At 66.8% G+C, this 230,686-nt stretch carries 218 protein-coding genes, 2 tRNA genes and 1 pseudogene (2 of these 221 cut by a window edge); 103 read left to right on the top strand and 118 right to left on the bottom strand.

The window, feature by feature from the left end:
* The 5 genes from M0208_RS15650 to M0208_RS15630 all read right to left on the bottom strand — a co-directional run.
* Positions 1-1,073 carry the 5' portion of a glycoside hydrolase family 97 protein gene (locus tag M0208_RS15650; RefSeq protein WP_258892598.1) on the bottom strand. It extends 1,009 nt beyond the left edge of the window, so 1,073 of the gene's 2,082 nt are visible here — the first part of the coding sequence; its start codon is at positions 1,071-1,073; the stop codon falls past the left edge of the window.
* A 13-nt stretch (positions 1,074-1,086) separates the two neighbouring features.
* A complete protein-coding gene (locus M0208_RS15645; protein ID WP_408988109.1) occupies positions 1,087-2,706 on the bottom strand; it encodes an alpha-glucosidase family protein in 1,620 nt (539 codons plus the stop codon).
* Positions 2,703-4,505, bottom strand: coding sequence for an alpha-amylase family glycosyl hydrolase (locus M0208_RS15640; RefSeq protein ID WP_258892596.1), 1,803 nt, complete (start codon positions 4,503-4,505; stop codon positions 2,703-2,705). The genes M0208_RS15645 and M0208_RS15640 overlap by 4 nt, the downstream gene beginning before the upstream one ends.
* Positions 4,502-6,007: a tryptophan halogenase family protein gene (locus tag M0208_RS15635; protein WP_258892595.1), complete on the bottom strand. Its 1,506-nt coding sequence runs from the start codon at positions 6,005-6,007 to the stop codon at positions 4,502-4,504. The genes M0208_RS15640 and M0208_RS15635 overlap by 4 nt, the downstream gene beginning before the upstream one ends.
* A gap of 68 nt (positions 6,008-6,075) precedes the next feature.
* Complete coding sequence (locus M0208_RS15630; RefSeq protein WP_258892594.1) at positions 6,076-8,982, bottom strand: TonB-dependent receptor; 2,907 nt, start codon at positions 8,980-8,982, stop codon at positions 6,076-6,078.
* Between the two features lie 205 nt (positions 8,983-9,187).
* On the opposite strand from M0208_RS15630, the gene M0208_RS15625 reads away from it, so the two are divergent.
* Both M0208_RS15625 and M0208_RS15620 read left to right on the top strand, forming a co-directional pair.
* Complete coding sequence (locus M0208_RS15625; RefSeq protein ID WP_258892593.1) at positions 9,188-10,210, top strand: LacI family DNA-binding transcriptional regulator; 1,023 nt, start codon at positions 9,188-9,190, stop codon at positions 10,208-10,210.
* Entirely contained in the window at positions 10,176-10,706 is a 531-nt protein-coding gene (locus M0208_RS15620) for a MaoC family dehydratase (RefSeq protein ID WP_408988108.1), read from the top strand. The genes M0208_RS15625 and M0208_RS15620 overlap by 35 nt, the downstream gene beginning before the upstream one ends.
* A 39-nt stretch (positions 10,707-10,745) precedes the next feature.
* Here the strand turns inward: M0208_RS15620 and M0208_RS15615 are convergent, their stop codons facing one another.
* From M0208_RS15615 to petA, 5 genes are all read right to left on the bottom strand, one after another.
* A complete protein-coding gene (locus M0208_RS15615) occupies positions 10,746-11,315 on the bottom strand; it encodes a hypothetical protein (protein WP_258892591.1) in 570 nt (189 codons plus the stop codon).
* Between the two features lie 91 nt (positions 11,316-11,406).
* Positions 11,407-11,940 (bottom strand): adenine phosphoribosyltransferase, encoded by a 534-nt coding sequence (locus M0208_RS15610; RefSeq protein ID WP_258892590.1) that lies wholly within the window; start codon positions 11,938-11,940, stop codon positions 11,407-11,409.
* A 144-nt stretch (positions 11,941-12,084) separates the two neighbouring features.
* Entirely contained in the window at positions 12,085-12,930 is an 846-nt protein-coding gene (locus M0208_RS15605) for a cytochrome c1 (protein WP_258892589.1), read from the bottom strand.
* Positions 12,931-12,969: 39 nt separating this feature from the next.
* Positions 12,970-14,256 (bottom strand): cytochrome b/b6, encoded by a 1,287-nt coding sequence (locus M0208_RS15600; protein ID WP_258892588.1) that lies wholly within the window; start codon positions 14,254-14,256, stop codon positions 12,970-12,972.
* A 10-nt stretch (positions 14,257-14,266) separates the two neighbouring features.
* On the bottom strand, positions 14,267-14,851 hold the full coding sequence (petA, locus tag M0208_RS15595; protein WP_258892587.1) for a ubiquinol-cytochrome c reductase iron-sulfur subunit: 585 nt from the start codon (positions 14,849-14,851) through the stop codon (positions 14,267-14,269).
* Positions 14,852-15,005: 154 nt separating this feature from the next.
* Here petA and M0208_RS15590 point away from each other — a divergent pair, with 154 nt between their 5' ends.
* The 3 genes from M0208_RS15590 (at position 15,006) to M0208_RS15580 (ending at position 17,058) form a co-directional block, all read left to right on the top strand.
* Positions 15,006-15,455 carry a tRNA (cytidine(34)-2'-O)-methyltransferase gene (locus tag M0208_RS15590; protein WP_258892586.1) on the top strand — a complete coding sequence of 150 codons (450 nt, stop codon included), beginning with the start codon at positions 15,006-15,008 and terminating at the stop codon, positions 15,453-15,455.
* 146 nt (positions 15,456-15,601) lie between these two features.
* Complete coding sequence (gene hemF, locus M0208_RS15585) at positions 15,602-16,441, top strand: oxygen-dependent coproporphyrinogen oxidase (protein ID WP_258892585.1); 840 nt, start codon at positions 15,602-15,604, stop codon at positions 16,439-16,441.
* Positions 16,432-17,058 (top strand): N-acetyltransferase, encoded by a 627-nt coding sequence (locus M0208_RS15580; RefSeq protein ID WP_258892584.1) that lies wholly within the window; start codon positions 16,432-16,434, stop codon positions 17,056-17,058. The genes hemF and M0208_RS15580 overlap by 10 nt, the downstream gene beginning before the upstream one ends.
* On the opposite strand, the gene M0208_RS15575 is transcribed toward M0208_RS15580, so the two are convergent.
* Entirely contained in the window at positions 16,995-17,741 is a 747-nt protein-coding gene (locus M0208_RS15575) for a hypothetical protein (protein ID WP_258892583.1), read from the bottom strand. The genes M0208_RS15580 and M0208_RS15575 overlap by 64 nt on opposite strands.
* Positions 17,738-18,544, bottom strand: coding sequence for a hypothetical protein (locus M0208_RS15570; protein ID WP_258892582.1), 807 nt, complete (start codon positions 18,542-18,544; stop codon positions 17,738-17,740). Before M0208_RS15570 ends, M0208_RS15575 begins: the two co-directional genes overlap by 4 nt.
* 86 nt (positions 18,545-18,630) lie before the next feature.
* On the opposite strand from M0208_RS15570, the gene lipB reads away from it, so the two are divergent.
* From lipB to M0208_RS15555, 3 genes are all read left to right on the top strand, one after another.
* Positions 18,631-19,293 (top strand): lipoyl(octanoyl) transferase LipB, encoded by a 663-nt coding sequence (gene lipB, locus M0208_RS15565; RefSeq protein ID WP_258892581.1) that lies wholly within the window; start codon positions 18,631-18,633, stop codon positions 19,291-19,293.
* An 88-nt stretch (positions 19,294-19,381) separates the two neighbouring features.
* Positions 19,382-19,651, top strand: a complete 270-nt coding sequence (locus M0208_RS15560) for a hypothetical protein (RefSeq protein ID WP_258892580.1) — start codon at positions 19,382-19,384, stop codon at positions 19,649-19,651.
* 245 nt (positions 19,652-19,896) lie between these two features.
* Positions 19,897-20,592, top strand: a complete 696-nt coding sequence (locus M0208_RS15555; RefSeq protein WP_258893279.1) for a hypothetical protein — start codon at positions 19,897-19,899, stop codon at positions 20,590-20,592.
* A 142-nt stretch (positions 20,593-20,734) separates the two neighbouring features.
* Here M0208_RS15555 and queE read toward each other — a convergent pair whose 3' ends face one another.
* The 8 genes from queE to M0208_RS15515 all read right to left on the bottom strand — a co-directional run bounded on the left by queE (position 20,735) and on the right by M0208_RS15515 (position 26,624).
* A complete protein-coding gene (queE, locus tag M0208_RS15550; protein WP_258892579.1) occupies positions 20,735-21,367 on the bottom strand; it encodes a 7-carboxy-7-deazaguanine synthase in 633 nt (210 codons plus the stop codon).
* Positions 21,364-22,050, bottom strand: a complete 687-nt coding sequence (queC, locus tag M0208_RS15545) for a 7-cyano-7-deazaguanine synthase QueC (RefSeq protein WP_258892578.1) — start codon at positions 22,048-22,050, stop codon at positions 21,364-21,366. The genes queE and queC overlap by 4 nt, the downstream gene beginning before the upstream one ends.
* Before the next feature lie 157 nt (positions 22,051-22,207).
* Positions 22,208-22,621 carry a hypothetical protein gene (locus M0208_RS15540; protein WP_258892577.1) on the bottom strand — a complete coding sequence of 138 codons (414 nt, stop codon included), beginning with the start codon at positions 22,619-22,621 and terminating at the stop codon, positions 22,208-22,210.
* A gap of 97 nt (positions 22,622-22,718) precedes the next feature.
* Entirely contained in the window at positions 22,719-23,636 is a 918-nt protein-coding gene (locus M0208_RS15535; protein ID WP_258892576.1) for an Hsp33 family molecular chaperone HslO, read from the bottom strand.
* 148 nt (positions 23,637-23,784) lie between these two features.
* A complete protein-coding gene (gene argF / locus M0208_RS15530; protein WP_258892575.1) occupies positions 23,785-24,702 on the bottom strand; it encodes an ornithine carbamoyltransferase in 918 nt (305 codons plus the stop codon).
* A 145-nt stretch (positions 24,703-24,847) separates the two neighbouring features.
* Positions 24,848-26,038, bottom strand: a complete 1,191-nt coding sequence (locus M0208_RS15525) for an aspartate aminotransferase family protein (RefSeq protein ID WP_258892574.1) — start codon at positions 26,036-26,038, stop codon at positions 24,848-24,850.
* A gap of 102 nt (positions 26,039-26,140) precedes the next feature.
* Positions 26,141-26,386 carry a BrnA antitoxin family protein gene (locus M0208_RS15520; RefSeq protein WP_258892573.1) on the bottom strand — a complete coding sequence of 82 codons (246 nt, stop codon included), beginning with the start codon at positions 26,384-26,386 and terminating at the stop codon, positions 26,141-26,143.
* Between the two features lie 94 nt (positions 26,387-26,480).
* Positions 26,481-26,624 carry a BrnT family toxin gene (locus tag M0208_RS15515; RefSeq protein WP_258892572.1) on the bottom strand — a complete coding sequence of 48 codons (144 nt, stop codon included), beginning with the start codon at positions 26,622-26,624 and terminating at the stop codon, positions 26,481-26,483.
* 64 nt (positions 26,625-26,688) lie between these two features.
* On the opposite strand from M0208_RS15515, the gene M0208_RS15510 reads away from it, so the two are divergent.
* Complete coding sequence (locus tag M0208_RS15510) at positions 26,689-26,922, top strand: hypothetical protein (protein WP_258892571.1); 234 nt, start codon at positions 26,689-26,691, stop codon at positions 26,920-26,922.
* A 31-nt stretch (positions 26,923-26,953) separates the two neighbouring features.
* A complete protein-coding gene (locus M0208_RS15505; protein ID WP_258892570.1) occupies positions 26,954-27,784 on the top strand; it encodes a TIGR00266 family protein in 831 nt (276 codons plus the stop codon).
* Here M0208_RS15505 and M0208_RS15500 read toward each other — a convergent pair.
* On the bottom strand, positions 27,765-29,051 hold the full coding sequence (locus M0208_RS15500; RefSeq protein WP_258892569.1) for a hypothetical protein: 1,287 nt from the start codon (positions 29,049-29,051) through the stop codon (positions 27,765-27,767). The genes M0208_RS15505 and M0208_RS15500 overlap by 20 nt on opposite strands.
* Complete coding sequence (parE, locus tag M0208_RS15495) at positions 29,048-31,027, bottom strand: DNA topoisomerase IV subunit B (protein WP_258892568.1); 1,980 nt, start codon at positions 31,025-31,027, stop codon at positions 29,048-29,050. The genes M0208_RS15500 and parE overlap by 4 nt, the downstream gene beginning before the upstream one ends.
* A gap of 153 nt (positions 31,028-31,180) precedes the next feature.
* Here parE and M0208_RS15490 point away from each other — a divergent pair, with 153 nt between their 5' ends.
* The gene (locus tag M0208_RS15490; protein ID WP_408988107.1) at positions 31,181-32,056 is read left to right on the top strand and encodes an outer membrane protein; all 876 of its coding nucleotides are present in this window, start codon (positions 31,181-31,183) and stop codon (positions 32,054-32,056) included.
* A gap of 57 nt (positions 32,057-32,113) precedes the next feature.
* On the opposite strand, the gene M0208_RS15485 is transcribed toward M0208_RS15490, so the two are convergent.
* The 3 genes from M0208_RS15485 to M0208_RS15475 form a co-directional block, all read right to left on the bottom strand.
* Positions 32,114-33,760, bottom strand: a complete 1,647-nt coding sequence (locus M0208_RS15485) for a pilus assembly protein TadG-related protein (RefSeq protein WP_258892567.1) — start codon at positions 33,758-33,760, stop codon at positions 32,114-32,116.
* On the bottom strand, positions 33,757-34,173 hold the full coding sequence (locus tag M0208_RS15480) for a TadE/TadG family type IV pilus assembly protein (RefSeq protein WP_258892566.1): 417 nt from the start codon (positions 34,171-34,173) through the stop codon (positions 33,757-33,759). The genes M0208_RS15485 and M0208_RS15480 overlap by 4 nt, the downstream gene beginning before the upstream one ends.
* A gap of 144 nt (positions 34,174-34,317) precedes the next feature.
* Positions 34,318-35,040, bottom strand: coding sequence for a GcrA family cell cycle regulator (locus M0208_RS15475; protein ID WP_258892565.1), 723 nt, complete (start codon positions 35,038-35,040; stop codon positions 34,318-34,320).
* A gap of 67 nt (positions 35,041-35,107) precedes the next feature.
* Between M0208_RS15475 and M0208_RS15470 the strand changes: the two genes are divergently transcribed.
* On the top strand, positions 35,108-35,959 hold the full coding sequence (locus M0208_RS15470) for an ABC transporter permease (RefSeq protein WP_258892564.1): 852 nt from the start codon (positions 35,108-35,110) through the stop codon (positions 35,957-35,959).
* Between the two features lie 830 nt (positions 35,960-36,789).
* On the opposite strand, the gene M0208_RS15465 is transcribed toward M0208_RS15470, so the two are convergent.
* The 5 genes from M0208_RS15465 to M0208_RS15445 form a co-directional block, all read right to left on the bottom strand.
* Positions 36,790-37,152: a tetratricopeptide repeat protein gene (locus tag M0208_RS15465; RefSeq protein WP_258892563.1), complete on the bottom strand. Its 363-nt coding sequence runs from the start codon at positions 37,150-37,152 to the stop codon at positions 36,790-36,792.
* A 214-nt stretch (positions 37,153-37,366) separates the two neighbouring features.
* A complete protein-coding gene (locus tag M0208_RS15460) occupies positions 37,367-37,795 on the bottom strand; it encodes a biopolymer transporter ExbD (protein WP_258892562.1) in 429 nt (142 codons plus the stop codon).
* Positions 37,796-37,820: 25 nt separating this feature from the next.
* Positions 37,821-38,300 (bottom strand): biopolymer transporter ExbD, encoded by a 480-nt coding sequence (locus M0208_RS15455; protein WP_258892561.1) that lies wholly within the window; start codon positions 38,298-38,300, stop codon positions 37,821-37,823.
* A gap of 90 nt (positions 38,301-38,390) precedes the next feature.
* Positions 38,391-39,194, bottom strand: coding sequence for a MotA/TolQ/ExbB proton channel family protein (locus M0208_RS15450; protein WP_258892560.1), 804 nt, complete (start codon positions 39,192-39,194; stop codon positions 38,391-38,393).
* 42 nt (positions 39,195-39,236) lie between these two features.
* Positions 39,237-39,890, bottom strand: a complete 654-nt coding sequence (locus M0208_RS15445) for an energy transducer TonB (RefSeq protein WP_258892559.1) — start codon at positions 39,888-39,890, stop codon at positions 39,237-39,239.
* A 233-nt stretch (positions 39,891-40,123) separates the two neighbouring features.
* Between M0208_RS15445 and M0208_RS15440 the strand changes: the two genes are divergently transcribed.
* Positions 40,124-40,972, top strand: a complete 849-nt coding sequence (locus M0208_RS15440; RefSeq protein ID WP_258892558.1) for a hypothetical protein — start codon at positions 40,124-40,126, stop codon at positions 40,970-40,972.
* A gap of 26 nt (positions 40,973-40,998) precedes the next feature.
* Here the strand turns inward: M0208_RS15440 and M0208_RS15435 are convergent, their stop codons facing one another.
* Positions 40,999-41,367 (bottom strand): dihydroneopterin aldolase, encoded by a 369-nt coding sequence (locus M0208_RS15435; protein WP_258892557.1) that lies wholly within the window; start codon positions 41,365-41,367, stop codon positions 40,999-41,001.
* 125 nt (positions 41,368-41,492) lie between these two features.
* On the opposite strand from M0208_RS15435, the gene M0208_RS15430 reads away from it, so the two are divergent.
* Genes M0208_RS15430 through M0208_RS15415 form a run of 4 tightly spaced genes read left to right on the top strand, consistent with a single transcriptional unit; the run spans position 41,493 to position 44,355 of the window.
* Positions 41,493-41,993 (top strand): GNAT family N-acetyltransferase, encoded by a 501-nt coding sequence (locus M0208_RS15430; protein WP_408988158.1) that lies wholly within the window; start codon positions 41,493-41,495, stop codon positions 41,991-41,993.
* Positions 41,994-42,032: 39 nt separating this feature from the next.
* A complete protein-coding gene (locus M0208_RS15425) occupies positions 42,033-42,593 on the top strand; it encodes a DUF1285 domain-containing protein (RefSeq protein ID WP_258892555.1) in 561 nt (186 codons plus the stop codon).
* Positions 42,590-43,177, top strand: coding sequence for a CoA pyrophosphatase (locus M0208_RS15420; RefSeq protein ID WP_258892554.1), 588 nt, complete (start codon positions 42,590-42,592; stop codon positions 43,175-43,177). The genes M0208_RS15425 and M0208_RS15420 overlap by 4 nt, the downstream gene beginning before the upstream one ends.
* A complete protein-coding gene (locus M0208_RS15415) occupies positions 43,165-44,355 on the top strand; it encodes a CCA tRNA nucleotidyltransferase (RefSeq protein ID WP_258892553.1) in 1,191 nt (396 codons plus the stop codon). The genes M0208_RS15420 and M0208_RS15415 overlap by 13 nt, the downstream gene beginning before the upstream one ends.
* Here the strand turns inward: M0208_RS15415 and M0208_RS15410 are convergent.
* From M0208_RS15410 to gcvA, 3 genes are all read right to left on the bottom strand, one after another.
* Complete coding sequence (locus M0208_RS15410; RefSeq protein WP_258892552.1) at positions 44,325-45,953, bottom strand: bifunctional diguanylate cyclase/phosphodiesterase; 1,629 nt, start codon at positions 45,951-45,953, stop codon at positions 44,325-44,327. The two genes, M0208_RS15415 and M0208_RS15410, sit on opposite strands and share 31 nt — an antisense overlap.
* A 140-nt stretch (positions 45,954-46,093) precedes the next feature.
* Entirely contained in the window at positions 46,094-48,331 is a 2,238-nt protein-coding gene (gene parC, locus M0208_RS15405) for a DNA topoisomerase IV subunit A (RefSeq protein WP_258892551.1), read from the bottom strand.
* 30 nt (positions 48,332-48,361) lie between these two features.
* Complete coding sequence (gene gcvA, locus M0208_RS15400) at positions 48,362-49,261, bottom strand: transcriptional regulator GcvA (protein ID WP_258892550.1); 900 nt, start codon at positions 49,259-49,261, stop codon at positions 48,362-48,364.
* A gap of 115 nt (positions 49,262-49,376) precedes the next feature.
* On the opposite strand from gcvA, the gene M0208_RS15395 reads away from it, so the two are divergent.
* From M0208_RS15395 to M0208_RS15365, 7 genes are all read left to right on the top strand, one after another.
* A complete protein-coding gene (locus tag M0208_RS15395; protein ID WP_258892549.1) occupies positions 49,377-49,553 on the top strand; it encodes a hypothetical protein in 177 nt (58 codons plus the stop codon).
* Positions 49,554-49,757: 204 nt separating this feature from the next.
* Positions 49,758-50,612 carry a S9 family peptidase gene (locus tag M0208_RS15390; protein ID WP_258892548.1) on the top strand — a complete coding sequence of 285 codons (855 nt, stop codon included), beginning with the start codon at positions 49,758-49,760 and terminating at the stop codon, positions 50,610-50,612.
* Between the two features lie 2 nt (positions 50,613-50,614).
* On the top strand, positions 50,615-51,034 hold the full coding sequence (locus M0208_RS15385) for a VOC family protein (protein WP_258892547.1): 420 nt from the start codon (positions 50,615-50,617) through the stop codon (positions 51,032-51,034).
* Between the two features lie 131 nt (positions 51,035-51,165).
* A complete protein-coding gene (gene purC / locus M0208_RS15380) occupies positions 51,166-51,945 on the top strand; it encodes a phosphoribosylaminoimidazolesuccinocarboxamide synthase (RefSeq protein ID WP_258892546.1) in 780 nt (259 codons plus the stop codon).
* Positions 51,945-52,175 (top strand): phosphoribosylformylglycinamidine synthase subunit PurS, encoded by a 231-nt coding sequence (gene purS / locus M0208_RS15375; protein WP_258892545.1) that lies wholly within the window; start codon positions 51,945-51,947, stop codon positions 52,173-52,175. The genes purC and purS overlap by 1 nt, the downstream gene beginning before the upstream one ends.
* On the top strand, positions 52,172-52,837 hold the full coding sequence (gene purQ / locus M0208_RS15370) for a phosphoribosylformylglycinamidine synthase subunit PurQ (protein ID WP_258892544.1): 666 nt from the start codon (positions 52,172-52,174) through the stop codon (positions 52,835-52,837). Before purS ends, purQ begins: the two co-directional genes overlap by 4 nt.
* A complete protein-coding gene (locus M0208_RS15365) occupies positions 52,834-53,823 on the top strand; it encodes a class I SAM-dependent methyltransferase (RefSeq protein ID WP_258892543.1) in 990 nt (329 codons plus the stop codon). Before purQ ends, M0208_RS15365 begins: the two co-directional genes overlap by 4 nt.
* A gap of 1 nt (position 53,824) precedes the next feature.
* Here M0208_RS15365 and M0208_RS15360 read toward each other — a convergent pair whose 3' ends face one another.
* The gene (locus tag M0208_RS15360) at positions 53,825-54,571 is read right to left on the bottom strand and encodes a queuosine precursor transporter (RefSeq protein ID WP_258892542.1); all 747 of its coding nucleotides are present in this window, start codon (positions 54,569-54,571) and stop codon (positions 53,825-53,827) included.
* A 56-nt stretch (positions 54,572-54,627) separates the two neighbouring features.
* Here M0208_RS15360 and M0208_RS15355 point away from each other — a divergent pair.
* A tRNA-Arg gene (locus M0208_RS15355) sits at positions 54,628-54,704 on the top strand.
* 16 nt (positions 54,705-54,720) lie between these two features.
* On the top strand, positions 54,721-55,284 hold the full coding sequence (locus tag M0208_RS15350) for a methylated-DNA--[protein]-cysteine S-methyltransferase (RefSeq protein ID WP_258892541.1): 564 nt from the start codon (positions 54,721-54,723) through the stop codon (positions 55,282-55,284).
* 59 nt (positions 55,285-55,343) lie between these two features.
* Here the strand turns inward: M0208_RS15350 and M0208_RS15345 are convergent, their stop codons facing one another.
* Complete coding sequence (locus M0208_RS15345; RefSeq protein WP_258892540.1) at positions 55,344-56,852, bottom strand: YifB family Mg chelatase-like AAA ATPase; 1,509 nt, start codon at positions 56,850-56,852, stop codon at positions 55,344-55,346.
* A gap of 214 nt (positions 56,853-57,066) precedes the next feature.
* On the opposite strand from M0208_RS15345, the gene rpmH reads away from it, so the two are divergent.
* Genes rpmH through yihA form a run of 5 tightly spaced genes read left to right on the top strand, consistent with a single transcriptional unit; the run spans position 57,067 to position 60,141 of the window.
* Complete coding sequence (rpmH, locus tag M0208_RS15340) at positions 57,067-57,201, top strand: 50S ribosomal protein L34 (protein ID WP_151956042.1); 135 nt, start codon at positions 57,067-57,069, stop codon at positions 57,199-57,201.
* Positions 57,198-57,527, top strand: a complete 330-nt coding sequence (rnpA, locus tag M0208_RS15335; RefSeq protein WP_258893277.1) for a ribonuclease P protein component — start codon at positions 57,198-57,200, stop codon at positions 57,525-57,527. The genes rpmH and rnpA overlap by 4 nt, the downstream gene beginning before the upstream one ends.
* A 37-nt stretch (positions 57,528-57,564) precedes the next feature.
* Positions 57,565-57,777, top strand: coding sequence for a membrane protein insertion efficiency factor YidD (gene yidD / locus M0208_RS15330; RefSeq protein WP_258892539.1), 213 nt, complete (start codon positions 57,565-57,567; stop codon positions 57,775-57,777).
* A gap of 16 nt (positions 57,778-57,793) precedes the next feature.
* Positions 57,794-59,497, top strand: coding sequence for a membrane protein insertase YidC (gene yidC / locus M0208_RS15325; protein ID WP_258892538.1), 1,704 nt, complete (start codon positions 57,794-57,796; stop codon positions 59,495-59,497).
* Positions 59,494-60,141 carry a ribosome biogenesis GTP-binding protein YihA/YsxC gene (yihA, locus tag M0208_RS15320; RefSeq protein WP_258892537.1) on the top strand — a complete coding sequence of 216 codons (648 nt, stop codon included), beginning with the start codon at positions 59,494-59,496 and terminating at the stop codon, positions 60,139-60,141. The genes yidC and yihA overlap by 4 nt, the downstream gene beginning before the upstream one ends.
* A gap of 3 nt (positions 60,142-60,144) precedes the next feature.
* On the opposite strand, the gene M0208_RS15315 is transcribed toward yihA, so the two are convergent.
* Positions 60,145-61,713, bottom strand: coding sequence for a M48 family metallopeptidase (locus tag M0208_RS15315; protein WP_258892536.1), 1,569 nt, complete (start codon positions 61,711-61,713; stop codon positions 60,145-60,147).
* A gap of 118 nt (positions 61,714-61,831) precedes the next feature.
* Between M0208_RS15315 and M0208_RS15310 the strand changes: the two genes are divergently transcribed.
* Both M0208_RS15310 and M0208_RS15305 read left to right on the top strand, forming a co-directional pair.
* Entirely contained in the window at positions 61,832-62,455 is a 624-nt protein-coding gene (locus tag M0208_RS15310) for a heme-binding protein (RefSeq protein WP_258892535.1), read from the top strand.
* A 54-nt stretch (positions 62,456-62,509) separates the two neighbouring features.
* Positions 62,510-63,814: a M20/M25/M40 family metallo-hydrolase gene (locus tag M0208_RS15305; protein ID WP_258892534.1), complete on the top strand. Its 1,305-nt coding sequence runs from the start codon at positions 62,510-62,512 to the stop codon at positions 63,812-63,814.
* Positions 63,815-63,821: 7 nt separating this feature from the next.
* On the opposite strand, the gene M0208_RS15300 is transcribed toward M0208_RS15305, so the two are convergent.
* The 22 genes from M0208_RS15300 to M0208_RS15195 form a co-directional block, all read right to left on the bottom strand.
* Positions 63,822-64,457, bottom strand: coding sequence for a glutathione S-transferase family protein (locus M0208_RS15300; protein WP_258893276.1), 636 nt, complete (start codon positions 64,455-64,457; stop codon positions 63,822-63,824).
* Positions 64,458-64,608: 151 nt separating this feature from the next.
* A complete protein-coding gene (locus M0208_RS15295) occupies positions 64,609-65,778 on the bottom strand; it encodes a deoxyguanosinetriphosphate triphosphohydrolase (RefSeq protein ID WP_258892533.1) in 1,170 nt (389 codons plus the stop codon).
* Positions 65,775-68,033 (bottom strand): SPOR domain-containing protein, encoded by a 2,259-nt coding sequence (locus tag M0208_RS15290; RefSeq protein WP_408988106.1) that lies wholly within the window; start codon positions 68,031-68,033, stop codon positions 65,775-65,777. Before M0208_RS15290 ends, M0208_RS15295 begins: the two co-directional genes overlap by 4 nt.
* Positions 68,034-68,295: 262 nt before the next feature.
* Complete coding sequence (ftsZ, locus tag M0208_RS15285) at positions 68,296-69,774, bottom strand: cell division protein FtsZ (protein WP_258892531.1); 1,479 nt, start codon at positions 69,772-69,774, stop codon at positions 68,296-68,298.
* Between the two features lie 112 nt (positions 69,775-69,886).
* Positions 69,887-71,146: a cell division protein FtsA gene (ftsA, locus tag M0208_RS15280; protein WP_258892530.1), complete on the bottom strand. Its 1,260-nt coding sequence runs from the start codon at positions 71,144-71,146 to the stop codon at positions 69,887-69,889.
* Positions 71,147-71,164: 18 nt separating this feature from the next.
* The gene (locus M0208_RS15275) at positions 71,165-72,103 is read right to left on the bottom strand and encodes a cell division protein FtsQ/DivIB (protein ID WP_258892529.1); all 939 of its coding nucleotides are present in this window, start codon (positions 72,101-72,103) and stop codon (positions 71,165-71,167) included.
* Entirely contained in the window at positions 72,100-73,023 is a 924-nt protein-coding gene (locus M0208_RS15270; protein ID WP_258892528.1) for a D-alanine--D-alanine ligase, read from the bottom strand. The genes M0208_RS15275 and M0208_RS15270 overlap by 4 nt, the downstream gene beginning before the upstream one ends.
* Positions 73,016-73,951: a UDP-N-acetylmuramate dehydrogenase gene (gene murB, locus M0208_RS15265; protein WP_408988105.1), complete on the bottom strand. Its 936-nt coding sequence runs from the start codon at positions 73,949-73,951 to the stop codon at positions 73,016-73,018. Before murB ends, M0208_RS15270 begins: the two co-directional genes overlap by 8 nt.
* Positions 73,909-75,312, bottom strand: a complete 1,404-nt coding sequence (murC, locus tag M0208_RS15260; protein ID WP_258892526.1) for a UDP-N-acetylmuramate--L-alanine ligase — start codon at positions 75,310-75,312, stop codon at positions 73,909-73,911. The genes murB and murC overlap by 43 nt, the downstream gene beginning before the upstream one ends.
* A gap of 139 nt (positions 75,313-75,451) precedes the next feature.
* Complete coding sequence (murG, locus tag M0208_RS15255) at positions 75,452-76,597, bottom strand: undecaprenyldiphospho-muramoylpentapeptide beta-N-acetylglucosaminyltransferase (protein ID WP_258892525.1); 1,146 nt, start codon at positions 76,595-76,597, stop codon at positions 75,452-75,454.
* The gene (locus M0208_RS15250) at positions 76,594-77,811 is read right to left on the bottom strand and encodes an FtsW/RodA/SpoVE family cell cycle protein (protein WP_258892524.1); all 1,218 of its coding nucleotides are present in this window, start codon (positions 77,809-77,811) and stop codon (positions 76,594-76,596) included. The genes murG and M0208_RS15250 overlap by 4 nt, the downstream gene beginning before the upstream one ends.
* A gap of 8 nt (positions 77,812-77,819) precedes the next feature.
* Positions 77,820-79,181 (bottom strand): UDP-N-acetylmuramoyl-L-alanine--D-glutamate ligase, encoded by a 1,362-nt coding sequence (murD, locus tag M0208_RS15245; RefSeq protein ID WP_258892523.1) that lies wholly within the window; start codon positions 79,179-79,181, stop codon positions 77,820-77,822.
* Positions 79,178-80,248, bottom strand: a complete 1,071-nt coding sequence (gene mraY / locus M0208_RS15240) for a phospho-N-acetylmuramoyl-pentapeptide-transferase (RefSeq protein ID WP_258892522.1) — start codon at positions 80,246-80,248, stop codon at positions 79,178-79,180. Before mraY ends, murD begins: the two co-directional genes overlap by 4 nt.
* Positions 80,249-81,625 carry a UDP-N-acetylmuramoyl-tripeptide--D-alanyl-D-alanine ligase gene (gene murF, locus M0208_RS15235; RefSeq protein ID WP_258892521.1) on the bottom strand — a complete coding sequence of 459 codons (1,377 nt, stop codon included), beginning with the start codon at positions 81,623-81,625 and terminating at the stop codon, positions 80,249-80,251.
* Positions 81,626-81,757, bottom strand: coding sequence for a hypothetical protein (locus tag M0208_RS15230; RefSeq protein ID WP_258892520.1), 132 nt, complete (start codon positions 81,755-81,757; stop codon positions 81,626-81,628).
* Positions 81,754-83,172: a UDP-N-acetylmuramoyl-L-alanyl-D-glutamate--2,6-diaminopimelate ligase gene (locus M0208_RS15225; RefSeq protein ID WP_258892519.1), complete on the bottom strand. Its 1,419-nt coding sequence runs from the start codon at positions 83,170-83,172 to the stop codon at positions 81,754-81,756. Before M0208_RS15225 ends, M0208_RS15230 begins: the two co-directional genes overlap by 4 nt.
* Positions 83,169-84,893 carry a penicillin-binding protein 2 gene (locus M0208_RS15220; protein WP_258892518.1) on the bottom strand — a complete coding sequence of 575 codons (1,725 nt, stop codon included), beginning with the start codon at positions 84,891-84,893 and terminating at the stop codon, positions 83,169-83,171. Before M0208_RS15220 ends, M0208_RS15225 begins: the two co-directional genes overlap by 4 nt.
* Positions 84,890-85,528 carry a hypothetical protein gene (locus tag M0208_RS15215; RefSeq protein ID WP_258892517.1) on the bottom strand — a complete coding sequence of 213 codons (639 nt, stop codon included), beginning with the start codon at positions 85,526-85,528 and terminating at the stop codon, positions 84,890-84,892. Before M0208_RS15215 ends, M0208_RS15220 begins: the two co-directional genes overlap by 4 nt.
* Complete coding sequence (rsmH, locus tag M0208_RS15210) at positions 85,525-86,496, bottom strand: 16S rRNA (cytosine(1402)-N(4))-methyltransferase RsmH (RefSeq protein ID WP_258892516.1); 972 nt, start codon at positions 86,494-86,496, stop codon at positions 85,525-85,527. Before rsmH ends, M0208_RS15215 begins: the two co-directional genes overlap by 4 nt.
* Entirely contained in the window at positions 86,493-86,993 is a 501-nt protein-coding gene (locus M0208_RS15205; protein ID WP_258892515.1) for a division/cell wall cluster transcriptional repressor MraZ, read from the bottom strand. Before M0208_RS15205 ends, rsmH begins: the two co-directional genes overlap by 4 nt.
* A gap of 310 nt (positions 86,994-87,303) precedes the next feature.
* Positions 87,304-87,603, bottom strand: coding sequence for a hypothetical protein (locus M0208_RS15200; protein ID WP_258892514.1), 300 nt, complete (start codon positions 87,601-87,603; stop codon positions 87,304-87,306).
* Between the two features lie 47 nt (positions 87,604-87,650).
* Positions 87,651-88,631, bottom strand: a complete 981-nt coding sequence (locus tag M0208_RS15195; RefSeq protein WP_258892513.1) for a cysteine synthase A — start codon at positions 88,629-88,631, stop codon at positions 87,651-87,653.
* A 101-nt stretch (positions 88,632-88,732) separates the two neighbouring features.
* Between M0208_RS15195 and M0208_RS15190 the strand changes: the two genes are divergently transcribed.
* Genes M0208_RS15190 through M0208_RS15175 form a run of 4 tightly spaced genes read left to right on the top strand, consistent with a single transcriptional unit; the run spans position 88,733 to position 90,320 of the window.
* On the top strand, positions 88,733-88,999 hold the full coding sequence (locus M0208_RS15190) for a type II toxin-antitoxin system VapB family antitoxin (protein WP_258892512.1): 267 nt from the start codon (positions 88,733-88,735) through the stop codon (positions 88,997-88,999).
* Complete coding sequence (locus M0208_RS15185; RefSeq protein ID WP_258892511.1) at positions 88,996-89,391, top strand: type II toxin-antitoxin system VapC family toxin; 396 nt, start codon at positions 88,996-88,998, stop codon at positions 89,389-89,391. The genes M0208_RS15190 and M0208_RS15185 overlap by 4 nt, the downstream gene beginning before the upstream one ends.
* Entirely contained in the window at positions 89,388-89,876 is a 489-nt protein-coding gene (locus M0208_RS15180) for a DNA-deoxyinosine glycosylase (RefSeq protein WP_258892510.1), read from the top strand. Before M0208_RS15185 ends, M0208_RS15180 begins: the two co-directional genes overlap by 4 nt.
* A gap of 60 nt (positions 89,877-89,936) precedes the next feature.
* Positions 89,937-90,320 carry a hypothetical protein gene (locus M0208_RS15175; protein ID WP_258892509.1) on the top strand — a complete coding sequence of 128 codons (384 nt, stop codon included), beginning with the start codon at positions 89,937-89,939 and terminating at the stop codon, positions 90,318-90,320.
* Between the two features lie 63 nt (positions 90,321-90,383).
* Here M0208_RS15175 and glmM read toward each other — a convergent pair whose 3' ends face one another.
* Positions 90,384-91,724, bottom strand: coding sequence for a phosphoglucosamine mutase (gene glmM / locus M0208_RS15170; protein WP_258892508.1), 1,341 nt, complete (start codon positions 91,722-91,724; stop codon positions 90,384-90,386).
* An 81-nt stretch (positions 91,725-91,805) separates the two neighbouring features.
* Here glmM and M0208_RS15165 point away from each other — a divergent pair, with 81 nt between their 5' ends.
* From M0208_RS15165 to M0208_RS15120, 10 genes are all read left to right on the top strand, one after another.
* The gene (locus M0208_RS15165) at positions 91,806-93,074 is read left to right on the top strand and encodes a dicarboxylate/amino acid:cation symporter (RefSeq protein ID WP_258892507.1); all 1,269 of its coding nucleotides are present in this window, start codon (positions 91,806-91,808) and stop codon (positions 93,072-93,074) included.
* Positions 93,071-94,063 (top strand): aldo/keto reductase, encoded by a 993-nt coding sequence (locus tag M0208_RS15160; RefSeq protein ID WP_258892506.1) that lies wholly within the window; start codon positions 93,071-93,073, stop codon positions 94,061-94,063. The genes M0208_RS15165 and M0208_RS15160 overlap by 4 nt, the downstream gene beginning before the upstream one ends.
* Positions 94,064-94,164: 101 nt before the next feature.
* Entirely contained in the window at positions 94,165-94,938 is a 774-nt protein-coding gene (locus tag M0208_RS15155) for a Coq4 family protein (RefSeq protein ID WP_258892505.1), read from the top strand.
* Positions 94,939-95,089: 151 nt separating this feature from the next.
* Positions 95,090-96,136, top strand: coding sequence for a DNA replication/repair protein RecF (gene recF / locus M0208_RS15150; protein ID WP_258892504.1), 1,047 nt, complete (start codon positions 95,090-95,092; stop codon positions 96,134-96,136).
* An 84-nt stretch (positions 96,137-96,220) separates the two neighbouring features.
* The gene (locus tag M0208_RS15145; protein ID WP_258892503.1) at positions 96,221-97,009 is read left to right on the top strand and encodes an OmpA family protein; all 789 of its coding nucleotides are present in this window, start codon (positions 96,221-96,223) and stop codon (positions 97,007-97,009) included.
* 61 nt (positions 97,010-97,070) lie between these two features.
* Positions 97,071-97,967, top strand: a complete 897-nt coding sequence (locus M0208_RS15140; protein ID WP_258892502.1) for a sensor domain-containing diguanylate cyclase — start codon at positions 97,071-97,073, stop codon at positions 97,965-97,967.
* A 45-nt stretch (positions 97,968-98,012) separates the two neighbouring features.
* Positions 98,013-98,438, top strand: coding sequence for an organic hydroperoxide resistance protein (locus M0208_RS15135; protein WP_258892501.1), 426 nt, complete (start codon positions 98,013-98,015; stop codon positions 98,436-98,438).
* Between the two features lie 125 nt (positions 98,439-98,563).
* The gene (gene dnaN / locus M0208_RS15130) at positions 98,564-99,682 is read left to right on the top strand and encodes a DNA polymerase III subunit beta (RefSeq protein WP_258892500.1); all 1,119 of its coding nucleotides are present in this window, start codon (positions 98,564-98,566) and stop codon (positions 99,680-99,682) included.
* Positions 99,683-99,734: 52 nt separating this feature from the next.
* A complete protein-coding gene (locus M0208_RS15125; protein WP_258892499.1) occupies positions 99,735-99,971 on the top strand; it encodes a type II toxin-antitoxin system Phd/YefM family antitoxin in 237 nt (78 codons plus the stop codon).
* Entirely contained in the window at positions 99,965-100,405 is a 441-nt protein-coding gene (locus tag M0208_RS15120) for a type II toxin-antitoxin system VapC family toxin (protein WP_258893275.1), read from the top strand. Before M0208_RS15125 ends, M0208_RS15120 begins: the two co-directional genes overlap by 7 nt.
* A gap of 1 nt (position 100,406) precedes the next feature.
* On the opposite strand, the gene M0208_RS15115 is transcribed toward M0208_RS15120, so the two are convergent.
* The gene (locus tag M0208_RS15115) at positions 100,407-101,180 is read right to left on the bottom strand and encodes an SDR family NAD(P)-dependent oxidoreductase (RefSeq protein ID WP_258892498.1); all 774 of its coding nucleotides are present in this window, start codon (positions 101,178-101,180) and stop codon (positions 100,407-100,409) included.
* Entirely contained in the window at positions 101,177-101,989 is an 813-nt protein-coding gene (locus M0208_RS15110) for an enoyl-CoA hydratase/isomerase family protein (RefSeq protein WP_258892497.1), read from the bottom strand. Before M0208_RS15110 ends, M0208_RS15115 begins: the two co-directional genes overlap by 4 nt.
* 97 nt (positions 101,990-102,086) lie before the next feature.
* Between M0208_RS15110 and M0208_RS15105 the strand changes: the two genes are divergently transcribed.
* The 3 genes from M0208_RS15105 to M0208_RS15095 all read left to right on the top strand — a co-directional run bounded on the left by M0208_RS15105 (position 102,087) and on the right by M0208_RS15095 (position 105,295).
* Positions 102,087-102,875: an SDR family NAD(P)-dependent oxidoreductase gene (locus M0208_RS15105; protein ID WP_258892496.1), complete on the top strand. Its 789-nt coding sequence runs from the start codon at positions 102,087-102,089 to the stop codon at positions 102,873-102,875.
* Between the two features lie 112 nt (positions 102,876-102,987).
* On the top strand, positions 102,988-104,079 hold the full coding sequence (locus M0208_RS15100; RefSeq protein WP_258892495.1) for an acyl-CoA dehydrogenase family protein: 1,092 nt from the start codon (positions 102,988-102,990) through the stop codon (positions 104,077-104,079).
* A gap of 10 nt (positions 104,080-104,089) precedes the next feature.
* Positions 104,090-105,295, top strand: a complete 1,206-nt coding sequence (locus M0208_RS15095; RefSeq protein ID WP_258892494.1) for an acyl-CoA dehydrogenase family protein — start codon at positions 104,090-104,092, stop codon at positions 105,293-105,295.
* A 141-nt stretch (positions 105,296-105,436) separates the two neighbouring features.
* On the opposite strand, the gene M0208_RS15090 is transcribed toward M0208_RS15095, so the two are convergent.
* Together M0208_RS15090 and M0208_RS15085 are read right to left on the bottom strand one after the other, a co-directional pair.
* Positions 105,437-106,276 carry an oxygenase MpaB family protein gene (locus tag M0208_RS15090; RefSeq protein WP_258893274.1) on the bottom strand — a complete coding sequence of 280 codons (840 nt, stop codon included), beginning with the start codon at positions 106,274-106,276 and terminating at the stop codon, positions 105,437-105,439.
* Between the two features lie 22 nt (positions 106,277-106,298).
* Entirely contained in the window at positions 106,299-106,802 is a 504-nt protein-coding gene (locus M0208_RS15085) for a MucR family transcriptional regulator (RefSeq protein ID WP_258892493.1), read from the bottom strand.
* Positions 106,803-107,196: 394 nt separating this feature from the next.
* On the opposite strand from M0208_RS15085, the gene M0208_RS15080 reads away from it, so the two are divergent.
* From M0208_RS15080 to M0208_RS15070, 3 genes are read left to right on the top strand one after another with little or no spacing between them, the layout of a single operon-like run.
* Entirely contained in the window at positions 107,197-107,997 is an 801-nt protein-coding gene (locus M0208_RS15080) for a chromate resistance protein ChrB domain-containing protein (RefSeq protein WP_258892492.1), read from the top strand.
* Positions 107,994-109,385 carry a chromate efflux transporter gene (gene chrA, locus M0208_RS15075; protein ID WP_258892491.1) on the top strand — a complete coding sequence of 464 codons (1,392 nt, stop codon included), beginning with the start codon at positions 107,994-107,996 and terminating at the stop codon, positions 109,383-109,385. Before M0208_RS15080 ends, chrA begins: the two co-directional genes overlap by 4 nt.
* A gap of 24 nt (positions 109,386-109,409) precedes the next feature.
* On the top strand, positions 109,410-110,525 hold the full coding sequence (locus M0208_RS15070) for a zinc-binding dehydrogenase (RefSeq protein WP_258892490.1): 1,116 nt from the start codon (positions 109,410-109,412) through the stop codon (positions 110,523-110,525).
* 173 nt (positions 110,526-110,698) lie between these two features.
* On the opposite strand, the gene M0208_RS15065 is transcribed toward M0208_RS15070, so the two are convergent.
* Entirely contained in the window at positions 110,699-111,352 is a 654-nt protein-coding gene (locus tag M0208_RS15065; RefSeq protein WP_258892489.1) for a porin family protein, read from the bottom strand.
* Positions 111,353-111,493: 141 nt separating this feature from the next.
* Between M0208_RS15065 and M0208_RS15060 the strand changes: the two genes are divergently transcribed.
* From M0208_RS15060 to M0208_RS15050, 3 genes are read left to right on the top strand one after another with little or no spacing between them, the layout of a single operon-like run.
* Positions 111,494-112,129 carry a histidine phosphatase family protein gene (locus M0208_RS15060; RefSeq protein ID WP_258892488.1) on the top strand — a complete coding sequence of 212 codons (636 nt, stop codon included), beginning with the start codon at positions 111,494-111,496 and terminating at the stop codon, positions 112,127-112,129.
* The gene (locus tag M0208_RS15055; RefSeq protein WP_258892487.1) at positions 112,126-112,584 is read left to right on the top strand and encodes an invasion associated locus B family protein; all 459 of its coding nucleotides are present in this window, start codon (positions 112,126-112,128) and stop codon (positions 112,582-112,584) included. The genes M0208_RS15060 and M0208_RS15055 overlap by 4 nt, the downstream gene beginning before the upstream one ends.
* A gap of 46 nt (positions 112,585-112,630) precedes the next feature.
* Positions 112,631-113,956: an MFS transporter gene (locus tag M0208_RS15050; RefSeq protein WP_258892486.1), complete on the top strand. Its 1,326-nt coding sequence runs from the start codon at positions 112,631-112,633 to the stop codon at positions 113,954-113,956.
* Here M0208_RS15050 and M0208_RS15045 read toward each other — a convergent pair.
* A pseudogene (locus tag M0208_RS15045) lies at positions 113,957-114,262 on the bottom strand (endonuclease domain-containing protein).
* A gap of 329 nt (positions 114,263-114,591) precedes the next feature.
* On the opposite strand from M0208_RS15045, the gene gyrB reads away from it, so the two are divergent.
* The 6 genes from gyrB to M0208_RS15015 all read left to right on the top strand — a co-directional run bounded on the left by gyrB (position 114,592) and on the right by M0208_RS15015 (position 122,853).
* Positions 114,592-117,090: a DNA topoisomerase (ATP-hydrolyzing) subunit B gene (gene gyrB / locus M0208_RS15040; protein WP_258892485.1), complete on the top strand. Its 2,499-nt coding sequence runs from the start codon at positions 114,592-114,594 to the stop codon at positions 117,088-117,090.
* 10 nt (positions 117,091-117,100) lie between these two features.
* Entirely contained in the window at positions 117,101-117,772 is a 672-nt protein-coding gene (locus M0208_RS15035) for a spermidine synthase (protein WP_258892484.1), read from the top strand.
* A 58-nt stretch (positions 117,773-117,830) separates the two neighbouring features.
* Positions 117,831-118,874: a rod shape-determining protein gene (locus M0208_RS15030; protein ID WP_258892483.1), complete on the top strand. Its 1,044-nt coding sequence runs from the start codon at positions 117,831-117,833 to the stop codon at positions 118,872-118,874.
* 93 nt (positions 118,875-118,967) lie between these two features.
* Entirely contained in the window at positions 118,968-120,257 is a 1,290-nt protein-coding gene (locus tag M0208_RS15025; protein ID WP_258892482.1) for a glycoside hydrolase family 130 protein, read from the top strand.
* Positions 120,258-120,262: 5 nt separating this feature from the next.
* Entirely contained in the window at positions 120,263-121,846 is a 1,584-nt protein-coding gene (locus M0208_RS15020; RefSeq protein ID WP_258892481.1) for an alpha-amylase family glycosyl hydrolase, read from the top strand.
* Positions 121,843-122,853, top strand: a complete 1,011-nt coding sequence (locus tag M0208_RS15015; RefSeq protein WP_258892480.1) for a glycosyltransferase family 4 protein — start codon at positions 121,843-121,845, stop codon at positions 122,851-122,853. Before M0208_RS15020 ends, M0208_RS15015 begins: the two co-directional genes overlap by 4 nt.
* Here the strand turns inward: M0208_RS15015 and M0208_RS15010 are convergent.
* The gene (locus tag M0208_RS15010; protein ID WP_258892479.1) at positions 122,829-123,599 is read right to left on the bottom strand and encodes a phytochelatin synthase family protein; all 771 of its coding nucleotides are present in this window, start codon (positions 123,597-123,599) and stop codon (positions 122,829-122,831) included. The genes M0208_RS15015 and M0208_RS15010 overlap by 25 nt on opposite strands.
* Positions 123,600-123,717: 118 nt before the next feature.
* Entirely contained in the window at positions 123,718-124,185 is a 468-nt protein-coding gene (locus M0208_RS15005) for an energy transducer TonB (RefSeq protein ID WP_258892478.1), read from the bottom strand.
* 379 nt (positions 124,186-124,564) lie between these two features.
* Between M0208_RS15005 and M0208_RS15000 the strand changes: the two genes are divergently transcribed.
* The 10 genes from M0208_RS15000 to M0208_RS14955 all read left to right on the top strand — a co-directional run bounded on the left by M0208_RS15000 (position 124,565) and on the right by M0208_RS14955 (position 139,404).
* Complete coding sequence (locus tag M0208_RS15000) at positions 124,565-126,598, top strand: hypothetical protein (protein WP_258892477.1); 2,034 nt, start codon at positions 124,565-124,567, stop codon at positions 126,596-126,598.
* A gap of 4 nt (positions 126,599-126,602) precedes the next feature.
* Positions 126,603-128,708 carry an FAD-dependent oxidoreductase gene (locus tag M0208_RS14995; RefSeq protein WP_258892476.1) on the top strand — a complete coding sequence of 702 codons (2,106 nt, stop codon included), beginning with the start codon at positions 126,603-126,605 and terminating at the stop codon, positions 128,706-128,708.
* Between the two features lie 167 nt (positions 128,709-128,875).
* On the top strand, positions 128,876-129,475 hold the full coding sequence (locus tag M0208_RS14990; protein WP_258892475.1) for a hypothetical protein: 600 nt from the start codon (positions 128,876-128,878) through the stop codon (positions 129,473-129,475).
* On the top strand, positions 129,472-130,521 hold the full coding sequence (locus M0208_RS14985) for a polyprenyl synthetase family protein (RefSeq protein ID WP_258892474.1): 1,050 nt from the start codon (positions 129,472-129,474) through the stop codon (positions 130,519-130,521). The genes M0208_RS14990 and M0208_RS14985 overlap by 4 nt, the downstream gene beginning before the upstream one ends.
* Positions 130,518-131,540, top strand: a complete 1,023-nt coding sequence (locus M0208_RS14980) for a hypothetical protein (RefSeq protein ID WP_258892473.1) — start codon at positions 130,518-130,520, stop codon at positions 131,538-131,540. The genes M0208_RS14985 and M0208_RS14980 overlap by 4 nt, the downstream gene beginning before the upstream one ends.
* 11 nt (positions 131,541-131,551) lie before the next feature.
* A complete protein-coding gene (locus M0208_RS14975; protein WP_258892472.1) occupies positions 131,552-132,487 on the top strand; it encodes an acetoacetate decarboxylase family protein in 936 nt (311 codons plus the stop codon).
* A 100-nt stretch (positions 132,488-132,587) separates the two neighbouring features.
* Positions 132,588-135,788, top strand: a complete 3,201-nt coding sequence (locus M0208_RS14970) for an AAA family ATPase (RefSeq protein ID WP_258892471.1) — start codon at positions 132,588-132,590, stop codon at positions 135,786-135,788.
* 43 nt (positions 135,789-135,831) lie between these two features.
* Positions 135,832-136,449, top strand: a complete 618-nt coding sequence (locus tag M0208_RS14965; protein WP_258892470.1) for an RNA polymerase sigma factor — start codon at positions 135,832-135,834, stop codon at positions 136,447-136,449.
* Between the two features lie 106 nt (positions 136,450-136,555).
* A complete protein-coding gene (locus M0208_RS14960) occupies positions 136,556-138,289 on the top strand; it encodes a VWA domain-containing protein (RefSeq protein WP_258892469.1) in 1,734 nt (577 codons plus the stop codon).
* Between the two features lie 71 nt (positions 138,290-138,360).
* On the top strand, positions 138,361-139,404 hold the full coding sequence (locus tag M0208_RS14955) for a tetratricopeptide repeat protein (RefSeq protein ID WP_258892468.1): 1,044 nt from the start codon (positions 138,361-138,363) through the stop codon (positions 139,402-139,404).
* On the opposite strand, the gene M0208_RS14950 is transcribed toward M0208_RS14955, so the two are convergent.
* Positions 139,401-141,101: a cation acetate symporter gene (locus tag M0208_RS14950; protein WP_258892467.1), complete on the bottom strand. Its 1,701-nt coding sequence runs from the start codon at positions 141,099-141,101 to the stop codon at positions 139,401-139,403. The two genes, M0208_RS14955 and M0208_RS14950, sit on opposite strands and share 4 nt — an antisense overlap.
* Entirely contained in the window at positions 141,101-141,427 is a 327-nt protein-coding gene (locus M0208_RS14945; RefSeq protein ID WP_258892466.1) for a DUF485 domain-containing protein, read from the bottom strand. The genes M0208_RS14950 and M0208_RS14945 overlap by 1 nt, the downstream gene beginning before the upstream one ends.
* Before the next feature lie 204 nt (positions 141,428-141,631).
* Here M0208_RS14945 and M0208_RS14940 point away from each other — a divergent pair, with 204 nt between their 5' ends.
* Positions 141,632-142,378 (top strand): SDR family NAD(P)-dependent oxidoreductase, encoded by a 747-nt coding sequence (locus tag M0208_RS14940; RefSeq protein WP_258892465.1) that lies wholly within the window; start codon positions 141,632-141,634, stop codon positions 142,376-142,378.
* Positions 142,375-143,448 carry an ecdysteroid 22-kinase family protein gene (locus M0208_RS14935; protein WP_258892464.1) on the top strand — a complete coding sequence of 358 codons (1,074 nt, stop codon included), beginning with the start codon at positions 142,375-142,377 and terminating at the stop codon, positions 143,446-143,448. Before M0208_RS14940 ends, M0208_RS14935 begins: the two co-directional genes overlap by 4 nt.
* Positions 143,449-143,573: 125 nt before the next feature.
* Here M0208_RS14935 and M0208_RS14930 read toward each other — a convergent pair whose 3' ends face one another.
* The 9 genes from M0208_RS14930 to M0208_RS14890 all read right to left on the bottom strand — a co-directional run bounded on the left by M0208_RS14930 (position 143,574) and on the right by M0208_RS14890 (position 152,530).
* Positions 143,574-144,305 carry an SPOR domain-containing protein gene (locus tag M0208_RS14930; RefSeq protein WP_258892463.1) on the bottom strand — a complete coding sequence of 244 codons (732 nt, stop codon included), beginning with the start codon at positions 144,303-144,305 and terminating at the stop codon, positions 143,574-143,576.
* Entirely contained in the window at positions 144,305-146,032 is a 1,728-nt protein-coding gene (gene argS / locus M0208_RS14925; RefSeq protein WP_258892462.1) for an arginine--tRNA ligase, read from the bottom strand. Before argS ends, M0208_RS14930 begins: the two co-directional genes overlap by 1 nt.
* 22 nt (positions 146,033-146,054) lie before the next feature.
* Positions 146,055-147,209 (bottom strand): DUF1501 domain-containing protein, encoded by a 1,155-nt coding sequence (locus tag M0208_RS14920; protein ID WP_258892461.1) that lies wholly within the window; start codon positions 147,207-147,209, stop codon positions 146,055-146,057.
* A gap of 3 nt (positions 147,210-147,212) precedes the next feature.
* Entirely contained in the window at positions 147,213-148,658 is a 1,446-nt protein-coding gene (locus tag M0208_RS14915) for a DUF1800 family protein (protein ID WP_258892460.1), read from the bottom strand.
* A 63-nt stretch (positions 148,659-148,721) separates the two neighbouring features.
* On the bottom strand, positions 148,722-149,261 hold the full coding sequence (locus tag M0208_RS14910; protein WP_309547016.1) for a GNAT family protein: 540 nt from the start codon (positions 149,259-149,261) through the stop codon (positions 148,722-148,724).
* Positions 149,258-149,971: a hypothetical protein gene (locus tag M0208_RS14905; RefSeq protein ID WP_258892459.1), complete on the bottom strand. Its 714-nt coding sequence runs from the start codon at positions 149,969-149,971 to the stop codon at positions 149,258-149,260. Before M0208_RS14905 ends, M0208_RS14910 begins: the two co-directional genes overlap by 4 nt.
* A gap of 167 nt (positions 149,972-150,138) precedes the next feature.
* Positions 150,139-150,930 (bottom strand): LysR family transcriptional regulator, encoded by a 792-nt coding sequence (locus tag M0208_RS14900; protein ID WP_258892458.1) that lies wholly within the window; start codon positions 150,928-150,930, stop codon positions 150,139-150,141.
* Entirely contained in the window at positions 150,927-151,325 is a 399-nt protein-coding gene (gene apaG, locus M0208_RS14895) for a Co2+/Mg2+ efflux protein ApaG (RefSeq protein WP_258892457.1), read from the bottom strand. The genes M0208_RS14900 and apaG overlap by 4 nt, the downstream gene beginning before the upstream one ends.
* Positions 151,322-152,530 (bottom strand): PLP-dependent aspartate aminotransferase family protein, encoded by a 1,209-nt coding sequence (locus M0208_RS14890; protein ID WP_258892456.1) that lies wholly within the window; start codon positions 152,528-152,530, stop codon positions 151,322-151,324. The genes apaG and M0208_RS14890 overlap by 4 nt, the downstream gene beginning before the upstream one ends.
* 60 nt (positions 152,531-152,590) lie before the next feature.
* On the opposite strand from M0208_RS14890, the gene M0208_RS14885 reads away from it, so the two are divergent.
* A complete protein-coding gene (locus tag M0208_RS14885) occupies positions 152,591-153,808 on the top strand; it encodes a glycosyltransferase family 39 protein (protein ID WP_258892455.1) in 1,218 nt (405 codons plus the stop codon).
* On the opposite strand, the gene M0208_RS14880 is transcribed toward M0208_RS14885, so the two are convergent.
* The 7 genes from M0208_RS14880 to uvrC form a co-directional block, all read right to left on the bottom strand.
* Positions 153,805-154,905, bottom strand: a complete 1,101-nt coding sequence (locus tag M0208_RS14880) for a glycosyltransferase family 2 protein (protein WP_258892454.1) — start codon at positions 154,903-154,905, stop codon at positions 153,805-153,807. The two genes, M0208_RS14885 and M0208_RS14880, sit on opposite strands and share 4 nt — an antisense overlap.
* Positions 154,902-155,954, bottom strand: a complete 1,053-nt coding sequence (gene leuB, locus M0208_RS14875; RefSeq protein WP_258892453.1) for a 3-isopropylmalate dehydrogenase — start codon at positions 155,952-155,954, stop codon at positions 154,902-154,904. Before leuB ends, M0208_RS14880 begins: the two co-directional genes overlap by 4 nt.
* A gap of 48 nt (positions 155,955-156,002) precedes the next feature.
* Complete coding sequence (gene recO, locus M0208_RS14870; protein ID WP_258892452.1) at positions 156,003-156,734, bottom strand: DNA repair protein RecO; 732 nt, start codon at positions 156,732-156,734, stop codon at positions 156,003-156,005.
* A gap of 150 nt (positions 156,735-156,884) precedes the next feature.
* Positions 156,885-157,760, bottom strand: coding sequence for a GNAT family N-acetyltransferase (locus tag M0208_RS14865; RefSeq protein ID WP_258892451.1), 876 nt, complete (start codon positions 157,758-157,760; stop codon positions 156,885-156,887).
* Complete coding sequence (locus tag M0208_RS14860) at positions 157,757-158,707, bottom strand: polysaccharide deacetylase (RefSeq protein WP_258892450.1); 951 nt, start codon at positions 158,705-158,707, stop codon at positions 157,757-157,759. Before M0208_RS14860 ends, M0208_RS14865 begins: the two co-directional genes overlap by 4 nt.
* Positions 158,708-158,754: 47 nt before the next feature.
* A complete protein-coding gene (locus M0208_RS14855; protein WP_258892449.1) occupies positions 158,755-161,844 on the bottom strand; it encodes a tetratricopeptide repeat protein in 3,090 nt (1,029 codons plus the stop codon).
* 682 nt (positions 161,845-162,526) lie between these two features.
* Positions 162,527-164,443 carry an excinuclease ABC subunit UvrC gene (gene uvrC, locus M0208_RS14850; RefSeq protein WP_258892448.1) on the bottom strand — a complete coding sequence of 639 codons (1,917 nt, stop codon included), beginning with the start codon at positions 164,441-164,443 and terminating at the stop codon, positions 162,527-162,529.
* 83 nt (positions 164,444-164,526) lie between these two features.
* Between uvrC and M0208_RS14845 the strand changes: the two genes are divergently transcribed.
* Positions 164,527-165,261 (top strand): class I SAM-dependent methyltransferase, encoded by a 735-nt coding sequence (locus M0208_RS14845; protein ID WP_258892447.1) that lies wholly within the window; start codon positions 164,527-164,529, stop codon positions 165,259-165,261.
* Here the strand turns inward: M0208_RS14845 and M0208_RS14840 are convergent.
* The 11 genes from M0208_RS14840 to M0208_RS14790 form a co-directional block, all read right to left on the bottom strand.
* Positions 165,258-165,911: a hypothetical protein gene (locus M0208_RS14840; protein WP_258892446.1), complete on the bottom strand. Its 654-nt coding sequence runs from the start codon at positions 165,909-165,911 to the stop codon at positions 165,258-165,260. The genes M0208_RS14845 and M0208_RS14840 overlap by 4 nt on opposite strands.
* Complete coding sequence (locus M0208_RS14835) at positions 165,908-167,716, bottom strand: DUF885 family protein (RefSeq protein WP_258892445.1); 1,809 nt, start codon at positions 167,714-167,716, stop codon at positions 165,908-165,910. The genes M0208_RS14840 and M0208_RS14835 overlap by 4 nt, the downstream gene beginning before the upstream one ends.
* 58 nt (positions 167,717-167,774) lie before the next feature.
* Positions 167,775-168,095, bottom strand: a complete 321-nt coding sequence (locus M0208_RS14830) for a multidrug efflux SMR transporter (protein WP_258892444.1) — start codon at positions 168,093-168,095, stop codon at positions 167,775-167,777.
* A 186-nt stretch (positions 168,096-168,281) separates the two neighbouring features.
* Positions 168,282-168,893, bottom strand: a complete 612-nt coding sequence (locus M0208_RS14825) for a F0F1 ATP synthase subunit B (RefSeq protein ID WP_408988157.1) — start codon at positions 168,891-168,893, stop codon at positions 168,282-168,284.
* 7 nt (positions 168,894-168,900) lie between these two features.
* Positions 168,901-169,407 carry an ATPase gene (locus tag M0208_RS14820; protein ID WP_258892442.1) on the bottom strand — a complete coding sequence of 169 codons (507 nt, stop codon included), beginning with the start codon at positions 169,405-169,407 and terminating at the stop codon, positions 168,901-168,903.
* Positions 169,408-169,456: 49 nt separating this feature from the next.
* Positions 169,457-169,684, bottom strand: a complete 228-nt coding sequence (locus M0208_RS14815) for a F0F1 ATP synthase subunit C (RefSeq protein ID WP_258892441.1) — start codon at positions 169,682-169,684, stop codon at positions 169,457-169,459.
* A 47-nt stretch (positions 169,685-169,731) separates the two neighbouring features.
* Positions 169,732-170,514, bottom strand: coding sequence for a F0F1 ATP synthase subunit A (locus M0208_RS14810; protein WP_258892440.1), 783 nt, complete (start codon positions 170,512-170,514; stop codon positions 169,732-169,734).
* 30 nt (positions 170,515-170,544) lie between these two features.
* Positions 170,545-170,859 carry an AtpZ/AtpI family protein gene (locus M0208_RS14805; RefSeq protein ID WP_258892439.1) on the bottom strand — a complete coding sequence of 105 codons (315 nt, stop codon included), beginning with the start codon at positions 170,857-170,859 and terminating at the stop codon, positions 170,545-170,547.
* A 270-nt stretch (positions 170,860-171,129) separates the two neighbouring features.
* Complete coding sequence (locus tag M0208_RS14800) at positions 171,130-171,507, bottom strand: YdbL family protein (protein WP_258892438.1); 378 nt, start codon at positions 171,505-171,507, stop codon at positions 171,130-171,132.
* 1 nt (position 171,508) lies between these two features.
* A complete protein-coding gene (locus tag M0208_RS14795; protein WP_408988156.1) occupies positions 171,509-171,682 on the bottom strand; it encodes a YnbE family lipoprotein in 174 nt (57 codons plus the stop codon).
* 47 nt (positions 171,683-171,729) lie between these two features.
* Positions 171,730-174,867 carry a YdbH domain-containing protein gene (locus tag M0208_RS14790; RefSeq protein WP_258892437.1) on the bottom strand — a complete coding sequence of 1,046 codons (3,138 nt, stop codon included), beginning with the start codon at positions 174,865-174,867 and terminating at the stop codon, positions 171,730-171,732.
* A gap of 98 nt (positions 174,868-174,965) precedes the next feature.
* Between M0208_RS14790 and radC the strand changes: the two genes are divergently transcribed.
* The 3 genes from radC to M0208_RS14775 all read left to right on the top strand — a co-directional run bounded on the left by radC (position 174,966) and on the right by M0208_RS14775 (position 176,982).
* A complete protein-coding gene (gene radC, locus M0208_RS14785) occupies positions 174,966-175,655 on the top strand; it encodes a RadC family protein (RefSeq protein WP_258892436.1) in 690 nt (229 codons plus the stop codon).
* 68 nt (positions 175,656-175,723) lie between these two features.
* Positions 175,724-176,314 (top strand): hypothetical protein, encoded by a 591-nt coding sequence (locus tag M0208_RS14780; RefSeq protein WP_258892435.1) that lies wholly within the window; start codon positions 175,724-175,726, stop codon positions 176,312-176,314.
* Positions 176,305-176,982, top strand: a complete 678-nt coding sequence (locus M0208_RS14775) for a hypothetical protein (protein ID WP_258892434.1) — start codon at positions 176,305-176,307, stop codon at positions 176,980-176,982. The genes M0208_RS14780 and M0208_RS14775 overlap by 10 nt, the downstream gene beginning before the upstream one ends.
* A gap of 68 nt (positions 176,983-177,050) precedes the next feature.
* Here M0208_RS14775 and M0208_RS14770 read toward each other — a convergent pair whose 3' ends face one another.
* Positions 177,051-177,629, bottom strand: a complete 579-nt coding sequence (locus tag M0208_RS14770) for an EF-hand domain-containing protein (RefSeq protein ID WP_258892433.1) — start codon at positions 177,627-177,629, stop codon at positions 177,051-177,053.
* A gap of 162 nt (positions 177,630-177,791) precedes the next feature.
* Between M0208_RS14770 and purB the strand changes: the two genes are divergently transcribed.
* Complete coding sequence (purB, locus tag M0208_RS14765; protein ID WP_258892432.1) at positions 177,792-179,090, top strand: adenylosuccinate lyase; 1,299 nt, start codon at positions 177,792-177,794, stop codon at positions 179,088-179,090.
* Here purB and M0208_RS14760 read toward each other — a convergent pair.
* The 3 genes from M0208_RS14760 to M0208_RS14750 are packed head-to-tail and all read right to left on the bottom strand — an operon-like array spanning position 179,087 to position 180,668.
* Complete coding sequence (locus M0208_RS14760) at positions 179,087-180,013, bottom strand: bifunctional riboflavin kinase/FAD synthetase (RefSeq protein ID WP_258892431.1); 927 nt, start codon at positions 180,011-180,013, stop codon at positions 179,087-179,089. The genes purB and M0208_RS14760 overlap by 4 nt on opposite strands.
* A 48-nt stretch (positions 180,014-180,061) precedes the next feature.
* Complete coding sequence (locus tag M0208_RS14755; protein ID WP_258892430.1) at positions 180,062-180,538, bottom strand: dihydrofolate reductase; 477 nt, start codon at positions 180,536-180,538, stop codon at positions 180,062-180,064.
* Between the two features lie 7 nt (positions 180,539-180,545).
* Positions 180,546-180,668, bottom strand: a complete 123-nt coding sequence (locus M0208_RS14750) for a hypothetical protein (protein ID WP_258892429.1) — start codon at positions 180,666-180,668, stop codon at positions 180,546-180,548.
* Positions 180,669-181,027: 359 nt separating this feature from the next.
* Here M0208_RS14750 and rfbF point away from each other — a divergent pair, with 359 nt between their 5' ends.
* Genes rfbF through M0208_RS14720 form a run of 6 tightly spaced genes read left to right on the top strand, consistent with a single transcriptional unit; the run spans position 181,028 to position 187,449 of the window.
* Positions 181,028-181,864 carry a glucose-1-phosphate cytidylyltransferase gene (rfbF, locus tag M0208_RS14745; RefSeq protein ID WP_258892428.1) on the top strand — a complete coding sequence of 279 codons (837 nt, stop codon included), beginning with the start codon at positions 181,028-181,030 and terminating at the stop codon, positions 181,862-181,864.
* On the top strand, positions 181,857-183,014 hold the full coding sequence (rfbG, locus tag M0208_RS14740; protein WP_258892427.1) for a CDP-glucose 4,6-dehydratase: 1,158 nt from the start codon (positions 181,857-181,859) through the stop codon (positions 183,012-183,014). Before rfbF ends, rfbG begins: the two co-directional genes overlap by 8 nt.
* The gene (locus tag M0208_RS14735) at positions 183,005-184,222 is read left to right on the top strand and encodes a DegT/DnrJ/EryC1/StrS aminotransferase family protein (RefSeq protein WP_258892426.1); all 1,218 of its coding nucleotides are present in this window, start codon (positions 183,005-183,007) and stop codon (positions 184,220-184,222) included. Before rfbG ends, M0208_RS14735 begins: the two co-directional genes overlap by 10 nt.
* 26 nt (positions 184,223-184,248) lie before the next feature.
* Complete coding sequence (locus M0208_RS14730; RefSeq protein WP_258892425.1) at positions 184,249-185,472, top strand: class I SAM-dependent methyltransferase; 1,224 nt, start codon at positions 184,249-184,251, stop codon at positions 185,470-185,472.
* A gap of 10 nt (positions 185,473-185,482) precedes the next feature.
* On the top strand, positions 185,483-186,460 hold the full coding sequence (locus M0208_RS14725; protein WP_258892424.1) for an NAD(P)-dependent oxidoreductase: 978 nt from the start codon (positions 185,483-185,485) through the stop codon (positions 186,458-186,460).
* Positions 186,457-187,449, top strand: coding sequence for a glycosyltransferase family 2 protein (locus M0208_RS14720; protein WP_258892423.1), 993 nt, complete (start codon positions 186,457-186,459; stop codon positions 187,447-187,449). Before M0208_RS14725 ends, M0208_RS14720 begins: the two co-directional genes overlap by 4 nt.
* Here the strand turns inward: M0208_RS14720 and M0208_RS14715 are convergent.
* A complete protein-coding gene (locus tag M0208_RS14715) occupies positions 187,385-189,034 on the bottom strand; it encodes a hypothetical protein (protein ID WP_258892422.1) in 1,650 nt (549 codons plus the stop codon). The genes M0208_RS14720 and M0208_RS14715 overlap by 65 nt on opposite strands.
* 160 nt (positions 189,035-189,194) lie before the next feature.
* Between M0208_RS14715 and M0208_RS14710 the strand changes: the two genes are divergently transcribed.
* Positions 189,195-190,040: a hypothetical protein gene (locus tag M0208_RS14710; protein ID WP_258892421.1), complete on the top strand. Its 846-nt coding sequence runs from the start codon at positions 189,195-189,197 to the stop codon at positions 190,038-190,040.
* 3 nt (positions 190,041-190,043) lie between these two features.
* On the opposite strand, the gene M0208_RS14705 is transcribed toward M0208_RS14710, so the two are convergent.
* The 7 genes from M0208_RS14705 to M0208_RS14675 all read right to left on the bottom strand — a co-directional run bounded on the left by M0208_RS14705 (position 190,044) and on the right by M0208_RS14675 (position 198,823).
* Positions 190,044-191,399: a pectate lyase gene (locus M0208_RS14705; protein ID WP_258892420.1), complete on the bottom strand. Its 1,356-nt coding sequence runs from the start codon at positions 191,397-191,399 to the stop codon at positions 190,044-190,046.
* A 49-nt stretch (positions 191,400-191,448) separates the two neighbouring features.
* On the bottom strand, positions 191,449-192,705 hold the full coding sequence (locus M0208_RS14700) for an outer membrane beta-barrel protein (RefSeq protein ID WP_258892419.1): 1,257 nt from the start codon (positions 192,703-192,705) through the stop codon (positions 191,449-191,451).
* The gene (locus M0208_RS14695) at positions 192,696-193,265 is read right to left on the bottom strand and encodes a polysaccharide biosynthesis/export family protein (RefSeq protein WP_258892418.1); all 570 of its coding nucleotides are present in this window, start codon (positions 193,263-193,265) and stop codon (positions 192,696-192,698) included. The genes M0208_RS14700 and M0208_RS14695 overlap by 10 nt, the downstream gene beginning before the upstream one ends.
* Before the next feature lie 36 nt (positions 193,266-193,301).
* Entirely contained in the window at positions 193,302-194,072 is a 771-nt protein-coding gene (locus M0208_RS18600; RefSeq protein ID WP_408988155.1) for an O-antigen ligase family protein, read from the bottom strand.
* 587 nt (positions 194,073-194,659) lie between these two features.
* Positions 194,660-195,499, bottom strand: a complete 840-nt coding sequence (locus tag M0208_RS14685; protein WP_258892416.1) for a sulfotransferase domain-containing protein — start codon at positions 195,497-195,499, stop codon at positions 194,660-194,662.
* 31 nt (positions 195,500-195,530) lie between these two features.
* On the bottom strand, positions 195,531-196,823 hold the full coding sequence (locus tag M0208_RS14680) for a DegT/DnrJ/EryC1/StrS aminotransferase family protein (protein ID WP_258892415.1): 1,293 nt from the start codon (positions 196,821-196,823) through the stop codon (positions 195,531-195,533).
* A complete protein-coding gene (locus M0208_RS14675; protein WP_258892414.1) occupies positions 196,823-198,823 on the bottom strand; it encodes a nucleoside-diphosphate sugar epimerase/dehydratase in 2,001 nt (666 codons plus the stop codon). Before M0208_RS14675 ends, M0208_RS14680 begins: the two co-directional genes overlap by 1 nt.
* Before the next feature lie 444 nt (positions 198,824-199,267).
* Here M0208_RS14675 and M0208_RS14670 point away from each other — a divergent pair, with 444 nt between their 5' ends.
* The 8 genes from M0208_RS14670 (at position 199,268) to M0208_RS14635 (ending at position 207,760) form a co-directional block, all read left to right on the top strand.
* Positions 199,268-200,491 carry a glycosyltransferase gene (locus M0208_RS14670; RefSeq protein WP_258892413.1) on the top strand — a complete coding sequence of 408 codons (1,224 nt, stop codon included), beginning with the start codon at positions 199,268-199,270 and terminating at the stop codon, positions 200,489-200,491.
* Positions 200,488-202,245: a sugar transferase gene (locus tag M0208_RS14665; protein WP_258892412.1), complete on the top strand. Its 1,758-nt coding sequence runs from the start codon at positions 200,488-200,490 to the stop codon at positions 202,243-202,245. Before M0208_RS14670 ends, M0208_RS14665 begins: the two co-directional genes overlap by 4 nt.
* Positions 202,217-203,125: a methionyl-tRNA formyltransferase gene (locus M0208_RS14660; protein WP_258892411.1), complete on the top strand. Its 909-nt coding sequence runs from the start codon at positions 202,217-202,219 to the stop codon at positions 203,123-203,125. Before M0208_RS14665 ends, M0208_RS14660 begins: the two co-directional genes overlap by 29 nt.
* Positions 203,122-203,808, top strand: a complete 687-nt coding sequence (locus M0208_RS14655) for a PIG-L deacetylase family protein (protein ID WP_258892410.1) — start codon at positions 203,122-203,124, stop codon at positions 203,806-203,808. The genes M0208_RS14660 and M0208_RS14655 overlap by 4 nt, the downstream gene beginning before the upstream one ends.
* Entirely contained in the window at positions 203,802-204,779 is a 978-nt protein-coding gene (locus M0208_RS14650; RefSeq protein ID WP_258892409.1) for an ATP-grasp domain-containing protein, read from the top strand. The genes M0208_RS14655 and M0208_RS14650 overlap by 7 nt, the downstream gene beginning before the upstream one ends.
* Positions 204,770-205,474, top strand: coding sequence for an HAD family hydrolase (locus tag M0208_RS14645; RefSeq protein ID WP_258892408.1), 705 nt, complete (start codon positions 204,770-204,772; stop codon positions 205,472-205,474). Before M0208_RS14650 ends, M0208_RS14645 begins: the two co-directional genes overlap by 10 nt.
* The gene (locus M0208_RS14640; RefSeq protein WP_258892407.1) at positions 205,474-206,565 is read left to right on the top strand and encodes a glycosyltransferase family 4 protein; all 1,092 of its coding nucleotides are present in this window, start codon (positions 205,474-205,476) and stop codon (positions 206,563-206,565) included. The genes M0208_RS14645 and M0208_RS14640 overlap by 1 nt, the downstream gene beginning before the upstream one ends.
* 517 nt (positions 206,566-207,082) lie before the next feature.
* The gene (locus M0208_RS14635; protein ID WP_258892406.1) at positions 207,083-207,760 is read left to right on the top strand and encodes a response regulator transcription factor; all 678 of its coding nucleotides are present in this window, start codon (positions 207,083-207,085) and stop codon (positions 207,758-207,760) included.
* Here the strand turns inward: M0208_RS14635 and M0208_RS14630 are convergent.
* Positions 207,663-208,964 (bottom strand): lipopolysaccharide biosynthesis protein, encoded by a 1,302-nt coding sequence (locus tag M0208_RS14630; RefSeq protein WP_258892405.1) that lies wholly within the window; start codon positions 208,962-208,964, stop codon positions 207,663-207,665. The two genes, M0208_RS14635 and M0208_RS14630, sit on opposite strands and share 98 nt — an antisense overlap.
* Positions 208,965-209,300: 336 nt before the next feature.
* On the opposite strand from M0208_RS14630, the gene M0208_RS14625 reads away from it, so the two are divergent.
* Positions 209,301-211,535, top strand: a complete 2,235-nt coding sequence (locus M0208_RS14625) for a hypothetical protein (protein ID WP_258892404.1) — start codon at positions 209,301-209,303, stop codon at positions 211,533-211,535.
* Between the two features lie 8 nt (positions 211,536-211,543).
* Entirely contained in the window at positions 211,544-212,368 is an 825-nt protein-coding gene (locus M0208_RS14620) for a response regulator transcription factor (RefSeq protein WP_258892403.1), read from the top strand.
* 112 nt (positions 212,369-212,480) lie between these two features.
* On the opposite strand, the gene M0208_RS14615 is transcribed toward M0208_RS14620, so the two are convergent.
* Positions 212,481-217,010 carry an S-layer family protein gene (locus M0208_RS14615; protein WP_258892402.1) on the bottom strand — a complete coding sequence of 1,510 codons (4,530 nt, stop codon included), beginning with the start codon at positions 217,008-217,010 and terminating at the stop codon, positions 212,481-212,483.
* A gap of 274 nt (positions 217,011-217,284) precedes the next feature.
* Between M0208_RS14615 and M0208_RS14610 the strand changes: the two genes are divergently transcribed.
* Positions 217,285-218,499, top strand: coding sequence for a glycosyltransferase (locus M0208_RS14610; protein WP_258892401.1), 1,215 nt, complete (start codon positions 217,285-217,287; stop codon positions 218,497-218,499).
* Here M0208_RS14610 and thyA read toward each other — a convergent pair.
* The gene (thyA, locus tag M0208_RS14605) at positions 218,399-219,328 is read right to left on the bottom strand and encodes a thymidylate synthase (RefSeq protein ID WP_258892400.1); all 930 of its coding nucleotides are present in this window, start codon (positions 219,326-219,328) and stop codon (positions 218,399-218,401) included. The genes M0208_RS14610 and thyA overlap by 101 nt on opposite strands.
* 145 nt (positions 219,329-219,473) lie before the next feature.
* Between thyA and M0208_RS14600 the strand changes: the two genes are divergently transcribed.
* Positions 219,474-219,836 (top strand): JAB domain-containing protein, encoded by a 363-nt coding sequence (locus tag M0208_RS14600; RefSeq protein WP_258892399.1) that lies wholly within the window; start codon positions 219,474-219,476, stop codon positions 219,834-219,836.
* Here the strand turns inward: M0208_RS14600 and M0208_RS14595 are convergent.
* The 3 genes from M0208_RS14595 to M0208_RS14585 all read right to left on the bottom strand — a co-directional run bounded on the left by M0208_RS14595 (position 219,759) and on the right by M0208_RS14585 (position 224,341).
* Complete coding sequence (locus tag M0208_RS14595; RefSeq protein ID WP_408988104.1) at positions 219,759-220,550, bottom strand: class I SAM-dependent methyltransferase; 792 nt, start codon at positions 220,548-220,550, stop codon at positions 219,759-219,761. The two genes, M0208_RS14600 and M0208_RS14595, sit on opposite strands and share 78 nt — an antisense overlap.
* Position 220,551: 1 nt before the next feature.
* Positions 220,552-221,679 (bottom strand): peptide chain release factor 2, encoded by a 1,128-nt coding sequence (gene prfB / locus M0208_RS14590; protein ID WP_258892398.1) that lies wholly within the window; start codon positions 221,677-221,679, stop codon positions 220,552-220,554.
* A 148-nt stretch (positions 221,680-221,827) separates the two neighbouring features.
* The gene (locus tag M0208_RS14585; RefSeq protein ID WP_258892397.1) at positions 221,828-224,341 is read right to left on the bottom strand and encodes a penicillin-binding protein 1A; all 2,514 of its coding nucleotides are present in this window, start codon (positions 224,339-224,341) and stop codon (positions 221,828-221,830) included.
* 234 nt (positions 224,342-224,575) lie between these two features.
* Between M0208_RS14585 and M0208_RS14580 the strand changes: the two genes are divergently transcribed.
* Complete coding sequence (locus tag M0208_RS14580; RefSeq protein WP_258892396.1) at positions 224,576-225,151, top strand: TetR/AcrR family transcriptional regulator; 576 nt, start codon at positions 224,576-224,578, stop codon at positions 225,149-225,151.
* 51 nt (positions 225,152-225,202) lie between these two features.
* Here M0208_RS14580 and M0208_RS14575 read toward each other — a convergent pair whose 3' ends face one another.
* The 3 genes from M0208_RS14575 to M0208_RS14565 all read right to left on the bottom strand — a co-directional run bounded on the left by M0208_RS14575 (position 225,203) and on the right by M0208_RS14565 (position 229,302).
* Complete coding sequence (locus M0208_RS14575) at positions 225,203-227,230, bottom strand: YiiX/YebB-like N1pC/P60 family cysteine hydrolase (RefSeq protein WP_258892395.1); 2,028 nt, start codon at positions 227,228-227,230, stop codon at positions 225,203-225,205.
* A gap of 123 nt (positions 227,231-227,353) precedes the next feature.
* Entirely contained in the window at positions 227,354-229,165 is a 1,812-nt protein-coding gene (locus tag M0208_RS14570; RefSeq protein WP_258892394.1) for a hypothetical protein, read from the bottom strand.
* Positions 229,166-229,212: 47 nt separating this feature from the next.
* A tRNA-Ser gene (locus M0208_RS14565) sits at positions 229,213-229,302 on the bottom strand.
* 147 nt (positions 229,303-229,449) lie between these two features.
* Here M0208_RS14565 and hspQ point away from each other — a divergent pair.
* From hspQ to rpmA, 3 genes are all read left to right on the top strand, one after another.
* Positions 229,450-229,830, top strand: coding sequence for a heat shock protein HspQ (gene hspQ, locus M0208_RS14560; protein WP_258892393.1), 381 nt, complete (start codon positions 229,450-229,452; stop codon positions 229,828-229,830).
* A 379-nt stretch (positions 229,831-230,209) separates the two neighbouring features.
* The gene (gene rplU, locus M0208_RS14555; RefSeq protein WP_258893270.1) at positions 230,210-230,590 is read left to right on the top strand and encodes a 50S ribosomal protein L21; all 381 of its coding nucleotides are present in this window, start codon (positions 230,210-230,212) and stop codon (positions 230,588-230,590) included.
* Positions 230,591-230,603: 13 nt separating this feature from the next.
* Positions 230,604-230,686 carry the 5' portion of a 50S ribosomal protein L27 gene (gene rpmA / locus M0208_RS14550; RefSeq protein WP_258892392.1) on the top strand. 187 nt of this gene lie beyond the right edge of the window, so 83 of the gene's 270 nt are visible here — the first part of the coding sequence; it begins with the start codon at positions 230,604-230,606; the stop codon falls past the right edge of the window.

The raw sequence follows: 230,686 nt of genomic DNA, 5'->3' as shown, positions 1-230,686 counted from the left end.
CCGAACCAGTCGCCGTCCCAGCCGACGTTCCACCCCTCCACCAGCACGCCGGGGATGCGGTTCGCGGCGGCGAAGTCGATATACTGGCGGACGTGCGCGTTGGTCGCGCCGTGCTTGGCCCCGCGCGCCCACGACCAGTCGCCCTTGATCATGTTCCACCACACGCCGACGAACTTGCCCGGCTTGATCCAGCTGACGTCGCCCAATTTGTTGGGCTCGTTCAAATTCAGGATCATGTGGTTCATGTACAGGCCGGGCGCATCGTCGGCGATCGCGATCGTCCGCCACGGCGTGGAGAAGCCCGCGGCGCGGCTGACCTTCGGCGCGCCTGCGCCGGGCGTCAGCGCGGCGCGGAACGTCGTGCCTTCGCCGCGCGCGAGATTCATCGCCGAATAATCGACCAGCGCGGCCTCGTGCAGCGCGAGGTGCGTGCCGCTGGCCAGCTTCACGGTCATCACGGTCTGCGCGGTGCCGACCGCATCCAGCGGCGTCTTGTTGTAGAGATATTCCTCACGATTCCATTCGAACGCAGGCTTCCACCACGCGGTGCCGGGTTCGGCGATGGCGAATTGCGTCAGCTCCTCGGCGATGTTGGCCTGCGTCAGGTTCGCCTGCTTCGGCAGCGTGTAGCGGAAGCCGACGCCGTCGTCGAAGATGCGGAACGTCACCGCCATCTCGCGTTTCAGGTTCGCCTTTTCGCGAAACGTGACGGTCAGTTCGTTGTGCTTGTCACGGATCGTCTTCCATTCGCCATACGGCTGGGTCCAAGTCGTATCGGCGCGGTCGCGCTTCGTCCCCGCCAGTTCCAGACCGCGCTCGATCTTCGGCGCGTCGGTGAACATGAAGCCCAGGCGGCTGTCGGTCAGCAGCGGCTTGCCGCCGCGCTGCACCGCATAGCTGGGGCGGCCGTCGCCATCGATCCCGACCGTGACGGTGATCTTGCCGTCGGGCGACGCGCCCTTCGCCACCACGTTCGCGGCGGGCTTGTTGGCCAGATCGGTCTGCGCGATCGCGGTGGACGATACGCCGGTCAGCGCGGCGAGCGCCAGCGCGGCGGAAATCCGGAACCTCATGTCGACCACTCCCTTATCGTTCTGAAATCGCGATGCGCGCGGCGAATGGCCCCAGCGCATCGTTCGCCGTGTCGCCCAGCGCCTCGACCGTGCGCCAGCCACCGGGTGCGGACCAATCACGCGGCGTAGCGCCCAGATTGAACACGCACAGCATCCGTTCGCCTTCCGACTGGCGCTCGAACGCGAGCAGACCTTCGCCCGCATCGACGAATGTCAGATCGCCCCAGCGGAGCGCGGAATGCGCATTGCGGAAGGCGATCGCGCGGCGCGTATAGTGCAGGATCGACGCCGCGTCGCGTTCCTGCACGTCGACCGCCAGCGCGGCGTGATCGGGACCGACCGGAAGCCACGGCTTCGCGTTGGAGAAACCAAGCTGCGGCGCGTCGGCCGACCACGGCATCGGCGTGCGCGCGCCGTCGCGTGACAGCGTGAGCGGCCAGTTGGCGATCGCTTCGGGATCCTGCAGGTCGTCATAGGCGATATCGACCTGCCCCAGCCCCAGTTCCTCGCCATAATACAGGAAGATGTTCCCGCGCAGACACGCCAGCAGCAGCATTTTCGCGCGCGCAAAGGCGGCGCGGTGTTCGGGCGCGGCCCAGCGCGTGATCGCGCGCGGCGCGTCATGGTTCTCGAACGCCCAGCTTGGCCAATGCGCACCCGCATCCGACGGCCATTTCTCCAGCGCGTCGCGCACGATGTCGGGCGTCAGCGCGGGCGCATAGAGGAAATCGAAACCGTAAGCGGTGTTCAGTCGCGCGTCGCCGTGGGTGAACAGCTTCATCTCGCGCTCGCTGTCCGCGCCGCCGACCTCGGCTACGCTGAACCGGCCGTCATATTCGTCGAACACGCCGCGCACGCTTTCCAGGAAAGCGGGCAGATCGGCGTGGCTCTGATTGTATTTGTGAAGCTGGAAATCGAACGGACGCGTGCGCGGTGTCCCGTCGTCGGGCGCGGGAGGGTTATCGGTCAGCGCGGGGTCGTGCATTGCGAAGTTGATGGCGTCGATGCGGAAGCCGTCGACGCCGCGATCGAGCCAGAACCTTGTTATCGCGAGCAATTCTTCTTGTACTGCCGCGTTGTGGACATGGAGCTGCGGCTGCTCTTTCAGGAAATTGTGCATGAAATACTGACCGCGGCGCGCGTCCCACGTCCATGCGGGGCCGCCGAACACCGATTGCCAGTTGTTGGGGGGCGAGCCGTCCGCCTTCGCATCGGCCCAGACGTACCAGTCGGCTTTCGGATTATCGCGGCTCGACCGGCTTTCGACGAACCACGGATGCTGGTCCGAGGTGTGCGCCCAGACCTGATCGATCAGCACGCGCAGGCCGAGCGCGTGCGCCTTCGCGATCAGAACGTCGAAATCGGCGAGCGTGCCGAAGATCGGATCGACGTCGCGGTAATCGGACACGTCATAGCCGAAATCGGCCTGCGGACTTTTGACGAACGGCGAAATCCAGATCGCGTCGACGCCGAGGCTCGCCACATAGGGCAGATGTGCGGTGATGCCGGGCAGGTCGCCGACGCCGTCGCCGTTGCTGTCGGCGAAACTGCGCGGATAGATCTGATAGATCGTCGCGCCGCGCCACCATGTCTGCGCGGTCGCCGGGGACAGGATACGGGCAGGTTCGTTCACTGGACGTCCTTCGCGGCGCATACCGCGTAGCCAAGGGGAGGAAGCGTGATCGTGACGCTGCCCGGCGCGGCGGCGCGCGTCGCGCACCCCTTGCCCGCCAGCGTGGTGAAGCGTTGCGAACCGACCTCGACCTGCACCTGACGCTTCAGCGGCGCGGTCGAAGTGTTGAATGCCAGCAGCACCTCGCCACCGGTCGTCGGGTCGAAGCGCGAGATCGCCAGCAGTCCGGGCGTCTCCTCCCGCGCGCGCAGCAATTGCCGCCCGCGGGTGAGCGCCGGGGTCTTCACCCGCAGCCGCGACAATTCGGCGATCTGGCGGAACAGCGGGTTCTTCTGGCCGAAGTTCGCGGTCGCGGTGGTCGCCGACGTGCCGAGCAGACGATTGTCGTTGTACGTCGCGACCTGGCTCGCGAACATATCCTCTCGCGCGTCCTGATCGTTGCCGTCGCTGACGAAGCCCTGTTCGTCGCCCGAATAGATCGTCGGGACGCCGCGCAGCGTCAGCAGCATCGCGTTGGACAGCAGAACGCGGTCCAGCACCTCGGCATCGGACGCCTGCGGGAACGCGCGGCGCACGAAGGTGGAGAATCGGCCGTCGTCGTGGTTGCCGGTGAAGGTCGGCAGGATCAGCGCGGTGTCATACCCTTTCGCATAGATTGCATCGCCGTCGAACAGCGCCTCGAACGCATCGGTGCCTTTGGTCCCCGCGACGGTTTCCACCACCGCCTGCCGGAACGAGAAATCGAGCACGGCGGGCAGTTTGTCGACGATGGTGTGTTGCGCCAGCTTCGCCGGGCGGATTTCGTGGTCCGACACCTCGCCGAAGATGTGGAAGTGCGGGATGCCCTTCGCCGCGGCGCGCGCCTGCATCGCGGGGACGAACGAGGCCCAGAATTCGGGGTTCACATGGCGCGCGGTGTCGATGCGGAAACCGTCGATCCCGTAGCGGTCGATCCAGCCGCCGAAGATGTCTATCATCCCTGAAACGACGCGCGGATTCTCCGTCATCAGATCGTCCAGCCCGACGAAATCGCCCATCGTCGAGTTTTCGTTGCGGTACGTCGTGTCGCCGCGATTGTGATAGAGCGTCACATCGTTCAGCCACGCGGGCACCTTCACGTTCGCCTCGGCGGGCGGCACGAACGGCGTGTAGGCGTAGGCGGGATCGGTCAGCTTCGCGAAATTCTCCGCGGTACGGACCTGATCGCCCGCAAATCCGGGATTGATCGCCTTTCCGCTCACGCCGCCGCGGCGCTGATACGGATAGTCCGCGATCGACCGGTACACGCAGTCGCGCTGGCCGACGCATTCGCGGTACTGGATCACGTCGGCGGTGTGGTTGGCGATGATGTCCATATAGACCTTCATGCCGCGCGCGTGCGCCGCATCGACCAGCGCACGGAAATCGGCTTCGGTGCCGAAATGCGGGTCGACCGCCGTGAAATCGGTGATCCAGTAACCGTGGTACCCGGCGCTTTCCTGCCCCGGCCCGCCCTGCACGGGCTTGTTCTTGAAGATCGGCCCGACCCAGATCGCGGTCGCGCCCAGCGCCTGCAGGTACGGCAACCGCTTCGTCAGCCCCTTCAGGTCGCCGCCGTGGTAGAAGCCCTTGTGCGCCGGATCGAACCCGGTGCGCATCCGGTCGCCGGACATTCCGCCGCGGTCGTTCGCCGGGTCGGCGTTCTCGAACCGGTCGGGCAGCACGAAATAGATGACCTCGTCCTGCGGCAGGCGCGCGCGATAGTCCTGCGCGGCGGCGGGAGTGGCGGCCAGCGCAGCGATCAGGGCGAGAAATCTCACGCCGCGACAGCCTGCGGCGCGGCGCAGTGGCGCGCGACGAAATCTTCATGGGTCGGCATCTGCGCTACCTCGCGTTGGTTCAATTTGACGATCAGGTCGAGATATTCGGCGATCTGCGCAGCGGTCGGCCCGTCGGCGACCGGGTGGTGCGCGCTCGCCATGATCCCCTGCCCGACCAGCACCTGCAGCCAGCCGACCTCGGTGAACAGTTCGTCGCCCTCGCGCACGATCTGCCCCGCACCGCGCCACAACTCGATCTTGTGCGCCAGCGTATCGGGGATGTCGGCGGCACGGGCGGAGCGCCAGAACGGCTCGTCGCGCCGGTTGGCGATGTAGTGCAGGATCAGGAAATCGCGGATGCGGTCATATTCGTAATCCGCCTGCCGGTTGTATTCGTCGCGCTGGCCCTGCGTCACGCCGCGGCCGGGCAGCAGCTTCAGGATGCGCTGCACCGCCGACTGGATCATGTGGATGCTGGTCGATTCAAGCGGCTCCATGAAGCCGCTGGCGAGGCCGACCGCGATGACGTTGTTCTTCCAGAACTCCCGCCGCTTGCCCGTCGTGAAGCGCAGCGGGCGGGGGTCGGCGAGCGGCTTGGTGTCGAGGTTCGCGAGCAGCCGCGCCGCGGCCTCGTCGTCCGACAGATGTTCGCTCGAATAGACGATGCCGTTGCCGGTGCGATGCTGCAGCGGGATGCGCCATTGCCAGCCCGCACCGTGCGCCGTCGCGCGGGTGTAGGGCGTGAAGGCGGCGGCGCGGGCCGAGGGCACTGCGATCGCGCGGTCGCACGGCAGCCACTTCGTCCAGTCCTCATACCCCGCGCGCAATGTCTGTTCGATCAGCAGCCCGCGAAACCCGGTGCAGTCGATGAACAGGTCGCCCGCGATCACACGCTCGCCGTCCAGCACCAGCGCCGCCACGTCGCCGCTCTCGCCATCGCGCCGCACGTCGACGATCCGCCCCTCATGCCGCACGACGCCCTTCGCTTCGGCAAACTGGCGGAGGAAGGCGGCGTAGAGCCCTGCATCGAAGTGAAACGCATAGGGCATTTCGGGCAGCGCCTTGGCCGTACGCGCCGGTCCGCGCTGCATCCGGTCGGCAAGCGCCGCTAGGTTGTTGAGCGAATAATCCGCCAGCGGTCCGGCAACGCTCTCGCGCACGCCGCGCAACCAGGTGTGGTGAAACGCCAGCAGCCCCGAATCGCGCCCGATATCGCCGAACGCGTGCATATAGCGCTCGCCCGGTGCGCCCCAGCCGACGAATTCGATCGCCAGCTTGAACGTCGCCTGGGTCGCTGCGACGAACGCGTCCTCGTCGATCCCCAACGACTGGTTGAACAGCCGGATTTGCGGGATCGTCGCTTCGCCCACGCCGACCGTCCCGATCTCCTGAGATTCGACCAGTTGGACCCGGAAATCAGTGCCGAGAAACCGCGCCAGCGCCGCGGCGGTCATCCACCCGGCAGTGCCGCCGCCGGCGACGACGATCCGGATCGGCTCCATGCGCGCGCTCCTCAAACCTTTCCGGCCCCGCGGGCGACGCGGGGCCGGAATCACACCCGACTATTACCTCAGAACTTGTAGGTCACCCCGAGGTAATAGTCGCGCCCGTAACGCTGGTAATCGCGCACCAGCCGGGGATCGTTCTGTTCGTACGTTACGAACGGCTGATCGGTCAGGTTCTTCGCCTGCGCCAGGATCGACAGGCCGGTCAGCGGCCCCGATTGGAATTCATAGCCGATCTGCGCGTCCAGCACGCCTTCGCCGCTGCCGGTGCGGAATTCCGGGTTCGCCGAAAGCCCGGCGATCTCGGCCAGGAAGTCCGAGCGATAACGATAGGTCACGCGCGCCTGGAAGCCGTATTTCTCGAAATATGCGGTGCCGGTCGCGACCCATTTCGAAAGGCCAGGAAGTGTCAGCGCCTCGGTCGGGTTGCTGCCGTATTTTACGCTGCTTTCGGTCCAGGTGCCGCTGGCGAAGATGCCGAACCCGTCGAGCACACTGGTCACGGTCCCGAACGGGATCGACGCGGTCGCCTCTATGCCCAGCAGGTAACCGCCGCCCGAGTTGGCGGGAATCTTGACCGGGCCGATCTGCTGGCCCGCAGCCAGGATCGCGGCCTGTTGCGCCGGGGTCAGCGCGGACAGGAGCGCCGAGAAGTCGAACGGCGTGTTGTTGTTCGGGTCGACGAAATCGGTCAGATCCTTGAAATATCCCGACAGCGCCAGATACCCGCCGCCGCCGATGTACTTCTCAACCGACAGATCGATGTTGGTCGACTGATACGGACGCAGCGCGATGTTGCCGCCGTTCGAGCTGAACACGGGATTGTTGACGCCCTGACCGATGTTGCCCGCGCTGAACGTCACGTCCTGGCTGATGCGCAGCTGATCGAGCCGTGCACGCACCATCGTCTGCGACGCGCCCAATTTCACGAAGAAATTGTCCATCAGCTCGACCGACATCGTCGCCGAGGGCAGGAAATCGGTGTAGCTGTCGTTACCGCTGACATCGACGGCCGTGACGGTATTGCCGACCAGCGTCGCCACGCCGCCGTTCGAACTCTGCTTGGTATGGACCACCTGCAGGCCAAGTGCGCCCTTCAGCGCCTTTCCGCCCACTTCGCCGTCGATCGTCAGCTTGGCGTAACCGGTGTAGACGTCTTCGGTCACGGTATTGTCGCGCACCAGCGAACCGGGACGATCGTCGAAGACCGCATCGAGCAGGCCGTACACCTTCAGCGGATTGAGCGTCAGCATCGCGGGCACGCCGAGATAGTCGAGACTGACGGTGTCCTTCAGGATGACATCCTGCGGCACCGGGATCGCGCCCGGCGTGCCGTTGGCGATCGTGCAGTCGGTGCCGCCTTTCGGACACAGGAAGAACGAGGTGTAACGGCTCGCCTTCTTGCGACGGCTGTAATTGCCGCCTACTTCCCAACTCTTTACGACGCTGTTGTCGAATTCGCCGGTCAGGTTCGCGCGCAAGGATTTAAGGTCGTCAGTGAAGTCGGGGCGATTGAGGAAGCCCGCCTGCACGACCGCGGTCGATCCGTTGAAGCCCCAGCCGCGCGGATCTGTCAGCTTGATCTGGTTGGTGTCGGTATAATCCAGCGTCGGGACGATATCGAACGTGCCGTCCTTGTTCGCGCTGATGCGGATCGTATCCTTCACCGCGTTCGGATCGAGGTTCGCCTGATACCCGGTGCCCGAATACGTCTCGAGCAGGAAATCGGTCCGCGTCGCGCGGCTCCAGCTTGCGTCGACGTTCAACTGCAGCCGGTCGTTCAGCTTGAAATTGTTGTTCCAGCCGAGCGACAGATTCTCCGCCGTGCGCTTGTTGTAATCGTTGCGCTGCACCGCGACCACGTTGGTGATCGTCGCATCGGTGACCAGGCCGTCGGTCACCGTATAGCCCGGCGCGATCGTGGCGTTCGATCCCCAGCCCGGATTGATCGGGAATTCGATTCCGCGCAGCCGCTGCGTTTCCTCGAAATTAGAATAGAGCGCGTCGAAGGTGGAATGGAAATTGTCGCTCGGCTCCCACTCGATCGTCGCGACGCCGCCGTACCGCTTCAGTTCGTTCGACTGGACATAGGGCTTGGCCCCGCCAAGGATCAGCGCGCCTTGAACTTCTGGCGCGTTCGGAAAGCCCCAGGCGTTGTAGCGTTCGTTCTGCGACGGCGTGGTCTGCGCCGACGCCCCGATCGCGATGCCCAGCGTGTCGTTGGCGAACTTGTCGACGAACGTGCCCGACACGCGGTAGCCATAGCGCGAGCCGTCTGGGTTGAGCTTCTTCTGCTCGTTCATCTGGCCGCGCGCGGCGAGGACGACCACCCGCTCGGGCTGATCGAGCGGACGGAGCATCCTGAGGTCGACCGTGCCCGAAATGCCCGCCGCGACCAGCGACGCGTCGGCCGACTTGTACACGTTGACGTTCTTGAAGAATTCCGACGGATATTGATCGAATTCGACGCCGCGGTTGTCGCCGACGGTGACCTGCTCACGCCCGTTGAGGAGCGTGGTCGAGAAGTCGGGGCCGAGGCCGCGGATCGACAGGCGCTGATCGCGCCCTTCCAGCCGCTGCGCGGTGACGCCGGGCAGCCGCGCGAGCGAATCGGCGATCGACACGTCGGGCAGCTTGCCGATGTCCTCGGACGAGACCGAATCGACGATCAGCGTCGCGTTGCGCTTGATGTTGGCGGAGCTGGCCAGCGCAGCGCGGAAACCGGTGACGACGATGTCCTCGCCCTCGCCCGGCGCAGGCGTCGCTACCTGTGCGGCGGCATCGGGGGCGGGCGTGGGATCGACGCTGGCGTCGGTCGACTGCACCTGGGCCGGAGCGGTCGGGTTCGCAGTCGGCTGGGTCGCTGGATCGGCCACCTGCGCGGTGGCGGCGCCCGACAGCAGCAGCGCGGTGACGCTCAGGCTCGCCCCGAGGACCAGCCGGTTGTGCGCGGCGCGCGAGAAATTACTCATCAGGAAACCCCCTCCTATGGATCCGCGCCGCTATGCCGGTCGCCGATCATGTAACGCTTGTAACAATGCCGTCATTCGGCCCGCCGTGGCTACAAGTGAAGCGATCAGCATACGTATTCACCCGCAACCTTTCGGATGAGTACCAAAGCCGCTACGCTGTGTGGCCCGGCCGCAACGGCGGCGGCGAGGATGATGCAAGGATTTCATGGGCGTTACCGACAAGCCGACCTCGTTCGACATCGCCGCGCTTGCCGGGGTATCGCAGCCGACCGTCAGCCGGGCGCTCCGCGGCGACAAGACGGTCAGCGAGGCGACGCGGTTGCGGATCGAGGCGATCGCGACGCAGCTGAACTACAAGGTCGACAAGAATGCCTCGTCGCTCCGGCGCGGCAGTTCGAACACGCTGGCGCTGCTGTTCTTCGAGGATCAGGCCCCCGACGGGTCCGCGATCAACCCGTTCTTCCTGTCGATGCTGGGTTCGATCCTGCACACGTGCGCGGCGCGGAAATACGATCTGCTGACGTCGTTCCAGCAGCTTTCGGCCGACTGGCACGTTGATTTCGAGGACAGCCGCAAGGCCGACGGGATCATCCTGTTGGGATATGGCGACTACGAAAAATACCGCGGGCGGCTGGAGCAGCTTGAACGGCAGGGAACGCATTTCGTGCGCTGGGGATCGGTCGAGCCGGGTGGCCGGGGCACGACGATCGGGTGCGACAATTTCAGCGGCGGGCGCGATGCCGGGCAGCACCTGATCGAGCGCGGACGGCGGCGGATCGCCTTCCTGGGCGACGCGACCGATCATTACCCGGAGTTTCGCGCGCGCTATCAGGGCTGTGTCGCTGCGCAACGCGAACATGGGCTGAAGACGGACGCCGCTTTGGTGATCGATGCCTTGTCGGTCGAGGACGACGGTTACGCCGCGGCGCAGGTCTTGCTTGCTCGCGGCGTAGCGTTCGACGCGATCTTTGCGGCGTCGGACATGATCGCGATCGGCGCGATGCGGGCGCTGGAGGAAGCCGGGCTGCGCGTTCCAGAGGACGTGTCGATCGTCGGGTTCGACGACATTCCCGCCGCGGGCCTGAGCCACCCGCCGCTGACCACGATCGCGCAGGACTACCGCCGCGCGGGGGAGATGCTGGTCGACACGTTGATCCGGCAGATCGCGGCCAAGCCGACCGACACCACGCTGCTTGCGCCAAAGCTGGTCGTCCGACGCACCACCTGAGCGTTGCGGCTCTTTCCCGCGCCGCCTACGGTCGAGCGAACGGGAGAGACGGATGCAGTATTTCGAGGATATCGCGGTTGGATCGACCGCGCGTTTCGGTGCCTATCAGGTGACGCGCGAGGAGGTGATGGACTTCGCGCGGAAATACGATCCGCAGCCGTTTCACCTGGACGATGAAGCCGCGGCGAAGACCCATTTCGGGCGATTGTCGGCCAGCGGCTGGCACACCTGCGCGATGGTCATGTCGATGGTGGTCGAGAATGTGTCTAAGAACCAGCAGGCGGGGCTGGGATCGCCCGGCATCGACGAACTGCGCTGGCTGAAGCCGGTCTATCCCGGCGATACGCTACGCTGTGAGACCGAGGTGCTGGAGAAGCGCGTCTCCGCCAGCCGCCCCGAGATGGGGCTGTTCAAGAGCCGCATGACGGTGCGAAACCAGCACGACGTCGCGGTGATGACGATGGTGTCGAACGGCATGATCGCGACGCGACCGTAAGTAGGGGCGACCTCCCAGGCACGCCGCCCCCGATTTCCATCAGTCGCGGACGGCGCGCCGGTTTTGCCGCTGCAACTGACGCCGTTCCTGACGTACATCGCCGCGGAATTCGCGCCGCGCATCCTGACGCCGCTCGCGGAACTGGCCGCGATTGATCTCGCCCTGCCGCAGATCCTGCCGGGCGCCGCGCACATCATTGCGATAGTCGCGCCGGTCGGCGCGCACGTCGCCGCGGAAATCCCGCCAATTGTCGCGGATCTGACGCCGGTCGCCGCGATCAAGCCCGCGCCCGTTCCAGTAAGCGTTGCCGCGCCCCTGCCAATAGCGCTGCTGATTGCCATTCCAACGGTAGCGACGCCGATCGCGATCGTACACGTACACGCCGGTGCCAGGGTAATAGAAGTTGTCGTTCCAGCCATAGTAGGAATTGATCCCGCCATAGCCGTATCCGCCGCCGCCGTACCCGAAGCCGTCGTCGTAATAGCCGCCATAGCCGCCGGGGCCGTAACCGAGCGATGCGCCGCCATAGCCGTAGCCGTCGGTACAGGCCGCGGCGCCCAGGCTCAGACCGCCGATCAGCGCGACGATGCTCAACCGCTTGAAGTCCATGATCACTCTCCTGCACACTGGAGCGCGGCGGAATACGCGCCGCAAGTCATCATGAAACGAGAACGGACCGTCCTGGTTCCCTTGTGCGGCCCTAGTGACCCGCGAACGCCACGAGGCTGTCGACCGCGACCCCGTCGGCGCGGAGCGCGTCCGCACCGCCAAGGTCAGGCAGGTCGATCAGGAACTGCGCCTGTTCGACGATGGCCCCCGCCTTGCGCAACAGCCGCACCGCAGCGCGGGCGGTGCCGCCGGTGGCGATCAGGTCGTCGATCAGCAGCACGCGTGCGCCGGTCGCACAGGCATCGGCGTGCATCGCGATCCGGTCCTGCCCGTATTCCAGCGCATAATCCTCGGCGATGGTCGCGCCGGGGAGCTTGCCGTCCTTGCGGATCAGCAGGCAGCCCGCCTTCAGCGGGACCGCGATCGCGGCCGCGAACAGGAATCCGCGCGCTTCGATCCCGGCGACGAGGTCGACCGGACCGCGGGTCGCCGCGACCATGCGTTCGATGCAAGCGGCAAGGCCCTTCGCGTCGAGCAACAGGGTGGTGATATCGCGGAACTGGATGCCCGGCTTCGGGAAATCCGGGATCGTGCGGATCAGGGCCTTCAGGTCGTCGTTCGCCAAAAGGCTGCTCCCGTCCTCAATCGCTGCACCGTCGGACGGCGCCGCGACGCGACGCCGCCGGCCGCGGGCACCCGCGAAAGTAATACTTTCGCGTGGACCCCCGCGGTGTCTCCCGGATTGCTACCGCAATCCGGCTGCGCCCGATCAATGCTTAACGTTGCGCCAGACGTTCTGATACGCGCCCCACGCAAGCGCGATGAAGATCAACAGGAAGATCACCGTCGCCAGACCCGTGGCATGGCGCGATTCGATGTTCGGTTCGGCGGTCCACGTCAGAAACGCGGCGACATCCTTCGCCATCTGATCCTTCGTAGCGACGGTGCCGTCGGCGTAGGTCACCTGTCCGTCCGACGCGAGCGGCGGCGGCATCGCGATGTTGAGGTTCGCGAAATACGGATTGTAGTACAGGCCCGCCGGGGTCACCGATCCGGGGAATTTCTTCACCAGTTCGGCCGGCTGCTGCGGCTGATAGCCGGTCAGCAACGCGTGGACGTAGTTCGCGCCGTCATGTCGCGCCTTCGTCATCAGCGACAGGTCTGGCGGCAGCGCATTGTTGTTCGCCGCGCGCGCGCCGATCTCGTTCGGATAGGGGCTGGGGAACGGGTCCGACGCCACGTTCTTACGCGTCGCCGCTTCGCCCGTGTCCGGGTTGATCGACGGCTGTTCGATCGCCCAATCGTTGGCGATCGTCTTCACCTGGCCTTCGGAATAACCGATCTTCTGCAGGTCGCGGAAGTGGACGTATTTCAGCGAATGGCACGCCGAGCAGACTTCCTTGTACACCTGGAAGCCGCGCTGGACCTGCTGGTTGTCGAACTTGCCGAACAGGCCCGCCGACGACAATCCGATGTGGGCCGGGTGCAGGTGGAATTCGTGCTCGGCCGATTCTGGCGCCGGATCGGTGATCGCGGTCGAAACCGTCCCGAACAGCGCGATCCCCAGCACGAAGACGAACGCCGCGCCGATCAGGAGTGCGATGGTACGAACCATGTGAGTATCAGTCCCCGTTCGGATGCTTGTGTGTGCGGATCAGTGCGCGAGCGCGGTTTGGGCGGGACTCGTCCCACCGTGCTTGCTCAGCACCGCTTCGGTGATCGAGTTCGGCAGCGGACGCGGACGTTCCGAGCGCGCGACCCACGGCAGGATGATCAGGAAGTGCGCGAAATAATAGGCCGTCGCGATCTGCCCCAGGATGACGTTGCGCGCCGTCGCCTCCGCTCCGCCGACATAGCCGAGCAGGAGAACGTCGAAGAGCAGCACGATCAGGAACATCCGATACTTCGGGCGATAGTTGCATGACCGCACCGGCGAATTGTCGAGCCACGGCAGGAAGAACAGCAGCAGGATCGACCCGAACATCGCGAGCACGCCCCACAGCTTTGCCGCGATGACGAAGTCGGCGGTGAAGCTCTTCAGGATCGCGTAGAACGGCAGGAAATACCATTCGGGCACGATGTGCGCAGGCGTCGAAAGCGGGTTCGCCTCGATGTAATTGTCCGGGTGACCCAGCAGGTTCGGGCTGAAGAAGATGAGTGCTGCAAACACCAGCAGGAACACGCCGACGCCGACGCCATCCTTCGCGGTGTAATATGGATGAAACGGCACCGTGTCCTGTTCGCCCTTCACGTCCACGCCGGTCGGATTGTTCGAGCCGGGGATGTGCAGCGCCCAGATGTGCAGGATGATGACGCCTGCGGTTACGAACGGCAGCAGGTAATGGAGCGAGAAGAAGCGGTTGAGCGTCGCATTGTCAGGCGCGAAACCGCCCAGCAGCCAGATGCGGATCGATTCGCCGACCAGCGGAATGGCCGAGAAGAAGCCGGTGATGACCTGCGCGCCCCAGAAGCTCATCTGGCCCCACGGCAGCACGTAACCCATGAACGCGGTCGCCATCATCAGCAGGAAGATGACGACGCCCAGCAACCACACCATCTCGCGTGGCGCCTTGTACGATCCGTAATACAGGCCACGGGCGATGTGGACATATACGACCAACAGGAACATCGACGCGCCGTTGGCGTGCGCATACCGCAGGAACCAGCCAGCATTTACGTCGCGCATGATATGTTCGACCGATCCGAACGCGATCGCCGAATTGGCCCCGAAATGCATCGCCAGCACGATGCCGGTGACGATCTGGCAGACGAGCGCGAGGCCCGCGAGCACGCCGAAATTCCAGAAATAATTGAGGTTGCGCGGCACGGGATAACCGCCGCCGAGCGAGTTGTAGACGAGACGCGGCACCGGCAGCTTCTCGTCGAGCCACCGCATCAGCGGCTGCTTCGGCTCATAATGCTTGGCCCAGGAAAAGCTCATGTTCGCTACCTCAACCGACCGTGACGGCCGTGTCAGACGTGAAGGTGTATTCGGGGACGTGCAGGTTCAGCGGCGCCGGTCCCTGCCGGATGCGCGCCGCCGTATCGTAGGCCGAACCGTGGCAAGGACAGAAATAGCCGCCGAACGGCCCCTTGTTCTCGCCCTCGCCCGCGCCGAGCGGCACGCAGCCGAGATGGGTGCAGACGCCCAGCGTGATCAGCCAGTTCTTCTTGCCCGCCTTCGTGCGTTCTTCCAGCGTCTGCGGGTCGCGCAACGACGAGACATCGACCGCGTCCGCAGCGGCGATCTCGGCCGGGGTCAGATTGCGCACGAACAACGGCTGCTTGCGGAAACTGGCCTTGATCGCCTGACCCGCGGCGATCTTCGACAGATCGATCTCGGTCGTCGACTGCGCGAGCACGTCGGCGCTGGGATTCATCTGGTTGATCAGCGGCAGCACGACCGCGCCGGCGCCCACGCCGATCCACGCGACCGCAGCGATGTTGATGAAGTCGCGGCGGCGCGGGTCATGGCCGTCTTCCGGTCCATGCGCACTGTGCTCGCCCGGAGGAACCGTTTCGCTGACGCTCGCCATTCGTAACCCTTGTCCGTTCGTATCGGGCGGTGCTCAAGGTTGCGCACACGCCAAGACGCCTTCGTCCACAGGCGAAAGCTGAGGTCTGATAGACGCGGGGTCGCTGCTTTGCCAACTGCTTTTACACCGACGGCCGAACGGGTACGGGGGCGCGATGCGCATCGCCCTCTACGAACCCGATATCGCGGGCAACGTCGGCACGATCATCCGGCTGGCCGCGTGCCTTGGCGTGGCGGTCGACCTGATCGAGCCGATGGGGTTTGCGTGGAGCGACCGCGCGTTGGCGCGGGCGGGCATGGACTATTCCGAGGCGACCGATGTCGTCAGGCACGCCGACTGGGACGCGTTCCGCGCCGCCACGCCGGGACGGATCGTGCTGGCGACCACCGCCGGTGCCGCACCGCTGCCGCAGGTGACGTTCGAAGCCGACGACATATTGCTGTTCGGGTCCGAAAGCGCGGGCGCGCCGCAACTGGTTCATGCGGCCGCAAATCTGCGCGTGCGCATCCCGATGAGGCCCGGCTTCCGATCGCTGAATGTCGCGGTCAGCGCGGGGATCGTGCTGGCCGAAGCGCTGCGCCAGACCGACGGCTGGCCACAATAAATCCTCCCCGGCACGGGGAGGGAGACCACGAAGTGGTGGAGGGGCAGCCAAGCAGGACCGGACCTTGTGGCTGCCCCTCCACCATTTGCCGAAGAGGCGAACGGTCCCCCTCCCCGTGCCGGGGAGGATCAGTTAGGAACGGACCCATGCACCTCGACGAACAGCAATCCGCCGCCCGTATCTGGTTCGAACATCTGCGCGACCTGATTTGCGCCGAATTCGAGGGAATCGAGCGCGAGGCCGGGTCGGATGCGACGTTCGACTATGCCCCGTGGGACCGCATCGACCCTAGCGGAGAACCCGGCGGCGGCGGCGTGCGCGGGGTGATGAAGGGGCGCGTGTTCGAGAAGGTCGGGGTCAACGTATCGACCGTCGGCGGCACGTTCGAGGGCGAATTCGCGAAGTCGATCAACGGCGCGTCGGACGATCCGCGCTTTTTCGCGACCGGCATCAGCCTGGTCGCGCACATGGCCAACCCGCACGTCCCCGCGGTGCACATGAACTGCCGCTTTCTGGTCACGACGAAGCGCTGGTTCGGCGGCGGCGCGGACCTAAATCCGCCGCTGCCGATCGCCGAGGACACCGACGATTTCCACGGCACGCTGAAGGCGGCGTGCGACGCGCATGATGCGGGGTATCACGAGCGTTACCGCGACTGGGCGGAGGAGTATTTCCGCATTCCGCATCGCGGGGTCAGCCGCGGCGTGGGCGGCATCTTCGTCGATCATCTGGAGGGCGATTTCGACGCGAACTTCGCCTTCATCCAGGATATCGGACGTGCGTTTCTCGACGCTTATCCGCGGATCGTCAGGCGGCGCATGAACACGCCCTTCACCCATGCCGACGAAACCGCGATGCTCGAATGGCGCGGGCGCTATGCCGAATTCAATCTGGTTTATGATCGCGGCACGTTGTTCGGCCTGAAGACCGGCGGCAACATCGACGCGATCCTGATGAGCCTGCCGCCGCGCGCGACATGGGCTTAACGGCCGTCCCCGACGATCGCATCGCGACGATCGTCACGACGCTGGAAATGATGCGCCGCCCGGCATTGCGTCCGGTTCCCGATTCACCGCTGCAGCTGATCGCGTGGGACCGGCCCGCCCCGGACAAATACCGCGCGCTGTTCCGCCGTGTCGGTGCGCCGTGGCTGTGGTTTTCGCGGCTGGTGATGGACGATCGGACGCTGACCGCGATCATCCACGATCCCGACATTTCGATCTTCGCCGCGGTCGATCGTGCGGGCGTGGAGGTCGGGATGATCGAACTCGATCACCGCGAGCCGAACGAATGCGAGATTTCCTATTTCGGGTTGGTCCCCGAACTGGCGGGCAAAGGGCTGGGCCGGTGGCTGATGGCGGAGGCGCTTTCGCGTTCGTGGCTATGGGATATCAAGCGCGTCTGGCTGCACACTTGCACGCTCGATCATCCCTCGGCGCTGAATTTCTACCGCGCACAGGGCTTCGTCGCGATCAAGCGCACGATCGAAACCTTCGCCGATCCGCGCGTCGCCGGGGTGCTGCCCGCCGACGCCGCGCCTCAGATCCCCTGCCTCGCGAGCCTGCGCCAGACGACCACGCCGAGCAACGCCAGCCCGACGTGATAGGCGGTTGCCGCCGCCGCCAGCGCCGCATCGACCAGCGCCAGCACGAACGGATTCTCATGATCCGGAGAGCGCAGCCAGGCGTCGGCGGGGGCCAGCGGCGCCAGCACCAGATATTGCAGCAGGAACAACGTCACGATCGCACCGAGGATCGCCCACCCCGCCCCGCGCGTGACCCGGAAACTGCGCACCAGCGATGCGCGCGCGGCCGTGGGTTGCTCCGCCGCCAGCACCGGCTGCACCGCGATCAGCCGCGCCTGAATGTAGAGGCCGGGCAGCAGGAACAGCCACATTCCCGCCCCGACCGGGATCGCGACCAGCAGGGCGGCGAGCAGGAAACGGCCATAGCGCCGCCCCGCGATCCCCAGCGCCTCCCCCACGTTCGGTCGTCCGGGCGTGGTCAACAGCACCGCCAGCGTCGCGACGCCGAGGATGCCGATCGCATCCGCCAGCAGATACCAGCCCGCGTTTGACTGCCCCCACAATGTCACCGCATTGACCCAGCGCGCGATCGAGGCTTCGTCACGCGGCGCGGGCGGGATGGAGGGCAGCGGATCGCACAGCAATTGCACCGCGAACGCGGGCAGGAAGATCAATGGCCCCGCCACGCGCAGGATCAGATCGCCCTCGCGCCGCAGCAGCGCCCAGACGTCGGCGAGCAGCCGCCCGAAATTAAGGTTCATGCGGGTGCCATATCTCTGTCACCAGCAGTCGCGACATAGAATTGCGCGGAGAAGACATTCTGCATCACCGCCGCGCCCGCGGTGACGATTCCGGCGACGATCGCGACGCCGATCGAAACAGCGGCCGTAGCCTCGGAACCCAGCGCCAGGCGCAGGATCAGCCCGACCACCGTCGTCGTCGCGGCGAACACCACGAACAGCACGATCGCATACAGGATCATCACGCCGATCAGCTTCATCGTCGATCCGCGCGTCAACGCGAACGAGCGGCGGAACGCGCCCAGTCCGCGGCGTTCGTTCACGACGATCGCGAACAGCGGCACCAGCCGCGCGCTGACCCAGAGCGCGCCGAGCGACAAGACGAGGAAGTACAGCATCCCGATCAACGCCGCGCCGCCGGTAGCCGACGCCGGATCGATCTTTCCGTTCGGCAGGAACTTCAGGCCGCCCACGATCAGCAACACGATCCCCGGCAGCAACGCGATGATCGCCACCACGATCGCCACGATCAGCACGCCCAGCCCCGGCCCCAGCCGCGCGACGCCGGTCGCCAGCGCGCCTTCACGGGTCACCGCCGGATCGCTCGCCACAGCGGTCAGCGACAGCGACGCCCAGATCGTCAGCACCAGCGCAACCAGATTCCACAGCGATACGACGACCGACTGCTCGCCGAGCGCCGCCGCCAGCACCGCCTGCGCGACCGCGGGCGCGAACAGCAGCAGTGCGGCGATCACCGTCAGGATGCCCGCGCGGCCCGCCAGCACCTCGGTCGTGCGGTCCCAGATGGTGCTGATACGTGGCATTGATGGCGGTCCCCGGTAGCGTCCCGTCCCGCCTACTCGCGCCGCCCGCGCTTGCCAATCGCCGCCGGGGTCCGCATCTCGCATCCGTGAGAAAGAACGACATCGAATGGCGCGTGACGTCGGGGCTGACCGACTATGCCGATGCGCTGGCCGAGATGGAGGCGCGCAACGCCGCGGTCATCGCGGGAGATGCGCGCGAGCTGATCTGGCTGCTGGAGCATCCGCCGGTCTACACCGCCGGGACCAGCGCCGATCCGGCCGAATTGCTCGACGCGCGTTTCCCGGTCGTCCCGGCGGGCCGCGGCGGGCGCTACACGTATCACGGGCCGGGCCAGCGCGTCGGTTATCTGGTGCTCGACCTGAACAAGCGCGGAAAGGACGTGCGCTGCTTCGTCCGTGCGGTGGAGGGCTGGGTGATCGCCGCGCTGGCCGAAATCGGGATCGACGCTTTCCGTGCGCCCGGCCGGATCGGCATCTGGACGATCGACACGCAAGAGCGGGAGGCGAAGATCGGCGCGATCGGGGTGCGCGTGCGGCGCTGGGTGACGCTCCACGGCTTTGCGGTGAACCTGTCGCCCGACCTGACGCATTTCGGCGGTATCGTGCCATGCGGGATCGCTGAATACCCAGTGACCAGCGCCGCGGCGCTCGGCCGGTGTCACGAACATGCAACTTTTGATGCTGCACTTGCGTTGACGTGCGACGCCTTTCTTGAAAGCCTTTCTTGTGCTGATGAAATCTGTGCTTGAGAGGTCGGCGTTCTGCGATTAATGTCCACCACGGTTTGGGTATTAATGGCCGGTATGCCGTCCAAATCCACTGTCTAGGGAGCTATTCATGCGTGCATTCTCGAAAATCCTGACCGGTTCGGCCATCGCGGCTGCAGCACTCGCCGTGTCGGCCTGCGGTTCGAAGACCGAGACCACCACCGACAACACGATGGTTACCGACATGAACGCCACCGAGGGCATGGACACCATGACCGACAACATGACCGCCGTTGACGGCGCGATGAACGGTGGCATGATGGCGAACGACACGATGATGTCGAACGACACCATGATGTCGAACGACGCGATGATGACGAATTCGTCGAACGCGATGTAATCGCTTTGGTATCCGCCTTAGGGCGGGTGCTAACGAAAGGGGCCGTCCGGGTGACCGGGCGGCCTCTTTTCGTTTTGGCGCATTCGACGCGTTCGTTACGTCTGCGACCCCTTCACGGATTCCGGCCACCGCTGTATGACGCCAAATCGTCGGGTCGCCCCTGAAACGTGCCGAAAAGGCTTGGGGACAGATTCGAAAAGGCATAGAATCCCGCGCGTTGTGCGTCGGGGGAGGAAATCGAGATGATGGGGATGCGTTTCGCGGGGGCCGGTATCGCCGCTGCGGTATTGTTGACGGCCGCACCGGCGTCGGCACAATTCTTCATGCAGTCCAAGGACTTCAGCGGCGCCCCGGTGGTCGGCGACGAACCCGGCATCGGCCAGGCGCTGCCCGGCGCGACGCGCGAGGAGCTGACAGCGGCGCTGGTGTGGAACATGCGCGCCGCGCTGAACGTCGCCGCGCTGCAATGCCAGTTCGAACCGACGTTGCTGACGGTGTCGAACTACAATGCGATCCTGGCCGATCACAAGAAGGAGCTGAAAGACAGCTTCGATACGCTGAACAAATATTTCGTGCGCACGAACAAGACCGCGAAGCTTGGCCAGGCCGCGCTCGACCAGTTCGGCACGCGCACCTATTCGGCCTTCGCGACGGTCGCTGCGCAGTACAATTTCTGTCAGGTCGCCGCCGCGATCGGCCGCGACGCCATCTTCCAGCCACGCGGCAGTTTCGCCGACATCGCCCGGAACCGGACGCGCGAGTTGCGCAACAGCCTGGTCCCGTGGGGCGAGCAGCGTTTCCCGCGCTACTATGCGGCACAGGCGACGCTGCCGCGGATGGAGGCGATCTGCTGGTCCAAGAAGGGCGAATGGGTCGCCAAGAAATGCGGCCCGCAAAACTTCCCGCCGCCCTATGCCGGCGTCGCGGTGGCGCAGCGGTAAGACTAAATCCTCCCCGCACGGGGAGGGGGACCGCGACGCGCAGCGGCGTGGTGGAGGGGCAGCCACGAGCGACTGTCTTGCTTGGCTGCCCCTCCACCAGCCTGCGGCTGGTCCCCCTCCCCGTGCCGGGGAGGAACTAAATCTAACGCAGCCCCAGCAGTTTGTGCGTCTGCAGCGACAGCCGCCAGTTCGGGCGCGCCATCACTAGCGCCAGCGCGGCGTTGCGGTTGGCGTCGGCTTGCGGATCGTCGAGCGGCTGGATGAGATGATGGGTAAAATCCCATCCTTCCATCGCGTCGACGTCGCTGCCCGCCTGCGGCCATACCAATTTCAGCTCGTCGCCCGATCGCTGCACCGTTTCGCTGCCCGCCTTCGGACTGATGCAGACCCAGTCGATGCCAGGATGGACCGGCAGCGTGCCGTTGCTCTCGATCGCGATCTCGAAGTCTGCGGCGTGCAGCGCATCGACCAGCGCATCGTCGACCTGCAGCATCGGCTCGCCCCCGGTCAGCACGACATAACGCGCGCGCCGTCCTTCACCCCAGAAACCCGCCGCCGCCGCCGCCAGCGCACCCGCCTCAGCGAACTTGCCGCCGCCAAGGCCATCGACCCCAACAAAATCGGTATCGCAGAACCGGCACACCGCGGTCGCGCGGTCCCGTTCGCGGCCCGACCACAGATTGCACCCGGCAAAGCGCACGAACACCGCGCGCCGCCCGGCCTGCACGCCCTCCCCCTGCAGCGTCAGGAACATCTCCTTGACCGCATAGGTCATGGACGTTCGGCGTAGTCCGTCGGATCGACGACGCCCGCCTCCTCGAACCCCTTCGCGCGCAATCGGCAACTGTCGCAGCGTCCGCAATGCTGCATTCCCGCCGGATCGTAACACGACCAGCTAAGCCCCATGTCCAGCCCCAGCCGCGCGCCTTCGCGAACGATGTCGGCCTTCGTCATGTGCTGAAGCGGGGCCTGGATGCGGAACGGGCTACCCTCGACTCCCGCCTTCGTGGCCAGTTCGGCCAGCGCCTCGAACCCGGCGATGAATTCGGGGCGGCAATCGGGATAGCCCGAATAATCGAGCGCGTTGACCCCGACGTACAAATCGCGCGCGCCCGCCGCCTCCGCCCAGCCGAGCGCCAGGCTGAGGAAGATCGTGTTGCGCGCGGGGACGTAGGTGACCGGGATGCCCGGCCCAACGCCGTCCTTCGGCACGTCGATGTCCGCGGTCAGCGCGGAACCGCCGAACGCCGACAGGTCGATCGGCAGCACGATATGGCGTTTAGCCTCCAACAGCTTGGCGATCCGCCGCGCCGCTGCGAGTTCCAGCCGGTGACGCTGGTTATAGTCGATCGACAGCGCGAGCAGGCGATGTCCCGCCTCCCGCGCCAGCGCCGCCGACACCATGGAATCGAGGCCGCCCGAAACGAGGGCGACCGCCAGAGGAACTTCGTTGGTCATGATCGCGGGCGCGCTAGGCCCATCGGCGGTTTGGCGCAAGAAAAAGGGCCGCCCCGGGGGACGGCCCAAAGGATAGGCCGTCACCGGCCAGCTAGGGAGAAAAGCGTGCCCAAAGAAAGCACCCGGCCGATATAACTCGACCAGGGTGAAGACCGTCTTAACGCGTGCCCGCGGGAGAGCAGGTTCCGGTGCGGCGCGCTTCGTAATCGAAATCGAACGGCGCGCCGCGCAGGATTCCCTGCGTCTGCAACCGGATGACGCCTTCGTCCTCGACCGACAATGTCGTGCGGCCGTAGCCAAGGCCGGGGCAGGTATAATGAACCGTGGCCCGCCGCGGCCCCTGATCAACCACGAAGCGCGAACATTGCGACGCGCCGTGCCGCACCTGCAGCAAGGCGGTCGCTTCACGCACGCACAGGGCAAGCGGCGCGCCGGTCGATCCGATCTCGTGCAGCGACCATGCGCCCGGCGCGACCAAGTCGAGCGCCGCGACCCGCGGCGCCTGCGCGGGTGCGGTCGCGGAAACGGCGATCAGCCCGGCCACCGCCAGGCGTTGCAGATATCGACGCATCTCAATCCCCGTGCCCGGAGCGGCTCGCGATCCCCTACGTTTCGCCGGACGACTCGACTATAGCAGATTCGGAAACCCAGCGGTGGGTTTTGAGCGATCATGCGGCGAGCGTATCGGCCCGAATCGGGAAAACCGTCGAACAGAATGCGCAATCGACCGCGATCATGCCTGCGTCGTCGGCCATTGCGGCGCGCTCCTCGTCCGGGAACTTCGCCAGCACCGAGATGATATGCTCGCGCGTGCAACGGCATCCGCGCGTCAGCGCCACGCCGCCCAGTACGCGGACTTCGTCCTCTTCGTTGAACAGCCGCCAGATCAGCGTTTCTAGCGGGATCGATGTATCGGCCAACTCGCCGGCGCTCATCGTCTGCCCCAGGATCGCGACATGCTCCCATTCGGGATGGTCGAGCTTCGTGTGCAGCCGCTCACGTCCGTCCTCGCCCTCCGGCAGATGCTGCAGCAACAGCCCGCCCGCGGCGCATTTCCCGTCCGGGCCCTTGGCGAACCCGGTCCGTACCAGCGTAGGAATCTGCTCGGACTGAACGAAATAGCTCTGCGCGGCTTGCGACAAGGTATCGCCGTCGAGCGGCACGATCCCCTGATAGCGCTCGCCGCTGGACGCCAGATCGAAGGTGATCGCCAGATACGCCTTGCCGAACAGCGCGAACAATGTCGGATCGGCGGGCGCGTCGGCCAGCCGGTCGGCGTCATACTGGACGTACCCGCGCAATTCGCCGCCCTGATAATCGCACACCAGCAGCCGCACGACGCCCTGTTCGCTCTGCGTCTGGAGCGTGAGTTGCCCGGCGGTGTCCTTCAACGTCGACCCGATCAGCGCGGTCAGCGTCAGCGCCTCCGCCAGCAACGCCTCGATCACGGGCGGATAGGCGTGTGCGGCCAGGATCGTGTCGAGCACCGGCCCGACGCGGATCACTCGCCCACGCGCGTGACGCGCAGGGATCGTGAAGCCGAGCGCGCGGTCGAGATCGAGGTCGGGGTTTGAACTATCGGTCATCAGCCATCCAAAAACGTCATCCCCGCGAAAGCGGGAACCCATCACCTGTTCGTTCGGCAAACGGGACGGGCGGGCTTGCGGCTCGCACCGGAGATGGGTTCCCGCGTGCGCGGGGACGACGGTTATCTGGGGTCCGAACCCCGTCCGATCAACCGATCTGCCCGAAGCACCAGCGCAGGATCGATTTCTGCGCGTGCAGCCGGTTTTCCGCCTCGGCCCAGATCAGCGACTGCGGGCCGTCGATCACCTCCGCAGTCACTTCCTCGCCGCGGTGCGCGGGCAGGCAATGGAGGAACTTCGCATCGGACTTGGCCGCCGCCATCAGCGCAGCATCGACCTGATACGGCGTCAGCGCTTTCAGCTTCGTTTCGGCATGGTCCTGCCCCATCGAAATCCACGTGTCGGTGACAATGATGTCCGCCCCCTCCACCGCCTCGCGCGGATCGGCGACGACGCGCGCGCGGCCGGAGGCGCGGACGATCGCTTCTTCTTCGGGCTGAAACCCCTGCGGGCACGCCGCGACGACGTCGAAATGCATCAGCCCCGCCGCTTCGACGATCGAGGCGAGCACGTTGTTGCCGTCGCCCAGCCACGCGACCTTCAGCCCCGGCAACGCCTTCCCGCTTTCGATGATCGTCAGCAAATCAGCCATGATCTGGCACGGATGCGATGCGTCGGTCAGGCCGTTGATGACCGGAACGGTCGCGTGATGCGCCATCTCCTCGACCTTGGCATGATCGTCGGTGCGGATCATGATCGCGTCGACATAACCCGACAGCACGCGCGCGGTATCCGCGACGCTCTCCCCGCGGCCGAGTTGCATCGTGCCCGCATCCATCACGATCGAGGTGCCGCCGAGTTGGCGGATCGCCATGTCGAACGACACGCGAGTGCGGGTGGAATTTTTCTCGAACACCATTGCCAGGACGTGCCCCGCGAGCGGCATGTCGGCGTCGCGGCGACCCTTTGGCCAACCGGTGCGCGCGGCCTTGCGATCCAGCGCATCGACCAGCATTGCCGCGATGCCATCCGCGCCCGCGTCGGAAAGGTTCAGGAAATGTCGCACTCTCTAATCCCTCCCCGGAACAGGGAGGGGGACCAGCGAAGCTGGTGGAGGGGCAGCCACGAGCGGGGCGCTTGCGGCTGCCCCTCCACCACGCGCTGAAGAAGCGCGTGGTCCCCCTCCCCGTTCCGGGGAGGATTTGAAGTGCCTACTCATCGCTGGCGGGCACGTACACCCGCGCCGCTTCGCTCAGTTTCTCGATACATTCCGCGATATGGCTCTCGTCGATCACCAAAGGCGGCAGGATGCGAACGACGTTCTCGCCCGCCGCGACCAGCAGCAGCCCGTGATTGTCGCGCGCGTGCGCCACGAATCGGCGGCTGTCGCTTTTCAGCTTCAACCCCAGCATCAGACCATGCCCGCGCACGCTGTCGAACAGATGATCGTGGTTCGGGATCATCTGCTCCAGCGCCTGCCGCAGCCGGTCGCCCATCTTCGTCACGTTATCGAGGAAACCGTCCTCCAGGATCACGTCGAGCACCGCCTCGCCCGCCGCCATCGCCAGCGGATTCCCGCCATAGGTGGAGCCGTGCGTGCCGATCACCATGCCCTTCGCGGCCTCCTCGGTCGCCAGGCACGCGCCGAGCGGGAAGCCGCCGCCAATGCCCTTCGCCGAGGCAACGATATCGGGCGTCACGCCGTACAGTTCGTGCGCGAACAACTTGCCCGTCCGGCCATACCCCGCCTGCACCTCATCCAGCACCAGCAGCAGGCCGTGTTCGTCGCACGCCTTGCGCAGGCCGGTCAGGAATTCCTTCGACGCCGGGCGGATGCCGCCCTCGCCCTGGATCGGTTCGACCAAGAAGCCCGCGGTGTTCGCATCGATCAGCGCCAGCGCTCCTGCCAGATCGTTGAACTCGGCGTAGGCGAAGCCCGGCAACAACGGCTCGAACCCATCGCGCATCTTTGCCTGGTTGGTCGCCGAGATCGTGCCGATCGTGCGCCCGTGGAACGCCATCGAGAAAGTGATGAGCGTATGCCGTTCGGGATTGCCGTTGGCGAAATGGTAACGCCGCGCGGTCTTGATCGCACATTCGACCGCCTCGGCGCCCGAATTGGTGAAGAACACCGTGTCGGCGAAGCTATTGTCGACCAGCCGTTGCGCAAACGCCTCGCCCTGCGGCGATCCGTACAGGTTGCTGACGTGCATCAGCGTCGCGGCCTGATCCGCGATCGCCTTCACCAGTTTAGGGTGGCCGTGGCCAAGGCAGTTGACCGCGATACCGCTCGCGAAATCGAGATAGCGCTGGCCGTCCTCGCCGATCAGATGGCACCCTTCGCCTCGCACCGGCCGCACCCCGCAACGTGGGTAAACGGGCATCAGGGCGGTGATCGACACGGGAGGTCTCCTCGATAGAAACAGCGCGGGCGGCCCCATCAGCGGACCGCCCGTGCATTGCCCGATACGCGCGCGAACGCGCGGGGGCAATATCCCCCGCCGTTACGGCTGGACGCGGCGCAACGCTTCGTTGATCCGCGTCTGCCAGCCGGGGCCGGTCGCGCGGAAGCGTTCGAGCACATCGCGATCGATCCGCAGCGACACCTGTTCCTTGGTCGATCCCCGCGGCCGGCCAGGACGCGCCCGCCGCTCGGCCAGCGCCCGTTCTATCTCGGCATGCGAAACCGCGAAATCCTCCGCGTCCGCCGGATCGGCCTCAAGCGCGACGATAGATGCGTGATTCGCCATCGTTACTCCTCCTGACCGAAATGAAGCGGATTACCGTTCCGCGCCGGACGTGCACACCTGTGAACAGCTTTCCCTCGATCATTCCGATCACCTTCTATCGGTCCTCACCATCGACCGGCCGGATCGAGGTCAGGACGATGTGGTCATGATCGTCGAAGATCGTCGCCCCGACCGCCAGCGACACACCGTGCTCGGCGATGTTGATGGCGTCCTTCGCCGGATCGAACGCCACCTCCACCGCGTCAGATGTAGATACAAAAACTCCCTTTGCAAGCGCGTTCGGAACGGGCGATAGCGCGCGGATGCCGCTCGCCCCCCGCGACCTCGCCGCGCTGCGCCACGCCGCCTTCGCGCCCGCACTGATCGCGCTGCCGCTGGCGCTGGCCGGCGTACTGCTGGTCGTCGTCCGCGCGCGCTGGTTGCCAGCAATCCCCCGCGTCGCGCCGCTCATCCCCATTGCGATCGCGCTAGGTTTCGTCGCGCTCGGCATCGTCCGCCGCATCCGGCATCTTCTCGCCGCGCGCCGCCGCGATTAGAACGGCGCCGTTCAACGACGGAGCCTTTCGCATGACCAACAACCCCTGGAGCCATCACGCAAAGTCAGGCGTGGCCGACGATATCGATTTCGAGATCAAGGGCCAGGAGTTGCAGTTCGTCGAGATCGAACTCGATCCGGGCGAAAGCGCTGTCGCCGAAGCCGGCGGCATGGTGTGGAAGGACGCCAGCGTCGAGATGACCACCGTCTTCGGCGACGGATCGGGCGATCAAAGCGGCGGGTTCATGGGCAAGCTGCTCGGCGCGGGCAAACGGCTGGTGACGGGCGAAAGCCTGTTCACCACCGTCTTCACGCACCGCGGGTCGGGCAAGGCGCGCGTCGCCTTCGCCTCCCCCACGCCCGGATCGATCCTGCCGATCCGCCTCGCCGACGTGGGCGGCACATTGATCTGCCAGAAGGACAGCTTCCTCGCCGCCGCGAAGGGCGTCCAGATCGGCATCGCGTTTCAGCGCAAGGTGATGACCGGGCTGTTCGGCGGCGAAGGCTTCATCATGCAGAAACTGGACGGCGACGGCTGGGTCTTCGTCCAGATGGGCGGCACCGTGGTGGAGCGCGAATTGCGCGCGGGTGAGGAACTGCACGTCGATACGGGCTGCCTCGCCGCCTATACCCCCAGCGTCGATTTCGACCTGATCGCGGTCGGCGGCATCCGCACGATGTTCTCCGGCGGCGAAGGCGCATTCTTCGCCCGCCTGCGCGGCCCCGGCAAGGTGTGGATTCAGTCCCTCCCCTTCTCGCGGCTGGCGGGCCGGATGTTGGCGGCGGCGGGCGGCCGCGGCGGCAACCGGGGCGAGGGCGGCGTGCTCGGCGGGTTGGGCGACTTCATCGGCGGGAACGACTGAGCGCGCGCTCAGCGATCATCAGCCGTCGTCGCGCGCGCTGCGCCGATACGCGCCACCGGTCGATCTCGGGTTCGATCTCGATCAGCCGCTCCCAATAGACGACGGCTTCCTCGACGCGGTCGAGCCGCTCCAGCGCAAGCGCGGTCGCGCGCAACGCGCTCGTCTGGTCGGGATGAAGGGTCAGGACCAGCGCCGCGGCCGTCATGATCGCCGCGTCGTCGCGCGCTCCGCTCAGCCGCCGCAGCGCCGTACGGTACAGGTCCATCAGCCCGCGTGCGGCTATCGGCCGGTGCGCCGGCACGTCGACGGCGGCCGCGAACAGCCGGATCGCGGGACGCAGCCGATCCACCGCCACTGCGCGTTGAGCAAGCGCGACGGCGAACGCGGCCCGCTTGGCGGCGCTGGCAACGACTGGCGCGTCGCTCGGCCTGCTCGCCGCAGGCATGGTCGTATCGCCGGCGATCCGGCCGATCAGCGCACGCCCGACATCGCGCGCGAAGGGCGTCGTGTAGTGCGACGTGTCGACGCCGAAGATCGGCAGCGCGTCCGCCTGCCGCCAGCGCCGCAGCACCTCGGCCGGCTCGAATAAAGGCAGGCCCAGCGCCTGCACTGCGGTGCGGACGGTCTCGATACCCGCGCGGCGATCGGCGATTGGCCGCCCGTCGTAACCGATCACGTCGCAATGCGTGACGATCAGCAGCGACGGCAGCATCGCCTTCAGGATGTCCAGATCGCGCCGGACGTCGTCCGCATCCTGCCGGACGACGAAACTTTCGCGCACCATATCCTGCCGGAAATCGTCGAGCGCATGATAGCTCGCGACGCCGCGCAGTTGCTCCATCCGCGCGCCGCGCGCATCCGCGGCGCTGTGCCGCCAGAATGTCCGCGACAGTTCGCGGTCATCCAGCACGCGGTCCAGCCTGCTGCCCTTCAGCCGCCACTCGCCGTATTGGATGTCCTTCAGCGACGACACTTCCACGACGTAGCAGGACGAGTTCAGCCGGGCGTCCGCGTCGGGCGAGCGATGCGGCCGTTCGGACACCAGCGGCCAGATGTCGGCGGGGATCGCGCGTTCGCCGGACAGGAACCGCGCCTGCTGCACGACCTCCCCGGTCGAATGCACATAGCCGTAGGCGCCGGTCTGATCGAAGCGAAACCGCCCGTCGAGCGCGGCGTGCAGCCGCAGCGGATGATAGATGCGGCAGGTGCCGATCGGCGTGACGCTCCCGCCGTCCAACAGCCCGGTCAGGACCGCCGCCGCGCTCACGCGTCGATCGCTTCCTCGTCCATCCGCGCGGCGTTTTCCTGGATGAAGGCGAAGCGGTGCGCGGGGTTCGTGCCCATCAGGCGGTCGACCAGATCCTTCACCACGGCGCGTTCTTCATACTCCTGCGGCAGGGTGATGCGGAGCATGTTGCGCGTTTTCGGGTCCATCGTCGTTTCGCGCAGCTGCTGGGGGTTCATCTCGCCCAGCCCCTTGAAGCGCGCGACATCGACCTTCTTGCCCTTGAACACGCCGTTTTCGATCTTCGCCCGCTCGATTTCATCCATCGCATAATGCGATTTCGCGCCGACGGTCAGCCGGTACAATGGCGGCTGCGCCAGATACAGATGTCCGCGCCGCACCAGTTCGGGCATTTCCTGGAAGAAGAACGTCATCAGCAGCGTCGCGATATGCGCGCCGTCGACATCGGCGTCGGTCATGATGACGATGCGTTCGTAACGCAGCGCGTCGGGCTGACAGTCCTTGCGCGTCCCGCAGCCGAGCGCCTGGATCAGGTCGGCGATCTCCAGATTCGCCATGATCTTGGCCGAGGTCGCCGACGCGACGTTCAGTATCTTCCCGCGGATCGGCAGGATCGCCTGCGTCTTGCGGTCGCGCGCCTGCTTCGCCGAACCACCCGCAGAGTCCCCCTCGACGATGAACAATTCGGTTCCTGCGGGATCGTCCGATGCGCAATCGGTCAGCTTGCCCGGCAGGCGCAGTTTGCGCGACGACGTGGCGGTCTTGCGCTTGACCTCGCGCTCCTGCTTGCGCCGCAGCCGGTCGTCCATCCGTTCGAGGACATAGCCCAGCAGCGCCTTCCCGCGCTCCATATTGTGGCCGAGCCAATGGTCGAAATGGTCGCGCACCGCTTTCTCGACCAGCCCCGCCGCCTCGGGCGAGGTCAGCCGGTCCTTGGTCTGCGACTGGAATTGCGGCTCGCGGATGAACACCGACAGCATCAATTCGCTGCCGACCATCACGTCGTCGGCAGTCAGTTCCTTCGTCTTCTTGTTGTTCACGAGATCGCCAAAGGCACGCAGTCCCCGGACCAAGGCCTGCCGCAGCCCCTGTTCGTGCGTCCCGCCGTCGGGCGTCGGGATCGTGTTGCAATACCAGGAGTAACTCCCGTCGCTCCACAGCGGCCACGCGACCGCCCACTCAACCCGCCCGGCCGCGCCGGGAAAGTCCTGCGATCCGGAAAAGAAATCGGCGGTCGCGCTTTCGCGCCCCGCAATCTGTTCGCGCAGATGATCGGCGAGGCCACCGGGAAACTGGAACACCGCCTCGGCCGGCGTATCGTCCGAAATCAGCTCGGCCGCACATTTCCAGCGGATTTCGACGCCCGCGAACAGATACGCCTTCGACCGCGCCAGCTTGTAAAGCCGCGCCGGTTTGAAATGCAGCTCCGGCCCGAAAATCTCGTCATCGGGCGTGAACGCCACCGACGTGCCGCGCCGGTTCGGCGTCCCGCCCAGTCTCTCCAGCGGGCCGAGCGTCAGCCCCTTCGCAAACCGCTGGCGATACAATTGCCGGTCGCGCGCGACCTCCACCACCGTGTCGGACGACAGCGCATTGACCACCGACACGCCGACACCGTGCAGCCCGCCGCTGGTCGCATACGCCTTGCCTGCGAACTTGCCGCCCGAGTGCAGCGTCGACAGGATGACCTCCAGCGCGCTCTTGTCGGGGAATTTCGGATGCGGATCGACCGGGATGCCGCGCCCGTTGTCGACCACGGTCAGCCGGTTGCCCGGTTCCAGCGTCACCTCGATCCGCGTCGCGTGGCCCGCCACCGCCTCGTCCATCGCATTGTCGATCACTTCGGCCGCCAGGTGATGCAGCGCGCGTTCGTCGGTGCCGCCGACGTACATGCCGGGGCGGCGACGGACGGGCTCCAGCCCTTCCAGCACTTCGATCGATGAAGCGTCATAGGCGACGCCGGGGGACGTTGTGGACGCGAACAGGTCTTCAGCCATGCCCTGCTATATCCGGCGGACGCCCGCGGACAAACCGTATCACTGTGGCAAAGCTGCAACATTGGCCGCGCGAATTGGCCCAGCAACATTTCATCGCGCAACCGCGGCCCGGCCCCGATCGTATCTGCGCCGACCAATTCAGGAGAATATACAGTGAAGTTCGGCCTCTTTCTCACCGCTGCGACCGCGTTCGCAATCATGCCAGCCGCCGCGTCGGCGCAGGAAATGAACGAAGACACGTTCACCGGCATCTACGTCGGCGCAGCCGGCGGTTACGACGTTCAGGGCAACGACGCGGGCTCGGTCCTGTTCGATCGCAACCTGGATGGCCGCTTCGGTGATTCCGTGCTGACCGGCACGGGCGGCAACGCCTTCAGCCCCGGTTTCTGCAACGGTCGCGGCGTCAGCGCCAACGCGCCAGGGCAGCAGAGCACGGCAAACCTGGCGCAGCCGCGTGGCACCGGTTGCCGGAACGACAAGGACGGCTGGTCCTATTATGGCCGCGTCGGGATCGATCAGCAGATGGGCAACATCGTGATCGGCGTCGTCGGCGAATTCGGCAAGACCGAGATCACCGACAGCGTCACCGCCTTTTCGGTGACTCCGGCGAACTACGTCTTCACGCGTTCGATCGATTGGGAGGCCGGTATCCGCGCCCGCGCCGGCTACACGCCGAACAACACGACCCTGTTCTACGGCGCGTTCGGCCCCGGCTATGCCCGGATCGACAGCGACTTCTCGTCCAGCCAGAGCACGAACAGTTTCACTGGCCGCGGCAAGCGTGATCAGTTCGGGTATCAGGCGGGCGGCGGTGTCGAGCAGAAGCTGGGCAACAACTTCTCGATCGGCCTGGAATATCTGTACCACGATTATCAGGACGATTCCTTCCGCGTCCGTACCGCGGGTCCGGCCGGCACGCCGTTCACGAACGCGAACAACGGCGGCACGGTGAATGGCACCGATTTCCGTCGCAGCGACACCAACTTCCGCTGGCACAGCATTCGCGCCACGGCGGCGTTCCGCTTCTAAGCCGCGTCCAGGGACCGGCCCGGCGCGCGCCGGGCCGGTCCTTTCGTCGTTCGTCAATTATGCGACCAACACCGCGGTTCCGCACCGCATTCCGGTGACGCGAAGGTCCGCTTCGCCCAGACCGACGCCCAGCGTTCCGGTCGTGACCATCAAGAGACTGTCCAGCGCCGGTGCGGCCGCATTAAGCGCGCCGCCGACCGATCGCAGGATCGGACTGAGCGGCAGGGGCACCGGACTGAGGCGCAGGTCGGCCTGCGTCAGCAGCGATGTCGCAACCCCGGCTACCGGCGTGCTGCTCTGCACGGTCTTGCGCACGCCGCGATCGATCTCGTCCTGCGAGAAGCGAAGCGCCTTCCACGGTTCGGCTGCGCCCAGTGAAATCCTGGACTTGCCCTTCACCTCCAGCAACAGCAGCGCCTGAACCAGCGTCGCTTCGGACGGCGTCAGCGCGGTGGAGAAATCCGCCAGCCGGGTCTCGTCGATCGTGCCCAGCGACGCGCTGCCGATGTCGGTCCTTGCGTCCAGAGTCACGCTACGCGTCGTCGGGGTCGCGCAGTCGATCGCGTTCAGTTTCCCTTCCGCGCTCGCCAGCTCGACCAGGATGGGCAGGTTGATCTTCGCGAGCCCCGACAGCCCGTCCAGTCCCGTCGCTTCGACCCGCGTCCGCACATACAGCCGCACCTGCGCCGTGCGGACGATCGGCGTGCCCGCGGCGCTGATCGCGATCCACGGCGATTGCTGTTCACGCTCACCGATCGCCAGGCTGATTCGAGTCGATGCGAGCCCCGGCACGCCCGCGCCAAGATCCAGCGATACCTGCCGCGACGGCGACGCCAGTTGCAGCAGCGCGGTGACGAACGCCAGTCCATCGACGCTGGCGATGCCCGTTCCGCCCGACGATGCGTTCCTGAACGGCCCCGCATCGATCAGCGCATTCAACGCCACCGACCGTCCGCCCGAGACGTTCAACAGCGATCGCACCGCATTCGCCGCCTGCGTACTGCCCTTCGCGTCGAGCGCAGCGGCCAGCGCGCTCAGCGCCTGCGGCGTCGACACCTGGCTTTTCAACACGTCGTCGAACGTCGCGGCGTCCAGATTCGCACTCGACTTCAATAGCGGCAGATAGCTGAACAGATCGACGTTGGCGGACGCCAGCGCCTGATAATCCGCTACCGACAGCGACAGGCTGCTCCCGGTCAGCGCACCGAGATAGGCGTTGAGGATTCCGCCGTCGAGCGAGGCGAGCCGCGACCCGATCGAAAACGCCGCCAGCCGTTGCCGCGCCGCCGTCGCGTGCCGCGCGATCGTGACCGATCGCTGGCCGAAAATCGCGGCCAGAAACGTCGGCGACTGCGCCTCCAGCACCACCCGCGCGGCGTCTGGACTCGCGCCACCGGCGACGAAGCGGTTCGCCTGCGCTTGCGTCTGATCGGCGGAATAGGTTCCCGCCGTCGTGCGAACCGTGACGGGACGCGCCCAGTTCGCGGCGACGACCGCCTCGGCCGCGCCCTGCGCATTGCCTGGATTGCTCGCCGCGGCGATCGCGGCCGCATCGGCGATGCCCTGCAGCCGCCGCGTCTCGAGCTGGACCGACCCGACGTCGACCGCCAGCGCCCCCATCCCGATCAGGATCGGCATTGCCGCAGCGACCATGATTCCGGCCCCGCCGCGTTGATCGCGAAGCAGACGGCGCAGCGCGCTCACCCGAACCCTCCCTGCCGCACCACCGCCCGGCGCTCGATCAACGGATCCGGCATCGGCACCAGCGGCACGCGGAACATGGGATTGCCGCTGGCGTCGATCCGCACCCGCACGGTCACCAGTTCGGACGCTTCGGTCACCGCCAGGCTGACCGTCTGCGGTTTCAACTCGGGCAAGGTCGAGAGCGATCGCGCAACCGCGGCGTTCGCTATCGTCAGGCGCTCGCCGGGGCTGAGTCCCGCGACGGTCGCGCGCGCGGCGTCGTTGGCCAGCTGCTGCGCCGAATGCGCCAGCAGGAAATACTGGCCATAGCCTAGGATGCCGAGCAGCAGCATCGCCAGCAGCGGCAGGACAAGCGCGAATTCGACGATCGTCGCGCCGCGCTCGTCTTGATGGAATGATCGGAACCGTCGCACACGCCTTCCCTTCGCAGCGCGTTATGCGCCGCGGGGGGTTAGGCGATCGGTCGGGCCGCTTTGGCGATCGTTACGGAAGTTACGTAATGTCGCCCGGAGGCGCCCGGACCGGTTAACCACCGATCCGGATCGATCATGCGCGAATCACCGTGCGCGGGGGCCGCCGAACGGGATTGGCGGCGCGCGGCGGTCGCGACGCGGCAACTGCGCCTGATACGCATGGCCGCAATGCGCGACGCAATACGGAAAGCCGGGGTTCACCTTCTCACCGCAGAAATGGAAATCGGGTTCGCCGGGATGGCCCAGCGGCCATTTGCAGACCTTGTCGCTCAGGTCGAGCAACGACGTCTTGCCCGCAATCTCGGCCGACGGCTTGGCCGGAACCAGCCGCCGCGGCGGGGCGGGGGTGATCGGCGCCTGCTGTTCGCCCGGCGCCTGGCGAAGGAAACCGCCCGGACCGACCGAACGCAGGATCGGCTGATTCCCGGCGGGCTTCGGGTCCATGTTGGTCGTCACCGTAATCGGCGCGGCTTCGGTCATCACCGGACGTTGCGCAGGTTCGGGCGCAGGTTCGGGCGCGGCGGGCGGCGGCGACGGCGGCGCGGCCACCACGACTGCGGGCTCGGGCTCCGGTGCGGGCCTGGGGGCCGGTGCAGGCTTGGGCGGCGGCGGCGCAGCGGCGGCGGGCTTGGCCTCGACCTCTTTCGGCACCACCGGCGACGGGCGCGCCTGCAGCGCCAGGCGATGCGCCTTGCCGATGACGGCGTTGCGGCTGACCCCGCCCAGCGCCTCTGCGATCTGACTCGCGGTCTGGCCGCCTTCCCACATCTGCTTCAGCGTCGCGATGCGCTCTTCGGTCCAGGACATTGCTTGTGTCGTTCCTTGCACAGCGCCGGGTTGCGGGCGGCGTCGGCAGCGGTTACGCGACCTGACGATGAGCAGCCAGCCCCCAATCGGCGAGATTCCGTCGATGGTCAGAAACGCCCCGGGCGTCCCGGTGATCCGGAACGTGAACTGGGGCGGCCTGAAGACCCTCTATGTGAAGGAGGTGCGGCGTTTCTTCAAGGTGCAGCTCCAGACTGTCTGGGCGCCAGCGATCACGACACTCTTGTATCTGATCATTTTTACGGTCGCGCTGGGCGCGCGCAGCGAAGTGCCGGTCGGCGGCGAAAAGGTGGCGTTCGCCGATTTCGTCGCGCCCGGCCTGATCGTGATGGGCATGCTCAACAACGCGTTCGCCAACGCCAGCTTCTCATTGCTGGTGGGGAAGATCCAGGGCACGATCGTCGATTATCTGATGCCGCCGCTGTCGAATGCGGAATTGCTGGCGGCGCTGGTCGGCGGCGCAGTGACACGCGCATTCATGGTCGGCGGCACGGTGTGGCTGGCGATGCTGCTGTGGCCCGGCGTCCATGTGACGCCCGTGCATCCAATTGCGGTATTGTGGTTCGGCTTGCTCGGCGCGGTGTTCCTCGCGCTGATCGGGGTGCTGACCTCGATCTGGGCGGAGAAGTTCGATCACGCCGCCGCGGTGACAAATTTTGTCGTCGCGCCGCTGACGCTGATGTCGGGCACGTTCTATTCGGTCGACAAGCTTTCCCCGACGTTCCACGCGATCAGCCACGCGAACCCGTTCTTCTACATCATCTCCGGCTTTCGCTACGGATTCCTCGGCATCGCCGATTCGCCGGTGCTGCTGGGGAGCATCCTGATCCTGGCGCTAGACGTGGCGCTCGCGGCGCTGTGCTACGCGCTGCTGCGGAGCGGGTGGAAGCTGAAGAACTAAGGTGTGAACCCATAAATGAAGATCTGGCCAGCGCGTCTTTCAGCCGGGCGGTCGGCTGGGGTATGGGCCCTGTCCTCTTCCTTCTCGCCTTCCTGATCCTAGGCGTAGGTATCGGCTATGTAGGCGGAAGGCGGCCAGAGACTTGACGGAGGCGGTGCGCTGCTGTGACGGGGGCAAGCCTCTCGTTTCAAATTCTGTGGTGATGTAACTCCGCGACGCAATTGTATTCGGTGACAGCTTCGGCCCTGAAACGGAGAGGGCTCGTCTTGGCTTCTACGTCGGATTGCCTCTCGTAGCTTGGGCCATGCCAGTTTGGCTGCTCGCAGCTTGCTGGGTTGCTGGTCCGCCGTGACGGCTAGACGAAAACGCGCCTGGCTGATTCCGCAACGGCATGAGCCGATATTGATCGAGCCGCGGCTGCTCAACAAGCCGTGAGGCGTGGCGCATGGCCATGACCGGCGCTTGTCGAAGGGCATCTTCTGCGCGCTGCGGTCTGGGCCGACGTGGCGAAACTGCTGGAACGATACGGTCTCGCGCGCGACTCTGGTCGAGCGCGATTCCATGCGGCCGTCGCTCCGCGCTGATGAGTCTGCGGCCTAGCTACTACGCCGGTAGGTCGCGATAGTCTGATGGCCCGCCCGGCACTTGCGCGCACCGCGCTGACGCTCGCCCATTCGTCGTGTCTGGCCGTGGCGGCGCGCGTTCACGCGGGAGAAGCGCGAACCTTCGCGCTGGCGCCAAAACGGTAAGCAATGTCGTCAATCTGGGCGTGTGGTGATGACCAGTCGCACGCCGTACGCCGCTGGCCGGTCGTCACCCCATCACCCGGCTCACCGCGAGGCGATCTGTCCGCTGCTCAGCATCGCCTGCCCCGCTCGCGCTACCTCGTGCGACGTCGCCACCTTTCCGCCCGATATGTCGAGTTCGACGGCAGGCGCATTCAGCGCCGCATCGTACAGCGCACGCGCCTCGGCGACCCGCCCGGTGCGCGCATAGACCGCCGCGAGGTTGAGCATGAGTTCCGGGCGCTGCGGGAAGATTCGGCGTTCGGCGACCAGATCGCGTTCCGCCAGCGCCAGATCGCCCGCTGCGATCGCGCGGTACCCGGTGCGGTCGCGCGGTGCGGTTGAGTCGGCAAGCGCCGGGCTGGCCACCATCAACGAGAGCGTCGCCGCCGCTACTATCGTGCGCATCATCCCACCTCCTCACTTAAATGACGATGACGTTACATCACCATTTCACTTTTGTGACACTGGTATGTCACTTTCGTGAAACATGCGCAAGATCGAGGCGGGCCGAATTGCGGTTCGGCAAAGAAAAAGGGCGGCCCCGCGGGACCGCCCTTTGAATGTGCCGACCGATATATCGGCGGCCTGCGTCGTCGGGATCGACCGATCGCCAAGGCGATCAGAATTCCTTGTAGAACTGCTCGTTGCCGATGAAGCCGAGCTTCGTGATGTTCGACCGTTTCACCACCGCCAGGGTACGATCGACCACTTCGTAACGCGCCGCCGGATCGGGCTGGAAGTGCAGTTCGGGTTCCGGCTTCAGCGACGCGGCGATGTTCAGATATTGCCGCAGCGTCACTTCGTCGACCGGCTGGCCGTTCCACGCCACCGTTCCCGCGGGATCGATCGAGATCTTGTTCTTGTCCGGTTCGACCGGGGGCTTCACCGCATTCGGGTCGTTCTGCGGAAGATCGACCTTCACCGCGTGCGATTGGATCGGAATGGTGATGATGAACATGATGATCAGAACGAGCAGGACGTCGATCAACGGCGTCATGTTCAGTTCCATCATCGGCTCGCCATCGTCGTTGCCGCCACTCATTGCCATGTCAAATTACTCCTGATGGCCTGATTCAGAGCCGCGTCACGCCGGTGCCCGGCGGCGGTTCCGAAATGAAGCCGACCTTCGCGAAACCGGCCATCTGCATATTGAAGATCGCGCCGCCGATGCAGCGCCACGGCGTGTTCACGTCGCCGCGCACATGCGCCTCGGGCAGTTCGAGATCCGGGTTGCCGATGCCGCCCTGACGCGCGATTTCCGCCTTCAGCTTGGCGACCGCACGATCGAGCAGTTCCTGATGCGTCACCGGGGTCATGCCCCAATACACCTTGCAGGCGCCGCTGCCGTCGCTGGTGATCGACAGCGAGACGTTCTCGGGCTTGGTCGTCGTCGGGTCGAAACGAACCTTTGGCAGTTCGACCTTGACGGTCTGGATCACGACCGGAACCGCGATCAGAAAGATGATCAGAAGCACCAGCATGACGTCGACCAGCGGCGTCGTGTTGATGTCCGACATCGGCGTATCTGTGTTGTCACCAACGCTCATCGCCATGTGCGATACATCCTATCCATTATTCGCTCCGTCCCGACAGCGGGCGTCGCGTAATCGGGGTCGCCGGTACGACGACCCCGAAAGTAGTGCTTATGCGCGGGTCTGCACGCCACCGGTCTGGCCGGCCGTGGTCGTCGTCGCGGCGACGGGCTTCGTCGGAGCGGTCTTGGCCGCACCGGCGAAGGCCGGACGAACCGCGCCGTTCGACGCGAGGTAGCCCAGCACGTCGTTCGAAAACGCCGAGAGATCTTCCGCGATCGCCTTGTTGCGACGCTGCAGCCAGTTGTAGCCGAGCACCGCGGGAACCGCGACGACCAGGCCGAGCGCGGTCATGATCAGCGCCTCGCCGACCGGGCCTGCGACCGCGTCGATCGATGCCTGTCCCGCCGCGCCGATCTTCACCAGTGCGCGGTAGATGCCGACCACCGTGCCGAACAGCCCGATGAACGGCGCGGTCGCGCCGACCGTCGCCAGGAAGGCGAGACCGCCGCCCAGCTTCGAGTTGATCGCGTTTTCCGAGCGGCCCAGCGAACCGTGCAGCCAGTCATGCGCCTCGACCGGATCGGTCAGCTTGGTGTGCTGCTCCTGCGCGGCCAGACCGTCGTCGACGATCTGCTTGTACGCGGAATTCTTCTCGAGCTTGGCCGATCCCTCGCGCAGCGAGTTTGCGTTCCAGAAGCCAGCACGCATCCGCTTGTACTGGTTGATGATTTTCTGTTGCTCGAACAGCTTGGTGAACATGATGTAGAACGAAACGACCGAGAACAGCACCAGGATGCCGAACACGGTCTGGGCGATGATGCCGCCCTGTTCGAGCGCGGCGCCCAGGCCGTACGGGTTTTCGCCAGCGGGGGCGGCAGCGTTGCCGGCCGCTGCCAGGATATTGATGATCATAGCGAGTCTTTCCTCTAGATGGTCGTGCGCGCAGCGGCGCGGTTATTCCGGAATCTGCCAGCGCACCGGCAACGTGTATTTCGACGCGATCGGAGCGCCGTTGTCGTCCTTCGCCGGCGAGAACCGGACCCGGCTGCGCGCGATCCGGCACGTCGCCTGATCGAGCGCCGAACTGCCGCTCGACGTCGAGACGACACAGTCCGTCACGCGACCATCCACGCCCACGGTGAGCGATGCGACGACGCGCCCCGCTTCACCCGCACGCAGCGCCGACGGCGGATAGTTGTCCGCGCCGAAGAACTGCCCCGGGTTACCCTTCAGCCCTGCCGCCTGCGACACGCGCGGGGCTGCTGGCGGCGGAGGAACCGGCACGGCGACGGCGACCGGCGGCATGGGTGGCGGCGGCACCGGGGTCGTATTGATCACCACCGGTGGGGATGGCGTCATCACGATCGGCGGCGGCGACACGACCGGCGGCGGCGTCAACGGAATGTCTGGCGGCGGGGGCGGCGGTTCGTCCGGCGGCGGGGGCGGTGGCTCCTCGACGTCGAACGTGTTCAGCTTCTCCGACACCTTCTTCACGTATTGAAACGCGAGGCCGGTGACGAAGGCGTAGCCGAGAACCGCATGGATCAACGCGACGATAACGATCGCGACGATCTTGTTCCCGCTCATCTTCTGGTCAGCATAGGCCATTCAGCAAAGAAACTCCCTCATCCCTAGGGCCGCTAGGGGCCAGGCTGCCTTTTCCGTAGCGTCGGAAGGGCACACCCGTCTGTTCGGCGCTAACCGCAACGCCGTCAGAGTGCGAGTCCTATCGCGACCCCGTGTGACACGCAAACGCTTTGTCGGACGCAACAAACGTACAATCGCGACGTGACGGTTTTATTTCTATAACGTTCAGATGCCTCGGCGCTATTATTGACGTCATGATGTCGCCCCTAAGCTCGCCCTGCGCCGCACTCCTCGCCGCGCTTCTCCTTTCCCCCTACGCCGCGCAGGCGCAACCGGTTCCGTCCGGAGTCGCAGTTCCCGCCGCCGGACCCGATTATGCCGATCTCGCGGAACTGGTGATCGGCAGTCCGCTGGTGATCGACGCCACGATCCGTTCGACCAGCCGGATCAAGGGCGCAGAGGCCGCCGCCGTCCCGCCGGGCGTCGCGCGCTTCTATGTCGAGGCGGATGTGACCGCGCTGGTCCGCGGCCCCGGCGCGATCCCGCCACGCGTCGGCTATCTGCTTGATGCGCCGCTAGATTCGGACGGCCGTATCCCCAAATACAAGAAAACCCGCGTACTGCTGTTCGCCCGTCCGGTCGCCGGCCGTGCCAATCAGGTGCAACTCGTCACTCCCGGCGCGCAACGCGCCTGGTCGCCGTCCACCGACGCGCTGGCGCGTAAGATCGTCGGCGAACTGGTTGCCACCGACGCGCCGCCCGACATCACCGGGGTCGGCAACGCCTTCCATGTCGCCGGTTCGCTGCCCGGAGAAGGCGAAACGCAGGTGTTCCTGGCCACCGCCGATCGCCGCCCTGTATCGCTGTCGATCCTGCGCCGCCCGGGCGAAGCGCCGCGCTGGGCGGTCGCGCTGTCGGAAATCGTCGACGATTCGGCCGGCCCGCCGCGCCGCGACACATTGTTATGGTATCGCCTCGCCTGCGGCCTGCCGCGCGACCTGCCGGAACGCAGCACCGAATCGATCGCGCCGGACGATGCGGCGAAGGCGCGCGAGGATTATTCGTTCGTGCTGGAGCAATTGGGGCCGTGCGGCCGCGGATAGCGTATTTCGCGAATTCTCAGACAGCCTCAGCGCCGGTGACGCACCATCGTGACGCCGATCGATTCGCCCGCTTCGGCGATCGCCAGCTTGACGATCTTGACCGTCACCCGGCGCACACGCTTGTCCTGCAGGAAGAGTGTCTCGGCGATGTGATCGGCGACGCCCTCGATCAGCGTGAAATGCACCCCCCCCGGCAAGGCGGTCGCAGCGTGTTTCAGGTCGAGGTAGTTCTTCGACGCAGACAGCGGCGTGTCGTGCGCGAAGCGATCGGGCGCATCCAGCAACACGCTCAGCGAGATGCGCAGCGGCTGCGGCAGATGCGTCTCTTCGGAATAGATGCCGGTCAGCACCGGCACCTCCAGATCGTGCACGTCGAGTTCAAGGGTATCTTCCACGCCGCGCGCCTTAGCGACAGTTGTGACGCGGCGGAAGGAGCGCGGTGTCGTTCGGCTTGCGTTCACACAGCGGACGGTTAAAGCGCGCCGCCCGCCGGACCGATGGCGCGGGCATGGAGGTGCATTTGGCCGATCTGGTCGCGCTGGAAACGATCGATCCGCAGACGGTGGAGCATTTGCTCGACCGCGCATTCGGCGTCGACCGTCACACCCGCACCGCCTATCGGCTGCGGGAAGGCGTCACGGCGCTGACCGGCCCCAGCCTGGCTGCGATGGCGGATGGCGAACTGATCGGCTCGATCCAGCTTTGGCCGCTGCTGTTCATCGGCGACCAGGGGTTGCGCATCCCGCTGACGTTGGTCGGCCCGGTCGCCGTCGCGCCCGAACTTCAACATAACGGGATCGGGCGGGCGCTGATGCGCGCCGCGCTCGCGACCGTCCCGGACCACGCATTGATGCTGATCGGCGACCCGGAATATTATGGCCGCTTCTTCGGCTTCAGCGCCGAACGCACGGCCGGCTGGCGGTTGCCTGGACCGGTCGAACCGCGCCGCCTGCTCGCCCGCGGCGACACAGCGCCATACGGTGCGGGCGTCGTCGGGCCACGGGTCGGCGTCACCGCCTGACCCCTTTACCGGCGTTGTTCGCTACCCTACCCCGCCCCCATGCCGATGGCCCCGCCGCCCGATTTCGATAGCCTGAGCGTCGCCGATATCGCGCGGCTGGCGGAGGACGATCGCCTGCCTCCGGTCGAACGCTGGAACCCGACGCATTGCGGCGACAGCGACATGCGGATCGCGCGCGACGGAACATGGTTCCATCAGGGATCGCCGATCGGCCGCCCGGCGATGGTCCGCGCCTTCAGCCGCATCCTGCGCCGCGAACCGGATGGCGGCTACGTCCTGGTCACCCCGGTCGAAAAGCTCGATATCGCGGTCGAGGATGCGCCGTTCGTCGCTGTCGAGATGAAGGTCGAGGGTGAGGGCAAAGCCGCGAAGCTCGCCTTCCGGCTCAACACCGGCGACCTGGTCACCGCGTCGGCCGAGCATCCCTTGCGCTTCGTCGAGCAGGACGACGGACCGCACCCGTATCTTCACGTCCGCGGCGGGCTGGAGGCGCTGGTCGTGCGCAGCGTCTATTATGATCTGGCCGAACGCGCCCTCTCCGGCGATGACGCCACCCCCGGCGTGTGGAGCGACGGCGCGTTCTTCCCGCTGCAGCCATGACGCTGGCCGAGCGGATCGCCGCCGCGCTGGTCGTCGAGCGAGATCGGGCGTTGCTGCCGGGCGACCACGGCGATCTTGCGGATCATGCGGCGCTGGTATCGGCCGCCGTCCTGGTGCCGATCACCGATCGCGCGCGTCCCGGCGTGATCCTGACGCAACGCACCGAAACGCTGCGCAAACACGCCGGGCAGGTCGCCTTCCCCGGCGGCCGCATCGATCCCGGCGAGGACGCGATCGCCGCCGCGTTGCGCGAAGCCGATGAGGAAATCGCGCTCCCGCCCTCCGCGGTGGAGGTGATCGGCGTCGCCGACCTGTATCGCACGGGCACGGGCTACAGCATCACGCCCGTCATCGGGGTCATTCCCGCCGATCTGCCGCTCGTGCCGTCCGAGGCGGAGGTGGCGAGCGTATTCGAGGTGCCGCTCGACTATCTGCTCGATCCCGCGAACCATGTCGCGGCCAGTGCGATGTGGGAGGGCCGCGAACGGCGCTATTTCGAGATTCCGTGGCAGGACCGCCGGATCTGGGGTGCGACCGCGGGAATGATCGTCAACCTGTCGCGGCGGCTCGCATGGACCGCATGACGCTGCCCGACGCACCGTGGCGGCATCGCGCGGGTCTCGACCAGCTCGCCGATGCGCTCGGCGGCGCGCACGGCGACGCTCGCTTCGTCGGCGGCGCGGTGCGCGATACGCTGCTTGGTCTCGACGTCTCGGACATCGACATCGCCACGCGACATGCGCCGGCCGACGTCGTCGACCGGCTGGAGGCGAAACGGATCAAGGCGATCCCGACCGGCATCGCACACGGCACCATCACCGCCGTGTCGAACGGCACGGTCGTGGAGGTGACGACGCTGCGCCGCGACGTGACGACCGACGGCCGCCACGCCACCGTCGCGTTCACCGACGATTGGCGCGAGGACGCGGCGCGACGCGACTTCACGATGAACGCACTCTACGCCGACCCGCTAAGCGGTGAGATTTTCGACTATTTCGGCGGCATCGACGATCTGCGCGCCGGCCGCGTGCGTTTCATCGGCGATCCGTATCGGCGCATCGCCGAAGACCACCTCCGCATCCTGCGCTTCTTCCGCTTCCACGCCCGCTTCGGTGCGGCCATCGACGAAGCCGGCCTTGCCGCCTGCACCGCGCGCGCCAACGATCTGATGGCGTTGTCGCGCGAACGGATCGCGGCGGAAGTACTGAAACTGCTGGTCGCGAAGAACGCCGTCCCGGTGGTCACGCTGATGATCGACCGCGGGATCTTCCGCCCCGTTCTGCCAGAGATTTCGGACGCGTCCCGCTTTGCGGCGCTCGCTGGTCATGAAGCAGCGACGGGCGTCGCCCCCGACCCGATCCGCCGCCTTGCGTCGCTGATCGCTCCGCAGGCGGCGGAGGCGGTCGGCGCGCGGCTGAAACTGTCCAACAACGATCGCAAGCGATTGATCGCCGCCACCGCCGGTCCGGGTGACGAGGGACCGCGTGCGCTCGCCTACCGGGTCGGCCAGCCGCAGGCGATCGACCGCCTTCTTCTGGCCGATGCGCCGGTCGACGCAATCACCGAATGGAATCCGCCGCGGCTACCGATCAATGGCGGCGCATTGGTCGAACGCGGTCTGGCGAAGGGGCCGGACGTCGCGCAGGCATTGCGCGCGATCGAGACCCGCTGGATCGGCGAAGGTTTCCCCGACGCCGCACGCACGCGGCAGATCGCGGACGAAATCGTCGCTCAGGCGTTGCGCTCCGCCAGCAACGCATAGGCTTCGTCGGCGGGCAACGGGCGCGCATACGCATAGCCTTGCCCATACGTGCAGCCGAGCGCGGCCAGCGTCTGCCCCAGTTCCAGCGTCTCGATCCCCTCCGCCACGGTTTCCATGCCCAATGCCGCGGCCAGCCCCAGCACCGCACGGACGATCGCCACCTTGTCGCGGCTAACCAGCATCCCGGTGACGAAACTGCGGTCGATCTTCAGGACGTCGATCGGCAGGCTCTGCAGATAGCCCAGGTTGGAATAACCCGTCCCGAAATCGTCCATCGCCAGCTGCGTGCCCAACGCCTTCAGCGCATGGAGCACGGTCGCGATCCGGTCGGGGTCGGCGATCAGCGCGCTTTCGGTCAGCTCCAACTTCAGCCGATGCCCTTGCAACCCATGCCGCCGCAGCGCCGAATCGACCAGCGGCGCGATCGCGTCGCGCTGCAACTGGATGGCGGACAGGTTGACCGCGATATTGACGCCGCAATCGCCGCCGGCGCGCCAATCCCACGCCGCCAGCGTCCCCAGCGCCTCGTCGATCGCCCACCGCCCAAGCTGCACGATCAGACCGGATTCTTCGGCGACCGGGATGAATTCGGTCGGCGAAACCTCGCGACCGTCGTCATCGGTCCAGCGCGCGAGCGATTCGAACGCTACGATCCGCCCGCTCGATAGGTCGCAGATCGGTTGATAGTGCAGCGTCAGCTGGCGCGCCTCGATCGCGCGCCGCAGCGCGGTTTCCATCGCGAATTGTTCGCGCGCACGGTCGAACGCCTTTGGTTGATACGGTTCGGCCTCGCCGCTCTGCTTGGACCGCCGCACCGCGAATTGCGCCTGCCGGATCACGCTTTCGGGTTCGTCGATCGATTCGTCGCCGAACGCGATGCCGATCGAGGCCGACACGCGAATCTCGAAATCGCTCAGCCGGAATGGCGTGGCCAGCGCCGCGCGGATCCGCCGCGCGACCTGCTCCGCCTCGATCGGCGCTTCGTCGACGGCGATCAATATGCCGAACTCGTCGCCGCCGATTCGCGCCAGCATGTCGCCGGCGCGCAGCGCGCTCTTGATCCGCCGCGCGACCGTGATCAACAATTCATCCCCGGCCAAATTGCCAAGGCACGCATTCACCCGGTTGAAGCGGTCGAGATCGATGACCAGCACCGCGTAGGACGTGTCGCCCGCATCGATCAGCGCCTCCAGCCGATCACCGAAACCACCGCGATTGGGCAGACCGGTCAGGCTGTCGGTGGTCATTTCGCGCCGCAGGTTCAGCGCGGTGCGCATCTCGCCGGTCTGGTCGACCAGTCCCACGAAGCAGCGCGGCTCGGTCCGGAACGACACACGCGCCAGCGTCACCGCGAACTGGCGCTGCTCGACCGCGCTGCCGGTCCGCCAGGTGAACTCCTCGCGCCCGGCGTCGTTTTCCAGGAACGCCGCGATGCGCGCGCCCAGGTCAGTCGCCAGCGGCGATTGTTCGGCGCTCGCATCGAAGCCAAGGCGCCGGAACAAGCGGTTCGGCATCTCGAACACCATGCGCGCGCCGTCGAAGCCGACGATCACCGCAGGGATCGGCAGCAATTCGAGCGCACCTTCGGCCGCCGTCATTCCAGCAGGAACGACGCTCGGCCGCGGCGTTTCCTTCAGGGATGCCGTCGATGCCATACCGACGCACTAGGTGCGCGGGGTTAATTCGCCCTAAACCGGAACGGCGCGGGCGTTATTTTTTACAATTTTTCGCGTTCCACTCAGAACCGGTTGTCGCGCGGAAAGCCGCTGGGCGGCATCCGTCCCGCCGCCCCGCGCGCCGCGCGCCACGGATTCAGGTCGCTTTCAGTCCGCGTGCGCGCGCTCTCGCCGCGCATCGTCCAGCTAAGCCCGTCGGCGAAGCGGAACGCCACCGCGTCGGACATCCCGCCATCGCGATACCGCTGCAACTGCACCCCCTGTCCGCGCGACAGTTCGGCGACTTCGTTCAGCGGGAACACCAGCATCTTCCGGTTGTCGCCGATCGCCGCGACATAATCCGCCTCCGCCGCGATCGGCCGGACCAGCGCCAGCTTTGCACCGGGCCGCGGGGTCATCACGGTCTTGCCCTTGCGCGTTTCCGCAATCACGTCCGCCGCGCGCACCACGAACCCGCGCCCGTCGCTCGCCGCGACCAGCATCTTCTCCGTTTTCCCAGCGCGCAGAAACGCCACGATCCCGACGCTGCCGTCCAGGTCGATCGTTGCCCGCACCGGCTCCCCGAACCCGCGCCCGCCCGGCAGCTTATCGGCCGCCAACGTGAAGAACCGCCCGTTCTCCGCCGCCAGCAGCAACTTGTCCGTAGTATGCGCATGAAACGCATAGGCCGGACCGTCGCCCTCCTTGAACTTCATCGTCTCGGGCGCGGACAGTTCGACGTGGCCGCGCATCGCGCGCACCCAGCCGCGCTGTGAGAGGATAATCGTCACCGGCTCGCGCTCGATCATCGCCTCCAGCGGGATGTCGCGCGTCGGTGCGGCCTCCTCGATCGTCGTCCGCCGCGCGCCGAGCACAGTCTCCAGCCCATAGCGATCACGGATCTTCGTCAGATCTCGCTTCATCCGCGTCCGTTGCCGCGCCTCGGAGCCAAGCAAGGTCGTCAGTTCCGCCTGCTCTTTCTCCAGCTTCGCGCGCTCCGATCGCAGCTCCATTTCCTCCAGCTTGCGCAACGACCGCAGCCGCATGTTCAGGATCGCCTCGGCCTGCCGGTCGGTCAGCTCGAACTCCGCGATCAGCACCGGCTTCGGCTCGTCCTCGGCGCGGATGATCGCAATCACGCGGTCAAGGTTGAGGTAGGCGATGATGTAGCCCGCCACCAATTCGAGCCGATCGGCGATCTTGCCCAGCCGATGCTCGGTCTTGCGCCGCAGCACCACGAACTGATGCTCGACCCACGCCGCCAGCGCCTCCTTCAGGCTCATCACCCGTGGCGTCCGCCGGCTGTCCAGCACGTTCAGGTTCAGCGGCACGCGTGTTTCCAGATCGGACAGCCGAAACAGCCCGTCCATCATCACCGACACGTCGACCGTGCGGCTGCGCGGCTCCAGCACCAGCCGCACCTGCTCATCCGATTCGTCCCGCACGTCGGCCAGGATCGGCAGCCGTTTGGCGTTGATCAGTTCGGCGATCTGCTCGATCAGCTTGCCCTTCTGCACGCCGTACGGGATTTCGGTGACGACAACCTGCCACCCCCCGCCCTTCTCGCGCTCCACCGACCAGCGCGCGCGCACCCGGAAACTCCCGCGCCCGGTGGCATAGGCCTCGCGTAGCGCAACCGGAGCATCGACCACCAGCCCGCCGGTCGGGAAATCCGGTCCCTTCACGAACGCCAGCGGATCGGCGTCCGCGTCGTCGATCAGCGCGATCGCCGCATCGAGCAGTTCCGCGGCATTGTGCGGCGGAATGCTCGTCGCCATCCCGACCGCAATCCCGCTCGCGCCGTTCGCCAGCAGGTTCGGGAACATCCCCGGAAACAGTTCCGGCTCCTGATCCTCGTTATTGTACGTCGGTTTATAGGCGACGGCGTCCTCGTCCAGCCCATCCATCAGGTCGATCGCAACCTGCGTCAGCCGCGCCTCGGTATAGCGGTATGCAGCTGCGTTATCGCCGTCGATGTTGCCGAAATTGCCCTGCCCGTCGACCAGCGGATAGCGCAGCGAAAACGTCTGCGCGAGCCGCACCATCGCGTCATAGACCGACTGGTCGCCATGCGGGTGATATTTGCCGATCACGTCGCCCACGACACGCGCGCACTTCTTATATCCCTGGCTCGGATCGAGCCGCAGCAGCCGCATCGCCCACAACAACCGTCTGTGAACAGGCTTCAGCCCATCGCGCACATCGGGCAACGACCGCGCGGTGATCGTCGACAGCGCATAGACCAGATAGCGTTCGGAAAGGGCGGAATCGAACGGCGCGTCGAGGATGCCGATCGGCGGTTCTGCGAAGTCGGTGGCCATATGTTTCGCTGGGTAGCAGCGCGCCTCCGCTCACGCCAGCAGCGCGCGGTCCTTCGCGATCTCCGCCAGCAGCCATTCGCGGAAGCGCGCGATCTTCGGCACGCGGCGGCGATGTTCGGGATAGACCAGCCAATACCCGTAATCGCGCGTCGACACTTGCGCGAACGGCCGCACCAGCCGCCCCTCGGCCAGATCGTTGCGCCAGAAGAACGGCGTCAGGATCGCCATCCCCTGTCCCGCGATCGCCGCATTGCCCTCATGCGCCTGCGAATCGAGCCGCACGCCCGGACGCAGCACACCGCCCGGCACCTCCACTCCGGCCTCCTGCAGCCACCACAGCCACCACGGATCCTGTGGGCTGATCAGCAACATCCGCGGCAGGTCCGCCGGGGTCAGGCTGCCGCCCTGCGCCGCCAGGAACGACGGGCTGCACATCGGGGTGAAGTCGATCCGCATCAGCAGATCCTGCGCCACGTCGGGCCACGGCCCCAGTCCCGCGCGGACCGCGACATCCACCTCGTCCGCCGCGAAATCGACCATCGCGTCGCTGGTGTGGAGCCGCACCGCCATCTCGGGATGCGCCATCTGAAAAGACCCCAACCGCCACGCCAGCCAGGTGTTGGCGAAGGTGTTGGAGGTGGACACGGTCAGCAGCCCCTCATCCTCCGCCCGCACCGCCGCGAACGTCGCATCGATCGAATCGAACGCGCGCGTCAGCGCAGGCGCTGCGCGGCTTCCCGCCTCGGTCAGCACCACGCGCTTCTTCTCGCGCCGGAACAGCGCCGCGCCCAGCCGCTCCTCCAACAGCTTGATCTGATAGCTTACCGCCGCCTGCGTCATTCCCAGCTCGGCCGCGGCGGCGGTGAAATTCTGGTGACGCGCCGCCGCCTCGAATACCCGGACGGCGGACAGTGGCGGCAGACGTCGCATGGCGTGAGATGATAAGCCTGCCTTATAACGATGGTCCATCGATTTGTTGGCGGCGAATCGTGATTTGTTCCATCTCTTGCCGGGCGGCAATCCCCGCCCGACACAGGAGGTTCGAATGATGCGAGACGATTTCCTCACCCGCGACTGGGCCGATCACCAGAATGCTTTCGCCCGGGATATCAATAAGCTGTTCCGCTCGATCGGGATGGGTCTGGCGCGCCTGCATGAATATCAGTTCGATGCGCCATGGCGCACGCCGGACGATCGTGACCGTCGGCCCGTCAAACATTGATGCGAAACAATTTTCCTACAACGGGCGGGTTGTGGCACCGTCCCGGCGATGTTCCGGACACGCCCCTCCCGCCCCTCACATCCACGCTCCACCGCGAACGTTGAGAAAACCGCTCCAGCGTCTCAACATTCACAACATTCACGGTTCCGCATCTGGTTTGCGGCGCTTGCAATCCTGACGCTGATCCCGTCGAACCTCGCCGCGATGGCCGCCGCCAAATCCTTCACTCCTCTGACCTGGCCAGACCTAACCAGCCGCCCGCGCCCCACGCCCGACGCAACCGTCTCCTACGGTCCCGACCGGATGCAGAAGGTCGACGTCTGGCTCCCCAAACGTACGGTAAAGCGCCCGGTCGTGCTGATGGTCCATGGCGGCTGCTGGCAGACCAGCATCGCCGACCGCAAGCTGATGGACTGGATCGCCGCCGATCTCCGCGCCGACGGAATCGCGGTATGGAACATCGACTATCGCGGCGTCGATCGCGACGGCGGCGGTTACCCCGGCACCTTCACGGATGCGGCACAGGCGGCCGACCAACTCGCTGTCGACGCAAAGAAATACAATCTCGACCTGACTCGTGTCGTCGCGGTCGGCCATTCCGCGGGCGGCCACCTCGCGCTGTGGCTGGCGGGCCGTAGCAAGCTTCCGAAGACCAGCCCGCTCCGCACCGCCAAGCCACTCAAGATCGCCCACGTCATCAGCCTCGGCGGCCTTCCCGACCTCGAAGCAACCGCCGCCAGCCCCGACAACGGCTGCGGCACCGAAGTGATCGCCAAACTCGTGGGAACCGGTCGCACCGATCCCTACACCGACACCTCGATCCCCCGCCTCCTGCCGATCGGCGTGCCGCAAGACCTCATCAACGGCCGCGAAGACCGCATCATCCCGTATCGGATGGCCACCAACTACATTGCGAAGGCGAGCAAGGCCGGGGACAAGGTGATTCTCCACACCATCCCCGACACCGGCCACGTCGAATTGATCGCCCCGGAAACGCTAGCGTGGGGAGAGACGAAGCGCCTGATCCGCGCAGCGTTAAGCGAATCCGGGAAGCAATAGCGATGAACGAGCCAGCGCTCACCGGCCTCAATCACCTGACCTTTGCGGTTAGCGATCTCGAACGATCGATCCATTTCTACCGCGACGTGCTCGGATGTCGCATTTGCGCGAGATGGGAAAGCGGGGCCTATCTGGAGATCGGCGCGACGTGGCTGTGCCTGTCAAGCGATCCCGCCACACGCCAAGGACCGCACGCCGACTACACCCATGCCGCATTCAGCGTCGACGCTGCCGATTTCGATGCCTTGAGCGCCAAGATTCGCGAACGCGCAACTATCTGGCGGGACAATCGCAGCGAAGGCGGTTCGCTTTATTTCCTCGATCCCGACGGTCACAAACTCGAAATTCACCTGGGGTCGCTGGCGTCGCGGCTCGCGCACTATGATCAGAACCCTCCACCGCGATATGAGCGATTTGACTAGCGACTGCGACTTTCGCGCGGGGAAGCCCCGATTGCACCCCCGCCCCCCTTCCCCTATAGCCCGGCCCGATTCCAGCCCCGGCCGCGCGGCCCATTCGCGCCGCCGGGGCGAAATATTTCAGGGGTAATGCGATGGCGCGTCGCCGGCAGATCTACGAAGGCAAGGCGAAGATCCTCTACGAGGGGCCGGAACCCGGCACCCTGATCCAGTATTTCAAGGACGACGCCACCGCGTTCAACGCCCAGAAGAAGGGCACGATCAGCGGCAAGGGCGTGCTCAACAACCGCATTTCCGAGCACATCTTCACCCTGCTCGACCATATCGGCGTTCCGACGCACTTCATCCGCCGTCTCAATATGCGCGAACAACTAATCCGCCAGGTCGAGATCGTCCCGATCGAGGTGATGGTGCGCAATGTCGCGGCGGGCACGCTGTCGAAGCGGCTCGGGATCGAGGAGGGCACGAAGCTGCCCCGCACGATCATCGAATATGCCTACAAATCGGACGAACTCGGCGATCCGATGATCACCGACGAACATATCGCCGCTTTCGGCTGGGCGACGCAGGAGGAGATGCACGACATCGCCGACCTGTCGATCCGCATCAACGATTTCCTGTGCGGCCTGTTCGCCGGGGTCGGCATCCGCCTCGTGGACTTCAAGCTGGAGTTCGGCCGCATCTGGGATAACGACTACGGCCGCATCATCCTGGCGGACGAGATCAGCCCCGATTGCTGCCGCCTTTGGGACATGGAAACCAGCGAGAAGCTCGACAAGGACCGCTTCCGCCGTGACCTTGGCGGCGAGGCGGAGGCCTATCAGGAGGTCGCACGCCGCCTGGGCCTGCTGCCCGAGGGCGAGGATTCGGCGGTGCTCGATCTCGAAAGCCACCGCAAGCGCCGGGGGAAGTGATGAAGCTGACCGTCCATGTCACGCTGAAGCCCGGCGTGCTCGATCCGCAGGGCAAGGCGATCGAACACGCGCTCGCCAGCCTCGGCTTTGCGGGCGTCGATGGCGCGCGTGTCGGCAAGCTGATCGAACTCGATCTCACCGATGACGTGACCGACGAACAGGTCGACGCGATGTGCCAGAAGCTGCTCGCCAACACCGTGATCGAAAACTACCGAGTATCGCGCGCATGAAGACCGCGGTCGTCGTCTTCCCCGGCTCCAACTGCGACCGCGATATCGCCGTCGCGCTGGAGGCGGTGACCGGCGTCAAGCCGGTGATGGTGTGGCACCGCGAGACCGAATTGCCCGACGGAATCGGCCTCGTCGCGCTCCCCGGCGGCTTTTCATATGGCGACTATCTTCGGTCGGGCGCGATGGCCGCGCGGTCACCGATCCTGCGCGCGGTGACGGACGAAGCCGCGAAGGGTCTGCCGGTAATCGGCATCTGCAACGGCTTCCAGGTGCTGACCGAAGCCGGTCTCCTCCCCGGCGCCTTGATGCGCAACGCTGGCCTGAACTTCGTCTGCCGCGACGTCGCGCTCACGGTGGAGAACACGCAAAGCGCCTTCACCGCGCGCTATTCGGCTGGCGAGACGATCAGCATCCCGGTCGCGCACCATGACGGCAATTACTTCGCCGACGCCGCGACGCTCGATCGGCTCGAAGGTGAAGGCCGCATCGCCTTCCGCTACGCCGAGGAAGTGAATGGCAGCGCGCGGCGGATCGCGGGCATCCTGAACGACGCGGGCAACGTGCTGGGCCTGATGCCCCACCCCGAACGCCGCATCGAAACCGCCCACGGCGGCACCGACGGCCGCCGCCTGTTCGAAGGATTGTTGGAGGTGATTGCGTGAGCCGTTGGAAAAAAAGCCCTTCGCCCAAATTTGAGCCCGCGATCGCGGAAAATTTCGACCTTGACCGATATCTGGCGGCGAACCCTGACGTCGCGCAGCATGTCATGTCCGGCGGCGACGGCGCGGCACATTTTCGCGAGTTTGGTCTGGCCGAAAGACGGCGCCAGATGACTGCGGCGTCCTTCTCGTCGATGAAATCTCGTATTCATCGGCGCTATGAACGCTTCGCACCGGTGCTCGACGCGTCGAAGGGGGCGAGAGGCAATTTTCGCTTTGCGGCGGAGAAAGACGCTTTTCCAATCCTGTATGGTGCATCCACCTATGATCTGGCGGCGTATGATGCCGAATCCGCCAATGCCGGGTTCGGACCGTTCGTCACCGAAGTCGAACAGAATCCGGACAAGCTATATGCCGATATCGGCTGCGGCCGTCGGCATACTAAATCCGATAATTGCTTGTATATCGAAGTCTATCCGTCCGTATCTGCCGACCTGATCATGGAACCTGGTAGTCGTTATCCGATTGCGTCCGAATCACTGGATGGGATCGGTTGTTTCGCTGTACTTGAGCACGTCGAAGAACCGTGGAAGGTAGCGGAAGAATTTCGCCGGATGCTGAAACCAGGCGGTAAGGTTTTTATCGACTGGCCGTTTCTGCAACCTGTTCACGGTTATCCATCGCATTACTACAATGCAACGCGCGCCGGACTCCGTCGAATGTTCGATGATGGATACGACATCGAATTGATCGATACCTTGGCCAACCAGACGCCAGCGCACTCGATCACCTGGTATCTCTCGGCGATGCTGTCCGATCTCGCGCAACGCGATCCGGCGGCGCATACCCGCCTACTAGCGACGCCGGCCGGTCAACTTGTCGCCGAATCGCCAACAGGAGAGTTCTGGACGGGACTGGTGGCCAGCCTCTCGCCTGAAATGGTCATGACGCTGGCATGCGGCAACTCGCTGATCGCACGAAAGAAGTAGCTTACACCCGCGCCCGGAACGGCGTGAAATCCGTCTCGCGATCGAACACGTCGACCCCCTCCGCTCGCTTCAGCCATCCGACCACGCCGTATGTCACAGGGGTCAACAGCGCCTCCCACCCCATCTTCAGCGCCCATTGCGTGAACAGCACGGTGACGACCAGATCGGTCGTCCACCCCGCCGCGCCCCAGAACGCCAGCGGGTAGAAGATCAGGCTGTCGACGCCTTGCCCCGCGATCGTCGACCCGATCGTCCGCATCCACAGATGCCGGCCGCCGCTCCACACCTTCATTCGCGCCAGGACGTAGGAATTGACGAACTCCCCCGCCCAGAACGCGCACATGCTGGCGAACACGATCCGCGGCACCTGCCCGAACACAATTTCATACGCCGCCTGGTTGGTCCAGTCGGGCGCAGGCGGCAACGCGACCACCACCCACGCCATCAGCGCCATGAACAGCGTCGCCGAAAACCCGGCCCAGATCACGCGCCGCGCCCGCGCATAGCCATATACCTCGGTCAGCACGTCGCCGATCACATAGCTGACCGGGAAGAACAGGATGCCCGCCCCGAACGGCCACGCCCCGATCACCGGCAAGTGGACGACCGCGACCTTCCCTGCGCCCAGCACGTTCGACAGCAACAGGATCGCGACGAACGCCGCCATCACGAAATCGAAATAGCGAAAGCCCGCCGCCCCCACGGCATCGGCCGCAACCACCTTCGGCATTCCATTCTCTTCGCTCATGCCCAGACCATGCCGCCTGTTTCGCACCGCCGCAATCCGCGCTAACGAACGCGCGGGCGCCCGTAGCTCAGATGGATAGAGCACGAGCCTTCTAAGCTTGTGGTCGCTGGTTCGAGTCCAGCCGGGCGCGCCAAGATTGGAGAGCGACGATGCTGGCTAGCAAGGTGATCGAATCACCCGTAGGACGGCTGACGTTGGTCGCGAGCGACGCGGCGCTCGTCGCGATCCTGTGGCCGAACGACGATCCGCGCCGCGTGCGCTTGAGCGCTTGCGCGGACGGTCTGAACCATCCGCTACTGATCGAGACCGATCGCCAGCTCGCCGCCTATTTCGCGGGCGAACTGACCCGCTTCACCGTCCCGCTCGACTTTCGCGGCACCGATTTCCAGCAACAGGTATGGGCCGAACTAGTCGCGATTCCCTATGGCGAGACGCGCAGCTATGGTCAGATCGCGCAGGCGATCGGCCGTCCTACTGCTTCGCGTGCAGTCGGTGCTGCGAACGGGCGCAATCCGATCTCGATCATCGCGCCGTGCCACCGCGTCGTCGGATCGAACGGCGCGCTCACCGGCTTCGCAGGTGGCCTGGCCGTGAAAGAACAACTGCTCGCGCTCGAACGCGGAACGCCTCAGGGTGGATCGACATTCAGTCCAGGCGGAGCCGAAAAGGGTGATTTTCGAGCATCGGAGCGCAGCGTACTTTTGGGTACGTGAGCACCGAAGCGCAGAAAATCGCTCTTTGCAGGCCCGCGCGGGCTGAATGGCGACCCGCCCTAATTGCGCGGAGCCTGGCGGCGGTAGCTTAACGCCTCGGCGATATGGATGCGGCCGACGCCCTCGCTCCCCGCGAGATCGGCGATCGTCCGTGCGACGCGTAAAATACGGGTATAACCGCGCGCCGACAGCCGCATCGCCTCCGCTGCCTGCGCCAGCAACTTGCGACCGGGTTCGTCGGGCGTGGTGAATTCCTCCAGCAGCGCGCCCTCGACCTCGGCATTCGTGCGCACGCCGCGGTCGCGATAGCGCGCCGTCTGCACCGCGCGCGCCACCGCCACCCGCGCGCGAACCTCGGCCGATCCTTCTGCGGGCGGCGGCAGGATCAGATCGGCGGCGCTGACCGCCTGTACCTCGACGTGCAAATCGATCCGGTCGAGCAATGGCCCCGACACCTTCGCCTGATAGTCAGCCGCGCATTTCGGTGCGCGCGCACACGCCATCGACGCGTCGCCGAGATGCCCGCAACGGCACGGGTTCATAGCGGCGACCAGTTGCACCCGCGCCGGAAAGGTGACGTGCGCATTCGCCCGCGCGACGCTGACCGTCCCCGTCTCCAGCGGCTGGCGCAGCGAATCGAGCACCGCGCGCTGGAATTCGGGCAACTCGTCGAGAAACAGCACGCCCAGATGCGCGAGGCTGACCTCGCCCGGCTTCACCTTCAGCCCGCCCCCGGTCAGCGCGGCCATGGAGGCGGAATGATGCGGCGAGCGGAACGGCCGCGCGCGCGTCAACCGCCCGCCGCTCAGCGTCCCCGCGACCGACTGGACCATGCTGACCTCAAGCGCCTCGGCCGCGTCGAGCGGCGGAAGGATTCCCGGCAGGCATGCCGCCATCAGCGATTTTCCGGCCCCCGGCGGCCCCACCATCAGGAGATTGTGCCCGCCCGCCGCGGCGATCTCCAGCGCGTGCTTGGCGGTTTCCTGCCCCTTCACCTGTTTCAGGTCCGGCCCGTGCGTCAGCGCCTCGACCTCCCCCGCCGCGGGCGCGGACAACAACCCCTGCCCCTTCAGATGGTTGAGCAACGCCAGCAGATCGGGTGCCGCGACGACCTCGATCGATCCGCTCCACGCTGCCTCCGACCCTTGCGCCGCGGGACAGATCAGCCCCTTGCCCTCCTCCGCCGCATGAAGCGCGGCGAGCAGCACGCCCGGCGACGGCGCAAGCCGCCCGTCGAGCGTCAATTCCCCGACGACGACATAATCCGCCAGCGCCTCGGCATCGACGATGCCCATCGCCGCCAGCAACGCCAGCGCGATCGGCAGGTCGAAATGCGATCCTTCCTTCGGCAGATCGGCCGGCGACAAATTGACCGCAATCCGCTTCGGCGGCAGCGCCAGCCCCATCCCGGCGATCGCGCCGCGCACCCGCTCGCGGCTTTCCGCCACCGCCTTGTCGGCCAGTCCGACGACGTTGAACGCGGGCAACCCGGGGATCAATTGCACCTGCACCTCGACGCCGCGCGCCTCCAGACCCAGATACGCCACCGTCGCAACAATCGCCGCCATGCCACCCCCGTTTGGCGGCGACGATAGCGGCTTTTCAACCGCTTGCTACCGGCGATCACCGACTGTCTTGTATCAACAGGACACCTGCCCCACATCCGGACTCGTGTCGTACCCCGCCGCTTCGTTGACTTTCCCGTCGCACATCCGTATGCGCAGCCCCGTTCGGGCCGTCCTTCGTGGCGGCCTTTGATGTTTCAGATTCGGGAAATGCACGATGAAGCGGACCTTTCAGCCCAGCAACCTGGTGCGCGCACGCCGTCACGGCTTCCGCTCGCGGATGGCGACGGTCGGCGGCCGTGCGGTGATCCGCGCCCGCCGCAACCGCGGCCGCAAGAAGCTCTCCGCATAAAAGTCATCTCGGAACGCCGCGATTTTCTTGCGGCGAATGCGGGAAAGCGCGCACCGATGCCGGGCTTCGTCCTGCTGGTGCGCCCCCGCGGCGATGGTGACGACACGATGCGCGTCGGGTTCACCGTCACCAAGAAAATCGGCAACGCGGTCGTACGCAACCGGATGAAGCGCCGGTTGCGCGCGCTCGTGCGCGACGTGCTGCCGGAGCGCGGAATCATCGGTGCGGACCACATCTTGATCGGTCGCGCGGGTGGCATCGAACGTCAATTCAACGTCTTGCATGATGAACTTGTCAAGGCGTTGAAGAAGGTGATGCCGCGGTGACGCGATCGTCTTGGCCTAACCTTAGACTAACCTTGCGATGATCGCCCGGCTTCTGATGCTGATCGCACGTGGGTGGCAATTGGGGCCGTCGCTGATCCTGCCGCCGTCGTGCCGCTACAGCCCAAGCTGTTCGGCCTATGCAATAGAGGCGCTTCGCCGCTATGGGGCCGCCAAAGGTTCGTGGCTGGCGGCAAAGCGTATCGCGCGCTGTCATCCCTGGGGCGGGCATGGCCCGGACCCGGTACCGTAACTGAATTGGGGCGTTCGTGAGCGACGACAACAAGAATTTCGTGCTGTTCGCGGTGCTCGCGGCGCTGATCCTGTTCGGCTGGCCGCTGGTGCAGAACCAGTTCTTCCCGACCGCCAATCCGCCCGTCACGCGGATCGAGGACGGCAAGACGAAGGTCATCGCCAACAAGGGCGCTGATCCGACCGCCGACACCCCCGCCGCGATCCGCGATCGCCGCGCGGTGCTGGCCGAGACGCCACGCGTCCGCATCCAGACCCCGACGCTGCAGGGCTCGATCAACCTGAAGGGCGCGCGGATCGATGACCTGACGCTGACCCGCTATGATGAGACCATCGCGAAGAACTCCGCCCCGATCCGCCTGCTCTCCCCCGCCGGCGCGCCGGAGGCGTATTTCGCGAGCTTCGGGTGGCGCGGCGATGGCCTCTCCGCCCCCGCCGCCGACACCGTCTGGACCGCGTCGTCGCAGGTGCTCGCGCCCGGCCAGCCGGTAACGCTGACCACCACCAACGCGCAGGGCCAGCGCTTCGCGATCGATCTGTCGGTCGACGACGGCTATATGTTCACGGTGAAGCAGTCGGTCGCCAACGGTGCCACAGCGCCTGTCGCAGTAGCGATCTATGGCCTGGTCAACCGCACCGGCGTGTCGAAGGATCCGGATAGCTGGACGATCCACACCGGCCCGATGGCGGCGCATAACGACAAGGCGGACTACGACATCGATTTCAAGGATATCGACGCCGCTCCAGCCAAGTTCACGTCGACCCGCGGCTGGCTCGGCTTCTCCGACAAATACTGGCTGACCGCATTGGTCCCCGATCAGGCGCGCGCTTTCGACGGACAGTTCCGCGCCGGTGCGAACAAGGCGTACCAGGCCGATTACTCCACCGCCGCCCGCCTGCTGCCGCCGGGCCAGCAACTGACGCAGACCTCGCGCTTCTTTGCGGGCGCAAAGGAGGTCGCGATCCTCGACCGCTACACAGACAAGGAAGGCGTCGCTCGGCTCGACTATGCGATCGACTGGGGCTGGTTCAAGATCGTCGAGAAACCGATCTTCTACTATCTCGACTGGCTTTTCCGCATGGTCGGCAATTTCGGCGTCGCGATCATCCTGCTGACCGTCACGATCCGCGGTCTGATGTTCCCGATCGCGCAACGCCAGTTCGCCAGCATGGCCAACATGCGCGCGATCCAGCCCAAGATGAAGGCGCTGCAGGACCGGCACAAGGACGACAAGCCGCGGATGCAGCAGGAGATCATGGCGCTGTACAAGGCGGAAAAGGTCAACCCGCTCGCCGGCTGCGCCCCCACCCTGCTCCAAATCCCGATCTTCTACGCGCTGTACAAGGTGCTCATGCTGACGATCGAAATGCGTCACCAGCCGTTCGTCGCGTGGATCAAGGATCTGTCCGCGCCCGATCCGCTGACGCCGCTGAACCTGTTCGGCCTGCTCGCCTTCACGCCGCCGCACTTCATCGCGATCGGCGTCGTCCCGATCCTGCTCGGCATCAGCATGTATTTCCAGTTCAAGCTGAACCCCGCACCGATGGACGCCACGCAGAAGCAGGTCTTCGCGCTGATGCCGTGGGTGCTGATGTTCGTGATGGCGCCGTTCGCGGTCGGGCTGCAGGTCTATTGGATCACGTCGAACTGCCTGACGATCCTGCAGCAGAAACTGCTCTACGCGCGCCATCCCGCGCTGAAGGAAGCACCGGCCAAGTGACCGATGAACGCGGCTTCGATCCCGCCCTGATCGAGGCCGCGCGAAAGGCCTTCGCCGGCCCGATCGACTTCCTGAAATCCGCCCCCGCGCTGGAGTTCATTCCCGACGGCATTGTCCCCGAAGTCGCCTTCGCCGGCCGTTCCAACGTCGGCAAATCGTCGCTGCTGAACGCGCTGACCGGCCGCAAGGCGCTCGCGCGGACCTCGGTCACGCCGGGGCGCACGCAGGAACTGAACTTCTTCGACGTCGGCCAACCGCTCGCCTTCCGGCTGGTCGATATGCCCGGCTACGGGTTCGCGAAAGCGCCCAAGGACATGGTGCGCAAATGGCGTTACCTGATCAACGATTTCCTGCGCGGACGGCAATCGCTGAAGCGCACTTTGGTCCTGATCGACAGCCGCCACGGCATCAAGGACGTCGACCGCGAAATCCTGACCATGCTGGACAAGGCCGCAGTCAGCTACCGCGTGGTCCTGACCAAAGCCGACAAAATCAAGGCGACCGACCTCGAAGCCGTGATCGCCGCGACCACCGCGGAAGCGCGCCAACGCCCCGCCGCGCACCCCGACATCATCGCCACCTCGTCCGAAGGCGGCCTCGGCATCCCGGAACTCCGCGCCGCCGTGATCGAATCGATCGGCTGAGCGTCAGATGTTTCCCGTTCGATCGCGTGGCGTGATCGCGGGAGCGAGCGGATCGAAGCCCGTCGGCAGCCCCGACGCCAGCGGTTGCGGCAATATCCGCCCGACCTTTTCGGCCGCCGCGCGAAGCCCAACATCCTTTCGCAGGCGCTCGAGAAAGGCGAATTCGGCGCGGCCCTGAATGCTAGTATCCTGCAGCCTGTCGGGCTGCAGGAGCAGCAATGCCCAGCCACGATCGCTCTCGCGGGTGAGCGCCTCCTGGACCAAAGCCACCGCCTTCGGCAGATCGTCCTGACACAGATAGATGCGGAGCGCGGCACTGGGGATCGCCGATCGCGCGATCATGACCTCGGCGATGTCCAGCGCCCCCGCTTGCGCCTGGCCCAAACCGATCCGAGCGCAGGCGCGCATCGACACGACGTTGATCGTCGCCGACCGATTGACCTCCGGCCCCAGCGCCTTCGCCGCCGCCATCCAGGCGTCGGCGTGCGTCACGACATCGTTCCAGCGGTGCTGCATGAAGGAGTTGGTGATCGGGCTACCCGAAAGGTTCAGTCTGCGCGCCGCGGCATCGGGCGGCAAAGCGGCGTCGACGCGGCGCAGGATCGCATCGCGTTCGGCGGACCGCCCGAGCCGGTCGAACGCACGCGCGACAGGCACCGCAAGAAACTCTGCCGACGCGTCATCCTTGGCCAGCTTGTCTTCGGTCAGGAGCGGCGCGAACAGGTCGATCACGACCGGAAACGCCTCCACCGCCATCAATGCCCGCGCATAATTGGTCGCGGTCCGGTAATCCTGCGACGTCTGCCATTCGCGCCGCAATTCCTCCAGATGCATCAGGCGCAGCCGGTCGAGCGACGGCCCGCCCCACGCCGCGATCGTCGGCCACAGCGCCGCATAGCGCCGGTCGACGTACAACTCCGCCATATCGCTCGTAGCGGTGATGTCGCGCACGAAGCGTTCGGCCGATACTGCGCCATGCGCCGCGGCCTCAGCCTTGACGCGGGCCAACGCCGCGCTCGACCGCATCGGCGACAGCAGGTTGCCGATCCCGATCTCCCCCATCCGCGCCGCGAGCCGGTCGGCGCGCGCGGTATCACCGATCTCGCGCAGCCGCCCCAGCAGCGCGCCGGCGAGATAATCGTCCGTGTGGCGGGCCATCTCCGGCGCTTGCTTGCTCGCCTCCAGCCACAGGTCCGCCGCACGCGGTGCGCCGCCGGAAAATGTCAGGATGACGCTGGCGACGAGCTTCGGGAACGCCTCATCGGGCAGGAGCCGCATCGCTTCCTCGATCGCCGACCCTGCATCCGCCATCCGGTTCGATTGCAGCAACAGGTTGGCGCGCGCGGTCTGGACCAGGCCCCTCAGCGGGGTGGGTTGCGGCAGTCGCGCGATGAGCGCGTCGAGCCGGGTCACCGACGGCTGGCCCGAACCCAGCGCCTCGCCGATTTCGGGCAGCAGCGCGCGTTCGGCAGGGTCCGTCACCTTGCCCATTATTTCCTGCGGCGTCGCCCGCAACGGCGCCGCTGCCGCGATGGCCAGACCCGCCGCCACGATCCAGAATCGCTTCATCATGTCGTCCCCCTGCCGCGATGACGCGCAATCTCAACGGCATGTCCAGTGCGACCGCCCGACGGATCAACCCGCCCGCGCGTTCGTTACAGACAGCGAACGAGTACGGAGAGGTAATCCGATGGTTAAAAACAATCTGAAAACCGCGGCGCTGGTCGGCGGGGGGCTGGCTGCGGTCGCGGGGATCGCGGGCGCGCTGTTCATCTGGCGTGAAAAACAGACCGAGCGCGCCGCTTATTCGGTCGTCGTGGCCGACGGCGCAATCGAAGTGCGCGATTATCCCGATCTGATCGTCGCACAGACCGAGGACGGGGGCACGCGCGACGATGCGTTAGGCGAAGGCTTCGATACGCTTGCCGCCTACATCTTCGGCACCTCGCGTGGAGGCGATGACGCCGATCGCCCGCACGAGATCGCGATGACCGCGCCGGTCCTGTCCGATCGCGCCGAAGCAGGAAGCTGGCGCACGCGGTTCGTCATGCCACGCGGCGAGACGCTTGATACGCTTCCCGAACCCGGTCCCGGCGTCTCGATTCAGCCGCTCCCCGCGCGGCGCGTCGCCGCGATCAAGTTTTCGGGGCTGGCTGACGACGCGCTGCTCGCCGCGCACGAACGCGACCTGCGTGCCTGGCTCCTGCAGCGCAGCTACCTCCCCGCCGCACCGGCCGAATATGCCTTCTACGATTCGCCGTTCGTGCCCGGCCCACTGCGCCGCACCGAAGTGCTGATACCGCTCGCGCAATAAGGGTTACCGGCACAACGCCTTGCCGCCCGGCTGTTTCGACGCCACACCCGCGCGATGCGCAAACTTCTCCTGATCCCGCTTCTACCCGTCCTCTTCATCTCCACGCACGTCGCGGCACGCGAAGCGCCGTCGCAACCCCGGCTGAAGGGCAGCGTCGAGAAGCTCGTATCGTTCGGTACGCGGCATTCGCTGTCGTCGGCGACCGATCCGATGCGCGGAATCGGCGCGGCGCGGACATGGGCGGCGAGCGAATTTGCGACGATCTCGGCGAGATGCGGCGGGTGCATCACCGTCGAGCGCCTGTCGCGCCGCTTCGTCGGCCCGCGCGCGCCCGACGGCGTGGTGATCGAGGACGTGCTGGGCATCCAGAAGGGCAGCGATCCGAACCGCTACATCATCGTCGGCGGGCATATCGACAGCCGCGTCTCGAACGAGATGGACGCGACCAGCGACGCGCCGGGTGCGAATGACGACGCGAGCGGCGTCGCTTTGGTGCTGGAGGCGGCGCGCATCCTGTCGAAGGAGAAATTCGCCGCGAACATCGTCTATGTCGCCTTCTCGGGCGAGGAACAGGGGTTGTGGGGCGCGACCCTGCTCGCCGAAACCGCCAAGGCGCGCGGGTGGCAGGTCGATGCGATGCTCAACAACGATATCGTCGGCAATTCGGTCGGCCAAGGCGGACTGCGCGTCGCCGATCGGGTGCGGGTGTTTTCCGAAGGCGTGCGGGTCAGCGAATCGCTGGCCGAGGGTGTCGAACGCCGCGCGGTCGGTGGTGAGGACGACGGTCCGTCGCGCGCGTTGGCGAAGGCGATCGACGGGGTGGCGGATACCTTGCCGGGGAAATTCGACGTGTTCGTCGATCGCCGCCCCGATCGCTTCGGGCGCGGCGGGGATCACGAACCTTTCCTGCGCGAAGGCTATCCGGCGGTGCGCTTCACGGTCGGGGCGGAGAATTGGGATCGCCAGCACCAGAATCTTCGAACCGAGAACGGAACGGTCTATGGCGACACGATCGAGGGCATGGACTTCGCATATCTGGCGAAGGTGACCGCCATCAACGTCGCAATCCTCGCCCGCCTCGCCGCCGCCCCCGCCGCGCCGACCGGCGTGACGATCGCGGGCGCGCTGACCCGCGACGCGACGGTGGCGTGGCAGGCGGTGCCGGGCGCGACGTCGTACCGGATCCGCTGGCGGCGCACCGACAAGCAGGACTGGACCGACAGCCGCATCGTCACCGGCGCGACGACTGCGGTGTTAAAGGAAGTGTCGGTCGACGATCACTTCATCGGCGTGGCCGCGGTGGGGGCGGATGGCGCGGAGAGCATCGTCACCTTCGCCGGCCGCGCCCCGCGGCGATAAACGCCGGTCAGGCGTAGGCGTAGGGTCCGCCCTTGCCGAGCGCGCTTTGATAGGCGGGGCGCGCGTGGATCTTGTCGAGCCAGGCGATCGTCGCGGGGCGTGACGAATCCAGCCCGGCGCGGCTGCGTGCGGCCTCCAGCGGGAAGCTCATCATGATGTCCGCGGCGGTCATTTCCGCGCCCGCGAACCACGGACGCGACGCAAGCGTCGATTCGACGAAATCCAGGTGGACGTCGATCATCGGCTGAATGCGTGTGGCGATACGCTTGCCGAAGAACGGGACGCGCATCAGAACCAGCTTCACCAACAGCGGCGGCATCATCGAACCCTCGGCGTAATGCAGCCAGAAACGGTAATCGAGCGCCCCGGCGCGGTTCGCGGGCGCGCCGAGGCGGCCGTCGCCCTTGTCGACGAGATATTCGACGATCGCGCCGGTTTCGGCGACGACGCGACCATTGTCGTCGGTATCCTCGATCACCGGCGACTTGCCGAGCGGGTGGATGCGCTTCAGTTCGGGCGGGGCGAGCATCGTGGTTTTGTTGCGCTCATAACGTTTGATTTCGTGCGGGAGGCCCAGTTCGTCGAGCATCCACAGGATGCGTTGCGAACGGCTGTTCTCGAGATGGTGGACGATGATCGTCACGGGCGTTCCCCTGCTGTTGTGGCGGTCCATATCCATGCCGCGGCGGAAAATGTCACGCTGTCGCCGGTGATATCGCGCTCGAGCGTTCCAACGATCTATCCGGCGCGAACGGCAAGCGCGCCACATCGCTCGGTTGGTCTCGAGCCGCCGTTTAGAAACCCTCGGGCATCGCGATCGGCCCGACCACCTGCTCATATTGCCGGATCGCGTATCGGTCGGTCATCCCCGCGATGAAATCGGCGATATGGCGGCTTAGCGCGGGTTCTTGCGTCGGCAGCCGCTCGCGCCATTCCTCCGGCATCGAGGCCGGATCCGCGCGATAGGCGGCGAATAGCCCCGCCACGACCTGACCCGCCGCCGCGGCCGCCTCGAGTTGCCGCGGGTGATGATACAGGTTCGCGTACATGAACCGCTTCAGGTCACGCTCCTCCAACCGCATAGCGTCCGAGAATCCGACCAGCGCCCGCCCCGCCGCGCGAACATCCTCGACCGTTTCGACGCCCGATGCCGCGATCCGTACGCGCGTCTCCTCGATCAGGTCGTTGACCATCGTCCCGATCTGGCTGCGCACCAGTTCGCGCGCCAATCGTCGTTCGTCGCAATCCGGGAAGCGCCCCCGCGCCGCGTCCCACCCGCGCGCGACCAACGGCACCGCGCATAACTGATCGATCGACAGCAGCCCCGCACGCAGCCCGTCATCGATGTCGTGGTTGTCATAGGCGATGTCGTCCGCGATCGCGGCGACTTGCGCCTCCAGCCCCGGCCAGCGCGTCAGGTCCAGCCCCGCCGCCGCATCCGCCTCGGCCAGCGCCCAGCCGGGATGCGCGACCGGGCCGTTGTGCTTGGCCAGCCCTTCCAGCATCTCCCACGTCAGGTTCAGCCCGTCCCACAACGGATACGGCCGCTCGATCAGCATCAGCGTCCGAAGCGTATGCCCGTTGTGATCGAAGCCCCCCGCACCTGCCATCGCCGCCTTCAGCGCATCCTCGCCCGCATGGCCGAACGGCGGGTGGCCGATGTCGTGCGCCAGGCACAATGCCTCGGTCAGATCCTCGTTCAGCCCCAGCGCCCGCGCGATCGTTCGCCCGATCTGCGCCACCTCCAGGCTATGCGTCAGCCGGACGCGGAAGTGGTCGCCATCGGGGGCCAGGAACACCTGCGTCTTGTGGCGCAACCGGCGGAAGCTGATCGAATGGACGATCCGGTCCCGATCGCGCTGGAACGCGTCGCGCGGGCCACGAATGTCGGCCCCGGTTTGTTCCTTATGAAGACGGCCCTTGCTGCGGTCCGGGTCAGTCGCCCAGGCCGCGCTCTCGGTCACTTCGTCGACAGCCTCGTCACTTTTTGCCCGACCTCGCTAGTAAAGGTGAAGGCGGACACGCCCTGCTTAGCGAGCGTGTTGACCATCGCTTGCGCCTCGGCGTCGGTCTTGTACGGCCCGGTCACGACGCGGTTCGTGGCGCGCAGCGGCGTCGAATAAGCCGTTTTGCCTTTTAACGCCGCGGCCTTGCCCTGCGCGGCGTTCCACGCCTTCGTCAGATCGCCCGCATTCGCGCCGCCCGCGACCTGCACCCAGATGCGCGCGGGATCGGCCTTGGCAGCCTTCTTCTCGTCCGCCAGTTTCTTCGCCGCCGCGGCCTTTTCGGCATCGGCCAGCTTCTTCGCCTCGGCCGCCTTCTTGTCCGCCGCCGCTTTGCGCGCTGCAACCTTGGGATCGACGGTCGGCGTAGGCTTCGGAGTTGGCGCAGGGGTTGGAACCGATTTCGCGACGACCGGCTTGGCTACCGGCGCGACCGGACGTGCGGCCGGTATCGCGCTAACGACTTGCCTCGGCGCAGCGACGACCGGCTGCGGTTGCACCGGAGCAGGGGCGACCGCAACCGGCGTCGGCTGCGCCGATGCGACCCCCAGTTCCTCGGCCGGGATCGAGATACCCGCAATGATCCGCGCGAGGATCGAATCCTCGCTCATCTGCGGCGCAACCGGCGCCGACGTCGCTGGGACCGCCATGGTAGCTGGCCGTGCCGGGGCTTGAGCGGGCGGCGGCGTGGCAGGAACGCTGCTGGTCGGCACATTCGCGACGACCGTTGGTGTCACAGCGCCCGGCGCGAGCGGATTGGCTGCGGGAACCGCCGCGGAGAAACCGGGCGTCGGCGTCGGGGTCGCCGCCAATACAGTGGGTGCCGGAGTCGCGACGGTCTGCGGCGCGCTGGCGACGGACGATGGCGCAACGGCGGACGGCCGAGCCGTTGTCGGGGTCTGGCCCGGAGAAGGTTGCGTAGCGGTAGCCACCGGCTTCGGGGTTCCTGACGATGCCACGACTTGCGCTGAAGCAGACGACGCGAGCGGCACGCTGCGCAAGGCGGACGCAGGTGCAACCGGGGTCATCGACCGCTGAGTCGGCGTTGAAACGCTCGCCACCTGCACCGGCGCGACCGTCACGGGGGCCGGCGTCGCCGCGACAGGCTCAACGGCGCTCGCAGTCGGCGCGGGCGCAGGCCCAGGGTCAGATGTGGCCCGCGCAGGCACCGACTGCGCCACCTCGCGCGGCGCGGCGAACGTCACGCCGTTCACCGATCCATAGCGCGGCGCATCGGGCAAAGGCGCGGCTGCCGGTCGCGTAGCGCGCGCGACTTGCACACGCTGCTGCGCCTCGCGGCGACGGTCACGCGCGCTCTGGCGGCGTTCGCGCGCCTCTCGCCTCTTCACGTCCGCACGCAACACCGGCGCAGCCGCCTGCGCCAGCGTTACGGGTGCTGCCGCAGCCGGTTCCGGCGACAGCGCAGGCAATGCGGGGGCAAGCCTTGCATCGGCCAGCCGCGCGGGCGTCGGGCGGATTTCACCGAAATGCACCGCAAAGGCGCGATCGACCGGCCCCAGCGACGGCAACGTCTTGAAGAACGGCTGCAGCCCGGTCGCCATCCCCGGCGGCATCATCCGCGTCGCGATGTCGGTTGCGCCGGACAGGTCGCCGCCCATCGCCAGGATGAACGCCCGCGTCCGCCACGCGCCACGATCGCTCTGCCGCACCAGCGGGTCGATCTGCGCCAGCGCCTCGTCCTTCTTGCCCGAAATGGCCAGGCTCAGGGCATAACGTCGCTGCACCTCCGCCTGCGGGCCGCTCGCGAGCGCCAGCCGGTAATCGCGTTGCGCACGCGTCTGCTGGCCGATCAGATCATAGGCCAGACCGCGGTCCCCAGCAAAGCTGCGCGCGTCCAGCCCATAGCCTGCCGCCTGATCGAAGAAGCGCAGCGCCTCGCCCGGCCGTTCCTGCTGCACCAGGATACGCGCCATACCGGCCTTCACGCGGCCGTTCATCGGATCGAGCAGTTCGGCGCGCTTGAACAACGAGGCCGCCGCAGTCGCATCGCCCAGCTTCAGCGACAGTTCGCCCGCCTCGATCAGCGACGACAGATCGCGCGGATTGGCCCCCAGCCGCCGCATCGCCGCCGCCAACGCGTCCGCATCGGGCGTCAGCCGCGGCGCCATCTGCAGCGACTGCGGCTGCGGCGCTTGCGCCGCCGCGGGGATGGCGGCGAACAGCACCGGGATAACAAGAAGCTTCGACAATTTCATAAGCACGTTGAGGCTCGAGCGAGATGGACCTCCATCAATCCGCTCATCCTGAGGAGGGGCTGAGCTTGTCGAAGCCCCGTCTCGAAGGACAGCTAACGGTGCGTCCTTCGAGACGCCATTTCGACAAGCTCAATGGCTCCTCAGGATGAGCGGGGTGGGTCAATCGAATATCATCATGCTGTAGAGACCAGCGCGCGGATGAACCGGCAATGACGAACCGCCCGCCCCGCGACGAAGCGGGGCGGGCGGTCGACAGGCGCGGTTACTGGTTGTTCTGGCGATGCAGGAAGCGCGGGATGTCGAGCGCATCCTTGCCTTCGCCCGCTTCCTCCGCCTTCGCACCGCCGCGCGACGCATTCTGCATCCGTTCAAACAGGGTGCCGCCCAGCTTCACCTTGGGCTGCGCAGGCACGTCGGCGGGTTCGGCATCCGCCCCGCCCGACAGCCAGCGGCGGCGCGGGGTTTCGGCGACCGGGGCCTCGGGCGCGGCGTCGTCGAACACGCGCACCGGCGTTTCGGCGACGATCGTCTCCGCGCCCAGCACCAGTTCGTCGTCGCTCACCGCGTCGACCGCTGCCGCTTCCGCCACCGCGGGAACGGGCTCGGCCGCAGGCACACCGTCCGCCATCGCGTCGGCGGCGGCGCCGGTCGGCTCCGCCACTTCAGGCTCCGGCGCGGCGACCGGTGCCGGCTTGGCTGCCGGCGTCGCGATCTTGCGCGGGGCGGAGAAGCTGAACGCACGCGCCGGTTCCGCCACCGGCGTATCGCTGCGCACCTCGGCCTCGATCCCCGTGGCGACCACCGACACGCGGATTTTGCCGTCCAGGTCCGAATTGAATGCCGAGCCCCAGATGATGTTGGCGTCGGGATCGACCAGCTCGCGGATGTGGTTCGCCGCCTCGTCGACCTCCAGCAGCCGCATGTCCTCGCCGCCGGTGATCGAGATGATGACGCCCTTCGCGCCCTTCATCGACACGCCGTCCAGCAGCGGGTTGGCGATCGCCTTCTGCGCCGCGACCAAGGCGCGGTCGTCGCCATCGGCTTCGCCCGTGCCCATCATCGCCTTGCCCATTTCCTGCATCACCGACCGGACGTCGGCGAAATCCAGGTTGATCAGGCCGGGCATCACCATCAGATCGGTGATCCCGCGCACGCCCTGCTGCAGCACTTCGTCGGCCAGCTCGAACGCCTGCTTGAACGTCGTATTGGCGTTGGCGATCAGGAACAGATTCTGGTTCGGTATGACGATCAGCGTATCGACGAACTTCTGCAGTTCCTCGATCCCGCTTTCGGCCGATTTCGCACGGCGCGATCCCTCGAACGCGAACGGCTTGGTCACCACGCCGACGGTCAGGATGCCCATGTCGCGCGCCGCCTTGGCGATGACCGGGGCTGCACCCGTGCCGGTGCCGCCGCCCATCCCCGCCGCGATGAAGCACATGTGTGCGCCCTCGAGCAGCTTAGACAGGTCGTCGATCGTTTCCTCGGCCGCGGCGCGCCCGATCTCGGGACGGCTGCCCGCGCCCAGACCTTGCGTGATTTTCGTACCCAGCTGGATCTTCTGCGGCGCGATCGACTGTTTCAGCGCCTGCGCGTCGGTGTTGGCGACCAGAAAGCTGACCCCCTGCACGTCGGCGCGCATCATGTTGGCGATGGCGTTGCCGCCTGCGCCGCCCACTCCGATAACTGCAATGCGCGGCGTCAACTCGTCGACGTCCGGCTGGATGAATTCGATACCCATCGACTAATTACTCCGCCTGCCCCTGGCTTTTTCCGAAATACTGCCCGGAGACCCCGTTAAAGTGTTTGCAACATAGCGTTCGTGCGTACCAGCCGAAACTGGCGGCCCGCGTTCAATAATTCGCCCTGGCCGCCTGGATTAGTCGCCTGAACGCTTTCAGGCCCTTCGGCCGGTGTACGGTCTGCGCCTGCGGCACGAGTCCGCGCAGGTCGATCGGGTCCGATGCCGCGAAAAAGGCCAGCCCCGCAAGGGTCGCGAACCCCGGGCCGCTATGCGCATCGGGCAGACCGGTTAGTCCGCGCGGTCGGCCGACGCGAACCGATCGGCCCAGCACCTGTTGCGCGTAGTCCGCGATCCCCTTCAGCTCCGCGCCACCGCCGGTCAGCACCACCTGCCGCCCGACCGGCCCTTCGAATTTCAGCTCGGCCAGCGCGGTCTGCACCTCGCCCATCAATGCCTCCAGCCGGGTGCGGATCACCGCGATCAGCGCGGCCTTGGTGATCTGCAGCGGATCGGCGTCGTCGTCGGCGGTCGCGGCGCGGATCGTGATCATCTCGTGATTGTCACGCGGCGATGCGTTGGCGGAGCCGTGGAAGCACTTCATCCGCTCGGCCTGCGTCCGCGTCGTCCCGAACGCGCTTGCGATATCGTCGCTGATGTCGGCCGATCCCATCGGAATCGATTTCAGCCCGACCAGCATCTCGCCCGCGAACAGCGACACGTTGGTGATGCCCGCGCCGATCTCGATCAGCGCGACTCCCAGATCGCGCTCCTCCTCGCTCAGGCACGCAAGGCCGGTCGCGATCGGCGAAGCGATGATCGACTTCACCTCCAGATGCGCGGACCTGACGCAAAGATCGAGGTTGCGCACCGGCGATCCGTCGGCGGCGATGACGTGGATATGCACGCCCAACCGGTCGGCGTGCAGCCCGAGCGGCTTCTTCACGCCGGTCAGCCCGTCGAGCGTGTAAAGCGCGGGTTGCGCGTGGAGCACCATCCGGCCTTGCGGATCGATCGCGGTGCGCCCCTCCTGCAATAGCGCGTCGATATCCGCCTGTTCGATCCGGTGGCCGTTCAGCTCGACCTCGATGAAGGCCTCGTCGCTGACCAGGCCGCCCGCGGAAAAGCCCGCCCAGACGTTCTCGATGTTGATGCCCGCGATCCGTTCGGCCTGTTCCACCGCCTCACGCACCGCGACTTCGGTCACGCCCATGTCGGCGATATAGCCGCGCTTCACGCCGCGGCTCTCGCGCTGGCCGGTGCCCAGCACGATCAGCTCGCCGCCGTCGCCCTTCTGCGCGATCATCGCCGAAATCTTCGACGATCCGATATCCAGCGCGGTGATCAGACCTTCCGGTGCCGCCTTCGCCATTGCCCCAAATTCCCCAAATCAGACGTCGGTTGCCCGAACGACGTCATCCACCTGTTCCGTAGCAGTTTTTTCAGGGATCGCAGCCCCCGATCCGTCATCCGGCACGGCATGATTCATGTCCGTCCCCGGTTTTCGCGCGACCATCTTCGTCGGGTCACGCAGATCGAACTTCAGCCACCCCTTGCCCAGCAAAGGCTTTTCCCCGTTCATCCGCGCGAATTTCACCAGCGCCGTCGCCGCGCCTTCCTGCGGCAGCGACAGCACCTCGCCGCTGGCGAACGTCAGATCCCAGCGCCGGTTGCCGACCCACGTCGCCGCGCGCACACGCGGCTTCAGCGCGGGGGCGACGGCGAGCAGCTTCTGGTACGCCGCCTCCTGCCGGTCCGCACCGGGGCCGATCACCAGCGGCAGATCGGGCATCGCATCGCGGTCGATCGGGGCCAGCAGCTTGCCGGTCGCGTCGATCAGCGTGAGCTGCCCGTCGTTCTGCCAGATCGCGGCGGGCTGGCGCTCGACGATATGGATCAACAACCGGTCGGGCAGCCGCCGTGAAACATAGGCGTCCGCGACCCACCCATAGGCCAGCAGCCGCTCTCGCACCGCCGTCAGGTCCAGGCGCAGCATCGCACGGCTCGGCTGGTCCTCCAGCGCGATGGCGTACACCGTCTCACGGTCCATCCGCTTCAGGCCGGTGATGTCGACCTGTTCGATCCGCAGCCCCGCGCGCCCCGCGCTCTCCGCAATCGCCGCGCCGACCGTGCCCGGGATGCCGATCCACGTCGCCGCGCCGATCGCTACCGCCCCGCCGATGCCCAGCACGGTCCACGTAACCGCACGGCGCAACGTGTCGTGGCTGACCGGCAGCCGCGCGATGATGCGGTCGCCCAGCGACGCCTTCGGGCGCTTCTTCTGAACCGCGCGCCGCGGCGGCGGCCCGCGCTTGATCGTGCGGCTCACTTGAGCGCCTCCTCAACAATGGCCTGCACCAGTTCCGGATAGCTCATGCCGGTATGCCGCGCCTGTTCGGGCACCAGGCTGAGCGGCGTCATCCCCGGCTGGGTATTCACCTCCAGCAGGAACAATCCATCCACCCCGCGCTCGTCATCCCAGCGGAAATCGGCGCGGCTGCACCCCTTGCACCGCAGCAACCGATGCGCCTCGACCGCGATCGTCAGGCACGCCTGCGTGATCTCGTCGGGAATATCCGCGGGGAAGATATGGTCGGTCATCCCCTCGGTATATTTCGCGTCATAGTCGTACCAGCCCGACTTCGGCCGCAGCTCTGTAACACCCAGTGCGCGATCCCCCAGCACCGCCGTCGTCAATTCCCGCCCGCGGACATAGGGTTCGGCGAGCAGCTCGTCGAACTCGGCCCACGGCCCCTTCACGTCGCGCCCGATCGGATTGCCGTAATTGCCCTCGTCGGTGACGATCGCGACGCCGACCGACGACCCTTCGTTGACCGGTTTCAGCACATACGGCCGCGCCAGCGGATCGGCCTCGTATACGTCCGCCGACTTCACGATCCGCCCGCCCGGCATCGGGATGCCGTGCGGGACGAGCGCCTGCTTGGTCAGCACCTTGTCGATCGCGATCACCGACGTGGCGAGACCGCTATGCGTGTAGCGCAGCCCCATCAGGTCGAGCATCCCCTGCACCGACCCGTCCTCCCCCGGCGACCCGTGGAGCGCATTGAACACCAGATCGGGCCGCGCCTCGGTCAGCTTCGCCGCAACGTCCCGCCCCATGTCGATCCGCGTGACGCGGTGCCCGAGCGATTCCAGCGCCTCGGCGATGCCGGAACCCGACGACAGCGAAACCTCACGCTCCGCCGACCACCCGCCCATCAAGACCGCGATGTGGAGGTTCTCAGTCATTAGCCACACCAACCCGCTGTATTTCCCATTCGAGCGTCACGCCCGAATGCGCCTTTACCCGCGCCCGAACGTCCTCGCCCAGTTCCTCAATCTCCGCGCTTGTCGCGGACCCTAGGTTCAGCAGGAAATTCGTGTGCTTCTCGCTCACCTGCGCATCGCCCCGCCGCAAGCCCCGACACCCAGCCGCATCGACCAGCGCCCAAGCTTTCTCCCCCGGCGGATTCTTGAACGTCGACCCACCCGTTTTCGATCGCAGCGGCTGCGACGCCTCGCGCGACGCCGCGATCCGGTCCATCTCCGCCTGGATCGCCGCCGGATCGCCCGCAACACCACGGAACGTGGCGCTCACCACGACGCAGCCTTCGGGCAATTCGCTGTGCCGATAGGTGTAGCCAAGCGCATCCACCGCCAGCGTCCGCCGCTCGCCCGACCGCAAGACGATCTCGCACTCGATCAGCACGTCCTTCACCTCGCGCCCGTACGCCCCGCCGTTCATGCGCACGAACCCGCCGACCGTGCCGGGGATCGAGCGCAGGAATTCGACCCCGCCAATCCCGGCATCACGCGCGGTGGACGAAACGAGGATACCGCTCGCTCCGCCGCCGCAAACCAAATCCAGCCCGTCCGCCGAAACCTTGGAGAACGCCTTTCCCAACCGCACCACGACCCCCGGCACGCCGCCATCGCGCACGATCAAATTCGACCCCAGCCCCAGCGCGATCACCGGCATTGCAGGGTCGAGATCGGCGAGAAACCCCGCCAGATCACCCGCATCCTTCGGTTCGAAAAGCCATTCCGCCGCCCCGCCCGCCTTGAACCACACCAGGGGCGCGAGCGGCGCATTTTCGGTCAGCCGCCCGGCTACTTTTGGAAAAATAGCGACGCTCACGCCGCCGCCTCGATCTTCGCGGCCAGTCCCGCCGCCCATTTCGTGATGTCCCCAGCACCAAGACACACCACCTGATCGCCGCCGCGCACCATCCCCGCCAGCGCCACCGCCAGCGCATCCGCGTCAGCCACCGTCTCCGCCGCACGATGCCCGCGATGGCGCAAGCCAGCGACCAAAGCCTCGGCATCCACCCCCTCGACCGGCGCTTCGCCCGCGGCATAGACCGGCGTTACGAACACCGCATCGGCATCGTTGAACGCGCCCTGGAAGTCCGCCATCAAATTGCCGAGCCGCGAATAACGATGCGGCTGCACCACCGCGATCACCCTGCCCTGCGCGGACTCCCGCGCCGCCGCCAGCACCGCGCGGATTTCCACCGGATGATGCCCGTAATCGTCGATGATCGTGGCCCCGCGAACCTCGCCAACCTTGGTGAAGCGCCGCTTCACCCCGTCGAACTTGTCGAACCCCTTCTGGATCGTCGCATCGTCGATCCCCAATTCCAGCGCGACGCCGATCGCGGCCAGCGCGTTCTGCACGTTGTGGCGGCCGGGCATCGGCAGATCGATCCCCTCGATCGATCGCGTCGTCCCGTCGCGGTGGCGCACGATCGCCTCGAACCGGTTGCCGCCGGGATACGGCGTCACGTTCACGCCGCGCACGTCGGCGCTGGCCGCAAAGCCGTACGTCACGATCCGCCGGTCGCGCACCCGCGGGATCAGCGCCTGCACTTCCGGGTGGTCGAGGCACAGCAACGCCGCGCCATAGAAGGGCACGTTCTCGACGAACTCGACATACGCGTCCTTGGATTTGTCGAAGCTGCCATAGTGATCGAGATGCTCGGGATCGATGTTGGTGACGACCGCGATCGTGCCGTCCAGCCGCAAGAAACTGCCGTCGCTCTCGTCCGCCTCCACCACCATCCAGTCGCTCGCCCCCAGCCGCGCGTTCGATCCATAGGAATTGATGATCCCGCCATTGATGACGGTCGGATCGACCCCGCCCGCGTCGAGCAGCGCCGCGATCATGCTGGTGGTGGTCGTCTTTCCATGCGTTCCCGCGACCGCAACGGTCGATTTCAGCCGCATCAGCTCGGCCAGCATCTCGGCCCGCCGCACCACCGGAATCCGGTTCGCCAGCGCCGCCTCGACCTCCGGATTCCCGCGCTTCACCGCGGTCGAAATCACCACCACCGCAGCGTCCGTCACGTTTTCCGCGCTATGCCCGATCGTCACCCCGATCCCGCGCGCACGCAGGCCATCGACGACATAGCCCTCGGCCACGTCGCTGCCCTGCACCCTATAACCAAGGTTGTGCATCACCTCCGCGATGCCAGACATCCCGATCCCGCCGATCCCGACGAAATGGATCGTACCGATGTCCGTGCCGACCCCTTTCACGATCAAATCCTCCCCTGCAAGGGGAGGTGGCAGGCGAAGCCTGACGGAGGGGTGTCGCCGCTAGCAACGAAGGGTGACACCCCTCCGTCGCGCTGCGCGCGCCACCTCCCCTTGCAGGGGAGGATGGAGGTCGCCCCCCTCACGCGAACGCCTCACGCTTCTGCACCAGCCCAACCGGCAATGGACTCCGCGGCGCGTCCAAACTCTCGACCAGATCGGCCAGGTCACGCGCCGCGTCGGGCTTGCCGCAACTCCGCGCCCGCCCCGCGGCGTTCTGCAGCGCGTCGGGGTCCAGCCCCAGCCGTTGCATCTGCTTCGCGAGTTCGGCGGGCGTAAACGAAGCCTGCGCGATCGTCCGCGCGCCGCCTGCCTCGGTGATCTCGCGCGCATTGGCGGTCTGGTGATCGTCGGTCGCGCTTGGTAGCGGCACCAGGATCGCCGGGCGCCCCGCCGCGGTCAGTTCCGAGATCGTCGACGCGCCCGCGCGCGCGATCACGAGGTGCGACCATTTCAACTGCTCGGGCAGGTCGGGCAGGTACGTCGCCAGATCGGCCGCGATGTCGAGTTCGGCGTACTTCGCGCGCGCCGCATCGATATCCTCGATCCGCGCCTGATGCGTCACTTGCAGCCGCCGCCGGAACGCGACCGGCAGCATCGACAGCCCCTCCGGCACCACCTGCGACAGCACGCTCGCCCCCTGCGACCCGCCCGTCACCAGCACGCGGAAGATCGAATCCTCGTCGAGCAACGGATAGGGCTGAGACCGCAGCGCCAGCACCGCGTCGCGTACCGGATTGCCGACGTGATGAACCTTCACCTCGTGACCGGGCTTCAACCGCTCGGTCTTCGCATAGGAGGTTGCGATCGCATCGACCCGCCCCGCGACCAGCCGGTTGACCCGCCCCAGCACTGCATTCTGTTCATGCACCGCGGTCGGAATCTTCTCCGCAAACGCCGCCGACAGCGCCGGGAACGCCGGATAGCCACCGAACCCGATCACCGCCGCGGGCCGGAACGTCCGGTACAATTGCCGCGCCAGCGCCCGCCCGCGCCACATCTCACGCGTCGCCTTCGCCCAGCCCAGCGGCCCGCCCGCGAACCGCCCGGCGGGCAAGACGTGCGTCTGTACACCCTCGAACAGCCCCGGGAAGCGTACGCCACGCGCATCGCTGACCAGCGCCACGCGGTGCCCGCGCCGCGTCAGTTCTTCGGCCAGAGCCGCAGCCGGGACCATGTGGCCGCCCGTACCCCCGGCGGCCAAAACGAAATGACGGGGCTTGCTCATCGGCTACCCCAGCGGGTGACATAGGGACTACGCATCAGAAACGGATTGCGCCGGGTGAAGGTCAGCAGCAACCCCATCCCGATCGACAGCGCGATCATCGACGATCCGCCATAGCTGATGAACGGCAAGGTCATGCCCTTCGACGGCGCCATGCCCGTATTGACCGCCATCGACACCAGCGCCTGCGCGCCGAACTGCACCGCCAGCCCCGACGCGGCGAGCAGCTTGAACCCGTCCTGTTCGTCCAGCAGCTTCACGAACACCCGCACCACGATCGCAAGAAAGATCACCGCGATGACCGCGCACGCGATCAGGCCGAATTCCTCGCCGATCACCGAAAAGATATAGTCGGTATGCGCCTCGGGCAGCCCGAACTTCACCGTGCCGCCGCCCGGCCCGGTCCCGGTCCAGCCGCCCGCGGTCAGCGTGTTGTGCGCCGCATTGGTCTGGAAATGGTCGCTCGCGCCGTCCTCGGCGCCCGGAAACAGGAAGGCGTCGATCCGCTTGCGCGCAGTGCCGTAGAACAGATACGCGCAGACCAGGCCAACCGGGGCCAGCGACGCAAACCCCACGATCGTCCGCGTCGGCGTGCCAGCGATGACCAGCAGCGCCATCCACACCGCGCCGAACACGATCGTCTGCCCCAGATCGGGCTGCAGCATCAGCAGTCCGGCAACCAGGCCCGTCATTCCGAACGTCAGCGCCGTGACCGGCAAGCTCTCGTCCTTCGACCGCAGCGACAGCAGCCACGCGACCGTCACGATGAAGCACGGCTTCAGGAACTCGGACGGCTGGAATTGCGCGATGCCCAAGCCGATCCAGCGCCGCGCGCCGTTCACCTCGACCCCGACGAACGGCGTCATCGCCAGCAGCACGGTGAAGCCGACCGCCCCGATCACCGCCAGCCGCCGCGCCGCCGTCACCGGCAGCATCGACACGACGATCAGCACCGGCAACGACACGCCGACCCACATCAGCTGGCGCCAGAAATAATAGAGCGGCGGGAATTTCAGGTGGTCGCCCGAATAGCGCATCGCGCTGGCCGGGCTGGCGGCCGCGACCGCCAGCAGCCCGACCGCGATCAGCGCGAACGTTAGCAACAGCAATACGCGGTCGGTATCCCAGAACCACGTCCCCAGCGGGCTGCGATCGCCGCGCCCGCCGCGCGCCCGCAACCGCGCCTTGATCCCGGCTTCGCTCACGATCTCGGCCATTCCGTCACTCATTGCCCCGTCTTGCATTGCAGCGCCCCCACCGCATCCTTGAAAGCCTGTCCGCGATGTTCGTAGTCGCGGAACTGATCGAACGACGCCGCCGCGGGCGACAAAAGGACGGTATCCCCCGCCTTGGCCTGCCACGCCGCGCTGTTCACCGCCTCGGCCAGCGTCCCCGCCCGCTCGACCGGCATGTCGCCCTCCAGCACGGCGGCGAACACCGGCCCCGCCTCGCCGATCGTATAGGCGCGCACGACATGGCCGAACGCCGGACGACACGCGTCCAGATCATCGCCCTTCGCACGCCCGCCGACGATCCAATGCACACGGCTAAACGCCGCCAGCGCGGGCGCGGTGCTTTCGGGATTGGTCGCCTTGCTGTCATCGACGTAAGCCACGCCGTTCACGACACCGACCTGCTCCATCCTATGCGGCAGTCCCTTGAAGCTCTGCAAGCCGCGATCGATGTCGGCCTCGGAAACCCCTAGCGCCTGACACACCGAAATCGCGGCGAGGGCATTTTGCGCATTGTGCGGCCCCTGAAGGCTGGGCCAGCGCGACTGGTCCATGCACACGCCGGGCGCGATCTTGGTCAGATGCTCCCCGCGCGCCGACAGACCCCGCGCGATCTGCGCCGACGCCGCATCCCCGATCGCGATCACCGCCTCATGCTCGGGCGATTGCATCGCGAACAACCGCGCCTTGCTATCTGCGTAAGCTTGGAAGTCTGAATATCGATCGAGATGGTCAGGCGTGACGTTCAGCAACACCGCCACATCGCAATCCAGCGTCTGCGTCAGGTCGATCTGATAGCTCGACAGCTCCAGCACATAGACGCCACCCTCGGGGAGCGGTTCCTGCTCGAGGATCGGCAGCCCGATATTCCCGCCCATCAGCGAGGGCACCCCCGCGGTCTGCAGGATATGATGCACCAGCGCCGTCGTCGTCGACTTGCCGTTCGTCCCCGTGATCCCGACGACCTTGTGCGGCCGCAGTTCGGCGCGGCTCTGCGCGAACAATTCGATGTCGCCGATCACCGCCACGCCAGCGTCGCGCGCCTTCGCCGCCAGCGGATGTGTGTTCAGCGGCACCCCCGGCGATACGACCAACGCGTCGAACGCCGACAGATCGAGCCCCATCGGATCGACGATCTCCAGCCGTGCGCCAGAATGGAGGAAGTTCATTCCCTCCCCCGCCGGATCGTCCTGCGCTCCGAAATGCGCCTTCACATCCGCGACCCGCGTCGCGTCGCTGTCCCACGCCACGACCCGCGCGCCGCTTTCCATCAGCGCGTTCAGCACCGCCGCGCCCGACCGCGCGAGGCCCAGCACGACGTAGCGCTTCCCGTTCCAGGCGCGGCTGGTGATCACCTGAGCTTCAACGTCGACAGACCCGCCAGCGCCAGCACGAACGCGATGATCCAGAACCGGATCACGACCGTCGGCTCGCTCCAGCCCAATTGCTCGAAATGGTGGTGGATCGGGGCCATGCGGAATACGCGTTTCCCGGTTCGCTTATAGAAGAACACCTGAATGATGACGCTCATCGCCTCCACCACGAACAGCCCGCCGATGATCCCCAGCACGATCTCATGATGCGCAGTCACCGCGATCGTCCCCAACGCGCCGCCCAGCGCCAGACTGCCGGTATCCCCCATGAACACCGCCGCAGGGGGCGCGTTGAACCACAGGAACGCCAGCCCCGCGCCGATCATCGCGCCGCAGAAGATCGCCAGTTCGCCCGCACGCGGAACGTGCGGAATGCCGAGATAGTCGGCGAACTTCACGTTCCCCGCCAGATAGACGATGACCATGAACGCGAGACTCGCGATGATCACTGGCATCGACGCCAGCCCGTCCAGCCCGTCGGTCAAATTCACCGCATTGCCGAACGCGACGATCGTGAACGCCGCAAACAACGGATAGAACCACCACAATTCGATATACATCCGGTTGGTGAACGGCAGGAACAATCCGGTTCCGTTCTCCTGCATGATGATGAACGCCGCGATTCCGGCGATCGCGAATTCCAGGATCAGCCGCGTGCGCCCCGATACGCCCGCGTGGCTCGCCTTCGTCACCTTGTCGTAATCGTCCATGAACCCGATCGCGCCGAAGCCCAATGTCACGAACAGGCACGACCAGACGAACGGATTGCTCAGGTCCATCCACAGCAGGACGGACAGCGTCAGCGAGGTCAGGATCATCAGCCCGCCCATCGTCGGCGTGCCGCGCTTGGCCAGATGCGTCTGCGGGCCGTCGGCGCGGATCGGCTGGCCCTTGCCCTGCCGGATGCGTAACCACCCGATGAAGCGCGGTCCGATGATCAGCCCGATCATCAACGCGGTCGCGATCGCCCCGCCGATCCGCGTCGTCTGATAACGGATCAGGTTCAGGACGCCCGGAAATCCAAGCTGTTCGGCGATCCAGTACAGCACTTAAATCTTGCCCCCAGCGAGCGACGCGACGACCCGCGCCAGCCCCACCCCGTTCGATCCCTTGACGAGCACCGCATCGCCCGGCGCGATCATCGCAAGATGGTCGAGCGCCGCCGCAGTGTCGCGCACATGGACGAAATCGACGCGCCCCTCAAGCGCGGTCGCTAGCGGGGCCATCGCCTCACCGACCAGCAGCGCCGCTTCGACGTTTGCGGCCAGGATCGGCTCGGCCAGCGCGGCGTGATAGTCCGCGCTCTTCTCCCCCAGTTCGCGCATTTCGCCGAGCAACGCGACGTGACGACCGGGTTCGTGCGCCAGCACCGCCAGCGTCGCCGCCATCGATGCCGGGTTGGCGTTGTAGCTCTCGTCAATCACCAGGGCCTCGCCGCCGAGCAGCTTGGCGATGAACCGCGCGCCACGCCCCTGCAGCCCACCCATCTCGGCCAGCGCCAGCCCCGCCAACCCCAGGTCCGCGCCCACCGCCTCGACCGCCGCCAGCACCGCCAGCGCATTCGACACCCAATGCGCACCCGGCTGCGCGATCGTGAAGCTCAGTTCGCTGCCCGGCAGTTTCGCGGTGACGAACGTGCCGCCGGTCGGCACGCGCATCGTCTCCAGCGGCCGCACGTCGGCGTTGCGATCGGTTCCGAACGTCACGATCCGGCCCGCATAGGGCGTCGCGGCGGCGATCAACCGGTCGCGGTGCGGGCTGTCGTACGGGATGATCGCGACCCCGCCCGGCTCCAGCCCGGCAAAAATCTCTCCCTTGGCGTCCGCAATCGCGCTCTCGTCGGGGAAGAACTCCGTATGCGCGGGCGCGATCGCGGTGACGATCGCGACGTGCGGGCGGACCAGCGTCGTCAGGTGCGCGAGTTCGCCCGGATGGTTCATCCCCATCTCGAACACGCCATAGCGCGCCGCCGCGGGCATCCGCGCCAGGCTGAGCGGCACACCGGTATGATTGTTGTAGCTCTTGACGGATCGATGCGCCTCGCCCGGCACGCCGCGATCGAGGCACGCGAACAGCGCCTCCTTCGCCGACGTCTTCCCGACCGATCCGGTGACGCCGATGATCCGCGCCTCCGTCCGCGCCCGCGCCGCGCGCCCGAGGTCTTCCAGCGCCGCAAACGTATCGGCGACCCTCACCGACGCCCGCGCCTCGTCCCGCGACACCAACGCCCCCGCCGCGCCCTGCGCAAAGGCTTGGTCGAGAAACCGATGCCCGTCGGTCGCCTCACCGGACAGCGCGACGAACAGATCGCCCGGACCGACCTCGCGCGAATCGAACGTCACGCCGCGGGCAAAGAACTCCGCCGTCGCGACCCCACCTACCGCGCGCGCGATCTCGTCGCTGGACCAGAGCGGCGGAGCGGGCATTCAGCGCGCCTCGACACCATTCGACGCGTCATCACCACCGAACTTCAAACTCAGCTTCCGCCGTTCCCGTGGCGGCCGCTCGCCCTCCGTCCCTACCGACGGCTTCACCGGCATCTCGAACTTGCGCTTCACCTCGCGACCTCCCTCACCACACCAACATCGTCGAACGGCAGGACCAGATCGCCGACGATCTGCCCCTGCTCATGGCCCTTGCCCGCGATCAGCACGATATCGCCCGCCGCCGCCATCCCGACCGCCGCAGCGATCGCCGCACGCCGGTCGCCGATCTCGGTCGCCTCCGGCGCACCCGCCAGCACATCGCGCCGGATCGCCGCCGCATCTTCGCCGCGCGGATTGTCGTCGGTCACGATCACCACATCGGCCAGGCCAGCCCCGACCGCGCCCATCGGCTCGCGCTTGCCGGAATCGCGATCGCCGCCCGCGCCGAACACCAGGATCAGCCGCCCCGTCACATGCGGGCGGAGCGCCGCGATCGCCGCCTCCAGCGCGTCGGGCGTATGCGCATAATCAACGTAGACCGGCGCGCCGCTCGCCAGGATCGCCGCGCGCTCCAGCCGCCCGCGCACCGGCTGCAACCGCGCCAGATTGGCGATCGTCTCATCTGTATCCCCGCCGGTAGCGATCACCAGCCCCGCCGCGACCAGCGCATTCGCCGCCTGATACGCCCCGATTAACGGCAGCGTCACCTTGTGCTCGCGCCCGTCCGCATCCGCGATCACCAGCCCCTGCCCCAGCAGAGTCGGATCGCGCGACACCAGCCGCAGCGCATCGCCATGTTCGCCGACCATCATTAGCCGGTTGCCTCGCGCGCGCGCCAGATCGATCACGCGGTCGGATTGCGGGTCGTCGGCCCACACCACCGCGGTCCCGTCCGCACTCAGCACCTCGGAAAACAGTCGCAGCTTGGCGGTGAAATACGCCGCCATATCGCCGTGATAGTCCAGGTGATCGCGGCTCAAATTCGTGAACGCCGCCGCCGCTACGGCCAAGCCTTCTGTGCGATACTGGTGCAGCCCGTGGCTCGACGCCTCGAACGCGACATGCGTCACCCCTTCGCGCGCCAGCCCCGCGACGTTCGACAGGAAGGTGACGACATCGGGCGTCGTCAGCCCCGTCGTCGTGCGCTCGTCCGCCGTGGTCACGCCCAACGTACCGATCGACGCGGCGTGATGCCCCGCCATCCACCACAATTGCCGCGTCATCTCGACCGTGGATGTCTTGCCGTTGGTCCCGGTCACCGCCACCGCGGTCGCCGGAAAGGGCCGGAAGAACGCCGACGCCAGCCGCGCGAAGCACTCGCGCGGATTGCGGTCGGCGATATGCGCCGCGCCCTCGACGATCGCCTCGGGCCGCGCCACGACCGCGACCGCACCAGCGGCGACGGCGGCCGGGATGAAATCCTCGCCGTTGACCCGCGCGCCCTCGAACGCGCCGAAGATCGTGCCGGGCGCGACCTTGCGGTGGTCGATCGCGAACCCCGTCACCTGCGCCGCGTCGGCGCCTCCCGTAAGCGCCCCCAGCTTCATTCGGCGTCCACCTTCTTCTCGTCGCCCGGCGCGTGCCACAGCAGCCCGGCCATGTCGCGCTCGTCGATGTCGCGGCGATCGTCGGGGATCACGCCCAGCATCGCGCCGGTCCGCGCGATCACGCGGCTGACGACCGGCGCAGCGGTATAGGCCGCGGTCGTCTGGAACAGATTCGCCTCGACCCGCTTCGGGCTGTCCATCATCACCAGCACGACATAGCGCGGCGCGTCCATCGGGAACACCGCCGCAAAGGTGGAAACGTTGCGATTACGCGCATAGCCGCCGCCTTCCGCCGCCTCCGCGGTTCCCGTCTTGCCGCCGACCCGGTATCCCGGCGCCTCGGCCTTGCGCCCGGTGCCGTCGGTCACGATCAGCCGCAGCAATTGCCGCAATCGCGCGCTGGTCGATTCCTTCAGCACGCGCTTGCCCGCCGGGGCCATGCCCGGCGCGACCTTCAGCAACGTCGTCGGGCGGAAGATGCCGCCGTTGACCAATGTCGCGTACGCATTCGCCAGATGCAGCGGCGTCACCGCGATACCGTGGCCATAGGCCGCCGTCATCGTCGTCGTGCGCGCCCAGTATACCGGCCACAACGGCCGCCCTTTCTCGATCAGTTCGATGTCGGGCTTGTGGTCGAATCCCAGCTTGCGGAACATCGCCTCAAGTCGGGCGCGGCCGATCTCGTCGGCGATCCGCGCGGTCGCGATGTTCGACGAATGGATCAGCGTCTCGGGAATGTTGAGCCAGCGGTTCTGCGCGTGGTCGTCCTTGATTTTGTACCGCCCGACCTGCAGCGGCTTGGTCGCGTCAAACCGGCGGCTCATGTCGGTGACGACGCCGGTGTCGATCGCGGTCGCCATCGTGATCGGCTTGAACGCGGAGCCCAGCTCGTACACCGACTGCGTATTGATGTTGCGCAGTTGCTCGGTCCCCGCCATCCCGACCCGGTTGGGGTTGAACAGCGGCAGCGACACCATCGAGATGATCTCGCCGGTGTGGACGTCCAGCACGATTCCCGCCGCGCCGCGCGCCTGCATCGCCGCGACCGACCGGCCGAGTTCGCTCTCCATCGCCGCCTGCACGCGCGCGTCGATCGAAAGCTGCACCGGCGCGTGATTGGCCGGATCGGTCAGCCGCGCATCCAGCGCCCGCTCGATCCCGGCACGCCCGCGCACGACCGGATCTTTCTTTGCGGTGCCGATATAGCCCAGCACGTGCGCCGCCATCGTCGATTGCGGGTACAGCCGCTGCGTCTCGCGCTCGAACACGATCCCCGGCTCGCCGATCGCATTCACCGCCTGCACCAGCGCCGGACTGGCGCGGCGGTTGAGGTACGCGAAGTTCGCGCGGCGGCTGAGCAGGTTGAAGAAATACGCCTGATCGCCCTGGTCGGGCATCAGGTCGGCCAGTTGCTGCGCGATGACGCTCTTGTCGCCCAGCATCTTGTGCGGATGGACCGCGATCGTCCACGCGTCGATCGTGCGGGCCAGCGGCGCGCCGTTACGGTCGACGATGTCGCCGCGCGGCGCCGCGATCAGCGCCGCGATCCGTTCGCGTGGACCTTCGATCGCCAGCAGCGCCAGCCGCCCGACGACGACCAGCACTGCCGCGCCGAACAGCAGCATCAGGATCATCAGCCGCTTATGTTGCGTCGCCAGCAGCGCCTGGCGCTGCTCGCCGGCCCGCAGCGGCCGGATGGCGCGGGCCTCGTGGTTGCTCAACGGTTACGGCCGCGCTCTGCGCGCGCGCCGCTCATCAGGTCGCCCAGCGTCGTATCGCTCAACAGGCCGCGGTCCAGCATCGCCACCGTCTTCGACTTGCGCAGCGATGCGGTGGTCAGCGGCGCGGGCGATGCGGCCTTCACCGCCACCGCCTTCATCATGCGCGGCGCGGGCGCTTCGGCAACGCTCTCCCGGCGCGGCGCAGGCTTGGCGATCGTCGCCGACGCCTTCATCATCGTCGCGACCGGCGCGGCCTCGGTTACCGGCGGCGGCGTATAATCGGGGATCGACGGCACGACCAGCGCCGCGGTCTGCACGTCGGTACCGCCCATCAACGGCGCATCGAAGCGGATCGACGCCAGCTGCGCCTCGTCCCGCACGAACTGCCCTGCGGTCGGCGCGACCAGCGCCAGCGTGTCGCCGTTCCACCGCTCCAGCTGGACCAGGTTCGATCGCACGTCGAATTCGGTCTCCAGCGCGCGGATGTCGCGTTCGGCCGATCCGATCTTGGCGTTCACCTGATCCAGATGCTTGCGCTCGGCCGCGACCTGCAGGCTGATGAGGTAGAAGCCCAGCGACACGATCACCACGCCGCCGAACCAGCCAAGCCCCTTCAATCGATATGCCGCGGTCATGCCTCTTCTCCATCCCCATACACGGGCCAGGGCGCGGCGGTCGTACGCCGCGCCATACGCAAGGTGGCGGAACGGGCGCGCGGGTTGCGCGCCACCTCCGCCGCGCCCGCACGAACACTGCGGGCGATGATCTCGAAACTGGGTTCGCGCGGTTCCGCCGCCGCCGGGCGATGCCGCGACCCCGCGGGCGTCCCGCCGCTGCGCGCACGCAGGAAACGCTTCACGATCCGGTCCTCCAGGCTGTGGAATGTGACCACCGCCAGCCGCCCACCGGGCTTCAACACACGCTCCGCCGCCGCCAGCCCCTCGGACAATTCGTCCAGTTCGCGGTTCACATGGATGCGGATCGCCTGGAAAGCGCGCGTCGCCGGATCCTTCTTGTCGTGCGCCCGGTATCCCAAAGCGCGCCGCACGACGGTTGCGAGTTCGCCCGTCGTCGTCAGCGGCCGCGCCGCGACGATCGCCCGTGCGACACGGCGCGACTTGGGCTCGTCGCCATACCGCCACAGCACGTCGGCGATCGCCGCCTCGTCCGCCTCGTTGCAGAAATCCGCCGCGGACATCCCCGCCTGGCTCATCCGCATGTCGAGCGGCCCGTCGCCCTGGAACGAAAAGCCGCGCTCGGCCTGGTCGAGCTGCATCGACGACACGCCGATATCCATCGTCACGCCATCGACCGGGGCCAGGTCACGCGCGACGAGTTCGGGTTCCAGCGCTGAGAATGCCGCAGGAATCAGGATCAGGTCGGTCTCGGCCTCCAGCGCGCGACCGGCATCGATCGCATCGGGATCGCGATCGAACGCCACCACCTGCACGCCCGCCGACAGCAGCGCCCGCGTGTACCCGCCCGCGCCGAACGTCGCATCGACATGCCGCTCGCCCGGCTCCGGGGCCAGCGCCGCGATCACCTCGTCCAGCAGCACCGGAACGTGCGGCGCGTCCGCCTCGCATTTCCGCGCCGCGCTCACAGCGCGATACCCTTCTCTTCGCACGCGAAGGCCGCGGCCTCGCGCACATAGGCGTCGACTTCGGGCGTCGCGATCAGCAACTCCGGCGACCAGATCGTGATCCAGTTCAGCGATCCGTAGAAGAACGCGACCTTCTCGATCCGCGCATAACGGCGCTCGAACGCGGGCATGATGAACCGCCCGCTGCCGTCGAACGGCAGCGGCTCTGCCCCGCCTGCGCGGTCCATCAGATTGTGGTCATGCCGCCCCAGCTTCTCGACATTCTGCTCGTCCAGCCGCTCCAGCCGCTGGCGCAACACCTTCAGATAACCGGGATCATAGGCGATGAGGCAACGATAGTCGGGGTGCGGCGCGATGATGACGGTCCCGCCGTCCTTGCCGTCGTCGCGCGGCGCGTTCTTGGCCAGGATGTTCCTGAGGGTCGCAGGGATGGCGACGCGGCCCTTGTCGTCGACAAGTCCGATGCCCTTTCCCTGATAATCCACCCTGTCCAACACGCCCACCTCGCACGCGGCGCGCAAAGCCCCACCGTTCCGGAAAACGGCCTGCGCCGCGCTCCGGTCGTCACATCGACAACAACAGTGGTCCTGCCCCTCTGCTTACCTGATCAATATCAGGGAGAGGCTGGTGTGTGAAGGGATTTTTAGGGAAATTACGGGAAATCGCGCTAGTCGGGCGGCGTCCTGTCGCAAAGAGGCTCAATGACGCCGATCGGTTCGCTTTTCGTTCGCATTGCGTAAGTGCCGAGTACCGCCGACAAGCGTCGAATCGGGAAGCGATCCCGCGATTTCCCGTACCCGATCGTGCTCATGACTGCGGCTGGGCGGTAGGAGGGGCTGGCGCGTCGCTGTTGGTGGTGCTCGGCGCGACGCCCAGTTCGGCCAGTGGTTCGCTCGCCGTGTCGGCGGGTGCGGTCGTGTTGAGCGTCGGAACGGTGGCGGGTATTTCCAGCTTCGCCGCGCCGGGGACGTCGACCGGCCGCTCGCGGCTCGCGGCGCTGAAGATCGCGCTGGCGAGTCCGATGAGCAGGACGACCGCGGCCAGGCCGCTCATCCCGACCTTGACCCGCTGCATCGTCTGGCTGGTTGAGCGTGCGACCGTCTTCATCCTGTCGCCAAGTTCTAACCGATCATCGCGCATATGTCGAATTTCGCTCAACTCGTCGCTCGGCGCAACCCCTTCGTCGTGAGCCATTCCGGATTATACAGCGTTGAAAGATAACGGAAACCGGTGTCGCACAGGATCGTCGCGATGCGCTTTTCCGGCCCCATTTCGCGCGCCAGACGCACTGCCCCTGCCACGTTGATCCCCGACGACAGACCCAGGCAAAGCCCCTCCTCGGTCAGCATTCGGTCGACCCAGTCGAGCCCCTCCTGATCCGAAATCCGGAATTGCGTATCGACCGGCGCGCCCTCCAGGTTGGCGGTGATCCGCCCCTGCCCGATCCCTTCGGCGACCGACGTTCCCTCGCTCTTCAATTCGCCATGCGCATAATATTCGTACAGCGCCGCGCCGTGCGGATCGCTCAGCGCGATCCGCACATTCTCGTCCTTCGCCTTCAATCCCAGCCCGACCCCCGCGAGCGTGCCCCCCGTACCGACCGCACAGGTGAAACCGTCGACGCGACCATCCATCTGCGCCCAGATCTCCTCCGCCGTTCCGACGATATGCGCACGGCGATTGGCGACATTGTCGAACTGGTTCGCCCACACCGCGCCCGGCGTTTCCTCCGCAATCCGGCGCGAGGTATGGACGAAATGGCACGGCGAACTGAACGGCGCGGCCGGCACCAGCACCAGCTCCGCTCCCAGCGCACGTAAGGTGTCCATCTTCTCGCGGCTTTGCGTCTCGGGCATCACGATGATCGTCCTGTAGCCCTTGGCGTTGGCGACCAGCGCCAGCCCGATCCCGGTATTCCCGGCGGTCCCCTCGACGATCGTCCCGCCCGGCGCCAGCAGCCCCTTCTCCTCCGCATCCATCACGATGAACAGCGCAGCGCGATCCTTGATCGACGCACCGGGATTGGCGAACTCGCACTTGCCGAAGATGTCGCACCCGGTCTCGTCGCTCGGCCCCCTCAGCCGGACGAGCGGGGTATTGCCGATGAGCGATAGGGTGTCGGGAACGATCTGCATCGCCGCTAGATGGCGCGCGACGGCGAATGCGGCAAGCGAGCGTGGCTTTGTTGTTCGGAAGTGCGACTGATGGTAGAGTGCGCGAATACGGAGGTAGAACGATGGGCGTTCAACTTAATATCAAAGATCCCGAGACGGTACGCCTCGCGCGCGAACTGGCGGGTGACACGGGGCGAACGGTCACGGAAACGGTTCGCGCTGCCCTGCAACGTGCGCATGAAGATCGTGCAGATAAGATCCAGGCGAAGATCGCCAAAATGAACGCGGCGGTCGACCGACTTCGCAAGCATCTACCGCCCGAATGGAAAGGTCGTACCTCAAAAGAAATAATGGACGAGCTGTATGACGAGGACGGCCTGCCCATATGATCGTCGACACGTCGGCGCTGATGGCGATTATCTTGGGCGAACCCGAACGCGATCTTTTCATCGCGATATTGGCTTCGGCGGACACGTTATCGATATCGGCGGGAAGTTGGGTCGAACTCGGTGCCGTGATCGTCCGCAGGCAACAGCACATGTTGGAACACGAATTACTGGCATTGCGCGACGATTTCGAGTTTGGGGTCGAACCGGTGACGGTCATCCAAGCCGATTTGGCTCGCGTCGCTTACAGAGAATACGGTCGCGGAACCGGCCACCCCGCCAAACTAAACTTCGGCGATTGCTTCGCCTACGCGCTCGCCAGGGAAACCGGCGAACCGCTTCTCTTCAAGGGAAACGATTTCTCACAGACCGATATCAATCCCGCGGTGAAGTGACGCTCAAATCCTCCTTCCCACCGGTCGTCGACGCCCGCACCCGCGTCCTGATCCTCGGCAGCTTGCCCGGCGACCGCAGCCTGGCCGAACAACGCTATTACGCGCATCCGCAGAACCAGTTCTGGCGGCTGGTGGGCGCGGCGATCGACCGCGATCTCGCCGCGCTTCGCTACGACCAGCGTCTCGCTGCGCTGCTCGAGGCCCGGATCGGCCTGTGGGACGTCGTCGCCACCGCCCGCCGCACCGGCAGCAGCGACGCGACGATCCGCGATCACGCCGCAAACGATCTCGCCGCGTTGATCCAAACGCTGCCCGATCTGCGCGCCGTCGCCTTCAACGGCGGCAAGGCGCTGGCCATCGGCCGGCGGCTGATCTCCGGCCAACCGATTCTCGCCCTGCCTTCCAGCAGCGCGCTGCACACGATCGGCTTTGACGCGAAGCGCCCCGCATGGCTGGCAATACGTGATTATCTCGATGTTAATTAGTATGTCGGACGCACCATCGCCTTGACGACGGTTGCTGCATAAGCGAAGCGCGGAATCGCTATGAAGAGCCCCCTCCTCTCCGCCGCCGCGACGCTTCTCGCGCTCGCCGCCTGCAATTCCGAACCGGCCGCCCCGACGGTCGTCGATTCCAACCCCGATCCGATGGCGAGCCAACTCGCCAACGCCGCGCCGGTCGAGCTTCCGGCCGCAATCAAGGCGGACAAGAGCTTCCGCTGCAAGGACAACAGCCTGGTCTACGTCACCCTGTTCGAGGGCGACAAGCAGGCCGTCGTCCGCACGTCGAAGGGCGGCCCTGCAACGACGTTGAAGGCCGCGAATGCCGGGGAACCGCGCACCGCAGAGGGCGGCTGGTCGCTGACCGGCGATGCGAAGGGCATCACGCTGGCCCAGCCCGGCAAGGAAAGCCAGACCTGCAAGGGTTGAACTGACCGGCCTTCCGCCGAAATCACGCCCGCCGCTCCCACGTAGCGGCGGGTTTTTTATCGACTACGCCGCCGCCTTGCGCACCGCGTCGCAGATCCGGTCCACCACCGCCTCCACCTGCCGCGCGTCGTCGCCCTCGGCCATCACGCGGATCACCGGCTCAGTGCCCGACGGGCGGATCACCAGCCGTCCGGTACCGTTCAGTTCGGCCTCGGCATCCGCGATCACCGTCTTCACCGCATCATGGTCGAGCGGCTTGCCGCCCGCGAACCGCACGTTCTTCAACAATTGCGGGACCGGATCGAAACGGTGCAGCACCTCGCTCGCTGGCGCGCCCGCGCGCTTCAGTTCGGCCAGTATCTGCAGCCCCGCGACCAGCCCGTCGCCGGTCGTGGCATAATCGGACAGGATGATGTGCCCGGACTGTTCCCCGCCGACATTATATCCCTGCGCGCGCATCGCCTCCAGCACATATCGGTCGCCGACACCGGTGCGGATCAGCCCCAGCCCTTCTGCCGCCAATTGGCGCTCGAGCCCCAGGTTCGACATCACCGTCGCGACCAGCCCGCCGCCGGTCAGCCGCCCGGCGCGCGCCCAGCCGCTGGCGATCGTCGCCATCAGCTGATCGCCGTCGACCACGCGGCCGCTCTCGTCGACCACGATCAGCCGGTCCGCGTCGCCGTCCAGCGCGATGCCGATCGCCGCGCCGCTGGCCACGACCGTCTCGGCCATCGTCTGCGGGTGAGTCGATCCGACCTGATCGTTGATGTTCTTCCCATTCGGCGCGACGCCGATCGCGACGACCTCGGCGCCCAGTTCCCACAGTGCCGAGGGCGCAACCTGATACGCCGCGCCGTTCGCGCAATCGACCACGATCTTCAGCCCATCGAGCGTCAGGTCGGTCGGAAACGTCGATTTGGCGAAGTGAATATACCGCCCCCGCGCATCGTCGATCCGCTTCGCACGACCGATGTCGGCGGCAGGGGCCAGCGCGGGCGCGCCGTCGATCAGCGCCTCGATTGCGCGCTCTGCATCGTCGCTCAACTTGTATCCGTCGGGACCGAACAGCTTGATCCCGTTGTCGGCATAGGGATTGTGGCTCGCCGAGATCATCACGCCCAGATCGGCGCGCATCGAATGCGTCAGCATCGCCACCGCGGGCGTCGGCATCGGGCCGAGCAGCACGACGTCCATCCCGACCGCGGTGAACCCTGCGACCATCGCGTTTTCGATCATATAGCCCGACAGTCGCGTGTCCTTGCCGATCACGACGCGGTGCCGGTGATCGCCGCGCAGGAAATACGTTCCCGCCGCCATGCCGACCTTCATCGCCATCTCGGCGGTCATCGCGCTGGCGTTGGTCAGCCCGCGAATCCCATCGGTGCCGAAATATTTCCTTGCCATGCGCGCGCTGGTCCGTTCCGCTAGGGGTTATGGCCCGCGTGATAGCGCCGGACCGATCAAAGTGCGAGCCAAGGGACAAGAATGTCGCAATCCACCCGTATTTTACTGGCGCTGGTCGCTGGCCTGCTCGGCGGCATATTGCTCGCCGCGAATGCCGCGACGCTGGTCGATCCGGTCGCCAGCGTCGCGCAGCCGATCGGGCAGGCGTGGCTGAACGCGCTGCAGATGACGATCATCCCGCTCGTCTTCTCGTTGCTGGTGACGGGCGTCGCGGCGACCGCGGAGGCGGCGCAGGCCGGGCGGCTCGCCGGACGCGCGATCGCGCTCTACGTCACGATGCTGGCTCTTTCGGCGACCGCGGCGGCATTGCTGACGCCGCTGTTCCTGCAGATCGCGCCATTGCCGGTAGAATCCGCCGCCAGCCTGCGCGCCGCCATGATCGGCGTCGCCCCGATCCCGCCGACCCCGCCATTGGGCGAGTTCCTCGCGAACATCGTCCCCGCGAACATCGTGAAGGCGGCGGTCGAGAACAGCTTCCTGTCGCTCATCATCTTCGCGCTGATCTTCGCCTTCGCCCTGACCCGCATCGACAGCGACCTCCGCGTGCTGCTGACCCGCTTCTTCACCGCGGTGCGCGACACGATGCTGGTCGTGATCGGCTGGATCCTGTGGATCGCGCCGATCGGCGTCTTCGCGCTCGCGCTGGTGGTCGGCGCGCGTGCAGGAACCGGCGCGTTCGGCGCGCTGGTGCATTACATCCTGACCGTGTCCGCGGTCGGGGTATGCGTCGCGCTGATCGCCTATCCGCTGGCGGTGTTCGGCGGGAAGATTGGTCTTGCCCGCTACGCCCGCGCCGCGCTCCCCAGCCAGGCGGTCGCAATCAGCACGCAAAGCTCGCTCGCCTCGCTGCCCGCGATGCTGGCGGGCGCGCGGGCGCTCGGCGTGCCGGTGGCGACGGCTGGCGTGACGCTGCCGCTGGCGGTCGCGATCTTTCGCGCGACCGGCCCGGCGATGAACTTCGCGGTGGCGATCTATATCGCGACCTGGTTCGGCGTGCCGCTCAGCCCCGCCACGCTCGCGGTCGGCACCGTGGTCGCCACGCTGACCTCGCTGGGGTCGGTCAGCCTGCCCGGCACGGTCAGCTACGTCAGCGCGATTGCGCCCGTCGCGGCGGCGATCGGCGCACCCGTCGCGCCGCTCGGGCTGCTCGTCGCGGTGGAGACTATTCCCGATATCGTCCGGACGCTGGGCAATGTCATGACGGATCTTGCCACCACCGCGACGCTCGCGCGTTGGAACCACGTAACAGAGGACGAGGCGGACACGCTCGTCGAGGAGATGTCGCTATGAAGTACCGCACGCTCAGCCCCCAATTCGAGGTTTCCGCGCTGGGCCTCGGCTGTATGCCGATGGCTGGCGTGTCGAAGGGGATGTACGGCGAGGCCGACGAAGGCGAGAGCATCGCGACGATCCACCGCGCGATCGAACTGGGCGTCACCTTCTTCGACACCGCCGAAGTGTACGGCCCGCTGGTGAACGAGGAACTGGTCGGCAAAGCGATCCGCGGCAAACGCGACGGCGTCGTGGTCGCGACCAAGTTCGGTTTCCGCTTCGGCGATCGCGGGGTGATCGGCACCGACTCCAGCCCCGCCAACATCCGCCGCGCATGTGAGGGATCGCTCAAGCGACTGGGCGTCGAGACGATTGACCTGCTCTATCAGCACCGCGTCGATCCGAACGTCCCGATCGAGGAGACGGTCGGCGCGATGGGCGAGCTGGTGGCCGAAGGAAAGGTCCGCCACCTCGGGCTGTCCGAAGCCGGTGTCGACACGATCCGCCGCGCCGCCGCGACGCACCCGATCGCCGCGCTGCAATCCGAATATTCGTTGTGGGAACGCGACGTGGAGGAAGAAATCCTGCCGCTTTGCCGCGAACTCAACATCGGTTTCGTCCCCTACAGCCCGCTCGGGCGCGGCTTCCTGACCGGGCAGATCACGCAGCGGTCGGACTTGCCCGAAGGTGATTACCGGCTGAATGATCCGCGGTACTCGGAAGAGAATTTCGCGACCAACATGGAAATCGTCGCGGTCGTGAAGGGCGTCGCCGATGCGCACCACGTCAGCCCGGCGCAGATCGCACTCGCGTGGTTGCTGGCGCAAGGCGACGACATCGTCCCCATCCCCGGCTCCAAGCGCCGCGTCACGCTGGAGAATTCGATGAAGGCCGCGGACGTGGTGCTGACTGCCGACGACCTGACCAAACTGGACGCCGCTGCCCCGCGCGGCGGCACCGCCGGGCCGCGTTATGGTGAGCGAATGATGTCGATGGTGCGGCTGTAGCCTTGGTAAGCCCCTCTCCCTTCAGGGGAGCGGTGCCAAACACCTATTGACAAACCTGTCAGCAATCACCTATTAACACTCCTGTCAGTAGGAGTCCGCTCATGGCCACGCTACCCCCCTTCCCCGGCACGACCGGCCGCCGCGACTGGCGAACCGCGTTCGACGCGATCAAGAAGCTGATGAACAACGGCGACGACACGACGCAAGTGTTTCGCATCATGCGGTCGCTGAACGTCGGCAGCACGCCGAAAAGCTACGCGCAGCTGATCGCCACCACCGAGGGTGGCCGCATCGCGTATGACCGGGTCGAACTCGCCCGCCGCTTCTCCGAACGCGATTTCGTCGCCAGCTTTGCCCCCGGCACCGTCGGCGCGGCGTACCGCGACTTCCTCGAATCGACCGGCTATTCGGCCGACGGCTTGGTCGAGGTCAGCAAGCTCCAGCCCGACGAAACCGACATGGCGCATCCTTACGCTTGGTTCGGCCGCCGCGTCCGCGACACGCACGACATCTGGCACGTCCTGACCGGCTACAAGGCCGATGAAAGCCTCGGCGAAGCGTGCCTCGTCGCGTTCAGCTATGCGCAGGTCGGCGGACTCGGCTGGGCGTTCATAGGCGGGGCGGCGGCGCTGAAGAGCCTGCGCGTCACGAAGAGCACCTTGTTTGCGAAGGCGGTCTGGGAAGGATACCGCCACGGCCGCGCCGCAAAATGGATTTCGGGTGAAGACTATCTGACGCTGCTTCACGAACCGATCGACGCTGCCCGCGCCCGGCTCGGCATCCGCGAACCGGCGGCGTACAAGCGCGCGCAGCGCGAACTGGGCGCCGAGCTGGCGTCGTACCTGAGCGAACGCCGCGCGACGGCGGCGGCCTGATCCCACAAGCACCACCCCGGCGAAAGCCGGGGCCCAGTCCCACCGATTGCTGTGGAGCGGGCACACCTAGCCAACATAATTCGTAGCAACTGGACACCGGCCTTCGCCGGGGTGGTGTCAACTATGCGCGCACCTGGCTAAGCCCACCCCGATGCTCGCCCGCCTGGTCCTCACCAACCTCCGCAACCACACCGACCTGGCGCTGACGCCCGGCGCAGGCTTCGTCGTGCTGACCGGCCCCAATGGTGCGGGCAAGACCAACATCCTCGAAGCAGTCTCACTGCTCGCCCCCGGCCGCGGTCTGCGCCGCGCCAGCCTGTCGGAGGTCGCGCGCGCCGACGGCCCCGGCGGCTTCGGCATCGCCGCGACGCTGGGCGCAGAAGCGGTCGAGATCGCCACCGGCACGCTCGCCGCCGCCCCCGAACGCCGCGTCGTCCGCGTCAACGGCGCGACCACCACCGCCAACGCGCTCGCCGAATGGCTGAGCATATTGTGGCTCACCCCCGCGATGGACCGCCTGTTCGTCGAACCCGCCAGCGAACGCCGCCGTTTCCTCGATCGCCTGACGCTGGCGCTGTCGCCCGCCCACGCGGGCGAGACGACGCGCTACGACGCCGCGATGCGCGCGCGCAACAAATTGCTCGCCGACGATCTACCCGACCGCGACTGGCTGGCCGCGCTGGAGGTGCAGATGGCGCAGCACGGCGCGACCGTCGACGCCGCGCGGCGCGATACCGTTTCCGCGCTGTCCGAACGCCTCGCATCGCAACCGCCGAGCGATTTCCCGCGCGCGGGGCTGACGCTGGACGGCTGGTCGGGCGACGCCGACGCGCTGCTCCACTCCCTGCGCGAAGGCCGCATACGCGACGCCGCGGCGGGCCGCACGCTCATCGGCCCGCACCGCGTCGACCTGATCGTCACGCATCTCGACAAGACCAGCCTCGCCGCGCTCGCCTCGACCGGCGAACAAAAGGCGCTGCTGCTCGGCATCGTCCTCGCCCACGCCGATCTGGTCGGCGAACGCCGCGGGAACGCCCCAATCCTGCTTTTGGATGAAGTCGCCGCACACCTCGATCCGGCCCGCCGCGCGTCGCTGTTCGAACGCCTCGCCAGGCGCGGCCAAATATGGATGACGGGGACCGAGCCCGCGCTGTTCGACGCGATCGGGGCGGACGCGACGCGCATCACGCTCGGCTGAACGCCGCCTGTCGACGCGGGACACCGGCGGTTCAACCGCCCGGGTCCACTCGCACTGCCGTAGCGGGGGCTACGGAGAAGAATCATGAAGAAGTTCACTCTCGCTGCGCTTTGTGTCGGCACGATCATCGCCGCCACTCCGGCGGTCGCGCAGCGCAATTGGGACTGGTCGGGCGGCCGTCCGGGCACACGCGAATACCGCCTGATCGGTGCAGGCGTGCCCGCGCTGTTCCCCGAACTGCGCGGCACCAATCGCGGCCGCGCCTTTGTCCTGCGCAACTTCGACTGGAACCGCGACGGCCGCGTCGCCCCGCGTGAAGCGAACGCCGCCAACCGCGCCTTCGCACAGATCGCCGGCGGGCGCCGCGACCGGTTCGACTGGAACCAGCGTGATCGCGGCTATGTCGTAGCGGTGGAGGTGGATCGCGGACCCGACCCCGGTGCAGGCCGCTGGGATCGCGGCGCGATGCGCGACTACGGCTTCCGCCAGACCGAACGCGGCGCGACCATGACGCTGGAGGAACAGGTGCTGTTCGCCACCGACAGCGCCGTGCTCCGTCCCGGCGCGATCGACAAGCTGCGCCCGCTCGCCGACTACCTCCGCGACAACGGCAACGTCCGCGTCGCGATCGACGGGCACACCGATTCGCGCGGCACCGACGCCCACAACCAGGGCCTGTCGCTGCGTCGCGCCGACGCGGTCCGTACCGCCTTCGACCAGATGGGCGTGACCCGCGCGCGCTTCGCGGTGGAGGGATATGGCGAAAGCCGCCCGGTCGCCACCAACGCCACCGCGCAGGGAATGCAGCGCAATCGTCGCGTCGAAGTGACCCTGCTCGGCCAGCGCGCGGAAACGTTCGCGCGCGACCAGTAAGCATTGGCCGTTTCGCTGCCACAACAACCCCGCCTTAACCCTCGCGGGTTAGAGCGGGGCCATGCACATGGTCGCCCGTCTCGATCCACGACCCGAGCCGACCGACCTTGCCGCATTGCTCGACCGCGCCACCGCGGCGGCCGGGATCGGGGCATGGGCGTGCGATCTGGGCGACGACGAGCGACTGACTTGGAGCGCGGGTGTGTTCGACCTGTTCGGCCTGCCCCATCACAATCCGGTCGACCGCCGCATGACGCTGGCGATGTACGACGAACCGTCGCGCCTGGCGCTCGAACGGCTGCGCGCCGATGCGGTCGCTTACGGCAGCGGCTTCTCGCTCGACGCGCGCATCATCCGGCCCGACGGGATGCCGCGCTGGATTCGCCTGCAGGTGGAAACCGAGCGCCGCCACGGCCGCACCGTCCGGCTGTACGGCGTGAAGCAGGACATCACCGACGAACGCGCGCGCTGGGACGCGCTCCGGCGGCAGGCCGAATGCGATGCGCTGACCGGAATCGCCGGGCGCGCGACGTTCCAGCGTGAGTTTCACGACACGGACGCGGCGGACGTCGGCGCGCTGGTGCTGATCGATCTCGACCATTTCAAACAGGTCAACGATACGCACGGCCATGCCGCCGGCGACGAATGCCTGTGCACGGTCGCGCGGCGGCTGGCGCGTTTTCCCGGCGCGACGATGGCGGCCCGCATCGGCGGCGATGAATTCGCCATCCTGTTGCCTGCAGGAGTGGATCGCGCGGCGACCTGCGCCGCGCTCGATCGGCTGGTCGAGATTTGCGCGCAGCCGATCGCGTTCGACGGCCGGGTATTCTCCATCCGCGTCTCCGCCGGACTGGCGATGGCCGACGCGCGACGTTCGCCGAATGCGTTGTTCGCCGCCGCCGACGCCGCGCTCTACGCCGCGAAACGCGCGGGCCGGGGGTGCGCGCGGATCGCCTGACGGCCAAGTGCGTTAGCGTCGCGACCTCTCCCGAAAGGAACCACCATGTCCATCGACGTCATCTACAAGACCAGCGCCACCGCGACCGGCGGCCGTGACGGTTCGGCGAAGTCCGACGACGGATCGGTCGATGTGAAACTGGTCGTGCCGAAGGAAATGGGCGGCCCCGGCGGTTCCGGCGCGAACCCCGAAAAACTGTTCGCCGCTGGATATTCGGCCTGCTTCCTCGGCGCGATGAAGGCCGTGTCCAGCAAGGTCGGCGTCAAGATTCCCGCCGACGCCACCGTCACCGCCGAAATCGGCTTCGGCCCGCGCAGCGAGGGCGGCTACGGCATCACCGCCGACCTGACGATCGCGCTGCCCGGCGTCGACAAAGCGGAGGCCGAGAAACTCGTCCACGCCGCGCACGAAGTCTGCCCCTATTCCAACGCCACGCGCGGCAACGTCGACGTCGGCCTGACGGTCGCCTGACGGCGGCTAACGCGCAATCCATCCACCGAAAACTCGCGCGACCCGGCTTGCCCCGATGCTTCTGGATTGGCTAGGGTCGCCCGAGATTGCCCCTGGTCGAATCCGGCGGGCCGGGGGATGAAGTAATGAAGGCGACGATCGAACGCGCGACCCTGCTGAAGGGGCTCAGCCATGTCCAGTCGGTGGTGGAACGGCGCAACACGATCCCGATCCTGTCGAACGTGCTGATCGAGGCGACCGCGGAGGGCGCGATCCGCCTGATGGCGACCGACCTCGATCTGCAAATCAACGAAAGCATCGCCGCCGCCGTCGACCAACCCGGCGCGACCACCGTGTCCGCGCACACCCTGTTCGACATCGCGCGCAAATTGCCAGAGGGCGCACAGGTCTCGCTGACCGCCGCCGACGGGCGCATGGCGATCGTCGCTGGACGCGCGCGCTTCTCGCTCGGCACGCTGCCGCGCGACGATTTCCCGGTGATCGCGGAGGGCGAATTGCCGGTACAGTTCGAAATGCCCGCCGAATTGCTGAAGCAGATCATCGACAAGACGCGCTTCGCCATCTCGACCGAGGAAACGCGTTATTATCTGAACGGCATATTCCTGCACGTCGCCGATGGCGAGGGATCGCAGCCGGTGCTGAAGGCCGCCGCGACCGACGGCCACCGCCTCGCCCGCGTCACCCTGCCCCGGCCCGAGGGTGCGGAGAACATGCCCGACGTCATCGTGCCCCGGAAATGCATCGCCGAATTGCGCAAGCTGCTCGACGAGATCGACGGTTCGGTCGGCGTCTCGCTGTCACCGACGAAGATCCGCTTCGACCTCGGCCAGGCGATCCTGACCTCCAAGCTGATCGACGGCACCTTCCCCGACTACAGCCGCGTCATCCCCACCGGCAACGACAAGATCCTGAAACTCGATCCGAAAAGCTTCATGCAGGGCGTCGACCGTGTCTCCACCATCGCGACCGAAAAGACCCGCGCGGTGAAGATGGCGCTCGACCGCGACAAGATCACGCTCTCGGTCACCAGCCCCGAAAACGGCACCGCGGCGGAGGAAGTCCCCGGCGAGTACGTCGCGCTTCCGTTCGAGATCGGCTTCAACAGCCGGTACCTGATGGACATCCTCGCCCAGATCGACGGCGATTCGGTCGAAGTCCATCTTGCCGACGCCGCCGCCCCAACATTGATCCGCGAGAACGACAAGGCGGCGGCGCTGTATGTCCTGATGCCGATGCGGGTTTGACGGGGGGAGGCGCGCTTCCTATCTTGGTCACACAGTTGGTCAGGAGGGCAATGTGGCAGCCTACAACATTGCCGAAGCGAAGGCGCACCTCAGCGACTTGGTAGAACGCGCGCTTCGTGGTGAATCGATTGCGATCATGCGGCGCGGAAAGCCGCTCGTCCAATTGACGGTGATTGAACAGTCGGCCGCAAAGAAACCGATCGACATCGAGATGCTCCGTGCGCTGACGGCTGGAATGCCGATGACGAGCGAAACCGTCCAGCAGATGCGGGATGAAGCGCGATATTAAGCGTCTATTGCGACGCGTCGCTGATCGTGGCGTCGCTGGCGCGTGAACGCCATACCGACGCGGCGTTGGCTTGGTTTGAGCGGCAGCCTCCCGGTTCACTCGCGATAAGCCCGTGGGTCGTAACTGAGGTTGCTGGTGCACTTTCGCAGAAATCGCGCGCGCGCGAGATTGATGAATCGCACCGTTTGGTCCTGCGACGGACATGGGACGCGCTGATCACGTCCAGCCTCGATCCGATCGCGATAGAGGACCGTCATTTTACACGGGCGACGGAGTTTCTGGATCAGCCTGGAATCAACTTGCGGGCGGGCGACGCTCTGCATCTTGCGATAGCAGCAGAGAATCGACTCGCGATCGCGACGTTGGACCGCCGGATGGGCGATGCGGCTTTGTTGCTGGGGATCGACGTCGCAATGTCGCCTCCCGCAAACTAACCTACCCGCCCCCATGCAGATTGATCTTCTGTCCGTTGGCATATGCCCCGTCCGCCGACACGAAATACGCCACCGCCGCCGCCACGTCCTCGGGCGTGCTCACCCGTCCGAACGGCGACCCGGCGTCCAGATCGTGGATGCTCGCCACCCCGCGCGTCGCCTTGGCCAGCCGTTCGCCCATGTCGGTCACGGTCAGCCCCGGCGCGACGATGTTCGTACGGATGCCGTGCGCGCGTTCTTCCTTGGCAAGCGTCTGCGCCAACGCCTCCACCGCGGCCTTGCCCATATTGTACGGCGCGCCATTGGGTGCGTGATACAACGTCGCCACGCTGGAGATCATCACGATATCCCCGCGGCCGCCCTCCCGGCTCGCACGCTCGCGCATCGACGGTAGCACCAGCTTGCTCATGTAATGTGGCGCGAAGGCGTGGGTCTTCAGCACGCGCTCCAGTTCGCCGGGCTCCGTATTGGCGACCGACTGTCCGCGGCTAGCGATTCCCGCATTGTTGACCAGGATGTCGACCGCGCCGAAATCGGCGAGCACCGCCGCGACCAGCGCTTCGCATTCCTCGAACCGGTCGACCGACGCGGCATAGGCCCTCGCCGTCCGCCCCATACCCACGATTTCCGCAACCACCTCCGCCGCGGCATCGGCGTCACGGCGATAGTTCACCGCCACGTCCGCGCCGTCCCGCGCCAGCCGCAAGGCGATCGCGCGTCCGATCCCACGCCCGCCGCCCGTCACCAGCGCGACGCGCCCAGCCAGTCCGCTCATGTTGTCTTCCTCGTATAGTCAGGCCGCCGTTTCTCGAAGAACGCCGCAATCCCTTCGCCGAAATCAGGGCTGGTCGCGCAGAGAATCTGGTTGCGATCCTCCATCGCCACCGCCGCCTCCAGGCTCGGCGCGTCGATACTCATGCGCAGGCATTCCTTGGTCAGCCGCAGGCCCATTGGAGAGGTCGTCAGCATCGCCTCGATCAGCGGCTCGGCCGCCGCTTCCATCGAATCGTCGGCTACGACGCGCGACACCAGCCCGACGGCCAGCGCGCGCTCGGCCAGGATGAAATCGCCCGTCAGCATCAGTTCCGCCGCCAGACTCGCCCCGATCAGCCGCGGCAGGAAATACGACACGCCGATGTCGCACGCCGACAGCCCGATCCGGATGAACGCCGCATTCATCCGCGCGCTCTCGCCAGCGATGCGAATGTCCGACGCCAGCGCCATCGCGAACCCGCCGCCGCACGCCGGACCATGGATCAGGCTGACGATCGGCTGCGGGCAGTATCGCATCTTCATCACGATCTCGGCGATCGATCTTTGGTGCGCCAGCCGGTCGATCGTATCCGTCACACCCGCCGCGCGCGCCTGCAGGTCCAGCCCGGCGCAATACGCCCGCCCCGCGCCCTTAAGCACGATCACGCGGCAATCGCGGTCCTTCGCGATGCTGCCGAAATAGTCCGACAGCTCGCCGATCATCGCGTCGTCCAGCGCATTCAGCCGATCGGGCCGGTCCATCGTCACCCAATCGACCTCGCCGCGCCGCTCGACGCGTATCGCCGTGCGGGTTGCCTGTTCTTTGGCCATCCCGGCATCCTCTCTTTTACGTTTGACGCCGCATCCTACATAACTAATGTTATCCCGCAACCGCACGGCTGTAATGGCGGCGGATCGGGAGAGACGCGTGAAACTGGGTCCGGACATATCGGCGATCGTGACCGGCGGGGCTTCGGGCCTCGGCTACGCCACCGCCACCGCGCTGCGCGCGGCGGGCGTGAAGGTCGCGCTGTTCGACAAGAATGCGGAGATCGGCCCCGACGCCGCCGCGGCGATCGGCGCGCTGTTCGTGAACGTCGATGTGATGGATCAGGCCTCGGTCGACGCAGGCTTCGCCGCGGCACGGGCGACGAACGGACAGGAACGCGTGATCGTCAATTGCGCGGGCGGCGGGTTCGGCGGCCCGAACAAGACCGTCGCACGATCGAAGGAAGACGGCGCGATCAAACCCTATCCGATCGAAAATTACGTCAAGACGATCGAACTGAACCTGATCGGCACCTTCCGCTGCATCGTCGGCAGCGCGGCGGGGATGATGACTCTGGACCCGACCGAAGACGGCGACCGCGGCGCGATCGTCAACACCGCATCCGTCGCCGCCGAGGACGGCCAGATCGGCCAGGTCGCCTATACCTCGGCAAAGGCGGGCATCGTCGGCATGACGCTGAACGTCGCACGCGACCTGTCGGGCGAGGGCATCCGCTGCAACACCATCCTGCCGGGCGTGTTCGAGACACCGCTGCTGGTGAAGATGAAACCGCAGGTGAAGGCGGCGCTGGGCGCGATGGTGCCGTTCCCGAAGCGGCTCGGACAGGCGGAGGAATATGCGAAGCTCGCGCTGGAGATGATCCGCAACGGCTATTTCAACGGCGAAGACGTCCGCCTCGATGGCGCGATCCGGATGCAGCCGCGATAACAAACTCCCTCTTCCCTCCGGGGAGAGGGTAGGGGAGAGGGGCAGTGGACAGGGCGTCGGACAGGCCCCTCTCCCCGACCCTCTCCCCGCAAGCGGGGAGAGGGAGAGACACATGAACTTCGATTATTCCGACGACCAGAAGATGCTGAAGGACGAGGCCCGCAAATTCCTCGCCGCGCGGTGCGATGCGAAGGTCGTGCGGTCAGTCCTCGACGACGACGCCAAACATTATGACGAGGCGTTGTGGAAGAGCGTCGCCGAACAGGGCTGGCTCGGCGCGGCGATCCCCGAGGAATATGGCGGGCTCGGGCTCGGTCATATCGAACTGTGCGCGATCGCCGAGGAACTCGGCCGCGCCTGCGCCCCGATCCCGTTCGCCTCGACCGTCTATTTCGTCGCCGAAGCGCTGCTCCTCTACGGCTCGCCCGACCAGAAATCGAAATGGCTGCCGAAGATCGCGGCAGGCGAAGTGATCGGCGCCTTCGCCACATCGGAGGGCAAAGGCCCGGTCACCGCGCGTACGTTGAAGACCACGGTCGTCAACAACCGCATCACCGGCGCAAAGATCCCCGTCACGGATGGCAACATCGGCAACCTTCTGATCGTGCTCGCCAAGGAGGGGCTGTACCTGGTCGAAGGCCCGGTGAACTCGGAAGTCCTCACCACGCTGGACCCGACACGACCCGCCGCACGCGTCACCTTCGAAAACATCCACGCCGAACGCCTCGGGGATGAGGACGGCCTGACCGCGATGCAGACGGTGTTCGACCGCGCCGCCGTCCTGCTCGCCTTCGAACAGCTCGGCGGCGCGGACAAATGCTTGGAAATGGCCAAGGAATACGCCCTCTCGCGCTACGCCTTCGGCCGCCAGATCGCGGGCTATCAGGCGATCAAGCACAAGCTGGCCGACATCTACGTGAAGAACGAAATCGCCCGCTCCAACGCTTATTACGGCGCGTGGGCGCTGAACGTCGGCGCGGCCGAACTCCCGCTCGCCGCCGCCACCGCGCGCGTCGCCGCCTCCGACGCCTTCTGGTTCGCGTCAAAGGAGAACATCCAGACCCACGGCGGCATCGGCTTCACGTGGGAGGCTGACCCGCAGCTCTATTACCGCCGCTCGCGTCAGCTCTCGCTTGTCGCGGGCGCTCCCGCCACCTGGCGCGAACGGCTGGTCAGCCAGCTCGAAACGCGCAACGCGGCTTGAAAGGACGGACATGGATTTCGAGGATTCCCCGCACGAAGCCGCCTACCGCGCCACGGCGCGCGACTGGCTCGCCACCAACGTCGCCGAACACAAGGCGCCGTCCCACGCCGACGATATGGCCGCCGCACGCAGCTGGCAGGCCCGCAAAGCCGCCGCGGGCTACGCGCAGATCACCTGGCCGAAGGAATGGGGCGGTGGTGGCGGTACACCGATCGAAGGCGTGATCTTCGGGCAGGAGGAAGCGAAGCACCCGGTTCAGTACGGGTACTTCTCGATCGGCCTCGGCATGTGCGTGCCGACCGTCATGGCGTTCGCGAACGACGACACCAAGCAACGCTTCGTCGGCCCCGCGCTGCGCGGCGAGGAAATCTGGTCGCAATTGTTCTCCGAACCCGCCGGCGGTTCGGACGTCGCCGCGATCCGCACCCGCGCTATCCGTGACGGCGATGATTGGGTTGTGAACGGCCAGAAGGTCTGGACCTCGGGCGCGCACTATAGCGACTTCGGCATCGTCCTGGTCCGCACCAACCCCGACGTGCCCAAGCACAAGGGCCTGACGATGTTCTGGCTCGACCTTCGCTCACCCGGCATCGAGATACGCCCGATCCATCAGATGTCGGGCGGCTCCAACTTCAACGAAGTCTATTTCACCGACGTCCGCATTCCCGACAGCCAGCGGCTCGGCGATGTGGATTCCGGATGGAAGGTCGCGCTCGTCACGCTGATGAACGAACGGCTCGCGATCGGCGGCGGCGGCGGTGCTGGTCCGGCGGACATCTTGCGCGCCGCGCGCGAACTCGACGGCGCGGACGGCCCGCTGATCAAGGACAGCGCGTTCCGCCAGCGCCTCGCCGACTGGCACGTCCAGACCGAAGGGCTGCGCAACACGCGGATGCGCACGATGACCGCGCTGTCCCGCGGCCAGACGCCGGGACCGGAAAGCTCGATCGGCAAGATCATCGCGGCCAACCAGCTTCAGGACATCGGCAACGCCGCGGTCGAGGCGGAGGACCAATACGGCATCATCAACGATCCCGCGCTGCTGCCGCTGAAGGGCCTGTTCCAGTCCGCGGTGATGAACGCGCCCGGCCTGCGCATCGCAGGCGGTACCGACGAAATCCTGAAGAACATCATCGCCGAACGCGTGCTCGGCCTCCCCGGCGAAATCCGTGTCGACAAGGATGATGCGTTCAAGGATCTGCCGGTCGGGCGGTAGAAAAAATCCTCCCCTGCAAGGGGAGGTGGCAGTCCGAAGGACTGACGGAGGGGTGTCAACGTTGCGATCGACGTCCGTCGCATCAGCGGGTGACACCCCTCCGGCGCTGCGCGCCACCTCCCCTTGCAGGGGAGGATCATTTCACTTCCGCGCCAGCGCCCAGCGCAGCACGTTGCTCATCCCCCGCGCGCCGAAACGCACCGCGGGCCGCCCGAACGCGGGCACGCTGCGACCGTGCAGCGCCTGCGCCCACGGCGGCAACAGATCGATCGCGGCCTGCGTCACCAGCGCCATCGCGCCGTTGGTCGCTGCGTCATCGCCCGGCGCGAGCAACGCGCTCGCCACTTCACGCGTGCGGTCGTTGAAGCGCAGGTCGGGCCGCACCGCCGCATAATATTCCCCGATCGCGCGCCGCGTTTCCGGCACGTCCGTCGCACCCAGCGCCCGCGCGATAGTCGCGGTTTCGGCCAGGTAGCGGTCATGCTCCGCGCCGGTCAGTGCGGGATCGCGGTAGCGCAGATACGCGCGCAAGAAACTGTCGACCTCCGCCACATGGACCCACGTCAACAGGGCCGGGTCGTTCGCGTCATACGTCGCCCCATCGGGCAGCACGCCCGACACGCGGTCATGGATGCGCCGCACCTTGTCGATCGCCTCGCCCGCACACGCGGTGCCGCCAAAGGTGGTGAGCGCGATGAATTGCGCGGTCCGCCGCAACCGCCCCAGCCGATCGCGGCGGAAATCGCTGTGGTCCCACACGCCCGCCAACGCCAGCGGGTGCAGCATCTGCAGCAACAGCGCGGAGACTCCGCCGATCATCATCGACGAAAAATCGCCGTGGACCCGCCACGACACCGATCTCGGCCCGAACAGACCATCGTCGCCCGGCGCACGCGCCAGATCGACCTGCCCTGACCCGACCAGCGCGCGCACGCGTCCGCCGATCGTTGAGCGCAATTGTTCGAAATTGCGGCCGGGCATCACCACCCGGCCGCCTCAATCGTCACTCGGCCGGAGCGGGCGCCTTGCGACGGCCCTTCGACGCAGCGGCGGGGGCCGAATCGCTCGCGCTCTTGCGCTTCATGCCGGGCTTGCGGCCAAGGCCGATCTTCTTGGCCATCGCGCGGCGCGCTTCCGAATAGGTTTCGGCGACCATCGGATAATCGGCCTTCAGGCCATAACGCTGGCGATATTCGGCCGGGGTCAGCCCCTGTCCCGTCAGGTGACGGCGCAAGGTCTTGTACGGCTTGCCGTCGATCAGCGAGATGATGTGATCTTTCGACGCCAGCGATTTGCGCACCGATACTGCGGGCGTGAAATCGCTTGCCGATTCGACGACCGTTTCGGACTGCACCACGCCCGACAGCTTCGACACCGCCTCGTGCATCTGCTGCAGGAACGCCGGCACGTCTTCGCCGGACGCACGCGTGTTCGGATTGGAAAGCCATGCGATGGTCAATTCGGTGGCGAGTTCGACGGTGTTGGTGTCAATCATGTCTTCGGGCATTTGCGACGCTCCGTTGTAAAGAGCGATCCACTTAACAATGCAGCCGCTTGGGTCAATAGTCGGATTGTCGACCTTCTTCGCCGAAACGCCGTAATCGATTAGCGCAAGTATTTTGAGATGGTGTTCGTCGCCACCGACACCGTAAAGTTTTCAGTAAATTGAACGATAAGCATATATAATAAGCCGCTGTTCCGTGATCAAACAAACATATTGCCGTCGGCCGGCACTGCGGTATCCTGACGCCAACTCGCTCTATCGCCAATTCGGCACATAGTATCGCCCCGACTTGACTCTGTGGCGTCGAAGCGCTTGATTCGCGATCATGGGGATCGCGATCTCCCCATGAGGCGACAGGCCGAAGCATCGCGTCCGCGTTGATCGAACAGGACGCCCTATGCCGCAATTGCACGCCATCGCCGCCGATCGCCTCGCCCGCCTGATCGGCCTGCCCACCACCCCGCGGCTGATGGATCTGCGGGCTGACGCCGCCACCCGGATACCGGGTTCTACGCCGTTCGATTCGGCTACCGCCGTCGGACAGACCGCGGTGATCATCGATGCCGATGGCGGCGCGGAGGCGCACGCCGCCGCCGCGCGACTGCGGCACGACGGCGTCGCAGCTGAGGTGCTGGAGGGCGGGTTCGCCGCCTGGCGCGCCGCCGGACTGCCGCTTGTTCCGGAAAACAAACTCCCGCCGCGCGACGCACAGGGCCGGACATTGTGGGTCACGCGCGCACGGCCGAAGGTCGATCGCATCGCGTGCCCATGGCTGATCCGCCGCTTCGTCGATCCTCATGCGATCTTCCTGTTCGTGACCCCCGGCGATGTGCCCGGCGTCGCCGCCGCGACCGGCGCAGCGCCGTTCGACATCGCGGGTGATGGAATGCTGTGGAGCCATCGCGGCGAACTGTGCACGTTCGACGTGATGGTCGACGAACTCGGCCTGTCGGGGATCGCGCCGCTCGCTCACGTGGCCACGATCGTCCGCGGCGCGGACACCGCGCGACTCGATATCGTGCCCGAAGCAGCGGGCCTGCTCGCCGCCTCGCTCGGCCTGTCGCGGATGTATGCCGACGATCATGCGCAGCTCGACGCGGGGATGACGCTGTACGACGCATTCTATCGCTGGGCGCGCGACGCCCGTGACGAGACCCACGATTGGACCCAGCACCAGCCGCGCGGGGCAAAGGCATGACCGCGGCGACCTTCCCCTCCGCCCGTCCTGCCGCGATTCCGTTCGGCGCTGCGGTGCGGGTGTGGCTGCGCATCGCGTTGCTGTCATTCGGCGGCCCCGCCGGGCAGATCGCGGTGATGCACCGCATCCTGGTCGAGGAGCAGCGCTGGATCGGCGAACACCGTTTCCTACACGCGCTCAATTACTGCATGATCCTGCCGGGGCCGGAGGCGCAGCAACTCGCCACTTATATCGGCTGGCTGATGCACCGCACCTGGGGCGGGATCATCGCGGGCGTGCTTTTCGTGCTGCCCGGCGTCGTATCGATCATGGCGCTCAGCTGGATCTACGTCCTCTACGGCCGCGTCGGTGTGGTCGAGGGGCTGTTCTTCGGGTTGAAGGCCGCGGTGCTCGCGGTAGTTCTTCAAGCAGTGACGCGGATCGGCAAGCGCGCGCTGAAAAACAGCGTTATGCGCGCATTGGCGCTCGCGGCGTTCGTCCTGATCTTCGTATTCGGCGTGCCGTTCCCTGCGATCGTCTTGGGCGCAGGCCTCATCGGCTGGCTCGGCGCACGCAGCGGCAATACGGCGTTCAAGGCGGGCGGCGGCCACGGTAGCGCCGGCGGCGCGATCGTCGACGACGCAGACACTGTGCTGGGCGAGGAACTACCCGCGCACTCCCGCCCGACTCGCACAGAGACGCTCCGCACAGCGCTCCTGTGGCTCGCGCTATGGCTGCTTCCCGTCGCAGCGCTGCTGTTAATGCTCGGCCCAAACGATATCTTCAGCCGCATCGCGACGTTCTTCTCCGGCCTCGCGATGGTCACCTTCGGCGGGGCCTATGCGGTCCTCGCCTATGTCGCGCAGCAGGCGGTCGAAAGTTACCATTGGCTAACCGCGCGCGAGATGCTCGACGGGCTCGGCATGGCGGAAACGACGCCGGGGCCGCTAGTGATGGTGCTGCAGTTCGTCGCCTTCCTCGGCGCGTATCGCGACCCCGGAATGCTCAATCCGCTGGTCGCCGGAACGCTCGGCGGCTTGCTCGCGACCTGGGTGACGTTCGTGCCGTGCTTTCTGTGGATCTTCCTCGGCGCGCCGTTCATCGAGCGGTTGCGCGGCAATGCGGCGTTGGCTGGCGCATTGTCCGCGATCACCGCCGCAGTCGTCGGCGTCGTCCTGAACCTCGCGATCTGGTTCGCGGTCCATACCTTGTTCCGCCAGACCTTCGACGTGACCACCGGCCCGTTCGACGTGACCTTGCCCGTGCCGACCAGCGTCGATCCTTGGGCGCTGGCGCTGTCGGTCGCCGCGATCGTCGCGATGTTCCGCTTCAATGCGGGCGTGATGGTGACGCTCGCCAGCGCCGCCGCGGCGGGTATCGCGCTTCACTTGGCCGGGTTCGTCGGCTAGCGCGGTCGCGACAGGAGACAGAAGATGAACGGACTGGAACTACGATCGACGGTGACGTCGGCAGGCGAGTTGCGGCTGGAACTTACCGAGGTCGACGTCGGCGCGCCTGCCGCGGACGAAGTCGTCGTCCGGATCGAAGCCGCGCCGATCAATCCGTCCGATCTCGGCCTTTTGCTCGGCCCCGCCGATCTCGAAACGCTCAAGGCTTCCGGCACGCCCGACCGTCCCGTGTTGACCGCGCAAGTGCCCGAAAAGCGCCTCGGCATGGTCAAGGGCCGTCTCGATCAGTCGATGGCGGTCGGCAACGAAGGGGCGGGCACGGTCGTCGAGGCCGGCCCCGACGCGCAGCATCTGATCGGCAAGAAGGTCGGCATGATCGGCGGCGCGATGTACGCTGAGTACCGTCGCATCCGCGCGCGCGAGGTGATCGCGCTGCCCGACGGCGCGACGGCGGCCGACGGCGCATCGATGTTCGTCAACCCGCTGACCGCGCTGGGCTTCACCGAAACGATGAAGCTTGAGGGGCACAAGGCGCTGGTCCACACCGCCGCCGCGTCGAACCTCGGCCAGATGCTCCAGCGTATCTGCGTCAAGGACGGCATTCCCTTGGTCAACATCGTGCGCTCGGAGGCGCAGGCCGAGATCCTGCGCGGCTGCGGCGCGACGCACATCGTCGATTCAACCGCGCCCGATTACCGCGAGCGCCTGACCGACGCGATCGCCGACACCGGCGCTACCCTCGGCTTCGACGCAACCGGCGGCGGGAAACTCGCCAGCCAGATCCTGAACGCGATGGAGGCCGCGGCCAGCCGCAACCCCGGCGAATACAGCCGCTACGGTTCTACCACGTTCAAACAGGTCTATATCTACGGCGGGCTGGACACCGGCCCGACCGTCCTCGATCGCGGCTTCGGCTTCTCATGGTCGCTCAGCGGCTGGCTGCTGTTCCCGTTCCTGCAAAAGGCCGGCCCGGAAATCGCCGCCCGGATGCGGCAGCGCGTAGCGGACGAACTGACCACCACCTTCGCCAGCAACTACACCGCGACGATCGGCCTCGCCGAAGCGCTGAATCCGGACGTGCTGCTGGCGTATCAGAAGAAGGCGACAGGCGAGAAATACCTGATTGACCCGACTCGGTAGACAAGGCGGCATCAAGCCCGACGCATCGTCGTTGCGAGCGCAGCGAAGCAATCCAGGGTTCCGCGCACCATCCTAGATTGCTTCGTCGCTACGCTCCTCGCAAAGACGATCCGGGTTTGCTCCAGTTTGACCGATGCGCGTCCCGCCACCACGGCGGGACGCGCACCCTCAGATCAGAAGCGGAAACCGACGCCCGCGACGACCTGATGACGATCGGTATCGACCGAGAAATTGTCGGTGTTCTGCCCGTTCACAAATTGCAGCCGCGCATCGCCATAGTTCGAATAGCGATACTCAACCTTGGCATAGGTCTTTTCGCTAAGCTGCTTCTCCACGCCCGCACCGACGCGGAAGCCGTCCAGCGTGAATTCGCGGCCGGTTTCGGTCGTGCCGTCATCGGCCGTCAGGTCGAGCCGCGCGTTGGTGTAACCGACTTTGCCGTAGACCAAAGTCGTCGGCGACGCGAGCACGCCGAGGCGTCCGCCGATGTACAGGTCGCGCCCCGCCTTCACGCGGCCATAGCCGAAATCGTTGGGGTCCACCGGGTCATTGCGAACCTTGCCGGTCGAACCGCTGACCTCGCCCTCGATCCCGACGACGACATTGTTCAGCGCGATGTCGTAGCCGATATCGCCGCCGTACATCAGGCCGTTCGCGGTCTGGTCGTCCCCGGCGATGTCCGAATCCTCGGTGCTGCCGGGACGGATGCCGTCATAGCCGAGCAGAACGCCCGCGCGTGGTCCGGTAAACGGGCCGTCCTGCGCAAAGGCGGGGGCGGCGCTCAGGCCGATTGCGGCGGTGGCGGTGGCGAGAATGATCTTACGCATGTGCGACTCCATTTTGTCTTCACCCCGAAAAACCTTGGGGTGGACCCGCCCAATGGACGGTCGCGCCGCAGGTTGCATGAACCCCGGATAAACAAGGAAATCCGTTGCTTTTGCGCCACAGGCGGTTGAAAGCGCGAGCCCATGAACCCAAGAGCAAGAAGCGGGCGGGACTTCGTCGCGCGGCATGGCGAGACCGTCTTCAACGCCGCGCGGCGGCTGCAGGGCGACCACCCGCACACGCCCCTGACCCGCGCCGGTTTCGCCCAGGCGGACGAGATGGGGCGGGCATTGCGCGATCATCTCGGCGCGAAGCCTAAGCTGACATTGTGGTCCTCGTCCGCCGGTCGCGCGCTCCAGACGCTGGCGATCGTCGCCGAACATCTCGAACTCGACTGGCACGACGCCCGCACCGACGACCGGCTGATGGAGATCGGCATGGGTAGCTGGGGTGGACGCTATTATTCCGATGTCGTGGGCGAAGTCGGCCCGGTGATTGACGAACGCGGGCTGCTGAAACCCGCCCCCGACGGAGAGCAATATGATGCGATCGCGGCGCGCGTGTCTAGCTGGCTCGCCGACACCGCGGACGACAACGGTGACCGTCTGGTCATCATGCACGGCATCTCCAGCCGGGTGATGCGCGGCGTGATGACTGGCGCCGCCATCAACGCGTACGGCGCGCCTGTGCTCGACGGCCATCCGCAGGGCACCGTCACGATGATCGAACGCGGCGCGGAAACAATGGTCCACCGCGGTACAGGCTACGCCCCAGCTTGATCCTCCTGGCTGCACTCCTTGCGGCCGCCGACGCCCGCACCGCGATCGGCATCTACCATAGCTGGGGCGCATTCCGCGACGGCAGCCGGTGCTACGCCATCGCCGCCCCCATCCGCGCAGGGGCCGCGAACCGGGCCCGCCCCTTCGCCAGCATCGCCAGCCGCTTCGGCCGCGACCGCCGCGCCGCAGTCTTCATCCGCCTCAGCACCCCGCGCGGCTCGAACGCGCCCGTCACGCTGGCGATCGGCGAACGCCGCTTCACGCTTTCGGCCAGCGCCACCGCCGCCTGGGCCGCCGACGCCGCCACCGACCGCGCAGTCGTCGCCGCCATGCGCGGCGCGCGCAGCATGAGCGTCTCCACCGTCGCCGTAAACGGCCGCCCGTTCGCCGACACCTACGCGCTGACCGGCGCGGCGACCGCCATCGACGCCGCGGCGCTGGGATGCGCCCGGTAGCGAATTAAAACTGGACGCCCCGGCGCGGCGCGTTAGCCTCCCGCCAATGGAGAGAACAACGACGCCGCCGGGTCGCACCGACGAATGGCGTCGCGGGTGGCCGCTGGTCGCCGCGGCGATGCTGGGGATCGGCACCGGGCCGGGACTGTTCCAGAATTTGTCGAGCCTGTTTACGCCCGGCATGATGACCGAATTCGGCTGGACCCGCGGACAGATCGCGACCGCGGCGGGGCTCGGCCTCGCGGGCGGACTCGTCGCACCGTTCCTCGGCCGCCTCGCCGACCGGATCGGCATCCGTCCCGTGATCATAACCGCGATGCTGCTGCTCGGCGCGGCGTATCTCGGCTTCGCGAACATGAAGGGAGTGTTGCTGCACTATCAGGCGCTGGTCCTGTGCCTTGCTCTGTCGGTCCCCGGCACCAGCGCGCTCGTGTACGGCAAACTGATCGCCAACCGCTTCGTCGTCGCGCGCGGCTTCGCGCTCGGCATCGCGACCTCGGGCCTATCAATCAGCACGCTAGCGCTGCCGCCGATCGTCGCGCTGGTCATCGCCGCTTACGGATGGCGCGGCGGATTCGTGGCGCTGGGGATATTGGTCGTCGGAATCGCGCTCCCGCTCGTCCTGACCGCGATCCGTCGCGTCCCCACCGGCCCGACCCGTCCCGATCCCGACAGCGCGGCGGCGCACGTGCCGGTCGAGGGCCTGACCGGGGCGGAGGCGCGCCGCGACGGCCGCTTCTGGCGGCTCGGGCTATGTGCGGCGATGGTCAACATCGCCACCGTCGGCCTCGTCACGCAGCTCGTCCCCTTCGGCCTCGACCGCGGCCTCGCGCCAGCACAAGCCGCCTTGCTGCTGGCAGCGTTCGGCGCGTCGCAGATCGTCGGGCGGTTGCTGATGGGCATATTGATCGACCATTTCCGCGCGCAGACGATGGCGGCGCTGTTCGCGATCGTCTCCGCCGCGGCGTTCGTGGCGCTGCAACTCGAAACCCCCGGCTTCGTCCTGCTGATGACGCTGGTCTTCTTCGCAGGGCTGATGAACGGCGCGGAGCATGACCTGCTCCCGTATCTCGCCGCGCGCCTGTTCGGCTTGCGCGCGTACGGAGAGGTGTACGGCACGTTCCTGATGCTCTCTCTCGCGGGCACCGCCACCGGCATCGTCGGCATGGGCCGCTTGCACGACGCCTTCGGCAACTACGCGCTCGCGCTGGCTCTGGCGGCGGGCGCTCTGGTGCTGGCGGCGGTGTCGTTCCTCAGCCTTGGGGACAGGCCGTTGCCTAAGGGAAAGGCGGCGGCAGATGCGGAACCAGCACAATCCTCCCCCGGAGGGGGGGGAGGGGGACCGCCGCCGAAGGCGGTGGTGGAGGGGTAGCTATCCGCGAAGGTTGACGGCAGTGTTGACGATATAGGTCACCACAGCATCCAAATCGCGCAACACATCCACTGCCGGTATTCGCAGCACCCTGACACCCTGCGAGATTAACCAGCCATCTCTCGCCGCGTCGCGCGCCGGTCAATCGCCACGCTCATGATCCGCACCATCGACCTCGACGACCAGGCGCCGCCGGACGCAAAAGAAATCAAGCGTATAGTCGCCCGCGGGATGCTGGTGCCGAAACTTCAGCCCACCCGGCCGCTTTCGCAATTCCTGCCACAACAATACTTCGGGCAGGCTCATTTCCCGTCGGAGCTTCGCGGCGAAGCGTTGGGTTCGTTTCGGACCGTGGAGCATGCGGCACCCTACCCCTCCACCATTGCTTCGCAATGGTCCCCCTCCCCTTCCAGGGGAGGATTGAGAGCTGTCCTACAACCCCGTGTTCCGCTACACTCTCCCCCATGCCGCGCCGCGCACAATCGCCGAGCACCCTGCCCCCTCCCCGCCCCAGAACGTCAAAGTTGAGAAAACAGCGCCAGCGTCTCAACATTGACAACATTCGCGGCCCTCCCTCCCCGCGCGCCAACGCCATTTCGCTTCCGTTTCGGGACCACCGACCCTATATGCTGGGCATGGCAGAACCCCAGAATGCGAACGATTACGGCGCCTCCTCGATCAAGGTGCTGAAGGGCCTCGACGCGGTCCGCAAACGCCCCGGCATGTATATCGGCGATACCGACGACGGTTCCGGCCTCCACCACATGGTGTTCGAGGTCAGCGACAATGCGATCGACGAAGCGCTCGCCGGGCATTGCGACCGGATCGATATCGTCCTGAACGCTGACGGCTCTGTCAGCGTCACCGACAACGGCCGCGGTATCCCGACCGGCATCCACGCCGAGGAAGGCGTCTCGGCAGCCGAGGTCATCATGACCCAGCTCCACGCGGGCGGTAAGTTCGACAACACCAACGACGACAATGCGTACAAGGTGTCGGGCGGACTGCACGGCGTCGGCGTGTCCGTGGTCAACGCGCTCAGCGAATGGCTGGAGCTGACGATCTGGCGCGACGGCGAGGAAAACCAGATGCGCTTCGCGTTTGGCGATGCGGTCGCGCCGCTGAAGGTCACCGGCACTGCGGATGGCCGCAAGGGGACGAAGGTCACCTTCCTCCCCAGCCCCGCCACGTTCAAGATCGTCGAATTCGATTTCGAGAAGCTGGAGCACCGCTACCGCGAGCTCGCCTTCCTCAATTCGGGCGTGCGCCTGTTCCTGACCGACGCGCGGCACGAGGAATCGAAGACGGTCGAATTGTTCTACGAAGGCGGGATCGCCGCGTTCGTGAAATATCTCGATCGCACCAAGGCGCCGCTGTTCCCCGAACCGATCGCGATCACCGGGCAGCGTGACGATATCGGCATCGACGTCGCGCTGGAATGGAATGATTCCTATTACGAAAACGTCCTGTGCTTCACCAACAACATCCCGCAGCGTGACGGCGGCACGCATCTCGCCGCGTTCCGCTCGGCGCTGACCCGCACGCTCAACAATTACGCCGAGAAATCGGGCATCCTGAAGAAGGAAAAGATCGCGCTGACCGGCGACGACATGCGCGAGGGCCTGACCGCGATCGTCTCGGTCAAGCTGCCCGATCCGAAGTTCAGTTCGCAGACCAAGGACAAGCTGGTTTCGTCCGAGGTCCGCCAGCCGCTCGAATCCCTGCTCGCCGACAAGATGGCCGACTGGCTTGAGGAAAACCCGCAGAACGCGCGCCAGATCATCCAGAAGGTGATCGACGCCGCCGCCGCGCGCGAAGCCGCCAAGAAGGCGCGCGAGGCGTCGCGCAAATCGGTGATGGGTATCGCCTCGCTGCCCGGCAAGCTCGCTGATTGTCAGGAGAAAGACCCGGCCAAATCCGAGCTTTTCCTGGTCGAGGGCGATTCGGCCGGCGGTTCGGCGAAGCAAGGCCGCGACCGGCATTTCCAGGCGATCCTGCCGTTGCGCGGGAAAATTCTGAACGTCGAACGCGCGCGCTTCGACCGGATGCTGGGCAGCCGCGAGATCGGCACGCTGATCCAGGCGATGGGCACCGGCATCGGCCGCGACGATTTCAAGCTCGAAAAGCTGCGCTACCACAAGATCGTCATCATGACCGACGCCGACGTCGACGGCGCACACATCCGCACCTTGCTGTTGACGTTCTTCTACCGCCAGATGCCCGAGATCATCGAAAACGGGCACCTCTTCATCGCGCAGCCACCGCTGTACAAGGCGACCAAGAACCGCTCCGAAGTGTATTTAAAGGACGACAACGCGCTCGACGAATATCTGATCGTCGGCGGGGTCGCGGGCACGGTGCTGGAAACGCAGGGCGGGTCGCGCTCAGGCGCGGACCTGCGCGATCTGGTCGAACACGCACGGCGGATGCGGACGCTGATGCGCTACGTCCCGCGGCGCTACGATCCGATGATCGTCGAGGCGTTGGCGTTGGGCGGCGGGCTTGATCCCGTTTCGTCGCGCGAAGATCGCGCCGAGCGCCTGACCAGCGCCGTGACCCGGCTCGACGCGGCGGACGCCGATGCACGCTGGTCGGCGCAGGTGAGCGAGGACGGCGGCTATCATTTCGAACGCTGGTGGCGTGGGGTCACCGACCATCACGTCGTCGAAGCCGCGTTCCTGCTGTCCGCAGAGGCGCGCAAGTTGCACGGCCTGGCCACCGAGCAGTCCGAGAGCTACCTCCTCCCGTCGAAGCTCGTCTCGTCGAAGGCGGTCGCTGCGGCGGAGGCCGAGGCCGAAGCGGCTGCCGAGGAAACCGACGAGGCTCCCGCCGCGGCGGCCGTCGCCGGAAAGGGCGAAACGCTCGTCTCTCGCCCCTCGCAGTTGCTCGACGCGATCCTCGCCGCGGGCCGGAAAGGCCTGTCGATCCAGCGCTACAAGGGACTGGGCGAGATGAACGCTGAACAGCTGTGGGAAACCACGCTCGACCCCTCGGCCCGCTCGATGCTCCGCGTCGAGATCGCGCAGGCCGATCTGGCCGACGAGATCTTCACCCGCCTGATGGGCGACGTGGTCGAACCCCGCCGCGAATTCATCCAGGAAAATGCGTTGAGCGTGGCGAACCTGGACGTCTGAGTTCAACGCGATGACCCCGCGAGAATTGCTGGGAACCGCCAGCGTCCCGCAATCGGGCGAGGAATTGCGGCTGTTCCGGCGCGGCGGCGACTTCATGATCGTGCTCGACCGCAACGAACTGATGAACAGCCGCATGAGCGGGTCGGAAGAGGCGCTGGCCACCATGACCTGCGCGCGGCTGGGTCAAGGCGCGCCGCACCTGCTGATCGGCGGCTACGGCATGGGCTTCACGCTGCGCGCCGCCTTGGCCGAACTCGGCGCGGATGCGCGGGTGACGGTCGCCGAACTGGTGCCCGAGATCATCGCCTGGGCGCGCGGGCCGATGGCGACGCAAATGGCCGGATGTCTGGACGACCCGCGCGTCCGGCTGGTGCAGGACGACGTCGCGGCCTGCATCGGCACCGCGCGCGGCGACTATGATGCGATCCTGCTCGACGTCGACAACGGTCCGGACGGCCTGACCCGCGACCAGAACGACCGCCTCTATTCGTTGCGCGGGCTGTCCGCTGCACGCGGCGCGCTGAAGCCCGGCGGTGTCCTCGCGGTCTGGTCCGCCGCGCCCGACAAGGCGTTCGCCGACCGCTTGCGCAAGACCGGCTTCGATACCGAAGAGGTCGTCGTCCGCGCGCGCAGCAACGGCAAGGGGCCGCGCCACGTCATCTGGTTCGCCCGGAACGCTTGAACGAGGATCGTCTTCAGTTCACGAACGCCATCCCGCCAAGATCAGGTCTCCACAATCGATGCGCCTTTCCCAGTTATTCAGCCGGCCATCGAGCGACATGGCGATCGATCTCGGCACCGTGAACACGGTCGTCTATCTCCGCGACCAGGGAATCGTCCTGAACGAACCATCGGTGGTCGCGATCGAAACGATCAACGGCGTTTCCCGCGTCCGTGCGATCGGCGCGGAAGCCAAGCTGATGATGGGCAAGACCCCCGACGGGATCGAGACGATCCGCCCGATGCGCGACGGCGTCATCGCCGACCTGGACGTCGCCGAGCAGATGATCAAGTTCTTCATCGACAAGGCGCATGGCGGCCGCAGCCGGTTGCCGCGCCGCCCGGAGATCGCGATCTGCGTGCCGTCGGGCGCAACGACGGTCGAACGCCGCGCGATCCGTCAGGCGGCGACCAACGCGGGCGCGCGAAAAGTGTCGCTGATCGAGGAGCCGATGGCCGCGGCGATCGGCGCCGGGTTGCCGGTGACCGAGCCGGTCGGCGCGATGATCGTGGATATCGGCGGGGGCACGACCGAGGTCGCGATCCTGTCGCTGCGCGGGCTGGCCTACAGCACTTCCGCGCGCGTCGGCGGCGACAAGATGGACGATGCAATCGCATCGATGATCCGCCGCAAGCACAATCTGATGGTCGGCGAAGCGACCGCCGAACGCATCAAGCTGGCGATGGGCATGGCGCATATCCCCGACGACGGGGTCGGCGGCATCATGCGCGTGAAAGGCCGCGACCTGCGCGCCGGCGTGCCGGTCGAGATCGAGGTCACGCAAGCCGACATCGCCGGTTCGCTCGCCGATCTGGTCGGACAGGTGGTGGAAACCGTGCTGACCGCATTGGAGAAGACCGAGCCGGAGCTCGCCGCCGACATCTGCGAACACGGGATCGTGATGACCGGCGGCGGATCGTTGCTGGCGGGGATCGATCGCGTCCTGTCCGAGGCGACCGGGCTGCCGGTGATCGTCGCCGACAATGCGCTGGCGTGTGTCGCGCTGGGTGCCGGGCGCGCGCTGGAAGACCCGGCCTATGACGGCGTGATGACGACCGTATGACTTTCGACGGTCGGACGGACCTTGTAGCGGCCGAAGCGGTTTGCATCCCTGAGACGATTGTGCGCCGCTTTCGGCGCGCCTGAGGGGACCGGAATGACCGAACGCGCAAAGCTGACCTTCCACGACGTGACGCTGCGGCCCGACCCGTCGCGCACCGTGGTCCGGCCGTTCGAGCCGGGCTATCCCGCGGGCTTCGATCAGGGCGAGACGCGCACGCAGGAAGTCGTCGACATGATCGTCGCGCTCGACGCACCCGAATTGCAGCGCCAGTTGGACGGGATCACGCATTCGCTCGACGAGAACCACCGCGACGTCGATGCGCTGTTGCGGCGGCGGTTCGATGAGGTCGCCGGCCGGATCACGCGCGCGGATCGCTTCGAAGACGACCAGCGCCGCCTGATCGGCGCGTATTTCAGTCAGGAATATGCTTACGAGGCGGCGGCGTTGTTCAACCCCAGCGCGGTGCTGCACCCGGATCAGTCGGGGCTGCCCGACGGCGCAGTGCGGTTCGTCATGGCGCTGCGCGGGATCGGCGAAGGGCACGTATCGTCGGTGACATTCCGCACCGGCGCATGGACGCCGGGCGGCGCGATCGCGGTCGACGATCCCAGTCCGGTGTCGGTCGCGCCGATCATCGAACGGACTGACGGCGACGACAATGCGGTCGTCCACCTGCGCTGCGGCGGCAGCCGGTCGATCTCCGAAACCGTCATCTTCCCGATCCTGCCGAGCCAGCGGCAAGGGGTGGAGGACATGCGCCTCGTCCGCTTCGTCGACGACGACGGCAGCGTCACCTATTACGGCACCTACACCGCGTTCAGCGGGTCGGAGGCGCGATCCGAACTGCTGACCGGGGTCGATTTCCAGTCGTTCCAGATGCGCAAGCTGACCGGCGACGCATCGGGCGGCAAGGGCATGGCCCTCTTCCCGCGCCGCGTCGGCGGCCGTTATGCGATGCTCGGCCGCCACGACAGCAAGAACGTCTGGATGCTGTTTTCCGACGACATCCTGCATTGGGAGGGCGGCACGAAGCTGGTGACCCCGCGCTACCCATGGGAGTTCGTACAGGTCGGCAATTGCGGTTCGCCGATCGAAATCGACGAAGGCTGGCTGGTGCTGACCCACGGCGTCGGCACGGTGCGCAATTACTGCATCGGCGCATGTTTGCTCGACAAGGACGATCCGTCGAAGCTGCTGGCGCGCACGCCGCGGCCGGTGCTGGCGCCCAGCCCGCACGAACGCGACGGCTATGTCCCCAACGTCGTCTATAGCTGCGGCGCGATGGTGCACGGCCGCGACCTGATGCTGCCGTACGCGGTCGCCGACAGCTTCACCGCGTTCGCCACCGCATCGGTCGACGATCTGCTGAGCGTGATGGAGTAAGGCGCGTGGATGGTCGGCCGGACGCGCGCTGGTGGGAGCGCGGGGTGATCTATCAGGTCTATCCGCGGTCATTCCAGGATAGCGACAGCGACGGCGTGGGCGATCTCGCCGGGATCGAGGCGCGGCTGGATCATGTCGTCGCGCTGGGCGTCGATGCGATCTGGCTGTCACCGATCTTTCCGTCGCCGATGGCGGATTTCGGTTACGATGTGGCGGATTATTGCAGCATCGATCCGCTGTTCGGCGATCTCGCGACGTTCGATCGATTGCTCGCCGCGGTTCATGCGCGCGGGCTGAAGCTGCTGCTGGATTTCGTCCCCAACCACAGTTCGGATCAGCATCCGTGGTTCGTGGAAAGCCGCGCCACGCGCGACAGTCCGAAGCGTGACTGGTACATCTGGCGCGATCCGAAGCCCGATGGCGGGCCGCCCAACAACTGGATCAGCGATTTCGGCGGATCGGCGTGGGAATGGGATGCGGCGACCGGGCAATATTATCTCCACGCGTTCCTGAAGGAACAGCCCGACCTCAACTGGCGCAATCCGGACCTGCGCGCGGCGATGATGAACGTGCTTCGTTTCTGGTTCGACCGCGGCGTCGACGGATTCCGCATCGACGTATTGTGGCATATCGTGAAGGCCGAAGGGCTGCCCGACAATCCGGTGAACCCGGACTGGACGCCCGGCCGCACCGAGCGTGACCGGCTGATCCAGCTCCATTCGACCGACCAGGAGGAAGCGCACGCCATCTCCGCCGATTTCCGCGCATTGGCCGACAGCTATGGAGCCAAGACCGGACAGGAACGCGTGCTGATCGGCGAGATTTTCCTGCCCAACGATCGCCACGCACGCTGGTACGGCACGCCCAAGCGCCCGCAGGTCCATCTGCCGTTCAATTTCCAGCTGGTCGAGAACTGCTGGGACGCGGGCGTGCTGCGGCGCATGATCGCGAAGTACGAAGCGTCGTTGCCCGAATTCGGCTGGCCGAACTGGGTGATCGGCAGCCACGACGCACCGCGCATCGCCGCTCGGATCGGAGAGGCACAGGCGCGCGTCGCGGCGATGCTGCTGCTCACCTTGCGCGGTACGCCGACGATGTATCAGGGCGACGAGATCGGGATCGGCCGAGTCGACATTCCCCCCGACCGCATCCGTGATCCCCAGCATTTCCGCCAGCCCGACCTCGATATCGGCCGCGACCGCTCACGCACGCCGATGCCGTGGGATGCGAGCGCAAACGCGGGTTTCTCGACCGGCGAACCGTGGTTGCCGCTGGGCGACGACTGGCCGACCCGCAACTTCGCGGCGCAGGATGCCGATCCGTGCTCGATCCTGAGCCTCTATCGCAACCTGCTCGCACTGCGCCGTGCGACCCCGGCGCTGGCGGTGGGCGGCTTTGCGCTGGTCGACGCGCCGGATGGCGTGCTTGCGTACCAGCGCGTGCATGAGGGAGAGCCGCTGCTGATTCTGCTCAATCTCACATCGAACAACGTCACGGTCGACTGGCGCGGAACGCCCCTGCTTTCGACCCTGGATGGCGATCCCGAACCGGGCATGCTCTATCCAAACGAAGGAGTCATCGTCGCATGAAGATCGCGATGCTCGCCCCGATCGCCTGGCGCACGCCGCCGCGGCACTATGGCCCGTGGGAACTCGTCACCAGCCTGCTCACCGAGGCGCTGGTCGCGCGCGGAGTCGACGTTACGCTGTTCGCGACGCTCGACAGCATCACGGCAGGCACGCTGGATGGTGTGGTTCCCGCGCCCTATTCCGAAGATCCGTCAATCGACGCGAAGGTCTGGGAATTTCGCCATCTGTCGTATCTGTTCGAGCGCGCCGACCGCTTCGACCTGATCCACAACCAGGCCGATTTTCCGGCGCACGCCTTCGCACCGCTGACCGACACGCCGATCGTCACGACGATCCACGGCTTCTCGTCCGACCGGATCATGCCGATGTACGCGCCGTTTCAGGACCGGGTGCATTACGTCGCGATCAGTGCGGCCGATCGCCACCCCGCGCTCCGCTACGCCGCGACGATCCATCACGGCATTCCGATCGACGACTTCCCGTTCGATGCGCACGGCAGCGAAGACCTTTTGTTCTTCGGCCGCATCCATCCCGACAAGGGCGCGGCGGAAGCGATCGCTGCGGCGCGCGCGAGCGGCCGTCATCTCCATATGTACGGCATCGTGCAGGATGCGGGCTATCACGACCGCGAGGTCGCGCCCGTCCATGACGGGACGACGATCAGCTACCACGGCGTCGTCGGCGGGGCTGACAGAGTGCGCGCGCTCGGTAATGCGCGCGCGTTGCTCCACCTGATCAATTTCGACGAGCCATTCGGGCTTTCGGTGATCGAGGCGATGGCGTGCGGCACGCCGGTGATCGCGACGCGGCGCGGATCGATGCCCGAATTGATCGACCACGGCGTCACGGGCTTCCTGGTCGACACGCCCGCGGAAGCAGTCGCCGCGATCACTCGCATCGATGACATCGATCGCGCTACGGTCCGCCGCGCGGTGGCGGACCGCTTCACCGTCGACCGGATGGCCGACGATTATCTCGCGCTCTACCGCCGCATTCTCGGCGGGTAGAGTCCGGCAGTTTTCGGGGCGCTCACATCGGCGACAATCAGCCCGCGCTCCTTGCCTGTCGCATCGTCGATGGTATCGGTTGCGCGCCACAGCCGGTCGACCGGCGTCAGATACGGCCCGTAGTCGGCGTTCACATCCCCCACCAGCACCAGATCGCGGTCCGCAAGGAAACCCAGTACCGGTGAGAAATGCCCATGCCCGCGCCCGAACATGGGGCCGCGGTGGAAGTTGACGATCATCCGCCGCCGCGGATCGTTCGCTACCGTCATCAGCGCGCGGAACTGCGCCAGCGTCGGGTCGCGCACCACCTGAACCCGCGCCTTCGTCCGCATCGCCAGTAGCCGCGCGAGATCGTCCAGCGTCATCCCGCCGATCAACACGCCGAACCACGGATCATATGGCGTTCCGTCGATCACCGAATGCTGCGAAAGCGGAATACCGATCGAATGCAGCAGATTGGCGACGCTGGTTGGCCCGCAGAAGCTGGGGTTGTCCTGAAATTCGAAGCGGTTGCGGGCGTAGGTCCGCGCGACCGGCAGGGTCCACGCCGCCTTCATCAGCGCGGGCGAACGATAGTCCGCGCGTCGCTCGATCGACGGCACACCCGCATAATTGTTCGGCGCGAACAGCAACGGGCCGATGATGATCGCGCCTACTGTGACGATCAGCAACAACAATGCGAGGAAGGCGAACAGGGTGCGACGAAGCAGACGTCGGCGTCGGGTTTCGAAAGTCGCGTCGTTCATACCGGCCACCTGTTGCCGACGAGGGTATCACGCTCGGCCCGCAGCATGAAGGAGCCACGCGGCAAGGCGGGGGCGGCATCGCCACCCCCGCCCGCCCCCTTGGAGCGTCCGGCATTCGTTACCGCGGCTGGGTGGCCGCGACCTGCACCGGTTGCAGCTTCGCCGCGAGCTGCACGTTGTTCTGCTCCGCCGCCGCCAGCAACTGCTTGCGCTGGGCGTAATAATCGGCGGCGTCGGTCGGATCCCCGATCAGCATCTGCATGCGGATACGTTTTCCGTCGTATCCCGCGGGCAGCGGCGCAAGATCGCGCACCCGGTTGAGCGTGAGCCGCGCGGCCCGCGCCATCGCCGGACTGGCCGACCGGATCGTGATCGCGGTGGGCCGCCCATCCTGGCCGCGCTGGAACGTCGCGACGACGACCCCGCTTTCGCCGTTGGACGGATAGACCATCCGGCCTTCGATCTTCTTGTTGGCGGCCTGCACCCAACCCTGGAGCGGGTCCGTGCTGGCATTCACGGACGTGCTGGCGAACAGCAACGTCGCGGTGACCAGTCCGCTCATCAGGCCGATAACAATCTGTTTCATTTCATTCTCCCGCTGGTTTCGTTTCCGACGTTGCTCATCGGACAACTTCCTTTTGCGCCCGGGTGCGTGAGCGCTGGCGTGGACCAAGCGTGAAATGATCGTGAAAAGATCGGGCCGTGCGTAAAAAGCGCGGTGTTGCGCGTAAATGGTTGGAAGATCAGCCGATCCAGTTCTTCGTCGGCGGCGAAGGGAAGCTGCGCCCTGTACCTAAGGTCATCCCGCTCTACCCCGAATAATCGTGTACTTTCAGTCGATCCGATCGATCGAAACCGGCCGATCTCTTGTCCGACCGGGACTCATCTGATAATCGGCAAGGGCGTCCTGGTGCCCGCGCGACGTGATCGCGGCGCGGCGCGGCGCATCTCGGCGGGGGTGAACGATGGGCGGAGCTCGTCCAAATTCCGTACTGGCGACCGCGCCTCAGCGCGGTCCGGCCGCGCATATCCATCTCCGGCTGTTCGGCGACCCTGCGCTCTTTCGCGACGAACTGCCCGTGGCGCTCGGGCGGCGCAGCCGGGCGATCCTCGCGTATCTGGCGCTGGATGGAGGCCACCGCGCCACCCGAGAGCGGCTGTGCGGGCTGCTCTGGCCCGATCGCGCGGACGCCCAGGCCCGCGCCAGCCTGCGGCAATGCCTGGCCGAGCTGCGCGGTGCGGCAAACGAGATCGTCGGGTCCGACCGCGAATGGATCTGGATCGAACCGGAATCGCACGCTTGCGACCATGCTGCGCTCGCCACCGCGCTGACGGCGGGGGACGCGCGCGCCTTGCTGGACGCGCTGACTGCGATCGGGCCAGTGCCGCTGCTGGATGGTCTGCATATCGGCGACGTGTTCGACGACTGGGCGCTGATGACGCGCGCGGCGCTCGACCGGAAACTGGGCGAGGCGGCAACGGCGGCGGTGGCGGGCGCAATCGGCGACAGCGACTGGACGACCGCGCTGGGCCTCGCCGACGCATGGTTGGCGCGCGATCCGCTGGACGAGCGCGTGGCGGCGCTGGCGATCCGCGCCGAACGCCTCCGCGCCGCGCCCGCCGCGGCGCAACGCCGCGCGCGTGCGCTGGCCGCCGCACTCGCCCGCGACGGCCTGCCGCCGCCGGGCGAAGCGATCGCCGACGCGCTGGACGGTCCGCTGTTCGAAGCGACGGTGGTCGGCGCCGCGCCGCTGCCTGACCCAGACCCCCGGCCGGAGCTGCCCGCCAAGCCGTCGATCGCCATCATGCCGCTGGTCGATCTGTCCGACGAGGCCGCTGGCCAGTCGTTCGCAGGCGGGCTGGCGGAGGAGATCAGCCTCGCGCTGTCGCGCTTTTCGTCGCTGTTCGTCGTCGCTGGCCGGTCCAGTCTGACGCCGGACAACAATGCGAAACCGGTACAGGCGATCGCGGCCGAACTGGGCGTGCGCTATCTGCTGGAAGGCAGCGTGCGCCATGCGGGCGGACACGTCCGGATCACGATCAGGGTGATCGATGCGCCGCGCGGGCAGCAGATCTGGGGCGACGGCTTCGATGGCGAGCTCTCCGACCTGCTCGACCTGCAGGATCGCGTCGCGTCGCAGGTCGCCAGCGTCATTGATTCGACCATCACCGAGGCGGAGATGCAGCGCGCCGCGTCGCCGCAGGGATCGACGGCGACCGCTTACGACCTGAATCTGCGCGCCAACGCCAAGCTCAACAATTATGACCGCGAGTCGATGGAGGCGGCGCTGGCGCTGGCCGAGGAGGCCGCGACGCTCGACCCCGACTATGCGTGGGCGGCGGCGACCGCGGGCTTCTGCCACGCCGCGCTGTTCATGAACCAATGGTCGGACGATCCGGCGCAATCGCGCGCGAAGGCGGAAGCGTATATCGAACGCGCCGCGCGGCTGGGGCGCGACGATCTGATGGCGTTGCCGGTGACGGCCGGCGCAATCCTGAACATTAGCGGCAATCTGTTGGAGGCCAGGCGGTTGCTCGACCGCGCGCTGGAATTGAACCCGGAAAAGGCGTTCACCCTGTTCTGGGCGGGATGGCTGGAGCTGCTGTCCGACCGGCCCGACGTGGCGCTCGATCGCTTCGAAAAGGCGCGACGGCTCGATCCGCGATCGACGTATCGGCCGTTCCAGCTCACCGGGATCGGCAATTGCCTGTTCCTGATGGACCGTTTCGCCGAGGCGGAGGTCGTGCAGCGCGAGATCGTCACGCTCGTCCCCGATTACGTGCCCGCGCAATTCGTGCTGGCGGCGTCGCTGGCGCGCCTGGGGCGGATCGACGAGGCGGAGCGCGCGCTGGCGCGCGCGCGAGGGCGGGTTTCTCGCGACCCGATCGTATTCCCCATACCGCGGCAGCAAGCGCGACTGCTCGACGCCCTGGCGCTGCTGACAGGTGACGAACCCGACGACTCATCTGCGCATCTTTCGATGGCGATAGAGTCCTGACGCGGTGACCGCGCAGGGCGACCCGGACGATCGGCCCGTCCAGATCGCCATCGTCGGGGGAGGATGCGCCGGGCTTAGCGCCGCGTTCGAACTGTCCCGCCCAATCCATAAGGGCCGCCACCGGATCACCATCTATCAACAGGGGTGGCGGCTTGGCGGGAAAGGCGCGTCGGGGCGCGGGGTCGCCGGGCGGATCGAGGAACACGGCCTACACGTCTGGCTGGGATTCTACGAGAACGCGTTCCGCCTGATCCGCGAGGCATATGACGAACTCGCCGCGCATCCGCTCGGTTCGCCCTATGGCGACTGGCGCGAGGCGTTTCTGCCTGAGCCCGATATCGGCGTGTTCGCGCCCGACGCCGCGGCGGGATGGCGACTGTGGCGCGGCCGCTTTCCGCCCCGGCCCGGCCTGCCCGGCGACCCCGATCACGATCCGCCCGAAGACCCGATGCGGGGCTATGTCGCGGGGGCGCTGGCGATGTTGCGCACGTTGCTGCTCGACACCGCAGCGGAGCCGCTGGGCGCGCAGCCCGAACCGGGCGACGACTGGCCCGCCTCGGTGCACACGATGCTGGACCGCGGGTTGCTGCTCGGCTCCACCTTCCTGACGCAGTCGTTGTTGCTGCTCGGCGCGGGTCTCGAAAAAACCGCGCGCGGGGCCGAACAAAACGCCCTGTTGGACATCGCCGAACAGACCGCGAAGGCGCTGCGCGGCTGGACCGAGAAGCGCTTTCTCGCCGATCATCCCGATCGCCACATCTGTCTGGTTGCGGAACTGGTCATGGCGTCTCTGGTCGGCACCGTCCGTCACCGCCTGATCGGTCATCCCGAGGGTCTCGATTCGCTCGACGATTGGGATTGCCGCGACTGGCTTCGCGCGAATGGCGCGTCGGAGGCGGCGGTGCAGTCGCCGTTCGTGCAGGGGATGTACGATCTGGCGATGGCGTATGAGGATGGCGACGCCGCGCGTCCGCGGATCGCCGCGGGGGCGGCGCTGCGCGGTACGGTGCGGATGTTCTTCGGCTATCGCGGCGCATTGTTCTGGCGGATGCGCGCCGGGATGGGCGACGTGGTGTTCGCGCCGCTTTACGAATGCCTGCGCCGCCGCGGCGTGGAATTCCGCTTCTTCCACCGCCTGACCCATGTCGCGCTGGCGGAATCACAGGATCATGTCAGCGCGCTGCATTTCGATGCGCAGGCTGCGTTGATCGGCGAACGCTCCGACTACGATCCGCTCATCAAGGTCGCCGGGCGGCCATGCTGGCCGGCCGAGCCGCGCTGGGATTCGTTGCAGCGGAGAGAGGGGCTCGATTGCGTCGATCTGGAATCGCACGAACGCGGCGAACCCGTCGCGAAGATCGATCTGACGGTCGGCCGCGATTTTGATTTCGTCGTGCTCGCGGTCGGCGTCGCGGCGTTGCCTGATGTCGCGGGCGCGATCCTGCAGCATAACCCGCGATGGCGGGCGATGGTCGGCCGCGTCAAGACCGTCGCCACGCAGTCGTTCCAGATCTGGCTGCGCGACGACCTCGCCACCCTGGGCTGGAACTCCGACGTGCCGATCGCGTCGGCCTTCGCCAAGCCGTTCGATACGTGGTGCGACATGCGCCACATCATTCCCGAAGAAGGATGGCGCGAAGCCGGTCGCGAACCGCCGGGCTCAGCGGTCTATTTCTGCGGCGTGCTGGCGGACCGGCCCGGCCAGTCGAAGGGACGCGGGTTCGAACGCGCGGCGCGGGACGCGGTGCGCGAATCCGCGGTGCGATTCCTCGACGGGCCCGCGTCGGATCTGTGGCCGGGGTTGCGAAATGACGGCGCGCTGTGGCGCGATATATCCGGCAGCAAGGATCGGGCCGAGAGCGACAATTTCTACTGGCGTGCGAATGTCGTCCCCAGCGACCGCTACACGCTCTGCCTGCCCGGCGCGACGCGTTGGCGCATCTCGCCGCTCGCGCTCGATTACGACAATCTGACCGTCGCGGGAGACTGGACCGCGAACGGCCTCAACACCGGATGCACGGAATCCGCGGTGATGTCGGGGATGCTCGCCGCGCACGCCTTGTCCGGATCGCCACCGCTGGAGGCCATCACGGGCTTCGATCACCCCTGAACCTGCGAAGAGGTGCAAGCATCATGGATCCGAAACCACCACCATACCAACCACGGCAGCGACGCGCTGCGCCAGACCGCGACGGGCCAGACCGTTCGCCCGGCAGCCGCGCGCGTGACACTGGTGCCGACGCAAATCAGACGTTCGCCGACACCGGCGCTAAGGAGGTGCCAGACGTCGTCGCGGACGCGGTGCGGCTGGGGTATCAGGTGATCGAGGAGAATCTGCGCCACGGCCGGATGGCGGCGGATCGATTTCGGGCGCACGACTATAATCTGGGCGACGCGACCGACGATGTGCAGATTCTCGGGCGGCGCGTGCTCGATCTGGCGCGCGATCTGGGCGGAACCTGGTTCGATCTAGTCGCCGCCGTGCTGGACGATCCGCGGTTGCGCGATGCGGTGCGGTCCCGCACGCCGCCATCCGATCCGTCGCGGCCGGGTCAGCAGCCCGGCGGCGGCGGCGTGACGGTGCGCGTGATCGGACATCCGTCCGCCATCGGCGAGGCGCTGATCGAACCGCTGACGGGCCTGACCGGGCCGCCGCAGGTCACGCCGCTGCGGCAGTTGAACAACCCGGCCGAGACCGCGGCGATCACCGGGGTGCGGCTGGGGGCTGACCCCGATACGGGCGCACCCGCGCTGCTGGCCCCGGTGCCGCCCGATCAACCGCCCGGCGTCTATTCGGGCACCGTCCACGACGCGGGGAGCGGTCGGCTGCTCGGGTCGATCTCGCTGACGGTGCCGGGACCGGGGCCATCGGCATGAGCCACGCGGCGAAGGCGACCCGGCAAACGCCGCCGATCGTTCCGCATCTCCTGCAGGAGTACGGCCGGGCGACCCGCGCGCGTCTCGATCGCTGGCTCTCCGTGGAAACGCCGGCGCCGTACCTCGACGCGTTGCTCGCGGACTACCCGTCGCGTGGGGGCAAATCGATGCGCCCGGCGATCCTGATCGCCACCGCGCGCATCGCGGGCGCATCGCTGGACGACGTGCTGGATGCGGCGGTTGCCGTGGAGTTGTTTCACAACGCACAGCTCGTCCACGACGATATCGAGGACGGCAGCGATCTCCGCCGCGGCGCGCCGACGCTGCACAAATTGCACGGCGTGCCGCTCGCGCTGAACGCGGGCAGTGCGGCGATGCTGCTCGCATTCGATCCGCTGATCGCCGCGCTGCGGCGGCGCGGGGCGGATCGGCTGGAGCGCGGGCTGGCGCTGACCCGTCGCGTGGCGCGCGATGCGGCGGAGGGTCAGGCGCTGGAGTTGGGTTGGCGGGAAAACGATCGCCTCGATCTGGACGATGCCGATTATTTCCGCATGGCGCTGCGCAAGACCGCGGCGACGTCGGTGATCTGGCCCGCGCAACTCGGCCTGCTGCTGGGGCGAACGCGGCCGATCGACCCGGACGCGATCGGGAAGTTCGGCGGGCTACTGGGACTCGCCTTCCAGATCCAGGACGACCTCCTCAACCTCGTCGCCGACCGCGCCTACGGGAAGGAGCCGCTTGGCGACCTGCGCGAGGGCAAGCGGACGCTGATCGTGCTGCACGCCGCCCGCACAGCGCGCGGAGACGATCGGCGGCTGGTCATGCAATGGTGCTCCACACCGGTGGCCGAGCGGTCGGATGCGCTGCTGTGCGATCTCGCCGATTGCCTGACGCGGGTCGGATCGGTCGCCCACGCCGAACGCACCGCCCACGCGCTAGCCGGAGCCGCCGGATATGAGCTGGAGCGTGCGCTGGGCGACTCGCCCCCGTCGGAGGATCGCGATTTCCTCCACGGATTGGTGCCGTGGGTGTTCGAGCGCACATGAAGCAGCGCGTGCTCCTGTACGGCGCAACCGGCCGGTCGGGTCGATTGCTCGCCGCGGCGCTTTGCGATCTCGCGGACCGGCTCGTGCTGGGCGGTCGCGACGCCGCGGCGCTGCTTGCGCTGGCGGGCCACCTTCGGCTCGAAGCGCGCGTGCTCGGAGCGGATGGCGACATCGCCGATGGGCTGGACGACATCGGACTGGTGGTGAACGCCGCAGGGCCCTTCGCGCGCACGGCCGAACCCGCGATCGAAGCCTGCGTGCGGACGCGCACCGATTATATGGACATCGCCGGGGAATGGCCGGTGTTCGCGCACGCGCTGGCCCGCGACCAGGAGGCGGCCGACGCCGACACGATGCTGCTCCCCGGCATCGGTTTCGCAATCGCCGCGACCGATGGCGCGCTGGCGCTGGCGGCGGCGCGGTTCCCGGACGCGACGCGCCTGCGGCTCGCGATGTCGACGCCGCACGGCCTGTCGCGCGGATCGCGCGCGACGCTCCGCGCTATGAACGATTCCGCCGTCCGGGTCCGCCGCGACGGCGTGCTGCGGCGTCATTCGGCGGGGACGCTGTGGCGCGCTTTCGATTTCGGCGACGGCCCGACACGCGCTGTCGCGGTCAGCTGGCCAGACATCGTAACGGTCGCCCACTCGATCGGGGTGGAGACGCTGGAGGTTTATTCGGCGACGGGATTTCTCGGCGAACTGGCGATCCGCGCGGGCGCGCTCGCCGCGCCGCTCGTGCGCGAACTGTCCGCGGGCCATTCGTCGATCGCCGATCCGTCGCTTGAGCTGCACGACATGATTCTCGTCGCCGAGGCCGAGGATCGCTGGAGGCGTACGGCACGCGTCATGCTGCGGACACGCGACGGTTACACGACGACCACGCTGACCGCCGCCGCCGCGGTGCGCGCGTGGCTTGCGGGAACGCGGCGCGCCGGCTTCCAGACGCCGTCGCGGCTGTTCGGACCTGAATTCGTGCTGGCGTGCGGCGCGGCCGCGATCGTCGAACCGCCTGGGTAGGAGGCAGCCTCATGTTGTTCAGGGAAACCCCGTGGGGCCAGCAAAGCCCGCCGCCTTGGTCTTTTCCGGGCACGATGCTGCGCGGTTTCGCCCTGCCCGCGTCCTTCGATAAGCTTGCCGGTTGGTGCGAGGCGATGCTCGACGGCGTCGGCGACAGCACGTTCTTCCCCGCCTTCCCCGTCGTCTTCGTTTATGTCGCGCATTATCCGAAGATGGTCGCCGACGCGTGGCAGGATCTGGGCTTCAGCGTGCAGAACGAATATTTCTTCATGTTCCCGGTGATCCGCAGCTTCGGCGGCCTGTTTCCGTTGGAGCTAGGCTGGACCTTTCCGTTCATGGGGGTCGACAACGGCACCTCGGCGATTTCGGGCGAGATGGTGGTCGGGTTGCCGAAAACGCTGGGTCGCATCTACACAGACGACACAGCGAACGGCGATTATTCGGCCGCCGTCAGCATGTTGGCGCTGGAAACGCATTCCAAGACGTCGCAACAGGACGTGCACCGATTGTTCGCGGTGCGCGCCGACACCCCCGATCTCGCCACGTCGGCGGCGACGCACGGCTTTCCCAGCGGCGGGCTGCAGGTGCCGGTGATCGACGCGCTGGTACCGCCCGCGGTGCGCGACCTGATGGAACTGCCGCTCGCAAGCGTGGACGAACTTGCTGGCGGGTGCTTCGCGCTGCGCCAGGTGCGCGACTGCGGAGCGCCGACCGAGGCACGGTTGATCGATATCGTGCGGATGCGTTTTCAATCCAGCAACGAGCGCGATTTTCGCGTCTGGAGGAATGCGGAGATCGACGTGTTCGACAATGCGACCTTCCCGATCACCGACACGCTGGGCCTGACCGGCGGCGTGCCGCAATCGACGGGCGGAATCCGCTACACCCCGATGGCCGCCTGGGGCGTGACGCTGGACCTGTCGATGTCGGCCGCGACCATTGCGTGAACGTCATGCTGCGCCTCTTCGAAACACGGAAAACCCGCATTTCGCTGTTAGAAATTCGCGATCCGCGCTAGTCTACGCGACGGGATGGGCGATGCCGTAGATGTCCGATATCTTCGTTTCCTACGCGCGGCCGGACGAAATCGTGGCCGAACAGATCGTTGCCGCGCTGAAACGCGCCGGGCATTCGGTGTGGCGCGACGATCTGCTGCCTGTGCACCGCGCCTATGCCGAGGTGATCGAGGAACGACTTAGGCTGGCGAAGGCGGTGATCGTATTGTGGTCGCCCGCCGCTGCGGCCTCGCAATGGGTTCGGTCGGAGGCCAATCGCGCGCGCGAATACGGCAAGCTGGTGCAGATCGCGCTCGATGGCGCGCTGCCGCCGATGCCGTTCGACCAGATCCAGTGCGCCGACCTGCGGCAATGGTTGGGCGACACCGCCGCGCCCGGCTGGGACAAGGTGATGCGCAGCATCGCGGCGCTCGTCGGAGAGCGCGGTCAGGTAGCAAGCGAGGCTGAACCCGAAGATGCGGGCTACGTTCAGCCGCCGCTGCCGCAGCGGCTGGCGGCGCTTCCGGCGCTGCCGCTGGTCGGACGCGATCCGGAAATCGCATCGCTCGATACGGCCTGGGAATCGGTTCAGAGCGGCGCGGGCCGGATCGTCCTGATCGGCGGCGAGCCGGGGATCGGCAAGACCCGCCTCGCCTCTGACCTGTCGCGCAGCGCGCACGCCGCGGGAGCGACGGTCTTGTTCGGCCATTGCGACGAAGATGTGCCAACCTCCTACCGGCCGTTCAGCGAAGCCTTGCGCTTCTACGCCGCGCATGTCGGCGACGCCGCATTGCACCGCCATCTCCGCGCCCGCGGCCAGGGATTGCTCCGCCTGCTGCCCGAACTGCGCGAACGTCTGGGAATGAGCGGAGGCGGCGACAGCGCGATCGGTGGAGAGGCCGAACGGTTGTTGCTGTTCGAGGCGGTCGAAGGCCTGTTGGCTGACGCGTCGCGCGCCGCGCCGGTCGTTCTCGTCCTCGACGACCTGCAATGGGCGGGCGCGTCGGACCTGCTGCTGCTGAAGCATCTTGCCAGCGCAACCGCAGCCTTGCGCCTGCTGGTGCTCGGAACGTTCCGCGAAAGCGACGTGATGCCGACCCACATCCTGTCGCCGGTGCTGGCCGATCTGCGACGCGAGCCCGTGGTAACGCGAATGTCGCTGGACGGGATCGGCGCCGATGCGGTGGCGAAGCTGTTGGAGGCAAGCGGGATCGATACGGCCGCGGATCGCCTGGCCGAGACGGTCCACGCCAGCACTGCGGGCAACCCGTTCTTCGTCGGCGAGCTGGCGCACCATCTGGCGGAAGGAGGCAAGTTGTCGGCGGCGGACGAGTCCGACGCGGCGGCTACGGTGCCGGAGAGCGTGCGCGAAGTCGTCGACCGACGGCTCCATCGTCTTGCGCCGAACACCGTCAAGCTGCTCGGCACGGCCGCAGTCATCGGGCAGCAGTTCGACCTGCTGGTCCTCGAAGACGTGGTCGACGAGATCGACGAGGATGCGATCCTCGACGCGCTCGACGAAGGCACGTCGGCCGCGCTGATCGCCGAGCTACCGGGCGTCGCGGACTGCTACCGGTTCAATCACGCGATCGTCCGCATGGCGTTGTGCGAGGGATTGAGCGGCGCACGGCGTAGGCGGATGCACCGTCGTATCGGCGAAGCGCTCGAACGCCGCGCGGGCGGCGACCCGTCGAAGTGCGTCGACGAACTGGCCTATCACTGGTCCGCCGCCTGCGACGCCGAGAAGGCTTTGCTCTATCTCGTGCGGGCGGGTGAGAAGGCGCAACGCGCGCTCGCCTACGAATCCGCCATCGACTATTTTACGCGCGCGCTGGCGTTGATCGAGACGGATGGCGCGGGCGATACGGCGCAGCGATGCGATCTGCTGATCGGCCTCGCCACCGCGCAGCGCAGCGCCGGGATCATCGCATTCCGGCAAACGATGACGCGCGCGGCCGACCTAGCGCGCGCGCTGGGCGATGCGCATCGGTTGGCGACCGCGGCGCTCGGCAGCGGGCATCTTAACGGCCTGCAATGGGGCAACGGCGTCGATGGCGGCCTGGTCGCGCTCTATGCTGAGGCGCTCGCCACGCTCGGCGACAGCGACGATCATCTCCGTGTGCGCCTGACCGGGCAATTGGCGATCGAGCTGCGCTACGGCTCCGAACGCGAACGCCGCGATGCACTCACGACCGAGGCGATCATGCTCGCACGGCGGCTGGACGATCCGGCGACGCTGGCGCGTGCGCTGGCGGCGCGCATCCTGTCGATCGAGAGCCCGATGACGCTGGACGAGCGGCTGGCGCTGACGCGCGAACTGGAAGATCTGACGTTCGGTCTGGGCAATCACGGGCTGGCGACGCAGGCCGCGCATCTGCGCTTCGACGCGCTGCTCCAGAACGGCGATATCGAGGCCGCCGAACAGGCCTTGTTGCGCTGCGAGGCCGCCGCCGCGCAGCAGCGCGCGCCGTTCTTCGCGCTGTTCCCGCAAGTGTTGCGCGCGATGCTGGCGCTGATGCGCGGCGATGCCGATGCCGAGGCGCGGATCGGCACGACGTTCCAGGCGTGCAGCGCGGTCGGCCTGCCGCACGCGGCCAGCATCTTCGGCGCGCAGATGTTCGAGCTGACCGTCCGCCGCGGCCTTGTCGTGCCGCTGATCGCGCAGGTCCGCGCAGCGCTCGCGACCTACCCCCACGTCCTGGCCTATCGCACCGCGCTCATCTTCGCGCTGGGCGAGGCTGGCGAAGCGGAAGAGGCGCGGGCGCTGCTGGACGACCTGGCGGCAGAGGGATTCCCGCTGCCGCTGGACCTGACGTGGGCATCGGCGGTCCATTTGCTGGCGGAAGGGTCGGCGGCGATCGACGACCGCCGCGCGGCGGAGGCGCTGTACCCGTTGCTCGCCCCGGTGGCGGACCAAGTCGGAATGTCGGTCGGCGCGAAATGCGACGGCGCGCTGGCGCATTCGGCGGGACTGTTCGCGGGATTGCTGGGCGATCACGACGCCGCCGCGGCGCATTTCGACGATGCCATCGCGCTCAACGACCGCATCGGCGCCCGCCCCGCCGCCACGGCCAGCCGGCGCGCCTACGCCGGACTGATGTTGAAAACGGGCCGCGGCGCGGCGACGGAGATCGATGCGATGCTCGTTCCCGCCGGAGCCGAGGCGACGGCGCTGGGCCTGATCAACGAGCAAGCCAAGATCGCCACCTTGCGCAGGATGACGCTGCCATCACCTGCTGCCGTCAACGCGTAACCGAACGCAGAACCGGCGCCGCGATCGACGAGAGGCCGCGTCCATGCTGTCGGCCGCATCGACCGGCCAGCCTTGCACCACCCACCCGGTGCGGGTTGCGGGCGGATCGCTGCTGGTCCAGCACAGGGCGATGCCGATGGGACGCGACGATGCCGATACCGATCTCGTCGCTGCGGCCCGCCGCGGCGACCGCGCGGCATTCGAGACGTTGTTGCGGCGGCATTACGACCGCATTCACGGCCTTGCCTGGCAACTGATCGGATCGCGCGCCGACGCCGACGATGTCGCGCAGGACGTCTGCTGCACGCTGGTCGAACGGCTCGCCGAATTCCGCGGTGATGCGAAGTTCACGACCTGGCTGACCAGCATCGTCTTCAACGCCTGCCGCGACGCCCGGCGGCGGCGGCGCTCGTTTCAGGGGCTGACCGAGCAGTTCGGCGTCTGGAGCGGACTTTCGCGCGGACCGGACGGCCGCGATCTGCATGACGCGATGTGGGTGAAGGGCGCGGTCGCCCGCTTGAAACCGGCATATCGCGACGCGGTGGTGCTGGTCGCCGGTCAGCAGCTCAGCCACGCCGAAGCAGCCGCCGTACTGGGCGTGGCCGAAGCGACCATATCGTGGCGGATGCATGAAGCGCGCCGCCTGCTCACTGGCGGCTGACGCGGCTGTCGAAAAAATTTCGTGTTGGTCCCAAGGATTCCGGGCGCGGGCGCGTCCCAGTGACATGCGGCCGATCAGCGCGCCGCTGTTGCCAAGGGAGTGAGACATGCCCCGATATCGTCCAGCAGTCGCGGTCACGCTGATCGCATTGCTGCTCGCCGGTTGCGCCAGGACCGGGATCGAAAACGGCGCGGCACAGGGCGACGACATGATCGTCACCGGCAGCCGCGCCTCTGTCGCCGAGGCTCTGCAAAAGGAAGCGCGGGACATCGTCGTCACCGGCACTACCGTTTCCGTGCCACCACCACCGCCGCCGCCACCTCCACCGCCACCCGGCATGGTCGCGCCCAGCCCGGTGATGGCGCGCATGGCGGCGGAATCGTGGCGGCCCGTGCCCCCGCCGTATCATGACACCGGTCGCGACAAATTCACCCCCGTCGCGCAGAACCCATTCAAGCTGGTGCGCGAGGAGCCGGTCTCGACCTTCTCGATCGACGTGGACACCGCATCCTATTCGTTCGTCCGCGCCTCGCTGAACCGCAACGTCCTGCCGCAACCGGCGGCGGTCCGGACCGAGGAACTGGTCAATTATTTCCCCTACGATTACGCCGCGCCGCACTCCGCCGCGCAGCCCTTCACCAGCAACGTCGCGGTTTTCCCCAGTCCCTGGACAGCCGGGCGCAAGCTCGTCCGGATCGGAATCAAGGGCTATGAGATCAAGCGCGAGACCCGGCCGCACGCAAATCTCGTGTTCCTGATCGACACGTCGGGATCGATGAACGAGCCCAACAAGCTGCCGCTGGTCAAGCAATCTCTGGCCATGCTGGTCGACCAACTCGACGCCAACGACCGGGTCGCGATCGTCACCTATGCCGGAACCGCCGGGACCGCGCTGGAGCCGACCCCCGCCAGCCAGAAGTCGCGCATCCTGAGCGTCATCGACGAACTCGGCGCGGGCGGCAGCACGGCGGGCGCAGAGGGTATCCGGCAGGCCTATGCGCTGGCGAACCGCAATCTGGACCCGCGCGGCGTCAACCGCGTGATCCTGGCCACCGACGGCGACTTCAACGTCGGCATCACCAACCAGGACGAGTTGAAGGGCTTCGTCGAGCGCGAGCGCGGCAAGGGCGTGTTCCTTTCAGTGCTCGGCTTCGGGATGGGCAATTACAACGACGCGTTGATGCAGACCCTCGCGCAGAACGGCAACGGCGCCGCCGCCTATATCGACACCGTTGGGGAGGCGCGGAAGACGCTGGTCGACGAAGCGACGTCGACGCTGTTCCCGATCGCCAAGGACGTGAAGATCCAGGTCGAGTTCAACCCGTCGACGGTCGCGGAATATCGCCTTATCGGCTATGAGACACGATTGCTCAACCGCGACGATTTCGACAACGATCGGGTCGACGCCGGCGACGTCGGCTCCGGCCAGACCGTGACCGCGCTCTACGAAATCGTGCCGGCCGGCGGACCGCGTGCGATCGGCGACCTTCGCTACGCCAGACCGGCCGCCGTGACCCAGCCTTCGCGCGGCGGCGAATACGGTTTCGTGAAGATCCGCTACAAATTGCCGAAATCAGACACCAGCCGGCTGATCGCCACCCCGATCGATCGCGCCGTGGAGGTGGCGCGGTTCGATCAGGCGCCGCAGGACGCGCGCTTCGCCACCGGCGTCGCCGCCTTCGCGGAACTGCTCCGCGGCGGACGGCATAACGGCAGCCTGGGTTACGGCGACGTGCTGCGGATCGTGAACGGCGCGCGCGGCGCGGACAGCTTTGGCTATCGCGCCGAACTTGCGCAGATGGTGCGCGCCGCCAGCGTCAGCCGGTCGCTGGCGCGGTAGGACGAATAGCCTGTGTTCGCCGCCGGTCGAGCATTCGACCGGCGGCGATTGCCGGTATAAGACGGGCGGCAATGTCGACCGAACCCGACCTTTCGGCCCTGCTGCCCCCTTCGCCGCCGCCCCGTCCCGACCGGCGCGAGGCGACGATCGTTGCGGCGATGCGGCGGTGGGATGGCGACGTTTCGCCAGCCCCCACACCCGCACCGGCCCGCCGCTGGCGTTTGACCGGGCGACCGCAATTGGGCGTCCTGGCCGCCGCTGCGCTGGTCGCGGCGATCGGCCTGCCGCTGTGGCTTTCGGAAGACCATCGGCCGCCGGTCGCGGCCCGCGCTCCGGCTGCGGTCGCACCACCCGCATCGAAAGCTTCGGAGCCGCCAGCCGACAGGGTGGCCGAACCACTGCCGGACAGGCCGTCAGGTCGCGCGCCGGAAATCGTCGCAGCGCCCGCTCCGCAAACTGACGAGCCCGCCCCGCCCGGCGAAGAACGGCAGCGCGATGCTGTTGTCGAGAGCGCAATGTCCGCACCGCCACCTGCTATAGTGGCGGCCGCACCGCCACCGCCACCGCCACCGCCGCCTCCGCCTCCGCCCCCCGCGCCCGCCGCCGCGGCCGAAGAAGCCGACGTCGCCGGCGACCTGATCGTCACCGGCTCACGGATCACCGGCCGCGCGGCAAAGGCGCAGCAGCGGCTTGAGCGCCGCGTGGCGGCAAACGGCGGCTTGAACGCCTGCACAATCGACGATCCACGGCAAAGCCTGAACGCTTGCCGAAAGGCCGTGCCCGCCGCCGCTGCCGGAACCACGGGGCGCGCGGCCGCGCTCGTTGGCGACGGACTGATGCTGGCCTGGCAGGATGATCTCGACGGCGCGATCGCCGCGTTCGACCGCGCGATCGCCATCTCTCCCAAGCTCGCCGCCGCCTGGCTCAACCGCGGTCTGGCGCATGCGAAGGCGGGCGACGACGACCGCGCGCTCGCCGATCTCGACAAGGCGGTCCGCTATGCCCCCGACGATCCGCGCGGCTGGTTCCAGCGCAGCCTGATCCTGCGCCGTGAGGGCAAGGCCGCCCGCGCCGACGCCGACGCCGCGCGCGCCGCGCAACTCGACCAGGATTAATGCGCTGCGGCGTCGTGGACGCCTATCCCCGTTTCGGACCGCAATCGCTGTTCCGGATAGCCCGCCTTGTCGATCGCGGCGCGGGGTGACTGGTCGAGAGCCGATATCAGCCAGATCGCGAGGAATCCGGCGGGCACGGAGAATAACGCGGGCGAGCTGTAGGGAAAGATCGCCTGCTCGAACCCGAACACAGCGACCCAGATCACCGGGGACAGACTTGTCAGCACGAAGGCGGTCGCAAGCCCGATCGCACCGCCCCACGCCGCGCCATTGGTCGTGCATCCCTTCCACAGCAACGACATGACCAGCACCGGAAAATTGCCCGACGCCGCCAGCGCAAAGGCCAGGCTGACCATGAAGGCGACATTCTGTTTCTCGAACACGATTCCCAGGATGACGGCGGTGATGCCCAGCAGGATCGTCGTGATCCGCGACACGCGCAGCTCCTTCACCGGATCGGCTTCACCCTTGCGAACCACGCTCGCATAGATGTCGTGCGAGATCGCCGAGGCCGCGGACAGCGTCAGCCCCGCCACCACCGCCAGGATCGTCGCAAACGCCACTGCCGAGATGAAACCAAGGAACAGATTGCCGCCGATCGCGTGCGCCAGATGCATCACCGCCATGTTGTTCCCGCCGCGCAGCGCGCCGGCCGCATCGACATAGTCCGGATTGAACGAGATCATTACGATCGCGCCGAAGCCCAGCACGAAGATCATGGCGTAGAAATAGCCGATCCACACCGTCGCCCACATGATCGACTTGCGCGCCTCCCGTGCGTCGGGAACGGTGAAGAAACGCATCAGGATATGCGGCAGGCCCGCCGTGCCGAGCATCAGCGCGAAGCCGAACGACAGCGCCGAAATCGGATCCTTGATGAAGCCGCCCGGCCCCATGATCGCCCGGCCCTTCGCCGCGGCGTCGGCGGGCGACAGGCCACCGTCGAGCGCGACTTTCGTCTTCACCGCGACCGCCCGCGCGAACAGCGCCTCGATCGAAAAGCCGACATGCGCCAGCACGCCGAGGACCAGGAACGTCGCGCCGCACAGCAGCATCACCGCCTTGATGATCTGCACCCACGACGTCGCGCGCATCCCGCCGAACAGGACATAGATCATCATCAACCCGCCGACGACGGTGATCGCATAGAGATAGGGCAGGCCGAACAGCAGCTGGATCAGTTGCCCCGCGCCGACCATCTGCGCGATCAGGTAGAAGGCGACGACCAGCAAGGTGCTGATCGCCGCAAAGCTCCGCACCGGTCCCTGCAGGAAACGATAGGAGGCGACATCGGCGAACGTGAAGCGCCCGAGATTGCGCAACTTCTCGGCGATCAGGAACAGGACGATCGGCCAACCGACGAGGAAGCCGATGGCATAGATCAGCCCGTCGTAACCATCGTTGAAGATCTGCGACGTGATGCCGAGGAACGACGCCGCCGAGCAGTAATCGCCCGCCATCGCCAGACCGTTCTGAAATCCGGTGATGCCGCCGCCGGTGTAGAAATCGGACACGGTGCGCGTCCGTCGCGCGGCGGCCCCGGTGATCCACAAGGTGATCGCGACGAACCCCGCGAACATCAGGATCGCGGTCCAGTTCGTCGGCTGCCGCTGCACCGCGCCCACGATCGCCGCATTCGCGCCGGTTGCCCAGCCGAGCAGCACAAGCAGTCCCGCGCACGGTGCCAAACTGCGCATCACGGCTCCACGTCCGCCAGCAACTCGGCGAGGCGGGGGTCGTACACCCGGTTGGCGCGCCGGACATAGACCGCGCAGATCGCGACCGTACCGACCAGCATCGCCGCCCCCAGCGCGACCGCGATGCTGATCGTCCCGCCGCCGATCGGCTGCGCCATCAGCGGCTTGTCGAACGCGATCAGCGCGATGAAGCTGCTGTACGCGACGACGGTGATCGCCGTCAGCATCCAGGAAAAGCGCTGCCGGTCGCGCACCAGCGCACGATAGCGCGGATCGGCTGCAATCCTGGCTTCGAGCACACGATCGGGAACAGGGGGCGACGGCATGCCCGTTCATCGGCGAGGACGTCGCGGTTGGCAACGCCTGGCGAAACCGGCCCCCGACGGCCGTGACCCGAACAGGCCCCTGCATGCGATCACCAGCCGACAACAGGCCGCCGCCGGGGCAGGTTGCGCCGCCCGCAAATCACGCCATAACCGAAGTTATGGATGATTCCGCCGCAAACGGGACATTGTGCTGAGAGGATGACGATGGCCCCCCACCCCCTGTTCGACCTGACCGGAAAGGTCGCGCTGATCACCGGCGGATCGCGCGGGCTCGGGCAGCAGATGGCGCTGGCCTTCGCCGATGCCGGGGCCGACGTGATCGTCTCCAGCCGCAAGGCCGACGCGTGCGAAGCGGTCGCCGACGAAATCCGCGCGAAGGGCCGCCGCGCCGCCGCGCTGCCCGCCCACGCCGGACGCTGGGACGAGATGGACGCGCTGGCCGACGCGGCGTACGAACGGTTCGGCCGCATCGACCTGCTCGTCGCCAATGCCGGGATGGGGCCGCTGGTGCCCAGCCACGAGGTAAGCGAAACACTGTTCGACAGCGTCGTGTCGCTGAACTTCAAGGGGCCGTTCCGCCTGATGGCGAACGTCGCGCACCGCATGAGCCAGGGCGACGGCGGCGCGATCATCGCCACCTCGTCGATCGCCTCGCTCATGCCCACACCTCAGGTCGTTCCCTATGCCGGGGCGAAGGCCGCGCTCAACGCCACGATCATCAGCCTTGCGCGCGAATACGGCCCGAAGGTGCGCATCAACGCCATCGCCGCCGGTCCCTTCCTGACCGACATCGCGAACGCCTGGGAAGCGGAAGCGCGCGAAACCGCCCCGAACGCCGCCGGTCGCCCCGGTCGGCCGGAGGAAATCGTGACCACCGCATTGTGGCTCGCCAGCCCCGCCTCCAGCTTCGTCACCGGCACGATCGTGCGCTGCGACGGCGGTATGCGGTGAGCGCCGCGCTGGAGTCCGGCGCGGTCGACACCGCGTGGCTGACCCAACGCCTGCGCACCGCGAGCGTGATCCGCGATGCGCGCGTGACGTCGGTCGAAAGCAAGGCGGTCGGCGTCGGGATGCTCGGCGATTCGATCCGGTTTGCGGTCACCTACGACATGGACGAAGGCGCACCCGAATCCTTCGTCGGCAAGTTCGCCAGCGCCGATCCGGTCAGCCGCAAGACCGGCGCAGACTTCGGCCTCTACGCCCGCGAAATCGGCTTCTACCGACACCTCGCCGACACCGTCGCGATCCGTACGCCGGCCTGTTTCTCGGCCGAGATCGACGAAGCCGACGGCACGTTTGCGCTGCTGCTGGAGGATCTGACTCCCGCGCGCGGCGGCAATCAGCTGACCGGATGCGATCTTCCCGATGCGGAGGCCGCGATGGTGCAAGCCGCCGCGCTCCACGGCCCACGCTGGAACGACGCGACCCTGCGCGACCATGCCTTCCTCGACACCAGCGCCGCGCGCGATTTCGTGGTGCAGGTCTTCCCCGACTGCCTCGCCGAGTTCCACACCCGCTACGACGGCGTGCTGGAGCCCGAATACATGGCGGTGTGCGACGCTTACGGCGCGCTGATCGGCCAGGCGATGAACCACCCGCCGACCAGCTTCACGCTGACGCACGGCGACTTCCGGCTCGACAACATGCTGTTCGATGCGAGCGACCGCGCGGTGCCGTTGGCCGTGCTGGACTGGCAATCCCCCGCGATCGGGCTTGGCGCGGTCGACATCGCGTATTTCCTCGGCCTCGCGCTGTCGGTGGATAACCGGCGCAGGCACGAACGCCATCTGCTCGATTTCTACCTCGACCAGCTCCGCGGCTATGGCGTCACCGGTTACGATTACGACGCTTTGTGCCGCGACTATCGCCTGACCCTGCTGTCGGGCGTCTCCACCGCGGTCTTCGCCTCGGCCTCGACCAAGCGCACCGAACGCGGCGACGCGATGTTCCTCGCGATGGCGCGCGGCGGTGCGGCGCAGGCGATCGATGCCGATGCGCTGGGGGCCCTGCGGGTGATCTGACGCGCTCACGCGCGCAAGACTGCACCGGCCCGCTCCCCCACCCCGCCTCCCATTCAGCAATAATGACTTGGGAGGCGGGGTGGGGGAGCGGGCCGGTGCCGTCACGGTTCAGCGATGCTGAACCGTCAACTGGTAACAAAACAGCTCTCACCCGCGACCTTCAACCGGCCGCAGATATCCGCTGCCGCGGTCGCGCTGCCCGCGTTCACCCGCAGCCGGAACAGCTTGCGCCCGTTCACCTCGGCCGGCTGCACCTCCTTGCCGAGCGTCGCGACGTAGCCGAACCGCTTGGCGACTGCGCTCCACGCCGCATTCGCCGCCGCCTCGCTGGGGAAAGCGCCAAGCTGGACCAATGCCCCGCCCGACCCCGCACCGGGCACGCTCGTGCGCGGCGCGGCCATCGGCGCGGTCGCCTTCAGCCGCCCGCCAGCGCCCGGCACCTCGGCCACCGCACGCGTTCCGGCGCCCGCCACCGGCACCGCCCCGGTCGAACGTTTGCCCGTGATCGGCGTCTCGGGCACCGCCTTCAGGTCGATCGAGGACGCTGCATTCGATCCGGCGCTGGTCGCGATCGCCGAATCGCCCTCGCCCTTCACCTGCAAGCCGCCGGGATCGTCGGGGCGAACCTTGTAATCGCCCTCCTGCGCCGCGATCAGCTCGCCGGTCCCCGCGCTGCTGCCGCTGCGCTGCTGCACCTGATAGATGCCGAACACGATCGCGCTGACCACCGCAAGGCCCAAAACCACCAGCGCCACGACGCGGAACACGCCGGGGCCTTCCGGCTCGTCGGGTTCGACCGTCTCCAGCCAGGGCAGCCGATCCTCGTCGCGCAGATCGATTTCGTCCGACGTCGTCATCAATGCATCTCCGAAACGGCCTCCACCCCCATGATCGAGAGGCCGTTTCGGATGATCTGCCCGATCCCGTCGGCCAGGAAAAGCCGCGCCGCGGTCGCCGCTGCGTCGTCCAAAATCAGGAATCGACGGTCGGGCCGATCGTTGCCGACGTTCCACTGCGCGTGGAACGCGGCGGCCAAGTCATAGAGATAGAACGCGATTCGGTGCGGTTCGCGCGCAGCGGCGGCCGTCTCCACCACCCGCGGGAACTGCGCGGCCAGCTTCACCAGCACCAGTTCCTCCGTATCAAGACGGGACAAATCGGGCGCCTCAGCCGTAATTCCCGCCTCGTCCGCGCGCCGGTGGAGCGACGCGACGCGGGCGTGCGCATATTGCACGTAGAACACCGGATTGTCCTTCGACGCCTCGACCACCTTGGCGAAGTCGAAATCCATCTGCGCGTCCGACCGCCGCGTCAGCATCGTGAAGCGCACCACGTCCTTGCCGACCTCACGCACGACGTCCGCCAGCGTGACGAAATTGCCCGAGCGCTTCGACATCTTCACCGGCTCGCCCGCGCGGAGCAGCCGCACCATCTGCACCAGCTTCACGTCGAACTTGGTCTTGCCCCCGGTCAGTGCCGCGACCGCCGCGACGATGCGCTTCACCGTCCCGGCATGATCCGCGCCCCAGATGTCGATCAGCTCGTCCGCGCCTTGCGCCTTCTGGTAGTGATAGGCGAGATCGGCCCCGAAATAGGTCCACGACCCATTCGATTTCTTGATCGGCCGATCCTGATCGTCGCCGAATTGCGAGGACCGGAACAGCGGCAGTTCCACCGGTTCCCAATCGTCCGGCGTCTCGCCCTTTGGCGCTTCCAGCACGCCGTCATAGATCAGGTCGCGCGCGCGCAGCTCGGCCTCCGCCGCCTCCGGCTTGCCCGCCGCCTGCAACTCGGCCTCCGAGGCGAACAGATCGTGATGGATGCCGAGCAAGGCGAGATCGGCCTTGATCAGCTCCAGCATCGCCGCGACCGCGCGGGTGCGGAACAGCACGAGCCATTCGTTCTCTGACGCGGCCGCGTACCGGTCGCCGAACTCGCTCGCCAGCGCCTGCCCAACCGGCACGAGATAATCGCCCGGATACAGCCCCTCGGGGATCGCGCCGACATCCTCGCCCAGCGCCTCGCGATACCGCAAATGCGCCGACCGCGCGAGCGTATCGACCTGCCCGCCCGCATCGTTCACGTAATATTCGCGGATCACCTTGTGCCCGGCGAACTCGAGCAACGCCGCCAGCGCATCACCGACCACCGCGCCGCGGCAATGCCCCATGTGCATCGGTCCGGTCGGGTTCGCCGAGACATATTCGATGTTCACCGACACGCCCTGCCCGCGCGTCGAACGGCCGTAATCGCCCCCCGCATCGTGGATCGCCGACAGCTCGGCGCGCCAGATGTCGTCGGTCAGCCGCAGATTGATGAACCCCGGTCCGGCGACAGACACGCCCTCCACCTCGTCCAGCTTCCCCAGCTCGGCCGCGATCTTCTCGGCCAGCGCGCGCGGATTGGCCTTCGCCGCCTTCGCCAGCACCATCGCGGCGTTGGTCGCCAGATCGCCATGCGTCGCATCGCGCGGCGGTTCGACCGTCACATTGCGGCGATCCACCGCGGGATCGAGGTCGCCCGCGGCGACAAGAGCATCGAGCGCCGCATCGACATGCGCCGCGAACCGGGAATAAAGCGTCATGCGCGCGCCTTTAGAACAGCGGTCAGGCGCGGACCAGCCCTTCGGTCGCGCGCGCCTTTGCGCTCGCCGGGAACAACGCCGCCATCGTCGGCGCAGGATCGAGCGCGAAATGCCCCGCCACCGCGCCGCCGATGAACGCGTCCAGCCCCATCGTCGGCTTCAGGTCACGCCCCTCGTACAGCGCCGCAGGGGCCAGCCCAGGCCAGTCCGCGATCACGCGCCCGCCCTTCACCGCACCCCCTAGCAGCATTGCGGCTGAGGCCGTCCCGTGATCAGTGCCGTTGGTGCCGTTGACCGCCACCGTCCGCCCGAATTCGGTCGCGACCAGCACCATCGTGCGATCCCACACCGGTCCCAGCCCGGCCTGCAACGCCGCGATCATTGCGTCCAAGCCCTTTAACTGCGCCTGCAGCCGCCCCTTCTGCGCGCTATGCGTGTCCCACCCGCCGGTCTCGATCATCGCGATCCGCGCGCCGTTCGCCGGCAACAGCAGTTTCGCCGCCAGCGCGCCCGTCGCGGCGGCGTTGCGACCGTTGTCGCCTGCCAGATCGCCGGTCAGCGTCCGCGTCTGGAGCGCCTCGTCCCACAAGGCGTGCAACTGCTTGTCGCCCTCGTACAGCATCGTCACCCGCCGCAGCAGATCCTCCGACGCATCTGGCAAGGCGGACGGCGCATAGGACGCCACCTCGCGCGATCCCCGCAGCGCCATCGGCACGGTCGCGGCGACCGCGATCGCGCTGCGCTCCTCGGTCGGCACCACGCCGAGGAGCCGATTGAGCCAGCCGTCCTTCTGTTGATAAGCGCGCACGCCCCCGGTCTCGAGCACGTTCTGCCCGTCGAAATGCGATCGGTCGCGGTACGGCGAGGCGATGGCGTGCGCGAACAACGCCTGCCCCTTCCCGTACAGCGCGCCCGTCTGGACCAGCGCGGGGTGCAGCGCGAACATCGCGTCCAGCTTCCGCGCGCCCGCCAAATCCTCGCCCAGCACGCCGCGCACGCCGCTGAACGCCGGATCGCCGACCGGCGCGACCATGCTGAGGCCGTCGGCCGCGCCGCGCTGGATGATGAACACGAAACGCCGGTCGGTCGCGGCCTTCGCGAACGCCATGCGCGGCGCGAACGCCGCGGCCACGGCGGCGGCACCGCCTCCGATCAGCAATGAGCGACGATCGAACATCTTCTATCTCCGCATCGTTTCCGGGGCGACCAGCAGCAAGGCCAGCCCCTGTCCCGGACTCTCGGCGCGCGCGATCGCGGTCGCGGTCGCATCCGACAGCGCCGCCGGATACAGCTTCGCCGCCAGCGCGCGCGCATCCGTCTCGGGCGCGCGGGCGGCGATCCGCTCCGCCGCCTCGACCCGCCGCATCACCGCATCCGGCCCGGCCCACGTCGCCGCGATATCGTCATAGCCGATGGGCTGCCCCGGCTTCCACACCGGCTGCCCGAGCTGGTTCAGCAGCCCGACCGCCGATCCCGACGCAACCTCACGCTGCCCGGTCGCGCGCATCGCTGCGACCGCCCATTCCCACGGCGTGCGGAATTTCGACGTGCCCGCTGCCCATGCCTCGGGCGAGGCGATGATCGCGCGGTACACCGTCGGCAGGTCGCCATCCGACGACCGGAACGCCGCCGCGATCCGCGTCACCATCGCGGGCGGCGGATCGTCGCCCGCGAAATGCCGCGCCAGCTTGGTCGCGACATGCGTCGCGGTCGCCGGATGCCGCGCCAGCGCGTCGAGCATCGCCTGCCCCTGCGCCTCGCCGCCTTCGGCATAGCTCTGTCCCAGCAGACTCCGCGCACCCGGTTCATGGACCGCGGGGGCGAAGCGGAACGCGCCCGGATCACCCTGCCCACCAGCGCGCCGCCCGATCCCTGCCACGCTCCAGCCGGTCAGCCCGCGCGCGAGTTCGGTCACGTCGGCCTGCGAATAGCCCGTGCGCACGCCCAGCGTGTGCAGCTCCATCAGCTCCCGCGCAAAATTCTCGTTCAGCCCGCGCTTGTTGCCGCGCAGCGCAGCGCCTTGCGCGAAGCGGCTGCCCGGCCCGACCGACTGTGCCTGATCCAGATACAGCAGCATCGCCGGATGCCGCGCCATCGCGCCCAGCATATCGCGAAACTTGCCCGTCACATGCGGCCGGATCGCCTCGAACTCGAACGCGCCGACCAGCGGCGTCACGACGATCTTGTCCGCCGACACCGCGAAGTGATTGGCCCAGAAATGCACCATCCGCTCGGCGAACGGCGCGGGCGTGACCAACGCCGAGGCCATTCGCGCATCGATCGCGGCCTCATAATGCGTGCGCCGCAACTGTCGTCGCGCCGCCATCTGATCCGGATCGCGCGGCGGGCGTTGCACGGGCTGCATCGCCGACCCCGCCGTCATCGCAGCGTCAGGTTGCTGCGCACCCGCAGCGCGACGCTCCTGCCGCACCGCGCGACGTTGTTCCTGATAGTCCATGATCTCGGCCGCGATCACCGGCGTTCCGGCAAGGCCCGCCAAGACGGCGGGACGCGGCTGATAGCGCGCCAATTGCGCGGTCAGCCATGCGCGCGGATCGGTGGGCAGGGCCTCGTCGGGCCGCGCGCCGAGGCCGAAGCGGTTGAGCGCGATCGAAACTTCACTCACAGGCGTCACCTCCAACAAGAGGAATATGCCCGGCTTGTCGCAAAACTATGTCAAATCGCGATTTTATCGCGCCCGCGCGCGCCACTCGTCCTTCAAAAGCCCCAGGATCACGCTGTCGCGCACCCCGATATGCGTCTCCCATTCGGCGCGCAGCAGTCCCTCGCGCTGGAACCCCAGCGATTCGAGCAGCCCGATCGACGCCGCATTGTCGGGATCGGTATCGGCAAAGACGCGGCGTTGTCCTTCGGCGAACAACAGGTCGATCAGCCCCGTCACCGCCTCCCGCGCGTACCCCTTGCCCCACGCCGATCGCACCAGCAGATAGCCGATCTCGCTCACCCCGGCCCGCCGCGTCGACGCGCCCAACGTCCCGATCGCGCGATCGTCGCCCGCGATCGTGATCGACCAGCCGCGCCATTGATCGTTGTCGGCCCGCGGCGTCAGGTACGCGGCCGACTCCCCGACCGTGGCGTGCGGCGCGCTCGACCAATATCGCATCAACTCCTCGTCTCGATACGCCTCGTGCAGCGCCGCCGCGTCGTCGATTGCCTGCGCGCGCATCGCCAGCCGCGCGGTCGTGAAAGGTTGTGCGGTACTGGTCACCGCGCCTTCCACCTTGCTCGAGCGGCACGAACCTCCGCGACGGCCTTCACCATGCCAGAATCCGCGCAATAGCTTTGCTCGAACGGCGTCAGCGGCGGCGGTGACACGGTCGCGGCTTCGCCGTCCGGCCCCAGACACCGAAACGTCGCCTCGCGCCTTCCGATCATGTCGATCGGCGCACGCGAAGCGTCGGCGCGGGCGATGGCTGTCGCCAGTTGCGCGAGATAAGCAGCCCAACTCTTCCGATGCTCCGCCGCGTTCGGGTAACCGTCCCCGGCTGCCGGTGAGATGACGATCGCGGCGCGTATGGTTTCCGCCTCGTCGAAAGCACCCATTTCACGCAGCGCGTTCGCCGCGCGGCCACGCAAAACGATCGATTCGAAGTTCGCCGGATCGACCGGCATCGCTCGGACTAGCGCGACAAACTCGCGGTTATATCGAAGGACGCGGGCGTCATCGTCCCCACGGATCTTTGCCTCCCACGTCGCGCGTAAGAGATAATACACCGCCGACTCGCTGCCCAGCGATCGGTCCAGAAAGTAGGCCAGATAATATGGCGTCTCGGTCTTCCGCAGCGCCGTATATTCCGCACCCGTCACGATCATTGTGACCCGCTTCAGATCCAAGCCACTGAACGAGGTATAAATTACAAGCCCGTTGCCGGGGCATTGCGGCAGTTCGCGCGGGAACAGGCCCGAGCCGACCGGCATGCCGTCAGGAAGTTCGGCCCATCTCGAAAAACTCGCCAGCGATCGAAAACGGAACTTCTCGCCGCCCACCGGGCACGTCTCGATCGTTTCTCTGAAGGTGCTGGCGCGAAGCTGCGATCCGCTGATTTGAAGCGATGCAACCGCAAGCGCGATCCACCCCGCTCGCATCATACTCCCAATGCCTCGACCAGCGCCTGCACCTTCTTCTGGCGCCATTGCGGCAACGGCGCGACCAGCCAGTAACCGAAGCGCGACGGCCGCGGTTCGCCCACCACCGCCAGCCGCCCCGCGGCGATGTCGCGCGTCGCCAGCAATTCGGGAACGGTCGCTTGCCCCAAACCCTCCGCTGCGGCGTCCAGTGCCAGCCCTGCATCGCCGACCCGCACCAGCGCGGACGCGTCGTCAGGCGTACAGCCGGGCCAGGCGATCTTCGCATTCGCGCCGCCGCCCGGCCGCTCGACCGTCACCATGCCCTCCGATTCGATCGCCTCGCCCTCATGCGCGCCCGGTCCCTCGCCCCAGCGCACTGCAAGATCCAAATTCGCCTCGGTGAAATCAGGCGCGTCGTCCGCCGACACCAGCACGAAGCGCAACTCGCCATCGGTCCGCGCAATCTCGGCAAGCCGCGGCAGCAGCCATTTCTCGGTCAGGTCGCGCGGCGCAGCGATCGTCAGCGATTTGGACGATTGCCCCGCCTGCATCGCGCGCACCGCTTCCTCGAACTGCAGGAAACCTTCGCGTAGCGCCGCCAGCCCGGCCTCGCCCTCCGGCGTCAGCTCCAGCCCCTTGGTCGTGCGCCGGAACAGCACGACGCCCAACGTATCCTCCAGCGCTCGCACCTGCTGCCCGACCGCCGCCGGTGTCACCGCCAGCTCGTCCGCCGCGCGCGTGAACGACAGATGCCGCGCCGCCGCGTCCAGCACGCGCAGCCCGTTCAGCGGAAGGTGCGTGCGCTTCACTCGATCACCACCGGCGCGTTCAGCGCGAACCGCGGGATCGCCACGTCGAACATCGCGCCGTCTTCGCCGATCATCCGGTAGCTGCCCTGCATATGTCCCGACGGCGTCGCCAGCGGACAGCCCGATACGTAGTCATAGCTGCCACCCGGCGCGATCAGCGGCTTTTCGCCGACCACGCCCTCGCCCTCCACCGTATGCCGCGCGCCGCGCCCGTCGGTGATCGTCCAGTGCCGCGTCAGCAACTGCACCGACTGCGGCCCCTCATTCTCGATCCGGATATGATAGGCCCAGAACCAGCGCCCGCGCTGCGGCTCGGACTGTTCGGGCAGATAGCTGACCGACACGCGCACCGTCACCCCGAGCGTCGTCTCCGCCGCGGGGAACAGCGCCTTCACAAATCCACCGCCGTCAGCGCACGGTCGAGGTCGTCGATCAGATCCTGCGGGTCTTCCAGCCCGACGTTGATGCGGATCATCCCCTCGGTCACGCCCATTTCGACGCGCTTGTCCTCCGCGACGCCCGAATGCGTCGTCGAGGCGGGATGCGTCATCAGCGACCGCGAATCGCCGATGTTGTTCGATATATCGATCAACTCCAGCGCATCGAGCAGCCCGTGCGCCTGGCTACGCCCGCCGTCCACCTCGAACGCGAAGATCGGCCCCGTCGCGTCCATCTGCGCCATCGCCAGATTGTGCTGCGGGTGGCTCGGCAGCCCCGGATGGAGCATCCGCGGCACGCGTTTCTCCAGGAAACGCCCGACCGTCACCGCGCTCTCCGACTGCCGCCGGATGCGCAGGTCCAGCGTCTCCAGCCCCTTCAGGACCACCCAGGCGTTGAATGGCGACAGCGTCGGCCCGGTGTTGCGCGTGAACGGCAGCAGCGTGTTGTCGATGAAATCCTGCGTCCCGCACACCGCGCCCGCCAGCACGCGGCCCTGCCCGTCCATCATCTTGGTCGCGGAATAGGCCGTGACGTCCGCGCCATATTCCATCGGCCGCTGCAGCGCGGGCGTGGCAAAGGCGTTGTCGACGACGCTGATGATGCCGCGTTCGCGCGCGATATCGCACACCGCCTTCAGGTCGACGATGTCCATCGTCGGGTTCGCCGGCGTCTCGAAGAAGAACACCTTCGTCTCGGGCCGCACCGCATCCTGAAACGTCTGCGGATCGCGCGCGTCGACGACGGTGGTCGCGATCCCGAACTTCGGCAGCAAGGTGTCGACCAGCCAGCGGCACGACCCGAATGCCGCACGCCCCGCGACGACATGGTCGCCGGTCTGCAACTGGCACAGCAGCACCGCGGTCATCGCCGCCATGCCGCTCGCCATCGCACGGCACGCTTCGGCCCCCTCCAGCAGCGCGATGCGATGTTCCAGCATCTCGACCGTCGGATTCTGCAGCCGCGAATAGGTCATGCCCTGCTGCTCGCCCGCAAAGCGCGCCGCCGCGTCGCCCGCGCAGTCGTAGGCATAGCCCGAGGTGAGGAAGATCGCCTCCGACGTCTCGCCATATTCCGACCGCGCGGTTCCGCCGCGGATCGCGCGCGTGGCCGGGCGCCAGGTGTCGGTGATCGATCGGTCCTGTCCGGTGCGGCGTTTCATGGGGCTGCTTTCGTCGATTGCCCCCTCGCTTTCAAGGGCGCGCGCGGTACACACGTCACGATGCTTCGCCGCCCGATCCCGCTCGCGATCCTGATCGGCCTGGCTTCGTGGCTATTGTTCCTGATCCGGCTGGCGGTGCCGCATCAGCCGGTGTTCGACGAAACCCACTACGTCCCCGCCGCACGCATCATGGCGACGCTCGCCGAACCAGCGAACATCGAACACCCGTTGCTGGCGAAGGAATTGATGGCGATCAGCATCCGGTTGTTCGGCGATACGTCGTTCGGCTGGCGTTTCATGTCAACGCTGGCGGGTGCGGCGACGGTCGTGGCGGTATTCGCGATCCTGCAGCTGATGATCGGGCGGGTGCGATCCAGCCTGTTCGGCGCGGTGCTGACGTTGCTGGGCTTCACGGTCTATGTGCAGGCGCGGATCGCGATGCTCGACACCTTCATGCTCGCATTCCTGATCGCCGGAATCGCGGTGATCGCGTGGGGGATGCGCCGCGGCGGATGGGGACGCTGGACGCTCGGTGCGGCGCTGCTCGGCGCGGCGGTGGCGTGCAAATGGGGCGCCGCCCCCTACGTGGCCTTCGCCGCGATCGCCTTCGTCGCATTGAAGCGGGAAGACACCAAACGCTGGCCCGGCATTGCGATCATCCCCGGCGTGGCGGTGCTGGGCGCAGTATCGGTGGCGACGTACTTCGCCACGTTCGCCCCAGCGTTCTTCTACGCCAACCAGCCGATGACATTGGTGCGGCTGATCCCGTGGCAGCTCGAGATGTACACGCGTCAGACGTCGCCCCTGCCGCCGCACACCTATCAGTCGAACTGGTGGACGTGGCCGCTGATGATCCGCCCGATCTGGTATCTCTACGAACCCGCCGACGGGGCGCAGCGCGGCATCCTGCTGATCGGCAACCCGGTGGTGATGTGGGGCGGGCTGGGCGCGCTGGCGGCGTGCGTGTGGGGCTGGATCAAGACCGGATCGCCGCGCCTGTTCGCCGCCGCGGGGCTATGGCTGGGCAGCGTCGCGATCTGGGCGGTGATCCCCAAATCGCTCGGCTTCTATTATTATTACTATCCGTCCAGCGTGTTCATCGTCATCGCGATCATCGTGGCCTTCGACCATTGGCGCGACCGGCTGACGCATTGGGACGAAGCGTTCGTCGCCGCGGCGCTGGTGCTGGCGATCTATTTCTTTCCCGTCCTGTCGGCGCAGGCGCTGCCCGACGCAGGCGCATTCCGTCAGTGGACATGGTTCGACAGCTGGATTTAATACCGTCCCCAGGTAAACCGCGACGACAGTGCGTAATTCCACACCGCGCCGACCAGCACCCCGACCATCGCCGACGCCGCCCACGCGCCGTCGCGCACGTCGTGCAGGAACGCCGCCACGCCGATATTCGCCACCGCGCCGATCGAGCAGACGACACAGAACGCGACCCAACCGTCGAGCAACGCCCGCGCGCCCTTCAGCCGCCGGTCGCGATAGGTCAGCGTGTTGTTCAGGAAGAAATTGAACGTCATCGCCGCGAACGTCGCGACGATCGTGCCCGCGATGAAACTGCTCCCGGCCCCGCGGAACAGCAGCCACAGCACCGCCATGTGCACCGCCAGCCCGAGCACCCCGATCGCGGAGAACATCGCGAACCTGACCGGCACCGCCTTCCCGAACATCCGGTCGTACAGCGCGATCAGATATTCCATCGCCACGACGTGATCCAGCTTGCTCTCCCCCTCGGTCCGGACGCGGAACGTATAGGGCAGTTCGACGAACGCGATCGGGCGCGGGCTGGCGGTCATGATGTCCAGCAATATCTTGAACCCGATTCCCTTCAGCCGCGGCGCGAGACCCCGGATCACGTCGCTGCGGATCATGAAGAACCCGCTCATCGGGTCGGCCAGATCGGCCTTCAGCACGCGCCGCGCCAGCCGTGTCGCCAGCGCGGATTTCGCCACCCGGTCGCGGTCCCACTCGCCGGTCCCGCCGCCCGCGACAAAGCGCGATCCGACCACCACCTCCAGCGCCGCATCCCTGCGCAACGCCGCCACCATGCCGGGCAACAGCGTCTCGTCATGCTGCAGATCGCCGTCGATCACCGCCACCAAGGGCGCGGCGGTCGCGCACATCCCCTCGATACACGCGGTCGACAGCCCGCGCCGCCCAATCCGCTGGATCACCCGCACGCGCCGGTCGATCCGGGCGATCTCGCGCGCCGCACTTGCGGTTCCGTCGGGACTGTCGTCGTCGACGAAGATCATTTCCCATTCGAGGCCCGCCAGCGCCTGATCCAGCTTCGCCACCAGCGTCGCGACATTGCCGCGTTCGTTGAAGGTCGGCACGACCACCGCCAGGTCGAGCAATGCGGTCACAGCCCGGCGAGCACCGCGTCGCCCATCTCTTGCGTCGAGCAATCACCGCCAAGGTCCGCCGTCCGCTTGCCCAACGCCAGCGCCGCGCTCACCGCCGCGTCGATGCGATCCGCCGCCGCTGCCATCCCGAGCGAATGGCGCAGCATCATCGCCGCCGACAGGATCGCGGCGCACGGATTGGCTTTGCCTTGCCCCGCGATATCGGGCGCGGAGCCGTGGATCGGCTCGTATAAGCCCTTGCCGTTCTCATCGAGCGAGGCCGATGGCAGCATCCCGATCGACCCGACGCACATCGACGCCTGATCCGACAAGATGTCGCCGAACAGATTGCCCGTCACGATCGTGTCGAACGCGCCCGGCGCGCGCACCAGCTGCATCGCGGCATTGTCGACGTACATATGCGCAAGTTCCACTTGCGGAAAATCGCGCGCGACCTCGTTCACCACGTCGCGCCACAGTTGCGATGTTTCCAGCACGTTGGCCTTGTCGACCGACACCAATTTGCGCCGCCGCCGCATCGCCGTCTCGAACCCGACGCGTGCGATCCGCGCGACCTCGACCTCGTCGTAGCGCATCTGGTCGTAGCCTTCGCGGAGACCCTTGCGCGTCACCCGCCGCCCCTTCTCGCCGAAATACACGTCGCCGGTCAGCTCGCGGATGATCATCAGGTCGATCGCACGCGCGATCTCGGGCTTCAGCGCGGACGCGTCCTCCAGCCCCGGAAAGATCTTCGCCGGGCGTAGATTAGCGAACAGCGCCAGCTCCCGGCGCAATCCCAGGATCGCCTGTTCGGGCCGCAGATTGCGCTCCAGCCCGTCGAACGCCGGATCGCCCACCGCGCCGAACAGGATCGCGTCGGCGCGCTTCGCCAGCGCCAGCGTATCGGGGGGCAACGGATGCCCCGCCACCCGGTACGCCGCCCCACCGACCGGCGCGTCCTCGAACGTCAGCCCCAGGTTCAGCGCGTCCAGCACGCGCCGCGCCTCGGCGGTTACTTCGGGGCCGATGCCGTCGCCGGGCAGGATCGCGATCAGTGGCGTGTGATTCATGTGGTCCCCGCGCGGTTACGGCAGCGGGCAATGGCGAACGCCCGCCCGTTACGCAACCGCGCGCTTCAGCCGGTCGATCAGCCGCTCGCGCGCCGCCAGCGTATCCGCGCGCCGGTCGACCAGCACGTCGCGCGCCAGAAAATGCCCGGTGATGGCCAGCGCGGACAGCACATCATCCCATGTCGCCGCGCCGCCCTCCCGCAGGAACGCGGGCAGCGCAAACAGCCGCGCCTCATACCCGAACGCCGCCCCGCGGCTGACCGCGCCGCCGCTCTTCGGACTGACGAACGCCAGGTCGTCGCTCTGTCCCGTCGCCGCGCACCGCTCCAAATCGAGTCCGAACCCCAGCTCCGCCAGCAGCAGCAATTCATACCGCGCCAGGCTCCCCGCCCAGCCCTTCGCCGCGGGCGCCGCCTCGATCGCATCGAGCACCCCGCCCAGCCCCACATATAGCCGCGGATACGGCTGCGCCTCGGGCAGCGTCGCAGCGGTCAGCGCCGCCGCCCACGCGATCGCCGCCGCGGGCAAAGGCTCGGCGTGCAGCGGCGCGCGGCTGTGCACCAGCTCCACCGTCAGCGCCGCCAGTTGCTCGTCGGTCCGCGCGCGCCATTCGCCCAGGATGGCGTTCCCCGGCATCAGCACCGGCCGCAACCGCCGCGAGCGCCCGCCGCGCACATAACCCGCCCGCACGCCATCCTCCGGCGTCAACGCCCGCACCACTGCGCCGTGCTCACCATGCGGCAGGACGGCGACGACGATTCCGGGCGCGGACAGGTGCATCGCCGCACGGTCGCGCTTATAATCCTCCCCTGCAAGGGGAGGTGGCAGGCCGAAGGCCTGACGGAGGGGTGTAGCGCTATCGAGAGGCTTTCACCCCTCCGACGCGCTTACGCGCGCCACCTTCCCTTGCAGGAGAGGATTGGGAAGGCTTTAGGCGCGGCGTATCCTCCTCGCCATGTCGCTGAGCGCCGGATGCGCCGCCGCCCGCTTCGCCACCCGCATCGCCACATCGAACCCGCCGACCGCCGCCACCGCCGCGCGATTGGCGATCGTGCGCCGCAGCAAAAGCAGGTCGCGGCACGCCACCCCGCCGCTCGCCAGCCCGCGCTTGTGCTGCCCCTCGCCCTCGGTAAAGTCGAACCGCGCAAACCGATCGGCGAACAAATCGCCCAGCGCCTCCCCCATCAGCACGCTGCCCGGCGACAGCGCCGCATACGCCGGATCATGCCCGACATAATCGTAGCGCAGCGCAGACCCTTGCGCCGAACACCACAGATACGCCGCGGGCGCGTCCCCCACGTACAGCAGCCACGCGCGCACCGCATCGCCCTGCGCCAACGCCATCATCCGCGCGACAAACGCGGCGTCCCCCGGCAGCCCGGCCGCCATCAGCCGCTCCTGATAGGTCGTCGCCGCCACCGCCCGCGCGACCGGATGGAACGCCGCCATCTCCGCCGCGGTACGGAACCGGCGCACATGACCGCCCGCCTCCGCCAGCTTCTTCGCCTTGCGCTTCAACGTCGACCGCGCCTGCCCCGACAGCCCGCCGCGCCATGCCGCCTCCCCCGCCGCCAGATCGACATAATATCGCACGTACCGCTGCCGCTCGAACGTCAGCCCGTCCCACGGCAACGCAACATCCTCCGACAACGACGTCACCAGATACCCGTCGTCACGCTCCCCCAGCCCAGCCAGCACCGGCACCGACCCCGCCAACGCCTGATCCAGCGACAATCCCACCCGCACCAATGCTCGCGGAAAGCTGACCAACGTCCGCGCCCCCACCTGCAGCTTCAGCGCGCTCACGCCGCGCGCTCCGCCACCAGGTTCGACCACAGCTGCTCCACCTGCCGCCGCCTGAGCCGCCACGCGCTCGGCCCCAGCGGCCGGTCGTCCCGCCCCAGCGCCAGCGCAGGCCGGTCGCGGAAATGCGCCGTCGGCAGCACGTCCCGCCGCGCCGCCAGCAGCCCGCACAACGCCTGAAACCGCCGCACATGCACCCGGTTCGGCGCAGTCCCCGCGCGCGTCGCCAGCTCGAAGCTGTGCCCGACGATCGTCGTCGCCGCGTGATCTTGCGCGATCGCATGATCCAGCGCCGCGCGCATCTCGCCCCCCGACAGCGCGCAGATCTGGAAATTGCGATACGCGCCGCTGCGATCCTCGATCACCGTCACCGGCACCTCGATCACCCCGCGCCGCACTGCCGGCGCGATGCGCTCCGGCTCCAGCGAAATCGCGCTCGGCCACGGATGATGCGCGCCGTTGTGGCTGCTGTCATACGCGATCCCGATCGCCGCCAGCGCCGCCAGCGTATCGTCATTCGCCGAATAACTCCCCGACCGGAACGCCACCGGCGCAGGCGCGCCCGCCGCCATCAGCAATTCGCGCGCCTTCGTCAGCAATTCGCGCTGCCCATGCGCCGAAAAATCGATCAGCTCGAACGCCGCATGCGCCGCCCGGTCATCCGCCCGCGCGCGCATCCAGTTCGGGTGCAGGTGCAACTGCACCTCCTGTCCCGCCCCCAGCACCGCCGCCACGATCCGCGCAAACGGCTCGATCCCGTACACCAAGGCCGGCATCGGATCGACGAAGAACGTCGCCTTCAACCCATGCGCCGCCAGCACCCCAAGCTGCCAGCCCAGCCCAACCCCCGCCGGCTCCACCGACAGAGCATGGATCGCCGCCGCATCCAGCCCCGCCGCATGATGCCGCCACGCGAATTCGGTATCGATCGTGATGAAGGCGTGGCCCATGGCGCGGGCGTAGCGCGCAGGGCGTGAAGATTCGGTGGAGGGAAGGATCAGGGTGTCACGCCGTACTCCGCAAAATCCTCCGCAGCCTCCGGATATACCTTCAGTGCCGCAGCAAGATCGGCCGCGGACTTAGCCTTGTCGCCCTTGCGCGACAACGCCACTCCGCGCCCGTAAAGTGATGGACCGAGCATTGGTTGGCTCTTGAGCGAGCGATCATAGGCGGCGATCGATTCGTCGATCCGGCCGAGACGCAAAAGCACGAAGCCCATGCTGTCATCGTAAGCAGCGCTCCCCGGCGCTTTGGCGATCGCCGCCTCACAGTCGGCGCGCGCGGATTCGAGCAGCACGCCAGCCGTCGCCTTCGCCCAGCACAGGTTGTTCAGTTGCTCGGCTTGCGTTGCGGCGAAACGCGCGGCGGATAGATCACGCTCACCCCCGGCGACGTCACCCGACCGGACGCGCAGGATGCCGCGGCCGACCAACAGATCGTTATTCTTCGGCGCGATCGCCATCGCCGCATTATAACTGGCGATAGCGCCCTTCACGTCACCGACATCGCGCAGGGTCTGAGCCTTGGCTGCCAGCGCGTAGATATTCTTCGGCTCCAGTTTCAGCGCGGCATCGACATCCGCCAGACGACCCGTCTTGTCGGACTTGGGCCGAGCCGTCCGCCGGTTGAGATAAATGAATGCCTCTGGCTTGATCATCAGCGCCCGATCATAAGCGCGCATGGCATCTTCCTTGCGGCCCAGCGCGCTATAGAGGTTCGCCGACGCAACGTACGCATAGACGTTGTCCGGGTTGGCGGCGACGACCGCGGACGCTTCGTGCGCAACCCTTTCCGATTGCCCTTTGCCGCGGAAAATGTTGGCGCGTAACAAATACAGTTCGGGCCAGTTCGGATTTACCTCAATCGCTGCTGCCGCATCGGTCAGCGCCGCATCTTCGTCGCCGCTCGCGTGATAGGCGAAGGCGCGCCTACCGAGTGCGAAAGCGTTGTTCGGCTCGAACTGCAGCGATTTGGTGTAAGCTGTGATCGCATCCTTCGGTTTGTCTTGCATGGCTGCCATCAGCCCTCGACCCCGATAGACCACTGCGCTGCGCGGGTCGATCGCCAACGCTGCATCAAGATCTTTGGTAGCGGCAGCGAACTCGGACTTTTGAACGTTGGTGATTCCGCGATCCGCCAATGCCAGCGCGTGTTTGGGATCGATCGCCAGCGCAGCATCGAAATCCTTGACGGCTTCGTCGTAACGTCCGCGGTCCAGTAATGTGTTGCCTCGCTCTACATACGCATCGGCGGTCTTGGGCGTTTCGGCCAAACTCAAGGCCAATTCCGCTTCGGTCGGCTGATAGTTCGATGGCCGACGAATATAGAGCGTCTGCTCGGCCATATCGCGCAGGGCGATTTGCGCCGCGGGCGCGTCCTTCGCAGCGAATTCGGGAACGATGCTCCGCTCGGTCTTGTCGACGGTGAAGACGCCCTTTGCCAGCGTCACGTGGCGGCGATACTCGACGCCCGCGACGGTTCGGTCGACGTCGTTCTTCCCGCCCGGTTTGATGTCGGGAAATCCTGGCGGCAGCAGGATCGTCTCGACCGTGCGATTGAAGAACGGATAGGCGACCGCAAACGGCGCATCGCGATCAGGACCGGAATCACGCGCGAAATCCGCCTTATATCCAAGTGCGGTCCCGTCGGTTTCGTAAAATCCGGAACTCCAGTCCATTCGCGCGCGGCCTTCCATCGTGAGCCGCTGCTCTCCCGTCTTTGCATCGAAGGTCGCGCTGGCCGCGGTCACATCGATGAAATCGTGTTGCCCTTTCCAATAATCGCGCAACGCCCTGTCGCGCGCGGCGCCCGCCAGATTGGCAAGCCCGGCATTGGTTGCGAGTGCAGCATCGCCACGTATCACCGTTTCGACCTTGGCCGGCGCGGGCACGGTCAAGCCCTTAGTCGCATCGATCCGGATCGACGTGCTGTAGTTGGGGCTTTCCAGCGGCACAGGAATCATCCGCACCAGCGCCGCGCCGCGCTCGACCAGCGGCAGCCCCCAGCCGAACGCCGGCGTCGTCAGCCGGTCGAGACTGGTGTCGCCCGTACGCGTCCCATCCATCCAATAGGTCTTGCCGCCGATCTTCGCCCGAACAATAACGTGATCGAACGCACCGATCAGCGGCAATCGTTCGTCCAGCCCATCGCCCAGCGCCGTACTGACCAGCACCGGTTGCGCTTCGATGTTCAGCGCATGCAGGATCGTCAGCAACAAAACCGACTTACCCTTGCAATCACCGTATCGCCGCCCCCATGTCGCTGCTGCCTCGGCCGGAACATAACCGCCGACACCCATCATCAGCGCGACATAACGGATACGGTTCTGCACGAGCGACAGCGCGGCCTCTGCCTGCACCTTTTGGTCCGGCGACAACGCCCGAATGCGTTCGGCCTCGCTTCGCAACGGGCCCTCCGCAGGCAACACAGCTGCTTTCTGATAGAGTGGCGTCATCAACGCGCCGATATCCGCCCATGAGGCGAAATCGGTCATCTCGATCATCCGCCCCATGCGATAGCGCAGCGGCGCTCCCTTCGGCGGGAGAATCGGTTCTAGGTGATCGTACGTAATTTCGGCGGTTGTCCCGCCATTCGCCTTGATTGGCTTCAGTGCAGGCATCGTGGCGATCTGCCGGATACGGACAGGAATATTCGACGGCCATCGCGCCTTAAAATGCGCGCGGCTGATCGGAGTCCCGTTCCATGTGGCGGTGATCGCTTCGACATGGCCTTTCATCACCGGATCGCGAGATTTGATCGAAGCGGCAAACTCCACCACGTCGCCGACCTGCAATCCTTCAGGCTGAATGTTCGCGGTCAGCACGCCATCCAGCATCGCGCTTTCCAGATTTGTCTCGCGGCGCACGACGGTGAAGGTCTGGCCCGAGGCAAGAACGTCGATCATTTTATCGCCGCGCTGGATCAGCAGCTTGTGGACCGTCAACTCCTGCTGTTCCGGCTCCCACGGAAAAGAGATGTTCCCAGCGTCGAGCCCCTGTGGCGTCTGAATCCTAAGCGCAATCGCGGTGTAGATCGTCTGCTGCCCTGCTTCGAACTCGATCTGCTGATCCGACAACAGGATTCGCACTGCCGCGTCGTCCGACTTTATGGACTCTGCCGGGACAGAAACGGCCGTAACCCAAGCAGGCGCCGGAGCGATAATGACCTTGTCGCCGGCATGTGCCGCCGACGCACCGCACAGCAGCGCAATAAGAAACGGCAATCGCCGCATGACCTGTAACCCCCTGAAACCCCGCGCTCAGCTTAGCGCGCCGGGGGGCGGCGGCAAGTCTCTCTTCATTAAGTGAGAATCGCGAGCCGCCGGTCGGCAGAGGCTCATACGCCGGGCGCGTTTAGCAGATCGCTCGGACTGAAACCGCTCATCGCGCGACTGGGGCCGAGTCCAGCATCACCGCCATGTTCCGCGCCGATCGCAACAGGCTGAGCCGTCCCGACGTCGCGCCGAACTTAACGTTTTCCTACAGACCCCGTTCTGCCTTATGGTGACGTAAGCCATACAGCCGCCGCTCTTTCAGCCTGTCGATCCCTTCATCCCCGCCAGCGATCCGGCGCATCCGGTCGTCGGCGAGAAACGCGCCAGCGTCTCAACATTCTCAACATTCGCGGTCCCGTCGCGGCCTTGCGCGCCGCCCATAGTGTGTGAACTTGTGTGAACTTTGGGTGCGCCGCAGCGGACCGCCGTGAGCAAAGCCCACGTCGTCGGTCGGGCTTGCGCCTACCGCGCGGACGTGGTCGCGCTGCGCTGCGCCTTACCGCGCGTGATAGAAATCATACACCTGCTGCGCGACCGCCGCCGACACGCCCGGCGCTTTCTGCAGGTCGCCCAGACTCGCGTTACGCACCGCCCGCCCCGTGCCGAAGTGCATCAGCAGCGCCTTCTTCCGCGCCGGGCCGATGCCGGGCACTTCGTCCAGCGGGCTCGCGCCGATCGCCTTCGACCGCTTCGCGCGGTGTGCGCCGATCGCGAACCGGTGCACCTCGTCGCGCAGTCGCTGGAGGTAGAACAGCAATGGCGAATTGACCGGCAGCGTCAGTTCCCGCCCATCGATCAGGTGGAACACCTCGCGCCCCTCTCGCCCGTGATCCGGGCCCTTAGCGACGCCCACCAGGCACACGTCCTCGATTCCCAGCGCCTCCAGCACGCCCTTCGCCGCATTCAACTGCCCGCGCCCGCCGTCGATCAGCACCAGATCGGGCCATTCGCCCGAATCGCGATCGGGGTCTTCTTCCAGCGCCCGTGCGAACCGCCTGCCGAACACTTCGCGCATCATCGCGAAATCGTCGTCCGTCGCGGCCTGCTTGATGTTGAACTTGCGGTACTGGCCCTTCCGAAAACCCTCCGGCCCCGCGACGACCATCGCGCCCAGCGCGTTCGCGCCCTGGATATGGCTGTTGTCGTACACCTCGATCCGGTCGGGCGGTTCGGGCAGCTCGAAGAATTCGGCGACCTCGCGGGTGAGCCGCGCCTGCGTCGTGCTCTCCGCCAGCCGCCGCTCCAGCGCTTCGGTCGCATTGCGCTGCGCCTGCTCCATCAGCCGTTTCCGCGTCCCGCGTTGGGGCACGCTCAGTTCCACCTTGCGTCCCGCCTGCGCGGTCATCACCTCGGCCAGCAGCGCCGCCTCGGGCAGTTCGCGATCGACGAACACGGTGCGCGCAGGGGGCACCTCCTCATAGAATTGCGTCAGGAAACTGGTCAGCACCTCGTCCTCGGGCACGTCGGCGGTATGCGCGGGGAAGAAGCTGCGGTGCCCCCAATTCTGCCCGCCGCGGATGAAGAACGCCTGGATGCCGATCACCCCCTCATGGCTGGCCATCGCGAAGATGTCGGCGTCGCCCACCCCTTCGGCATTGATGAACTGGCTGCCCTGGATGAAGGTCAGCGCCTTCAGCCGGTCGCGCAGCACCGCGGCCAGCTCGAAATCCATGTTGGCGGCCGCCGCCTCCATCTCCGCGCCTAGCTTCGCCTGCACGTCGGTCGCTTTGCCCCCCAGGAACTTCTTCGAATCCGATACCAGATCGGCATATTCCTCGACCGACACGCGTCCCACGCAAGGCGCGGAGCACCGCTTGATCTGGTACAGCAGGCACGGCCGGTCGCGCGTCTTGAAGAAACCGTCGGTGCAGCTCCGCAGCAAAAACAGCTTCTGCAATGCGTTCAGCGTGTTGTTGACCGACCCCGCGCTGGCAAACGGTCCGTAATAATCCCCCTTCGCGCGCCGTGCGCCGCGGTGCTTCTGGATGCGCGGAAACTGGTGATCGGCGCGCAACAGGATGAACGGGAAGCTCTTGTCGTCGCGCAGCAGCACGTTGTACGCCGGACGATAGCGCTTGATCAGCTGCGCCTCCAGCAGCAGCGCCTCGGCCTCGTTGTTGGTCGTCACGATCGTCATCGACCGCGTCTGCGCGACCATCCGCTGCAGCCGCTTCGTCAGCCGGTCGACCTGCGTGTAGTTCACAACGCGGTGCTTCAGCGCGCGCGCCTTCCCCACATACAGCACATCGCCCCGCGCATCGTGCATCCGGTACACGCCGGGGCGCACGGGCAAGGTCTTCATGACGTTGCGGATCGCCGCAACGCCCGCCGCGATGTCGGGCGCGTCGGACCCGCGCACCGCATAGGTCGCCTTTTCCTCGTTGAACCGGTCGGGGGGGCCGTAGCTCGCCATGCCCTGCATCTAGGAGTCCGCGACGCTTGCGCCAACCGTCACAAAAGATGGATAGTGTTGCGCAACGATAAAAGGAGGATGGGATGAAACCTGTATTCGCGCTCTCGTTATTGCTGCTTACGGCTCCGGCCGTCGCAGCGAATCCGCCGTCGAAGGCGATCACCACCGCGCTCGCCGACCCAGCCCGCCCCGCCGACCAGAAGGCGCGCGACGCGGCGCGCAAACCGGCCGAACTGCTGATCTTCGCCGGCGTGAAGTCCGGCGACAAGGTCGCGGACTTCATCATGGGAGGCGGTTACTGGACGCGCATCCTGTCGGGCGTGGTCGGGCCGAAGGGCAAGGTGTACGCCTATCAACCCGAAGAATTCATCAAATATCGCGCCGAATATGCGACCGATCAGGACGCCGCGGTGAAGGGCTATGCCAACGTCGTGCCGCTGCGCCCGTCGCTCGCCGCCTTCACCTTCGCCGAACCGCTCGACGCGATCATCACGGTGCAGAACTGGCACGACCTGCACCTGAAGCAATCGCCGCCCGGCTTCGGCGCGGTCGTCGCGAAGAAGCTGTTCGATTCGCTCAAACCCGGCGGGACGTTGCTGGTGGTCGATCACGTCGGCGCGCCCGGCACCGCCGAAACGCTCCACCGCGGTGATCCCGCGGGGACGAAGGCGGAAATCGAAGGCGCGGGCTTCAAGCTCGCCGGAACCAGCCCGCTGTACGAAAACAAGGCCGATCCGCACACCGCTTTGGTGTTCGACCCCGCCATCCGCGGCAAGACCGACCAGTTCATCTACAAGTTCGTGAAGCCGAAGGTCTAGTCGAAGCGGAAGTTCACCGGCCGCTTCAGCGCATCCTTGCCGTCGAATGCGTGATCGGCGAATGCGCCGTCGCGTTCGATCCAGTGGAGAAAAAGGTGCGCCGACCATCCGTTCGGATTGGGGGTGACGCGTCCGTGCCGCCGGTGGACGCCGTTGTACAGCACCGCATCGCCCGGCTGCATCGCCAGTGATCGATACGGCGCGCCGCCGAAGTCATCGTCGACCTCCGCCAGCGGCGCAGAGATCGCCTGCTCGCCCACCTCGAGCGGCCATGGCTCTCCGTCGCTATAGTCCAGCGTCAACGACAGGCTGTGCTCGCAGGAGGGACGGTCGCTGTGCACGCGACATACGTCGCCCTCCCGGTACAGCCGCAGATAATCGTAGGTCGGCAGCAGATCGAGCCCGGTGATCGTCATGATCGCCGGGGTAAGCCCCCACAGGAACGCAAGCATCGGCGGATAGTGATGCCCGTAAAGCTCGGCCGCCTCGCGCTTCAGCAACGCGGAGCTTTTCTGCAATTGTTCGACCGTCCCGCCAGCCGCTTCGACATCGCCCTTCAACTGATTGAGCAGCGCCGTACACACCTCGCGCGGCACCAGCCCCTCGATCAGCGCAAAGCCGTCGCGGGCGTATTCCCCCTGAACCTTCACGCCACCCCGCCGTTTCGCACCACGCGCTCCAGTACGGTCAGCGGCATCGCGCCCAGCGCCAGCACGCGGTGGAATTCGCGCGCGTCCCATTTCGCGCCTGCCTTCGCCTTCGCCGCATCGCGCAATTCCACCCACTTCGTGTGCCCGATCTTGTACGAACACGCCTGCCCCGGCCACACGGTATAGCGATCGATCTCGCCCTGGCTGCGGCCGCGCGCGATGCCGGTGGTCGCGATCAGAAAATCCGTCGCCTTTTCGCGGCTCCAGCGTTTCGAATGCATGCCCGAATCCACCACCAGCCGCGTCGCACGGAACAGCAAGGACTGAAGGTAACCGACCTGCCCCAGCGGATCGCCGTCATACATTCCCATCTCGTCAGCCAGCTGTTCGGTATAGAGTGCCCAGCCCTCGCTATACCCGCTGAAGAACCCGCGCCGCCGGATCAGCGGAATCGTGTCGCTTTCCAGCGCCGCCATCACCTGCAGGTGATGGCCCGGCACCGCCTCGTGATGTGTCAGCGTAGCCAGCCCGAACTTCGGCCGGTCGAACGTGTCGCGCAGATTGATGAAATAGATGCCGGGCCGCGATCCATCCAGCGTCGCGGCCTGATAATAGCCGCCCGGCGCGCCCGCCTGGATCGACGGCGGCACGCGGCGCACCTCGACCGGAGCCTTGGGCAGCACCGCGAATTGTTCGGGCAACCGCGCCTGCATCGCCTTGATCTGCGTGTTGAGCTGCGCGAGCAACTGGTCGCGGCCGGGATCGGTGTTGGGATACAACTGGTCAGGCCGCTTGTTCAGCGCCACCAGCCGTTCGCCGACCGTCCCCTGCGTCATCCCCTGCTTCTTCAGGATTCCGTCGATCCGCGCGCTGATTTCCGCGACCTGCGCCAGCCCCAGCTTGTGAACCGCGTCCCCTGTCATCGCGACCGTCGTCGCCGCCTCGACCGCAGCGGCGTAATAAGCGTCGCCATCAGGCAGTCTCCAGCACCCCGCGTCATGCGACGCCTTCGCGCGCAATTCAGTGACCAGAGCGCGCTGGCGGTCCAGCGCCGGGAACACCTCGCGCTCCACGATCGCGGTCGCCTTCGCCACGCGATCGTCTGGCAGCCCCGCTTCCTTCAGCTTCCGCGCCAGCGACACGACCGGAACGGTCGACGCCGCAGGCTGATCGCGGATCGCAGCAAGCTGCTTCAGCGAGGTATCGAGGATGTAGTCGGGCGCGAACACCCCGCGCGCCGCATCCGCGCGCTGCGCCGCGACGCTGTCGTCGATCGCATTTGGAAACGCCGACAGCCGCGACAGATACGCGTCCGCATCCGCAGCAGTAGCGATGCGGTGCTGCGAATCGAGGAAATCGGGCACGTCGCGATACGGCCCGGTCAATTGCGTCAGGACATAGGGCGCGAACCGCCCACTACTAGCGCCGTAGGTGAATGTCTCGCCCCCGCCGATCGCGCGCCCAAGCTGATAATCGACGATATCGTAGTCGAGCCGCGCCGCGGGCGACAGCGACGCGCGCGGGATCGCCTGGAGCGATGCGCGCTCCGCCTTCGCGCGCGTCAGATCGCGCGCGCGAGATGCCAAAGATTCGTCCGAAAGCCGCGACCGCAGCCCGGCGCGCTCGCCGGTATCCAGACCCAATTGCGTCGCGCTTTCGGGATTGTCGTTCAGCCGGTCGTAGAAGATGCGATCGAGCAGCGTCCGCAGCGTCGCATCCGACGTTCCTTGCCCGAATGCGGTGCCCGGCAACGTGGCGGCGACGGCCGCGGCGCTGCCGCTGGCCAGGAAAGTGCGACGATCCATCTTCTATCTCCCGATTTTGCGGGAGGGGTAGGACAGGCGCGCTGCCCTGCCAACCCGCTCAGGCTGTCGCGAACAGTTTCGTCCCCACAACGCCGACGACGGTCAACGCCATGAATCCCGCCTGCGCCGCGCTCACTCGGTCCCCGAACAGGAACACACCGCCGATGATGACGCCCACCGCGCCCAGTCCCGTCCACACCGCATAGGCCGTGCCCGCGGGAAGGCCGCGCATCGCCCAGGCAAGCAGCCCCATGTTGACGAAGCTGAGGATGATCGGAACCGAAGACGCCTGCCACGTCGCCGCGGTCGCGGCCCATTTCAGGCTGAGCGCCCAGCAGATTTCGGTGACGACGGCGATGGCGAGGACGAGCCAGTACATGGGGTTTCTCCCACGGGCTCGATGGAAAAGCGCACCGCCGGAAACCCGTAAAGAGGCGGTGGTCAAAAGCCTGTCTTCCCCGCGAAAGCGGGGACCATGGCATACGGCATCCACAAGTCACGACCGTGGTGACTGCGGCAAGCCTAGGAAATGGATCCCCGCTTTCGCGGGGACGACAATATGTGCCTAGTTCAGCCGCCCCAGCCCGGCGATCGTGCGATCGACCAGCGCCTTGTCCGCGTCCGCGCCATGACGCTCGGCGATGATCGCAGCGGCGGCCTTCGCCGCCGCATCGGCGGTCTTCGCGCGGACCTCGGCGATCGCGCTGCGTTCGGCAGCGGCGATCTTGTCCTCAGCCATCTTGGCGCGACGGCCGACCAGATCGGCGGCGTCGACCTTCGCCTGCGCGACGATCGCCTCAGCCTCCGCCTCGGCATGATGCGCCATGTCGGCCGCGCTTTTCTCGGCGTCGGCGATCTTCTTCGCATATTCGTCGCGCAACGCCTCGGCCTCGGCGCGCAGCTTCTTCGCCTCGTCAAGCTGCGTGCGGATCGCCGCGATCTGCTTGTCGAGCCCGCCGGTGATCGCCTTCAGGCCACCCTTGGCCAGCACGATCCCCAGGAACACGATCATCGCGATCGAGACCCATACGGTGCCATTCAGCCCGAGCACCGACGGATCGACGTGATGCTCCGCCGCCTCAGTGGTCAGCGCATGACCGCCCGTCTCCGGGACGCCTTCAGCCTCCGCTGCGTGAGACAGGTTCGCAGCGACTTCGGCCGACCCCGCGGTCATGATGACGAAATCAACCATGCGCCGCACCCGTCTTCAACGCCGCCTGAACGGCGCTTTTTGCCTCGTCGACCGACACCTGAGCGCCCGACACGCGCGCGACGATGTCCTGCGCGGCCTCCACGGCGAAGGTTTCGATCTCGGCCATCGCGCGCGTCGCCGCGGCGCGAATGTCCGCCTCGCTCGCCGCGACCTTCGCCGACTGATCGGCATTGGCCGCCGCCAGCGTCGCCTCGCTCGCCTTGGTCGCCCGCGCACGCGCCTCCGCGACCAAGGCCTGCGCCGCCTCGCGATTGGCCTGATCGCGCTGACGCCACGCTTCCTCGGCCTTATCCGCCGCATCACGCGCCGCGCTCGCCGCCGCCAGGTCGCTGGCGATCGACTTGTCGCGCCCGTCGATCGTCGCCTGCACCTTCGGCAGCATCCCGCGGCCGACGACGAAGAAGACGATGCCGAACGTCAGCAGCAGCCAGAAAATCTGCGACGCATAGGTGGCGGCAAGCTGGGAGATCTGAGGCATGGAATTATCCTGCGGGGCGGACGCGGACGGCCGCCCCGAAAGGGATCAGTTACGCGACGAAGATCAGGATCATCGCGACGACGAACGCGAGCAGGCCGAGCAGCTCGGCGGCCGCGAAGCCGATGAACAGGCGGCCCTGCTGGCCATCGGCCGCACCCGGATTGCGCAGCGCGCCTTCCAGGAACGAACCGAACACGGTGCCCACACCGATCGCGGCCATGCCCGCGCCGATCGCGGCGAGACCGGCACCGAGGAGCTTAGCTGCTTCTGCGTCCATGATTATAACTCCAGTTTCTCTTGAGATTGTTGTTGGTAAGGAAAGGCTTAGTGCAGATTGACCGCGTCGTTGATGTACAACGAGGTCAACAGCGCGAAGACATAGGCCTGGATGCCAGCTACCAGCAGCTCCAGCGCGGAAATGCCGATCATCAGGATGAACGACGGTCCGCCGACCAGCACGCCGGTCAGCAATCCGGCGTTGCCTGCGTTGATGACGAACCCCGCCAGCACCTTCAGCAGCACGTGCCCCGCGGTCATCGCGACGAACAGTCGCAGACCCAGCGAGAAGGGTCGCACCATGAAGGAAACCAGCTCGATCACCGGGATCAGCCACATCAGCCAGATCGGCGTGCCGTGCGGCACGAACAGGCTGAAGAAATGCAGGCCGTGGCGCCAGAAGCCGACGATCAGCACGATCGAAAAGCTCATGATCGCCAGCACGCCGGTGATCGTGAAATGGCTGGTGAAGGTGAACGGATGGACGCCCAGCACGCCCAGCGGCAACAGCCCCAGGATGTTGGCGAACAGGATGAACATGAACAGCGAGAAAACGTAGGGAACGTAACGCTTGCCCTCCGGCCCGACATTCGCCGCCAGCATGTTGTCGATGAAGCGCGCCGCGCTCTCGACCATCATCTGCCCGCGCGTCGGCACCAGCTTCCCGTTCAGCCCCATCGACATGAACGCGATCAGCGCCACCACCGCCGCAACCATCCAGGCCGCCGAGTTGGTGAACGCGATCTGGTGCCCGCCGATCGCGAAGCCGTCCCAGATGGTCTGCACCTCGAACTGGTGCATCGGGTCGATCTTGCCGCCGCCTGCCGCCACGTTGCTTCCCTTGAACGAAAGCCTCCGAAATCACTTCGGAGGCTGCGAAATCCGTATGATGTTCCTGAACGCGACGATGATCCCCAGGAACAACATCACGAGCAGACCCCAGGGCGACGTGCCGGCGAACCAGTCGAAGGTCCAGCCGATCAGCGCGCCGCCGACCATGCCGCCCAGAAGCTCGGCCAGAACGCGATTGCCGAGGCGGTAACCCGCGTCGCTTCCCGTCTTGCCCGCCCCCGTGCGGTTCACCTCGTCGTTTTGCGCCGCCTTCAGCCGCTCATCGAGCGACCGCAACCGCGCATCTTCGCCGAGGGTGTCTGGTCCGGGCTCGATCTCCGCCATCCGCACGCTTCCCCAAAAGTCTTCGGGCAGGCAAATGGAATGCCAGGTGGCGAGCCCGCCAAGGCGCGGTCCGGTTAGCCGGGGGGTCGGGGGGTGTCAACCGTTGCGGAGGTCGGGGGTGAAGCGTCCGCAGACTATCCTCCCCCGCCAGGGGGAGGTGGCAGCCGCAGGCTGACGGAGGGGGAGGTGTGCAATGACATCTGCAGTGGTGCCGCCCCTCCGACGCGCTACGCGCGCCACCTCCCCCTTGCGGAGGAGGATTCGCTCAGGTCACACACACCGCGAATCACGCTCCGGCGGCCCCGCCCCGCGCGTCGCCCAAGTCCCACCGGGCGTCTTGTACTTCTCCCCCGCGCTCGTCTGCGCGATGAGATTGCAGCCGCTGGTGAACGCCAGTTGCTCGACCGTCGCGCCGCTCGCCTGCGCCTTTTGCGTATAGGCCGACTTGCGCTGGATATTGATGTTGCTGACGATCGCGCGCAACTCCGCGTTGCCGCCGCCAACCACGCCCAGATAGCCATCGGGCTGTTCGCCCACCTGCCCCGCCGCACGCGCCGCGGCATAGGCCGGGTCGCGCTGCGCGAAGGCTGCGCTCGACACGCCCGTCAGCGCCACTGCGCCGGCAACCATCCACATCACGGTCTTCATCTCAGAATATCCCCGGATTCTGCTTGATCAGCGACTTCGCCTCACCATCGAGACGATACACCACTTCCTGCGTCACGTTGATGTTCAGGTTGATCACGATCGGCTTGTCGGGCGCAGCGACGTTCACGCACGCCGCGGCGGTGCCGGTCAGGGCCAGTCCGATCATCCATTTCATCACGCCGAAGGTCGCGGTACGCTCCAAGCTCGTCAATCCTGTTCGCTTCATGGCATGGTCTCGCTTGCGGGGGGCTGAATGACCGGAGGCATCGTGGGCGGCGCTGCGCGCTTTTCCTGCTCCTCCAGCAACTGCGGCAGGTTGCGCTGGATCAGCCGCTTCGGGTCGTAGAAGGACGCCGCCGAATCGAGCAGGCCGCGGAACGGCGCCTTGATCCTGATGTTGAACACGAACGGCAATCGCTGCAGCCGCCGCACGAGGAAGTTCGACCTTGCGCCCTCCCCTTGATTGACCCCGGCGAAGCGCACCTCGGTGATCATCTCGCCCGCTAGCGGCCCGTTCATGACGACGTTCAGATTCTGGTACTTGAGCGATTTCAGCGCCTGGAACGCGATATTGCCCCACGTGCCCAGATCCTTTTCGGTCAGGTCGCCGACATAGGCGAGCGTACCCCCGCCCTGCCGCACTACCAGCGTCCCATTCTCGATCCGACCGCCGGCATCGTCGAACACCATCGGCAGCACGCCGTCGAACACGCCTGTCGCGTCCAGATTCTTGAAATCGAACTGCTGCAGGAACTGCGCCGCCTCCATGCCGTCGACACGGAACGTCATCCGGCGGGCAACCGCGGCGGAGAAGTCGAGCAGGGTCGGTTGCAGCGTTAGAGTCCCGCCCGCGAACGGCCAGCGCCCGCCATCGACCTGCACCCGGTTGCCCGCCAGCGTGCGATACACGATCCGCCCGTCGTTCACCGCCACGCCGGGATTGATCGACGCGACCGTCGCCACCTGTCCGGCTGCGCTTTCCAGGTTGAGCAGGTCGGTGAAGCGGATCTCGCCCTTTATCCCTGTCGCCGGCCCGAACGCCGCGGCCAGGTCGATCCCGTCGGTGCGGAACGCCCCGGTCGAGGTCACGCCGTCGGGGGACCACGCGATATCGCCCGCCCCGCGCACGCTACCTTGCACGTCGGCGATCACGCCAAACGTCAGCCGCGTCAGCTCGTCGGGCTGGAAATTGTCGTTGAAGGCGATGCCGGGAACGGCGAGCTTCGCCTGTCCGACGCCGCTGGCCAAGGTATGCACGATCCGAACATCGGCGACCTTCACCGATTTGATCGGTTCGTAGAGCGTACCGCCCGCGTCGATCGCGCCGTTCTTCAACGTCAGTGAAACGTCGCGCGCCGACAGCGGCTTGAAACGCGGCAAATCGGTCTGAGCATCGGAAACGGTCATCGCCCCCGTCACACCGAGGTCGCCCCCCGCCAACTTCCAGCGCCCCGCAGCGTCGGTAAGCAATAGCGGCACCGCCCCGATCTGCCCGCTACCCCCCGTGAAGCCACCCGCAACACCACCGCCCGCGATCGCGCCGTCCAGCCGCGCCAGATCGAGCCGCGTCACCCGCTCCGTCGATCCCAGCCGCACCCCGAGCCGATCGACCGTGAACCCGCGCGCGCCAATCCGCATCTCCGCACCCGCCGCAGCGATCGCGATCGGCGAAGACCCCAAAGTCCCCGCCAGCCGCAACGCCCCGGTCCGCGCGCCGCCGCTCACCCCGCGCGAATCGACCCGCACCAGCGCCCCGTCGACCGGGCAAAGGCTCGCCGACATCGGCCGCAGTACCAGCCCCGCCACCGCCAGCCGCTCGAACGCCACCGGCGCGCAGGAGGTGTTGACCGTCAACCGCGATCGTCCGTCCCACACTGCCACGACCGGCAGCCGCAGCCCGTCAACTCGCCCGTCGCCCAACGGCCCCGACAATGTCGCGGTGGCGGCGATCCGCGTCGCCCCGCCCGGCGTCGCGCTGAACCGCACGGGTGTCAGCGCCAGATTCGCACCACCCGTCGCATATCGATCGACCCGCGCCTCCCCGCTGATCGCCCCACCCGCCAGCGGTTGCGAGAGCGACACGCGCATTCCTGGCAAGCCGCCCCCAGCGACGATCGCCACCCCGTCGATCCGCACGCCGCGCGGATCGCCGACGATCACGCCCTCACCCTGCCCGAAGGTCGCGCGCGCGCCATTCGCCGCGTTCAGTCCAAGCCGGCGCAAGGTAAGCAGCCCGCCCGTCCCCCACGCGAACTCGCCCGCCGCATCGAAATTACGCGCCGCCGCCGCCGCTGCGCGCCCCGCCGAAGCGGCCAGCGGCCCGACCGGCGTTCCCACCGTTGTATCGCCGGAGGAAGCCAGCATCCGCTGCGTCGCGCGACTCGCCGCCACGCCCTGCGCCTCCGCCCGACCCGCAACGATCGCGCGACCGCCCGCAACGCGCCATGTGCCCCGCAGGGCGACAGCCCGCCCGGACGCCCCCGCCGCAGCGAACGCCCCGCCGGTCAGCGCCATCCGCCCTTCGGTCCGCCGCGCATCGCCCGCAAAGTCGATCGTCCCGCCCAGCGCAGAAAGCCTCGCCCCGCCCCCCGCCACGCGCGCCACGTTCACACCAGCCCGCCCGTTCCAGCGATCGAGCGCCGGCGACAACGTCGCTTCCACGCTCAGCGCAACGTCACGCGCGGTCCCGCCCGAGCAGTCGACCGCCCTCGCCCGCACTGGCCCAGAAACCCGCGGCCCCGTCGCACGCGTCGCGATCGACAGCAACGCGGTCGGCCCCGTCACCGCGCACCCGCTCGCCGCCAGTCGCTCGCTCGCCAGCGCCAGCGTCCCCCGAAACCCGTCGTCCAGCCGCCCACGCCCGGAAAGCTTCACCCCGACCAGCCCGATCGGCGTCTCCAGCCGCATCCGCCCGTCCGCCACCGACAGGTCGATCGCGGGCAGCGCAAACGGCGCACCCGACGGCGCGGGCAGCAACCGGTCGATCACGCCCAGCGACAATTTCCCGTCGACCAACCGCCCACGCATCCGCACCGATCCCGCACGCACGCCGGTCACCACCGGTCCACCAATACCGATCCGCGTCACGGTCTCGACCCAATCGGCCGCCAGATCGGGCCGCGCCGGATCGCCCAGCACGACATTGGTTAACCGCTGCCGCCCGAATCCCAGATCCGCGATCTCGTATTGCGCGCGCACGCCGCTCGCCGCCAACCGATCGTCGATCAGCCCGCTCGCGATCGGCACGCGTGCCAGCCACACGCCGAACAGCAGCACACAGACAAGTACCGCCACCGCCACGAACACGCGGAAACGCGTCGATCGGCGGCGCGGCGCATCCTGTTCGTCTGCCGCAGCCACCAAGTCCCATCCACTAAACGCGTTACCAGCCACCTTAAACAGCCCGAGGCGACACGCGCAATTGCGCCGAGCATCACACCGCAATAGCGTGGCCCTCGATGGCCGACGCCGATGCGCCCCCCGACAATCACGGCCACCGCGCGCGGCTGCGCGAACGGTTGCTCGGGCGCGGCGGCGACGCTTTGCTCGATCACGAACTGATCGAATACCTCCTCGCGCTCGCCATCCCGCGCCGCGATACGAAACCGCTGGCGAAGGCGCTGCTAAAGGAATTCGGCGGCATCGGCGGCCTGCTGACTGCCGATCCGGACGCCTTGTCGCGCGTTCCCGGCATGGGCGACACCAGCGCCGCCGCGATCAAGATCGCGCACGCCGCCGCGCTCCGTCTGCTCCGCAGCGAGGTCGCCGCGCGGCCGATGCTCGGCAACTGGCAGGCACTGACCGATTATCTTCACGCCGACATGGCGCATCACGCGATCGAACGCGTCCGCGTCCTGCACCTCAATACCCGGAATATGCTGATCCGCGACGAGGTGGTCAGCGAAGGATCGATCGATCAGGCGCAGGTCCACGTCCGCGAAGTGATCCGTCGCGCGATCGACCTCGGATCGGCCGCGATCATCCTGGTCCATAACCACCCCAGTGGCGATCCGTCCCCCAGCCGCGCCGACATCGAAATCACCCGCGCGATCATCGATGCGGGGAAGAGATTGGGGATCGCGGTCCACGACCACATTATCGTCGGCACGTCCGGCCACGTCAGCCTACGCTCCAAGGGATTGATCTGAGCTGCGTTGCGCTTTTCGGTTAAATTCGGCAATCTGCCCGCGGGGGCATTCAGCATGACTCACCACCGATGATCGTCAGCAATCCGCCTGGAACCCGTCCGGGCGGCGGCGATGCGCCCGCGGTCAGACCCTGGCCGATCCGCAAGGTAGGACGGTTCTTTCAGGACTATGCCTTCCAGGTGTTGGTCGGTGTCAGCACGACAATGCTCGGAGGGGCGCTGACAAGCTACATATGGCAGGTGAAAGAGGGCAATCTGCCAAGTCCTCGGGAGATCATTTCTTCGGTGCGATCGGACGGTTTGAATGCTCCGCAGCGACCCGAGGGTATCGTGGGGATCGAGTTGCAATCCGACAACAGTCCCGCGAGCCGGCTCGTCGCCCCTATGCACCTGCGCATTGTCGAGCGAGTGCGTTCCGTGGCGGCCCCGCTGACTGGAACGAGGATCGTCTATCGGCTCGGCGACCTGCACTCCACCGGTACGGCGCGAAGCGCAGTCGATCTGCGCTGGGCGATGCGGACGCCGAGCCGCGGCTGGCGCTTGTGCGGCCCGGTCGGGCTGCGGTTCGCCAATCATTCGGCCCTCGTAGAAGCCATCGCCGCGCGTCTCAACAACGCAATCGCCGCCACCGAGAAATCAGGAGAATCTTCGTGCAGCTGACCGCTCCCCACGCCGCAGCCGTATTTCTCCTTGCGTTGACGTCCTGCTCGCAGCCGGACGGCGCGACGTCGACGACCGAAGACAATTCCGTGACGGGGAAGGCCGTTGCTGCTCCCGATCTGTCGGGGCAAGCGGAACAGGCAGCCGCGCCCTCAATAGCTACGTCGCCCCCACCCGCCGCGCGCTGCCCCGAAGGCGCGAGTTGCTTCGGGCCGCTGGTCGTTCGGCCACAAGCGATGGTGCTGTCCCGTGAACGTCCGCAGGCGGTGATGGTGCGCGGCGTCATCTCGCTCGAAAACCGCGGCGACGATCCGATCAGCGTCGCCATGCCGAATACGCCAGCCGTCTTCAATCTGGACAATGGCGCGCAGGTAAGCAGCTTTTACGGAAGGATCGACGGCATTGCGCGGTGCGGGCGCAACGAGGTGGCGCAAGCGTGCTTCGATCGGTCCGCAAGCGATTTCGCCAACCTGTCGAAGAACGACAGCCCGACAAAGATCAACATTACGATGAATGGACGCTACGATCCGTCGCTGGAGCCGACCGTACCCACCATCGAAAGCGGGGTCCTAACATTTGGTATGTTCCTGGTCCCCGCGGGCGAGGCTGCGCGGCCAGTTTCGGTATCGTTAGATCGCGTTTCGGTTCGCAATCAGCTCGCACGATAGCTGACACACGAAAACGGCCGCCGGATTGCTCCGGCGGCCGCCCTCATACACTGGAAAGTGTCAGATATTTACGAAGCGTTGGCCGCACCGCTGAGGAAGCTTGCCAATTCCTCCTTCGACACCGACTTCGACTTGTCGCCATCGGCCTGCTTGAATGCCGCCTCGTTCCACTTCGGATCGGGCTTCGCCGCAGTTTCGGTACCGGCCGGAGCCTTCGCCTTCAGCGCGTCCATCCAGGCCGCGAATTCCTTCTTGCTGAGCGAGCCGCTGCTGTCCTTGTCATAGGACGCGAATTCGGTCTCGACGATCGAACTCACCTGGCTGCCACCGGCAGGCTGCGCGGCGTCCGCGGTCTGCGCCGGTGCTGCTGCCGTCGGATCGGTCGCGGCGGGCGGCGTTCCCGGGGTTTGCGCGGTCGCTGCCGCAGGATCAGACGGCGGAGTCGCCGTGGTCGGGGCCGCAGGTGTTACAGTCTGCGGTGCCGCGGTCGAAGCAGAAGGTGCCGCTGACTGCGGGGTCGCCATGTCCTGCGCAACTGCAGGAGCAGCAAGAATCATGGCCGAGCCAAGAAGAACATACTTAAGCATCATCAATCTCCAATCAGAGTGTTTGGTGAAAAGGAAAATCGCGATCGGTAAGTTAAACACCGTCCCGCAAGAAACTCTGGATAACTAACCGCCGATCATCAATATAGGTTCCGAATTCGAAATTTGAACCTCGGCCTGTCCCCTGCTAACGGCGGCCTGCCCCGTTTGGCTCCGCGACCGCACGACGAAGCGTGGCCCAGCCGCGACAAAGGATTTCGCCCCATGATTCCTCGTTATTCCCGCCCCGACATGGTCGCGATCTGGACCCCCGAATCGCGCTTCCGCATCTGGTTCGAGATCGAGGCGCACGCGACCGACGCGCTCGCCGAACTGGGCGTGGTGCCGAAAGAGGCCGCCGCCGCGATCTGGGAAAAGGGCGCGTTCGAGGTCGACCGCATCGACGAGATCGAGCGTGAGACGAAGCACGACGTCATCGCCTTCCTGACCAACGTCGCCGAACACGTCGGCGAACCTGCACGCTTTCTGCATCAGGGCATGACCAGCTCCGACGTGCTCGACACCTGCCTCGCGGTGCAGCTCGCGCGCGCTTCCGACATCCTGCTCGCCGACATCGATGCGCTGTTGGTCGTGCTCGAACGCCGCGCGCGCGAGCACAAGATGACGCCGACGATCGGGCGCAGCCACGGCATCCACGCCGAACCCGTCACTTTCGGGCTGAAACTCGCGCAGGCGCACGCCGAGTTCCAGCGCAACCGCTCCCGGCTAGTCGCCGCCCGCGCCGACATCGCCACCTGCGCGATTTCGGGCGCGGTCGGCACCTTCGCTAACATCGATCCGTTCGTCGAGGCGCACGTCGCGGAGAAGCTGGGTCTGACGATCGAGCCAGTATCAACCCAAGTCATCCCGCGCGACCGCCACGCGATGTATTTCGCAACGCTCGGCGTGATCGCCTCCTCGATCGAACGCCTCGCGACCGAAATCCGCCACCTGCAACGCACCGAAGTACTGGAGGCCGAGGAGTATTTCTCACCCGGCCAGAAGGGCTCGTCGGCGATGCCGCACAAGCGCAACCCGGTGTTGACCGAAAACCTCACCGGCCTGGCGCGCATGGTCCGCGGCTATGTCACCCCTGCGTTGGAGAACGTGGCGCTGTGGCATGAACGCGACATCAGCCATTCGTCGGTCGAACGCTATATCGGTCCTGACGCGACCATCACGCTGGATTTCGCGCTCGCCCGCCTAACGCAGGTGATGGACAAACTGGTCGTGTATCCCGCGCGGATGGAGAAGAACCTCAACAAGATGGGCGGCCTCGTGCATTCTCAGCGCGTCCTGCTCGCGCTGACGCAGGCCGGGGTCAGCCGAGAGGACGCCTACCGCCTCGTCCAGCGCAACGCGATGAAGGTATGGGAATCGGACGGCGACCTGTCGCTGCTCGACCTGCTGAAGGCCGACGCGGAAGTGACACTCAGCGACGCCGAACTGGAGGACAAGTTCGACCTCGCCTACCACCTGCGCCACGTCGACACGATTTTCGCGCGGGTATTCGGCGGCGTTTAGCCCGCAAAGATGGCGCGCGCCTGTTCGCAATCGCGCGCCATCTGATCCGTCAGCGCCTCGAGCGTGTCGAACTTCGCCTCGGGCCGCAGATATTCGATCAGCGCGACCTCGATCACCTGATCGTACAGGTCGCCTGAGAAATCGAAGAAATACGGCTCCAGCAATTCCTTCGGCGGATCGAAGCTGGGGCGGATGCCAAGGTTCGCCGCGCCGTCGACCACACGCCCCTCGGCCAGCCGCGCACGCACCGCATAAATACCATAAGCGGGCCGCAGATACGGCCCCATGTCGACATTGGCGGTCGGATAGCCGATCTCGCGCCCCAGTTTGTCGCCATGCTGCACGCGCCCTTCGATCGCGAACGGCCGCGTTAGCAGCCGCGTCGCCGCACGCGGATCGCCCGCCTTCAGCGCGTCGCGAATGCGCGTCGACGAAACCGCCTCCCCATTCAGCGTCACCGCCCCCACCGTTTCCGCCATGAAGCCATGCGCGCGGCCCAGCTCGGCCATCACGCACACGTCGCCGCTTTTGTTGTGGCCGAAGGTGAAATCCTCGCCGGTCACGATCCCGCCAACCTGCAGCGCGCCGACCAGCCGTTCGGCGACGAATTCCTCAGCGGACAACGCCGCCAGATCGCCATCGAAATGGAACACCACCATCGCATCCGCGCCCGCCTCGGCGAACAACCGCTCGCGCTGATCGAGCGTGGTCAGCCGGAACGGCGGCGCATCGGGCCGGAAATGTCGCACCGGATGCGGATCGAACGTCGCGACCAGCGCGGGGCGTCCCTGTTCACGCGCGCGATCGATCGCACGCCCCACCACCGCCTGGTGCCCAAGGTGAAATCCGTCGAAATTGCCGAGCGCGACGATCCCGCCCGCAAGAGCGCCCGGAACCACCGAGCCGCCGTCCAGCCGCTCCATGCGCCGCGCCTTAAGGAAGCGCCGGTCGCGCGACAATCCCCGCGCGGATCACGTGCCGCGCACCAGCGTAACGAAACTATAGCCCGGCCGGTCGCCCTGCATAGGATGATCCTCCCGCGCCTGTTCGCGCCAGCCCGTGAATGGCGGCACGGCCGCGTCGCCCGGCGGCGCTGCGTGCACCTCGGTCAGTTCGATCCGCTCGGCGCGATCCAGGAAAAGCGCGAATATCTCCGCCCCGCCGATCACCGCCGCATCGTCCCCCGCCAGCGCGAGTGCGTCCTTGACCGAATGCGCCGCCTCCGCGCCGGCCGCCGCCCAATCGGCATCGCGGGTCAGCACGATGTGCCGACGGCCCGGCAAAAGGGCGGGAAAGCTTTCGAACGTCTTGCGCCCCATGATCATCGCCCGGCTCATCGTCTGCGCCTTGAACCGCTTCAGATCGGCGGGCAGATGCCACGGCAGCGTCCCGTCGCGACCGATCACACCATTATCCGCGCGCGCCAGGTGAAACGTGACGCGCGTCATGCCGCGCTCAACCCGGCGCGATCGGCGGCGCCGCCTGTTGATGAGGCGGCGGCGGCGGCGGTGACGCTGCGTGCTGCAGCACCAGCGCCATCAACGTCGCGGTCGCAATCGTGATCAGATAGTCGCGCATCGCTGTCACTCCCTCGTCGATTACATTTGTAGTCGAAATCGCTGAATGACACCTGAACCACCATTTAGTTGTTCTCTGCGGCCTGATATCCGCCGCGCCCATCGCCGGGAAGCGCGAAGTGGCGGGATCGGTTGGGCGGAGGCTTTGCTGGGTCGTCGGCGCATTCGGGGGAGGCCGTCGGGACGCCCGGGGGCGAATGCGCCGCGGTGATCCGCGCGGGGTCGCGGCGGCCACGACGGGCATGTCCCCGCCCCAAAAGCGCCTACCCCGTTGAGGTATAGGCCTATCCGACTGCGCATATCCCTTCGTTCCGGCGGCTGCCTTATTCTGCACGGCATACGGGTAACGGGGGTTGTTCGATGAAGACGGTGCTGCTGGCGGGCGGTCTCGGCTCGCGCCTGGCGGAGGAGACGGTCCGCATTCCGAAACCGATGGTGGAGGTCGCCGGACGCCCGATCATCCTGCACGTCATGGACATCTATGCGCGTCAGGGCTTCACCGATTTCGTCGTCGCGTGCGGCTACAAATCGATGGTGATGAAGAAATTCTTCCACGACCTGCACTTCATGGCGAACGACTTCACGATCCATGTCGACAATGGCGCGATCGCGCTGAAGCAGAATCGCTCGATCGATTGGGACGTATCGGTCGTCGACACCGGCGAGTTGACGATGACCGGCGGACGCCTGCTGCGATTGCGCGAGTGGATCGGCGACGAGCCGTTCATGGTCACCTATTCGGACGGCGTCGGTGATATCGACATCAACGAACTCGTCCGCTTCCACCGCGAGCACGGCGGACTCGCCACCGTCACCGCGGTCCAGCCCCCCGCGCGCTTCGGCAACCTGGAGCTGGAAGGCGACCGGGTCAGCGAGTTCACCGAAAAGGTCCAGAAGCACGAGACCTGGATCAACGGCGGCTTCTTCGTATTCGAGCCGCAGGTGCTGGATTACCTGACCGGCGATGCAGAGCCGCTGGAACAGGCCCCGCTCGCACGGCTGGCCGCGGACGGCGAACTCTACGCCTATCGCCACACCGGTTTCTGGCACCCGATGGACACGGTGCGCGACCGCGATCACCTGTCCGACCTGTGCGCCGCCGGCAATGCGCCGTGGCTTGTGCCGGAGCCCGTCCCCGCACCGCACACGATCCCCGTCACTCCCAAGATTTCGGCGCAGATTTCCGGCCATGCGTGACGCGGGGTTCGACGAAGCCCGCGCGCGCGCCGCGTTCGGCGGCCGCCGCGTCCTGCTGACCGGGCATACCGGGTTCAAGGGCGGTTGGCTGGCGATCTGGCTGCGGCGGCTGGGGGCCGACGTCACGGCGGTGGCGCTGCCGCCGCCAAGCGAGGGTCCGAACCTGTTCGACGCCGCGCGGGTCGCCGAACTGGTCGATCATCGTATCGCCGATATCGCCGACGAATCGGCGCTGGCCGCGGTTCTCGCAGGGATCGACGCGGAGCTTGTCATCCACATGGCCGCGCAGTCGCTGGTGCGGCCGTCCTACGCCGATCCGGTCGGCACGATGCGCACCAACGTCGTCGGGACCGCCGCGGTGCTCGACGCCGCGCGGCGGATGCCGTCGCTGAAGGGCGTCGTCGCGGTCACCAGCGACAAATGCTACGACAATCGCGAATGGGTGTGGGGCTACCGCGAAAGCGATCCGCTCGGCGGGGCCGATCCATACAGCGCCTCAAAGGGCTGCGCAGAGATCGTCGTCGATGCGTATCGCCGGTCCTTCTTTACGGGCGAGGACGCGCCGATCATCGCCAGCGTGCGCGCCGGAAACGTCTTTGGCGGCGGCGACTGGTCGGTCGACCGGCTGGTGCCCGACATCGCCCGCGCGGTGGCCGCGGGAACGCCGGTCACGATCCGCAATCCGCACAGCGTCCGCCCGTGGCAGCACGTCCTGGAACCGCTCGCGGGCTATCTTCAGGTTGCGACCGCGATCCTTGAGGGCGATCGCCGTGTCGGAGAGGCATGGAATTTCGGCCCCGACACCGACAGCGTCGTCGACGTCCGCACGCTCGCCGACGGCTTCGCGCGGGAATGGGGCGCGGACGGCCCACGCTTCGTGTTCGGCGACGAAGGCGCCGCGCATCCCGAAGCGGGCATTCTGCGGCTCGACAGCACCAAGGCGAAGGTGGGCCTCGGCTGGCGGCCACGCCTGTCGCTGGACGAAGCGATCGCACTGACCGTCGACTGGTATCGCGCGCAGCATCTCGGCGTCGCCGACATGCGCGACGTCACCGAACGCCAGATCGCACAATATGTGGGCGCGGCGTCCGCGTCGGTCCACCCATTCCCCGCCCACGAACCACGGATCGAGGTTGCAGCATGCGCGTGAACTATGGCCAGACCGTACACGGCGAGGAAGAGATCGCGGCCGTCGTCGACGTGCTGCGCAGCTCGACGCAGATGGGCGAGCGCGTCCGCACGATGGAGGCGCGGATCGCCGAACTGTTCGCCAAGCGCCACGGCATCATGGTCAATTCGGGTTCCTCGGCCAACTATCTGGCGGTCGAACTGCTGAAACTGCCGCCGGGCAGCGAGGTTATCACTCCCGCCCTGACCTTTGTCACCACCGTCGCGCCGATCATCCGCAACGGCCTGATCCCCGCCTTCGTCGACGTGCGCGAAGGCACATACAATATCGACGAGGACTCGATCGAGGTGATGATCACGCCTGCCACGCGTGCGATGATGATCCCGTCGCTGATCGGCAATCTGCCCGACTGGGACCGCATCCGCGCTATCGCCGACGACCACAATCTGATGGTGATAGAAGACAGCGCCGACACGCTCGGCGCGACCATCCGCGGCAGCAGCACGGGCACCCGTTCGCATATCAGCACGACCAGTTTCTATGGCAGTCACGTCATCAACGCCGCGGGCAACGGCGGCATGCTGTGCGTCAACGATCAGGCGCTGGCCGACCGTGCAAAGCTGTTGCGGTCGTGGGGGCGATCGTCGTCGCTGTTCGTCGATTCGGAAAATGTCGAAAACCGCTTCAACGTGTCGCTGCAGGGGATTCAATACGACGCTAAGTTCGTGTTCGAGGAACTTGGCTACAATCTCGAACCGTCCGAAATCGGCGCTGCGTTCGGGCTGGTCCAGCTCGACAAGCTGCAACAGAACATCGGCTTGCGCGAACGCAATTTCGTGCGGCACATGGATTTCTTCGCCGCTTACGAGGACTGGTTCGTCCTGCCGCAGCAGCTGGATCGCTCGGTCACCGGCTGGCTCGCCTTCCCGCTGACGATCCGCGAAGATGCGCCTTTCTCGCGCCGCGACCTGCAGGTCTGGCTCGAACAGCGCGACATCCAGACGCGCGTCGTGTTCACCGGCAACATCCTGCGCCAGCCCGCGATGGCCAACGTCGACCTGCGCGCCGCGCCCGGCGGTTATCCGGTCGCCGATGCGGTGATGCGCGGCGGGATGCTGCTCGCCTGCCATCACGGCCTGACCGACGCGCAGATCGACTACGTCCACGAGAGTTTCGCCGACTTTGCAACCGCACACGTCACCTCGGCGCGTCGCGCCGGCGCGGCCTGAGTTTTTCGAATTTTGGGGGGAAGAAGATGAACGACCAGTTGCACGAATGCCGCGCCTGCCTTGCGCCGAAACCGTATCTGTTCCTGCCGATGGGCGATCATCCCCCCGCGAACATGTTCGTGCGCGCAGCCGAACTGGCGGAGGTACAGCCGAGCTTCGCGCTGAACACGCAAGCCTGCCTGCATTGCGGGTTGATCCAGGTCGCGGACCAGATCCCGGCCGATTTCTTCCGCCACTATCTGTACGTTCCGTCGGGTGCGGATACGATGCACACGCATTTCGGCGCATTCGCGGAGGTGCTGACGAAGGAGGCCGAGGGCGGGCTGATCGTCGACATCGGCGCGAACGACGGCCTGCTGCTGCGCGCCTGCAATGCGCTGGGCGCAAAGACGCTGGGCGTCGATCCCGCGGCCAATCTGGCGGAGATCGCCAAGGAGCGCGGAGTCGAGATCCATGTCGCCTATTTCGATCCGAAAACCGCGGAAACCGTCCGAAAAGAACGCGGACCGGCGAAGGTCATCGTCACCACCAACACCTTCAACCACATCGGCGACCTGCACAATTTCATGGCCGGGGTGGAACATCTGCTCGCCCCCGACGGCGTGTTCGTGATCGAGGTGCCGTGGGCGCGCAAGCTGCTGGAACACAATGAATTCGACACCGTATATCAGGAACATGTCTCCGAATTCAGCCTGTTGTCATTGCAGAAATTGGGCGCGTTCTTCGATCTGGAGGTCGTCGATGTCGACCGGCTCACCGTCCACGGCGGGTCGATGCGCGTGTTCCTGCGCCACACCGGCACACGCAAGCCGACCGCTGCGGTGGCGGACATGCTGCAGGAGGAACGCGACGCCGGGATGCTGGACGCCGACACCTATGACAAATTCGCCGACCGGATCAGCGCGATCGGCAAACAACTCGCGGCGATGCTCGGCGATCTGAAGGGCCAGGGGCTGAAAGTCGCCGGCTATGGCGCACCGGCGAAGGGAAACACCCTGCTCAACTATTTCGGCATCGGCCCCGACAAGCTGGATTTCCTGGTCGACCGCAACCCGCTGAAGCACGGCCTCTATTCGCCCGGCATGAAGATTCCGGTGCGCGACGTGGACGCGATCGCGGAAGAAAGGCCCGACGTGCTGATGGTGCTGGCGTGGAATTTCTTCGACGAGATCCGCGCGCAACAAACCGATTTCACCGCGCGCGGAGGGCGGTTTCTGGTGCCGCTGCCGCAGCCGACGCTCGTGTCCTGACGGCGCGGCGATGACCGAGCGGGTTCTGATCACGGGGGGCGCGGGCTTCATCGGCGCGCGCCTTGCCGCACGGCATCTGGCGGAGGGCAGCGAGGTCCACATCGTCGTCCGGCCGGGATCGAGTTCCTTGGGTATCGACGGTGTCACCACGCATGCGATCGATCTGTCCGACCGGTACGACGTGGAGGATTGCGTTGCGGCAGCGCGCCCGACGTTGATCTATCATCTGGCCAGCGATTCCGGGCGTGGCAATCCGCCGCCGGAACCCAATCGCCGCGCATTGCTGGGCGATCTCGACAATCTGATCGCCCTGCTCGCCGCAGCGGTCAGCGTCCGGCCGCCGCTGAAGGCGTTCATCCGCGCCGGGTCGCTCGCCGAATATGGCGACGGGGCGACTCCTTCTGACGAGGACCAGCGCGAACAGCCTTTGTCCCCCTATACCGCCGCGATGGTGGCGGGCGCGCATTATTGCCGGATGCTCCAGCCGCAACTTCCCTTCCCGGTCCGCACCGCACGCCTGGCGTTGACCTACGGCCCGGGCCAGTCACGCACCTTCCTGCTCCCGTGGCTGATCGATCGCTGCCTGGCGGGTGAGGACAGTATGATCAACGCACCGCTGGCGCGTCGCGACATGATCTTCATCGAGGACGCGATCGACGGCCTCCGCCGCCTCGCCGCAGCCGACCGCGCGGGCTGCGCCATCGTCAACCTGTCCTCCGGCATGGCCCCGACCGTGCGCGACATCGCCGATCTGGTAGCGCGTTCGTGCGGCTATGATCCCGCGCGACTCCATTTCGGCAATGCGGCCGGACGCGGCGCGCGGACCATCTGGGGCAGCAACGCGCGCGCCTTCGCGCAACTCGGCTGGCGGCCCGCGGTCTCGCTGCGCGACGGCGTCGCGCGCACGGTGCGTGCGCACCGGGCAGCGCGACTGCCCGATCGCGTGGCAGTTCCGACGGCAGCGTCTGCGATGGCGGCCTCGGCATGACCGCTCCCACGCTCGTCTCGGTGCTGGTGCCCGCCTATAATGAGGAGGCGAACGTCGAGCGCGCCTATGCCGCGATCGTCGCGGTGTTCGACGCGCTACCCGATCACGATTGCGAGATCATCTTCACCGACAACCATTCCACCGACCGCACCTTCCCGCTGCTGCGCGCCATCGCCGAGCGCGACCCGCGCGTCCGCGTGATCCGGTTCGCGCGCAACTACGGCTATCAACGATCCTTGTTGATCGCCTACCAAAGCGCGCGCGGCGATTGTTCGGTGCAGATCGATTGCGACCTGCAAGATCCGCCCGATCGCATTCCCGAAATGCTCGCGTTGTGGCGGCAGGGTCATCAGGTGGTATACGGCGTGCGCCGCTCGCTGGCCGACGGCCCGCTGACCGCGGCGTCGCGGCGCTGGTTCTACCGCATGGTCAACGCGCTGAGCGAGGACGATCTGCCGCACGACGCGGGCGAATTTCGGCTGGTCGATGCGCGGCTGCTGACGGAATTGCGTGCGGTGCGCGACACCAGCCCGTATCTGCGCGGCCTGATCAGCTCGATGGGCTTTTCGCAGATCGGCTTCGAATACGATCGCGCTGCGCGGGTCGCGGGCGAAAGCAAGTTCCCGTTCAGCAAGATGGTCGGCCTCGCGATGGATGGCGTGCTGAACCATTCGCTGATTCCCCTGCGCGTCGCATCCGGCGTCGGCATCGCGGTCGGCGTCGCGACAATGCTGGGGATCGTCGGCTATCTCGCCGGTCGCGTGATCTTCGGACAGAACTGGCCCGCCGGTTTCGCCACGACGACGCTGCTTCTGTTGCTCGGCATCATGCTGAACGCGTTGTTCCTGGGGATCATCGGCGAATATCTCGGCCGCATCTTCATGCAGTCGAAGGCGCGTCCGACCCCAATCATCGAGGCTCAACTCAACGGCGCGGGACCGCTGTCGCTGGAATCGCAGGCGTCGACGGCGCTGCGCGAGGTGCGCTAGCCAGCGGGGCGACCAGCACGATCGCCTGATCCGCATCGCCCGAATTGCGCAGCTTCATGCGCGTCGGCACGTAACCATGCGCCAGCGCCCAATCGAGCAACGGCCGGTCCAGCGCGCCCTCATAGCCCACGACCACCGCGGCGGGCGGATCGCGATCCAGCACCGCGCCTACGCTCGCAGGCGTGACGGGATGGCGGTAATGACGCAGCTCGTCCGCCGGAACCCATTGCAGCGCGCGATAGACGAACGGTCCCAGGGCAAGCCCTGGATAGATCGGCACGCCCCCCTCCAGCGCGTGCAGCGGCCCCAGGGTCGCGATCCGGCCGGTCCGTCCGCCGGCGCGCGCCATCGCCGCGATCAGCGCGCCGTCGCGGTGGACGCGCGCGCCCGTGACCTTCTTGGGCTCGGCGACCGTGGGCAGCGCGGCGACCAGCAACGGCGCAGCGATCACCCCCGACACCGCGATCGCCGCAATCAGCAGCGGTCGCGCAGCGGCGCGGCGCTCATCGTCCAGCACGCCCGCGATCAGCCCCAGCAGCAGAACCGCGAACGGGATCGGAATCGTATAATATTGCGGAAAGGCGGGCGTCGGCAGGAACGAGAGCGCGAACGACAACGCCAGCATCGCCGCCACCAGCGCGATCCGCCAGTCAAGCAATCGGCGTCCGGCCGCGAACGCCAGTGTCACGATCGCCACCGCGGTCACCAGCGTCGTGCCCGAAAACCACTGCGACCGTGCAAGGATCAGCTTGTCGCGCAGCGCGATGACCTGCGGCGCGTCCGGATCGGCATGAAGCGCCCAGTAATGCAGCTGCGGCCCGCGGTGGAACGCGACATTGTGCGCAATGAATCCCGCCGGGTCGGTCGCGAAAAACCACAATGACGGCCCCAGCCCGACCAACCCGCCCACGACCATCGGCACGATCAACCGCGACACCCGCGCGGCGAATCCGCCCCCGGCCGGCGCGATCAGGGCGGCGATCGCGACCGGCGCGATCAGCACCGCGTAATTCGCCTTCAGCCCCGCCGCGCACGCCAGCAGCAATCCGCTCGCCGCTGCCAGCGAGATCGACGGAAGCGGCCGGTCGACCGCGCGAAAAAAGCAGTACAGTCCGCCCAGCATGAACGGCACGGGCAGGAAATTGTTTGTCACCGTCATGCCGGTCTGGTCGAGCAGCGCGACGTTGAACGCCAGCAACGCGACCAGCGCCACCGCGGCCAGCATGCTCCGCGCATAAGCGCGCCCAATCAGCCACATCGCGCCCAGCGCCCCGCCCCACGCGGCAACGATCAGCAATCGCCCGAAGAACAGGTAATGGTCGGTCCCGGTCACCCCGTAGATCGCGGCCAGCAGGATCGGCAGGTTCGGCAGATGGCTGAACCCCAGCCCGTCATACAATCCGTCGAATGAGAACAAGACGCCTGCGCTCACATAGAATTGCTCGTCATGCTGCAACGGAAACGCCATCACCCGCGCCGCGATCGCCAGCACGCACAGCAACGCCGCGGCCAGCGCCGCCCAGCGCCAGCGCGACGCGGTGTCCGGCTGCAGCCGCCGATCTTCCCGGCCGGTCATCTCGTGCATGGCAACGCTCCCCGCGATCCGCCCGCCGAACGATAAACCCACCGCCCGCGATGCCGAGCGCGCAGGGGGAGTACCCCCGCCAAGCCGTCGCCGCTTTGGCAGACGCGCTGCTATGGTCGCCTAGGCCGCACAGACTTCGCGGCGAGGACGGGGGCGTCTGGTGCTGGCGGCGAGCGATTTCTTCACGATGCCGGTCGAGGCGATCACCGCCGCGCATGAGGCGCGCTTCTTCGGCGGGCTGAAGACCGGCAACGACACGTTCAAACGCACCGAACCCGGACGCCTCGACGCAATCGACGCCGCGGTCGCGCGACGGATCGGCGCGGAAGGCGGGCAGCTGCGCGAGGTGCTCGACCTCGGCATCTCGTCTGGCGTCACCACGCTGGAACTACGCGCGGCGTTGCGGGCGGCGGGCCATGACGTGACGATCACCGGCACCGATCGCCTCCTGCGCGCCGACCTGGTCGACCTGCCGTGGGGGTGCCGCGCGCTGGTCGAGCCGGAGGGGCACGTCCTGCAATATGAGGTGATGGGCCGGTCGCTCCGGCCGTGGCGGCGGCGGCTGGACTATGTCACCGGCATGGCCGCGGTGCGCTGGTCAGCCGACCGGCTGCTGGGCGGCGCGATTCGCGACCGGCGGCGGCGAAAGCGCTTCACGCATCCCGTGATGCTGGTCAGCCCACGCCTGTCCAGCGCATCCGCGGTGTCGCTGATCGAGGACGACATCACCGTGAACAACCCGCGGCTGCGCGCCCGCTTCCAGTTCATCCGCGCCGCCAACCTGCTGAACATCCATTATTTCACGCCCGACGCCTTGCGTCGCGCGATCGTCAATGTGCTGAGCTACCTCGATGGCCCCGGCGCATGGCTTTTGGTGCTGCGCACGCACGGCATCGACGACCACCGCGGCACCCTGTTCCGCGTCCGCGCCGACGGTACGCTGATGGCTTATGAGCGCTACGGCGGCGGTTCGGAGGTCGAGCGGTTGTTGCTGGAAGGCGACTGACCTTTACCGCACCGCGCGCCCCGCCAACCGTTCACGGTGCGCGAAGTCGAGGAACTCTTCCAGATTTGCCCAGCCGTCGCCGTCGCGGTCGCGCCAGGCGTCGTTGACTGCCGGGTCCAGGCCCCGCGCGCGTTCCCAACCGTCGGCCATGCCGTCCCCGTCGCTGTCGGGGTAGGGCACGCCCGCATCGATCAGCGGCAGCGTGCGATCGGGCATTCCGATATGCCCGGTGCGCGTCCGCACCTCCGACACCATGCGCTCGTCGAACCAGTCGCGCGGAAACGCCCCCGCCTGCGCCAGCACCGCAGGATAGGCGTCGCGCGCCGCGGCGGGCTTCAGGCTCAGCGGACACACCGGCGCGGCGACGAATGCCTCCTGCGCAACGGGCGGCACGACAATCCCATCGCCATCGATCAGATTGTCGCGCTGATAGATCCGCGCCCGCCCGGTCGATCCGATCAGCGGACGATCGATCGCAAACGCCTCGCGCGACGTGCTGGGGCCGCGGCGATAGATGTTGCCGACGACGTTGACCGGCGTGCCGCCATAGCTTTCCCAGATCTCGGTGAACTGCAGCGATGCGTCGTACAGCACGTTGTTGACGACCTCGACGCACGATCCCGGCGCGAAGTTCACGTCCGGATTGCGATCGCCGTTGTGCGCGCACAAATTGTGCAGGAAGCTGACGCGCTGCGGCCCTTTCGGATCGCTCGACAGCAACGCGCATTTGTCGTGCCGCGGCGTGCCTTGCGCGAAGATCGACCAGGAGATCGTGATGCGGTCGTTCTGCGCATAGCCGCCGACGTTCTCGTCACGCGCCCACGATGAGCTGACGTGATCCAGGATCACATTGTCGCTGTTCTCGATGATGAAGGCGCTGTCGGCGCGGCGCAGTTCGCCGTCGCGATCGTTGCGCACCCGGATATGCCGCACCACGACGTCATGCGTATCCTTGATCACGAACGGGGTTGTAGCCCCCTTGCCCCCGGCATGCGCGATCAGGATGCCGCCGCCGGGCGCGGTTTCCCCCGCGATGGTGATGAACGGATTCTGGATCATCGGCCGCCTGGTGGTGTAGCGGATCAGCCCTGCGACCCGGAACACGCAGACGCGCGGCCCGGCGGCGTCGATGCACGCCCGCAGCGACCCCGGCCCGGCGTCGGCCAGCGTCGTCACCGCGATGATCCTCCCCCCGCGCCCCCCCGCCGCGCCGCGCCCGTGACCCTCTGCCCCCGGAAAGGCCAGCCGGTCGTCGGACCGCACCGCGGTGAGACGCGCGACCGGCGCCGCGGCCGAAGCGTTTTGCTTCGGACCGGCGTCGCTGCCGCACGCAGCGACCGCCGCAGCGAACAGGCTCACGACCATGGCACCCTTGGACACTGCGAACGGCATCTTTCGCCTTCCCGGTTCAGAAGTTGGCGCGCACCCCCAGCTGCCCGGTGAAGCGGGAAAATTCATCGAGCGGCTGGCTGGCATTGCGCTCCGCCGCGGTCAGGGTCGTAAACAGCGAAAGATTGCGGCTGAGGATGTATTCGGCGCCGAACTGACCCTCGTAGATGTCCTGACTATTCGGGATGACGCCACGAAACGAAGAACGCCGCCAGCCCGCCTGCGTGTACCAGACCAGATTGTGCCGCGCTTCTTGATCGACCCGCAGCGACGCGCGCGTATCGGTACGTCCCGAAGCGCCAGACCGCACCGTGGCGACATTCCCGCGAAACGCCGCGAAGGTCAGCGCGGTGCGCGCGCGCGGCGACCAGATGACGCGCCCATCGACCGCGATACCGGTGTAGGATTGCAGCGCCGGATCATCCGCCTCGGCGCGAAACACGCCGACGCCCAGGCTGCCGCGCAGCCGCCCCGACACCTCGCGGCTGGCGCCCAACAACGCGCCATAGGTCGTCGCATCACGATCGACGCCGCTGAAATCCCGTCGCAGGTCGAAATTCCGCCGCGTCGCGAACCCCTCCAGGAAGAACGCGACTGGAGCCGCGCTCTGATAGCTGACACGCGCCGCGGCGCGATAGGATTTCATGTTGCGATCGCGTTCCGATCGATCGAGAAAATCATAGCGATCGAAGCCCGGCGTCAGCTTCACCTCGAACGGTCCGCCGCGAAACGAATAGCCCACTTCGCCCGAAAACAGGTTGATCTTGCGCGGCGATACGTTGGTCGGCGCGCGCGCTTCCGGATCCGCGCGCGATTGCACCGCACGGTCGAACCTTAATTGGGCATCCAATGTCTGCGTCGGCGACAGCCGCGTGCTGCCCGAAACCTCCGCGCCGAACTGTGCCGAATTTTCGCGCGTCGTATCGAAATATTGCCGGAAATTTCCGTAGGCTTCGCCATGGACGTTGGTCGAGCGCGATTGCCAGTCGATCTCGGCGCGCGGCGCGATCACCGCGATCACGTCATCCCGCGCGTTCGCCGATGTCGCATAGACGTTCGAATCGTATATCGCAGAAACGTCGACGCCCAGCCGCAGTTCGGCCGGGCCGATTTGCCGCACCACGGGTTCCAGTCCCGGTCGCGGCAGGACCAGTGGCGATCCGCCGCGGCGCTCCTGCTGCGCTTGGGCGGGAAACATTGGCGCCGCCACCAACGCCGCCCCGACGATCGCACGCTTCAACCCGGCGGAGCCGTGGACGGCGGGCATCAGAACCATGCTTCGGGCACCCGGATCGTATCGCCAGGCAGGATCGTGGCGTTCGGACCCGCGCGGCGCTGCGTGCCTCCTGCAGGAGTGACGCGGCGCACCGACGCCGCCTTCTGGTTCGCGCGGAACGTGTACCCCCCGGCGATCGCTACCGCGGTGGTCACGGTCATGCCCGGCACATAGGGATATTGCCCCGGCTTCTGCACCTCGCCCAGGATATAGATCGGCCGGTATTTCATTACCTGCACGCTGACGCTGGCGTTGGGGGCCAGTTGCCGCTCGCGCAGGATGCCCGCGATGGCGGTTTCCAACTCGGGCGGCGTACGACCGGTCGCCTTGACCGAACTCAGCAGCGGCAGCGATATCGTGCCGTCGTCGCTGATGGTGTAGCTGTTGCTCATCTGGTCGAAGCCGAACACCGCCAGCCGGATTTCGTCGCCCGGCCCCAACCGATAGACCGCAGGACCGCTGCTTTCGATCGGCGGCAGGTCACCCAGGCCGCTCGAACACGCGGACAAAAGCAGCGGAGCCGGCAGCAGCAACGCGGCCAGCGCGCATCGACGATGCATGATTCCGATCCCCCGCAACCTGTTCGATTCTGATGTTCAAGCTACGCCTTTCGCGCCCCGTCGGGAGGTGTTCTTTCGACGTACCTCACTCCCGAAGGTGGTAATCCGTTCGGATCGGTCCGCGCGTTGATCGGTCAGCCTATGCTGCACGCCGGCCGACAGCGAGATGCCCATCGACAACAGCAACGGCACGATGAAACTGCGCGCATACAGATGCGGCGACGCCAGCGTGAAGGCGAAAAACGCGAGCAGGACCGCCAGCCCCAGCGCCGCGGCGGCGCGGTCGTGACGCATCGCGCGCAGCGCCGCCACCAAAGGTGCCAGCATCATCGCCAGCCAGCCGAGCAGCGCGATCACCCCGCCCTCGGCCCAGATCAGCAGGTACATGTTGTGAACCGGGGCCTGGTCCGCGGAGACCACCCGATACCGGTCGACCCCCAGCCCGACCCAGGTCGTGTTGTTCACGATGCCCCATGCTTCCTTGATCAATTCCCAACGGCCCGCGAACGTGCCCGCCTGATTGATGTCGCCCGCCTCGAATGCGCCAGCGACGCGGGCCTGGAACACCGACGGCAGCGTCAATCCCATCGCGAACGCCACGCCGAGCGCCGCCGCGATCACCGCGACCATGCGAAAAGCGTGCGATCCGCCGGCGACGATGGTGAACAGCAGCAGCGCCGCGACCGCGCTGGTGAACCCGGTGAACGATCCCGACAGCAGCAGCGCAGTCCCCAGCACCACCAGTCCGGCGTACGTGATCACGGTCGGGATGGCGCGGACGCGCGACAGATACAGCAGGAACGGCATCGTCATCGCGATCATCGCCGCGTTCCAGTTCGCGTCGGCCATGAACGTGCTCAACCGGTGCGCACCGGTGATGAATTCGTGCGCCATCCATTTTGTCTCGTCGCGTGAACCGCCGGTGACGAAATAGACCGCGATCCCGAACAGCTCCATCGCCAGCACGCCGTACAGCATCGGCCGGGAGATCGCGATCGATCGCGCCGGATCGCGCTGGATCACCAGCAGCGGCAATACCGCATAGGCCATGAAATACTGCCCCGCCACGATCAGCCAGCGCGACGAATCGTCGTTCAGGACGCTGGCGACGAATAGGCCCAGCAACAGGGCGAACAGCCCACCCATCCACGGCAGCGTCAGGCCGCGCAGCGGGGTGGCGTTGATCGCATTGCCCGCCAGCAACAGCAGCGCCGCCAGCAGGAACAGCGCATCGCTGATCGTGAACAGCATATCGGGCAGCACGCGCCACGTCAGATACGGCGTCAGGAACAATGCGCCCGCCAGAACCGCGCTGCCCAGCGCCGCGATCTGGCCCGGGCGCGCGACCGTCGGCTCACGGGGAGCGACGCGCCAGCGACCGGTGGCGGCCGCCGTCACGCCGCCACCGATCGCTGGCGCGCTTTCCAGTGGCTGAGATCGCGGTCGATCATCTGTTCGAGCCGCACGATATCGTCGCGGTAGAAATCCTCGACCCGGCGGCGCACGTCGTCTGGCAGCGCCGGATAGACCACCGGCCGCGCAAACAGGCCCCGGACCTGGTCGAACGCACGTTTGCCGCGCAACGGCGCCGCCAGCTTCTTCAGCGGTTGCGGCAACCGACGCAGCGCGAGCGGCAGCACCGCCGCCGCGCCGTCGTTCACGCGGCGCTGCGCATCGGCCAGCGGCAGGCGCGGCAGCCCCAGGAAATCGGCGACGTCCGCCGCGACGCTTTCGGGCGCGACGCTGATGTCGTCGTGCAGGATGATCTTGATCTGCTCGCGCGGGAAATGATCGAACCAGCGCTCCAGATGCTGCGCGTAAAGCCCGTCGTCCAGAAATCGCGGCATCGTCGTGCGCGCCCGGTCGAGATAGGCGGCGATATCATTCCCCACCTGCCCGCGCCGGAACAGCATGCGATAATCCGAATAGGCGCGCGCCACCGGATCGCGCAGTTGCGCGACCAGCCTGACCGTCGGCAGCAGGTCCGCCATCCGCTGAGCGGCGTCGGGATCGGCAAGATAGTCGGCCGATTTCTCACCCACCATCTGATCCGCCTGCGCGCCGCCGAACCACTGCGCGTATCGCGCCACCTTGCCGTGGTCGCGGCTGAAGAAATGCGGCTCGGGGCCGGGCATGAACACGTCGGGACGCGATCGCAACTGATGCGCGATCCATGTCGTCGCCGCTTTCGCCGCGCCGATGACGATGAAGCTGGGTAACCGAACGCCCGTCATCTTTCCCCCACGCGCAGCCCTGACAGCGTCCCTATCCGCGCGACGCCGCGGCGATCACATCCGCCACCACCTCGCCCATGTCGGCGACCGTCGCCTCGTCCAGCGTCGGATCGACCGGCAGCATGATACTTGTCTCGCCCAGCATCCGGCACGTGGGCAATCGATGCGAGGGGACAAAGGGCGTACCGACAAAGGCTTGCTCAAGGTAGATTTCGGGGCAGATGCCGGTCCCCGCGGGCACGCCCGCCGCGATCAGTTCGGCGACGATCCGGTCGCGCGACCAGCGGTACGCCAGCATGTGCGGCCGGACGAAGGCGTAGTATTTGTAGTAAGCGTGCTGTGTCTGCGGCGGCGGAATGGTCAGTCGCACCGCCGGTAGCGGCGCCAGCGCACGATCGATCGACGCGGCGTTGCGCCGCCGCGCATCGACCCATTCGTCAAGCTTCGCCAACTGATGTCGCCCGATCGCCGCCTGCATCTCGGTCATCCGCAGATTGCTGCCCAGATTCTCGTGCAGCCACTTGAACGTGCCCGGCGTGCCGCCCTTTGGCGGTCCGGCCGGGTTCTTGCCGTGATCCTTGTACGCCCACGCGCGCCCCCAGATCGCGTCGTCGCGCAGCACCAGCAGGCCGCCCTCGCCGCCAGTGGACATGATCTTGTCGGTGCAGAACGAAAACGCCGCGGCCGCCCCGAACGAACCGACCGGCCGGCCGTTCAGACGCGCGCCGTGCGCCTGCGCGCAATCCTCGATCAGCGCGATGCCCAGCGCGTCGGCCAGCACCGCCAGTTCGTCGACCGCGCACGGCCAGCCCGCGATATGGACCGCGATGATCGCACGCGTGCGCGGCGACAGCACTGCCGACACGGTCGCCGCGTTCAATCCCTGCGTCGTTTCGTCGACGTCGGCGAATACGATCGTCGCGCCGACCGCCGCGACGCAACTGGCCGACGCGATGAAGCTGCGTGCGGGGACGATCACTTCGTCGCCGGGGCCGACCTCCAGCGCGCGCAGCGCCAGTTCCAGCGCCAGCGTTCCGTTCGCGACCGCGATCGCGTGCGGCACGTCGCAGCGCGCGGCGAAGGCGGCCTCGAACGCACGGTTGTGCTCGCCGTGATGCAGCGCGTTGACGCGGCCCGACCGCAACGTGGCGACGACCGCGTCGATCTCCGCCTCGTCATGGCATGGCCAGCGGCTGACGATCGGAGCGGTCAGCGCCCGGCGCGGCGTCCATGTCGGGATCGGGTCGTGAACGCGAACGGGCGTCGCCAGGCCGATCGGCAACGGGGCGGCGACGTCGCTTTCTATGCGCAGCGGGCGTGCCATCAGCCGGCCTGCGACAGGATGAGTTCGTGGACCGGACGATCGTTCGCCGCGATCTCGATCGCCACGATCGGTTCGTCCTCGCGTTGTCGCAGCACGTCGTCCGCAATCGCACGGCAGGTCCGGTCATCCCCCGCCGCGCTCGCCGCCTCAAGCAACTGGAACGCCTGGTCGAGCTGCGCCAGCGGAACCGCCTTTGGTTCGGCCTCGAACACGCCGGGAATCGACGCCGGCTGCCGCGTCTCGATCGCATCGAACAGTTCTTCGTACAGTTTCTCGCCCGGCCGCAGGCCGGTGATCTCGATCGCGACGTCGACCTCGGGCTCGAACCCCGCCAGGCGGATCATCCGCCGCGCGATGTCGATGATCCGCACCGGCTTGCCCATGTCCAATACGAAGATCCGGCCGCGTTCGGCCCGCGCGTCCAGGCCGCAGGCGGCGCTGTGCAGCACCAGCTGCACCGCCTCGTGGACAGTCATGAAGAAGCGTTCGATGTCGGGATGCGTCACGGTCAGCGGTCCGCCGCGACCCAGCTGACGCTGAAACAGCGGGATCAGCGATCCGCTCGACCCCAGCACGTTGCCGAACCGCACCGTCATGAAACGCGGCGCGGCGGGATCGCCGGCGCCGTTCAAATCCAGCGCCTGCGCATAGAGTTCGCCGAGCCGCTTGGTCATCCCCATGAAACCGACCGGATTGACCGCCTTGTCGGTCGACACCTGGATCATCGCCCGCGCGCCATACCGTTGCGCCGCGTCGGCCACGTTGCGTGTGCCCAGCACGTTGGTCTGGATACCCGCCGACAGATGTCCCTCGACCAGCGGCACGTGCTTCAGCGCGGCGGCGTGGAACACCAGTTCGGGCCGATGCAGGTCGAACACGCGCATCAGTTGCTGCCGCTGGCGAATCGAACACAGGACCGGCGCGCGCGGGACGTCGGGGTAATTCTCGCGCATCTCCAGATCGACTTCGTACAGGTTGAACTCGTTCGCATCGAGCAGGATCAGCTTGCCCGGCCGGAATCCGGCCACCTGCCGCACCAACTCGCGCCCGATCGTGCCGCCCGCCCCGGTCACCATCACGCAGCGCCCGGCGATCGCCGCCCCGACCGGCGTCGCATCCAGCGTCGATTGCGGCCGCCCGAGCAGGTCGGCTACGTTGATGAAGCGGAAATCGGGCGCACGATCGGCGTCGTCGCCATAGGCCGTGAACCCGGAGGAATAGGCCACCTCCAGCCCCAGCAGCTGCGCACCCGACACGATGTTCGCCATCGCCGCGCCGCGCATCCGGTCGACGCTGCCCGCGAACACCAGGCATTCGGGGCGGCGGCCTTCGGCCTCCAGCCGTTCAACGACTCGGGCGAGTTCGCCGTATGCGCCCAGGATCGGCACGCCGCGAATGCGGGTCTGGCGATGGATGCCGAGATCGCCGATGATCCCGACCGGACGGAATCCCGATTGCGAATCGGCTTCCAGCCGGCGCAGCAGCACGTCGACGTCGTCCCCCGGACCCAGCACCAGCGCGTTGCGCGATCCGCGCCGCGTCGACTTGGTCGGTTGCGGCGGCTTGACCGATCCGCTCATGAATTCGCCGCCCATGCGCCGCGCCATCCGCATCGCGCCCAGCAGCATGACCAGCAACAGCCACTGGATCACCGGAATCGACCGCGGCATCCAGCCGATCGATCCGGTCGCCAGCAGGATCAGCGAGAAGGCCAGGATGGACACCGTCACCGCCTGCGCGATGGCCAAAAGGTCGCCCAGCGACGCAAAGCGCCAGATGCGCCGGTGCAGGCCGAACAGATAGAAGGTCGCAGCAGCGGTCGCGGCGAACACCGACACCGCCCACGGCGCCTCCGCCAGGACGATCGACGTGCGCGGCGCCCCCACCCGCAGATCGATCGCCGCGACCAGCGAAAACGCTGCGGCGGTCGTGTCCAATCCGATGATCAATAGCGTTCGCAGCGGTTGCCGCACCGCCTGAATCGACACCGTCGTCTTCATTGGTCTGCCCCCCACACCAGAGCGGGCAGCATAGCTTCGGCCCGCACCGCAGCGATTGGCGCGTGCGGAAGGACCAGCGACTAATCTTGACCCCGATCGCTCACTTTCGGGCGAACGACTTCCCTAACCGCACGCTCACCATGATTTGACTTCGGATTACCCCTTTGGGCGATGCGCTCCCATGCGCCATTGTGTCGGCGCAAACGGATGCCCCATGCATCCCGAAAGGGCATTCGCGTCGTGCGGTCGCCATTGGAGCCGCGCCTTTTCCATCCGGGCGATACCCGGAATCGCAACTGTTTGCATGGCGTCGCCGCTCTAGCTTCGGGGTGGTGGGACGCGTGTGATGGGGTGGAACACGATGCGCACATGGTTTTCTTCGGCGCGCCGCGCAGGCGTGCGCACAATATGGGACGGCCGGGTCCGGGATCGCAGGATCGCGGCATGACGCGACGATTGCCGCGGCACCACGGCGCCACGATCCAGCACGTGTCGACCAGCCTCGACATGGGCGGCGCGCAGACGATGCTGGTCAAGCTGATCGAGGCCGAACCCCGGCACGGCGGATCGCGCCACGCGATCGTGTCGATGCTGAAACCGGGCGTTCTGACTCCCTCGCGAGAGGAGGCGCCGGTCTACACGCTGGGCATGGCGCGCGGGTTGCCGGGGCCGGCCGCGATCGTGCGGCTGTTGCGCATTACCGGCCGGGTTCGGCCCGATCTGCTGCAGGGCTGGATGTACCACGGCAATCTCGCCGCCAGCATCGCGGGCGCACTTCAGACGCGCGGGACGCCGGTGGTGTGGAACGTGCGACATTCGCTGGTCGACCTGGCGCTGGAAAGCCGTGCGACGCGGCGGCTGATCGCGCTCAGCGCACGGCTGTCGCGCGGCACGGCGGCGATCGTCTACAATTCGCAGGTCGCGGCGCGGCAACATGAGGCGGTGGGCTTCGCGCCCGAACGCTCGATCTATATCGCCAACGGCTTCGACTGCGGCCGCTTCCGTCCCGATCCCGCGGGCCGTACGGCGCTGGAACAACGGTTCGGGGTGCCGCCGGGGCCGATCGTGGTGGCGATGGTGGCGCGGCTACACCCGATGAAGGACCACGCGACCCTGGTCGATGCCGTCGCGCGCGCCCGCGCGGCAGGAGTCGATCTGCATCTGCTGCTGGTCGGCACCGGCCTGGACGGGCCGCCCCGCGCGCTGGCGGATCGCATCGCACGGCAGATTCCCTCGACCCGCGTGACGCTGGTCGGTGAACGCACCGATGTCGCGGAATGGTTGCCCGGCGTCGATATCGTCGCGTTGTCATCCGCCTGGGGAGAGGCCTTTCCCAATATCCTGGGGGAGGCGATGGCCTGCGGCATACCGTGCGTGGCGACCGACGTGGGGGACAGCGCCTGGGTGCTGGGCGAAAGCGGAACGATCGTGCCGCCCGGCGACGTCACGGGGATGGCGGCAGCGCTGGTCCGGCTGGGAGAGGACGGCGCGACCGAACGCCACGGCCGCGGGATCGCGGCGCGCGCACGGGTCGTCGACGAATTCGAGATCGACAGCGTCGCCCGCCGCTATCGCCAATTGTACAGCGCGATCCTGCGCGGCGACGCGGTGGCGCCGCAGGGCCGGACGACGGCCGCCTGCCGCACGGAACAGATGGTCGCGGGATGAAGATCGTCGTTCTCGCCAGCCTGGCCTATTCCTTGGTCAACTTCCGCGGCGCATTGCTCGCGCGAATGGTGGCGGAGGGGCATGAGGTGGTTGCCTGCGCCCCCGATCCCGCGCCGCCGGAGGCCGCGGCGCTGGCGAAGATCGGCGTGCGATATGTGGCCGTAGCGATGGATCGCACCGGCGCGAATCCGCTGCAGGATCTTGCGACGCTTCGGCGGCTCGTCCGGCTGTTGCGCGCCGAACGCCCCGACGTCCTGCTGGCCTATACGCAGAAACCGATCGTCTATGGCGGGCTGGCCAGCCGGATCGTCGGCGGCATCCGCTTCTTCGCGATGGTCAGCGGGCTCGGCCATGTCTTCAGCGACGGCGGCGGGGCGCGGCGGCGCGCGTTGCGTGTGGTGCTGTCGCGAATGTACCGCGCCGCAGTCGCACGCGCCGAACGCATCTTCGTCTTCAATCGCGACGACGCCTCAGAGATGCGCGCGCTGGGGATCGTGGATGCGCAGCCGGTCGATCAACTGCCGGGGTCGGGGGTCGATGTGCACCGCTTCGCGCATGCGCCGCTACCGCCCGGTCCGCTCACGTTCCTGATGGTCGCGCGCCTGATGCGCGACAAGGGACTGGCGGAATTCGTCGCCGCCGCCCGCGCGATCCGCGCGCGGCATCCCGCGGTGCGCTTCCAGATTCTCGGACCGCTCGATCCCAACCCGACCGGCATCACCCGCGCCGACATCGATCGCTGGGCGCGATCGGGCGATGTGGAATATCTCGGCGAGACGCGGGACGTCGCCCCGATGCTCGCCCGCGCAAGCGTCTTCGTCCTGCCAAGCTATTACCGGGAGGGTCTTCCACGCACGATCCTGGAGGCGATGGCCACTGGACGCGCAATCGTCACCACAAACATGCCCGGCTGCCGCGAGCCGATCACCGAAGGCACGAACGGCTTGCTCGTGCCGCCGCGCGATGCCGATGCGCTCGCGGCGGCGATGCAATGCTTCGTCGACGATCCCGCGCTGGCGGCGTCGATGGGTGCGGCGTCACGCACGATCGCCGAGGACGTGTACGACGTAGACAAGGTGAACGACCGGATCATCGCTGCGATGGGATTGCAGCGGGGCGCTCCCTCCGCCGCCGTCGCGACGCGGCGTGCGCTGGGGGACCGGCCCGCGATCGAACTGCCGCTCGCGATGGTCGCGATGCTGCTGGCGATGCCGGTCATGGCGCTGGTCGCGCTGGTGGTGTTCGCCACCCTCGGCCGCCCGGTCATGTTTGCGCAGACGCGCGCGGGCCGCGACGGCATTCCTTTCACGCTGCGCAAGTTCCGCACGATGCGGGACAGCGTCGACGCCGCGGGCGATCCGCTGCCCGACGCCGAGCGGCTGACCCCCACCGGCCGCGTGCTCCGTCGCGCGCGGCTGGACGAACTGCCGGGCCTGTGGAACGTGCTACGGCGCGACATGAGCCTGATCGGCCCGCGCCCGCTGCTGCCGCCCACCATTCAGGCGATGGGCTCCAAAGGTGTCGCGCGCGGCGCGGTGCGGCCGGGGATGACCGGCTGGGCGCAGGTCAACGGCAATGCGTTGTTGGGGGACGGCGACAAGGTTGCGCTGGACCTGTGGTATATCGCGCATCGGTCGCTGTCGCTCGACGCACGGATCGTCGCGCGCACCTTGTGGGTCGTCGTCGGTGGCGAAACGGTCCGCTCACACCAGATCGAGAGGGCCTATGCGCGCACTGCTGATCGGCGCGGTTGAAGGCACGCGCGTCGCGCTGGACGCCATCGCCGCCGCGCCGGGCTGGACGCTGGCGGCGGTCGCCACGCTGCCGCCAGACCGCGCCGCGCGCCACTCGGATTATGTCGACCTGACCGATCCGGCGGCGGCCGCGGGGGCGCAGCTTATCCATGTCGTCGAAGGCAATGGCGCAGCATTCGTCGAACAGGTCCGCGCGGTCGCGCCCGACATGACGTTCGTGATCGGCTGGTCGCAATTGTGCGGCCCGGCGCTGCGCGCGGCGGTGAACGACCGCGTCGTGGGCTACCACACCGCCGCGCTGCCTCGGCTCCGCGGCCGGGCGACAATCCCGTGGACGATCCTGCTCGACGAGAAGATCACCGGATCGACCTTGTTCCGGATCGACGACGGCGTCGACAGCGGCGCGATCATGGCGCAACGCTTCTTCCACGTCGCGCCCGACGAAACCGCGTTGACCCTGTATGCGAAGCACATGGGCGCCCTGTATGACATGCTCGACGACCTGCTGCCGCGGCTGGCGCAGGGCGAGGTCGCGGGCGAGGTGCAGGACGAGCGGCTCGCGACCTGGGCGACGCGCCGTCGTCCCGACGACGGGCGGATCGACTGGCGGCGTCCGGCCGACGACATCCACCGTCTGGTCCGCGCGGTCGGCCGCCCATATCCCGGCGCGTTCACCGAGGCGCGCGACGCCCGGATCACGATCTGGCGAACCGAGCCTTGGCAAGACGGCGCGCGACACCACGCTCTGCCGGGTCAGGTGATCGCGCGTGACGCCGATGGGTTCGCGGTCTGCTGCGGCGACGGGCGCGCGCTGCTCATCGTCGAATCGGACGCGATCAAGCCGCCAGCGATGCACAGTCATCTCGGGACCGCGCAATGACCGTACTCAATGACGATTCCGGCCCTGTCCTGATCGTCGCACCGCACCCTGACGATGAAGTGTTGGGGTGCGGCGGCACGATCGCGCGGTTGACCGAGGCGGGACGCGATGTCCACGTCGCGATCGTCACGACCGGCGCGCGCCCGCGTTTTTCGGCCGAGCAAGTCGCGGCCGTGCGCGCCGAGGCCGCGGTGTCGCATCGAATGCTGGGCGTCACGCAGACGCATTGGCTCGATCTGCCCGCCGCCGAGCTCGATCGCTTGCCGCATGCCGACCTGAATGCGGCCATCGCACGCATATTCGCCGCGGTCCGTCCCGGCACCGCGTTCGTACCTTTCGTTGGCGACGTGCATCTCGATCACCAATTGGTCTTCCGTTCCTGTCTGGTCGTCGCGCGCCCACGCGACGACGCTGCGCCCGCGCGGCTGCTGGCGTATGAGACGCTGTCCGAAACCAATTGGGGCGCGCCGGGAATCGATCCGGCCTTCGCGCCGACCGTGTTCATCGACATCGCCGATACGCTGGAGCGGAAGCTAGCCGCCTTCGCCGCCTTCGCGTCGCAATGCCGCGATTTTCCCGATGAACGCTCGCCTGAAGCGATTCGCGCGCTTGCCGTGCTGCGCGGCGCGACGGTCCATCGCCGCGCTGCCGAGGCGTTCATCCTGGTGCGCGCGATATGGTGATGCCGGTTACATTGCTGTTGACCTCGGCTGGACGACGCGTCGCGTTGCTGGAGGCATTCCGGCACGGCGCGGAGGCCGCTGGGATCGATCTCACGGTGCTGGCCTGCGATCTCGCGCCCGACATGAGCGCCGCCTGCCGCGTCGCGGATCGCCGTTTCGCGGTGCCGCGGGTGGACGATCCCGATTACATCACCGCCCTGCTGGCGATATGCCGCGATCACAATGTTGGCCTGCTGGTGCCGACGATCGATACGGAATTGCTCGCGCTGGCCAATGCTGCCGAATCGTTCGCTTCGATTGGTTGCCATGTCGCGATCAGCGCTCCAGCGGTGATCGACATCGCACGCGACAAGCTGGCGACCGCGACGTTTCTCGACGCCTCTGGAATCCCGTCCCCGCGCACCACCGCGCTCGCAGCGTTGCGCGCCGGCTGCGCGGATTGCGGCTGGCCCGCCATTCTCAAACCACGCCACGGCAGCGCGAGCCGCGGGTTGGCGATCGCACGCGGTCCCGACGATCTGCCGCAGACGGAACAAGAGCCGATGATCGTTCAGCAATTGCTGAGCGGCGAGGAATGGACCGTGAATCTCTATTTCGACGACCACGGTGCGCTCCGGACGGTCGTGCCGCACCGCCGGCTGCAAGTCCGCGCGGGCGAAGTGGAAAAGGGCGTGGTCCAGCGTGATCCAGCGCTTCAAACAATCGCCGAGCGGATCGCGGACCACCTGCCCGGCCCGCGCGGCGTCCTTTGTTTTCAGGCGATGCGCGACGCGGGCGGCGCGTTCAGCGTGTTCGAAATCAACGCGCGGTTCGGCGGCGGCTATCCGCTCGCCGACCGCGCCGGGGCGACCTTCGCCCGCTGGCTGCTGGAACGCTGCACCGGGCTGCCCGACACCGCGCACGACGGCTGGACCGCGGGCGTCACGATGCTCCGCTACGACGCCGCGATCTTCATTGACCGATGCGCCTGACGACAATCGTCCTCGATCTGGACGACACGCTCTATCTGGAGCGCGACTACGTGCGCAGCGGCATCGTTGCGGTCGGCGACTGGATGCGCAAACGGCGCGGCGCGGCCGATTTCGCATACACTGCACAAGCGCTGTGGGACGCCGGGCAGCGCGGCCACTTGTTTGACGCCACGCTGGCGCAATTGGGGATCACGCCGGATCGATCGTTGGTCGAGGCATTGATCGTCACTTACCGCGCACACCTCCCCGACATTCACCTCGCGCCCGACGCCGCCGCATTCCTCGCCGATCCGCTCGGCAGCCGACTTGCGCTGATCACCGACGGTCCGCCGGTCGCGCAATTACGCAAGATCGAGGCGCTCAGGCTCGACCGTGCGGGAATCGATCCGCTGATCCGCACCGGCGTATGGGGCGACGGCTTCGGCAAACCGCACCCCCGTGCCTTCCGCATGGTGGAGGCGCGGCACGGGGGGAGCGGCGCGCAGATGATTTATGTCGCGGACAATCCGGCGAAGGATTTTCTCGGACCCCGAACGCTCGGCTGGCGCACGGTGCAGATCGACCGGGACGGTGCGGTCCACTCCCGCACCGCCCCCAGCGAACGGCATCGCGCGGACGTTACGATCAGCTCGCTCGCCGAACTCGAAAAACTGGTCGCCCCCGCCGCGTGGGAACTGGCGGTCGGCGGCGTGTGATGCGCGCCGCGTTCGTCCTGGCCGGGCTGCAAGCGGGCGGCGCGGAGCGTGTGATCGCGCAGATCGCGGCGCATGCGGTGGAGCAGGGATGGAGCGTCACGGTCATCGCGTTCGACGCGCCGACGGACCCGATCTATCATCCGCTTCATCCCGCGGTGACGCTGCGGCGGCTCGCGCTCTCCCCTGGAACTAACGCGTTCCTCGGGACGGCGCGCAGCATCCGCCGGGTCGCGGCGCTGCGACGCGTGCTACGCGACGGCGCGTTCGATGTCGTCTTGTCGTTCTTGACCAAGATAAACGTCGTCACGCTGCTGGCGAGTCTCGGTCTGAGACTTCCCGTCGTCGTCGCCGAGCGCAACAATCCGCAGCGCCAGGATGCGCATCCGCTGTGGAACCGCGCAACCGCCTTGCTGTATCCGCGCGCTGCGGCAGTGGTCGTACAGACCGAACGCGGCAGGAACGCGCTGCCCGCGACCGCGCGGCGCAATGCGGTCGTCATCCCCAATCCGGTCGAACTGCGTCCGCCGCGCGATCCATCACAATCGCCGCCGACCCTGGCCGCGGTCGGTCGATTGACCCACCAGAAGGGGTTCGACCTGCTGCTGACCGCCTTCGCCCAAATCGCGCCCGAGGTGCCCCGCTGGCGGCTGGTCGTATGGGGCGACGGACCATCGCGCAATGTGCTGGAGGCGCGGCGCAACGCGCTGGGGCTGGCGGACCGGGCGACGTTTCCCGGACCGTCCGCCACGCCAGCCGGCTGGATCGACTTGGCCAGCGCGTTCGTCCTGTCGTCGCGCTACGAAGGCTGGCCCAACGTCCTGGCAGAGGCGATGGCGGCCAGCCTGCCAGTCGTCGCGTTCGACTGCGATTTCGGCCCGGCCGATCTGGTCGAGGACGGGGTGAGCGGGCTGCTGATCCCGCCCGAGGACGTGGCGGCGTTGGCGGCCGGTCTGCGCCGGTTGCTGTTGAGCGATGCGCTCCGCCAACAACTCGCCGACAGCGGCCGCCGGCGGATCGCGCGCTTCGCGGCTCGCGACGTCGCGACCCTCTGGCTGGACCTTTTGCACCGCGCTGGGCAGCATCGCGCCTGAAGGGCGTCCTCCTTGCCCGTTCGACCTAATCATTTGTGATTAGCCGCAATCATAGCAGTACGAATTACAGTTCATTGCCGGGGCAATGGGCCGTCGTCATGAACCCCATGGACGGAAAAATATCTTGTCCCAATGCGGCACGCTCAACTGCGATGACTATTTGCTGTCAAAAGACGGTACCACTTTACTTTCGTTACGATAAGTCGAGAGCGTGATGTCGCTTATTTACAATTCGAGTGTCAGGATTGGAAAAATCGTGCTTTCACCAAATGACTCATATTGATCCATTCTGGTTTTCGGTATAGCACCAACGGTGGGGAACGAATCGCAATGAGCACCCATTTCCGCCAATGCTGCGGTGTGAGGTTGTTCGGGCGGATAATCGTATCGGTGTCGCATGTTTGGATCCGGATACCCGAAAGGGTCCGATCAAGCTCTGGTTGTCTGTAAGATGCCATTGGGAGGACACATCGTGCGCGAACAAACGGTAGTATCGGTACTTAGCCATAATGAAATTGTGCGGGAGGGGCTTCGTCGCATTCTGACGGACCAGGGCTTCGCGGTGATCCAGACGGTCGCGGAACCGCGCGAATTGCATCCCTCGCCGTGCGACGCCGAACTGGTCATCGTCGACGCGAACGCGTTTTCCGAGGGTGTACTTTCGTGCGAGCAGGTTCGCGCTGAACACCCCGAGTTGCGGATCGTCCTGATGGTCGACGAATATGACCTCGACCATATCGCCAAGGCGTTCGCGACTGGGGCCGTCGATGGTTATCTGGTCAAGACGATCCCGTGCGAACCACTTGGCGGCGCGCTGAGGCTCGTCGCGATGGGCGAAAAACTGATGCCGTCGCAACTGGTGGAATCCTTCACCGACAGTTCGAACCGCCTGCTGCCGATGACATGGGACGTCAATTGCGGCGGGCTGAATCTTTCGAACCGCGAGATCGAAATCCTGCGCTGTCTGCTGGACGGCGATGCAAACAAGGTGATTTCGCGCCGGTTGCGCATCACCGACGCCACGGTGAAGGTCCACATCAAGGCGATCCTGCGGAAATTGCGCGTGAAGAACCGCACGCAGGCGGCGATCTGGGCGGTCAGTCGTGGGCTTGGGCGGGAGGATATGGCGTTGCCGGAGGCGCACATGTTACCGATCGGAACGTCGCCAGCGCCAATGGCAGCGACACCGCATTGAACACGATGTGCGCGATCGCCGCACCGACGACTCCCAGCATATGAACCGCCGGGAATATCGTCGCGTAAAAGGCGATCGCGGCAAGTGCGGAGGCGGCTAGGAATCGCCCTTGGCCCCCCGCCGCCATCAGGGCCGCGCGCAATGCGCTGCCGCCTAGGAAGATGACCACCGCAAACGACTGGACCAACAAGGGAACGTACGCGTCCTCGAACCCGTCGCCGGCGATCAAGGGGATCAACCGTGGCCCCATCAGCGCCACCGCGCACGGCAGCAGCAATGCGAGGCCCAGCGTAATCCATTCGATCCGCCCCACCAGATGCAAGAACCGGTCGCGCTGGCCCGCGGCCCACAATCGCGCCAGTTCGGGGAAGGCGGCCTGCTGGATCATCTGCCCGCCTTTCGCCGCCGCCAGCGCGACCTTGCGCGCCAATTGATACAGGCCCGCCCCGACCGAACCGGCGATCGCGCCGACGATCAGGACATCCGCTTCCTGCGTGCTCTTGCGGATCAGCACCGTTCCGTTGGCGGCGAGCACGAAACCGGCAATTCCCGGAAATAGCGCGATCGCCCCCCGCAACGGCGCACGCAGAACGCCGGTAACTCCCTCCTGACGCAGCACGCGCCACGCCAGACATGACATCACGAGCCGCTCGAGGATGATCAGCGCCACGCCCAGCAGGACCACCGCCCAAACCGATCCGCCGAACAGCCAGATCGTGGCGATCGCCGCCAGCCGGATCGCCGCGATGACCGGTTCCACCCACGCCGCCTGCGCGAACCGGTCGAACAGCCGCAGGATACCGATCGGAGTGGACGAAACGCCGAACAGCAGCGCCGCGCTATAAATCTGCGCCATCCTGAGCGTCTCCGCATCCCAGTGCAGCAGGCGCGCCGCGACCGGCGCCCCGACGAGCGCAACGCCCGCGACGATCGTCGCTCCGATGATATCCGTCGTGACGCCCAGCTTGATCAGCCGTGTCAGTCGCGACCGATCGTCGTCCTCGATCGCGCGGGCGCCATACCGGATCACGGTCTGCCATGTCTCCAGCCGGATCATCTGATCGATCAGCCGCCCATAGCTTTCGATCATCGCGACGATCCCGAGCAGGCCGGGACCGAGCATCTTGGCGGTGATCGCCAAGGTCGCCATCCCCAGCGCAACGGATACAGCCTTGCCACCGGTAAGGTGCGCCAGATTACGCACCAGCCGGCGCCCTACGCCGTCGTGGCGCGAGTGCCGCGGCGCATCGGGCGGCATGGATTTGGCTTGGATCTACTGTCTCCGCTCGCGATGCGCGGCGAAACTGCACCGACAATATGGCCAAGCGCCATATCGCGTCGTGGCTAACCCTAATGGGCCTTTTCGTCATCCGACCACGGCGAAATTGCCCATCTTTCGGATCAAGCGCGAAGCGCATTATGGTCGCGTCATATCCGCAGTTGGACCTGCCGCAGGCCGCGGTTGGACGTCTAATCTTCCCATTCGTCGGCGACTGGCAGCACGCCTGTCAGACCGAAACTGCGGGACGGGGGATAACGCATGAATATGCACGATCGCGCGATCGTCGATCGTTCGATGTTTCAAGGCCCCGCCCCGTCCGGCGGATCGACGCAGGATGTCCTGCGGGTTCTTCGTCGGCACTTGCGGCTGTTGATGATCACCGGCGCGATCGTGATGGGGGCCGCATTCGTCACGTATCTGGTGCTGGAACCGCGGTACGACGCCACCGCGGTGATGCGCGTCGCGATCGATGACTGGCAACCGTCCGCCGATCAGACGGCCGCATCGGTCCGCGATGCGGAGCAACTGCGTACTCACCAGATCGAGACTCAAATCCAGTTGATCGGATCGCGGCCCGTCGCGCGTCAGACGGTGAACGATCTGGCGTTGTACGACGATCGCGAATTCAATCCGGCGGCCGATCCCGACAAGCCCGCGGTCAGTCCGATCGGACGCTTGTCGGCGATGCTCGGCCTTGGCGGCGGAACCGCACCGATCGCGCCTCAGACCGCCGGAAAGCCGTCACCCCAGGTGATCGAACGGACGACGGGCGAACTTCTGCGTGCGGTGAAGGTGAAGCAGGATGGACAGTCCGACTTCCTGACCGTCACCGTTTCATCGCACAACGCAGCAAAAGCGACCCGGATCGCCAACAAGCTGGTCGCCAATTATCTGTCGCTGCAGGTCGCCGAACGCCGCGCATCGCGCCAGCGCGCGGTCGCCGTGCTGGAACGCCAGGTCCGCGAACTGCGTGTCGATCTGTACCGGGCCGAGCTGACCGCCGCAGCCTATCGCCGCGCGCACCGGATCGACGCGGGACCGGGGCGCGATGCGGATGTGGCGCAAATGGCGCGGCTGGGCTCGGAGCTCGCAGCGGCCGGCGCCGGCCGTGCAGAGGGCATGGCGCGGACCGGCTCCAGCGGCCAGATCATGTCTGGACTGCTAGCCGACCTGCAGGGTCAGCGGACGACCGTGCAACGCCGCCTGGCCGAGCTGTCGACCCTGTACGGCGCGGCGCACCCCGATGTGCTGAAGGCGTCGGCGGAACTGGACCAGATCCGCTCCGCGATCGTCGTCGAAAGTGGCCGCATCCAGCAGCAGTTCGCGAACGAGGCGTCCGCGCAGTCGGCGCGCGAACGTCAGGTCGCCGGGAGTCTGGGTGCGATGCGCGCGCAATCGCTCGAGCGCGGCATCGCCAGCGTGCCGCTGGCCGACCTCGAACGCAACGCAGAGACCGCCCGCACAGTCTATGTCGCCCTGCTTCAGCGCCTGCAGGAGGCGCGCCGGATGCAGGAGATGGTCAAACCGGACGCGACTCTCGCCTCGGCGGCATTGCTGCCGACGCAATCGAGCTTCCCGCGCGGCGGGCAGATCTTCGGGGTCGCCGCTGGTGCCGCCTTGCTGCTCGGTCTTATCCTGGTTTTGCTGGCCGAAGCACTGGAGAACCAAGTGCGCACGTCCGCCGACGTGCTGACCTTGGTTGACCTGCCGACGTTCGGGATGATCCCGGAAATCGCCGCCCGGCGACGCGGCTGGCACGCGCACCTGACGGTGGCGAAACAGCCTTATTCGCTGTTCGCCGAGGCGATCCGCATGACCGAGGGCAAGCTGCATCGCTTCTTGGCCGCGCATTCGGGAAAGGTCGTGATGATCACGTCCCCGCTGCCCGGCGACGGCAAGACGACGCTGGCGATCGGGCTGGCCGCGGCAGCGGTGGCGATGGGTCGCAACGCGGTGATGATCGATCTCGACCTGCGTCGTCCGGGGCTTCCCGACGTGCTGGACGGCACCGCGTGCGAATACGACTTGCTCGATTACCTTGCGGGTCGCGCTACCCTGGAAGACGTGCTGGTCACGTCACCCGCGCTTCCCACGCTCAAGGCGATCCCAGTGCGCGCCGCCGCGGAGGATCCCGGCGCGGCGCTGGCCTCCCCGCGGCTCGCGACCCTGCTGACGACGTTGCGCGAACAGTTCGATCTGGTCGTCATCAACACGCCTCCTGTACTAGCGACCGGGGATGCGCAGGCGCTGTCCGATCTGGTCGACGCGACGCTGCTGGTATTGCGGTGGGGCCGCACTACGCCCGATCTGTTGCGCGCGGCGGTTCAGGAACTCGATTCGGATATCACCGGCGTCGTCTTCAACCGCGTCCGGTTCGCGAAGCACGCGCAACTCGGTTATGGCGACGGCATTCAGCATTTCCGAAAATTCGGCGCCTACTTCCCGGGTGAACGAGCGGCCGGCTTCGGTCGGTTGCCCTGGCGCTCGGCCTGACGACGCCGATGGACTGGTCCATCGCAGCGCCATCGCCCGCGGCCGTCGCAAGATCGCCGTTCGCCGCCGATCCGATCCGTAAGGACGCCAACGGCCGTCAGTCGCCGACCGTCGCCACGGTCGATATCGACGGTATCGACGAATCGCCGAACGTGCGCGCACCGCTGCGCCTGCTGGTGATCGACCGGCGATCGTTGACGCTGGAATGCCTGGTCGCCGCGCTTGCCGACACGCGCGAGATTGGTAGCATCGTCGCGGCGAGCAACGAAAGCGATGCGTTGACCCGGATCGGCGACCATGGTGGCGCCGATGTCGCGCTGCTCAACCTGGCCGGCGATCCGTTCGATGAGCGCAGCGTCGCGTTGATGCGCGAAGTCCTCGACCCAGTCCTTCCGCCGGGCGCGATTGTGCTGCTGACCGGCTTGGTCGATCGCGTTCATATGCTCGCCGCGCTGAAGCAGGGCGTGCTCGGATTTCTCAGCAGCGACACGCCCACCGACATCATTCTCGAGGCGCTCCGACTAGTCAGTCGCGGGTGGACGGTTTATCCGCCGCTCGACCCGAAACTGCTCGCGCCGGATACGCGCGAGTCCGGCTCTTTCCCCGGTCTGGCCGAGGGCCTTACGCTGACGTCGCGACAACGGCAGGTGCTGCAGAACCTTCAACGCGGCATGACGAACCGCGATATCGCAAATGGTCTCGGCATCAGCGAGCGCGCCGTAAAGGGCCACGTGCAGGAACTGATGCGCCGAATGGGTGCGACCAACCGAACGCAGATCGTCGCGATGCTGGCCGGGATGACGAACCGGCCCCGCGACGAAGAATCCGATTGAGTAATACTTCCGATTAGGCGACCGATCCGTCACAAGATGTGAGAGGACGAGATTTTACGCGAGCCGACTGCCCGCGTAAAATAACGCCCGATGCAATGATGGCGGGGCCGCGTCAGATCAGCAGAAAATCCGCCGCGGTCAGCGTCGGGCGCGTGCTGAGCAACCCGATCTGGATCTGCGCTACGCCGCCGACGCCATCGGGATCATACCACAGATTGCCGGTCGCCACCTGGTAGATGAAATGGTGATCCGCGGTCAGCGCCTGCGTGCCGTTGACGAACTGATTGGCCGCCAGCGTCCCGGCGGGTTGCCCGCCCAGGGCTGCGAACACCGCGCGGGAAAACGCCATCACATCCTGCCCAGGCGTGAAATCGCGCAGCTTGTCGCGGTCGGCAGATGTAGTCAGGCTGTCGAACAGGAACGTGTCCGCCCCCGCCCCGCCGGTCAGCTCATCCCCTCCCGCGCCGCCGACCAACAGGTCCGCGCCGTCGCCGCCCTGCAGGAAATCCCCGCCATCCTGCCCATATAGCTGATCCGCGCCGCCATTGCCGTTCAGCAAATCGCCGCCCAGCCCGCCGCGAATGATGTTCGCGCCGTCGTTGCCGTTGATAGTGTTGGTCAGATCATTGCCGGTGGCGTTCAGGTCGGCGAGGCCGGTCAGGTTCAAATTTTCGACCGCCGATCCCAGCACATAGTCGATCGAGGCGTTGACCGTGTCCGCGCCCTCACCAGTATTCTCGGTCACCTGATCGCCGGCATTGTCGACGAAATAGATGTCGTTGCCGGTCCCGCCGATCAACGTATCCGCGCCACCCGCGCCGTCCAGCGTGTCGTTGCCGCTGCCGCCGTTGATGGTGTCCGCGCTGGCGTTGCCGGTCAGTACGTCGTTCCCGCCCAAGCCGTTGATCGTCCACAAATCGTTGCTGGGCGCGGTGAAGATGTTCACGCCGTTGTCGCCGGTCCAGCTCTTCGGTTCGGGGAGGTTGTTGACCGCGATCGCATAGGCCGATTCGACGAACGCGCCGCTTGCATCGGTCGCGCGCGCCGTGACGGTGATCGACGGCGTGGCCTCGAAATCGATCAACGCCCCCGCCGCCACGCTGATGACGCCGGTGATCGCGTCGACCACGAACCGCCCGCCGCCAGTGCCGGTCAGGCTGTACCGGATCGTGTCGCCGCTGTCGGGATCGCTCGCCGACAGCGTGCCGACGACGGTCCCGCCCGCGGCATTCTCGTTCACCGCGCCGCCCGCCAGCGCTAGGTTCACCGGCGCGTCATTCGCGCCGACGATCGTCATCGTGACCGTGGCGCTGGACGTCAGTCCCGCCAGGTCGGTGATCGTGTACGAGAAGCTGTCGGTCACGCTCTGACCGGCGCGAAGGTATTGGAATTGCGCACCCGGCGCATAACCGATCGATCCGCCCGACAGCGTCAGCGCAGCGCCCTGCGCGCTGGTCGTTGAGATCGACGCCACCGTGATCTGATCGGACGGATCCGGGTCCGAATCGTTGGCCAGCAGCAGCGCTGCCTGGATCGCGCCACCATCCTCCGACACGCTGACCTGATCGCCATTCGCGGTCGGCGCATCGTTGACGCCGGCGACCTGCACCGTGACGCGGCCACGCGCGACCTCTCCATCGGTATCGGCGATCGTATAGCCGAACAGCGCCGAACCGCTGAAATTCGGCGAGGGCGTGAAGATCACATGCCCCGCGCCGTCCAGCGCCACGCTGCCTCCGGTGATCGCGGTGACCGCGACCAACTGGAACGGCAGGCCGTTCGCATTGACGTCGTTGGCCAGCAGCGCGCTGATGTCGATCGTCGCGACGGTGTCCTCGGTGCCGCTGACGGTGTCCGGGTTGGCGACCAGCACCGGCGGCGGCCCTTGCGGCCCCAATTGATCGAACGCTCTCAGCTTCAGCCCGGATCCCAGGTCGTCGCCGCCTTGGCCGCTGCTGTCTGCCCAGCCGATCAGGAACCCGCCGTCCAGGCTCCCGATGATCGCCGGATCGGCCTGGATCCCCAGCGTTTCGTCATTGACCACGAATTCGCCGGCGACCTTCGCGCCGCTCGCGTCGAACACCTGCGCCTTGACGCCGGCCGTCGCATTCTCCGCGCCCGCGCCGCTATAGTCGCTCCAGCTGACCACGAACCCGCCGTTCGCCAGCGCGGCCAGCGTCGGCGCCATCTGCGATCCGGCCGTCGTGGTGTTGGCCAGCACCTCTCCGCCGACCTTCGCGCCATTCGCGTCGAAGCGTTGCAGCTTGATCCCGAACGCGTCCGCGTCGCCACCGATTCGGCTGCCGTCGGCCCATGCGATCACGAAACCGCCATCAATCAACGCCACGATCGCCTGTTGTTGCTGGTTGCCCGCGGTTTCGGTGTTGACCAGGAATTCGCCGCCGATCTTCGCGCCGTTCGCACCGAACATCTGCGCCTTCACCGCGTCCTTGCTGATGTCGCCGCCGACGGTGCTGCTGTCCGCCCAGGTCACGACATAGCCGCCGGACGCCAGCCCGGCGACCACCCCTGCGTCCTGACGATTGGACGTCTGTGTATTGACCAGCGCCTCGCCGCCGATCGCGTTGCCCGCGGAATCGTAAAGGCGCGACTTGATCGACGAAACGCTCGAATCACCGCCCTGCAAGCTCGAATCGGTCCACACGACCACGAACCCGCCGCCCGACAGGCTGCTTACCGACGACGCGCGCTGCGCATCGGCGGTTGCGGTATTGACCAGGAATTCGGCGCCGATCGCGGTTCCACCGGCGTCGAACAACCGGCCCTTGATCGACGTTACCGACGCATCGCCGCCCAACAGGCTGGCGTCGGTCCAGGTCACGACGAAACCGCCGGTGGCGAGCGACACGACACTCGCATTGTCCTGGCTGTTGGCGGTTTGACCATTGATCAGGAATTCGCCGCCGATGCGGTCGCCTGCGTCGTTCAGGATGACGCCCTTGATACCATAGCTGCTCGTATCGCCGCCCACGCCGCTCGGATCGCTCCACACCGCGACATGGTTGCCCGACGTCAGCGCCGCGAGCGCCGCCTGCTGCTGGTTTCCCGTGATCGCGACGTTGACCAGCTTTTCCGGTCCCGCCGCATAACGGTCCTCGTCGATCGCATCGCGCAGCGTCAGCGATATCGTCTTGTCGAAAGTGTTGCCGAACGTATCGGTCGCACGGATCGTAAGCGAGACGACCGGCGCCGTTTCATAGTCCAGCAAGAGACTGTCGCGTATCTCCAGTTGCGATCCGCGGATCCGAAACCCGCCGCCGGTCGAATCGTCGATCAGCAACCAGGTGTAGGCCGCGTTGATCGCGCCATTGCCCGAAAGGCTGCCGACGACCGTATTCTGAACCGCCGCCTCTGAGATCGGATTGGCGGCCAAAGTCAGATCCGTTATCGCGCCGCTGGTCGCCGCCAGCAGCCGCATCCTGACGCTGCCGTCGGCGTCGTTCGCCTGCGTCGTGCCGAGGTCGCTCCAGGCGAAGACCAGATTGCCCGAATTCAGCGCGGTGATTGCGGGCAATTGCTGGTTTCCGGTGGTGACGCCATTGACCTGAAACTCTGTGCCCAGCTTCGCGCCGCTGTCGTTGAAGACCTGCGCCTTGATCCCGAACCCGCTGGCGTCGGCGGCGAGCGTGCTGTTGTCGCGCCAGCCGATGACGAATCCGCCGCCGGGGATGCTGGTGATCGTCGGCTGATCCTGCGTGTTGAGTTCGGTGGTGTTGACCTGAAACTCCGCCCCCACCTTCGCGCCCGACGCACTGAAAATCTGCGCCTTGATGCCCGATCCGCTGGTGTCGCCGATCAGGCTGACGTCGCGCCATGCGACGACGAAGCCGCCATTCGCCAAGGTCGCGACGACGGGTTGGTCCTGCGTGGACGCGGTGGTCGTGTTCACCAAAAACTCGCTGCCCAGCTTGACGCCGCTGGCGCTGAAAATCTGTCCCTTGACGCTGGGCGCGGTAGGATCGCCGCCCAGCCCGCTGGCGTCGGTCCAGATCGCGACGAACCCGCCGGTCGCCAGACTGGTCAGCGCCGGAAAGGTCTGGCTGGCCCCTGTCGTCGAATTGACCAGAAACTCGCTGCCGCTGCGCGCACCGGCCGCCGTGAACAGTTGCGCTTTGACGCCGGTGCCCGACGTGTCGACCCCGCGGCCGCTGCCGTCCGTCCAGCTGACCGCGAACCCGCCGTCCGCCAGCCCGGTCACCGTGGAGTTCGTCTGGCCCAACCGGGTCTGCGTGTTGACCAGCAATTCGCTGCCGACCTTTGCGCCGCCGGCGTCGAACACCTGTGCGCGGATGCCCTGCAGGTCGGGATCGGCTGCCGTGCTCGAATCGCTCCACGTAACGACGAAGCCGCCACCGGACAGCGCCGCGACCGACGCCAGTTCCTGCGCGTTGGCGGTCGTGGTGTTGACCAGAAATTCCGTCCCGACGCGGTTGCCCAGCGCATCATAGCGTTGACCGCGCACCGCATTCCCGCTGACGTCCGCGCCGCTTGCGCTGCCGTCGGTCCAGATCGCGACGAACCCCCCATCGGCCAGCGCGGTGATGGTCGGATCGGTCTGCAGGCCGGTGGTCGTGGTGTTGACCAGCACGTCCGGCGTGAGTTCGGTATAGGCCCCAGCCATCGTCAGTCTCCCCCAGGGACGCCGCGCCCACCGCGTCCGCGCCGGCGACTCCCGCACATTGTCGATTACGCCCGCGTCTTTATCGTAACGGCGTGGGCCTCATCGGCGAATTGCAATGACGAGCGTGCACGACGAGAAATTGCCGCGCCGCCCTCCCATTCGTGCATCCCTAACCTTTTGGGTGATGCTCTAAAGGCCCCGTCGCGCGGCATACCGGCATCGTAGAGTGGCGAACGCCGCGAACACGCGATCCGGCACATGTTTCAGGAGCGTCATGCGCCGAATCTGCTTTCCATTTTCCGGCGACGCCGTCGGCGGCAGCCATATTTCCGCGCTCGGCCTGGTGAAGCAACTCGACCGGACGCGCTTCACGCCGCTGGTGCTGGTCGACGCGCTGGACGGCGCGATCGCGGCGCTGTTTCGCAGCGCCGACGTGGAAATCGTACAAGCGCCCAGAACGCCCGGCCTGAATCATGGTGAAAGGCTACGGCCGTTGCAGATTCCGGCGATCATCGCCGCCGCCGAGCGATTGCGCGCGGTGCTGCGCGATCGACAGATCGACATCGTCCACACCAACGACGGCCGGACGCACGCCGTCTGGGCGCTGCCCGCGCGGCTCGCGGGATGCCGGCTCGTCTGGCATCATCGTGGTGCACCCGATGCGCTCGGTCTGCGGCTGGTTGCGCCGTTGCTGGCCAGCCATGTCGTCTCCGTCTCGCGCTTCGCCGCCGGGGCGCACTGGGGACGGCGGTCTTCCAGCGTCATTCACAGCCCGTTCGATACGACTGTCCAGGAAGATCGCAGGGCCGCACGACGCGCTTTGCTCGATGAACTGGGCGTCGGCCCCGACACTCAGCTAGTCGGCTTCTTCGGTGCGCTCATCGATCGGAAACGGCCGTTGCTGTTTGTCGACGCAATCGCCCGAATGCGCGCGATCGCGCCCGATCGCGCGGTGCTCGGGTTGATCTTTGGCGAGCCGTTCGACGTTACCAACGCCTTGATAGAGGCGCGCGCCGCCCAACAAGGGATCTCGAACGCCATCGCGATCATGGGATTCCGCGCACCCGGCAGCCGCTGGATCGCGGGCTGCGACCTGCTTCTATGCCCGGCGATCGACGAACCGTTCGGCCGGACGCTGATCGAGGCGATGTTGGTCGGCACGCCGATCATCGCCACCGCATCGGGCGGCAACCCCGATGCGTTGCGCGACGGGGCGCTGGGCGTGCTCGTTCCGCCCGAGAACCCGGCGGCGCTGGCCAGCGCCGCCAATTCTCTGCTCGCCGACACGCCGCGCCTGCACGATCTCGTCACGCTGGCCGCAGCCGACGCACGCGTCCGGTTCGGCGAACGGCAGCATGCCGACGCGGTGATGGCGATCTACGATACGCTCACACCGCCACCGGCGCGGCGATATGCGGGTGCGGATCGTAATCCTCGATCGCGAAGTCCTCGATTTCGTAGTCGAACATCGACGCAGCGCGGCGATTGATCCGCAGCTTCGGCCATCCCCGTGGCTCGCGCGACAATTGTTCGGTCACCAGATGTTCGTGGTTCAGATAGACGTGCGCATCGCCCGCGCTCCACACCAGTTCGCCGGGCTCCAGATCGCATTGCTGCGCCAGCATCCTGATCAGCAACGCTGCGGAGAATGCGTTGAAGGGAAAGCCCAGGCCGAGATCGCACGACCGCTGCCACAACATTCCCGACAACCGACCGTTCGCGACATGATATTGATACGTCATGTGACAGGGCGGCAGCGCCATTTCGTCCAGATGTGCGACGTTCCACCCGGTGAAGATATGGCGCCGCGACGCCGGATTGGTGCGCAACCCGTCGACCAGCGCAGCGATCTGGTTGATCCCGGCCCCGCGCCGGAACAGCCCGTCGCCGACCGGCTCGTACGTTTCCCAGTCGACCCATTGCTTGCCATACACCGGGCCGAGATCGCCCCATTGCGCAGCGAACGCGTCGTCGGCGATGATCCGCGCCTCGAACGCGTCGCGGTCGATCGCCTCTCCGCTCGCGCGGCGATAGCGATCGAGCGGCCAGTCGGTCCAGATATGCACCTTCTGCCGGACAAGCTCGCGGATGTTGGTGTCGCCGGTCAGGAACCACAGCATTTCGCGCGCCGCTGTCTTCCACGCGATCCGCTTCGTGGTCAGCAACGGAACGGCGTCATCGGACAGATCGAACCGCATCGTCGGGCCGAACAGCGACCGCGTGCCGACACCTGTGCGATCGCGCCGTTCGTCGCCCCGTTCCCAGACTGCGCGGAGCAGGGTCAGATACTGGTCTTCTTCATGCCGCTCGGCCGTCATCGCCGCAATCTCCCGATGGGAAACGCTGTCGCCGATCAGGCGCGATGTGCCAAGACCAGAAGATCGTAGGCGATTGTACGCCACTATCCTCTCCGAATTGGACCGACCGCGATACGAGCGACACAGGCCAGTTCATCCTGCAATAATGTCAGAAACTTCGTTCGCTCACCTGTTCGCGCCGATCGCGGTCGTCGGGATGGAGGTGGTGGTCTTCGCGTTTCTCGATTCGCACGGCCGATTGCTGGGGATGCGCCATATCCCATCCGCGCGGTTCGCATCGGTCAATGTGCCGATCCGGCTCGTCGCGACCGACGCGCTGGCGTTCGATGCGCGCGCGGTCGTGATGGCGCACAATCACCCCAGCGGCGATCCAGAACCCAGCACCCAGGATCTCCGCGTCACGCGCGGCATCGCGACAGCGTTCGACGCTCTAGGGATCCGGCTGATCGACCATCTGGTGCTGGCGGGGGACGTGGTCACCAGCTTCCGGGGACGCGGTTTGCTGTGACGGTTTCATCCGGCACGCCTTGATACTCGCGGGGTCGGGCCGCGCTCCGACCGGGCGGAACGTCGCGATATAGCCTCCCGCCGAACGCATCTCGTCGGTCGCCACCCGCTGGTATCCGACCGCGGCGAATTCGCATTTCAGCAATTCGGGTGGGGTGCCGTGATCGCGCGTCGGACGATCGGCGTCGACCACCACCACCAGCCCGTCGGGCCTCAGCGACGGCCGCATCCGCCACAGGAATTCATACGGCTGCGCGATCTCATGATACATATGCACCATGAAGATACGGTCGAAACTGCCCTCGGGCAGCTTCGGATCGGCGGGGGTGCCGAGTTTCACGCTGACGTTCTCCAGCCGTTCGCGCGCAACCCGCTCGGCCAGCGCATCGCGCACCGCGGGCATGATGTCCTCCGCCAGCACGCGGCCGTCCGCACCCACCTTCTGTGCCAGGCGGACGGTGTAATAGCCCTCGCCCGCGCCGATGTCGGCGACGGTCATGCCCGGCCGAATCGCGGCCTTCGCCATCACCAGGCCCGCTTCGTTCAGCCGGTCGCGCGCTTCCTCGTTCGACCAGCGATCCGACACGATCGACGCGACCGGGCGATCGGCGGCGGGAAACGGACCCGGCTCCTCCGTCTCGCGCTTGATCAGCGGCTGCGACCCGTCGCACGCGGCGAGCAGCGCGATCAGCACCAGTGCGGAAGGAACGCGCACCTTAATCGACGTCCTCGACTTCGACCGCCTCACCCGTCACGCGCTGCGACAGCGCCGCCGCCATGAACGCGTCGAGATCACCGTCGAGCACGTCGGACGGCGCGGTCGAGACCACGCCGGTGCGCAGATCCTTCACCATCTGATACGGTTGCAAGACGTAGGATCGGATCTGGTGCCCCCAGCCGATGTCGGTCTTCGTGTCGTTCTCGGCATTGGCCGCCGCCTCGCGGATCGCCAGTTCGCGTTCGTACAGTCGCGCGCGGAGCTGGTTATACGCCTCGGCCTTGTTCTTGTGCTGCGAACGCTGGTTCTGGCACTGGACAACGATGCCGGTCGGGATGTGCGTGATGCGCACCGCCGAATCGGTCGTATTGATGTGCTGCCCGCCTGCGCCGGACGCGCGGTACGTGTCGATACGCAGGTCGCTCTCGTTATAGTCGACCTCGATATTCTCATCGATCACGGGATAGACCCAGACGCTGGCAAAGCTCGTATGCCGCCGCGCCGCGCTGTCATACGGGCTGATCCGCACCAGCCGATGCACGCCGCTCTCAGTCTTGGCATAGCCATAAGCGTTCTCGCCCTTCAGGAGCAACGTCGCGGATTTGATCCCCGCCTGCTCGCCCGAATGCTGATCGACCAGCTCGACCTTCAGCCCGTGGCGTTCGCCCCAGCGCGAATACATGCGGCTCAGCATCCCGGCCCAATCCTGGCTCTCGGTGCCGCCCGCGCCTGCGTTCACCTCGATATAGGTGTCGTTGCCGTCGGCCTCGCCCGCCAGCAGCGCCTTCACCTTGTCGGCCTGCGCGCGTTTCGACAGCACACCCAGGTTGCCGACCGCCTCGGTCTCCATCTCGGTATCGCCCTCGGCCTCGGCCATGTCGATCAGTTCGATCGTGTCCGACAGTTCGCTTTCGATCGCGCGCGTGGCGGCGATCGCCTCGTCGAGACGGCGGCGTTCGCGCATCACGTCCTGCGCGGCCTTCGGATCGTTCCACAACGCCTGGTCCTCGACCCGCGCGTTCAGCTCGTCGAGACGGCGGAGCGCACGGTCCCAGTCGAGGAAGCGGCGGAGCAACGCCAGCGCCTCGTTGATGTCGTCGACATGAGCCTGCGCTTCGGCGCGCATGGGATATTCTCCAAAAATCAGGCGTCATCCCCGCGAAAGCGGGGACCCATGGCCCGCGCTATCGCCGAAAACTGCGGGGAAGTCCTCGCGGAACGGGCCCGACATGGGTCCCCGCTTTCGCGGGGATGACTGAAGTGTCGTGAGCGACTTAGTAGATGCCACCCTGCCTCTGCAAGAAGTCGCTGTCGACGGGGGCCGCGGCCTTCGGCGCGGCGGTCGCGGAAGCGGTGGGTTCGGGTCCGCGGCGGCGCGACGCGCGGCGCGCCTCGCTCTGCGGCTTGAACGCTTCCCAGATGATGCCGGGCTTCACATCGTCGAACGCGGGCCAGCCGGCATAGACCGGGCGGCCGGACGCGCGATCGATCCGCACCATCCTGATTCCCGGCGGCGCGCGGAACGGCAGCACCGGCATCCCCTCGAACGCCTTCACCGCAAACGCTTTCCAGATCGGCGCAGCGAGCGTCCCGCCCTGCGCATAACCGCCTAGATTTTGCGGCGAATCATAACCGATATACAGGCCACCGACCATCTGCGGGGTGCCGCCGATGAACCACACGTCGGTCGGGCCGTTGTTGGTGCCGGTCTTGCCGAAGATCGGACGGCCGAGATCGCGCAGCACGGTCGCGGTGCCGCGCTGGATCACGCCTTCGGTGATGTGGACCATCTGGAACGCGCTCATCGCGTCCATCACCTGTTTCCCGCGAGACGCCGGGCGCGGCATCGCCTTGCCGTCCCAGTCGGGCGTATTGCAGCGGTCGCACGCGCGCCAATTCTCGGGCCAGATCACTTGACCCCGCCGGTTCTGCGCGTAATCGATCAGCGATGGCGCGTGCCAGCGGCCGTTGTTGGCGAGAACACCATAAGCGTTGACCATCTTGGTCACCGTCGTCTCGCCCGCGCCCAGCGCATAGGACAGATACGGCTGATAATCGCCGACCTTCATGTCCTTCATCAGCTTCACGACGTTGGTCATGCCGGTCGTCGCAGCCGCGCGCACGGTCATCAAATTGCGCGACTGTTCGATGCCCCAGCGCATCGTGTGCGGCCCCGCACCGCGCGAATTGCCGAAGTTGCGGAAGCATTTCTGCCCCAGCCGTGCGCCCTGATACACGCAGAACGGCCCGTCGACGATGATTGACGCGGGGGTCATGCCGTGTTCGAGCGCGGCGGAGTAGACGATCGGCTTGATCGTCGAGCCCGGCTGCCGCTGCGCCTGCGTCGCGCGGTTGAACGCCTGCAGCGAGGCGTCGAAGCCGCCCTGCATCGCCAAGATGCGGCCAGACGACGGCTCCTGCACCACGAACCCGCCGGAAATCTTCGGTACGGATCGCAGCGCGAACCGCCCGCCCTCCGGTGCGACCGCGATGATGTCGCCCGCCTCGATCGCGGCGAACGCGGTGCCGCCCTCGCCGCGCACCGGGGTCTGCGCGGCCCAGCGCGGCATGGTCGCGGTCTGGCCGTCGGCGAACCCGATCTGCCACGCGTCGCCGTCCCGCGCGATCGCGATCGCCGCGCGCCAGTCGTTATAGTCCAGCCCGATGTTCGTGTTGATCAACGCCGACAGCCAGCGGTCGCCATCGATATCGACGTGCTTCAGTGGTCCCGCCCAGCCGCGCCCGCGATCGAAGCGCAGCAGCCCCTCGCGCAACGCCTGCGCGACGAAACCCTGGACCTTTGGATCGAGTGAGGTGCGCACCCACAGCCCGCCCGAATAGACGCTGTACGGCCCGTCGCGCGCCGTCTCGCCGAACTTGTCGATCAGCTGGCGGCGCACTTCCTCGACGAAATAGCCGCCGACACGCTCGAACTTCGGCGTTCGACGCAGCACCGCGCCGATCGGCTCGGCCGCGGCCTGCTCACGCTGGCCTGCGCTAATGAAGCCGTTGCGCTCCATTTCGTTCAACACGTAGTTGCGCCGCTCCAGCGCGCGGTCGGTATTGCGGAACGGATCGTAATTGGCCGGCCCCTTCGGCAGTATCGCGAGGTACGCGAACTGACCCAGTGTCAGCTCGTCCAGTTCCTTGTCGAAATACGCGTGCGCCGCGGCCTCGACGCCGAACGCGTTGCGGCCGAGCGGTATCTGGTTGAGATACAATTCCAGGATCTGCGGCTTGGTCAGCGTCTCCTCGATCTTGTACGCAAGGATCGCCTCTTTCACTTTGCGGGTCGGCGAATACGCGTTGCCGATCAGCAGATTCTTCGCGACCTGCTGCGTGATCGTGGAACCGCCACGCGCGCGCTTGCCTGACCCGATCTTCGACGCATAATCGATCACCGCGCCCGCCAGGCCGGGGAAATCGACGCCGTGATGTTCGAAGAACGTCCGGTCCTCCGCGGCGAGATACGCGCGCACCAGCATCGGCGGATATTCTGCATAGGCCAGCTCGACGCGACGTTCGCGGGCATAGGAATAGATCGGCGCGCCGTTGATCCCGCGCACGTTGGTCGGCAACGGCGGTTCATAAGTGCGCAGCTGCTCGACCGACGGCAGATCGCGCATGAAGATCAGCCAGAACGCCCCGATCCCGATCAGGAACAACGCGAACAGCGCGACCAGAGCCTTGATCCAGCGCGATCGCCACAGCCGTGACAGCCGCTCGCGCACGCCACTCGCCTCACGGCGCAGCCGCAGCTTCATCGGTTCGGGAGGTGTCGACGCCATACTAGCGTCGAGCGTTTAGCAGGTTCGCGGGCCGGGGGAAGCGCCAGCTTGATCTCAGTTCCTCCCCGGCACGGGGAGGGGGACCAGCGAAGCTGGTGGAGGGGGCGGGCCGAGAGCGAACCGCCTGTGGCTTGCCCCCTCCGTCAGCCTACGGCTGCCACCTCCCCGTGCCGGGGAGGATTTGATTACGGCCAACCCTTTGAATGACGCCCATCATCCGATAGACGTTCGCCGATGCGCTACACCCCCACCCACAAGGCCGAAACCCGCGCCGCGATCCTGTTCCACGCCGCCGCGGGCTTACGCGAACAGGGCGTGCGCGGGATCGGGGTCGCCGCGATCATGAAGCGCGCGGGGCTGACGCACGGCGGGTTCTACCAGCATTTCGTCAGCCGCGACGCCATGGTCGCCGCCGCGGTCACCTATATGTTCGCAGAGGGCGCGGCGTTGCTCGACGCGGGCGAAGATCTGCCCGCCCCCGACCGCATCGGCCGCTTCATGGACCGCTATCTCTCCGCCTCGCATGTCGCCCGCCTGGCGCGTGGCTGCCCCGTCCCGACGCTTGCCAGCGAACTGCCGCACATGGACGACGGCGCACGCGAAAGTTACCGCGACGGCGTCGCTGCGCTGGTCGGACGGATCGCCGCGTTACTCGCCGAATGCGGCCGCTCCGACGCCGAAGCCCTCGCCCGCTCTATGCTTAGCGAACTCGTCGGCGCGGTGGCGCTGGCAAGGACGCAGGGGATAGCGGAGGCGGCGGAGACGCTCGCCGCGTCGCGGCGGCATATCCGGCTGCGCTTGGGGTTCTAGAATATGCCGTATGGACTCTGACCGACGATGACGAACGCCCCGCCGACAGAGTCAGGTATTTGATCCCGGCGTCTGATCGTTCGGGCTGGTCAGGCACACCGGCGGTATCTCGAAATTGGCGGGATCGATCGGCTGCCACGGCGTGTCGTAGAAGAAGTAATCGTCGAGCGCGAGGCTGGTGCCCGCGTTTAGCGCGGACTGCGCCTGCATGAACAGGACCGGGCGGCTCGACACGCCGTCGGCCGACAGCGGCGAATACCATGCCCACAGATACGTCCCCTGCGGATATTTATCGGCGGGCGGAAATAGCACCGAATAGACCGTTACGGTGGTGTTCGGCGTCAGCGCAGGATTGTCGACGATCGTCGCCTCGCACGTGCCCTGCACGCCCGGGGTCGACACCCAGTTCGGCCGCTCCTGCCCGAAGCTGAAATCCGCGCCGGTTTCGCACGCCTCGCTGCCGTCGTCATACTTCGTGTAGAGAAAGCCGGTCCCGGCGTGCGGTTGAGGCGGCGCGCTGGTCGGACCATTGCCAGTAAGCAACGATTCCACCGTCGAGATCGGCTTGCCAATATTCGGCAGCGACTGGTTGTAGGTATAGTGCATCAACGTGCTCTGCGCGCGATCGGTATAGGTCGCGAAGCGTGCATCGGGCTTCCACACATAAAGCGTGCGGCTTTGCAGCGGGTTGAAATTGCCGTTCACCGGGGTGGAGAAGGACGTAAGCGCGCTGTTGATGTTCCACACGAACGGCTTGTAGCCCCTCGGATTGCCGACGCTGAGGCCGGGGATGACCGGGTCTTCCCACGCGGTCGGCAGCGCTGGCGCATCCGCCGCGTCGTAGCGGGTGAAGCTGGAAAAACACGTCAGCGAGAACATCTGGAAGAACGCAAGCTGCGTCGGGTCGCCGAAGGTCGGCTGCGGCGGGCCGTTGCCGAACATCATCCGCACCGGATCGCCGGTCGCCGAATCGAACCACAGCCACGTCGCATAGGGTGGCGAATCGCCCGGCTGCGGCACCGGGATCACCCACCAGTCGCGCGACCGCGACGACATCCAGTTGAGCGCCGACGCCCCGGCGCAGCGCGCATTCGGACCTTGCGCGCCATACCAGTCGGACGGCAGCGACCAGCCGAGATCGATCGTCGTCCACGTCGCGCCGCCGTCGATCGACAACCGCGTTTCGGTCTTGGTCGTCACATACCACCAGTTGCTCTCGCACCCGGCGACCCGCGCGGAGAAGAACTCGTCCTTCACACAATCGATCGCCGCGATGCCCATCTGGAAGAACGGGTTGTCGGGCTTGGGATCGTCGGTCGGCGGCGGGCTGAACGGATGGAGCAGCACCACGCCGCTCCACGCATCGGGCATCGCCGGGGCGGGCGTCGTGACCGGGCGGAACGTCGGATAGGCCGATGGTGGGACCGGATCGACCGCCGCCCGCCCGGTCTTCGCCGAAATCTTCGCAAAGGCGGTGGCGACCGGCGCGGCGGCGGGATCGAGCGTCACCTGAATTTCGGGACCGAAGCTGACACCGCCCTGCAACGGCAACGCATCGTTGGCGGCGGAAAAGCTGCCCGGCGTGTAGGTCGTCGCCAGCGGACGCGCGGGGAGCAACCCCATGTCCATGAAGCTCTGCGCGACCAGCTCGGAGCAATAAAAGGTCGTCTCGTTGGTCGGGATGCCCAGCCTGCCCGCGATATAATCGAGCACCCACGGAATCATCGCAGGGAACGGCCGCCCCTTCACTTGCGCCATGAATTGCGTCAGCGCGGTGACCTGCGCCGCGTCGGGCGTGGCCGACAATTGGCGCATGGCGAAGCTCGCGCCTTTCTCGCTCGCGACATACAATTGCAGGAACGCTTCCAGCGGTTCGTACACCACCCCGTGCTGCGGCTCGAACGACTGCCAGATATAGAGGTTTTCGTTGCCCGGTTGCCCACCCTGCCGCACGACCATGCCGACGTGCGAATATTGGCTGTGGGTGATCCGGTCGATGATCGAACTGATTGTCGTCGTGCCGTGGAACAGAACGATGTCGCCCGTGTTCAGAGAGGGCGCGATCTGATCGAAATCCATCCGCCGGCCTTTCAGGAAAGTTCCGCTGCGACGCGGCCGTTCTGATAGCGAAATTTGTCCCCGGATGGAACGACGCGGACCTCATGATGCCCCCGAATAGTCCCGCCACGCACCGATGGACGTTTAGCCAGGTAAGGCCAGCGGCCGGGCGCGATAGGTTTGCAGCCAGCTGGCTAGATCGGCGGTCAGCAACCCGGTCACGCGACGCGCGCGGCGGCTGAGCGTGTCGAACGTCGTCGCATCCTCGTCGATCACCGCACGCAAGGTCTGCAACTGCTCGCCCAGCGTATGACTGCGCTCGGCGATACCCGCGAAATCGCCCTGCATCCGGATGCCGTAGATCGCAGCGCCGATCGCGGGCAGCGCGGCGCTCAGGATCGTCGCCGTGATCGTCAGCGGTTGGGCGAGCGGATGGAGTTGCTGCACCATCGTCGCCGCCGCCTTGAACGCCAGCAATCCGACGCAGGCGAAGGCGGTTAGCCCGAACAATATGGTGCCGAGCAAATGCAGGCGATGCTCCAGCCGGTGCATCCGGTGCGCATCGGCGTTCAGATACGCGATCTGCCCGTCGATCAGCGTCGTCAGATCGTCGCGCACGCTCGCGAGATAAGCGGGATCGACCCGCACCGAAGGAAGTCCGACCTCTCGCGCGGTCGCGCGGGCGTACCAGCCGACCCATCCTGCCGGATCCTCTCCGGCGCGCAATTCCAGTTCGCCCAACTGGCTCGACACCGCCAGGCAGCGGATGCGCTCGGCCAGCGCGCGATTGTCGAGCCATGCGCGGTGCCACGCGCCGCGCATTCCCGCCCGCGTCTGGATCAGGATCGTGCCGATCGTCAGCAGTTCGAGCGTGATCAGCACCGGCTTCAGACCGGACGGCAGCGCAAGCCCGAGCAACGACAGCACCACCGCCAGCGCGGCGAAGGCGAAGTTGGTCACATACACGCTGCGAAACAATTGCGCGGCCCGCGTCGCGAGCGAATCCGCGTGCGCGAACCGTGGCGCAAGGCGATCGCGCACCGCCGCGGCGAAGCTGGCGTCCGAGGTACAGATGCCGCGAATTTCGCCGGCCGGGCGAGCGGGATCGATCCGGCCGCCGACATCCGCGAGCCGCAGCCGCCGCACGCCCATGATCGCAAGCAACAAAGGATAGGCGAAGGCGACCGTCCGCCGTCGCGGCAACGGCCTTTCGAACCGCGCGAGCGCGGCGCGGCCTTCACGGTCTGCGGGCGGATCGAGCACCGCGCGAACAAGCCCCGCCACCGCCGACAGATCGCCCCGCGCGACGGTATCGATCGTCTGCTGGCCCAGATCACGTTCTTCCAGGCCATCCCACAGCAGCACCGGGTCGTGCCGCGCGGCCGGATCGATATGGATCACCGGAATGCCCTCCAACACGGCCTCCGCGACGATCTGCGGCGCGCCGCCACGCCCGCGCGCTGGTCCGCCGTCCCACACCGCGATCAGGACGTCGCTTTGCGCGAGGACGATGCGACCCGCGCGCTCATAGGCGACGCCCGCGCCATCGGGCGACGCGCGGTCGCCCGGCAATTCCATCACCGCCGCGCACCGCGCGACCTGCGAGAGATAATGGTCTCGCGCAGCGCCCACCGCAAAGTCCTGCGCGTAGTCCTCTCGGAAGAACGGCAACACGACGTCGACCGTCCATCCGCGATCGGCCGCCACATCCGCCGCGATCGAATCCGCACCGTCGGCCAGGCACGTGACCAGTCGCAACGCATCCCGATCGAGCGGACCGGCCGCCTGCTCGACGAGGCCAAGGATCGCGCCGATCGCCAGCCCCGCCACCGCACCATTCTCTACGCCGAGCCGGTCGAGCCGATGGCCCGTGACACCGATCCCCAATCGCGACCGCGGCACCAATCGCAAAGGACCGAGGCCGCTTGGCGCGGAATCGCGGCGGACATCGGTCATTCTGGCAAGGTAAGGCCAAACGCGCTGTCGGTTCAATGCGCGATAGGTGGCGGAGAGGGTGGGATTCGAACCCACGGTACCCGCAAGGGCACAACGGTTTTCGAGACCGTCCCGATCGACCACTCTGGCACCTCTCCGCAGAGGTAGTTCGCGGCGCGCAAACGGGGCGGCCGGTCGATGGAGGGCGCGCCTCTAACGCAAGCGATGGGGTCGCGCAAGCGGGTGTCGCAAGACGTCGCGACACAGGCATTGTTGCGACGCAAAGGAGTGACTAGATTGCCCGCATGAACCGCACCAACGCCACCCCCCGCGCCGCCATCGCCTTGCCCGACGCGCCGCCGGTCGCGACCGCGCGGTTTGCGATCGGCGAAGTCGTGCGGCACCGGATGTTCGATTTCCGCGGCGTGATCTTCGATGTCGATCCGGTCTTCGCCAACAGCGACGAATGGTATGACGCGATCCCCGAAGGCATCCGCCCGCGCAAGGACCAGCCGTTCTATCATCTGCTCGCCGAGAACATGGAATCGAGCTACGTCGCTTATGTCAGCCAGCAGAATCTGGTGCCCGACGACAGCGACGAACCGGTCGACCATCCCGCAATCGCCGGGCTGTTCACGGCGTTCGAGGATGGGCGCTACAATCTGCGGCGTGAACACCGGCACTAAGCGGGCGGCCCGGTTTGCCGAAGGCAAGCCGGGACTCGCCATGGCGGGCAGCGATGTCGGCGCAGCCGACTTCGTCTGACGGCGTGGGGTCCGGGGCATCGTTTTTTTGACGCCCTCACGGGCGTGAAGCGGTGCCAGCCCGCTCCCCCACCCCGCCTCCCAATCAGCATAGTGTCTTGGGAGGCGGGGTGGGGGAGCGGGCTGGCACCGCTGCATCGGCGTGAGCCGATCAAACGACAGCCGCTTGCACCGCTTCATCGATCGGCGCGGGAGCCAAACAAGAATCGTTGACACTTCGCCCCCCCTCGCCTAACCGCGCCGTTCCTCCCGACGGGCCTGCGCCTGGACGGGCATATGAATTTGGGAAGTGACTAAAGCCATGTTCGCTATCGTGCGCACGGGCGGCAAGCAGTATCGCGTCGCCGCCGGAGACAAGATCGTCGTCGAGAAGATCGACGGCGACGCTGGATCGTCGATCACGCTGGGCGACGTGCTGCTCGCGGGCGAAGGCTCGGAACTGAAGTCGACCGCTGGCCTGACCGTCGCCGCCGAGATCATCGCGCAGGCGAAGGCCGACAAGGTCATCGTGTTCAAGAAGCGCCGCCGCCAGAATTACCGCCGCAAGAATGGCCACCGCCAGCAGCACACGATCCTGAAGATCGTGTCGATCGGCAGCTCTGAAAAGGGGGCCGAAAAGAAGGCGAAGACGACCAAGACCGCGAAGCCGGAGGGCGACGCCGCCCCGGCCGCGCAGGCGTAAGGAGTAGTTCGAGATGGCACATAAGAAAGCAGGCGGTTCGTCGCGCAACGGTCGTGATTCGGCCGGTCGTCGCCTTGGCGTGAAGAAGTTCGGCGG

It is taken from the genome of Sphingomonas sp. SUN019 (assembly GCF_024758705.1).
Lineage (GTDB): Bacteria > Pseudomonadota > Alphaproteobacteria > Sphingomonadales > Sphingomonadaceae > Sphingomonas.
This window is presented reverse-complemented; position numbering and strand designations above follow the sequence as displayed.

Bases quoted from the DNA above. Each gene is read 5' to 3' on its own strand.
- M0208_RS15635 (WP_258892595.1), bottom strand. From the start codon at position 6,007: ATGGAGCCGATCCGGATCGTCGTCGCCGGCGGCGGCACTGCCGGGTGG.
- M0208_RS15630 (WP_258892594.1), bottom strand. From the start codon at position 8,982: ATGAGTAATTTCTCGCGCGCCGCGCACAACCGGCTGGTCCTCGGGGCG.
- M0208_RS15625 (WP_258892593.1), top strand. From the start codon at position 9,188: ATGGGCGTTACCGACAAGCCGACCTCGTTCGACATCGCCGCGCTTGCC.
- M0208_RS15615 (WP_258892591.1), bottom strand. From the start codon at position 11,315: ATGGACTTCAAGCGGTTGAGCATCGTCGCGCTGATCGGCGGTCTGAGC.
- M0208_RS15605 (WP_258892589.1), bottom strand. From the start codon at position 12,930: ATGGTTCGTACCATCGCACTCCTGATCGGCGCGGCGTTCGTCTTCGTG.
- M0208_RS15600 (WP_258892588.1), bottom strand. From the start codon at position 14,256: ATGAGCTTTTCCTGGGCCAAGCATTATGAGCCGAAGCAGCCGCTGATG.
- petA (WP_258892587.1), bottom strand. From the start codon at position 14,851: ATGGCGAGCGTCAGCGAAACGGTTCCTCCGGGCGAGCACAGTGCGCAT.
- M0208_RS15590 (WP_258892586.1), top strand. From the start codon at position 15,006: ATGCGCATCGCCCTCTACGAACCCGATATCGCGGGCAACGTCGGCACG.
- hemF (WP_258892585.1), top strand. From the start codon at position 15,602: ATGCACCTCGACGAACAGCAATCCGCCGCCCGTATCTGGTTCGAACAT.
- M0208_RS15580 (WP_258892584.1), top strand. From the start codon at position 16,432: ATGGGCTTAACGGCCGTCCCCGACGATCGCATCGCGACGATCGTCACG.
- M0208_RS15575 (WP_258892583.1), bottom strand. From the start codon at position 17,741: ATGAACCTTAATTTCGGGCGGCTGCTCGCCGACGTCTGGGCGCTGCTG.
- M0208_RS15570 (WP_258892582.1), bottom strand. From the start codon at position 18,544: ATGCCACGTATCAGCACCATCTGGGACCGCACGACCGAGGTGCTGGCG.
- M0208_RS15560 (WP_258892580.1), top strand. From the start codon at position 19,382: ATGCGTGCATTCTCGAAAATCCTGACCGGTTCGGCCATCGCGGCTGCA.
- M0208_RS15555 (WP_258893279.1), top strand. From the start codon at position 19,897: ATGGGGATGCGTTTCGCGGGGGCCGGTATCGCCGCTGCGGTATTGTTG.
- queE (WP_258892579.1), bottom strand. From the start codon at position 21,367: ATGACCTATGCGGTCAAGGAGATGTTCCTGACGCTGCAGGGGGAGGGC.
- queC (WP_258892578.1), bottom strand. From the start codon at position 22,050: ATGACCAACGAAGTTCCTCTGGCGGTCGCCCTCGTTTCGGGCGGCCTC.
- M0208_RS15540 (WP_258892577.1), bottom strand. From the start codon at position 22,621: ATGCGTCGATATCTGCAACGCCTGGCGGTGGCCGGGCTGATCGCCGTT.
- M0208_RS15535 (WP_258892576.1), bottom strand. From the start codon at position 23,636: ATGACCGATAGTTCAAACCCCGACCTCGATCTCGACCGCGCGCTCGGC.
- M0208_RS15520 (WP_258892573.1), bottom strand. From the start codon at position 26,386: ATGGCGAATCACGCATCTATCGTCGCGCTTGAGGCCGATCCGGCGGAC.
- M0208_RS15510 (WP_258892571.1), top strand. From the start codon at position 26,689: ATGCCGCTCGCCCCCCGCGACCTCGCCGCGCTGCGCCACGCCGCCTTC.
- M0208_RS15505 (WP_258892570.1), top strand. From the start codon at position 26,954: ATGACCAACAACCCCTGGAGCCATCACGCAAAGTCAGGCGTGGCCGAC.
- parE (WP_258892568.1), bottom strand. From the start codon at position 31,027: ATGGCTGAAGACCTGTTCGCGTCCACAACGTCCCCCGGCGTCGCCTAT.
- M0208_RS15475 (WP_258892565.1), bottom strand. From the start codon at position 35,040: ATGTCCTGGACCGAAGAGCGCATCGCGACGCTGAAGCAGATGTGGGAA.
- M0208_RS15470 (WP_258892564.1), top strand. From the start codon at position 35,108: ATGAGCAGCCAGCCCCCAATCGGCGAGATTCCGTCGATGGTCAGAAAC.
- M0208_RS15465 (WP_258892563.1), bottom strand. From the start codon at position 37,152: ATGCGCACGATAGTAGCGGCGGCGACGCTCTCGTTGATGGTGGCCAGC.
- M0208_RS15460 (WP_258892562.1), bottom strand. From the start codon at position 37,795: ATGGCAATGAGTGGCGGCAACGACGATGGCGAGCCGATGATGGAACTG.
- M0208_RS15455 (WP_258892561.1), bottom strand. From the start codon at position 38,300: ATGGCGATGAGCGTTGGTGACAACACAGATACGCCGATGTCGGACATC.
- M0208_RS15450 (WP_258892560.1), bottom strand. From the start codon at position 39,194: ATGATCATCAATATCCTGGCAGCGGCCGGCAACGCTGCCGCCCCCGCT.
- M0208_RS15445 (WP_258892559.1), bottom strand. From the start codon at position 39,890: ATGGCCTATGCTGACCAGAAGATGAGCGGGAACAAGATCGTCGCGATC.
- M0208_RS15440 (WP_258892558.1), top strand. From the start codon at position 40,124: ATGATGTCGCCCCTAAGCTCGCCCTGCGCCGCACTCCTCGCCGCGCTT.
- M0208_RS15425 (WP_258892555.1), top strand. From the start codon at position 42,033: ATGCCGATGGCCCCGCCGCCCGATTTCGATAGCCTGAGCGTCGCCGAT.
- M0208_RS15420 (WP_258892554.1), top strand. From the start codon at position 42,590: ATGACGCTGGCCGAGCGGATCGCCGCCGCGCTGGTCGTCGAGCGAGAT.
- M0208_RS15415 (WP_258892553.1), top strand. From the start codon at position 43,165: ATGGACCGCATGACGCTGCCCGACGCACCGTGGCGGCATCGCGCGGGT.
- M0208_RS15410 (WP_258892552.1), bottom strand. From the start codon at position 45,953: ATGACGGCGGCCGAAGGTGCGCTCGAATTGCTGCCGATCCCTGCGGTG.
- parC (WP_258892551.1), bottom strand. From the start codon at position 48,331: ATGGCCACCGACTTCGCAGAACCGCCGATCGGCATCCTCGACGCGCCG.
- gcvA (WP_258892550.1), bottom strand. From the start codon at position 49,261: ATGCGACGTCTGCCGCCACTGTCCGCCGTCCGGGTATTCGAGGCGGCG.
- M0208_RS15395 (WP_258892549.1), top strand. From the start codon at position 49,377: ATGATGCGAGACGATTTCCTCACCCGCGACTGGGCCGATCACCAGAAT.
- M0208_RS15390 (WP_258892548.1), top strand. From the start codon at position 49,758: ATGGCCGCCGCCAAATCCTTCACTCCTCTGACCTGGCCAGACCTAACC.
- M0208_RS15385 (WP_258892547.1), top strand. From the start codon at position 50,615: ATGAACGAGCCAGCGCTCACCGGCCTCAATCACCTGACCTTTGCGGTT.
- purC (WP_258892546.1), top strand. From the start codon at position 51,166: ATGGCGCGTCGCCGGCAGATCTACGAAGGCAAGGCGAAGATCCTCTAC.
- purS (WP_258892545.1), top strand. From the start codon at position 51,945: ATGAAGCTGACCGTCCATGTCACGCTGAAGCCCGGCGTGCTCGATCCG.
- purQ (WP_258892544.1), top strand. From the start codon at position 52,172: ATGAAGACCGCGGTCGTCGTCTTCCCCGGCTCCAACTGCGACCGCGAT.
- M0208_RS15360 (WP_258892542.1), bottom strand. From the start codon at position 54,571: ATGAGCGAAGAGAATGGAATGCCGAAGGTGGTTGCGGCCGATGCCGTG.
- M0208_RS15350 (WP_258892541.1), top strand. From the start codon at position 54,721: ATGCTGGCTAGCAAGGTGATCGAATCACCCGTAGGACGGCTGACGTTG.
- M0208_RS15345 (WP_258892540.1), bottom strand. From the start codon at position 56,852: ATGGCGGCGATTGTTGCGACGGTGGCGTATCTGGGTCTGGAGGCGCGC.
- rpmH (WP_151956042.1), top strand. From the start codon at position 57,067: ATGAAGCGGACCTTTCAGCCCAGCAACCTGGTGCGCGCACGCCGTCAC.
- yidD (WP_258892539.1), top strand. From the start codon at position 57,565: ATGATCGCCCGGCTTCTGATGCTGATCGCACGTGGGTGGCAATTGGGG.
- M0208_RS15315 (WP_258892536.1), bottom strand. From the start codon at position 61,713: ATGATGAAGCGATTCTGGATCGTGGCGGCGGGTCTGGCCATCGCGGCA.
- M0208_RS15310 (WP_258892535.1), top strand. From the start codon at position 61,832: ATGGTTAAAAACAATCTGAAAACCGCGGCGCTGGTCGGCGGGGGGCTG.
- M0208_RS15305 (WP_258892534.1), top strand. From the start codon at position 62,510: ATGCGCAAACTTCTCCTGATCCCGCTTCTACCCGTCCTCTTCATCTCC.
- M0208_RS15290 (WP_408988106.1), bottom strand. From the start codon at position 68,033: ATGAAATTGTCGAAGCTTCTTGTTATCCCGGTGCTGTTCGCCGCCATC.
- ftsZ (WP_258892531.1), bottom strand. From the start codon at position 69,774: ATGGGTATCGAATTCATCCAGCCGGACGTCGACGAGTTGACGCCGCGC.
- ftsA (WP_258892530.1), bottom strand. From the start codon at position 71,146: ATGGCGAAGGCGGCACCGGAAGGTCTGATCACCGCGCTGGATATCGGA.
- M0208_RS15270 (WP_258892528.1), bottom strand. From the start codon at position 73,023: ATGACTGAGAACCTCCACATCGCGGTCTTGATGGGCGGGTGGTCGGCG.
- murB (WP_408988105.1), bottom strand. From the start codon at position 73,951: ATGGGCGGCGGGACTGGCCGCGAAGATCGAGGCGGCGGCGTGAGCGTC.
- murG (WP_258892525.1), bottom strand. From the start codon at position 76,597: ATGAGCAAGCCCCGTCATTTCGTTTTGGCCGCCGGGGGTACGGGCGGC.
- M0208_RS15250 (WP_258892524.1), bottom strand. From the start codon at position 77,811: ATGGCCGAGATCGTGAGCGAAGCCGGGATCAAGGCGCGGTTGCGGGCG.
- murF (WP_258892521.1), bottom strand. From the start codon at position 81,625: ATGCCCGCTCCGCCGCTCTGGTCCAGCGACGAGATCGCGCGCGCGGTA.
- M0208_RS15225 (WP_258892519.1), bottom strand. From the start codon at position 83,172: ATGAAGCTGGGGGCGCTTACGGGAGGCGCCGACGCGGCGCAGGTGACG.
- M0208_RS15215 (WP_258892517.1), bottom strand. From the start codon at position 85,528: ATGACCGCGGCATATCGATTGAAGGGGCTTGGCTGGTTCGGCGGCGTG.
- M0208_RS15200 (WP_258892514.1), bottom strand. From the start codon at position 87,603: ATGAAGACGGTCGCACGCTCAACCAGCCAGACGATGCAGCGGGTCAAG.
- M0208_RS15195 (WP_258892513.1), bottom strand. From the start codon at position 88,631: ATGCAGATCGTTCCCGACACCCTATCGCTCATCGGCAATACCCCGCTC.
- M0208_RS15190 (WP_258892512.1), top strand. From the start codon at position 88,733: ATGGGCGTTCAACTTAATATCAAAGATCCCGAGACGGTACGCCTCGCG.
- M0208_RS15185 (WP_258892511.1), top strand. From the start codon at position 88,996: ATGATCGTCGACACGTCGGCGCTGATGGCGATTATCTTGGGCGAACCC.
- M0208_RS15175 (WP_258892509.1), top strand. From the start codon at position 89,937: ATGAAGAGCCCCCTCCTCTCCGCCGCCGCGACGCTTCTCGCGCTCGCC.
- glmM (WP_258892508.1), bottom strand. From the start codon at position 91,724: ATGGCAAGGAAATATTTCGGCACCGATGGGATTCGCGGGCTGACCAAC.
- M0208_RS15165 (WP_258892507.1), top strand. From the start codon at position 91,806: ATGTCGCAATCCACCCGTATTTTACTGGCGCTGGTCGCTGGCCTGCTC.
- M0208_RS15160 (WP_258892506.1), top strand. From the start codon at position 93,071: ATGAAGTACCGCACGCTCAGCCCCCAATTCGAGGTTTCCGCGCTGGGC.
- M0208_RS15155 (WP_258892505.1), top strand. From the start codon at position 94,165: ATGGCCACGCTACCCCCCTTCCCCGGCACGACCGGCCGCCGCGACTGG.
- recF (WP_258892504.1), top strand. From the start codon at position 95,090: ATGCTCGCCCGCCTGGTCCTCACCAACCTCCGCAACCACACCGACCTG.
- M0208_RS15145 (WP_258892503.1), top strand. From the start codon at position 96,221: ATGAAGAAGTTCACTCTCGCTGCGCTTTGTGTCGGCACGATCATCGCC.
- M0208_RS15140 (WP_258892502.1), top strand. From the start codon at position 97,071: ATGCACATGGTCGCCCGTCTCGATCCACGACCCGAGCCGACCGACCTT.
- M0208_RS15135 (WP_258892501.1), top strand. From the start codon at position 98,013: ATGTCCATCGACGTCATCTACAAGACCAGCGCCACCGCGACCGGCGGC.
- dnaN (WP_258892500.1), top strand. From the start codon at position 98,564: ATGAAGGCGACGATCGAACGCGCGACCCTGCTGAAGGGGCTCAGCCAT.
- M0208_RS15115 (WP_258892498.1), bottom strand. From the start codon at position 101,180: ATGAGCGGACTGGCTGGGCGCGTCGCGCTGGTGACGGGCGGCGGGCGT.
- M0208_RS15110 (WP_258892497.1), bottom strand. From the start codon at position 101,989: ATGGCCAAAGAACAGGCAACCCGCACGGCGATACGCGTCGAGCGGCGC.
- M0208_RS15100 (WP_258892495.1), top strand. From the start codon at position 102,988: ATGAACTTCGATTATTCCGACGACCAGAAGATGCTGAAGGACGAGGCC.
- M0208_RS15095 (WP_258892494.1), top strand. From the start codon at position 104,090: ATGGATTTCGAGGATTCCCCGCACGAAGCCGCCTACCGCGCCACGGCG.
- M0208_RS15090 (WP_258893274.1), bottom strand. From the start codon at position 106,276: ATGCCCGGCCGCAATTTCGAACAATTGCGCTCAACGATCGGCGGACGC.
- M0208_RS15085 (WP_258892493.1), bottom strand. From the start codon at position 106,802: ATGCCCGAAGACATGATTGACACCAACACCGTCGAACTCGCCACCGAA.
- M0208_RS15080 (WP_258892492.1), top strand. From the start codon at position 107,197: ATGCCGCAATTGCACGCCATCGCCGCCGATCGCCTCGCCCGCCTGATC.
- chrA (WP_258892491.1), top strand. From the start codon at position 107,994: ATGACCGCGGCGACCTTCCCCTCCGCCCGTCCTGCCGCGATTCCGTTC.
- M0208_RS15070 (WP_258892490.1), top strand. From the start codon at position 109,410: ATGAACGGACTGGAACTACGATCGACGGTGACGTCGGCAGGCGAGTTG.
- M0208_RS15065 (WP_258892489.1), bottom strand. From the start codon at position 111,352: ATGCGTAAGATCATTCTCGCCACCGCCACCGCCGCAATCGGCCTGAGC.
- M0208_RS15060 (WP_258892488.1), top strand. From the start codon at position 111,494: ATGAACCCAAGAGCAAGAAGCGGGCGGGACTTCGTCGCGCGGCATGGC.
- M0208_RS15050 (WP_258892486.1), top strand. From the start codon at position 112,631: ATGGAGAGAACAACGACGCCGCCGGGTCGCACCGACGAATGGCGTCGC.
- gyrB (WP_258892485.1), top strand. From the start codon at position 114,592: ATGGCAGAACCCCAGAATGCGAACGATTACGGCGCCTCCTCGATCAAG.
- M0208_RS15035 (WP_258892484.1), top strand. From the start codon at position 117,101: ATGACCCCGCGAGAATTGCTGGGAACCGCCAGCGTCCCGCAATCGGGC.
- M0208_RS15030 (WP_258892483.1), top strand. From the start codon at position 117,831: ATGCGCCTTTCCCAGTTATTCAGCCGGCCATCGAGCGACATGGCGATC.
- M0208_RS15025 (WP_258892482.1), top strand. From the start codon at position 118,968: ATGACCGAACGCGCAAAGCTGACCTTCCACGACGTGACGCTGCGGCCC.
- M0208_RS15015 (WP_258892480.1), top strand. From the start codon at position 121,843: ATGAAGATCGCGATGCTCGCCCCGATCGCCTGGCGCACGCCGCCGCGG.
- M0208_RS15010 (WP_258892479.1), bottom strand. From the start codon at position 123,599: ATGAACGACGCGACTTTCGAAACCCGACGCCGACGTCTGCTTCGTCGC.
- M0208_RS15005 (WP_258892478.1), bottom strand. From the start codon at position 124,185: ATGAAACAGATTGTTATCGGCCTGATGAGCGGACTGGTCACCGCGACG.
- M0208_RS15000 (WP_258892477.1), top strand. From the start codon at position 124,565: ATGGGCGGAGCTCGTCCAAATTCCGTACTGGCGACCGCGCCTCAGCGC.
- M0208_RS14985 (WP_258892474.1), top strand. From the start codon at position 129,472: ATGAGCCACGCGGCGAAGGCGACCCGGCAAACGCCGCCGATCGTTCCG.
- M0208_RS14980 (WP_258892473.1), top strand. From the start codon at position 130,518: ATGAAGCAGCGCGTGCTCCTGTACGGCGCAACCGGCCGGTCGGGTCGA.
- M0208_RS14975 (WP_258892472.1), top strand. From the start codon at position 131,552: ATGTTGTTCAGGGAAACCCCGTGGGGCCAGCAAAGCCCGCCGCCTTGG.
- M0208_RS14970 (WP_258892471.1), top strand. From the start codon at position 132,588: ATGTCCGATATCTTCGTTTCCTACGCGCGGCCGGACGAAATCGTGGCC.
- M0208_RS14965 (WP_258892470.1), top strand. From the start codon at position 135,832: ATGCTGTCGGCCGCATCGACCGGCCAGCCTTGCACCACCCACCCGGTG.
- M0208_RS14960 (WP_258892469.1), top strand. From the start codon at position 136,556: ATGCCCCGATATCGTCCAGCAGTCGCGGTCACGCTGATCGCATTGCTG.
- M0208_RS14955 (WP_258892468.1), top strand. From the start codon at position 138,361: ATGTCGACCGAACCCGACCTTTCGGCCCTGCTGCCCCCTTCGCCGCCG.
- M0208_RS14950 (WP_258892467.1), bottom strand. From the start codon at position 141,101: ATGCGCAGTTTGGCACCGTGCGCGGGACTGCTTGTGCTGCTCGGCTGG.
- M0208_RS14945 (WP_258892466.1), bottom strand. From the start codon at position 141,427: ATGCCGTCGCCCCCTGTTCCCGATCGTGTGCTCGAAGCCAGGATTGCA.
- M0208_RS14940 (WP_258892465.1), top strand. From the start codon at position 141,632: ATGGCCCCCCACCCCCTGTTCGACCTGACCGGAAAGGTCGCGCTGATC.
- M0208_RS14930 (WP_258892463.1), bottom strand. From the start codon at position 144,305: ATGACGACGTCGGACGAAATCGATCTGCGCGACGAGGATCGGCTGCCC.
- argS (WP_258892462.1), bottom strand. From the start codon at position 146,032: ATGACGCTTTATTCCCGGTTCGCGGCGCATGTCGATGCGGCGCTCGAT.
- M0208_RS14920 (WP_258892461.1), bottom strand. From the start codon at position 147,209: ATGTTCGATCGTCGCTCATTGCTGATCGGAGGCGGTGCCGCCGCCGTG.
- M0208_RS14905 (WP_258892459.1), bottom strand. From the start codon at position 149,971: ATGCCGGTCGGCTCGGGCCTGTTCCCGCGCGAACTGCCGCAATGCCCC.
- M0208_RS14890 (WP_258892456.1), bottom strand. From the start codon at position 152,530: ATGAAACGCCGCACCGGACAGGACCGATCGATCACCGACACCTGGCGC.
- M0208_RS14885 (WP_258892455.1), top strand. From the start codon at position 152,591: ATGCTTCGCCGCCCGATCCCGCTCGCGATCCTGATCGGCCTGGCTTCG.
- leuB (WP_258892453.1), bottom strand. From the start codon at position 155,954: ATGAATCACACGCCACTGATCGCGATCCTGCCCGGCGACGGCATCGGC.
- recO (WP_258892452.1), bottom strand. From the start codon at position 156,734: ATGCACCTGTCCGCGCCCGGAATCGTCGTCGCCGTCCTGCCGCATGGT.
- M0208_RS14860 (WP_258892450.1), bottom strand. From the start codon at position 158,707: ATGGGCCACGCCTTCATCACGATCGATACCGAATTCGCGTGGCGGCAT.
- uvrC (WP_258892448.1), bottom strand. From the start codon at position 164,443: ATGGCGAGCTACGGCCCCCCCGACCGGTTCAACGAGGAAAAGGCGACC.
- M0208_RS14845 (WP_258892447.1), top strand. From the start codon at position 164,527: ATGAAACCTGTATTCGCGCTCTCGTTATTGCTGCTTACGGCTCCGGCC.
- M0208_RS14835 (WP_258892445.1), bottom strand. From the start codon at position 167,716: ATGGATCGTCGCACTTTCCTGGCCAGCGGCAGCGCCGCGGCCGTCGCC.
- M0208_RS14830 (WP_258892444.1), bottom strand. From the start codon at position 168,095: ATGTACTGGCTCGTCCTCGCCATCGCCGTCGTCACCGAAATCTGCTGG.
- M0208_RS14820 (WP_258892442.1), bottom strand. From the start codon at position 169,407: ATGCCTCAGATCTCCCAGCTTGCCGCCACCTATGCGTCGCAGATTTTC.
- M0208_RS14815 (WP_258892441.1), bottom strand. From the start codon at position 169,684: ATGGACGCAGAAGCAGCTAAGCTCCTCGGTGCCGGTCTCGCCGCGATC.
- M0208_RS14805 (WP_258892439.1), bottom strand. From the start codon at position 170,859: ATGGCGGAGATCGAGCCCGGACCAGACACCCTCGGCGAAGATGCGCGG.
- M0208_RS14800 (WP_258892438.1), bottom strand. From the start codon at position 171,507: ATGAAGACCGTGATGTGGATGGTTGCCGGCGCAGTGGCGCTGACGGGC.
- M0208_RS14795 (WP_408988156.1), bottom strand. From the start codon at position 171,682: ATGAAATGGATGATCGGACTGGCCCTGACCGGCACCGCCGCGGCGTGC.
- radC (WP_258892436.1), top strand. From the start codon at position 174,966: ATGGCCGACGCCGATGCGCCCCCCGACAATCACGGCCACCGCGCGCGG.
- M0208_RS14780 (WP_258892435.1), top strand. From the start codon at position 175,724: ATGATCGTCAGCAATCCGCCTGGAACCCGTCCGGGCGGCGGCGATGCG.
- purB (WP_258892432.1), top strand. From the start codon at position 177,792: ATGATTCCTCGTTATTCCCGCCCCGACATGGTCGCGATCTGGACCCCC.
- M0208_RS14760 (WP_258892431.1), bottom strand. From the start codon at position 180,013: ATGGAGCGGCTGGACGGCGGCTCGGTGGTTCCGGGCGCTCTTGCGGGC.
- M0208_RS14755 (WP_258892430.1), bottom strand. From the start codon at position 180,538: ATGACGCGCGTCACGTTTCACCTGGCGCGCGCGGATAATGGTGTGATC.
- M0208_RS14750 (WP_258892429.1), bottom strand. From the start codon at position 180,668: ATGCGCGACTATCTGATCACGATTGCGACCGCGACGTTGATGGCGCTG.
- rfbF (WP_258892428.1), top strand. From the start codon at position 181,028: ATGAAGACGGTGCTGCTGGCGGGCGGTCTCGGCTCGCGCCTGGCGGAG.
- rfbG (WP_258892427.1), top strand. From the start codon at position 181,857: ATGCGTGACGCGGGGTTCGACGAAGCCCGCGCGCGCGCCGCGTTCGGC.
- M0208_RS14735 (WP_258892426.1), top strand. From the start codon at position 183,005: ATGCGCGTGAACTATGGCCAGACCGTACACGGCGAGGAAGAGATCGCG.
- M0208_RS14730 (WP_258892425.1), top strand. From the start codon at position 184,249: ATGAACGACCAGTTGCACGAATGCCGCGCCTGCCTTGCGCCGAAACCG.
- M0208_RS14725 (WP_258892424.1), top strand. From the start codon at position 185,483: ATGACCGAGCGGGTTCTGATCACGGGGGGCGCGGGCTTCATCGGCGCG.
- M0208_RS14720 (WP_258892423.1), top strand. From the start codon at position 186,457: ATGACCGCTCCCACGCTCGTCTCGGTGCTGGTGCCCGCCTATAATGAG.
- M0208_RS14715 (WP_258892422.1), bottom strand. From the start codon at position 189,034: ATGCACGAGATGACCGGCCGGGAAGATCGGCGGCTGCAGCCGGACACC.
- M0208_RS14700 (WP_258892419.1), bottom strand. From the start codon at position 192,705: ATGGTTCTGATGCCCGCCGTCCACGGCTCCGCCGGGTTGAAGCGTGCG.
- M0208_RS14695 (WP_258892418.1), bottom strand. From the start codon at position 193,265: ATGCATCGTCGATGCGCGCTGGCCGCGTTGCTGCTGCCGGCTCCGCTG.
- M0208_RS18600 (WP_408988155.1), bottom strand. From the start codon at position 194,072: ATGCCGTTCCTGCTGTATCTGTCGCGCGTCCGCGCCATCCCGACCGTG.
- M0208_RS14685 (WP_258892416.1), bottom strand. From the start codon at position 195,499: ATGACGGGCGTTCGGTTACCCAGCTTCATCGTCATCGGCGCGGCGAAA.
- M0208_RS14680 (WP_258892415.1), bottom strand. From the start codon at position 196,823: ATGGCACGCCCGCTGCGCATAGAAAGCGACGTCGCCGCCCCGTTGCCG.
- M0208_RS14675 (WP_258892414.1), bottom strand. From the start codon at position 198,823: ATGAAGACGACGGTGTCGATTCAGGCGGTGCGGCAACCGCTGCGAACG.
- M0208_RS14670 (WP_258892413.1), top strand. From the start codon at position 199,268: ATGACGCGACGATTGCCGCGGCACCACGGCGCCACGATCCAGCACGTG.
- M0208_RS14665 (WP_258892412.1), top strand. From the start codon at position 200,488: ATGAAGATCGTCGTTCTCGCCAGCCTGGCCTATTCCTTGGTCAACTTC.
- M0208_RS14660 (WP_258892411.1), top strand. From the start codon at position 202,217: ATGCGCGCACTGCTGATCGGCGCGGTTGAAGGCACGCGCGTCGCGCTG.
- M0208_RS14655 (WP_258892410.1), top strand. From the start codon at position 203,122: ATGACCGTACTCAATGACGATTCCGGCCCTGTCCTGATCGTCGCACCG.
- M0208_RS14650 (WP_258892409.1), top strand. From the start codon at position 203,802: ATGGTGATGCCGGTTACATTGCTGTTGACCTCGGCTGGACGACGCGTC.
- M0208_RS14645 (WP_258892408.1), top strand. From the start codon at position 204,770: ATGCGCCTGACGACAATCGTCCTCGATCTGGACGACACGCTCTATCTG.
- M0208_RS14640 (WP_258892407.1), top strand. From the start codon at position 205,474: ATGCGCGCCGCGTTCGTCCTGGCCGGGCTGCAAGCGGGCGGCGCGGAG.
- M0208_RS14625 (WP_258892404.1), top strand. From the start codon at position 209,301: ATGAATATGCACGATCGCGCGATCGTCGATCGTTCGATGTTTCAAGGC.
- M0208_RS14620 (WP_258892403.1), top strand. From the start codon at position 211,544: ATGGACTGGTCCATCGCAGCGCCATCGCCCGCGGCCGTCGCAAGATCG.
- M0208_RS14615 (WP_258892402.1), bottom strand. From the start codon at position 217,010: ATGGCTGGGGCCTATACCGAACTCACGCCGGACGTGCTGGTCAACACC.
- M0208_RS14610 (WP_258892401.1), top strand. From the start codon at position 217,285: ATGCGCCGAATCTGCTTTCCATTTTCCGGCGACGCCGTCGGCGGCAGC.
- thyA (WP_258892400.1), bottom strand. From the start codon at position 219,328: ATGACGGCCGAGCGGCATGAAGAAGACCAGTATCTGACCCTGCTCCGC.
- M0208_RS14600 (WP_258892399.1), top strand. From the start codon at position 219,474: ATGTCAGAAACTTCGTTCGCTCACCTGTTCGCGCCGATCGCGGTCGTC.
- prfB (WP_258892398.1), bottom strand. From the start codon at position 221,679: ATGCGCGCCGAAGCGCAGGCTCATGTCGACGACATCAACGAGGCGCTG.
- M0208_RS14585 (WP_258892397.1), bottom strand. From the start codon at position 224,341: ATGGCGTCGACACCTCCCGAACCGATGAAGCTGCGGCTGCGCCGTGAG.
- M0208_RS14580 (WP_258892396.1), top strand. From the start codon at position 224,576: ATGCGCTACACCCCCACCCACAAGGCCGAAACCCGCGCCGCGATCCTG.
- M0208_RS14575 (WP_258892395.1), bottom strand. From the start codon at position 227,230: ATGGATTTCGATCAGATCGCGCCCTCTCTGAACACGGGCGACATCGTT.
- M0208_RS14570 (WP_258892394.1), bottom strand. From the start codon at position 229,165: ATGACCGATGTCCGCCGCGATTCCGCGCCAAGCGGCCTCGGTCCTTTG.
- hspQ (WP_258892393.1), top strand. From the start codon at position 229,450: ATGAACCGCACCAACGCCACCCCCCGCGCCGCCATCGCCTTGCCCGAC.
- rplU (WP_258893270.1), top strand. From the start codon at position 230,210: ATGTTCGCTATCGTGCGCACGGGCGGCAAGCAGTATCGCGTCGCCGCC.